Raw genomic sequence first — 217,901 nt, 5'->3', positions numbered from 1 at the left:
TTGCTCGTCCGTCATCGAGCGGTCCGGCTCGACAGGCAGTTCGTTCATGGACAGCGACTCCACGGCGGTCTCGGACATCAAGCGTCTCTTCCTTGATCATCAGATCCGCCGTTAGTTTTACAGTCCCCTGCCGTTGTATGCGTTACCGGCGTCGCGTCGCCGGATCCCGGCTGTTCTGCCAGCGGGCGAGCGCCCTCAGGGGATACGCGGGTGTAGCAGGCCAGAGAGGCGACGGAAGTATGGCCGGAGTAGGCCAGCAGGGTGGAGGTGTTGGCGCCGTCCTCTGCGGCGTGGGTCAGCGCGGAGTGCCGGAGCTGGTGCAGCGTCCATGGCCCGCCAGGCAGGTCGGCGGTGGCGGCCTCGAACAGTTCGGCGGCACGCCGGTAAGACAATCGGGCCCGACCCGAGCCGGGGGCGAGGTCTGCGGGCGGCAGCTCGACACGAGCGCGGCGGCCGGCGAGGAAGACAGGTCCGCCGCGGCGGCCGTCCAGCAGACGGGGCAGTAGCCGGGCGGTGGCGGTCTGCCAGATGACGACGTCGACGGCGCCGCCCTTGCGCCGTGCCCGGGCCCGGCGGTTGCGCAGATCGAGGCCGTCGACGTCAAGGGCCAGGACCTCCTGGGCGCGGGCGGCGCTCTCGTACAGCAGCCGAAACAGGGTGCGCTCCCGCAAGCCCAGGCGCGGGCTGGTGGGAGGAGCGACTCGACGTCGGCCCGCGCCAGCGCCCGGGTGCGGTCCAGAGTGCGGGCCCGGCGGCGGATGCGGCGCAGCGGCGCAGGACGAGATCGAGTTGCGCCCTGCGGCGTTCTACGGCGGTCAGGCGTTGCGGCTCTTCTGTCACGTCTGCTCCTGTGGTGATTACTTGATGGGGCCGGGGGGCTCGTCACCTTCGAGCGGTCCGTTCGTCGCCTCCGGCGGAGTGGTCACGATGCTGATCCTCCCGGACGGAGCGAATGATGCGCCAACGTTTCCCCATGACCGGCGACGAGCAGCCGACGCTGGCGCACCACCTGTGGCCCGCCGACCAGAGAGGTCCGTCTGCGGTCCTCCTGCTGGCACGAGACCACGATGATGGCGCTGGGCTCGGCCCCCTCCGTCGCCGAGAGCGCCGCCGTCACCGACGAGAACATGCTGTCCATGGCCCTCTGCGCGCCCAGGGCCTCCGCCTCCGTGACATCGCCGCCCGGCTGGTCATCACCGGGGGCAAGAAGAAGGGTCGACACCCGTCCCCGGCCACTGTCCTGCGGATGCTTCGCGAACACGACGAGGCGAATGCTACGGGCCATCAACGGCGACGCCCAAAGGCTGACCAGCCGTTCATCGGCAGCATCATCCACCGCCCACGGCGGTCCGCTCTCGTTCCTCACCCCGCCTCGGCATCCTGAGTGGCTGGCGAGCTGGTCGGTGTCGGCGCCCCAAATCGGTTCGATCCTTCCCAGAGGTCGATCGAAGTCCGGCCGTGAAGAACGACGCGATGCGGCTCGTGCGCGCCAACACTGCACACCGGCATCGTCTGGGCAGCACCTGCCGGAGGAACTGGGCTACGGCTCAGGCATGACCTGCTGCCAGATCCTGGCCGAGTGGAATCGGCCAGGATCTGGCAGCGTGGCTGCAGGGGGTGCTGATGGATCAGTTGTCACAGGAGCCTCACTCTCCCGTCACATCACAGACCGTTTCAATGTGATTACTTTGAGTAGGCATTGGTGGTGTGGATCAGCGGATGATCCACTAGCAGGAAAGGAACCCGCACCATGTCGCAGACGCATCTTCCGCGCTTGGCCGTCCCGGTCGAGCGCACCATCACCGGAGGGCCCTCGGCCGAGCAGGCCGGCATCGAGCAGTCCTGGCTCCGAAACCACGAGAACCCGTTCGCCGATGAGGGCGACGAGTAGCAGCCAATGAACCGGTGAGCGCCCGGCGCCCCGGCGCGCTTCCCGAGCGGGGTTCGGGCGCTCACCCTGGCCGCAACGCCGATCGGGCACGTGCCATCCCAGAGCGACAGGAGAAGATATGGGCGAGCTTCCCGAGATCGGCGGTCTGGCCGCGTTGTGGCAGTGGACGACGGGCGACGACCGGATCACGGTGGCGGTCGTCGACGGCCTAGTCGATAAGGCCCATCCGGTGTTGGCCGGCGCGAGACTGACCCAGTTGCTCGACGTCTGGCCCGGCAGAGACGTCGCGGGACGCAAGGCCATGCACGGCACGGCGGTGGCAGGGGTGCTGTTCGGCCGGCACGACGGACCCGCCCCCGGGATCGCACCGAGTTGCCGGGCGGTCAGCGTGCCGGTGTTCGCCGAGCAGAGCAGAACCTCCCAGCTGGATCTGGCGCGCGCGATCGAGCTGGCCGCCGACGCCGGCGCGCACATCGTCAACATCAGCGGCGGCCAGTTGGCCGGTCCAGGCGAGGCCGAGGACGTGCTGGCGCGGGCGGTGCGCCGCTGCCGCGAGCAGGGCGTGCTGGTCGTGGCCGCGGCCGGGAACGACGGCTGCCTGTGCGATCACGTGCCCGCCGCGCTGGACGGCGTGCTGGCCGTCGGCGCCTGCGACGAGCATGGCCAGCCCCTGCCGAGCAGCAACTTCGGGCCGGGCAGCCGCCGGCAGGGGCTGCTCGCTCCCGGCGAGAACGTCCGGGTGGCCGTCCCGGGCGGCGCCACCGGGCGGATGTCCGGCACCAGCCTGGCCGCCCCCGTCGTGGCCGGGGTGGCGGCACTGCTGCTCAGTCTGCACCTGCGGCGTGGCCGCAAACCCGACCCCTTGGCGGTCGGGGAACTGCTGCTGGCCACCGCAGACCGCTGCATCCCGCCACCCGGCAGCACAGACGCGGCGGCATGTGTGCGGTATCTGAACGGAACTCTCAACATCACGAAAGCGGTGAATGCTGTGACCACCACGTCCGCCTCTGCTTCTGCGTTTTCCCCGGTCCTCGGCTCTGTCGGAGAGGATGTGCTTGGCGGCGTCGTGGCCTCGTGTCCCGACTCCGACACGGCGGGGTGCGGCTGCGCCGCCGACCCCGCCCCGGCCCCTGAGACGGCCGTGACGGTCAGCTCGATCAGGACCGCCCCCACCTCGGCCCCTTCCCCGGTTCCTTCCGCGGTTCCTTCCGCGGCCGCAGGTGATGAGCGTGCCGGGGTGACCGTCTCGGCCGACGCGGCCGGTCCGGCACCGCGGCGGCTGGTGTACGCGCTCGGCACGCTCGGCTACGACTTCGGCACCGAAGCCCGTCGTGACACCTTCAAGCAGCTCATGCCCCCCGTGGAGGTAGAGGGGATTTCGCTGCCGGCCAACCCGTATGACCCCCGCCAGATGGTGGACTACCTGCGTGAGAGCCCCTCCGAGGCGCGGCCGTTGATCTGGACGCTGAATCTGGACCTGACCCCCATCTATGCGATCGAGCCGGTCGGCGGGTACGGTCCGGGCGTCTACGACCGCCTGGTGGAGTTCCTCGACCGTCAGCAGAAGGCCGACGACGACCCCGATTTCGTCGACCGCGTCTCGGTGCCCGGCATGCTGCCTGGCCGCACCGTGCGGTTGTTCAACGGCCAGCACGTCCCGGTGATCGAGATCAACCTGACCCGCGGCCTGTACGGCTGGTCGGTGGCCAGCTTGGCCGATGCACTGGTGGCCGACTGCGGCGTCCCTGAGCACAATCAGCGCACCAGCCGCAGCGACGGCCGCCACGACCATGACGATGACGGCCGCCTGGCCGACGCGGTGGCCGACTTCCTGCAGCGCATCTACTACGACCTGCGCAACTTCGGCGCCACCAGCCGCGACCGCGCGTTGAACTTCGCCGCCACCAACGCCGTCCAGGCCCGCGAAACCCTGAAAGAGGCGCTCGGCCGCGGCATGGCCCTGCAAGACATCGAAACCGAGAAGAGCCCTTACGGGCGTCCCGACTCCGACTGCTGGGATGTCAAGCTGCGCTTCTTCGACCCCGAGAACGGCAAGCGGGCCAAGCGCGTCTACCGCTTCACCATCGACGTCAAGGACGTGCTGCCGGTCACCCTCGGCCCCGTCCGCTCCTGGCCCGAAGCCTGACCCGGGTATCCCTGCGAAGACCTGGAAGGAAAGGCAGGCATGTCGTCGTTCCCGCCGCAGACACCGCCCGTGCGCCGTGAGCAGCTCGCCAACCCTTACACCACCATCACGCTGGAGCCACGCACCCCCGAACACCTGGCCCGGGTATGGGTGTGGCTGCTCTATAACGCCAAGACGGGCGACCCGGCCGCCTACTGCCTGCCCAGCCACCAGCAGGCCATGCTGTCCGCCAGGTAGCCCAGCGCATCTGTTGTCCGAGGAGCACCCGCCCGATGTCCCACACCACCTTGCCTCCACCGCCGCACGAGGTCGCCCAGCGCGAGGGGGTTCGGGCGGCCGCCTCAAGCCCGGCAGTGACACCTCCGGCTCGCTACCCCGCCCAAGCGGTACCCGGCACCACCGCCCTGCACCGGCACACCTTCGGCCACTCCGATGTGGTCGTCGGCGTCGTCGACGGCCCACCCGACACCTCACACCCCTGTCTGACCGGCGCGAATCTCGAGGCGCGCGAGCCGTGGTGGCTCCCCCCTGCTCCCTACGATGTCAAACTCGCCGAGCACGGCACCTTCACCGCCAGCGTCCTGGCCGGACAGCCCGGCAGCAACCTGCCCGGCCTGGCCCCTGGCTGCCGTCTCATCACACTCGGATTCCACGGTGACAAGCACGTCTCCCACGATCCGCACTCGGCCGCCCGCGCCATCGAAGACCTCCTGGAGGCTGGCGCGAACATCATCCAGTACACCCCGGCCCACCACACCGCCTCGCACGATGCCGACCCGATGCTCAAACGCGCCATCGCCCACGCCATCGAGGCGGGCGTCCTGGTCTGCGCCCCAGCCGGCAACGACTACGGCCGCAACTCCCTGGCCCCCGCGATCCTGCCCGGCGTGCTGGCCGTGGGGGCGCACCGCGCCGACGGCGCCATGTTCTTCTTCAGCAACCACGGCCCCGCCTACACAGGGCACGGCATCACCACCCTCGGCGAAGCCGTGCTCGGCGCCACCCCCGGCGACGCCGGGATCAAAGCCCGCAAAGGCACCTGCACCGCCGTCGCCCTGGTCACCGGCACTGCCGCCCTGCTAGTCAGCCTCCAACGCCACCTCGGCCACCCACCCAACCCCCTCGCGGTCCGCGACGCGCTGCTGGCCACCGCCCGGCCCTGCACCCCCGATCAAGCCCACGGCCGGCCCGAACGCTGCCTGAACGGCTACCTCGACCTGCCCGCGGCCATCGCCCATCTCTTCCCCGACACCCCGCTCCTCGCACCCGAACCAGAGCACACATGCCGACCAGGGGCGCAGGGCACATCGGCCCGGATCACCCAACCCCCACCCCCACAACCAGCCGCCCAGCCAGCCCCGCAACCAGCCTCGCAGCACGCGACACGGCCGGACCAGGAGCGGCTACCCACCGTCACCATCGTCACTCTCGCTCAACGCCCCGACCTCACCGACGCCCGCCCAGTCACCCAAGGCTCGCCGTCAGTGGCGTTCCTGCAAGGCGACCTGGCTGGCCGCTGGTCCGTCCTCGCAGGACTGCAAACACGCTTCCCCCAGTTCGTCCTCCGAGCCGTCGATCCTGACGGGACGATCGTCGGCGGCGGCCACGCCATACCGTTCGCTCTGCACACCCCCGAACGCGGCGGCCGGCTACCCGACGGCGGCTGGGACGAGATGCTCACCTGGGCCTTCGCCGACCTCCACCATGGAACCCCGCCAGACAGCCTTGGCGCCCTCGGCATCTGGGTCGCCCCCGCTCAGCGCGGCACCGGCCTGGCCGGCCGCCTGCTGGCCGCGATGAAAGACACTGCCCGCACCACCGGCCTGCACCAGGTCCTCGCCCCTGTACGCCCCACCCGTAAACACCACGAACCACACACCCCGATGGCCGATTACGCCGCCCGCACCCGCCCTGACGGCCTGCCCGCCGATCCCTGGCTACGTACCCACATCTGCGCCGGCGGCCACATCGCTGGCATCGCGCCCGTCTCCATGCTCGTGGCTGGCTCCCTGGCCCAGTGGCGGGCCTGGACCGGGCTACCGTTCGATGTCGACGGAGACGTCGTCGTGCCAGGCGCGCTCGTGCCCGTCCAGGCCAGCCTCGCCCACGACCGCGCCGTCTACGCCGAGCCCAACATCTGGGTCCACCACCCACTGAACGCTCCCCGCGACCCGCACACCCCAGCCCTTCCGGCCTGACTGCCCACCAAACCGGCCAGAGCCCCAGGGGGTCGTGCAGCTCACGCGTGGCGTTCCCTCTCGCGCGCCACCAGCCGGGTCAGTGTGCTGATCGCAGGCAGCAGCACGTCGTTCTGCCGCAGCCAGCCCACCGCGTACTGGAAGGACGCGGTCGGCCCGTCGCCGGTGTTGGGTGCGCGACAGGGCCTCGATGCCGAACTCGAGGTCGCTCTTGCCCATCAACTTGTCGATCGTGCCCCGGCCAGCTCATCAGCCACGCCAAGATGACCGCGTTGCTCGCCGCGAACGCCTCCACCGCCGCCACGTACTGATCGACCTTCGCCGCCTCGGCCGCGTTCAGGTCCTAGGCCTGCCAGCGCTCGCCGGTCTCACCCCACAGCCACATGTCATGGCTGCAGGCCACCGTGGTGATCTACGACGGCATCACCTACACCTCCGCCACCCCGCTCGCACACACAGCCACCCTCGACGCCTGGCCGCCGCCAGCCCAGACCACCAACCCCGACGGCTCCCCCAGCGGCGGCGCACTCTACAAAGCGGGTGGCCCGGCGATCTTCACCGACGGCAACCGCAGCCTGACCTTCCTCGCCCTCGATATCAATGTCGGACAACCGATCGGCTGAGCTTGATCACCACAATGGATCTGGTCGACGCCGACCCGCTCACCCGCTCCACGCCAAGCAGAAAGCGCGAGGCCGACGGATAGTGGGGCGCCACGGGGCACCTCGAGGACTCCAGAGTTCATCTCCTATGCCGCGAGCCCCTCCCGGGTAACGGCATTCTTTCCTGCTGATCAGCGTGACATTTCTCTTCATGTCAGGCGGAACACCCCCTGCCCACAATTACAACTGATTGCAATCGATTAATAACTCTCAGTAACGTTGCCGGTGTCCGGGCGGCGCGACTTCGGCGAACCCCGGCCTCTGAATGAAGGAGGGCATCGTGCCTGACAACCCCACCACCCCCCTCGTCCGCAACGCCGCACCGATCCAGACCTCCACCATCTGGGGCTCTAACCGCTTCACGGTCACCACCCCCAACGTCTGGGTGGACCTGCCCAACGCCACCATCCCCCAGCAGGTTGGCCAGGGCAGCCCGAGCTTCGGTGCGATGTTCGTCGCGATCTTCTCCGCCGAGTCACTGGTCAAGACGCAAGGCGACAACGGCGTCTGCTTCCTGGACATCACCTTCGGCGGCCAGGACCCCCACCCGATCGACAGCAACCACCGTTTCGACTCCTCCATCGACATGGGCAGCGAATGGAGGAGCGTCACTACGACACGAATCATGGAGTTCCCCCCGACCATCCCTCTGGTCAACGCGACCGCTCAGGTCCGGCTGATGTACAAGGGCGGGGGCGGCTCGCTCGTCGAGTGCGGGCTGCAGAACTGGGTACTCACGCTCTTCCGATACGCCTAGTCACGCTCCCGCTTGGCGGCGGCCGCGGCCCGTACGGCCCGCTCACGCTCGGCTTCGGCCGCCGTCTGCTCTTGCCAGCGCAGACCTGGCGCCGGCGCGAACGTCTGCGGCGGGTCCACGATCTGTCCGGGTGCCTCCACCGGCCAGCCGGTGTGCGCCCAGATCCACCGGCCGTCGTCGTGCATGCGCGCCCACTCGGGCATGGCCACCACGGTCACGGTGCCGGCGGCGGCGCGCACCGGCACTGGCACCCGGGGCCCGCGGCGGGTGGCGGTGTAGCCGGAGCGGTTCGGCCCGTACAGGCTCTCGCGCAGCACGTAGCCGTTGACGGCGGCCTTTACCGACGCCCACCGCCGCCACTGCGGGCGGACGCCCTTCTCCTGAGGGGTCCCCGTAGTAGTGGCCAAATACCTGGGGTGGCGGGCGGCGACGGCGCTGGAGGTGAAGGAGCTGGATGAGTTCCTGCTGGCCCGGGCGATGGAGCACGATTCACCGACGCTGTTGTTCCGGCTGGCGTGTGAGTACCTGATCTCGGCGAAGGTGATCCGGCCGTGCCGGTGACTTTGGTGGAGCGGGTTGCGCATGCTCGCCAGATTGCGCGGGCCGAGACGTTCGACCGGCTGGCGCACGAGCTCACCGGCGAGCGCCGTGTCGGGTTGGACGCCCTGCTGGTGACCGATCCGGCGATCGGGCTGAGTCGGTTGCGGTGGCTGGGCAAGGGGCCGGTGGAGGCCTCGCCCGCCGCGGTGAAGGCCGAGATCGCGAAGCTGGAGTTCCTGCGCCGGATGGGCGCTGACATGCTGGATCTGTCGGTACTGCCGGCGGAGCGGCGCCGGCTTCTGGCCACGGTGGGCCGTCGCCTGACGGCGCAGGCGTTGCAGCGGCGCGAGCCGGAGCGCCGGTATCCGATCTTACTGACGCTGGTGGCGCAGTCGGCGACCGAGGTGCTGGACGAGGTCGTGCAGCTGTTCGACCAGGCGGTCTCGGCGCAGGAGAGCAAGGCCGCCCACCGGATGCGGGAGGCACTGGCCGAGCGCGCCAAGGCCGGGGAGGACCGGCAGGCGCTGCTGGATGCGATCTTGGCCGTCGTTGCCGATCCCGCGGTGCCGGACGAGGAGGTCGGCGGCCTGATCCGCGGGGAGCGAATCGGGTGGCAACGGCTGCGCTCGGCGCAGGAGAGAGCGTTGCCTCCGCCACCACGCGATCATGGGCATCTGGCCGCGCTGGAGGGCTCATACGGGTATTTACGGCAGTTCACCCCCCAGGTGCTGGAGGCGGTGGCCTTCGCCGGGGGCACCGCCGCGGCCGACCTGCTGAGGGCGGTGGAGATCCTGCGGGAGTCCAACGCCGCCGGCACCCGCAAGGTCCCGGCGGAGGCGCCGGCCACCTTCGTGCCGGCCCGCTGGCAGGGTTACCTGGAGGCGGCGGCCAGGAGCGGCAACACCAGCGCTTTTCGGCACTACTGGGAATTGTGTGTGCTTTTGGCGTTGCGGGACGCCCTGCGGGCGGGGGATGTGTGGGTGCCCGGTTCACGCCGCTATGCCGACCCGGCCGCCTACCTGCTGACCCCGGCCGGGTGGGCAGATCATCGGGCGGAGTTTTGCCGGCTGGTCGGCAAACCCGCCGATGCCGCCTCGGGCCTGGCCCAGGTCGCCGACGAGTTGCATGCGGCGCTGGGCGAGCTGGAGCAGACACTGACTGAAGGCGATGGCCCGGTCCGCCTGGACGAGGCGGGCGATCTGGTGATCTCTCCGTTGTCGGCCGAGGACATCACCGCCGCAAGATCTCCCGCCAGCTCAACAAGGGCGAGTCGCTGCACGCGCTCAAGCGGGACCTGCTGTATGCCCACGAGGGCGCCATCCGCGCCCGCCACCTGGAGCAGCAGACCGAACAAGCCTGGTGCCTGACCCTGGTCACCAACGCCGTGATCACCTGGACGACCGAGTACTACGGCCTGGCGGTGGAGTCGATGCGCCGCGCCGGGCGCCGCATCGACGAGGAGGTGCTCGCCCGCATCTGCCCGGCGCACAGCGAGAACATCAACTTCTTCGGCTCCATCGACGTCGATGACGAAGGCGAACTGGCCCAGCTCGGCCCGACCGGGTACCGGCCCCTGCGCGTGCGCGACACCCTGTGTTGACGTCCGGCATGGACGGCACCCGCCAAGGTCGACGCGGGGTGATCGACGTGAGGGTGCCGGTGAGAGGGCGTTGAGGGCTGCTTCCTCTTAGGGTTCCAGCTCAAGGCACAGGCCCACTTGATGTCCACCGGCCCTGCTGTCGAACTGGACGGTGGTGGCCTCGGGGGCGGCCGGTGCGACGGCGGTGGCGCCGGAGGTCACCAGGGCGTAGGCGCGGGCGAGTTCCTCCAGGGCCGCGGACGCCTGTCCGGGGGACTTGGCCGTGACCGCTTGCGCCTCGGCCGCGATGGCCTGCAGCAGCTTCTCGCGCGCTTCGGCGGCGGCGGGCACCTCCCGGACCTTGATCACCGCGGGGATCTGCTGGGCTGCGGAATCGACCGGGGTGGGTGATACCTCGGAGGTGGTCACGTGCGCTCCTGCATGTCGGTGCGGTGAGTGTGCAAGGGGCCGCCTCAGGCGCCTTGGCGGGCCCCTGGGCTGACCGATGGTCTTACTCCATCATGACAAGCGGAAATGGTACGTAGCGCAACGGGCATATTTAGCAGGCGCATTCAGTAGCAACATGAAGATCAAAAGCTTGTTGCCGAGCGGCTAAGCCCCGGGCAATGTTGCGACCATGCCCGAGAGGGACGGCGTCGGCAAACACGACGTCCGTTTCGCGACGCTCAAGCACCGTCACTAAGAGTTACAGAGTGATCATGTACTGTCCGTGTGGGGGAGAGGATCACCATGCCTGAATCACTCGTGACCACCGAGGAACGCCTGGCACGCTTGCGGGCCCAGTTGTCGGGGGCAAGGTCCAGCAGCAAGAGGGACCTGCGCATGCGCCTGAGCCGCAGCGGCAACACGCTGATCGGCGCGAGTCTGCACGCTGCCGCCCGCAAGGCAAAAGGGCTGGAACTGACCGAACTGGAACAGCTCCTGGTAGGGGCGATGGGCACGGTACTGGCCCAGGAGGAGATCGCCGAGTTCGGCCGGATCTACCAGGAGGAGACCTCCCCCACAACGGCGCGGGAACTGTTCCCGGACACCATCACCGGCCGGCCGCTGACCAAAGGTCTGTCCATCGAGGAACTGGTCACGGACTTCCCCCGGATCGGTGCCGAGATCGCCGCACAGCCCAACGCCAGCCTGGTCCGCCTGGACGAACTCGCCCCCGATGCGCCGCTGGACACCGAAGAGTTCGTGCAAGCGCTGGCGACCCACGGCGGCGGGATCACCGTCGTCGTCGGCCCACAGGAGCAGGCGCCGCGCGGAATCGACGGAGCGGACGCGATCTACGTCAAGCTGTCCTTCCGGGACTTCTGGTGCAAACGCAGGTCCAGCGAGCTGGGCAAGGACGAGATCTACTGGACCTCCTCAGCCGGCAGCGACGCCGGGTTCACCAAGGAGTACGAGTCGCCGGAGTTCGGCTCCATCGTCACCGGCAGCCACCGGAACTTCGCCGCGCACTCGTATCTGTTCAACGGCAATGTGGACAAGTGGCTCACCTGCAACATCGCCTGCTGGGAAGCCGACCACAGCGGCAGCGGCTGGTACAGCAACCTGCGTAAGGGCCTTCGGGACATCTCCGCCTACTGCTTCAAGGCCTCCGAGGACCTGGAAGACAACACCGGCGAGTACGAGGGCAGCAGCGCCTGGTTCTCCCTGGTCGGGCTCGTCGCCAGGCTTTTCGACTGGCTGCTGGGCCTGGTCACCAACGATGACGACCTGGTCAAGGAACGCTCCATCGGCTTCACCCGCTCGGCGCTGAAAGCCCTGAGCCGGCGCCCCGGCGGCTACGACTTCTGGGACTTCAACGGCGGTGGCGGCGGACACCACCAGGTCAACATCAAGGCGGAGGTGACCGAGCCTGCCGTCAACACCGCGATACGCTCCATCGTCCTGAGCGGAAGCGGCTGGAGCGAGGACATCCAGATGCCGGGCAGCACCCCCGGTGCGCCGGCGCTGGCCTCCTACGACGGCAAGCTGTATTGCGTGGTTCGCGGCCTCACCAACCAAAGCCTGTACTGGAACAGCTTTGACGGCACCCAATGGAGCAGCTATACCCAGCTCGGCGATGGCGCTGCAAGCCCGTCCGCGCCCGCCCTGGCCGCGTACGGCGGCAAGCTCTACTGCGTCTTCCGCGACGCCAACGGGGTGCTCAACTCTTTCCAGTTCGACGGCAGCCGGTGGAGCTTTTCACCCCAGCACCCTCCCGGCAGCACCTCCGCCCCGCCCGCCCTGGCCGCCTACGACGGCCAGCTGTACTGCGTGGTCCGCGGCCACACCAACTCGGCCTTGTACCTTGCCACCTTCAACGGCTCCCAGTGGACCTCCTTCAGCAAGCTCCCGGTCGAGGCCGTCACCAGCTCCGCCCCGGCTCTCGCCGTCAACGGCAGCCGCCTGTACTGCGTCTACCGCGCCTTTGACAGCACGCTGCGCTACACGTGGGCTCCCTACGGCAGTTCCTCGCCCACCCCGTGGTGCCCCATCCAGTCCTTCCCTTCGGGATCCACCGCAGCCGCACCGGCGCTGGCCGTCATGGGCGGGAAAGTGTTCTGCGTGGTCCGCGGCGGCAACGCCAACACCAAGATGTTCTTCTCCGTTCTGACGAACGGGGAGTGGACCCCGTTCAACCAGATCGATGCAAGAAGCGCCGCCGCGCCCGCCCTCGCCTTCCACGACGGCAAGATCTACTGCGTCCACCGCGGCTGACCCCAGGCCACCTGACAACGGCCGGCGCACCCTGCGATCTTTGGGGTGCGCTGGCGGTCGGGCGCCGCGGCCACCTTCAGCGGCGGCAGCGTCAGCACAGGAGGCTCCTGTATCCCGTCAGGCGCTCAGGCTTCACCCTCCACTGGCTGTGGGCCATCGCCGGAGCCGCCGTGTTCCTCACCGCGATCCTTTACACCTGGCGGTACGAGCAGCCGAAGGTAGGCCACGAGGACGGCGCGACACGCATCCCCGAGGGCCTTCCAGTCGGCCTCGCAATGGCCCTGCACCTCGTCCTGCGCGTCGGCATGTTGCTGGGTGTGCTCGCCATAGTGGCCCCCGCTATCGGCCGGTCGATGTCGTGACGCACGTCTCGGCTCTGCGGCATCTCACCACAGCTTCGGCAGTCCCCAGGGAGGGCCTGTCATCCCGGACATAGGTCGGTATCGACACCGACGCGCGTGGATCGAAAGGGTTAGCCGAGACACGAACGTCCCTGGTCCCGGGGCGGTATCGGGCAGGCGGGTCAGCATACGTCGGCCGGTCCGAACGCGTTGACGTGCGCGGCGGCGGGGCGCAGTGGCCGGTAGCCGTCCACATCGAGCTTGGCCAGTTCTCCGTCGACGTCGACAAACACCGGGGCGTCGGGCTCGATGTCGGCAGCCATGGCGATCAGCTCAGCGACGGTGGCGATGAGGCGCGGCTGGTCTGCCGGATGGGGCTCGTTCATCGGCGGCTCGTTTCGGTTGCCTGGTTCAGGCGAGCGTAACGACTTTCGGCGGGTCGCAGCGCCGGATCGTCCCTGCTGGAGGAGACCCCAGCCGTCCGTACTGTGCCGCCATCAGGAGCGCCGGCGGTGGTGAGCCAGCAGCAGGCCGGCGTCATGGCCACCGACAACAAGGGGATCTTGCTGCTACGCCGAGCCCCCGGCACTCCCCACCCTGAGCTGTGGGAGCTTCCGCGCGGCCTCGTCCAGGACGGCGAACCTCCCGAGCAGACAGCCGAGCGCGTCCTGCGCGAACAGGCGGGCGTGGCCGGGGATCTGGCCGACTACGTGGGCTACGTCGACTACCCCGCGGCCGAGGGGACGGTCCGGCAACTGGTGTTCACCGCCCGCGTCGGCATGTCCGACATCAGCCTGTCCGGCCCCCGCTCGGGTCCGTGTCACCAGCCGCAAAGTAACAGTGAGTAACTGTGGATACTTTGTGTGTTCGTAAGGGCGGCCGACGGGCGGCCGGTTCCGTACGCGCGGCACCGACCGGCGGTGGTTGGATCAGCGGGCGCGGCGGCGCTGGGCGGGGTCGGCTTCGGCGGTGATGCGGGCGGAGGTCTCCTCGCCCAGGCGGACGTAGCGGCCGAGGCTGGCCAGGTGCTGGTGGCGGCTCTTGGCCTGTAGTTCGGGCGCGGTCCGGCCGGCCTGGGCGAGGTGCTGCAGCGCCGAATGACGGAGCTGATGCAGGGGCCACCCTTGGCGGTGCGGGTCGAGTTTGGCGGTGGCGGTCTTGAACAGGTACTCGGCGCGGGGGTAGGACAGGCGGCCGTGCCCGGTGGCCGGGCAGATGTCGGCGGCGGCGGGCGTGCGGGGTCCGGAGGTGGGGGCGTGGCGGTCGGCCAGGAACACCGGCCCGCAGGTGCGGCCGGCCAGCAGGCGGGGCAGTATCCGGGCGGTGGCGGTGGCCCAGTGCACGTACTCGATGGCGCCGCCCTTGGAGCGGACGCGGGCGCCTTGTGCCCGTGCGCGCTAGCCGCGCTCACCAGCACGCCGTCTACGTCGAACCCGACGTGTGGGTTCATCACCCCTGACCTGACCATCCCGCTCCAACCGGCAAAGGCCGATAAGGAACCCTGCCGAATGGATGCCTCACCAGGTGACGGGGAGGAGATGGGGGCCGCGGAGGACGGCGTTGGGGGGCCAGGTGTTGGGGTCGCACCCGACTGCGGTGTCAAGGACGAGGTGGGGACATGCGCGGGCGAGCGCGGCCAGAGCTTGAGCGGTGAAGTGGCGAGTAAAGGCCGCTCCTGGGCAGTAGTGCATTCCCGCTCCGAAGGCCAGAGCAGAGGCGTTGCTGGTGGGGGCCAGCGGATCGCGGGCGGCGGAGCCGAGCAGCAGCAGCAAGCGGGCGCCGGCTGGGATGCGGATGCCGGACAGGTCGACTTCTCGGGTGGTGGCGCGCTGCCAGCCGATCAGTGGTGGGTCGTGGCGGAGGGTGTCCTCGACGGCTTGCGCGCATCCGTTCTCGTTGCCGTCCAGGTCGGCCAGGGCGCCTGCGGTCAGCAGGCGGTGACAGGTGAGGGTCAGCAGCCGGGGGATGATCTCGGCACCCGTGATGAGCACTTCCATCAGGGTGGATGCGGCCTCTTCGGCGGTGAGCGGGCCGTCGGCGTCCGGGTGTCGCAGCCAGGCGGACAAGAGGTCGTCGCGTGGTTCGCGTAGGCGGTCGGCGGTCAGGGCGGCGCAGTCGTGCCACAGGTCACGCAGCTGCTCGGCGGCGGTGAGCTGCTGGTCGGACGTGAGGCGGCCGAAGACGAGTGCCGTCAGCGCTTCGGCACGGGTGCCGACCGTCTGCCGGGCCGATGATGGCAGGCCGATCAGGTCAGCCAGGGCGGCCATGGTGGCGGGCTGCGCGTAGTGGGTGACCAGGTCGCCGTGGCGGCCGGGCCGGGCTGCGAAGTTCTCGGCGCAGCTGGTGACGGCGTGCGTGATCGCGGGGTTGTGGGCGGCGAGCCGGTGGGGTGTGGTGGGCCATACGGCGTTCGTGATGCGGCGGAAACGGGTGTGGGCGGGCGGGTCGGTGGACGACAGGACCGGCACCCAGCCGATCTGGGTCAAGACTGCTTGCGCCTGCGGGCACAGCCGTTGCAGGGGCGTATACCCCTGGGCGTTGGTGAAGGCGCCGGTGGTGTCACGCAGCACGAGGTCGATGTCGGCGTAGCGGGAGACCACCCACACCTCCAGCTCGGCGTCGAGGTAGACCGGGTGCCGCTCGCGCAGGTGGGCATAGAGGCCGTCGGGGATGCCCGCGCTGTGATCGAAGAGCGCACCGGGCACGGTGGCCGGGCAGAGACCGGCCGACGCCGACGGGGGCGGCTGGTTGGTCGTCGGTCGGGCCGGTGGCATGAGCAGGACTCCGGGGAGGTCAGGCAAAGGCAGACCCGCCTGCGGGCGGGCCTGCCTGGTGCCGTCGGTGTTGGTCAGTAGGGCTTGGCGGTGGGGTCGGGCCAGATGAGTTCCAGGCGGCGGGCGCGCAGCCGCTGCTCCTCCTGGTGGAGTTCCAGCCACTGGTCGACGAGGTCGGCGGGATGGCCGAGGTGGGCGTTCATGGCGCGGATGGCTGTGAGCTCTGCGGAGTGCAGGCCACCGTCGGCGGAGCAGGCGCGCAGCGCGTGGTAGATCAGCGCGCGGGTGGAGGCGGCGACGGCCGGGCTGGAGCCGACGAGCTCGTTGACGTCCTGCGTGGCAGGGTAGTCCCGCAATTCGGCCAGCAGGTCGGGGGAGGCGCCGAGCGCGGCGAAGAAGCCGATGACCCAGGCGCGTTCGGCGGCCGCGATCTCACCGTCGCCGTTGGCGCAGGTCAGCACGGCCTTGGCGAAGGCGGCGAAGTTGGGGGCGTCAGGCACGGTGTTGTAGTCGGCTTCCTGCTTGAACAGCCATTGGCTGCCCAGGGTGCGCGGGTCGGCGTCAAGGTCGGGGACGAGGGTCATCGGGGCCTCCTGTGCGAGGGTGGACCGCCCGCCGGGCGGCGGGCGGAGATGTGGGGTCAGACCGTGGAGAGGGGCTCGGGCAGCCGGTGGAGCAGGTCCAGGACCTGCTGGGAGGTGGCGGCCAGGTGGAGCAGCGCTCCCGGTTCGGGCTCGGCGTAGCCGAGCTGGTGCAGGTGACGGGTGAGGGCCAGCAGACCGGCCCAGATCCCGTCGACGTCCAGCAGGATCATCGGCTTGTCGTGCAGGCCGAGGTAACGGGCCGAGATCACCTCGAGGATCTCGTCGAGCGTGCCGTAGCCGCCGGGGAGCGCCACGAACGCGTCGGCCAGCTCCAGCATGCGTTGCTTTCGCTCGGCGAGGTCGGCGGTGACGACGAGGTCTTGGACGGGGGCGTCCTGAGCGCGCTCGCGCTGGTGCAGGAACGCGGGGATCACTCCAGTGATGGGTGCTCCGGCCGCAGCGGCCGACCAGGCCAGTGCTCCCATCATGCCGGCGCCTCCCGCGCCGTAGATCAGCCGATGCCCGTGGTGGCCCAGCAGCCGGCCGAGTTCGGTGGCGGCCTGCAGCGCCGCGGGTGAGTGGCCGCAACGAGCTCCGGCGAAGACGCAGATCGATGCCATGGGTGCGTTTGTCCTGTCCGTGGTGGAGCCGGCTGGTGGGTGACGGGTGCGATGTGCTTCCAGCGGGGTCAGGCGGACAGACGGAACAGGTGGAAGTCCATGTTGGCCCCCGCCGGGAGCGTGGGCGCAGGAGTGATGGACGCCAGGTGCTCGGCGGCGGCGAAGCAGCGTTGCAGGGAGTCGTGGGCGATCCGGTCGTTGGTCTTGATGACGATCAGGCACGGCGCGCCCTGCCGGGAGGCGGTGATGTCGGCGAGGATCTCGGGGACCGGCGGCGCGGTGGCCGTCAGGTCCAGGCCCTGCTCGGTGAAGGCAGGGCCCCAGGGCGGCTCGACCACGTAGGTGTCGTGGGGGCCGTGGGGGGTGAGACGGCCCAGCAGGTCGCGGTAGTCCTCCAGTCTCAGGTCGATGTCGATGCCCAGCGCGGTGAGGTTGTGCCGGGTGGCGGCGTGGACGGCGGGGTCGAGCTCGCTGGCGTGCGCCCGCACGCCGAGCGCCGCGGCCAGGTGCCGGCCGAGGTTGCCCGATCCGCAGAACAGATCCGCCACCAGGGGTGGGCGCCCTGCCGCGGGAACGCGCTCGGCCAGCGCGGCGGCCACGGGGGCGGCGTAAGCGTCGACCGTGCACTCGATGGCGGTGCGGCCCAGTAGCCGCAGCCCGCATCCGGCCATCTCCGGCGCGGGCACCCCGTAGAGGGAGAACGCCGCGGGCGCGCCGTAGACCTGCAGGCCGACCTGGATGAGCTCAGGTCCGGTCAGCAGGCGGGTGCGGGAGGGGCCCAGGAGTTCGGCGCGCAGCTGGAAGTAGCCCGCCTGTGTGGCGGGGACACCGGTGCCGGTGACGGTTGAGGCGGTCAATGCGGCTCCTCGGTTGTGACAGTGCGGCGACGCCAACGACTGACTACGTATTGCAATCAGTTGACTACGTAGAGCAACTATATTGGGATGGCCTTTATGGACACAACCGCTGCCCCGCTCGACTCGCAGAACGCCGCCCGCCCCTTCGACGCGCTCGGCATGACCTATGAACACACCTACTCCCACCTGCCGGAGCAGCTGGAGGCATTGGAATGGCTGGCAGCCCGGCTGCCGGCCGGGGCGGCGGTGCTGGACATCGGGTCAGGCACCGGCCGCCCGGCCGCGGAGCGCCTGACCGCGGCCGGATGCGCCGTCACCGGCATCGACGTGTCGGCCACCATGGTGGAACTGGCACGGGCGCACGTGCCCGGGGCCACCTTCGCCCAGCTGGACGTGCGCCAGCTGCCTGACCGGCCGGGGAGCTGGGACGCGGTGTGCGCGTTCTTCCCCCTCCTGCAGATGAGCCGGGCCGACCTGGATGCCACCCTGGCCCGCATCGCATGCTGGCTGGCGCCCGGCGGCCTGTTCGCGTTCGCGACCGTGCCCTTCGACGCCGAGAACACCGAGATCGAGTGGATGGGACAGCGGGTGAGAGCCACCAGCTATCCCGCCGAGACCTACCTGGAACGGTTGCGCGATGCGGGGCTGCAGATCGTGCACCACAGCCTCAGCACCTTCCACCCGCAGTACCCGGGCATGGACGCCGAGGAGCACCTGTTCATCTACGCGCGCCGCCCTCACCAGGAGCCCGTCCCCGCCCACGCGGCCGTCCCCGCGCACCCGCTCACCGGCCCCTACCCGCACCCGCGCGCCCACGCCCGCCCGCACCCGCTGCCGCAGGACGGCTGGCTCGCCTTCGAGGAGCGACTGGACCGCGGCGACATCGACGCCGTGGTCCGGCAGTTGGACGGCAACACGCACGTGGCCGACATCGGCGGCGGCAGCGGCGCCTTGGTGCGCGCCATCGCCGCGCGCGTGGGCTCATGTCTGACCGTGGAGCCGCACGCTGACCGTGAAGACGCCATACGCGGCCTGAATCTGCCCGGGGTCCGCGTGCTGGCGGGCAGCGCCGAGAGCCTTCCCCTGCAGGACGCCTCGGTCGAGGCGGTGACGGCGGCTTGGATCCTGCACTACTGCGACGACCCCGACACCGCGGTCGCCGAAATGGCCCGGATCCTGGACCGCTCGCACCCACACGCCAAGGCCATCCTGGTCCAAGGCGCTCCGGACAACCAGGTCGTCGGCCTGTGGAACCAGGTGTGCGCGCCATTGCTCGGCCTTCAGCCCGATCACCAGGGCTTCCTGCTCACCCGCGCCGCCCGGGTGCTGGCCGGGCGCGGCCTGCAGGACATCGCTTTTCATCGAGTGCGCGTCCGGCTGCGCTTCCCCGAGCAGGAGGTTACCGGCAAGGCTCACGCCGCCGCTGACGTGCTGGCCGGTCTGTGGGAGGCCGACGCGGCCGAGCGCCGACGGCTGCACGAGGCACTGCTTCCATCTTTGGCCGAGCATTTCGCCGGCGGCACCGATGAGCTCAGCGACGACGGAGTGATGCTCATCGCTCGCCCCTGGGCCGCGTGAGCACCACGCAGGCCACCTGCCGAGCACGGCCAGGCGGTCGACGCCGACCACCGTCATCACACACCTGCCCGGGGTGCTGAGCAGGAGAGCGTTGGCGACCTTCCCTACCTGGGGCCGGCCGGAGCGCGTCAGAAGCACACCACGTCGCGCGTAGATGACCGGCGTCAGTGCTTGCGGCGGCGGGCCGCGGGGTCGTGTTCGGCGGTGATGCAGGCGGAGGTCTCCTCGCCCAAGCGGACATAGCGGCCGAGGCTGGCCAGGTGCTGGTGGCGGGACTTGGCCTGCAGCTCGGGTGCGCTACGGCCGGCAGCCGCCAGGTGCGTCTGCGCCGAGGGGCGCAGCTGATGCAACGTCCACCCGTCGCCGTGCGGGTCGAGCTCGACTTCAAAGACACCGTCGTTGCCGCGTTCGCCCGCCGCGAGACACAGCAACCCGAGTTGGTGGCGTTGCGGGAGGAGAATGCCGCGCTCAAGCGCGAGAAAAAGCAAATCGTCCAGGAGACCACACGCGCTGTACGGGAGCTGGAAAACACCATCCGCATCTACGCCAACCAGATCCAGGTCCTCACACTGCGAAATGCCGAACTGGATGACCAGCTCCGCCGACACAGCGACCAGGACGCCAGCGTGATCCCGGTCAGGCCGGGCACACTGTCACGCAGCACTGACGCATCGTGAGAGTTCGCCCTGTTTGAGTGGAGACGCGCCGTTCAGCATCTCACACCGATCAGCATGATCGTTTCAGGCTGTACGGCCATCCACGGACTGATTCAAGCCTCCAGCGAGAGGGCCTGGCTGGGGCACACGCGTGCCGCTTCCCGGGCCTTCTCGACCAGTTCGCCCTCCGGCGTCTCGTTCAGCACGATGATCGTGCCGTCGTCCTCGCTCTGGTCGAACAGCGCGGGCTCAGTGAGCACACACTGTCCGGCGCCGACGCACCTGCCGGTGTCCGCGATGATTTTCATGACCCTCTCCTCCTGAGGTGGGGATGGCAGTTCGTCCGCTACCAGGTCACCGGGAGCTGGTAGAGGCCATAGGCGTTCGCGTCGTCCTTGAACGGCAGTTCGTCGACATCCACCGCGAGCTCCAGGCTGGGGATGCGGCGGAACAGCGTGTCGAACACGATCTGGAGCTCCATCCGAGCCAAGTTCTGGCCGAGGCACTGGTGCGGCCCGAACCCGAACGCAACGTGGTGGCGCGCGCCGCGTTCGATGTCGAGCTCGTCCGGGTTCTCGAACGCTCGCGGGTCCCGGTTGGCCGAGTAAGCGAGCGCCAGCACGCCTTCGCCGGCCCTGATGAGTTGCCCGCCGACCTCGATGTCCGCGACGCACAGCCGGGCCGTCGCCACGTCGATGATCGTGAAGTACCGCAGCATCTCCTCGACCGCGTTGAGCGTTTTGCCCGGGTCGGCCTTGATCATCGCGAGCTGCTCCGGGTTGCTCAGGAACGCCACGGTCGACAGCGAGATCATGTTCGCCGTCGTCTCGTGGCCCGCCACGAGCAGCAGTAGGCCCATGGCGGACAGTGCCTCCCGCCGGTAGGTGCCGTCCGCGCGCAGCTTGACGATCTGCCGCCCGAGCAGGTCGTCCGGTGGGTTCTGCTCCTTCTCCGCGATGAGGTCGGCCATGTAGCGCTGGATGGCCCCCATGGCCGCCATCCGTTCCTCGGGCGGTGTCGACATCTTGAACGTCTTCGCCGTCTGCTCCTGGAAGAACTCATGGTCGGCGTAGGGCACACCCAGCATCTCGCAAATCACCAGTGACGGAACCGGCAGCGACAGCACGTCCACCAGGTCACCGGGCCGCGGCCCGGCCAGCAGCGCGTCGATCTGCCCGTCGACGATCTCCTGGATCCGCGGCCGCAGCGCCTCCAACCGGCGCACCGTGAACTCGCCGAGCACGGCCTTGCGCGCCGGCCCGTGCTCGGGCGGGTCCATCGCGATCAGGAAGCGCTCATCGTCCGGCCGCCGGGACGCCGCCTCGCCCTTGACCAGCGCAGGGAAGTCCGGATGCTGCCGGTCGGCGCTGAACCGCCGGTCGTTCAATACGGTTCGCACGTCTTCGTGACGGCTGACCACCCAGGCCCACCCTCCGTCGGGCAGGCGAACCCGCGTGACCGGCTCTCCTTCGCGGATCTCCTCGTACGCCGGTGGCGGCGCGAACGGGCACGTGCGGGCCATGGGGAACTCGTGCTTCTCGGCGGTAGTCATGACTTTTCCTTCCACAACGTCACGGACAGGCGATAGAGGCTGGACAGCGAAAAGCCGTGTGCGAACGGCAGTTGGTCGACCGGTGCGACCCGCTTCGGCTCTGGGATGCGGCAGACCAAGCGACCGCGACGGACCGCCGGGACCGACAACCTCGGTAAAATCAGACTCGACCCGTCTCCTCGCGGGCGAAGTGCGGTTCCGCCGCTTCCAAACGCGGTACGGAGATGCCCAGCCGTCGTGCTTCGGCCAGGACGTCCCGGCAGACCTCGCGCGGCTCCTCGGCGTCGGGGTCGTCGTGCATCGTGAGACTCACGCGCGCGGGCGGGACATGAGTAGTCAGCCAGGCGAGCGCGGGGGCCGTCAGCCAGGTGGGCGCCCGGAACGGCAGCAGACCGCCCCGGTGCCGTCGCAGGTCGAGGTCGCGCGCCTGGAGGAGCGGCAGCAGCTCGCGGCCGGCCAGCAGCGCCTCGCGCAGGTCGCCCCTTGCCCCGGCCAGCTTGGACAGGGAACCCAGCCGCAGGCCCTGCGAGAACATGCCGGCATCCGACACGAAATGGACCCACAGCCAGCCGCGGAAGTCAGGCCGCTCTTTGATCCGGAGCCCAGCCTCGCGAAACGCCTGGCGCACGGCCTGTTCCCGGTCGGTCGGGGGCTGGCCGAGGGTGCCGAAGATGACCGACGGCAGCAGTGCCCCATGGAGCACGCCATCCGCGCCGAAACCGCCACCGGCCTGGGGAAAGCCCCAGGCGATCTGGTCGGGCGGGAGTGTGCCGATCGCGGCGAGCGGCTCGGTCCAGATGTTGCCGAAGATCAGCACCGTGGCCTGGCCGACACGCGGGGACAGGAAGGCCGTCGCCTCCGGGAGGCGGTGGTGCGGCACGCTGAGCACGATCAGGTCGAAGTCGTGGTCCGGCTCCAGCGCCTCGCGGTAGCGCACCGGCCGCTTCTCGGCGACGCGCTGCCCCCACACCCGGCGCCGCATATCGATCAGGTCGAGGTTCACTGCGTCTCCGTACGTCGCCGCGCGGCCCGGCCGGACGTAGAACTCGACGTCATGCCCGGCCCGTTCCAGGGCCCAGCCGTAGATAGTGGCGATCACGCCTCGGCCGAACATCAGGATCTTCAAGCTGCACCTCGTGGGGTACGATCGATTTGGAGGTCATCTCCACTTTGTAAAATATGGAGGTAATCTCCATTTGTCAACAGGAGGCAGCGCATGACCGCCGACAAGCCCCTGCGGGCCGACGCCCAACGCAAGCGCGAGGCCCTGCTCGCAACGGCCCGGGAGGTCTTCGACGCTGGAGGCTTCTTCGACCTGCGCTTCGATGACTTCGCGCGGCTGGCTGGGGTGGGCACAGGCACGCTGTACCGCCACTTTCCCACCCGGGAGGCGCTGGCCGAGGCGGTCTACCACGGCGAGGTCGCCGCGCTGTGCGACCGCGCCCGCCAGCTACAGGCCACGCTACCCGCGGCGGAGGCTTTGGCGACCTTCCTACGCGGCATGGTCGACCACATAGCGGCCCACGAGGGCCTGGCCCGGACGCTGGCCACGCTCTGGGCCGATCGCTCGGGTGCCCTCGCCGAGGGCAGCAGGGAGCTGGAGCAGGCGGTCACCGACCTGGTGGCCGCCGCGGTGCGAGACGGCGCCGTTCGCGACGACGTGGATGCCGGTGCCGTGATGATGGCGCTGCACGGCATCAGTGCGGCCCATGACCGCCCCGGTTGGCGGGCTGAGGCCGACGATGTCATCACCCTCGTGCTGGACGGGCTGCGCCGCCCGCGATGACAAGGTGCGACACGAGGTCGCATGCCGCGAGCGAAGGATCCGGTTGATGGTACGGCGGCGGCGATGCGGTCCGGGGTGGTCACCCGGCTGATGCCGGCTACACCTGTGAAGTTTCAGGATGTGTGCGAGTGCGATGAGGGCACGACTCTGCCAGTTCTGACGCTCTTGTCGAAATCCGCCTGCGTCGCCGAAGGCGGGACTGGTCTAACCCTGTGTAGCAAGCTGCGGTGCGACAGCTTTGTGTCTGCGACACCCTGCCTGTTGACATAACCACCGCACTGCCCACCTGCTGCCCCGGCTGCCGGACGGCAGCACACGGTCCCGCGGGTCGCTGTTCCTGTCCGAACGGCGCCCGGTCCCGGCCCGGCGACTGGCCGTCGGCGACAGGCCTCCGGGGAGGATCGGACCGGATTTGGCGCTAGCAAGTCGATCTTGACGACGATTCGGTGACGACGGCTGTTTGCCCTGGTCGAGCGCCCTAGCGTGCCTGCTCATGCCTGTGGCTTCCTCTCAGATGAGCAAGTAGCCCGCTATCGACGGTTCCGGCCCGAAGTGTCGGTGGCCGAACTCGAGCAGTTGTTTCGGCTGGACTCCAAGGCGCTGGAGGCACTGGCCGGTAAGCGCCGTCCGGCGACGAAGCTGGGGTGGGCGGTGCAGTGGGGGACCGTGCGGGATGCTCGGCACCTTCCTGGCCGAAGACTCCCTAAACGTGCCAGTGGAGGTGCTGGAGTTCGTCGCCGAGCAACTCGGCATCGACCCGGCCTGCGCGCCGGAGTACCTGACCCGGCCGAAGACGGCCTACGAACACGCCTGGGAGATCCGGGACCTGCTGGAGCTGGCAGAGTTCTCCAAACGCGAGCAGGAGGTCCGCGACTACCTGGCCGCCCGGGTCTGGTCCACGATCGAGGGGCCGCGGGCGCTGTTCGACCGCGCCGTGGTGCACATGCTGCGCGAGGGCATTCTGCTGCCCACGGGGATCACCACCCTGACCCGCCTGATCAGCGAGGTGCGCCGGGGCGAGCACGCCCGGTTGTATCGCACGCTGGCCGAGCGCGCAGGTTCGGAGCTGCGGGCGAGGCTGACCGCTTTGCTGCAGGTGCCTGCCGATCGGCGAGTCTCGGAGCTGGAGCGGTTGCGCACCGCGCCGACGCGGGCCTCGGGCCGGGTGATGGTGGCGGAGCTGCATCGGGTGGCCGAGATCGGCAGGTTGGGCGCCGGGGCGGTGGTCACCGAGCCGGTACCGGCGGTGAAGCTGTCGGTGCCGGCCCGCTCTGGGGCCGGCACCGGGCAGGCGTGTCCATTCCAGGACGTCAAGGGCGAGTCCTACTTGCCGGGCGGCTGCGGTACGCCAGGCTTGTCAGCGTGGCACATGCGAGCTTCTCTGGAGCAGGCGCTGCTTCCGATAGTGTCGAAAGCGGGGCCGCCTGAACCATCCCATCGGCCTAGCGGCCCTCACCATTTCCCACAGCGCGGCAGTGGCACGCCGGTGTTCGCTCACGTTGTCGACTGCTTGATCCCCGAACTGGTGCCGACAGTGCCTGATGACGGCTGATACAGGTACGCCAGCGCCGGCTGGTTTTGTGCCGACCCGGAAGCATGCGCAGCACTGCTGTGTGAAAGTCGCTTGGACACATCCAGAAAACTCGCCGTAGGGCTGGACGTGCTGCCAGAACAGCGGGGTCAGTCGTCGCGCGAGGGTGCGAAGGTCCTGCTCGTCATCCCATGCAGGCCGTGCTCGACTGCGCCTGGTCGCTGCGCTGGTTCGCCAGCCGGTGGATCCAGTGGCCGTGGTTGCGTCCACGGGAGTGGTGTACGAGTTTGGCCTGGTCATAGGCGTGGTGCCGTGAAATGAGAACGGCCATCGAGTGATCCTTCGAGTAGCTAGATCAACGAAGGAGAACCAGACGATGGCCGCAGGCCCCAGTGTGACGCCCGCGCAATGGCTGGCGCAGCAGATCGAGACCGGCGACCCCGACATGTTGCGATCCATGGTGAAGACCATGGCCGAGACGTTGATGTCGGCCGAGGCCGACAGCCTGTGCGGAGCTACCTACGGCCGGCGCAGCGACGAGCGGACGAACTCCCGTAACGGCTACCGGCGCGCGAGTGGGACACCCGGGCCGGCACCGTGGCTGTTGCTTTTTGACCACGATCTTCCTGACCAGTTGGGTTCGTCGGCTGAGTGATCGTTGGATGGGCGAGTGGCGAGGGATTTCCGACGGGTTGATCGGGATCAGCAGTTCCTGCTTCCGGTGGATATGCGTGAGTGGCTTTCAGACGATCACGTGGTATGGGTGCTGCTCGAGGTGGTCGAGCATCTTGACGTCACGGAGTTGGAGGCTCGTTATGCACGCGGCGGGCCTGGCCGCCGCGCCTACGATCCTCGGATGCTGCTGTCGTTGCTGATCTACGCCTACTCGGCTGGGGTGCGGTCGTCGCGGCAGATCGAGCGGTTGTGCCGGACCGATGTAGCGATGCGGGTGATCTGTGGGTTGCAGGTGCCCGATCACACGGTGATCGCCCGGTTCCGGCAGCGGCACCAGGACTCAGTACGCGATCTGTTTACCCAGGTGCTGCTGATCTGCGCGAAAGCCGGGTTAGGGCGACTGGGGGCCATCGCCGTGGACGGCACGAAGATCGCTGCGGACGCGGCAAAGAAGGCCACTTGTCGTCGGCAATGGCTGCAGCAGCAGGTGGATGAGATCCTCGCGCGGGCCGCGACGCAGGATGCCGCCGAGGACATCACGTTCGGATCGGGCGAACAGGCTGAGGAGACACCGCGACGGTTGCGCGGGAGGCGTGATCGGGAGGAGCGGATCCAGCGGGCACTTGCCGAGGTGATCGCGGAAGAGGCCGACCGGGGATGGGACGCCGAGGCTGCGGCCGCCAAGGAACGCGCGTTCCTTGAGGCGACCAGAGCCGGCCGCAATGACGTGGGATCTCGTCCCGTCGGAGCCGATCCTGTGGCGATCGCCGAAGCTCGATTGGTGGCGGCCCGAGACCGGCTGGCCGAGGAGATCGCGGCCAAACGAGAACAGATTGCGGTGATGCGTGAGCGGATTCGGCGGTTCGAGGCCGGCCAGGGGCCCAAGCCGAACCTTGGACCGTTCAGCTTTGATGAGAATCGCGGTCAGCAGGTGGCCCGTGCCAAGCGGTGGGTCGCCCGAGCAGAACGGGAACTGGCCGCCGCCCGAGCACACAAGGATTCACCGCCTGCCGAGCGCGAACAGGCGGACCTGTCACCGGTGCCGGGCGGCGGCAGACACGGGCCGCGCGGCATCACGACCAAGGACGGGCGTCCAGTCGCCCGGCGCAACGTCACCGACCCCGACAGCCGGTTGATGCACGACGCCAACGGAGGCACCATCCAGGGCTACAACGCCCAACTCGCGGTAAGCGACGACGGCCTGATCCTCAGCGCCCAGGTCGTCCAGGACATCAACGACCGACGGCAACTGCAGCCACTGAGCCGAGCGGCACTCACCGCGGCGCTGCTGATTCACCAGGCACGATGCCTGCACCGGTGCCCCACGCTCGGCGGATGCTGCGTCGCAGCCTCAGCGGCAGGCCAAAGCAGCGGTCATCCTCGCGGCTGTGACGGCACGCACTGCCCCTGCCTGGCCGACTGGATCGGCACCCTGCTGTTCGACGCCGGTTACTGGACCCACGACAACCTCACAGCTCCCGGCCCTGACCGGCTCATCGCGCCCGGCAAGAACGCAGCTCTGCCTCAGCCCGGCCAACACCCCGGCCCGCCGCCCCAAGATGCCGACCCGGCCACCCTCATGATCCACCGCCTGGCCACTGACGCAGGTGTCGCTCTCTACAAACGACGAAGCGCCACCGTCGAACCCGTCAACGGTCATCTCAAGGACCGCACCGCCCTACGGCGTTTCGCCCGCCGAGGCCTGTCCGCCTGCCAAGCCGAACTCACCTTCGCCACCATGGTCCTCAACCTCGGCAAGCTCTGCCGCCTGCCCAAGCCTCGCCGCTCGGCGGCCCTCACCGCCTGAGCGGAACAGCCGACAAACACTTCAAGTGGGGCACTGCAGCGTTCCAGCTGCCGAGACGGCCGCCGCGACCTGCAGGTCCGTCCCACACCGATCCGCTCGGCCCACCCCGGCCACGGCCACAAGCCTCAGAGTCAGGCCGGCGCAATTACGCAACAGCCACACCATCGAGCTGGCCATCCCGAAGCTGCGCTCCGGCTCCTACTACCCGGACTGGCTGGAGCGGCGCCGCCGGGCCGAGCAGGCGCTGGTCAGCGTGGTCGCCACCAGCTACCTGCTCGGCGTCTCCACCCGCAGAGTCGACAAGCTGGTCGAACAGCTCGGCATCAAGCACATCTCCAAAAGCCAGGTCTCGCAGATGGCCAAGGTGCTGGACGAGCAGGTTGAAGCCTTCCGCACCCGGGCGTTGGACGCTGGTCCCTACACCTTCGTCTGGCTGGACGCGCTGACGCAGAAGGTCCGCGAGGGCGGCCGCACCATCAACGTGCACGCCCTGGTCGCCACCGGCGTCAACGCCAACGGCCAGCGTGAGGTCCTCGGCCTGGAGGTCACCTCGGCCGAAGACGGCGCCGGCTGGCTGGCCTTCCTGCGCGGCCTGACGGCGCGCGGCCTGTCCGGCGTCCAACTGGTCGTCTCCGACGCCCACCGCGGCCTGGTCGAGGCGATCGGCGCCGCTCTGCCGGGCGCGTGCTGGCAGCGCTGCCGCACCCACTACCTGCGCAACCTGCTCACCACCGTGCCCAAGAGCGCCCAGCCGTGGGTCGCCACCCTGATGCACACCATCTTCGACCAGCCCATCTCCGAGCAGGTGCGCACCCAGCACGCCTGGGTCATCAACGCCCTGGAAGCCAAATACCCGGCCGCCTGCGAACATCTGGACGCCGCCCGCGAGGACCTGCTCGCCTTCGCCGCCTTCCCCCGCGAGACCTGGCGCCAGATCTGGTCCAACAATCCGCAGGAACGGCTGAACAAGGAGATCCGCCGCCGCACCGACGTGGTCGGCATCTTCCCAGACCGGGCCGCGATCATCCGGCTCGTCGGCGCGGTCCTGGCCGAGCAGATCGACGAATGGACTGAAGCCCGCCGCTACATGGGTCTGGACATTCTGGCCAAAGCCCGCGTCCGGCTCATCGCAGGCGACACACCGGCCCCGAACCCGCTCCCACAGACACTTACCGCTTAACCTGCAGAAACAGGATCACTCGAAGCTTGATTCATACACCACGTCCGTGGACGTGACCGTGGCCGTACTGGCCGGAGGTCTTTGGGCTCGGCGCGAAGGCCGGCACCGCGCTCGGCGACCCGGGACATCAGGCCGCCCTGCTGAGGTATCTGGCGGTTCATCACACGATTCCGCAGGTCGATCCGGAGGTGGAGCTGCGTGCCGCGAACGAGGTGCTGGACTACGGCTTCCGGAGCGGCTGGAGGGCATGTACGTGGGACGTGCCCTCCTGCGGCTCGGGCAGCCCGACGAGGCCATCGTCTCCGTCTCCAGGCCGGCGGAGATGTTCAAGGCCGACAGCGAGCTCGAGGCGTACAGCCAGAGCCTCGGCCTGCTTGGCGAGTGCCTGCGCGGAGCCGGACGTCACGCCGAGGCACTGGAGCTGTACACCGAGATGTACGAGCTGACCAGCGACGAGAACTCGGGGATGACGCCGAGCGTGGCGGCGCTCACCCGGCCGCACGCTCGCGGCGCCATCGCGCTCTGCCTGAGCGAGCTGGGACGGCACGCCGAGGCGATCCCCGCCTACATCGAGGCGCTCACCCTCTTCGGGCAGTTCCCGGTGGCCCCCTCCAAGGGCCGCTGCATGGTGCGCCTCGCCGAATCGCTGGCCGCGGCGGGCCGGATCGGCGAGAGCCGACAGACCTGCCTTCGAGCGGCGGAGGTGTTCGAGGCGGTCGGCGACCCGGAGGCGGCCGCCCGCCTCCGGGGCCTGGCCTCCGGCTGAGCCGGCCGGGATCGGAGAAGCGGCAGGGGCCGCGGAGCAGGCGGCGCAATGGCTAGTGAGCCGGTCTTGAAATTCTGTCGCGGCAACGGCAGATGCGGTCGAGGATCTGGTCGGCGGGAGAAGGCCAAGCGGCAGCTGGGCTGGCGGCCGGGGTATCCGAGTTGCCGGGACGGCCTAGGCATGTGCGCCTGGCGGGCAACGGGTGCCCGCCAGTCACATCTGTCACACGTACAACCGCAGCAGGTCCTCCTCGGTCTCCCTGCGGACGATCACCCGGTCCGTCCCCTCGAACACGGCGATCACGGGCGGCCTCGGCACGTGGTTGTAGTTGCTGGCCATCGAGCGCTGGTAGGCCCCCGACACGGGCACGGCGAGCAGGTCTCCCGGGCGCAGGTCGGCGGGCAGCGGGATGTCGCGTACGAGGTAGTCGCCGCTCTCGCAGTGCTTGCCGACCACGTCCACTCGTTCGAGCGGCGCGTCCGAGGCGCGGGAGGCGAGCGCGGCGGTGTACGGGGAGCCGTACATGGCGGGCCGCGGGTTGTCGCTCATGCCGCCGTCGACGCTGACGTAGGTCCCCTTGACGGTGCCGACCCGGTAAAGGGCGACTGTGGTGGGCCCGGCGATGGAGCGGCCGGGTTCGACGGCCAGGTCGAGCCCGCCGACCTCCTTGCGCAGGACCGCGACCACGTCGGACGGGGTGGGCGGCTCCGGGTCGCCCGGCCGGTAGGCGACGCCCAGCCCGCCGCCGAGGTCGAGGCGGGTGACGCCGACGCTGCCGGCGAAGTCGGCCATGCGGCGGGCCGCCAGGGCGAAGCCCTGGGTGTCGAAGAGCTGGGACCCGATGTGGGAGTGCAGGCCGTACAGCTCGAGTCCCGGCGTGTCCCTGACGGCGCGTACGGCGCGCAGCGCGTCGCCGTTGGACAGGGAGAAGCCGAACTTGGAGTCCTCACCGCCGGTGGCGATGGCCTTGTGGGTGGCGGCGTCCACGCCGGGGGTGACGCGGATCATGACCCGCTGGCGGGCGCCGAGCGAGGTGAGCCGTTCGAGCTCGGTGAAGGAGTCGACGACGATGCAGCCGACGCCCCACTCCACGGCGCGGCGCAGCTCGTCGAGGGACTTGTTGTTCCCGTGGAAGACCACCCGCTCGGGCGGCATGCCGCCGGCCATGGCGACCGCGAGCTCGCCGCCGGTGCACACGTCCAGGGACAGCCCCAGGTCGGCGAGCCAGCGAACCACCTCGGGGCACAGGAACGCCTTGCCGCCGTAGTGGACGTCGCCGTCGGGCAGCGCGTCGAGCCAGGCGCGGCAGCGGGCCTCGAAGTCGGCCCGGTCCAGCAGGTAGGCGGGGGTTCCGTGGCGTTGTGCGAGCTCCGTGGCGGACAGGCCGCCCAGGTGCAGCTCGCCGCTGGTCCAGGTGGCGGTGCGGGGCCAGATGGTCATGGCCGCACACCCTAGGGACTGAGTCGTCCAGATCTTCATGAGCATCGAAGAATTTGAGGCTCAGGGCCAGAACCCTGCACGTTCGTTGGGCTCCCCCCGCAGCGGCCGTCACCATGTCCGCCATGCGAAAACACCTGGTCATCGCGATGATCGCAGTCTGCGCCCTGTCCGCGGGCTGCGGCAGGTCCACCTCCGGTACGGCGGCGCGCACGGATCCCTCGGCCGCGGGCAAGAGCGCCAAGGAGCTCGTGCCCGACCAGGTCCGGAAGTCGGGCGAGCTGCGGATGGCGACCTCTGAGGGCTATCCGCCGATGGAGATGTACAAGCCGGGCACGCAGGAGCTGACCGGCGTGGACATCGACCTGGCGGCGGCGATCGCCGGACGGCTCGGCCTGAAGGTGACGACGACGAACGCCGCCTTCGACGGGCTCATCCCTGGCCTGCAGGCGGGTCGCTGGGACATCGCCATGTCCTCGCTGAGCGACACCGAGCAGCGCCGCAAGGCGGTCGACTTCGTCGACTACTTCAACGCCGGCGGCTCGATCATGGTCAAGAAGGGGAACCCCGAGGGCATCAAGACGCTCGAGGACCTGTGCGGCAAGAAGGTCGTGCTGGCCAAGGGCAGTTCGAACCTGGACATCGGCCTGCGGCAGAACGACAAGTGCGCGCAGAAGATGCAGATCATGCAGAGCGAGGACGCCCCCACCGGGCTGCTGACGATCGACTCCGGCCGCAGCGTGGCCACGATCGTCGACTCACCCGTCGGCCACATGTACGCCAAGGAGACCGGCAAGTACGACGTGCTGCCCGAGCAGTACGACGCCGGCCCGTGGGGCATCGCGATCGACAAGCGCAACCCCGCGCTGCGCGACGCGGTGGCCAAGGCGCTGCAGGAACTGGTCGACAGCGGCGAGTACAAGCAGATCCTGGAGAAGTACGGCACGGCCGCCAACGCGGTGCCGAAGATCACTATCAACACCGGCGCGTCATGACCGAACTCCCCGTCAATGCCGTCGCGCCGCGGCGGCCCGGCCGGATGGTGGCCGGGGCCGCCGCGGGCCTGGTGCTGATCTGGCTCGCGTACACGATCACCGTGAACGAGAACCTGCACTGGGACGTGGTGGTCGAGTACCTGTTCGACGGCCGGGTGCTGGGCGGGCTCGGCGTGACGATCGCGCTGACGCTCCTGTCGATGGTCCTCGGCGTGGCGCTGGGCGTGCTCGCGGCGGTGATGCAGCTGTCGGACAGCCCGGTGCTGCGCGGCGCGGCGGGGCTGTACACGTGGTTCTTCCGCGGCACACCCCTGCTGGTGCAGCTGATCTTCTGGTTCAACATCGGGCTGGTGTTCCCGGTGATCGGGGTCGGGATCCCCTTCGGCGGGCCGATGTTCGTGGAATGGCAGGCCAACACGTTGGTGACGCCGTTCGTGGCGGCGGCGTTGGGTCTGACGATCAACGAGGGCGCCTACATGGCAGAGATCGTCCGGGCGGGCATCCGCTCGGTGGATCCTGGGCAGCGGGAGGCGGCCGAGGCGCTCGGTATGTCGCACAGGCAGATCCTGCGCCGGGTGGTGCTGCCGCAGGCGATGCGGGTGATCATCCCGCCGACGGGCAACCAGTTCGTCTCGATGCTGAAGACGACCTCGATGGTGTCGGTGATCGCGGGCGCGGAGCTGCTGACCGTGGCTCAGCGCATCTACCTGGGCAACTTCGAGGTGATCGCGCTGCTGATCGTGGCGTCGATGTGGTACCTGGTGCTGACCAGCGTGGCCAGCGTCGGCCAGCACTTCCTGGAGAAGCGGTTCGCGCGGGGTGAGCGGTCATGAGCATGGTGCGCATCCAGTCCGTCCGCAAGCGGTACGGCTCGCTGGAAGTACTCAAGGGCGTCAGCCTGGACGTGCCGGAGGGCGGCGTCGTCTGCGTCGTCGGCCCCTCGGGATCCGGCAAGTCCACCCTGCTGCGCTGCGTGAACCGGCTGGAGACGATCGACTCCGGCCGCATCTGGGTGGACGGCCGGCTGATCGGCTTCCGCGAGCACGGCGACCGGCTGCACCTTCTGCGGCCCGACGAGCTCTGCGAGCAGCGGCAGAAGATCGGCATGGTGTTCCAGCGCTTCCACCTCTTCCCCCACATGACGGCGCTGCAGAACGTCATGGAGGGCCCCCGCACGGTCCTGCGCGCCTCGCGCGCCGCCGCTGCCAGGCAGGCGGGCGAGCTGCTGGAGCGGGTGGGGCTGGCCGACCGCGCCCACCACTACCCCGCCCAGCTGTCCGGCGGGCAGCAGCAGCGGGTCGCGATCGCCAGGAGCCTGGCGATGAACCCGAAGGTGATGCTCTTCGACGAGCCGACCAGCGCGCTGGACCCCGAACTGGTGCAGGAGGTGCTGGCCGTGATGCGGGACCTGGCCGCCAGCGGCATGACAATGATCGTGGTGACCCACGAGATGGGGTTCGCCCGGGAGGCAGGTGATCACTTGGTGTTCATCGACGACGGCGTGATCGTGGAGGAAGGACCTCCGCGCGAGGTGCTGTCCCGCCCGCGCCACGAGCGCACCCGCGCGTTCCTGGGGCAGGTGCTTTGAACCTCGACCTGTTGATCCGCGGCGGCCAGGTCGCCGACGGCACCGGCACTCCCTTGCGCCCGGCCGACGTGGGCGTGCGCGAGGGCCGCGTCGTCCTGCTGCCCCCTACGGGGGAGGCCGCGGCGCGGGAGGTCCTCGACGCCGCCGGCCTGGTGGTCGCCCCCGGCTTCATCGACGTGCACACACACTCCGACGCCGCCACCCTGCTGGGTCCCGAGGCATGGGAACTGGCCGCCGCGCCTGTCCGGATGGGGGTGACGGTCGAGATCAGCGGCAACTGCGGGTCGGGGCTCTTCCCCGCGCTGCCCGAGCGGATCCCGGAGATGCGGGCCTCAAGCCGCGTCGGTTTCGGCGGCAACGTACCTATATTTGAGGACTTCGAGGGCTTCGCGGCGGCCCATGTGGACGCTCCCCGGTCGAACCACCTGGCCTCACTGGTGGGGCACGGCACCCTCCGGGCCGGGGTCGTGGGCTACGCGGACCGGGCGGCCACGCCGTACGAGCTTGACGTCATGTGCGACCTGCTGGACCGGGCGCTCGCCCAGGGCGCGGCCGGCCTGTCGACCGGCCTGATCTACACGCCGGGCACGTACGGCGGCACCGACGAGGTGGTGGCGCTGGCCAGGGTCGCGGCACGGTACGGCAGGCCGTACGTGACGCACCTGCGCGACGAGATGGCGCGCGTCGAGGAGGCGCTGGAGGAGGCGGTGAGGATCGCCCGCAGGAGCGGCGCGGCGCTGCACGTCTCCCACCACAAGACGGCGGGCAAGTACGCCTGGGGCCGCACCGAGCGCACGCTGGCCTACCTGTCCGAGCTGCGCGCCGGCGGGATGGACGTCACCTGCGACGTCTACCCCTACACCGAGGCGTCGACGTCGCTGTCGGCGATGCTGCCGCCGTGGGCCAACGACGGCGGAACCGGTGCCCTGCTGGAGCGACTGCGGAACCCCGCGCAGCGGGAGCGGATGCGGCGGGCGATCGCCGAGGGCGTGCCCGGCTGGGAGAACACGGTCGGCAACGGCGGCTGGGACCGCATCTCGGTGGCGTGCGCCGTGCGCAACCCGGAGGTCGAGGGGCGCACGATCGCCTCGCTCGGCGGCGATCCGGTGGACGCGGCGGCGGAGCTGCTGCTGGCCGAGGAGGGCGAGGTGACGATCATCAGCCACTCGATGCGGGAGGACGACGTGCGGCGGGTGCTCGCGTGCGACTTCTCGATGATCGGCTCGGACGGAGTGCCCAAGCCGGGACATCCGCACCCGCGGCTGGCGGGCACGTTCCCGCGGGTGCTCGGACGGTACGTCAGGGAGCAGGGGCTGCTGTCGCTGGAGACGGCCGTGGCGAAGATGACCGGCATGGCGGCGGCGCGTTTCGGGCTGCGGGACCGGGGCGCGGTCCGTGACGGAGCGCACGCCGATCTCGTGCTGTTCGACCCGGCCACGGTGGCCGACGGGGCGACCTACCAGGATCCGCTGCAGCCGCCGGACGGGTTGCGCGCCGTGGTGGTGGCCGGGCAGGTCGCGGTCCGCGACGGCGACCTGACGGCGGCCCGCCCCGGAGGGGTGGTCACGCCGTGAGCGCCCCCAAGACCCTGGAGGAGATCGCCGAGGCCTGCCCGGGGACGCTGGCGGTGGCCGTCCGCGGCTCCGGCGCGCCGGAGCCGGCCGTCAACGCCGACGTGGAGCTGCCGCTGGCCAGCGTGGGGAAGCTGCTGCTGCTGGCGGAGGTGGCGATGTCCCTCGAAGGCGGCATCCTCGACGCCGAGGAGCCGGTGGAGCTGGTCGACGACGACTACTGCGGCGGGTCCGGCCTGCTGCTCGGACTGTCGCAGCGGCGGTGGACGGTCGGCGACCTGGCGCTGCTGACCGCGGCGGTCAGCGACAACACCGCGACGAACGCGCTGCTGCGCCGCGTTGGCCTGGACCGGGTCAACGCGGCCGCCGCGGCGCTCGGGCTGACCAGGACGCGGCTGCTCGACCGCATCCGCGAGCCGCGCACGCCCGCCGACCCGCCGACGTTCGCGCTGGGGACGGCCGGGGAACTGGCTGGGCTGGCATCGCTGGTCGGGGGCGGCGCGGGGTGGCAGGTGCAGCTGCGCGAGTGGATGCTGGCCAACACCGACCACGGCCTGGTCCCCGCGCTGCTGCGGCACGACCTGGAGGCGGCGTGGCTGGCCAACAAGACCGGCACCGATGAGGGGATCCGCACGGACGTGGGGCTGATGGGCGGGGTCGCGTACGCGGTCCTCGCACACGGTCCCGCAGGCTCCGAACAGGCCCTGGTCCACGCGGTACGGCAGGCCGGCCTCTTCATCGCCCGTCTACGACCCTGACGCCCTGGCCAGGCGGCGCCCACCGGGCCCCTGAAGCTTAGGCGGGCGCCGCGGTCGGGCGGGGTGACGGGTCAGCGCAGGGTCGGTTCCAGGGAGTTGCGGAACTGGGCGGCCGCCGTGCGGAGGTAGGCGAGAAAGGAACGCGCCGCCGGGTTGGGGTTGGTCGGTCGCCGCGCCACCCCGATCCGGCGGAACAGCTGCGGCGTGGCCAGGCGGCACACCTGCACCCCCGTCACCCCCATCAACCCCAGGCTGGGCACCAGCGCCACCCCGAGCCCGGCCCGTACCAGCCCGATCGTCACCTCGTAATGATCGCTGCGGCAGCGGATCCGCGGCGTGAACCCCTCCAGCATGCTGGCACGCTCCAGGATCGACACCGGGTGCTCGGCGCCGAAAGTCGTGATCCACGGCTCCTCGGCCAGATCGGCCAGCCGTACCCGCGAACGCTGCCCCGCCTGGTGACCGGTTGGGACCACGAGCAGCTGCGGCTCGTCGAACAGGTGCAGCACCTCCACCCCTTCCGGGCGCTGCCACGGGTCGAGCGCGTGATCGAACACCACCAGCACGTCCAGCGCGCCGCGCTCAAGGTCCGGCAGCAGCTCGTACGGCTGGCCCTCCGCCAGGTCGAGCGCCACGTTCGGGTAGCGGGCGGCGAAGCGTGACAGCGCCAGCGGCAGCAGCCGGTACCCGGCCGACGCGAAGAAGCCGATCCGCAGTTCCCCCGCGTCCATCCGCTGCTGGGCGAGCAGGTCCTTCTCGGCGGCCTCCAGGATGTCGGCCACCTCCTGGGCGCGCAGCGCGAGCCGCCTGCCCGCCTCCGTCAGGCGCAGGCTCTGGGCGTTGCGTTCGACCAGGCCGACGCCCGACTCCTCCTCCAGCTTCGCCAGCTGGTGGGAGACGGCCGAGGGCGAGAGCTTCATGGTTCTGGCCGCGCCGGCGATGCTGCCGGTGCGGAAGATCTCCAGGAGGACGCGGAGCCTGTTACTGCTGAGCACCCGCCCAGCCTAGGAGTGGACTGACGGTCCCGCCCACGAGGTGAACGAGCGCCCGCCCAGGACGGCGCACAGACGCGCGGCCCAGTCCTGCGGGGGAGTCGCCCGGCCCCGGGCCAAGACGACGAGAGGGCCGCCGCGACCGCGTGCGGACTGAGCGGCGCCTGCCCGTCCGACCCCGCGGGCAGGCGCGCCGAGCCGATCGGGCGCAGGCCGGGCACCGACGTCAAGCTGACCAGGCCGGGGCCGCCGACCGTCCAGATGCTCCAGCGGCCGGCGCGCAAGTCCACGTCGCGCACCCGGATGGGCGCGTGTGCGGTGGCCGTGTCACCCGTGTTCGGCTTTTCTCACCACCTCAAGGGTCAGTGACAACTCGGGTTCCGGTACGAAGTGGCCGAAGGTGTCGTTGGCGAAGAAGGAGACGCCGGCCACCGCAGCGGCGTGCGCGGTGAGCACATCCCGCTGGTAGAGGTACGTGCGCCGGTCGTCGAGGTAGGTGCGGTACCAGTACCAGGGGTCGACGAAGTCCAGCCCGAGCAGCGGCCGCGGTCCCCCGAGCGCGGCCTTGCTGAGCAGGTTGGGCACGATCTCGGTACGTTCCACCAGCACGGCGAACGTGCTGACCAGAATCGCGTCGAGCGACTGGTAGGCGGCGTCGGTCATGCCCCAGGCAGACCGCTCAACCTCGGCCCGCCAGTAGGTGTCCATCCAGTAGACGAGGCTGTCTCCCATGGCCTCGCGCAGGCGCAGGAAGAACCGTTCGATCCCGGCGGACCGCTGCGGCGTGAGCGGCGGCGCGTTGTCCGGATGCCAGAAGCCGACGAGACCGAACTGGTTGCCGAGCATGACCCCGTCCAGGCCGAAGTCGGCGACGAAGGCGGCCGTCTGGGCGGCGACGAAGTCCCCGGCCGGCAACCCGCCCGGGATGCCGCCGGGGAAGGCCGCGTACGGCCGGGTGTCGGCCGAGAGCGCGGCCGTCACGTCGATCACGCCGGGGACCAGGTGCCCGCCGGCGTCGGCGGTGCCGGCGGCCACCTCCGGGTGCCGTGCCGTCTTCCACTCGCTGCGGCAGAACTCCGGCCCGGGCTCCAGATACTCCAGCAGATTCACCTGGAGCCCGCGGCGCGAGGCCTCCGCGCGTATGGCCGCGTAGATCCCGGCCAGCGTGCGGTAGTCCATCGGCTGCTCGGACAGGATGAACATCGGCCCGGCGGAGTACGGGTTGGCCGAACGCTCCCCGCCGTCGCGCACCCGGGCCAGCCAGTCCGAGTTGTGCGCCCGGGCACTGGCGGAAGGCCCGCCGGGGGCGATCGCGAAGCAGTTGTAGCGGGCCCAGTCGAAGCGGTCCTCCCACGACTGGAGGCCCGCGTAGTTCAGCACGTGGTCGCCGTTGCCCGCGCAGACGACCACCGTGACCGGCCGGTCGGCCAGCCAGTCGGCGTGATGGTCGAAGAACGCCGCCACGCCGGGCGCGGGGTCACGCAGGTCGTCGAAGATCTTGGGTGTGATCCACAGGCATGCCTCCCATGCGGTCATCGCCGGGCTCCCGAATCTCGCGTGTCGGTCACTTGGCCTCGCCGAACGCCTTGTCCATGCGGCCGAGCAGCGTCGGCACGTCGACCGTTCCGTTGAACAGTTCCTGGATGGAGGTCAGGTGCTCCTGCTGGACCCTCGCGCTGGGCCAGGCCTGGTCCGGGTAGAGCGTGGACTTCCCGGCCTTGACCGCGTCGAGCACCGGCTGCTGCAGCGCGTCGGCCTTGAAGGAGGGGCTGGGGAGCGCGGGACTGCTGCCGGACTCCGTCGCGTACAGCGCCTGTCCTTCCGGCGAGGCGAGGAACTCCATGAACTTCTTGGCCAGAGCTGGGTTCTTGGCCTTGGCGTTGACCCCGTACGCGATGCCCACCGAAACCGGTATGTAGGTGTCGTCGGCGTTGTCGGTGGCGGGGAACGGGCTCATCGAGAACGTGGTGCCCTGGGGCGCGGACTTCAGCGCCGACTGCACGGCGGACAGCACGTGCACGGCGCCCAGCGCCTTGCCCTGGCCGAGCAGCTGCATCTGCTCTTCGTAGCCGACACCGTTGGGGCTGTCGTTGAAGCAGCCCGAGTCCCGCATCTGCAGGTATTTCTCCATGGCCTGCTTCCACCCCGAGGCCGCGAAGGTGGCCTTGCCGTCCTTCTGCTGCTGGGTGAAGGCGGGGTCGGGGCCGTAGACGAGGGAGGCGGTCAGCGCGTACGGCACCAGCTGGGTCACCCACGCGGACTTGAGGCCGAGCGCGAACGGCACGACGTCCTTGGCCTTGGCGGCCTTGCAGAACGCCAGCACCTCCGGCCACGTGGTGGGCTTGGTGAGGCCGCTCTTGGCCAGCGCCTGGTCGTTCCAGATCGCGCCGACGGCGCCGATCGTCACGGGCACGGCCGTGACCTTGCCCGCCGGGTCGCTGGTGACGGCCTTGAGGTCGGCGCTCAGCCCGCCGGCCCAGCTCTCGCCGGAGAGGTCCATCAGCATGCCGTCGGCGCCGAGGTCCCGTACGGCCATGGTGTTGCCGCCGCCCGGCCACATGCGGAACACGTCGGGCGCCGTTCCCGAGGACAGCTGGGTACGCAGTTGCTGCTGGTAGGAGGCATCGTCCTCGGTGAACGTCGTCTTCACCGTAACCCCGGGATTGGCCTTCTCGAACGCCTTCACCGCGGCCTCGGCCGGACCTTGGCCGGCGGCGGCCAGGGTGAGCACTTGCCCGGACGGCGCGGCGGCTTCACCGCCACCCGAGGTCGAGCAGGCGGCGGCCGCCATGGCAAGGCAGCACACGGGTGCGAACGTTTTAATCGATGTCATGAGAGTCTCCGAAATTCAGGGAGCGGGGGAGCGGAGGGCGGCTAGCCTTTGAGGCCGCCCGCGAAGCCCTTGATGATGTGCTTCTGCAGCGCGAGATAGACGACCAGGATGGGAATCACACTGATCACCAGGCCGGCGAAGATCAGCGGCCACTGGGACACGTACTGGCTGACGAAGCCGTAGATCGCCACCGGGGCGGTGGTGTTGTCGCTGCCGCCCAGGTACAGCAGCGGGGTGAAGAACTCGTTCCAGATGCCGACCGCGTTGAGGATCACCACCGTGCCGGTGACCGGGCGCAGCAGCGGGAACACCACGGTCACGAAGGACCGCAGCGGCCCGCATCCGTCGAGCAGCGCGGCCTCCTCGTAGTCGAGCGGCAGTTCGCGCAGGAACATCGTGTACAGGAACACGGAGAAAGGGATCTGCTGCCCGACGTTGATCAGGATCACCGACCAGAGGGAGCCGAGCAGGTCGAGGTCGCGCATGGTGGCGTACAACGGGAGCAGCGCGAGCTGACCGGGGACGAGCAGGCCGCCGATGACGAAGGAGAACGTGTACCGCGACCAGCCGCGGGTCACGCGGGCCAGCGGGTAGGCGGCCATCGCCGCGAAGGCGATGATCAAGGCGACGCTGACGATCGTGATGAGGAAGCTGTTGGCCAGCGCCGCGCCGAGGCTGGCCTGCTCCCAGGCCGCGGCATAGTTGTCGAAGGTGGGCGGGAACGCGAAGGCCAGCGTGCCGGTCTGGCTGTCCTGCGGCTTCAGCGACACGTTGAGCAGGCCGACGAGCGGCACGAGGAACACCAGCGCGAGCAGGATCAGGCTCACTTCGCGAAGCAGCGTCCGCCAGGTGTATCGCGCGTGCATCAGGAGACCTTCCTCTGCGTCAGGCGGAACTGGAGTGCTGCCAGGACCGCGATGACCACGGTCATGACGACGGCAAGCGCGATGGAGAACGGGAAGTCGCCGAGCGAGAAGGCGCTCTTGTAGATCGCCGTCGAGATCGTCTCGGTCGCGGTGCCGGGCCCGCCGCCGGTCATGGCCATGACCTGATCGAACTGTTTGAGCCCGCCGATCAGGCAGAGCATCACGTTGATCACGACGGCGCCGTTGAGCAGCGGCAGCACCACGCGGCGGAACTTGCTCCAGGCGCCTGCCCCGTCGATCGTCGCCGCCTCCAGCACCTCGGCGGGGATCGCCTGCAGCCCCGCCAGGTAGATCACCATGGAGTAGCCGGAGAACTGCCAGACGATCTCCAGGACGATCGCGTACAGCGCGGTGTCCGGATCGCCGAGCCAGTCGTGCGCCAGCCCGCCCAGTCCCACGGCACGCAGCGCCTCGTTGATCGCGCCGTTGGGCGAGAGCAGGAAGCTCCACACGTACCCGGCCACCAGCGGTGTCAGCACCACCGGCGCGAAGAAGATCACTCGGAGCGCGTAGCGGCTCTTGACCATGCTGTTCACGCCCAGGGCCAGCAGCAGGCCGACGACGTTCTGCACCACCATGGCCAGCACGGCCAGGACCAGGGTGTTGACCAGCGCGTCCCGCGCCGTGCGGTCGGAGAAGACGGAGGCGTAGTTGTCCAGGCCGACCAAGGACCAGTCGGGGCGCAGGCCGTTCCAGTCGGTGAAGGAGAACATCGCGCCCCGGACGCTGGGCACGACGACGATGAAGAGGTAGATCGAGATCGCCGGTACGACGAACCACCACGGCGCGCGGACCCCGACCTTGCGCCGGGAACCGCCCGCGTCGCCACGAATCGGCCGGGCGGCGGGTTCACTCACGTCAGACGGTGTCGTCGTGGCATGAGGCACAGCCACGTGTGACTCCTCTCGCAGGCGCCGTGATCGCGTCCGTAAGCGCGCAAGCGTGTGCTGCCGGACGTGAGGGGGCGGGGGTGATCGCGGCCGTCATCGGGCCATTGCTTCAAGATCGTGAATCGATTCACGGAATTTCGGGCAGATTACGCGCCCCCTCGAAGGCGTGTCAATGGTGCCGCTGTTCGGAGAGTGGTTTCGTGAATCCATTCACGCCTGCGCTAGGCTGACATGCGCCGACGTATCGCAGTGAGGAGCCCGATGACCTCTGGACCCGCGCCGAAGAAGGCCGACGCCTCCGCTGCCACGGTCGGCGATGTCGCAGCGCGCGCCGGGGTCTCTCGTGCGACCGTGTCCTACACCTTCACCCAGCCGAACCGGGTCTCCCCGAGCCTGCGCCGGCGCGTCCTCGCCGCGGCCGACGAGCTCGGCTACGTCGGCAACGACGCGGCGCGGCGGCTGCGGGTCGGCCACAGCCTCGCGCTCGGATTACTGGTCTCCAACATGAGCAACCCCGTCTACGCGGAGCTCGCGGCGGGCGCGGAGGCGGAGGCCGCCGCGCACGGTCGCTTCATCCTCGTCGCCAACAGCGACGAGAGCCCCGCACGTGAGCGCGCCTATCTCAACTTCTTCGAGTCCCAGCAGGTGAGCGGCATCCTCGCCGCCCCTGTCGGCGACGTGCCCGCGGAGCTGCTCGGGCTGCGGGAGCGTGGCACGCCGTTCGTTCTCGTCGGCGTCGCGCCCGGCCCGCACAGCTATCCGGCGATCTCGGGCGACAACGAGCGGGGCGGCCATCTCGCCGCCTCGCACCTGCTCGCCCAGGGGCGGCGGCGACTGATCTTCATCGGCGGCGCGCACCCTCACGTCGACCTGCGGCTGGCCGGGGTCAAGCGGGCTGTCGAGGAGTCTCCGGAGCCGCCGGCACTGGAAATCATCCGCACTCAGGTGCAGACCGCGAAGGTCGGCGAGGCGGTCGCGCGTACGCTGCTCCGGCGCCGGGCGGCCGGCTTCCCCGACGGCATAGTCGCGGGCAACGACCTGCTCGCCCTTGGCCTCCTGCACGGGCTGATCGTGGCCGGGGTCCGGGTGCCCGAGGATCTCTCGCTGGTCGGCTATGACGACATAGAGTTCGCCGACTTCGCGATCGTGCCGCTCACGACCATCCGCCACCCGTCCGCGACCCTCGGGGCGAGCGCCGTCCGGATCTTGCTCGGTCTCGAGAGCGAGCAGGACGTGGAGGGGCGTTTCGAGCCGGAGCTCGTAGTCCGCGCGACATCTCTTCCCGTCGCGGGAGACCGCGCGTAACAGGCTGTTGACATGGCCGCAACGTCGTCACTACGCTCCGCCCATGTCGTGAATCGATTCACGATCATGGAAACCGTGGTGCTCCACACCGCGTCCTGGAGGCACGATCATGAGATCGAAACGTCCCCACACTCATGGCAGCCGCCGGATCGCCTCGGTGGCCGCCACCGTGGCCCTGGCGCTGACCCCGGCCACCCCCGCCGCCGCGATCGTCTCCGGGACGTTACCCGAAGTCGCCGCTCTCGACCCGACCACGATCGACCTCGCCGACTTCACCGGCCTGGAACAGCAGATCGCCCCCTACCTCGCCAACCTGGCGCCGCTCGCCAACAGCGTCAACGACGACAGCACCACGAACCACGGGTACATCACCTGCAACTGCTGGCGTACGGGGCAGGGGCCCAGCGACGCGCGGGTCATGGAGAACGTCCTCACGCTCGCCTACTTCTACACCGCCGACCGCCCGTGGAACCCGTACCACCGGGACACGGCCCTGCGCCAGCGCCTCGAAGCGGCCCTGCGGTTCCTGCTCAGCACCCAGAACGCCGACGGATCGTTCCCGCAAGGCGGCGGCGACGTGCATTCGCGAGCCGCGACCGGGTTCGCGCTCGAACTGTACGCGGTCATGCTGGAGCTCCTCGACGCCGACGGCACGCTGGATCCGGCGCTGGTGTCCGGCCTGACCAACGCCATGCGGAAGGCGAGCACGTGGTTCCTGGAGGACGAGGAGGTCTGGGGGCCACGCGGCGCGCAGTTCGCCAACCAGGTCGCCGGCGGGCTGGTGGGCATCTCCCGCCTCCTCCGCCGCTTCGACGACGCGGCGCTGCGTGCGAGGTTCGAGCAACGCCTCACCGACCACGAGCGGATCTCGCAGGGCGCGGCCGGTTTCTTCCGCGACGGTACGGTCGCCCACCGCTACAGCCTCGAAGTCGAGGCGGAAGACCTCGCCGGCTGGGCCGATCCCGCGACCCGGGCGACGATCGACCGGATGCAGACGCGTTACATGGACTGGGCCCAGTACAACCTGCTCTACGACAAGCGGCTCGACGGCTATTTCATCAACACGGCCATCGACTCCCGGCACCGCGGCTGGAACTACGCGAGCGAACTGCCGATCGGCTCCAACAACCTCTGGGGTGCGGTGATCCCGCAGGCACGTGCCTACTCGGCCACCCGGGAGGAGATGGAGGAGCGCCGTGCCGCGTTCGCCGCAGCGGGGTGGCAGACTTCCGTCGCGCCGCTCATCGCCCCGACGTGGGCGTACCTCGATCCGTCGATCATCCGCGACATCGTGTTGCGGGAGGAGTACTACCCGGCCGCGGCCGAGCGCCGGGCGGCCATCGGCACGCTGCGCCCCTACGCCGGTGCCCCGTACACCGAGCATCGCTCGGACGCGGCCACCGGCCAGCAGTTCGTCTTCGCGAAACGCCCCGGCTACGTCGTCGGCATGGGCTTCGGCAAGCACTTCAACACCCAGTACGGGTTCTGGGACAACCAGCGGTTCGGGCTCAACTACCTCTACGACCCGAAGCTGGGGGTCATCGTCCAGGGGCAGAACGCCCCGCAGATCGGCGCGCCGCGTACCCGCCCGGTGGACGCGGAGCTGTCGTGGGGCACCGGCTGGACCGCGGCGGACGGTGTGCATTTCGACGCCTACGACCAGCCCGTTCCCACGTTCTTCCGTGACGGATCCCCCGTCGATCCCGCGACCGTGGGCGATCTCGATCCGCTGGAGATCCGCTACGCCGCGGCGGGCGGGCCCGTGTCCAAGTCCGTGACTCTCGGGGACCGGCTCCAGGTGCGGGTCGAGGCCGGTTCCGCGCAGTTCTTCGAACGTGTCCCGCTCGTCCTGGAGGAGGGCGACACGCTGCAGTGGATCAGCAGCGGCCCGGCCGTCGCGCTGAAGGTCGGTTCCCGGGCGACGGCCGAGAACGTCACCGGGCTCGTCGTGAACCGGGACGGCCGGAGTGTGGAGATCCGCTGGACCGGCGCGGGCGCGGCGACGCTGTGGCCGTCGGCTTTCCCGGTCGCGGACGGGAACCGTAGGCTGCAGGTCCTCGACATCAAGGCCACGGGGCGGCTCGCCTACGACATCCGGATCCTGGACGACGCCTGCTCCGGGTCGGACGAGCGGGCGACGGTCTTCATCGGCAACCGGGACACCGGTGTCGCCAACCCCGACGACGGCACCGGCTGCACGGTCGCCGACCTTCTGCGGGCCGGCGAGCAATGGGAGAGCCACGCCGCGTTCGTCGTCCACGCCACGAAGACCGCCGACGCGGTCGTCCGCAAGCGTGTGCTGAGCCGGCGCGACGCCGCACGCCTGGTGGTCGCCGCGGCCCGCTCCGACGTGGGGCGCGACCTCGTCACCGCCGCACCGGGCCAGGCGAACGTCGTGGCCGGGCAAGAGCTTGCGGTAGGGATCTCAGGGCGGAGCATCGCCGAGGTGACGGTCTCGGGACCGTGCCTCACCGGCGACGGCACCACCTCCGGCCCCCGCGAGGTGAAGGTCGCCATCCGGGAGACGATGCTCCCCGGACCGTGCCGGCTCACGGCCGAGACGGTGCGTGACACGGGGACGACCGAGGTCGACACCTTCCAGGTGGAGATCGTGCCGGACGCCCAGGGCGTGGTTTTCCGCGACAGCTTCTCGTCGGCGGCGACGTACGAGGCGTGGAGCGCCGTCGACGGCGTCTGGACCGTGACGGACGGCGTGTATCGCCAGCAGGACACGACACGCACGGGCTGGAAGTCCGTCGTCGACGACCTGAAGATCGGCGACGGCTCCGTCGAGGCCGGCATTCACTTCCGGACACTCGCGACCTCGACCGCCTTCGGCGGCATCCAGGTGCGGACGGTGAAGCCCGGCGACGCCTACACGCAGTCCGGATACATGATCTATCTCCGTCCCAACGGCTCGGTGGACGTCTTCCGCGCCGGCACGGGCGTCATCGCGACGGGCACCGGGGCGGCGGTCACCGGACCGACAACGCTCCGGGTGGTGCTCCGTGGGGCCGAGATCCGCGCCTTCGTCGGCGTGGACCCGGAACCCCGCGTCACCGTCACCGACCCGGACCCGATCAACGGGCCGGGATATGTGCAGCTCGTCACGGGCCGCGCGGCCGTCGACTTCGACGACGTCCGCGTGGCCACCCCGCTGCCGAGCCGTTGACGCCTCCTTTCGCACGTCGCCGTGCAGGCTCGCTGCGACACGCCATTCCCGGTCGTCACCGTACGCGTCACTAGGAATGAGTCTCACATGAACCTTGGACCCCACCACCGTCCCTGGCCGTCTCTCGTCTCCCGCGTGCTCGCGGCCGCGTCCGTCCTCGTCGCCATGGTGGCTGTCGTCGTCACACCACAGACTGCCGTAGCCGCGGTCGCCGACACGTCCATCTACCCGGTGCAGTCGATCTACCCCTTGTCGACCGACTACCGGCTGACCGTCAACGGCCGCAACGTGCCGGTGCAGAAGCACGCCGGCTACAACGGTTACCAAGGCTACGACGTCGCACAGTTCGCCATGGGCGACGGCGACGCCACCCTGGCGGTCACGAAGATCAACAACACGAACATCGGCGCGTACAGCATCAGCCCGCAGAAGCTCGGTATCGTCGGCTCCGTCAGCGGTCCCACCCTCACCTTCACCGTGCACGACAACGCCTACTTGATCGTCAAGGTCGATGGCCGACCCGACCTCGTCATAGCGATCGACCCGGGGGAGAATGATCGACCCCCGTCCAGCGGAACGGGGATCTTCAACGTCCGCAACGCCCCGTACTCCGTGCAGCCGGGCAGCGGCTACGTCACCACCGCGTTCCAGCAGGCGCTGAACGACGCCGCCGCGTGGGGTTCGGCCAACGGCCGGCAGGGCATCGTCTACGTGCCGCCCGGCGTCTACACGGTCGGCAACCTGTACCTGCGCAGCGACCTTGCGCTCTACCTGGAGCAAGGCGCCGTGCTGCGCTACACCGGCGAGCGGGCCAACTACACCGCGCACTGGCACAAGGATTCCCAGAACCGCGACGTCACCTGGTTCATATCGACCCGCTACTCGTCAAACAACATCTCGATCTACGGGCGTGGAGTCATCGACGGCAACGGGGCGGCGTCGCTGCAGCCCGGCAATCTTGGCGTCAACCTGCTCACGCCCATCTACACCAACGGGTTCACCGTGGACGGGGTCACCTTCCGCGAGTCGAGCAGCTGGGCCATCATGCCGACTCGCTCGTCGAACATGACCTTCCGCAACCTGAAGATCTTCAACCGCTTCGGCATGGGCGAGAATGACGGTATCGACGTCATGGAGTCGTCGGACGTGATCGTCAGCAACGCGGTCGGCATCGGCCATGACGATCCTTTCAGCACCAAGACCTGGGACAACACCGTGGATCTGTTCCGCAATGTGCCCGGCGACCCCAGGCCGCTCTCCAGGGTGACCTTCGAAGACCTCCTGTCGTGGACGTTCTGCTACGGGCTCAAGGTCGGCCAGGGCGTCTTCCAGAACCAGGAGAGCGTGACGTTCCGCCGTGCGGTCGTCTACGACGCCGCCGTCGGCATGGGCGTCCACCACAAGTACGGCTCGGGCGCGGCCTCCCAGATACGTTTCGAGGACGTCGACGTGGAACGGCTGAGCTACAGCAACGACGGCAACCGCACCTGGCTCGCCCTGTGGACCGGCAACACCCACGGCGTCGGCCCAGTCAGCGGGGTCACCGTGACCAACGCGCGGATCCGGAACGCCGGCACGACACCGGGCCGGATCAACGGCCAGCCCGGTGCTCCCATCACCGGTGTCACGCTGGACCGGGTGTACATGCCCGGCAGTTCGACCTCGGCCACGTCACTCAGCCAGATGAACATCACCAACCTCTCCGACTACGGCCCCGTGACCATCACAGGCTGACGTGATCCCCGGCACCGGCGACCGCGACCACCACGCAGTAACCCTCGCGTTGCGCGGGTGTCCACGGTTGTGAGCGAGGCAGCCGGCCGGGCACGTCGCGCCTCGGCTGTCGGTTCCTGAGGAGAACGTCACGCTGATTGTGCTGCTGACGTTGGCGTAGCCGTTCCGGTAGGCGGAGTTGTTGATGAAGGTCGCGTCGGGCCGGTGGACGAGCACCTGGCCCGCCGCGCTTTTCCCGACCGAGGGCGTCACCTTGCCGACGCGCCCTTCCTGCGGCTCACCGGCCGCTGCCGTACGATCACCTCTTGCCGGAACCCGGTCGGCGTCGCGATGACGGCGGTGTGCGGATAGGTCGTCAGGCCGCCCGCCCGTGGCGCCGTACCGGGAGCGAGGCCAGTCCTCGCAGGAACAGGTTCTCCCTGTACGGCGGTACGGGGTCGGCCAGCGCAAGGTCAGGGGCCGCCGCGGACAGGGTGGTCAGCGCGATCGCGGCCTCCATGCGAGCCAGCGGGGCGCCCAGGCAGTAGTGCACGCCGAGCCCGAAGCTGAGGTGGCGGCCTGGCTCGCGGGTCAGGTCGAGACGGTCCGGATCGTCGAACACCTCGGGGTCGCGGTTCGCCGAGCCGATCAGCGCGAGGACGGGCTCGCCCGCGCGCAGGACCTGGCCGTGCAGTTCCACGTCCTCGAGGGCGACCCGCGGGATCAGCTGGATCGGCGGGTCGTAGCGCAGGATCTCCTCCACCACGGCGGGAGCGCGCTCGGGATGCCGGGCGAGATAGCCGCTTTGCCCCGCGCGGGCCAGCGCCAGCACGCCGTTGCCGATCAGACTCACGGTGGTCTCATGTCCCGCCACGAGCAGGTCGCTCGAGGTGGTGAGGAGTTCGTCGGTGGTCAGCTCGTCCAACTGGACGAGGGTGCTCAGCATGTCTCCGGCCGGCCGCTCACGGCGCTCCGCCAGCAGTTCCGTGAAGTAGCCGCGGAACGCCTCGCGGGCGCGGTCTCGCTCGGCCAGCGCCTGCTCGGAACCCGTGAGCTCCGCGTCAAGGCCGCGGGCGAGGGCTTGGCTCCAGGCGCCGAAGCGCTCGCGGGCCAGTGGCGGCACGCCGAGAATCTCGCTGATCACCCGGACCGGGAGCGGGTAGGCCAATGCGGCGACCAGGTCGTCCTCGTCCTTCAGGTCGCCGATCAGCTCGTTGGTGATCTCGGCGATCCTGTGACGCATGTGCTCGATCATGTGCGGGGGGTGAAGGCGCGGCTGGCCTACCGCGCCCGGACCACCGCGCACGCCGCGCCCGTGGCCAACGCGCTGCTACGGACGCAGGATCTGCTCGGGCCGCTGCTGGCCGTGGGGGAGCAGTGGCAGTCCGCCCAAGACGCCCTGCGCGCGCAGCTGGCCGAGCTGAGCAGCGGCGCGCTGGCCCAGGTCGAGGCCGCCGAACAGGCCGCGGAGGAGGCGCGGGCCGCCGCGGCGGCGGCCGGGCAACGCGCCACGGAGGCGATGAACACCGCCACCGACCGGATCGCCGCCGCCGAACAGGCTCGGACTCAGGCGGAGAACTCCCGCGATCGCGCCGAAGAACGTGAGCAGGACGCCTGGCGGCAGGTCGGCGAGCACCAGGCCGCCCGCACCCGGGCGGAGCAAGCCGCCGCCGAGGCCGCCGACCGGCAGCGTCAGGCCGAACAGGATCGCGACGCCGCCCGGCAGCGGGCCGCCGAGCTCACCGATCTCCACACCGCGGCGCTCGCCCGGATCGCCGAACTCGAGCGGGAGACGGCCGACCGGCGAAGCGAGCTGGACGGCCTGCGCCAGCAGGCCCGGCAGCAGGAGGAACGTACGCGCGAGGTCGAGCGTGAACGCGACCAGGCCCGCGGCACCGCCACGGCCCACGCTCAGCAGGCCGAGCGGCTCCTTCAGGAACTGGCCGCCGAACAGCGGCGGCGTGAGCAGGCGGTCACCTCGGCGGCCGTGGCCGAGCAGGGCCGCGCCGCCGCCGAGCAGGCCGCGACCGCGGCGACCGCCGAGGCCGACCGGCTGCGGGCCGAGCTCGCCGACGTCACCAGCAGGCTGAAGACGGCCCGGCAGCAGCGCGAGGAGGCGGTCACCGCCGCCGCCGTGGCGCAGGCCCTGCTGCGCGCGCGGGACACCGCACCCCCGCCCGCCCACGCCGACCCTCCAGGTCACGCCGACCCTGCGCCCGACAGCACGGACGGGACCGCAGCAGCACCGGCAGAACCGTCGTCGGATCGGGCGCCCAGTTCCAGCGCATCAGTGGCAGAGCGGTCGGTGGCAGACGAGCCGGTCGCAGACGAGCCGGTCGCGGGCGACGCGCCGCCGTCCGAGCATGCCTAGCGGGGTTTCACGACGCGGCGTCGTGGCTGGCAGCTCATCGCCCCCGAAGGCGGCAAGCCGACCCGAGCGGCCACCACAGCCACAGAGGGCTGCGGGCACCCTCGCTCAAAGCCGATGCCGGTGCCCGCCCAGCAGCCGGCCGCCGAGGAGGACCGCGCAGGACGCGGCGGTCAGCAGCCCACCGGCGAGGAAGGTGCCCCGTGCCCCGGCGAGCGGCAGGACCAGTGCCCCGAGCGCGGCGCCGCCCGCGATGCCGGCGTTGTAGGCGCCGGAGTTCGCCGCCAGGGCGATGTCCGTACGGCCGGGCGCGCAGTGCAGCATCGCGTTCTGCGTGGCCATGAACACCGGCCCGAGCGCGCCGCCCATCAGCATCAGGCACGCCACCGCCGCCGCCTGGTGAGCGCCGAGCGCGTACAGGCCGAGCATGCCCGCCGCCTGCGTGGCCACGGCGGCGGCCAGCGCGGACTGCGGAAAACGGTCCAGGAACGCCCCGGTGACGCCCACCCCGGCCAGGCACGCGACCCCGAACCCCACGAACAGGACGCTGACCGTGCCGGGGGAGAACCCGCCCACCTCGCCCAGGAACGTCACGATGTAGGTGTATCCCGTGAACGCCCCGGCCGCGGACAGGGCTCCGGTCGCCAGCACCGTCCAGAACCGCCGTATGTCGGGGCCGGTCGCGTAGGCGGCGGGCTCCTCCTCCGGGCGCGACGTCGGCAGTAGCACGGCGATCGTCACCAGCGAGACGAACCCGAGAGCCGCCAGCAGGGCGACGGGCGCCTGCCAGTGGCTCTGCTGCCCCAGCCAGGTCCCCGCGGGGACACCCAGCACGAGGGCGAGCGAGCCGGCGACGGACAGCGCCCCAACCACCCGTCCCCGGACCTCGGGCGCGAACAGCCCCACCGCGACCGGCCCCATCACGGCCCAGAACAGCGCCTGGGCGAGCGCGGTCAGCAGCCGCGCTCCGAGGAGCTGCCAGTAGGAGGTGGCCAGCGCCGCCACGAGGCTGGACACCACGAGCGCGGCCAGCAGCCCCGTGAGCACGTGACGCCGGGGCACGGCCCGCACGGCGTGGGCGATCGGCACCGACGCGACGGCCACCGTCACGCCGTAACCGGTGACCAGCAGGCCGGCCGCCGACAGGGACACCCGCAGGTCGGCGGAGATGAGCTCCAGCAGGCCGACCGGCAGGTTCTCCGCGGTGTTGAAGGTGAAGGCGGCCAGCATCAGAGCCGCGAGCACCGCCGGCCCACGCCATCGAGCCGTCCCACCGTCCATGCGGACACCCCACCAATCCCGCCGGTCCCGCCGCAACGGGTTATCGGCCACGACAGGTCAACAAGCCCCCGGGACCGTGAGCAGGTCATGGGCCGCCTCGGCGAAGGCGCGCACCCGGGCGGTGGTGCTCTCGGCCCGCCACAGCAGACCCCATCGCAGCGGCGGGGCGTCGCTGATGGGGACGTAGGCGACGTCGGGGCGGGTGTAGTAGCGCCTGGCCTGCGCGCCGACGGGGAAGGCGCCGAGGCCGGCGCCGATGAGGGTGAGCATCTCGTTGAACGTCGAGGCCGACGGGCCGGGCTCGATCGGTCTCCCCTGCGGGGTGGCGGGCGGGGTGCGGTCCTCCCGCAGGGAGCCGGGCAGCGAGTCGGGCAGCTGAAGGAGCTTCACCCTGGCCAGATCCTCCATGGAGATCCTCTGACGGCGGGCGAACGGATGCCGCGCGGGCACGGCCAGCATCCGCGCTTCTGACACCAGGACCGGCCCGGTGACGATGTCGGGTTCGTCGACCGGGAAGGTGCCCAGCGCGAGGTCGACCTCGCCGGCGCGCAGCCAGGGCATGAGGTCGACCATCTGCGCTTCACGCACCTGTACGTCGCAGTCGGGCTGGCGGCGGCGAAACAGCTCGGCGGCCCCGACGAGCAGGTGCCCGCCCGCCGCGCCGACGAAGGCGACCCGCAGCGTGCCGGTGAGGCCGCGCCCGGTGTCGATCGCCCGCTCGTACGCGGCGATGATCTGATGCCAGGCGGGCCGGATCTCCCCGTACAGCTGCCGCCCCACGGCGGTCAGCTCCACGCGGCGGCTGCTCCGGTTGAACAGCGGGACCCCGATGCGGCGCTCCAGCTTGGCGATCGTCTGGCTGATCCGGGCGGTGGACACGTGCAGGCGCTCGGCGGTGCGGCCGAAGTGCAGCTCCTCGGCGAGGGTGAGGAACGCCTCCAGCTCGTGCCGCTCCAGCATGGCCGTCCTCCTCGTCGTTAAGCCCAGCTTCACGATCCTTCCACAGGTACGGATTGATCAGCTCCTCGTCCCGCCCGAGAGTGGGACCCACTCGCAGGTCCTCCGACCTGCACGAATGAGGAAGAACGATGAGCAACGACTTGAACGACCTGCGCGCCCTCGTCCGGGGGCGGGTCCTGCTGCCCGGTGACGACGGCTTCGACCAGGCCCGGCGTCCCTGGAACCTGGCCGTCGAGCAGCGCGTGCCCGCCGTCGTCGAGGTGGCGGACGCGGCCGACGTCGCGGCCGTGGTCGGCTTCGCCCGTGCGCGCGGCCTGGCCGTCTCGGCCCAGCCCAACGGGCATGGCGCCACCGGGGAGCCGGAGGGCGCGATCCTGCTGCGGACCCGGCGGCTGGACACCCTGGAGATCGACCCGGCCGGCCGGCGGGCCCGCGTCGGCGCGGGTGTGGCGTCGGGCAGCCTCCAGGCCGCCGCGGCCCCGTACGGGCTGACCGGGCTTCCCGGCAGTTCCCCCGTCGTCAGCGTCGCGGGCGTCGCTCTCGGGGGCGGGCTGAGCTGGTTCGGCCGTAAGCACGGCTGGGTCGCCGACAGCGTCACGGCGTTCGACGTGGTCGACGCCGACGGGCGGCAGCGGCGCGTCACCGCCGGCACCGATGCCGACCTGTTCTGGGCGATGCGGGGCGGCGGCGGCTCCTTCGCCGTCGTCACCGCCCTGGAGCTGTCCCTTCACCGCGCGCCCCACCTGTACGGCGGCCGGGTGCTGTGGGCGGCGGCGCACGCCCCGGACGTGATGGACGCCTTCCGGCAGATCACCGCCACGGCCCCCGACGAGCTGTCCCTCTGGCTGGAGCTGCTGCACTTCCCCGGCTCCGACCCCATGATCGCGGTGGACGCCACCTACCTCGGCGACGCCGCGGAAGCCCGGGACCTGCTGAGCCCGCTGGAGCGCCTCCCACATCCCCTCGCCGACGGCAGACGCCCCATGACCGCCGCCGAACTCGGCACCATCACCGGCGAGCCCACCGACCCCGGCGCCGGCTCCTCACGCGCCGAGCTGCTCACCGACCTGGACGACAGCACGGCCAAGACCCTGCTGGCCGACCCCGTCGCCCCGCTGATGATGGCGCAGGTCCGCCACCTCGGCGGCGCGTTCGCCCGCCCGTCCGACAGCCCGCACGGACCGCTGCTCGAACCGTACGCGCTCTACCTGTTCGGCGTGCCGGCCGACCCGGCGACGGCCGAGGCCGTCGCCGTCAGGCAGCGCGAGCTCGCCGAGGCCCTGCCGGTGAGCGGCCGCAAGCCCTTCACCTTCCTCAGGCCCGGAGAGAGCGCGGCCGACGCCTTCACCCCCGCGACGCTGAACCGGCTGCGCGACGTCAAACGCCGCCACGACCCCCACGACACGATCCGCGGCAACTTCCCCATCCCCGGCTGAACGCGGGTCCTAGGTCCAAGGTCCCGGATCATGCCCGACCGACGTCCGATGCCGTGGGCCGTGACGGACGCCATAGTCGTACCGCACACGACGACGTAGGGGGGAGGGGCGATGACCGGACCGGACGGGCCGAGCCCGGGCGCCGCCCATCCCAGCGCGTTGAAGGGGTGTGCCAACAAATGTCCGCCGGTCCCGGTGCAGCCATGACAGGTCACCGAACCCTCACGGACGAAAGGCACACCCATGTCCATCGATCACTCCCCGGCCGGCAGCCGCCGGCCGGGGTGGAGCCTCGCGCTTCTCGCGCTCGGGCACCTGATCATCAGTCTTGACTTCACCATCATCTTCGTGGCCCTGCCGGACATCGCGGCCGAGGTCGGCTTCACGCCGCACACCCTGCAATGGGTGGTCACCATGTACGCCGTCCTGTACGGAGGCTTCCTGCTGGTCGGCGGCCGGCTCTCCGACCTGGTGGGACGCCGGCGCATGTTCGTGCTCGGCATGACCCTGTACGGCGTGGCGTCCCTGCTGGGCGGCCTGGCGACCGCGCCGGCGATGCTGCTGGCCGCGCGCGCCCTGCAGGGCCTCGCCGGCGCGATCCTGTTCCCCGCGGTGCTGGCCCTGGTCAACACCGCCTTCGCCGAGGGCAGGGAGCGCAACCGGGCGCTGACGGTCTGGGCCATGGCGGGCGCCGGCGGGCTCACCGCGGGCGCGCTGGCCGGCGGGGTGCTCACCCAGGCGCTGGGCTGGCAGGCGGTGTTCTACGTGAACGTCCCGCTGGCCGTCGTGGGCGCCGCGGCCGCTTTCGCCCTGCTGCCCGCCGACGGCCGGGCCACCAAGGGGAGCGTGGACGTGCCCGGAGCGCTGACCGGCACCGGGGGCGTCACGTTGTTGATCTTCGCGGTCGCGCACGGCTCCGAGGCGGGCTGGGCGCGGACCGAGGTGATCGCGGCGGCCGTTCTGGCGGTGGTCCTGCTGGCGGCGTTCCTGCTCCTCCAGGCCCGTGGCCGGGCGCCGCTGATGCCGCTGCGGCTGTTCCGCAACCGCGCGCTCAGCGGAGCGATCATGGTCATTCTCATCTTCGGGCTGACGACGCAGTCCGTGCCGTACTTCCTGACCCTGTACTTCCAGGACGTCCTCGGCCTGAGCGCCCTGGAGACCGGGCTGGCGTTCCTCGGCCCGACCCTGTCGATCACCGCCGGCAACTTCCTCAGCGAGCGGCTGAACCATCGTTTCGGCACCCGCAGCACGCTGGTCGCCGGCATCGTGCTCAACGCGGTCGGCGCCGCGCTGCTGGCTCCCGGCATGTACGAGGACGGCTCCGTCCTCACCGTCCTGGCCGGGGTCGTGGTCATCGGTCTGGGCATGGGCATCACCTATGAGGCCATGTGGATCGCCGCCGGCACCGGCGTCCCCGCGGACGAGCAGGGTCTGGCCTCGGGGGTGGCCTCCACCGCGCTGCAGGTGGGAACCGCCGCCGGTCTGGCCGTTCTCGTGGCCGTCGCCAACCGTGACATCGCGGGGCTGTCCGGCGAGGTGCTGCGCGCCGCCTCCGCCGAAGGCATGCGGGTCGCCGTCTACGTGCTGGGCGCGGTCATGCTGACGGCCGTCCTGGCCGCGTTCAGGCTCCCCGGCCAGCGCGCCAAGGCCGCGGCGGCGTCCGACCCGGACGCCGCCGACCTGCGCCCCGCCGGCTGACGGGTGTCCGGGTGCTCCGGGGCCGGAGCACCCGGATCTGACGTTGTGATCGGGCTCGTCCGCTGCCGGCGCCGCGTAGTACGATGACGGTCGAAGTTTGACGGTCTTCGTACTTTTATGGAGGGGTTCACATGGCCAGGACGGTGCTGTTCCACGAGCTCGGCGGGCCCGAGGTGATGAGGCTGGAGGACCGGGACCCGGGCGAGCCCGGACCGGGTGAGGCGCGCGTCCGGGTGGAGGCGATCGGCGTCAACAGGGCCGAGGCCCTGTTCAGGAGCGGTCACTACATCGAGCCGGTCAAGCAGCTGCCCGCCAGGCTCGGCTCCGAGGCCGCCGGTACGATCGAGGCGGTCGGCCCTGGCGTGACCGGCTTCGAGCCAGGACAGCCGGTCAGCGTCGTGCCGAACTTCTCCCAGAACGACTACGGCGTCTACGCCGAGCGGGCGATCGTGCCGGCCACCGCGCTGCTGCACCGCCCCGAGCAGGTGGACGCCGTCTCCGGCGCGGCCGTGTGGATGCCGTACCTGACCGCCTACGGCGCGATGGTGGAGATCGGCCGCATGAGGGCGGGGGACGTGGCCGTGGTGAACGCGGCCTCCAGCAGCGTCGGCCTGGCCGCGATCCACACCGCCGACCGCCTGGGCGCCGTGCCGGTGGCGGTCACCCGTACCCGCGCCAAGGCCCGGCAGCTGCTCGACGAGGGCGCGGCGGAGGTCATCGTCTCGGACGAGGAGGACGTGACCGGACGCGTGCTGGAGCTGACCGGCGGCCAGGGCGCCCGGTACGTCTTCGACGCCGTCGCAGGTCCGGGCGTGGTCGACCTGGCCAGGGCGGTGGCCGCCGACGGGACGTTGTTCCTGTGGGGCGCGCTCAGCGGTGAGCCGACCCCGTATCCCGGGTTCGACCTGGGCATGCCTGCCCTGAACATGCGGACGTACACGATGCTGGAGATCGCCAAGGACCCGGTGCGGCTGCGCCGGGCCGCCGCGTTCGTCGCCTCGGGGCTGCGGAGCGGGGCGTTCCGGCCGGTGGTGGACCGGGTGTTCCCGCTGGAGGAGATCGTGCAGGCGCATCGGCACATGGAGTCCGGCAACCAGTTCGGCAAGATCGTCGTCACCGTGGACCACTGACGCCGGAACGCCCGGTGCGGCCCGTTCGTCGTCATGGTGTGACCCTCCCATCCGAACTCGACGAACGGCTGCGCGAGGCGGCCGCGAGCATGCACCGTGCCGAGCACGTCCGGCGCCTGCGCGAGACCACCGCACAGCAGATCGCGGACGTCCGCGCCACCCTGGAGGACCTGGAGTCCAAGCTGGCCGAGGAGGAGCGTGACGTCGCCCGCCTTGAAGGCGGGCTGTCCGCCGTGCTGGCCCGGGTGCTGGGCAACCGCGAGGAGCGGCTGGAGCGCGAGCGCGCCGAGGCGGCCGTGGCCAGGGAGCGGGTCGACGGTCACCGGGCCCGGCTCGCGGATCTCGCAGCCGACGCGGCGGCGACCGACGCCGAGCTGGCCGTGCTCGCCTCCGCGCCCGGGGAGTACGCCCGGCTGTTGGCCGAGAAGGAGCGGCAGCTCATCGACAGCGGCGATCCGCGCGCCCGCGAGCTGGCCGACCTCGCCGCCGCGCTCGACCGGTCGAGCGCCGAGGTGCGCGAGTGCGACGAGGCCCACCAGGCGGGGCGGGGCGCGCTCGACGCGCTGAACGTCGTGCTGGGTTTCCTCGGCTCCGCCAGGAACGCCTCCACCTTCGACATGCTCGGCGGCGGCCTGCTCGCCGACGCCTACGAGCACAGCAAGCTGACCAGCGCCGACCAGGCCGCCTGGCATGCCCAGCGGGCTCTGGACGTCTTCTCCCGCGAGCTGGCCGACACCGGGGTCGTCGCGGCCCGGCCGGTGATGCCCAAGGTGGACACGCGGTGGTTCGTGGACGCCTTCTTCGACAACATCATCATCGACGCGCTCAAGCATCAGCGCATCGAGAAGACCAGGGCCGGGGTGAACAAGCTGGCGCAGTGGGTGCGCGACACCGAGGCGTACCTGGAGACGCTCCGGGCCGAGCTGCTGGCCGAGCGGGCCCGGCTGCTGGCCAGGCGCGAGGAGCTTCTGCGCCCCGCCTGATCGAGCGCGGTCAGCCGGCGGCGGGAACGAGGGCGTCGTGCCGGCGTGCGGTGTCGGTGTACTGGTGCAGCCAGGAGAGCCGGCCGTCGGCGACCCGCCACAGGTGGACGAACTCGGCCCGGTGGGGGCGGCCGGTGGCGCGGGCGACGCCCCGGTGGTGACCCGTGACCACGATGAGCGCGGAATCCCGGATGCAGCAGGGCCAGGATCACGGCGCGTCGCCCGCCTGGGCGGCGCGGTAGAAGTTCTCGGCGACGTGGAGCGCTGTGGACGTCCCGCCGACTCCCCGCATTAGAGGCTTTTCTCTAGAATGATGTCATCATCACTCACGGGAGGCGCGCGCCGAGCGGACCGGCGGCCGCGGCGGCCCGCGCCCGCGTGACGCGGCGGCGCCGGCTCGGCAGCCCGAGCGTCGGGTTGGCGACGCCCCAGGCGGCGCTCTTGCAGATCAGCTCCTTGTAGACGGCGGCGAGCCGGCCGGTCAGGACCGCCGGCACGGCGCGGTCGTCGGCGGTGACGTACTGGATCAGGCCCTCCTTGCGGCCCAGCGAGACGCACTGGTTGAAGTAGCGGATCGTGGTGGCCGGGAGCCTGCCTCCGGTCAGGCGCGCCGCGATCGCGTCGGCGGCCTGCCAGGCGGTCGGCGTCCCGGAGGCGCACGACATGCGCAGCGGCTTGTTCCCGGGGCCCATCACCAGGGCCGCGTCGCCGATCGCGTACACGTCCGGGTGCGAGACCGAGCGCATGGTCGCGTCGACCACGATCTGGCCGGTGCCGGTGACCTCCAGGGCGGTCGCCCTCGCGATCGGGTGGACCGCGAAGCCGGTGGTCCACACGGTGACCGCGGCCGGGATGTCCCGGCCGTCGGCGGTGCTGACGCGGCCGGCTGCGACGGCGGTGACGTCGGCGTGCTCGTGCACGGTGATCCCGAGCCGGCCGAACACCTTCCGCAGGTGCTCGCGGCCCTTGGGCGAGAGCCAGTCGCCGAGTCCGCCGCGGACGGCGAGGGCGACGTCGAGGTCGGGGCGGGCCTCGGCGAGCTCGGCCGCGGCCTCCACGCCGGTCAGGCCGCCGCCGACGACGAGCACGGCCTGCCCGGCGTCGAGGCGGGCCAGGCGCTCGCGCAGCCGCAGCGCTCCGGAACGGCCGGCGAGCTCGTAGGCGTGCTCGGCGGCCCCGGGAACCCCTTGGGCGTCCCAGCCGCTGCCGAGGGCGTAGACGAGCGTGTCGTAGGAGAGCTCTTCGACGCCGTCCGCGTCGGCGACGGTCACGGTCCTGCGGCCGGCGTCGACGCCGGCGACCTGCGCGAGCCGCAGCTCGACGCCGCTGCCCGCGAACATCGCCCGCAGCGGCCGGGGCTTGAGGTCCTGACCGGCCGCGAGCTGGTGCAGGCGGATACGTTCGACGAAGTCGGGCTCGGCGTTGACGAGGGTGATGGTGACGTCCTCGCGGTGGAGCCTCCTGGCGAGGCGTCCCGCGGCGGTGGCTCCGGTGTATCCGGCTCCGAGAACGATGATGCGGTGCTGCATGCCCTTGCTCCTGTCTGGCGAGGTTCGCCTCTTGAACCGGGCAGCGCGCCGCTTCCTGACAGGATCGGGGTATGAAGCGCCTCACATCCCGGGTCACAAGCCGGCGATCACGGGCTCCCCGTGGTCGCCGGCCGCCCACCGCGCGGTCGCGCGTTCGAGCTTGGCGGGGTTGAACTGGCTGCGGAACGCGGCGATGCCCCCGGCGGTGATCTCCAGGCACATGACGCCGACGACCCGGCCGTCCACGACGGCCACGAGGGCGGGCTCTCCGTTGGCGGTCCGGACGTGAACCTCGGGTGAGCCGCCGACCAGGGCCCGCTTGGCCGCGGCGGGCTTGAACAGGCCCCGCAGGAACGTCGCGACCGCGACGGCGCCCTCGAACGCCTTGACGCGGGCCGGGATCTTCCCGCCGCCGTCGCCGATCGCGACGGCGTCCTCGGTGAGCAGGCGCAGGAGAGGCTCGATCCGGCCGCTGGCGGCGGCCGCCAGGAACTCCTCGACGATCCGCCTCGTCGCGGCCTCGTCGATCTCGGTGCGGGCCCTGCCGTCGGCGACGTGCTTCTTGGCGCGGTGGAAGATCTGCTGGCTGGCGGCCTCGGTGATGTCGAGGATCCCGGCGATCTCCCGGTGCGGGTAGTCGAACGCCTCCCGCAGCACGTACACCGCCCGCTCGCTGGGGGAGAGGCGTTCCATGAGGGTGAGGACCGCGTACGAGACCGATTCGCGCTGCTCGGCGGTGTCGGCCGGGCCGAGCATCGGGTCCCCGGCGAACAGCGGCTCGGGCAGCCACCGGCCCACGTAGGTCTCGCGGCGCGCCCGCGCGGAGGCGAGCTGGTTGAGGCACAGGTTGGCGAGGACCTTCGTCAGCCAGGCCTCGGGGACCTCGACGCGGCCGACGTCGGTGGCCTGCCAGCGCAGGAACGTCTCCTGCACGGCGTCCTCGGCCTCCACGGCGGAGCCGAGCAGGCGGTAGGCGATGGCCTCCAGGCGCGGCCTGGCGGCTTCGAACCGGTCGACGTCGGCCGCGGTCAGGGACATGTCCCGATCCTAGGTCGTCACGTCTTCCCTCAGGCGATCGCGGCGCTCTCGCGGCGGAAGCCGACCTGTTCGCCGACCACGTGCTCGCGCTGCGCGTGGTCGGCCAGCACCCGGGTGGTCTCCATCGGCGGCGGTCAGCTGATCGCGCCAGGCGGCGGGTTCGCGGGCGGTGATCGCCGAGACGCGCTCATGCCCCAGCCCGGAGCCGCACGAGCTGTCGGGAGATCGTCTCAACTGACCAAAATGACCAATCTGGTCAGTTAGTCGGCTACTCTGAGCGGGAAGCCCCGAGAGGAGTCGACATGACGAACATCGGAAAGACCGGCCGGGCGCTGGTGGTCGGGCTGGGAATCGCCGGCATCGCCACCGCGCTGCGGCTGCGGCAGGTCGGGTGGGAGCCCGTCGTGGTGGAACGAGCGCCGGCACGCCGCTCCGGCGGATACTTCATCGTCCTGTTCGGCGCCGGCATCGCCTCGGCCCGGCGCCTGGGCGTGCTGGAGGCCATTGGAGACCGCAGCGGCCCCCACGTCACCAGCTACGAGGTAGACCGCGCGGGAGGCCGCCGTCCCGGTATGAACCCCTTCGCCATGGCCACCGGCCCCCGGCCACTGCTGCGCGGGGATGTGGAGCGAGGATTGTTCGAGGCACTGCCGGACGATGTGGAGATCCGCTACTCCACCGTGCCCACCCGCATCGTCCAGGACGACGCTGCGACGGAGGTGACGCTGCACGACACGGCCGCCGACGCCACCGTCACCGAGCGCTTCGACCTGGTGATCGGCGCCGACGGCATGCGCTCCACGGTGCGCAGGCTTGCCTTCGGCCCCGAGGAATACCTGCACCCGCTCAACTACATGATCGGCGCCACCGTGCTGGACGGCCCGGTCGACGGCTTCGCCCTGCACGAGGGTCTGGTCCTGGCCGAACCGGGCCGTTCGGTGTGGGCCTTCCCTTTTGCCGACCACGCCCCCAGCCTGCTGTTCTCCTACCGTACGAGCGACATCGACGCCGAATTCAGCCGCCCGCCGATCGAGTCCATCCGCGCCGCCTACGGCCCCGAACCCACCGGCCCGCTGCTGGAAGGGCTGCTCACACGTTACGAGCAGGCACCTGACGCGCTGTTCGACTCGGTGCAACAGGTCAAGATGCCGCACTGGCACCGCGGCCGGGTCGTCCTGATCGGCGACTCGGCCTGGTGCGTCACTCTGTACGCGGGCATGGGCGCCTCCAGCGGCATGGCCGGCGGCGAACTGCTGGGCACCATGCTGCAACGCCATCCCGATGACGTACCCGGCGCGCTACGGGCCTGGGAGGCACGGATGCGGCCGTTCATCCACCTGCAGCAGGAAAGCGCCCTGCCCGGACGCCGCATCTTCACCCCGCACGACCGTAAAGAGCTTCTCCTGCGGGCGGGAATGATGCGCCTGATGCGGATGCCGGGCGTCGGCAAGGCCATGGGCAGGAGAATGCTCAACAATAAGGACATGCAGGCCAAGAACATCGACGTCGCCGCTCCCTGACCAGAGCCGAACAACCTGACGGAGCACAACCCGACAGCACGACCGTGGAGGAGCACAGTGAGTCAGCTGGTCGAACATCATTCGCCCAAAGCCGCCCGCATCCTGGACAGCGCGCGCGAACTGGTGACCGACCACGGCGTGCACAAGGTCACCGTCAGCGAGATCGCCGCGGCAGCCGGGGTCGGCAAGGGCACCGTCTACCTCTACTGGCCCACCAAGGAAGACCTCATCCTCGGATTGTTCGCCCGCGAACTGCTGGCCTTCCTGGACGAGATCGTCGCCCGCATCACCGCCGACCCCGCCGCCGTCCTGCCACGCCACCTGGCCCCGCTTCTGATCCGCACCGGGCTGCGATCTCCGCTGGCACGCCGCCTCGCCACCAAGGACGCCCAGCTGCTGCGACTGCTCACCGAACAGGTCAGCGACCGCGACCTGTTCGACCGCACTCGGCCCAGCGCCCTGTGCGAGGCGGTCATGCCGATCCTGCGCCGACACCGACTGCTCCGCCAGGACCGCCCGCTGGCCGATCAGTCCTACGCCATGCACGCCATGCTCACCGGCTTCGGCATCGCCATGTCCAGCCCGGACTCCGCACCGCCCAGCACCGGTGACCCCGCCGCCGTCCTCGCCGGCACCGTGGCCCTCGTCCTCGAACCCACGGTCGCACCCACCGAGCGGGCGATCGCCGCGGCCGCCGCCGACGCCGCCGCTGTCTTCCGCCGGACCAGAGACGACATCCTGGACATCATCGCCCGCAGCCAGACCCTCCAGCAGTGATCCGCCACTACATGCGGACCCGGCCGGTCAGCGGCCGGTCAGCGCGGCGCCCAGCAGGCGGATGGTCTCGGCCTCGCCGGGGTCGAGGGCGTCGCCGGAGGGCGCGTACTCGGTGATGGCGGCCCCGACGAGGTCGTCCACCTGGGAGACGAGGTCGGCCAGCCGCCGCGGCCGTACGCCGCCCGGCTCCGGGTAGCAGGTCGCGGCGAAGGCGGCGGGCTCCAGGACGTCGAGGTCGAGGTGCACGTACACCGGGCCGCGCAGCCCGTCGAGCGCGCGCTCCAGGTCGTCCACGCCGTACCTGCGCAGCCCCGTCCTCGCGAGATAGTCGTGCTCGGACGGGTCACCGGCCCGCTCCCCGGCGATGATCACCTGCTGCGGGGTCAGGGGCTGCTCCAGCGCGAGGCCGGCCGGCCCGTCTCCGAGCAGCGCGCGCACCACCATGCCGTGGAAGGCTCCCGACGGGAGGGTCCGCGGGCTGTAGACGTCCGGGTGCGCGTCGATCCACAGCACCGTCAGCGCCTCCCCGTAGCGGACGCGGGCGGCCGCGATCGGCGCGAGGTCGACGGCGCAGTCGCCGCCGACGGTGATCACCCGGTCGTCGATGCCGGCCAGCGCCTCCCGCGTCAAGCGCTGGTTCTCCACGAGCACGTCGTAGGCGCGGACGCCGGCGGCCTTGTCACCGCCGGCCTCCATCACCGGCACGGTCACCACCGCGTCGGCGGGAACGAGCCCGGCGGCGCGGCGGGCGCCGGCCATCAGCCGCGGCGCCCTGTCCGACGCCGATCCTTGCCATTGCGGTACGCAGAGCACGGTCGTCATGGGGCGAGACTACGCAGGAGCACCGTCAGCGCTTGGGCGCCGGGGGGAGCTGGAGTGCGGACTTCTCGGGGTCGAGCTTGGTGGTCACCGTACGCGCGGCCGGGGCCTTGATCGAGATCTTGGCGCCCCATCCGGTGTAGCGCATCTCCATCGCGGTCCTGCTCAGGCCGACCTTCTTGCTCTCCAGCCGCGTGGTCAGCTTGACCGGCAGACCCGAGGCGCCGACGGCGAGCGTCCAGTTCACCTTCACGCCGGAGTCCAGCTTCCACCACAGGGTGGCGCGCGACCAGTCCGACGCCTTCAGCAGGTCCTTGACGCTCATGGACCCCTTGTACGTCGACCCGCTCCGCTTGGAGTGCGCCAGCAGCACCCGCAGCGTGCTCGGGTCGGCCGCGTTGACGAAGCCGCCGAAGAGCGCGGTCACGCCGCTCGTCCAGCCCGGCGACTGCTTGAACCACGTCTTGCCCTCCGGCAGGGCCGCGCTCATCGGGCCGCCGCTGACGTAGGACGTCCGGCCGATGCGGATCGTGCGCTCCGGCTTGCCCATGGCGGTGATCGCGGCGCTCGGCTCCTCGCCGCCGCCGAAGTCGTCGGCCGGCTTCTCGTCGCCGCCGAGGGCGAGCTTGCCGGTGATGTCGGAGGCCGTGATGCCCTTCTTGCCGAACCGCAGGCGGCCGGTCTGGGTGAGGGGCGCGGACTCGCCGTGCGTGCGGAACGAGAACGACACGCCCGTACCGGCCGCGAGCTGCGCCCGCAGCGCCGCGAGCGGGTCCTTGGGTGCGGCTGTGGCGGGCGTGGCCGTCAGGAGGAGGGTGGCGCCGGCGGCGCCGCACATGATCGCTTTCTTCACGACGGGCGATCATCCTGGACGCAGATCACGGATCGGAAACGCCCGGGTGCCGGGGCCTCCGGCAGGATTTTTGCAACGACGACGCCGGCCGGTGCGTCCCTGGAAGGTGGAGTTCGAGGAGTTCGTCCGCGCGAGGAGCCATGCGTTGCTGCGCTACGGCCTGGTGCTGACCGGCAGCCCCGACGACGCGGCCGACCTGGTCCAGGAGGCGCTGCTCAGGCTGAGCTCCTCGTGGTGGCGGGTACGCGGCAAGGACGACCCCGAGGGCTACGTACGGACGATCATGGCCCGGCAGCATGTGAGCTGGTGGCGCAGGCGGCGGCGGGAGCATCTCACGGCCGAGGTTCCCTCGCCGGTGCACGAGGACGAGCACGAGCTCGGCGAGATCTGGCAGCGCCTGCGGGCGTTGCCGGCCAGGCAGCGCGCGGTGCTGGTGCTGCGCTACTACGAGGATCTGGCCGACGAGGAGATCGCGGCGAGGCTCGGCGTCTCGCGGGCGACCGTCCGCAGCCAGGCGTCGCGTGCGCTGGCCACGCTCCGCGTCCGCGCGGACGCGCTCACGGGGAGGTGGGGATGACGACCGAGGAGAAGCTGGCCGAGGCGTTGCGCATCATCGCCGACCGGGCCGAGGACCGGGACGTGCTGCCCGGTGTGCTGGCCGGGCGGCGGCGGCGCGCTCAGCGCCGGACCCGGGGGGCGCTCGCGGCGGTCTGCGCGGCGGCCCTGGTCTGGGTGGTGACGGCCGTCTGGCCCGTGCCGCGGGTGGACACGGCGGGGCCGGGGCCGGGGCGGAACGCGGTCGAGCGGGTGTGGCCGCAGGCGGTGTTCACCCTTCCCGCGCGTTCCCGGCCGGTGGCGGCGATCAGCGCCACGGAGGTGCTGGTCCGGGGCGAGCGGGGGACGTTCGAGGTCTACGACGCCGCCTCCAGGAGTTCGCGGACCGTCGCCGCGTTCGGGCGGGCGCCGCGGCTGGTGGCCGTCGACCGTGAGCGGGTGGCCTGGCTCGCCGGCGGGCAGGCCTGGGTCGCCTCCTTGCGGGCGGGTGGAGGGGCGAGGAAGGTCGGGCCGGTGCCCGGCGGGAACGTCGATCGTCTGGCGCTCGCTGGGCGTGACCTCGTCTGGTCCGCGCCGCTGGACGGGGTCTGGCGGATGAGGATCGACGGCGGAGTCCCCGAACGGGTGCCCGGCGCCAAGGGGCTGCAGCTCGTGGAGTGGCCGTGGGCGACGGATGAGCCTCTCGACGTGCGTGCGAGTCCGGCCAGGGTCGTCGATCTGCGGACGGGAGCCGCCGTCAAGGTCCGCCCCGCGCCGGGCGTCGAGGGCCTGCGCTGCGGGCCGACCTGGTGCACCGGGACCCGCGGGAACCGCACCGTGGTGCAGCGCAGCGACGGCAGCCGGAGCGAGGTGCGTCGGGGGCTGCGCGGCTACCCGTACCGGGATCGGTTCTTCACCGGTTCGGGCGAGATCTACGACGCCCGCACCCGGACGACCGTGACGTTCGAGGGCACGCCGCTGCCGTCGGGCGGCAGGCAGTGGTCGGCGGGTGACGGCGTCGTCTTCTGGGCGCAGGACGGCGGCGTACGCGTGGTGAACCTGGCCGCCGTCCCTCAGCCGTAGGCCGCCTAGCGGCCGATCTTGTCCAGTTCGGCGAGGTCGTCGTTGGTGAGCGCGAGTGCGGCGCCGGTGACGTTCTCGCGCAGGTGGGCGACGGACGACGTGCCGGGGATGAGCAGGATGTTGGGCGAGCGGTGCAGCAGCCAGGCCAGGGCGACCGACATCGGCGTGGCGTCCAGCCGGGCGGCCACGGCCGTGAGCGCCGAGGACTGCAGGGGGCTGAAGCCGCCGAGCGGGAAGAAGGGCACGTAGGCGATGCCCTGCCCGGCGAGCTCGTCGATCAGCTCGTCGTCCTGGCGGTGGGCGAGGTTGTACATGTTCTGCACGCACACGATCGGCGCGATCGAGCGTGCCTCGGCGACCTGGTCGGCGGTCGCGTTGCTGACGCCGAGGTGCCGGATCAGGCCCTGCCGCTGGAGCTCGACGAGCGTCTCGAACGGCTCGGCGATCGAGCCGGGCTGCGGGCCCCGGGCGTCGCCGAGCCGGAGGTTGACCACGTCCAGCGTGTCGAGGCCGAGGTTGTCCAGGTTGTGGCGGACGGCCAGGCGCAGGTCCTCGGGCCTGCGGGCGGGCGGCCAGCCGCCCTGTTCGTCCCGGGTCGCGCCGACCTTGGTCACGATGTGCAGGGTGCCGGGGTAGGGGTGCAGCGCCTCGCGGATCAGCTCGTTGGTGATGCGCGGCCCGTAGGCGTCGGCGGTGTCGATGTGGGTGATGCCGAGGTCGACGGCCTCGCGCAGGACGGCGAGTGCGCCGTCGCGGTCGGCGGGCGGGCCCATCACCCCGGGGCCGGCGAGCTGCATGGCTCCGTAGCCGAACCGGGTGACGGTCAGGTCGCCCAGCGTCCAGGTGCCGCCGGGAAGCGAAGGGGAGAACGTGCTCATGTTTCTGCTTTCTCGGGTCGTGCGGGATGGTGCCTGACGGCTCCTTGCTTCATTGTGGTGAGGTAACTTCCTGTCAGGAAGTACGCACTTCGGAGTGCGTAGGGCACCCACGGGTTGGAGGAGCGGCCGATGGCGACGATGACGGCGGCCCAGCAGAGGGCGCAGGCCAAGATGCAGTACGACGCTTTCGTCGCGGCGTGTCCCAGCCGCAAGCTGCTGGACCGGATCTCCAACAAATGGGTCACCCTGATCCTGGCCGCGCTCGGCAGCGGCGCCTCGCCCGAGCCGGAGGCGGGCTGCGCGGGAGAGCCCCGGTCGATGCGTTACTCGGAGCTGTCCCGCCTGCTGGCCGGCGTCAGTCAGAAGATGCTCACCCAGACGCTGCGCTCCTTGGAACGCGACGGTCTGATCACCCGCAGCGTGAAGCCGACCGTGCCGGTCACGGTCACGTACGAGCTGACCGACCTGGGTCTCTCCCTGCACCAGATGATGCGCGGCCTCAAGTCCTGGGCCGAGACGCACATGGACGAGGTGCTCGCCCACCGCGAGACCTACGACGAACGGGACGCCGGCTGACGGTCCGGGCGCGGGCCGGCGGTCAGCGCCTCGCGTTGCGCGGGGCTCAGGCGGTCGGGTCTCGGGGCGACGACGTACGTTCCGCGCCCGGCCTGCTCCACCGCGAGCGGGTCGGCGAGGTCCGGACGGCGGCCGAGCGCGTCCAGGGCGGCCGCCGCCCGCCGCGCGGGCCAGCCCAGCGCGCCGGCCAGGTCGTCGGCGGTGAGCGGCCGGGCGGCGTGCACGAGGGCGGCCACCACGGTGAGCGCGTCGCCGGCGGCGGCGTCGGCGAGCGCGCCGCCGTACATCTGCTCGCCGATCCAGGTGAAGAAGCGCGCCATCCGCTCCAGCCGTCCGGCGGCGGGCGTGCCGGGGCCGAAGATCTCGATGCCGCGCCGCGCGGCCGCCGCGACCTCGGCGTGCGCCCCGGTGTCGGTCACGAGGGCCCGGAGCCAGACGTCGTCGTCGACGACGTACCGTTCGCGGCGGCCGGTGTCCTTGGCGCGTCTGACCAGCCCGGTCGTCTCCAGGTAGCCGACGGCTTTGGACACCGACGCCGGGCTGACCTGTAACCGGCGTACGAGCTCGGCGGAGGTCAGGCTCCCGGAGGCGGCGGTGAGCAGGCAGACGAACACGCGGGCGGGCATCCGGGGGAAACCGGTCCCGACCAGCAGCGTCGCGAACCGCTCGACGAAGCCGCGCACGGGCTCGGACGGCCACCCGCCGCTCGGCTCGGCGGCCTGGGCCGGTCCGCGGCGGCGGGAGCGCTGCCCGGCGCTGTGCTGGGCGCGGTCGGCCAGGTAGCCGCCGGGCGCGCTGTTGCGGGCCACTTCGCGGCTGATCGTGGAGGTGGGCCGGCCCAGCCGCCTGGCGATCTCGGCGTAGCCCAGCCCTTCGGCCAGCCAGCCCGCGATCTGCCGGCGGTCCTCGTGGGTCAGCCTTCCTCCGGGCATCGGCCCGCCTTCCTGTCGGTGCGTTCACCAACAGTACATTGCAACGGCGGTCGCCATGAATTGCATTCATCGACGTTTCCATTGCAACGATCCATGCCAGAACCCGTCATTTCGTTGACGCCTGCATAAACGCAACTTAGCCTTTTCCCTCCCGGAAAGAATTCGAGAGGACTGAGGCGACACTCATGACGGAAGCGTTGGACGTGGCTCGGATGCGGGCCCGCGTGTCCGAACTGCTGGCGGAGCACCGCATCCCGGGCGCCACCATCGGAATCCTGCGCGACGGGCGGATCACCGACTTCGCGGCCGGGGTCAAGGACGTCTCCACGGGCGAGCCCGCGACGACCGGCACCGTCTACCAGTGCGGCTCGGTGTCCAAGACCTGGACCGCCCTCGCCTTCATGCGACTCGTCGACGAGGGGAAGGTCGCCCTGGACGAGCCGGTGCGGACCTACCTGCCCGGGTTCCGGGTCGCCGACCCCGACGTCAGCGCCCGGGTCACCGCCCGCCACCTGCTCAACCACACCAGCGGCATCGAGGAGAGCTACGGCGATCCTGGCGAGGACGACGACGTGTACGAGCGCATGGTGGCGAACATCGCCGGCGCCCGCCAGGTCCACCCCCTGGGGCACACCCACGGCTACAGCGCGGCCCTGGGCTACGCGATCCTCGCCCGTGTCATGGAGGTGGCCGACGGCCGGCGGTGGGACGACATCATGCGGGACCGCCTGTTCGGCCCGCTGGGGCTGACCTCGACGTGCACCCGCCGCGAGCACGTGGACGAGAGGCTGGCCGCGACCGGGCACCTGGTCCGGTCCCTCGAAGAAGGGCCGATCCTGTCGCCGCTGGGTCACCTGCCGCGCGCCTTCGGCCCCGGCGGCAACGTCAACACCACCGCCCGCGACCTGCTCACGCTGGCGTACGTCTTCCTCAACGAGGGGACGGCCCCGGACGGCGCCAGGATCGTCTCGCCCGGCATCATCCGCGAGATGACGCACTCGCGGGTCCCGGTGCCCGACCCGTACATGTTCGGGCCGGAATGGGCGCTCGGTCTCGTCGTGTGCGACTGGCACGGGCAGACCGTCTACGCGCACGACGGCAGCGCGATCAGCCAGAGCGCCCGTCTGCGGATCCTGCCGGAGCCGGGCATCGCCGTGGCGATGCTGACGAACGCCGGTCCGCGCGAGGGCTTCTACCGCCAGGTGTTCAACGAGATCCTGGCCGGCCTCGGCGCCGTCACGATCCCCGACCTGCCGGAGCCCGACCCGGCCCTCGTCCTCGACCTCTCCAGGTACGAAGGCGTCTACGAACGCCCCGGCACCCGCTTCGAGGTGGCGGCCGAAAACGGCAAGCTCCACCTCAGATCCACGCTCGACCCGATGGAGGCGCGGTTCCTCGGCAGGCCGGAACAGCTCGATCACGAGCTGCTCCCGATCAGCGAGACCCATTTCCTGATGCCGCCGGCCCATCCGGCCGAGGAAACCCAGACCGTCGCCATCTACGATTTCGACGACGGCGCCGCGCGCTATCTCCACCTCAATTGCCGGGTCAATCCGCGGGTCGACGAGGAGGGCGCCACGGTGCACGTCATGGCCGTCTCCCGGATTTCCGACCCCGACGGTTTCTGGGATTCGCTGAAGCAGGCGTACGGCCGGCTCCCCGGGGGCGCCCGGTGGACGATGGCGGTGGCGAGCGCCGACGGGACCAGGGCGGTGAACGTCATCGTCCACGGCTCGCTCGACGGCGTCAGGAGCTTCTTCGAGGATCAGGTCGGCGCGTTCGCCACGACGGACTACTTCGAGGCCGACGCGGCCAACGCGGTCGGCTTCCCGGCGGCGTAGCGGCGCCGCAGCAGCCACAGCCCGGCCACGCCGCAGGCCACCGAGAACCGCGACAGCCAGGGCGCCGAGCGCGCGGTCGCGACGGCCGAGCACGACCATCGCCGCGTTCTGCGCCACGAAGCCGGCGGTCAGTGCCGCGGCTGCCACTTCCCACGTCGTGCGGGTCCAACCGTGCCCCTCCACTGATCGCCGACTACACTGCGTGACGGTGATCACATTCCCGGACACGCCCGCGACCGCCGCCGCGCTGGCCGTGGCGACGCGCTACTGCTCGCCCGCGCTGCTCAACCACTGCATCCGTTCGTACGTGTGGGGCGCGATGTACGCCGCCGCGCACGCGATCGCGTTCGACGACGAGCTGTACTGCGTCGCGGCGCTGCTGCACGACGCCGGCCTGACGGAGCCCTTCGACAGCCACCGGCTGCCGTTCGAGGAGGCCGGCGGAGAGCTGGCGTGGGTGTTCGGCGTGGCCGCAGGCTGGCCGCCGGAGCGGGCGGAGCGGGCCCGCGAGATCATCGTGCTGCACATGCGCGACGACGTGCCGGCCGCCGCCGACCCCGAGGCGCATGTGCTGCAGGTCGCGACGAGCTGGGAGGTCGTGGGCCGGCACGCCGCGGAGTTCCCCGCGCCGGCCAAGGCCGAGGTCCTCGCCCGCTATCCGCGCCTGGGCTTCGGCGCGGAGTTCCTCGGCTGTTTCGAGGACCAGGCCGGCCGCAAGCCGGGCAGCGCGGCCGCCGCGTCGGTGCGCAGGGACGTCGCCGGCCGGATCGCCGCCAATCCGCTGGAGACGCACCCGGCCTGAGAAGGCTCAGGCGGTGTCGCCGCCGTCGGCGAGCAGGGTGCTGCCGGTCATGAACGCCGCCAGGTCCGAGGCGCAGAACAGGGCGACGCGCGCGATGTCGTCCGGGGTGCCGATCCGGCCGATGGGGCTGTTCAGCATGAGGTCGGTCGGCGGGATCTCGTCGAGGTTCACGCCCGCCTCGGCGGCCATCGCCAGGTTGCCCTCCGTGGGGACGAAACTGGGCGCCACCCCCAGCACGCGGATGCCGAGCGGGGCCAGTTCGAGTGCCAGCTCGCGGGTGAGGCCGCGGACGGCGTGCTTGGACCCGACGTACGCCGCCAGGCCGGGCGCGCTGCCCCGGAAGCCCGCGGTGGAGACGATGTTGACGATGACGCCGCCGCTGCCGGGGTGCCCCGCCGACATGCGCCGCGCGGCCTCGCGGGCGCCGACGAACACGCCGCGGGCGTTCACGGCGAACACCTGGTCCCACGTCTCCTCGGTCATCTCCAGCAGGGGCACGGCGGGGAAGATGCCGGCGTTGTTCACCCAGATCTCCAGGCCGCCGAGCTCGGCCACGGCACGGTCGGCCGCGGCGGCCACGGCGGTGGCGTCGGTGACGTCCATGGCCGCGCCGATCGCGGGCACGCCGTGCCGCTCGGCCAGCTCCTTGGCGGCGGCCGTGGCCTGCTCCTCGTCGAGGTCGCCGATCAGCAGAGCGGCGCCGGCCTCGGCGAGGCGCGAGGCGATGGCCTTGCCCAGGCCGCGGGCGCCTCCGGTGACGACCGCGCGCCGTCCGCGCAGGGAGACGAGCTCGGCCAGGGACTTGCCGGACACATCGGCAGTGGACATGGGGGTTCTCCTCAGGTGGGACAGTTCGGAAAAAGGGGGTGCTCAGCTCGCGCCGGCGCCGGCGCGGTAGTGGGCGTTGACCAGCGGCCAGATGACGGCGGCCATCGTGGCAGGGGGCCGGGGGCAGCCGTGTTCCAGCCAGTCCACCGCGACCCCGATGAGCGCGCCGGCGGTGAAGGAGGCCGTCACGTCGTGCGGGACGTGTCCGGGCCGGCCGGTGGCCTCGGCGTGCGTCAGGCGGTCGTGGATGACCTCGGCGACGCGGCCGCGGATGTGGCCGGCCACGCGCGCGCTGCCCTGCGGCCCCAGCAGCGCGCGGTACAGCCCCGCGTGCGCGGCCAGGCGGTCGAAGAACGCCGTCAGCGACTCGGTCGCCTCCCTTGCCAGGTCCGCCGAGTCGAGCGCCGGGCCGGGCAGGGAGTCGATCAGGTCGTCGATCATCGCGGTGCAGGCGTCCTCGGCCAGCTCGTGCACGTCGCGGTAGTGGTCGTAGAAGGCCGAGCGGCTCACTCCCGCGCTCCCGGCCACGTCGGAGACGCTGATCCGGGCCAGGTCCCGCTGCTCGGCCAACTCGATCAGCGCCCGGGCCAGGGCCGATCGCGTACGGCGCACGCGCGGGTCACCGGGAGCGGTGGGGGTGTCTCTGGTGGCCACGGCACGCCGTCCTCACAAAAAAAGCTACAGGTGCAAGTTTTCTTACACCTGTAGCTTAACCTGTCCCGCGCCCGGTCAGATCCCGGCGGCGACCTTGAGGAGGATGACGCCGCCGATGATGGCGGCGAACGAGCCGAGCTTGGCGGGCGTGATCTTCTCCTTGTAGATGAGGGCGCCGAGGACGACGGTGCCGATGGAGCCGATGCCCGTCCAGATGGTGTAGCCGACGCCGACGTCCAGGGTCCTGAGCGCCAGGCTGAGGGTGAAGATGCCGCCGGCGGCCGACAGCAGCGTGAAGACCGACGGCCACAGGCGGGTGAAGCCCTGGGTGGCGTTGGTGCCGAGGGCGAAGCCGATCTCGAAGACGATCGCGATGGAGAGGTAGATCCAGGCCATGATGAGGTTCCTTTCGGATCAGGCGGCGGGGGAGAGGCGGTCGGACAGCTTCAGTCCCAGGACGCCGCCGATGATCAGGACGAAGGCCAGCGCCTTCCAGATCGTGATCTCCTCACCGAAGATCACGGCGCCCAGCACGACCGTGCCGACCGAGCCGATGCCGGTCCAGACGGTGTAGCCGACGCCGACGTCGAGCGTCCTGAGCGCCAGGCTCAGGAAGAAGATCCCGCCGGCCGCGGCGGCGGCCGTGAGCAGGGACGGCCAGAGCCGGGTGAATCCTTCGGTGGCGTTGGTCGCCAGGGCGAAGACGACCTCGAAGACGGCGGCGATGAGCAGGTGGATCCAGGCCATCGGACGAGCTCCCATTTGTATGTACGTGCAAGTGAAGTGCCGGGAAGGATGTTGCATGTACATGTATGCTCGTGTCAAGTCGGTCTCGCGAACTGAGAGGTCCCATGGCCACCACCACGGTTTCGGACGCCGCCGCCGCCTGGCAGCGCGTCGTCCTGCTGCACACCCGCGTGGAGAGCAGGCTCGCCGCCGCGTTGCAGCGCAGGCACGGCATCGGCCTGTCGGAGTTCCGCGCGCTCGGCCACCTCGCCGCCTCGCCCGCCGGCGAGCTGCGCATGCAGGAGCTGGCCGACAAGGTCGGGCTCAACCAGAGCTCGGTGACCCGCCTGGTGGCGCGGCTGAACGCGGCCGACTTCGCCTACCGGGACCTGTGCCCGGACGACCGGCGCGGCGTCTACACGGTCATCACCGAGACGGGCCGGGCCCGGCACGCCGAGGCCGGCCGGACGTACGAGGAGACCCTGGAGGCCGCCCTGCGGGAGGCGGGCCAGGAGGACCCGCGGCTGGCCGCCGCCCTCACGGCGCTGGGCGCGCCGGCCTGACCTTCCGGGGCGCCGTCTCGTCGTACGGGGAAAAGACATCCGACGGAATGGGGAAAACGATGACCGGGCAGGACGAGATCCGGCGGCGCATCGAGGCGCTGGTGGAGGGGATCGAGGCCAAGGACCTGCGGGCCCTGGAAGGGGCCTACGCGTCCGACGTGGTCTCCTTCGACGTCGAACCGCCGCTCCAGCACGTGGGCGTGGCCGCGAAGCTGCGCAACTGGGCGAAGGTGTTCGAGGCGTTCGAGAAGGTGACGTACGAGCTGCGCGACCTGACGCTCACCGTGGGCGACGGCGTCGCGTTCGGGCACGGCCTGGGCAGGCTCAGCGGCACGCTGGCGAACGGGGCGGCGGCCGGCGGCATGTGGGTCCGCGCGACCTTCTGCTTCAGCAGGATCGACGGCGAGTGGCTGATCGTGCACGACCAGGTCTCCGTGCCGTTCGACCTCGCCACCGGCAAGGGGGTGACGGACCTGCAGCCCTGACGTCCGCCGTGAACCGGCCGGGTCTCGCGCTCCGGCCGGTTCGGCGCCCGGCCCCGAGGGCAGGCGTCTGGAAAGGCCAGAGGGAGTGCTGCCATGAGCAAGGACGTCACCTGCCGCAGGATCTACGAGGAGTCCTCGCCCGAGGACGGCCGCCGGGTGCTGGTGGACCGCGTCTGGCCGCGCGGCGTGCGCAAGGAGGACGCGCACCTGGACGAGTGGCTGCGCGAGGTCGCCCCCTCCAGCGAGCTGCGCAAGTGGTACGGCCACGACCCCGCCCGTTTCCCCGAGTTCCGCCGCCGCTACCTCGACGAGCTGCGCGACGCCGGGCACCGGCCGGCCGCGGACCACCTGCGCGACCTGGCCGCCGAGGACCGGCTCACGCTGCTGACCGCCACCAAGGACGTGGACCACAGCCAGGCCGCCGTCCTCGCCGAGTGGCTGTCCGGCCGGCGGTGACCGGCCCGCCTCAGACCGCGCAGCCGTCCCGGTACGCGAGCGCGGGCACGTGGGCCCGCCACTCGGCGGGGGTGAGCGGGCCGCCCGACCGCCGGCACAGCGCCTCGACGACAGCGGCCGGCGCGATGGCGTGGGTGCGGACGACGCCGTCCAGCCCGAGAGTCAGGACGGTGGCGCCGTCGGCGGTGAAGGCGATCGACTGCAGCTGCCCGGTGTCGGGGTCCTGCCCTCCGGCGGTGTCGCGCAGGATGCCGAGGCTCGTGCCCGTGGCCGGGTCGACCAGCCGTACCCTGCCGTCGCCGATGCCGAGGGCGACGAGGTCGCCGCGCGGGGAGTAGGCGGCGACCGACGGTTCGCCGGACTTCTCGCGGAAGACCGGGCCGAGACGTTCCCCGGTGGTGCTCCACGGCGTCAGGCGGCCTCGGGAGTCCAGAACCACCACCCCCTTGCCGCTGTGCAGGAAGAAGATCCGGGTCGCGAGGGTGTCGCGTCCGGTGCCGGCGAACGGCGCGGTCACCGGCCGGCCGGTGGCGGCGTCGAGCAGGCGCTGGCCGGCGCCGGCGACCGCCAGCAGCGCGCCGTCGGGGGAGAAGGCCACGTCGCTGGTCTCCGGCGGCGTGGCGGTCCACAGCCTGCGCCGGAACTTCCAGTCCCACACCTGGACGGCGTGCTCGGCCACGGCGCGCCCGTCGTCGCGCCCGTCGTCGGGGCCGCGCAGGACGAGCGCCAGGCGGGCCCGGTCCGGGCTGAAGGCCGCGGTGACGAGCTCCATGCCGGACGGGCGGGGGGCGACGGCGCCGAGGACGGCCCGCGTGGCGGCGTCCACGACCCTCACCCGGTCCGGGCCGACGGCGGCCAGCAGCTTGCCGTCCTGGCTGAAGAACACCTCATCCGAGGCCGGCAGCGCTCCCCCCGGGCCGCCGGCGGTGACGGGGCGCAGCCGGGGCACCTCGCCGGTCCGGACCGCCAGCAGGCGGCCGTCCGGGCTCAGCCTGCCGAAGCTGATCGGCGTGCGCGGCGGGGTGAGGGCGAGGTCGCTGACGTCGACGGAGAAGACCCGGTCCTCCACCAGGTAGCGGAAGGTACGGCCGTCGAAGGCGCCCTGGGGTTCCTCCCCGCCCGCGTCGGGGTTGCCGAGCAGCGGCACGGTGGTGAGGAGCTGGGCGTCGGCCAGGCGCCAGAACTGGATCTGCTCGCCGGTGACCGAGGCGGCCAGCGTGCCGTCGCCGCTGACCGTCACCCGGCCGCCGTTCCAGGCGCCCTGGCTGCCGGCGCCGTCCATGAGGCCGAGGTCCACGGGGTCGTTCCCGGCGCGGGTCAGGCGGACGGCTCGGGCCCGCCGGACCGCCCGCCAGGCGCCGTCCGCGCTGGCCACCTCGGCCTCGGGCAGCCGGGTACGCCCGCCGGTCCGCACGTCCCAGCGCAGGGCGCCGCCGGGGCGGCGGATCGTCACCGTCCGGTCGTCGGCGTGCGCGAGATCCGCCCAGTCGTCGACCAGGTCGAGCGGGCGGGCGAAGGTCCACGTCCTGATCGCCTTGCCGGTGGGGAGATCGTAGACGCGTACGCGGCGGTCGGTCAGGACGGCGAGCGTGCGGCGCGAGGCCGCCAGCGCCACGGCGACGACCTGGTCCCCCGTCAGTCCCAGCCGGGTGACGCCGCCGGCCCGGCTGCCGGTGCGCACGTCCCACACCTGGGCGGCGTCGCCGGTCACGCCGGCCAGGCTGCGCCCGTCGGCGCCGAGCGCGCGTACGGTGTCGGCGGCGCGGGCCGGGTCGGTGAACGCCGCCGACTCGCGCCCGGCCAGGGCCGTCATCAGCGCCTCCCTGGTCAGCGGGGTGTGGTCCAGGCTCCACGCCGCGACGCTGAGCCGGGTGGCGAGCCGGGGGTCGGTGAGGCGTGCCTGCTGGGCGAGCCCGGCCAGCCGGGCCGCCTCCGACCGGCTGAGGGAGGCCGCGATCTCGCGCGCGCGCCCGTCGGCGACGATGCCCTGCTGCACGGCCAGCCCGCCGGCGGCCAGCGAGATCACCAGGAGTCCGCCGAGGCTGAGCGAGACCAGCCGGGCCCGCCTGGCGCCGCGCCGGGCCAGGTCGGTGCTCGCCTGCAGGAAGGTGCGCTCCATCGGGGACAGGGTGATGTCGCGCCGCCGGTTGGCCGCCCATCGCAGGGCGTCGTCGAGGCCGCTGCCGCGCAGCAGGTCGCCGTCGCGCCGGCCGGCGGCCTGCCAGCGGCGGGCCGCGGTGAGCAGGTCGCGGTGCGCGGCCAGCCCGTCGCGGTTGGCGTCGATCCAGTGCCGGTACCTGGGCCAGGCCTGCGGCAGCGCGGGCCGGGCCAGCCAGATCTCCTCGCCCTTCCTGGCCAGCAGGTACGCGAACACCGTCAGGATCCGCTCGACGGCCTCGGCCTCGTGCTCGGCCCGGCCGCCGAGCAGTTCGGGCTCGGCGGCCCGCCGTACGGTCAGCTCGCCCTGCTCGTCCACGGTGACCAGCCGCAGGAACACCTCGGCCACCAGCTCGCGCTCCGCCGGCCCGAGCATCCCGTACGCCTGCTCGGCCAGCGTGCCGAGCGCCGGGTCGTCGGCCCGCACCGCGATCCGGGTGGCGGCGCGCCCGCCCTCGGCCAGCAGCCGGGCCATGTCGAGCCGCCCGCCGCCGCTGACCAGGGCGAGCAGCAGCTCGCGGGAGGTGGGCCGGTCGAGCGGGTCCTTGGCCAGCGCGGCCGCCACCAGCGGCTGCAGCTGCGGGGGCAGCACGCCGAGGTCGGGGTTGGCCGACAGCACCCGGTGCATGACGCCGCCCAGGCTCTCGGCCTGGAAGGGGTCGGCGCCGGTGGCGGCGAACAGCACGATGCCGCCCCAGGCGAACACGTCCGCGGGCGCGCCGGCGCGGTGCCCGGTGAACACCTCGGGCGCCATGTACGTGGGCGTGCCGGTGATCAGGCCGGTCTCGGTGAGCGACATCTCCGCCGTCCGCGAGATGCCGAAGTCGATCACGCGCGGGCCGTCCGGGCCGAGCAGCACGTTGTCCGGTTTGAGGTCGCGGTGGACGACGCCCGCGTCGTGCACGGCGGTCAGGGCGGTGGCGATGGCGGTGGCCAGGCGGTGCAGGTCGCCGTCGGCGAAGCGGCGGCCGCCGGTCACGATCTGGCGCAGGCTGGGGCCTTCGACGTACTCGCTGACGATGTAGGGGCGGGGCCCGTCCAGCTGGGCGTCGAGCACGCTCGCGGTGCAGAACGAGGCGACCCGCCGCGCGGCCGCCGCCTCCCTGCCGAGCTGGGCGGCCTGGTCGCTGTGCAGGACCTTGATGGCGACGCGGCGGGCGTCCTCGGTGTAGGCCTCGTAGACGACGCCCTGCCCGCCGGCGCCCAGCCGCCCCGCCAGCCAGTACGGGCCGAGCCGCTGCGGGTCCCCGTCGAGCAGTGCCGTCGCCATCGTTCTCCCCGGTTGATCAGTGACGTCGGGTGGTTCGATGCCGGCGAGCCCGGCAAGGTTCGCATCCGCCACGATCATCCCGATCCGGCTATCCGTCGCGTGTATACCCCTGGTGTATAGTCGGCGGCCATGACAGTCCCCTTGGCCCTCCTCGGCCTCCTGGACCGCGAGCCCAGCTACGGCTACGACCTCAAGCGCGCCTACGACACCTACTTCGGCCGAGGCAAGCCGCTCCCCTTCGGGCAGGTCTACTCGACGCTCGCCCGCCTGGCCCGCGACGGCAAGGTCACCGCCGGCCAGAGCGAGCCGGGCGAGGGCCCCGACCGCAAACGCTACTCCGTCACCCCGCTCGGCAAGCAGGAGGTCGAGTCGTGGCTGAGCGAGCCGGTCGCGGCGGAGCCGTTCCTGCAGACGGTGCTGTTCACCAAGGTCGTGCTGGCGCTGATGCTGGGCCACGACGCCCAGCGCTACCTCGACCTGCAGCGCGCCACGCACATGCGGCGCATGCGCGAGCTGTCGGAGGTCAAACGCGGCGGCGTCCTGGTGGACGCCCTGCTGGCCGACCACGCCCTGTTCCACCTGGAGGCCGACCTGCGCTGGATCGACGTGACCACGGCCCGGCTGGGCGCGCTGGCGGAGACGGTGCGCCGGGCATGACCATCGACGCGCTTCCCGCGCCGGGCCCGCTGCTGCGGGCCCGCGCGATCAGCCGTTCCTACGGCCGTACGCCGGCGCTGCGCGAGGCCAGCCTGTCGGTGACGGCGGGCGAGATCCTGGCGATCATGGGCCCTTCCGGCTCCGGCAAGTCCACGCTGCTGCACTGCCTGGCCGGCATCTTCACGCCCGACGCGGGCGAGGTCTGGTTCGACGGCGACCGGCTGGACACCCTGAGCGACGCCGCCCGCTCGCGGCTGCGCCGCACCGCGTTCGGCTTCGTCTTCCAGTTCGGACAGCTCGTGCCGGAGCTCACCGCGGCCGACAACGTCGCCCTGCCGCTGCTGCTCGGCAGGACCGCGCGCAGGCACGCCTACGAGCGGGCGCGCGGCTGGCTGGAACGGCTGGAGCTGGACGGCCTGGGCGAGCGCCGCACCGGCGAGCTGTCGGGAGGGCAGGCGCAGCGGGTCGCGATCGCCCGCGCGCTGGTGACCCGGCCCAAGGTGATCTTCGCGGACGAGCCCACCGGCGCGCTCGACTCCCTCGCCGGTGAGAAGGTCATGGACCTGCTCGTCGGCCTGGCCCGCCAGGAGGGCGTCACCGTGATCGTGGTGACCCACGACTCCCGCGTGGCCGCCTGCGCCGACCGGGAGGTCATCGTCCGCGACGGCAAGGTCACCGACCCCTACGCCACCGAGTACGCCGGCGAGGCCGTGCGATGACCTTCTGGCTGGGCCTGCGCCTGGCGCTGCGCGGCGGCAGGGAGGGGGCCGTCCGGCTGGCGCTCGTCGGCGCCGCCGTCGCGCTGGGGGTGACGGTGCTGCTGTCCACGCTGGCCCTGTTCAACGCCTTCCGCGTCACCGCCGAGCGCCCCTGCTGGGAGTGCACGGCGGGCTCGGCGCCGGCGGGCTGGGCGCTGGGCGCCACCCCGGGCGCGGTGCTGTGGAACCACCGCCAGGACTCCTACGCCGGCCGCCCGATCAAACGGCTCGACGTCGCCGTCCTCGACCCGGGCACGCCCGCCCCGGCCATGCCGGGCCTGCCGGCGCTGCCCGCGGCCGGGCGCTTCTACGTCTCGCCCGCGCTCGCCGACCTGATGGCCGCCGTGCCGCGCGAGCAGCTCGCCGACCGTTTCCCCGGCGCCCGCGCCGGTCTCGTCGGGCGGGCGGCGCTGGCCGGCCCCGACGACCTGGTCGCCGTCGTCGGCCGCACCCCCGGCGAGCTGGCCGGCATGGCCGGCACCGTCGCCGTCGACACCGTCGCCGACGACCCGCCGGCGGACGACATGACGGCCCTGTACGAGCACGGCTTCGGCATCGCCGCGATCGGCCTGATCGTGCCGCTGCTCGTCCTCATCGGCACCGCCACGCGCCTGGCCGCGGCCCGCCGCGAGGCCCGCTTCGCCGCCGTCAGGCTGGCCGGAGCCACGGCGCGCCAGATCAACGCGATCGCCTCGGCGGACGCGGCGCTCGGCGCGCTGCTGGGCGCGCTCGCCGGCGTGGCGCTGTTCCAGGCGGTACGGCCCGCCCTCGCCGGTGTCGCCGTCACCGGCTCGCGGTTCTTCCCCGACGTGGTCGCGCCGACCGCGCCGCAGTACGCGGCCGTGGTCGCGGGGGTGCCGCTCGCCGCGGCGGTCGCCGCCGTGTGGTCGCTGCGCCGGGTGCGGATCACCCCGCTCGGCGCGGCCCGCAGGACGCGGGCCTCGTCCCCGCGATGGTGGCGGGTGCTGCCGCTGCTGGCGGGGCTGGGGCTGTTCGCGGGCCCTGCGTTCGCGGGCGGCGGAAGGGAGCCGGACCCGGTGCTCGCCGACACCGGCCTGGCGCTGGTCATGGTCGGTCTGGTGGTGGCCGGGCCGTGGCTGACGATGCTGGCCGCGCGGCTGGCCGCCCGCCTGACGCGGGGCGCGGCGACCCTGCTGGCCGCGCGCAGGCTGGCGGCCGAGCCGAAGGCGGCCTTCCGCTCGGTGAACGGGATCGTGCTGGCGGTCTTCATCGGCACGGCCGTCGCCGGGATCGTCCCCGCCGTCGTCTCGAGCCAGCGGGCGGCCGGCGGCGGCACGCTGAACGAGGTCATGCGGGTCCCGTTCGGCTACGCCGACGCCGCCCCAGGCCGGCCGCTCCACCCGGACGAGGCCGACGAGCTGCTCGCCGAGGTGGCCGCCCATCCGGGCGTCACCGTGCTGCCGATCTACCGCAGGACCCCGGCACAGGAGCCGCTCACCGGGCCGCTGCCGTGCGACCCGGGGCCCGGCTGCCGGCTCGACTTCATGCTCGGCCACGTGGTCGAGTGCGACGACCTGGCCCGCTTCCCTGCGCTGGGCGCGTGCCCGGCGGGCGCGCGGGCGGTGGCGGCCGACTTCAACCGGCTGCTGACCAGCGACAACCTGCTGTCGGTCGACCGCAACCTGCCGATCGTGGACCCCACCAGCCCGGCCGCGCCCGCCGACGCGGGGAAGGCGGCTTCTGGCGGGCGCTCCCTGGCGGCGGTCCTCATCCGGGCCGACGACCCGGCCGTCCGTGAGCGCATCCGCACCTCGCTCACCCCGTACGTGGCCGGCTCCGGCAGCGCCGAGACGCCGCTGACGTTCGCCGAGGTCGCCCGGTTCCGCGAGGTGCTGCTGGACCAGGTGGAGCGGGTCGCGCTGGCCATCGTCGCGCTGACCCTGCTGGTGGCGGGCTGCGGCCTGCTGGTGGCGGTCGCCGGGGGCGTGGTGGAGCGCAGGCAGCCGTTCACGCTGCTGCGCTTGAGCGGCACGCCGACGCGGACCCTGTCCACGGTGGTGGTGCTGGAGACGGCCGTCCCCGTGCTGCTGGCCGCCCTGGTGGCGGCGGTCGCCGGCTTCGGCGTGGCCGGGCCGGTGATCGACCAGCTCGCGATCAAGAGCGCTCCCGCGGCGCTGCCCGGCACGGGTTATCTCCTGACGGTCGGCGGCGGGCTGCTGGCCGCGCTGCTGATCGTGCTGGCCGGCCTGCCCCTGCTCAAGCGCGTGACCGCGCCCGACAACGCCCGTTTCGAATGAGGACCAGCCGATGATCAGAACAGCCGTCGCCGTGTTGACCACCGTGCTGGCCGCCTCCTTGCTCGTCGCCGGGCCGGCGGACGCGGGCCGCTACGCCGCCGACATCAGGCGCACCGAGTACGGCATCCCGCACATCTCCGCGAAGGACCACGGCGGTCTCGGCTACGGCTACGGTTACGCCTTCGCCCAGGACAACCTGTGCGTCATGGCCTCATGGGTGCTGACCCTGCGCGGCGAGCGCTCCCGCCACTTCGGCGCGGAGGCGGTGTCCGACGACGTCATGGAGCCGATCTCCAACCTGGCCAGCGACGCCTACTACACCTACGTCCGCTCGTCGGGCGTGCTGCGCCGGGTGCTCGCCCGCCCCGCGCCGTACGGCCCGAGCGCCGAGCTGCGCGCGCTCGTGGACGGCTACGTCGCCGGCTACAACCGCTATCTGAGCGACACCGGCGTGGCCCGGCTGCCGGACCCGACCTGCCGGGGCAAGGGATGGGTCGGCCCCATCACCGCCGACGACGTCTGGATGAACCTGCTCGACCTGGCCCGCCTGGGCGGCAGCTCCTCCTTCAAGGAGGCCATCGCCGCCTCCGGCCAGGCGGCGAGGAAAGCGCCGCGGGACGGCAAGGCGGACCGGCCGGACGGCCGGACGCCCGCCCCCGGCAGCAACGCCTGGGCGCTCGGCCGCGAGGCCACCCGGGGCGGCCACGGCATGCTGCTGGCCGACCCGCACTTCCCGTGGAACGGCAGCCGCCGCTTCTACCAGGTCCATCTGACGATCCCGGGCGTGCTCGACGTGTCGGGCGGCAGCCTGTACGGCACCCCCATGGTGCAGATCGGCCACAACGCGAGCCTGGCCTGGACGCACACCGTCTCCCACGCCGGCCACTTCACCCTGTACCGGCTCACGCTCGTGCCGGGTGCGCGCACCACGTACCTGGTGGACGGCAGGGCCGAGCCGATGGGCCGGCAGGAGGTGAAGGTCGCCGTGCGCGCGCCAAGCGGCGCGATCGGCGAGGTCACCACGGCCGTGCACACCTCCCGCTACGGCCCGGTGCTCGGCATGGACTGGACGGACAAGAGCGCGTTCGCCCTGGCCGACGCCAACGCCGCCAACCTGCGTTTCGCCGACGAGTGGCTGTCCATCGCCGCCGCCCGCGACGTGGCCGGGCTGCGCCGCGCGCAGGACGCCCACCAGGGCATGCCGTTCGTCCACACGCTGGCCGCGGACGCCGGCGGGCAGGCGTACTTCGCCGACACCTCGATCGTGCCGCACGTCACCGACGAGCAGGCCGGGCGCTGCCGCGCCGGCGACGACCCCCGCATGCTCGTCCTGGACGGCTCCCGGTCGGACTGCCTGTGGGGCAGGGACGCCGACGCGGTCGAGCCGGGGATCTTCGGCCCGGCCGCCCAGCCCCGGCTGGCCCGCGCGGACTACGTCGCCAACGCCAACGCCGGCCCCTGGCTGACCAACCCCGAGACGCCGCTGACCGGCTACCCGCGCGTCTACGGCGAGACCGGGACGCAACGCGACCTGCGCACCCGGGTCGGCCTCGACATGATCGCCCAGCGGCTGTCGGGCCGCGACGGGCTCGGCGCGGCCGGCTTCACGCTGGAGGCCCTCCAGCGCAGCGCGACCGGCAAACGCAACCTGAGCGCCGAGCTGCTGCGCGTCGACCTGCGCGCGCTGTGCCGGGCCAAGCCCGTGATGACGGCGGGCGACGGCGCGAAGGTCGACGTCCGGCAGGCCTGCGCCACGCTGGCGGCCTGGGACGGGCGGGCCCGGCTCGACAGCCGCGGCGCGATCCTGTGGCGCGAGTTCTTCCTGGGCCTGAACCGCCCCCACCGGCGGGGCGACGGCACGCCCGCCCCTCCGGACGGCTGGTGGAAGGTGCCGTTCGACGCCGCGCACCCGCTCACCACACCGCGCGGCCTCGACGTCACCGATCCGGTGGTGGAGATCGCGCTGGCCGACGCGGTGCGCGCGTTCACGGCCGCCGGTCTGCCGCTGACGCTCACGCCCGGCCAGGCCCAGCGTTACGGCGCGGTGCCGGTGCCGGGCTGCACCGAGGGGGAGGGCTGCTTCGACCGGATCCGCACCGGCGGCGAGCTCGATGGCCAGGGCCGCTATCCGGACGTCGACACCGGCTCCAGCTTCCTCATGGCGGTGGAGCTGACGCCGGCCGGGCCGCGGGCCCGTACGGTGCTGACGTACTCGCTGTCGGCGAACCCGGCCTCGCCGTACCACGCCGACCAGAGCGAGCTGTTCGCGCGCGGCCAGTGGGTGACCGGGCGGTTCACCGAGGCCGAGATCAGCGCGTACCCGAAGCTCGCGACGACGAGACTGCGATAGTTCACTATATTTAGAGAATGCTGAATCTACCGTCGGTGTTCCTCTTCCAGGGCTGCGGCCTGCGCTACGACGACAGCGGCGGCGACGGCGTCCCGCTGCTGTTCACCCACGGGGCCGGGGCCGACCACGCGATGTTCCACGCCCAGCGCGACCACCTGCGCGAGCGCGGGTACCGCGTCGTGCTGTGGGACCTGCGCGGCCACGGCCTGTCCCGCCCGCCCGGAGTCCCGTTCACCGCCGGGCAGGCGGTCGCGGACCTGCGCGCGCTCGTCGAGCACCTGGCCCTGGACCGGCCGGTGCTGGTGGGGCAGTCCCTCGGCGGCAACCTCGGCCAGGCCGTCGTACGCCGGCATCCCGGCCTCGCGCGGGCCCTGGTCGTCATCGGCTCGGCCCCGAACACCGCGCCGCTGTCCTCCTGGGACCGGCTCCTGCTGCGGTCCGCCGCGCCGATCCTGGCGGCGATCCCCGCCAGGGCGCTGCCGCCGCTGATGGCCGCGGCCTCCGCCGTTACCGCCGAGGCGCGGGCCGACGCCCGGCGGGCCTTCGCCGCTCTGCCGAAGAAGGACTTCCTGCAGGCCTGGCGGGCCACCGTCGCCCTGCTCGACCCCGACCCCGGCTACCGTACGCCGGTGCCGCTGTGCCTGATCCGCGGCGAGCGGGACCGCACCGGCGACATCGCCTCCGCCATGCCCCGCTGGGCCGCCGCCGAAGGCGTGAAGGAGGTCGTCGTCCCGGACGCCGGCCACATCGCCAACCAGGACAACCCCCGCGCGGTCAACGAGGCGATCGAGAACTTCCTGGCCACCATCGAGGCGCCCGGGCAGGCCCGGCGATGAGCGCCGACGAGCGGCGGGCGTTCTGCACCTCCGTGGGCGACCTGCTGGCCTCCTGGAACCTGCCGCACGCGACCGGCCGCGTCTACGGGCTGCTGCTGCTCGGCGAGGAGCCGATCTCGCACGACACGATCGCCGCCGAGCTCGAACTGAGCAAGGGAGCGGTGAGCACCGCCGTACGCCAGCTCGCCTCCTGGGGGCTGGCCAGGGTGATCCCGCAACCCGGCAGCAGGCGGCTCCTGGTCGAGGCCACGGCAGGGATCGAGTCGCTGCTGGAGGCCAGCCAGGCCCGCGCCAGAACCCTGATCGCCGCCCTGCGCGAGGGCCAGGACCTGGTGGCTCCCGGCCCCGCGCGGGAACGGCTCGACGACGTGATCGGGCTGTTCGCCGGCTACGTGGACGTCGGCGGCGAACTGCTGGCCAGCCACCGCCGCCGGGCGCGGCCGCCTCAGTCGTAGAGCGCGTCCCGGGGCCCGCCGTAGACCGGGTTGCTGTCCAGCCGCTGCTCGGTCACCAGCAGCCGGATCGTCCCTTCGGCGTTCTCCTCGGCCTCCCACACCACCCAGCCGTCGCCGACGGGCTCCTTCTGGACGCGGTCGATGCCGTACCCGCCGGGGTTGCCCGGCGGCACGGAGATGATCGCGAAGACGACCTTCCTGCCGCGCCTGCGCAGCTCGGGCAGGACCTCGCCGACGGTCTTCTCGTCCACGCGCAGGCCCTCCAGCGAACGCCCCTTGGTCGTCGCGACGCGGAACTCCGGCTCCCTGATCTGGAAGGTGGGCGTGGGCACGGGCTCGCAGGCCGCCACCGGGCCCTCCATCAGGTAGGTCGTGGTCACGCCGCCCTTGCCGCTGATGGTCCACACGAACGTCTGGCCGGGCCCGAACAGCCTGGTGTTGATCCGCATCTGCCAGCCCTCGGTCTCGCCGGGGATGTTCTCCGGCATGCTGTACAGGCCGCGCGGGATGTTCTGCACCAACGTGCCGCGCGGCTGCCTGCACATCATGCCCTCCGGCACGTGGTCGACGATCGCGGGCACCTTCAGCTCCTTCAGCCGCCGCTCCAGCCCGGCGGCGTCGTCGAAGTCGCGGATCTGGATCGTGACCGTGCCGTCGTCCAGGGTGACGGCGTAGGAGCTGGGCGTGCCGTCGCGCAGCGCGATCGGGACCGCCACGATGCCCGCGGCCAGCGCGGCCGCGGCCGCCAGCCCGAGCACCGGCCGCCGCAGCAGCCGCCGCCGGACCGGCCGCGCCGCCGTCTCCTGTGTCGTCTCCTGCTCCGTCTCCTGTGTCGTCTCCTGCGCGGTGATCGCGGCCAGCAGCGCCCGCCCGGCCGCGCCGGACGCCTCGCCGCCCCGGCCGCCGGGCTCGACCCGCGCCAGCGCCCCGATCGCGGCGATGTCGCCGGTGCTGTCGTGCCTGTTGTCCCTGCTGTTCATGGTGTCGTCCCTCACAGCGACCTCTCCGACGGGATCAGCGGATTGCCCGCGCCTGCCTGCCCGCCCTGCTGCCCGCCCGCCTGGGCGAGCGCGCGGGCCAGGCGCCTGCGGGCGCGGTGCAGCCTGATGCGTACGGCGTTGCGCGACAGCCCCAGCGCCGCGGCGATCTCCTCGCGGTCCAGTCCCTCCCAGGCGACCAGGGACAGCAGCTCCCGGTCCTCCCCGGGCAGGCTCCTGAACGCCCGGCCGATCGCGTCCAGCTCGACCTCGGTGTCGGGGGAGTGGCCGTACAGGTCGGCCATCTCGGCGTCGAGCTCGGCGGTGCGCGCCCGGCGGCGGTTGTCGCCCCGGAAGTGGTTGGCCAGCACCTTGCGCGCCACCCCGTACAGCCAGGGCGTGGCCGCCGCCCCGTCCGGCAGCTCCTCGACCCGCCGCCAGGCGACGGTGAACGTCTCCGCCACGACGTCGGCGGCGTCCTGCGGGGAGTCGCAGCGGCGCGCGGCGTAGGCCGTGATCAGGCCGTAGGCCTGGTTGTAGGCGGCCTCGAACTTGGCCCGCCGCTCGTCATCCACGGGCGGTTCCCATGGCAGATCTCCTCATCGGATCATTTACAGTGACACCTCTGCCTATGTACGCCCGTCGGCGATCATTTCAGGATCAACCGCGCGCCTGACCCTCCACCAAGGAGCCCTTCGTGCAGCACATCGGGATCATCGGCGTCGGCGAGATCGCCCGGGCCGTCGTGGACGGTCTGAGCGACGGCGTCGAGAACCCGCCGCGCGTCCACCTGTCGCCGCGCGGCGCCCGCGCGGCCGCCGAGCTGGCCGGACGCTACGCCAATGTCGGGGTGTGCGCCTCCAACCAGGAGGTGGCAGACCGCTCCGACCTGGTGATCGTCGCCGTGCGCCGCCCCGACGCCCACGACGCGCTCGCCGGCCTGCGGGTGGACGAGCGCACGGTCGTGGTCAGCGTGGTGGCCGGACTGTCCCTCGCCGACCTGCGCCGGGCCGTGGGCCCCGGCGCCTCGCTGGTGCGGGCCATCCCGCTGCCTCCCGTACGGGAACGCCGCTGCGTCACCGTGACGTACCCGTCGCACCCGGCCGTGGACGCGTTCTTCGGCCGGCTGGGGGAGGCGCTGCCGGTCGCCGACGAGGCGGCCTTCAACGTCATGTCCGCGCTGACCGGCACGCTGACCACGCACTACGCGTTCCTGGCGACGCTCGCGACGTGGGCCGCCGGTCACGGCCTGGCCCCCGAGGAGGCCGAGCGTTACGTGCGCGGCCTGTTCGGGGCGGCCGGGCGTTCCCTGGCCGACGAGAGCCGTTCCCTGCACCGCCTGGCCGCCGACCACGAGACCCCGAACGGGCTCAACGAACGCGTCCGCACCACCTGGTTCGACCCGGCCAACGCCGAGACGCTCGCCAAGGTCCTGGACGCGGTCCTCGCCGACCTCGGCTGACCCGCGCCGGCGGGCTCAGGGGCGCATGGCCTTGACGAAGGCGTCGACGAGGGCGTCGGCGTACTGCGGGGTGAGCGGGCCGGAGCGCAGCAGCCAGCGCTGGTAGAGGGGGGCGTACAGCAGTTCGAGCGCCAGGTCGAGGTCGGCGCCGGCGGCGAGCTGCCCGGCTTTCTGGGCGCTGCGCAGCCGCTCCTTCTTGGCCTCGTCCACCGGCCCGGCCAGCTTCTCGCGGTACTGCGCGGCCAGCGCCGGATCGTTGATGATCTCCAGGTTGAGCGCGCGGACCGGCCCTTCGAAGGCCGGGTCGGCGAACTCGGCCACCGTGGCCCGCATCACCGTCTTGAGGTCGGCCTCCAGGTCGCCGGTGTCGGGCAGCGCGAGGTCGTGCTCCGGCCCGCCCTCGCTGAGCGCCAGGAAGGCGTCCAGCACCACCGCGCCCTTGGAGGGCCACCAGCGGTAGATGGTCTGCTTGCCGACGCCGGCGCGGGCCGCGATGGCCTCGATGCTCAGCTTGGCGAATCCGACCTCGGAGACCAGCTCGCGGGCCGCGGTGAGGATGGCCTGCCGGGAGCGCTGGCTGCGGCGGGCGGGGTCGGGCTGCTTGGCCATGCCCCGGATCGTACCACGCCGTAAGACGATCCGTACCGTCTCGCCGAATCTAGGCCACCCTGTTCACCGTGTACGTCACGAGGATCTTGGCCCTGACATCCCCATGAATGGCGGTGTAGTCCACGGTGACCTCCCGGAACCCGTTGATCTCGTCGAAGAGCACCCTGTGGTTGAGGTTGCCCTGGTAACTCACGTCGTCGGGCTCGGAGTCGACCACCATGCGTTCGGTCAGTTCGCGGCGGAATATCAGCATCTGGTTGAGCGCGCCCGTGCTCTCCGCATCGAAGTGGGAGATCTGCAGCCGTCTGGTGACGTTGTAGGTCAGGCTCTGGCCGGGCGGGATGAACAGCGCCCCGCTCGGATGCAGCGGATGATCGCGATCCGGGCGCAGGAACAGGTTCTGGCTGTCAAAGATCTGTTCGTCGTCCACGGCGCGGACCGACTGGGCGTTGATGACCCCTGCCGGCGAGACCTTGAAATCGTTCGTGTTCCTGATGGACGCCAGCGAGACGTCTATCGTCTTGGTGGCCACGACATCCTCCCCCGATGGACCTGCGTCACTTATGCCCCTCGGCATGACGCCCGCATCGGGGCCGCGCCGCGCCTTGCCCACTTATTACCGTCCTCGCCGCGCCCTCGGGCCGGGTGTCGCGATGTCGGGGGTCTGCCCTAATCTCATCGGCGTGGGGAGGACAGACGCGGGTGCGCCAGGCCCCGGCACCGAATTGCACGCCGTACTCGAACGCATCACCTACGCCAACGAGGAGACCGGCTACACCATCGCCCGCGTCGCGACCGAGCGCACCGGCGCCGACCTGCTCACCGTCGTCGGCCCCCTCCTCGGCGCGCAGGTCGGCGAGTCGCTGCGGCTGAACGGCCGCTGGACCTCCCACCCCCGTTACGGCCGCCAGTTCGAGGTGTGGTCCTACTCCACCGTGCTGCCGGCCACCATCCAGGGCATCCGCCGCTACCTCGGCTCCGGCCTCATCAAGGGCATCGGCCCCAAGATGGCCGAGCGCATCGTCGACCATTTCGGCACCGGCACCCTCGACGTCATCGAGCAGCAGCCCGAACGCCTCGTCGAGGTCCCCGGCCTCGGCCCCAAGCGCACGAAGATGATCGCCGCCGCCTGGGAGGAACAGAAGATCATCAAAGAGGTGATGATCTTCCTGCAGGGCGTGGGCGTGTCCACCTCCATCGCCGTGCGCATCTTCAAGCAGTACGGCGAGTCGTCCATCTCCGTCGTGCGCACCCAGCCCTACAAGCTCGCCGACGAGGTCTGGGGCATCGGCTTCAAGACCGCCGACACCATCGCCCAGGCCGTCGGCATCCCCCACGACAGCCCCGAACGCGTCAAGGCGGGCCTGCGCTACACCCTGTCCCAGGCCGCCGACGACGGCCACTGCTACCTGCCGGCCCCCAACCTCACCGCCGACGCCGTCAAGATCCTCGACGTGCCGCCCGACCTGGTCACCGCCTGCCTGCAGGAGCTGGCCGCCACCGAGGGCGTCGTCGCCGAGGACGTCCCCGCCGGCGACAACACCGTCCCCGCCGTCTACCTGCCGCCCTTCCACCGCGCCGAGCTGTCCCTGGCCGGCACCCTGCTCACCCTGCTGCGCGGCGGCCGCAACGCCGGCCACGACCGGCTCAAGGCCTTCGCCGACGTGGACTGGGAACGCGCCGAGTCCTGGCTGCACCGCCAGACCGGCACCGAGCTCGCCCCCGAGCAGCGCCAGGCCGTCCGCCTGGCCCTCACCGAGAAGGTCGCCGTCCTGACCGGCGGCCCCGGCTGCGGCAAGAGCTTCACCGTGCGCTCCATCGTCACCCTCGCCCGCGCCAAACGCGCCAAGGTCATCCTGGCCGCCCCCACCGGCCGCGCCGCCAAACGCCTGGCCGAGCTGACCGGCCACGAGGCCACCACCGTCCACCGGCTGCTGCAGCTGCGTCCCGGCGGCGAGGCCACCTTCGACCGCGACAACCCCCTCGACGCCGACCTCGTCGTCGTCGACGAGGCCTCCATGCTCGACCTGCTGCTGGCCAACAAGCTCGTCAAGGCCGTCGCCCCGGGCGCCCACCTGCTGTTCGTCGGCGACGTCGACCAGCTGCCCTCCGTCGGCGCCGGCGAGGTGCTCAAGGACCTCCTGGCCGCGCCGGAGATCCCGCGCGTGCGCCTGACCCAGATCTTCCGCCAGGCCCAGGAGTCCGGCGTCGTCGTCAACGCCCACCGCGTCAACACCGGCCGCCACCCCGTCCTGGAGGGCATGAAGGACTTCTTCCTGTTCCCCTGCGAGGAGCCGGAGGAGATCGCCGCGCTCACCGTCGACGTCGTGGCCCGCCGCATCCCCGGCCGCTTCCGCCTCGACCCCCGCCGCGACGTCCAGGTCCTGGCCCCCATGCACCGCGGCGCCGCCGGCGCGGGCGCGCTCAACATCGCCCTGCAGGAGGCCCTCACCCCCGCCCGCGAGGGCATGCCGGAACGCCGCTACGGCGGGCGCGTCTTCCGCGTCGGCGACAAGGTCACCCAGCTGCGCAACAACTACGACAAGGGCGCGGCCGGGGTGTTCAACGGCACCGTCGGCATCGTCACCGACATCCGCCCCGACGAGCACAAGCTGACCGTGCTGACCGACGAGGACGAGCACGTCGACTACGCCTTCGACGAGCTCGACGAGCTCGCCCACGCCTACGCCGTCTCCATCCACCGCTCCCAGGGCAGCGAGTACCCGGCCGTCGTCGTGCCGCTGGCCACCAGCGCCTGGATGATGCTGCAGCGCAACCTGCTCTACACCGCCATCACCCGCGCCAAGAGGCTCGTGGTGATCGTCGGCTCGCGCCGGGCGCTGGCGCAGGCCGTGCGCACCAAGGGCGCCGGCCGCCGGCACACCGGCCTGACCTACCGCCTGACCCCGCGTTGAGCTGGCCTGATCGCCCGACAGTGATGTAAATGTGACCGAACTCTCCCATATGATTCCTCGTCTTACATGCAGGAGCATTAAGGTTTTTGGGGTGCGATGACCATCCCGGGGGAGAGGACAGTTGTGAACGTAGCGACCGCTTGGCGGACACCGGCCGTCTCGCTCGCCCTGCTGGCCGCCGCCGCGCTGACCACGTCCTGCTCGTCGACCGGCGGCAACGCCGCCGGCGGCCGGCCCGACGCGCCCGAAGCCAGCGCCAGCGCCACCCCCGAGGCCCCCGTCGTCAAGATCAGCCCCGCCGAGGGCAGCGCCACCGTCAGCCCCGACAAGAAGATCGTCGTGGCCGCCGCCGGCGGCGCCCTCGAGAACGTCACCGTCGAAGCCGGCGGCGACGAGATCGAGGGCCGCTACAACGCCGACAAGACCCGCTGGATCTCCCGGACGCCGCTGAAGCCCTCCACCGACTACACCGTCACCGCCAAGGCCGGCGCCACCACCTCCACCAGCACCTTCACCACCGCCAAGCCCCAGCGCGCCCTGCAGGTCATCGACGTCACCCCCAACGCCAAGGGCGAGACCCTCGGCGTCGGCGCGCCCATCATCGTCACCTTCAACCAGCCCGTCGCCGACAAGGCCGCCATCGAGAGCGCCCTGAAGATCGACGCGGAGAAGCCCGTCGACGGCGCCTGGCGCTGGGTCAACGACACCAAGGTCATCTACCGCACCGCGAAGTACTGGCCCGCCCACCAGAAGGTCACCTTCAACGCCGGCATCACCGGCATCAAGGCCGGCAAGGGCCTGTACGGCACCAAGGACTACACCGCCACCCTCAAGATCGGCGCCAAGCAGATCAGCAAGGTCAACACCCGCACCCACATGATGTACGTCTACAAGGACGGCAAACGCGTGCAGACCATGCGCATCAGCGCCGGCATGGCCACCACCCGCGAATACACCACCACCTCCGGCGTCCACCTCACCATGGAGCGCGGCAACCCCGTCCGCATGATCTCCCCGGGCCGCAAGAAGGGCGACGAGGGCTACTACGACGTGATGATCAACCACGCCGTCCGCATCTCCAACTCCGGCGAGTACGTCCACGCCAAGGACAACGTCTGGGCCCAGGGCCGCCAGAACGTCAGCCACGGCTGCGTCAACGCCCGCCCCGACCAGGCCCGCTGGTTCCACGACACCATGCAGCGCGGCGACGTCGTCGAGATCACCGGCACCGACCGCGAGCTCGAATGGGACAACGGCTGGGGCTACTGGCAGATGCCCTTCTCCCAGTGGAAGAAGGGCAGCGCCCTGCACGACGACAACGCCTGACCCACCCCCGCTCCCCGAGGAACACCACCCCACGTGCGCATCCGCCCCGGCACCCCCAACGACGTCCCCGCCGTCCTGGCCATGTTCGACAGCGCCGTCGCCTGGCTGGCCGCCCGCGGCCGCACCGGCCAATGGGGCGACCAGCCCTTCACCGGCAACCCGCGCCGCACCGAGCAGGTCACCCGCTGGGCCCACGGCGGCGGCATGCGCATCGCCGAACGCGACGGCTCACCCGCCGGCTGCATCGTCCTCGGCGACGCCCACGACTACGTCACCCCCGCCCCCGAACCCGAGCTCTACGTCCAGGCCCTCGTCATCGACCGCCGCCACGCCGGCCACGACGTCGGCCGCACCCTCCTCGACCACGCCGCCCACCAGGCCCGCGAACGCGGCCTGAACCTCCTGCGCGTCGACTGCTACGCCGGCGACGACGGCCGCCTGGTCGCCTACTACGAAAGCTGCGGCTTCACCCGCCAAGCCCCCTTCACCGTGGGGGAGTGGCCCGGCATGCTCCTGCACCGCCGCCCCTGACCCCGGCGCAGACGCGGCCGACCTCGCCTTCCCCGTAACGCCGTGACCCCGGTACAAACCCCCCGCTAGGACCCCTCGCCCCGCAGCAGCGGATGCGTCCGCATCGCCACCTCCAGCTCACCCGGCAACTCGTCCCGGTAACGCCCCAGCGTCGACAGATCGCTGTGCCCCAGCACCCGCCGCACCGCGTCCATGTCCACCGCATCGGCCAGCAGATGCGTCGCCGTCGTGTGCCGCAGCCCGTGCGGCGTCACCGACCGCCGCCGGTCCGGGTCCACCCGCGCCAGCACCCGGTCGATCACCGCCTGCACGTCACCCCGCGCCAGCCGCCGCCCCCGCCACGACAGCAGCAGCGCCTTCTCCTCCACCTCCGCGGGCCGCCGCCCCCGCTCCAGATACGCCTGCAGCACCCGCGCCACGTCATCCGGCAACGGCACGTCCCGCGTACGCCCGCCCTTGCCGAAGATCCGCCAGTAACGCACCCCGTCGTTGGTGAAGAAATCCTCCACGTTCGCCCGCGTCAGCTCCGACACCCGCGGACCCACCGTCGCCAGCAGCAGCACGATCAGCCCGTCGCGCAGCTCCGTACGCTGATCGCGCCGCTTGCCGGCCTCCACCGGCTCCTCCGGCAGCCGCCGCGCCGCCCCGATCAGCCCCTGCGCCTGCTCCCGCGTCAACGCCCGCCGATGCGGACGCAGCCCGCCCCGCTCCTTGGCCGTGACCGTCGCGTGCAGCATCGGATTGACCTGCACCCACCCCACCAGCGCCGCGTGCTTGAACAGCGCCGACACCGACCGGCGGAACCGCGCCTGCGACGACGGCGACTGCCCCCTGCCGCCCGACCCGGCGGGGGAGCGGCCGTCCGGCTTGCGGGCGAACGCCAGCAGCACCGCGTCCACGTCCTCGCCCGTCAGATCGTCCAGCACCCGCTCCGCCCCGGCCAGCTCCACCAGCGTCGCCACGTCCCGCGCGTACACCTCCGCCGTCGACGCCGACAAACCCCCCGTCACCGTCCGCGCCCGCACCAGCTCCACATAACGGTCAGCCGCCTCCACCACCGTCAACCGCTCGAGCTCCGCAGGCCGCACCCGCCAACCCCCTTGCACGCCGCCAGGACCACACGATCACCCACGACCGTAACCGACCCCACCGACGAAAAACCCGCGGCCACCGCCACCAGCCCGAACCGGCCCGCCTCAGATGTCGCGGAACGTCTCGATCCGCGCCCCCAGCGCGTTCAGCCGCTCCGCCAGATCCTCGTACCCCCGGTTGATCACGTACACGTTCCGCAGCACCGACGTCCCCTCCGCGGCCATCATCGCCAGCAGCACCACCACCGCCGGCCGCAGCGCCGGAGGACACATCATCTCCGCGCTGCGCCACCGCGTCGGGCCCTCGACCAGCACCCGATGCGGATCCAGCAGCTTCACCGACGCCCCCAGCCGCGTCAGCTCCGTCAGATAGATCGCCCGGTTGTCGTACACCCAGTCATGAATCAGCGTCGACCCCTGCGCCGAGGCCGCGATCGCCGCGAAGAACGGCACGTTGTCGATGTTCAGCCCCGGGAACGGCATCGGATGGATCTTGTCGATCGGGGAGACCAGCTTCGACGGCCGCACCGTCAGATCCACCAGCCGCGTACGCCCGTTCGCCGCCCGGTACTCCGGCCCCCGGTCGCAGTCGAGCCCCATCTCCTCCAGGACGGCCAGCTCGATCTCCAGGAACTCCACCGGCACCCGGCAGATCGTCAGCTCCGACGACGTCACCACCGCCGCCGCCAGCAGGCTCATCGCCTCGACCGGGTCCTCGCTGGGGGAGTAGTCCACGTCCCGATCGATCACCGGCACCCCGTGCACCGTCAGCGTCGTCGTCCCGACCCCCTCCACGCGCACGCCCAGCTCCTCCAGGAAGAAGCACAGGTCCTGCACCATGTAATTCGACGACGCGTTACGGATCACCGTGACACCATCATGACGCGCCGCCGCCAGCAGCGCGTTCTCCGTCACCGTGTCGCCCCGCTCCGTCAGCACGATCGGCCGCGACGGCGCCGCCGACCCGTCCACCCGCGCGTGATAGAACCCGCCCGTCGCCGTGATGTCCAGCCCGAAGTGCCGCAACGCCGACATGTGCGGCTGCACCGTACGGGTCCCCAGGTCACAACCCCCCGCGTACGGGATCCGGAACTGCTCCGTCCGATGCATCAGCGGACCCAGGAACATGATCACGCTCCGAGTGCGCCGCGCCGCCTCGGTGTCCATCGCCTCCAGCTCCAGCCGAGCCGGCGGCACGATCTCCAGATCACTGCCCTCGTTGATCCACCGCGCCCGCACCCCGATCGAGGCCAGCACCTCCAGGATCCGGTAGACCTCCTCGATCCGCGCCACCTTGCGCAGGATCGTCCGCCCCGAATTCAGCAACGACGCGCACAACAACGCCACGCACGCGTTCTTCGAGGTCTTGACATCGATGCTGCCCGACAACCGCCGGCCGCCCACCACCCGCAGATGCATCGGGCCCGCGTACCCCAGCGACACGATCTCGCTGTCGAGCGCCTCACCGATCCGGGCGATCATCTCAAGGCTGATGTTCTGGTTGCCGCGCTCGATCCGGTTCACCGCGCTCTGACTCGTCGCCAGCGCGTCCGCCAGCTGCAACTGCGTCCATCCGCGATGCTGCCGAGCATCCCGAATCAACCGGCCGATCCGTACCAAGTAATCATCTGTCATAAGAGACGACCATATCTCACATATGAGATGCATCCTCGACCGGAGTCCCCGACGCGCCGAACACCACCTACCACAGGAGGGACGAGATACACATCCACCCACGGCTCGCTAGCGCCGTGACCGCCCGATGAGGTGGGATGATGACCCCCGTTCTCGGCACCGCCACCACCCTCGAACCGCTGGAGGCCGGCAACATGGCCGCATTGATCAGTGAATTGCTGGACGACGACCCGATCCGCGGCTTCGCCGGCGTGGTGGACACCGCGGCCGAGGCATCCCCTGACAGCTACGCCATCGAGCCCGGAGGATGGGCCACGGCCCAGGACAACTGGATCGCCATCGACGAGCCGATCGAGCAGGGCTGCATCGTCAAGTACGAGGTGTGGGACGGCGAGCCGCCGACACACCCGCCCGCGGCCTCGACCTGGCAGGGGACCGTCTACCTGGAATCCGGGACCATCCAGCCCGAGGACAACGCCGGCACCGATCTGACCGGCAGCAGGTTCGACCTCGGCCGGCCCGACCGGCGATGGAACGTCCGCGTCCACCGCGACCGGCTCGGCCACGGAGCGTTCCCACCGGACGTCGTCCAGCGGACGTTGATCACCCTGCAGTTCTGGCCGTGAGAGGCCGGGCGCGGCGCCGAGCCCCAGGAGCCGGGGCCATTTCCGCCGCAGCGCCTGCCTGCGCATGGCCGGCACAGGCGGCCATCTGGTAGCCCTCGCCCCCGCGCGTCGGGTGCTGTCCGTCCCGACGCGACCGGCGCGGACATCACCGCGCCGACCACCGCCGCCACGCTCCGGGAGGACCTGCCGGCCCCCTACCCGGCACTCCTCGAACGAGCCTCCCGCCCGGCCGCCCAGACCCCGATCTGGCGACGGACCCCTTACGGCCCCACGAGTACTGTGACCGGCGTGAACCTTGATGTGATCATGTGGCCGGACTCCCCGTGGGCCGACATGCGCCAGGAATGGCTCCAGGCCGAGGAGTTCGGGCTGGGCCGCGGCTGGCTGTACGACCACCTGAACCTGAACGACCGGCCGATATGGCACGAGTCCTACACCACCCTCGCGGCCGCGGCGGCGGCGACCTCCCGCATCGGGATGGGCACCATGGTCACCGCGCCCAACTTCCGCCACCCCGTGACCACCGCCAAGGCCGCCCTGTCCCTCGACGCCCTCTCCGAGGGCCGCTTCGTGCTGGGCCTCGGCGCCGGAGGCCCCGGCGCGGACTCCGACGCCCTGGGCGGCGCCCCGCTCGAGCGTGCCGAACGCACGGCCCGCTTCGCCGAGTGGACCGAGCTCATCGACCTGCTGCTGACCCGCGACACCGCCGACTTCGCCGGCCGCCACTTCACCGCCCACCAGGTCGCCATCGGCGGCGGCGAAGCACGCAGGCCGCCCCTGGCGGTCGCCGCCACCGCCAGACGCGGCATGGAACTGGCCGTACGCCACGCCGACCTGTGGATAACGCAGGACATCAGCCAGAACCCGGCCACCTACGCCGGCACCCCGCACACCGAGGTACGCCGCCAGATCGCCCTCCTCGACGAGATCTGCGCCGAACAGGGCCGCCCCCCGGAGACCCTGCCCCGCCTGGCGGTGCTGGGGTACGGGGGCGAGCGCCCGCTGGCCTCGATCGAGGCGTTCCGCGACTGCCTGGGCCGGTACGCGCAACTCGGCATCTCGACTCTGGCCGTCCTGTGGCCCCGCGGCGAACAAGCCGGCGCGCAACTCGCGGTGCTGGAGCAGGCCGCCGCGGAATGCCGCCTGCCCTGACGGGGAAGGACGCGGCCGCCGCCGGGCAGAGTCCTGCCGGTAGCGCACGGGGTCCATGACCCCACCGACGCGAAGCGCGCGGGGGAGACGCGGGCGGCCGTCCGTCCGTCGATGGTGGCGAAGTAGGGGGTCCGCTGGTCGCGCAGAGCCGGCCGGCTCGGGCGCCGGGAACGGCCGAGCCCGCCACAGCTCGGCCGTCAAATCCAGGACCCGTGCGTGTCGTCCGCGCCGAGGCCGCGTCTCAGGACCGAGCCGGCCCTCGACGACCACGTTCCCCAGGCCGCCCGACGACATGAACAGCGTGGGGCCGCATAGCGCCGGATCGACCTCCTCCCGCGGTACGGCGGACGCCCCCTCGCGCCCGGGTCAGGTTCGCACGATGGCGACGTGATCGACCCAGTTCCACGCGAGGTTGGCGTTGTCCAGCAGCAGCCGGTCCACGTCGATGGAGTGCTCGCTGCCGTCAGCGGGGTCGGCGACCTTGAACGTCGAAGGATGCACGGACCCGTCGCCGTGCACCACGCCGCCGTACCCGTGGATGGTCAGATAGTGCCGCAGGAGCGGCGTGGCGGAGTTCCACCAGGGCAGCTTGCCCGGGATCACCAGGATCATCACCGGCCTGCCGCGCGACAGGGACGTGACGATCCGGTCGATTCCCGCCTCGTAGGTCTGGCCGTTGGCGACGTAGATCTCCTCCCACTTGTACTGCCAGTCGGAGTCGGGGATGTAGGAGTTGATCGCGGCGGGGATCCTGCCCGGCATGGTCGCGCCGAAGAGAGTCTCCTCGGTCTGGAGCTTGTCGGCCAGCTCCGATTGGGGCGGAGCCGAGATGCCGATCGTGGACAGCGTGGTCTGTACGACGCCCGGCCCGCACCAGTTGGCCCGTTCCTGCTGCTTGGCCGACAGCCTCATGTCCAGGGCCCGGACCGGAAGCTGCCACGTCCCGGCGATGCCGAACGTCGCCTGGGTGACGACGTAGGGACGCCTGAGGTCGGTGAAGGCGGTGTAGCACGCCCGGCTGGCGTTGGTGGTCATCGTGGGGCACGAGTCGGAGATGTCCGGTCCGCCCCCGCCGAACGTGAGCCGCAGGTTCACCTGGAAGTTGGTGTACGCGCCCGGGTTGATGAAGGCGACGCTGCGGACCTGCGTGCGGGCGGAGTTGAACTCCAGGCAGACCTGATAGGCGGTGCCGTTGTGAACGCGAGTTTCGCTGCAGGTTCTGTTCGCCGCCGGCGGGTACTCGTGCCAGATCCCGGCCTGTGCGGGTAGCGGGGGCACGGCGACGACGGCGAGCACCGTCCCCGTCAGGACCGCGAGTAACGCGGTGAAGATCCTTCGCATGGGTTCGCTTTCTTTGCAGGGGTTCGTCGCGGCCGCGGGACCGCGACCCGGTTCAGCCGCTCATTGATCGCCACCGTCAGCAGCACGGTCGCCGCCTTCGCCGGCCTGTCGATAGGGAAAGGGCGTTTCGCCATGATCGTCCCGGGCTGCACGGTGTCGAGGGTGGGCAACGAGCCGCCCCGCAGGACCGTGAGAAACGCCGCCGCGGCCGTTCCGTGCAACAGGGCGCGTCTCACCCGCTGCCTTCCGCCCGAGCGAAGAAGCGCCGGGCCCGCTGCCGCTCCGCTCCCGATAAGGGACTGTTCACGAGGATCTGCACAGCACCACCTCCGTGATGGCGTTCATTTGTGCGCGATAACGGTCCTGACCGTAACCTTGCGAGCGTCGCCCGTCAACGGATCAAGCCAAGGAGAAGACACCGTCCGGGCGGGCGCGGCACTGTGTTCCATCCCACAGGCTCTCACGTTGCTTCGAATTCGAAGCGGGTCTAGAGTAACGAACAGATGCTTCGAGTTCGAAGCAACACCTCTCCGAAAGCGAGCCCCGCCATGAAGGCAGTGCGTTTCCACCAGTACGGCAGCCCCGAAGTCCTGCGCCAGGAAGAAGTGGAACAACCCGTCCCCGGCCCCCGACAGGTACGCATCCGGGTCGCCGCGACATCGTTCAACGCGGTGGACGGCAACATCCGCGCAGGCTTCATGCAAGGCCCCATCCCGGTCACACTCCCGCACACCCCCGGCCTCGACGTCTCCGGCACGGTCGACGCCCTGGGGGAGAACGTGCAAGGCGTCGAGATCGGCGACGAGGTCGTCGCCTTCCTGCCGATGACGGGAACCGGCGCCGCCGCGGAGTACGTCCTCGCACCCGCCGACATCCTGGCACCGGCACCCAAAAGCATCCCGCTGCCCGACGCCGCCGCACTCCCAGTGGTCGGCCTCACCGCCTGGCAGGCCCTCTTCGACCACGCCCAACTCACCAGCGGCCAGCGCATACTGATCAACGGCGCAGGCGGAGCAGTCGGCGGCTACGCCGTACAACTGGCCAAGCGGACCGGCGCGCACGTCATCGCCACAGCCGGCCCGCGCAGCCACGAGCAGGTCAAAGCCTCCGGCGCCGACGAGATCATCGACCACACCACCACCGAGGTGAACACGGCGGTGAAAGAGCCGGTCGACGTCGCCCTCAACCTCGCCCCGATCGACCCGGAGCGGCTGGCAGCACTGCTCACCCTCATCCGGCCCGGGGGAGTGCTGGTCAACACCACCGTCTGGATGCCCGCGCCCTCCGACGACGAACACGGCGTACGGGGCATCGACCTGTTCGTCCGCAGCGACGCCGGCCAACTGGAGCAACTGGCAGCGTTGATCGACTCCGGCGAACTACGTGTCGACGTCGCCCGCCACGTCCCGCTGGCCGAACTGCCGGCGGTCCACGCCCAAGCCGCCGCAGGCGAACTGCACGGCAAGGTCGTCATCGTCGCACCCACCACCTGACCGCCGCCACAGAGAAGGGATGGCCACGGCGGGGGAGACGGGTCATCCGGCCCGGCTGCGGCCGGGCCGACGTTTGGCAGAACGTGGCGGGGTGGCGCGCATGTGAGCGCGGACGCGGGCCAGCACGCCACCGAGCGCGACGAGGTCCTCATCGCTCATCGCCTCGAACAACAACCCCCGCACCTGAGCGACATGCCCCGGGAGCACCCGCGCGACCAGCTCCCGGCCGGCGTCCGTGACAGCCACCATCACACTGCGCTCGTCCTCCGGCGACGGCGAGCGGGTGATCAAGCCACGTTTGTCCAGCAGACCCGCCTGATAGGTCAGACCACTACGGCTGTACACGACACCGTCCGCCAGGTCCGTCATCCGCAGCCTGCCCTCCGGCGCGTCCACCAGCCGGGCCAGGATCTGAAACTGCACCCAGCTGAGATCACCGTCGGCCCGCAAGTGCTCCTCCACCGCGTACTGCAGAAGGCTGCTGACCTCCATCAGGGCGAAGTAGGCGCCAAGTTGCTCACTGTTCAGGCCGGCCGTCGGATCGCTCACGCCCCTCACCCTACTGCTTCGAATTCGCACCGCCCGGCCCCGAAAGCACCACGCGCCGCAGCGCGCCGGCTCTCAGCCCTCCTGCTGCAGAGGTCCGGCGAAGACCACGATCTCGTCGATGTCTCCGGCAGCGGTGAAATGAACCATGTCGGTGCCCCTCAGCACCGCGGTGCCGTCGGCGGACTCGAAACGCCAGCCGAACCTGGCCCACTCATGAGGCGCGTCGACCACCGTCGTCCGCACCATGCGGCACCGGCCCGCCGGATAGCTCTGCACCACCTCGGTGATGAAGTCCTCCACGGCACCGCGTCCGACCCCCCGGCCGAGAGGGCCGTGAAACGACACATCGGGGGCGAGCGCCAGGCTGAGCAGCCGGGCCCGGCGATCCGGATCGCCGGTGTTGGCCGCGGCGATGAAGGCGTCGATCGCGCCGGCGTGCACCTGACCCGCCGGCGGGCGCGTCACCGTCCCCTCTCCGGTCAAACGCTGCTCTCCGGTCGTCATCATGCCTCCCCGCCTCGCGCGCCGATCCGCTGGAGAGCCTACTTGGGCTTGACGGACCGCGCTGGCCCGTCGCCAGCGGCGCGACCGGCCTGAGCCTCCCAGACTCTGCTGCACGACAAAGACCGCCGGCCGGCCAACGAGGGCGCGTCGCGCCTGCCAGTCCTGCTCATCCAGCTGGTGCTTTCGCCATGCGCAGAAGCCTCGGGTTCGGCCTGCGGGGGAGAGGCGCCGGATGAGGGCGTGCTCCTCGTCAGGTCCGTCGAGTCTTCAAGTCAGTCAAGGTCCGCTGCAGCGCAGGTCGTTGGCGAGCACCAGGAGCTGTCGCGAGCCGAACGTCGCGCTGGGCGTCCGATCCTTGCAGGGGAGGCACAACAACGGTCTCGCCGAGTGCGGGCCTGGGCAAAGATGCGTTCGTCACCAACCGGACAGAACCCACATTCTGTCCGGTATCGCACTATTTCCGGCATTATGCAGTCTCGCCGGGGAGAGGCCCCGGCAAACCACCTTCACAGCCGGTTGACGAACCGGGCGGCGGCCCGCTGGCTCATGCCGGTCTCGCCGCGTACCAGGAAGACGGCTTCCTGGATCTGGCCGAGGGCTTTGAGCTCGCGAGCCTGGTCGACAAGATCGATGCTCGGGTTCAGCCGGTTACGCGGCCGCTGGGTCAGGCGCACGGCGAGGATGGCGAGCCAGATGGCGGCTGCGGTGATGACGGCCGTGAGCGCGATGAGGCTCGGGGTCGTGATCTCCAGGGGGTACATGCGGTGCGTCTTCCCGGTGCGGGGTGCTTTAGTCGGCACATGTCTGTTTGCTCGATAATGAACATTATGTCAAGTAGACCGGAATCGGCCCCCGGCAGGCCCGGTCCCCCTCCGCGAGGTTCTGACGGGAAGGTTGACCTTGTGTTGAATCACTGTCCTTGCGCGGGATCGCCGATTTAGGGTGGAGCTCCTGCTATTCGCGCCGCGAGAGGAGCAGCACATGGGGATCGAGTCCGTCTTATGCCCGGTGTGTCAGGGGGTTCTGCCCGCTTCCGGTAAGGAGGCGTACACGAAGCTGCGGGGGCGGCTGATCGTGACGAACGGTTATTGCGGGGGTGGTTGCGCCGAGCGGGTGGCGCAGGAGCGGACGCGGGAAGTGGCGCGTCCGAGGCCGGGGGTGCCGGCGCAGGAGCCTGTTCCGGTGGCTGAGGCGGCGCCGGCGATGCCGCCGATGGTGGCTGCGGGGCGGCCGCGTGGGGCGTCGTTGCGGGTGGTTCGTTAACGGGTTGCGTCAGCGGGTGCGCTGACGGGTTTTTGTTGTTGCGCGGGCCGGCGCCGGGGTCACCGGTGTGCCCGTGGTCACGGGTCGAGGCGTTCGGCCGGGGTGCGGACGTGCGGGTGTCCGTTGTGGGGTGCTTCTCCCCCGCTGTCGTCTCGCTGATCAGGTGGTGTAGGGCCGGACGTGGGTGACGGCGGTCACGGGTAGCGGGCCGTACAGGTGGGGGTAGCCGTTCTCGGTGCGGATGTCGAGCCCGGTGGGGTCGATGTCGAGGACGAGCAGGGGCTCGGTGACGTGGGTGTAGTAGCGGTCGTGGACCTGGCGGAGCTGGTCGAGGTCGTGGCTGCAGTGGATGAAGCCCTCTTCGTCGAGGGTGCGGCCGAGGGTGGAGATGCGGTACTCCCCCGCGTCGGTGGCGTGGTGCCAGTCGGTGGCCAGGGCGAGGTGGTGGATGGTCATGGGGTCCATTCGGTCTCGAGGATGGCGTAGATGGTCTCGCTGGTCCATTCGCCTTTGACGTGCTCGTTGTCGACGAGGGTGGCTTCGTGGCGCATGCCGAGTTTGGCGAGGACGCGGGCGGAGGCGGTGTTGCGGGCGTCGAGGCGGCCGGTGATGCGGTGCAGGCGCAGGCCGGTGAAGCCGAGGGTGAGCATGGCGCGGGCGGCTTCTCTGGCGTAGCCGTGGCCGTGGTGGTCGGGGTGGAGGATGTAGCCGATCTCGCCTTGGCGGTGGGTGTCGCTGGTCCAGACGAGCAGGGCGGAGCCGATGAGTTCGCCGGTGCGGGTGAGGGTGACGGCGAGGTCGAGGGCGTCGCCTTCGGCGTGGACGGCGGTGCGGGTGGCTTTCTTGGCGAGGACTTCGCGGCTGGTGTCGCGGTCGCGGGGTTCCCAGTAGAGGTAGCGGGCGACGTCGGGGCGGGATTCGTAGGCGTGGACGGCGTCGAGGTCGTCGGTGGTGAAGGGGCGCAGGGTGAGGCGGGGGGTGGTGATGGGGTAGGTGGGTTGGAGCACGGGGGCAGTGTAGGGATTGGTCAGCGGGGTGGCAAAAGGGTTTCGAGTGCGTGGGTGAGCAGGGTGCGGGCTTGTTCGGCGGGGCGTTGTTCGACGACGAGTTCGAGCCAGAGGGTGGACAGGGTGGTGTAGAGGAGGCGGGCTCGGGGGTCGGTTTCCGGCAGGTGGAGTGCTTGGGCGATGAGGCGGGTGCAGCCGTCGGTCCAGCGGCGGGCGATGTGTTGCAGGACGGGGTCGCGGCCGGCGTGGACGTACAGCTCCCATAGGCCGAGTTGGCGGGTGCGGTCGGTGTCGGTGGTGAGGGCGTGGGGCAGGCCGGTGAGGCCGTGGTGGGTGATCAGGGTGGCGGTGGTGGTGAGTTCGGTCTCGACGAGCTGGGCGAAGGCTTCGGCGAGGAGTTGGTCGCGGGAGGTGAAGTAGTAGGTGGTGGCGGCGAGTGGGAGGTGGGCGCGTTGGGCGACGGCGCGGTGGGTGACGGCGGCGAAGCCGCCTTCGGCGAGGAGGTCGACGGCGGTGTTGAGCAGGGTGGCGCGGCGTCGGCGGGAGCGGGCCTGGGTGGCGGGGTTGGGGGTTTTCATGGGGTGCGTTGTCATGGGGTGCGGGCGGCGAGGTTGAGGACGATGACGCCGGCGATGATGAGGAGGATGCCGCCGATCTTGTACGGGGTGAGGGTCTCCCCCATGAAGGCGGCGCCGATGAGGGCGATGGCGGCGGTGCCGGCGCCGGACCAGACGGCGTAGGCGGTGCCCATGTCGAGTTGGAGTTTGAGTGCTTGGGCGAGGAGGGTGAAGGAGGTGATGTAGCCGGCGGCGACGGCGATGGTCCAGCCGATGTGGGTGAGGCCGTTGCTGAGTTTGAGTGCGCTGGTGGCGAGGATTTCTGAGGCGATGGCGAGGGCGAGCAGGAGCCAGGCCATGGTGTTCCTTTTGGGGGTGAACTGGTACGGGTGTCCCAGTTTATCGTGTGGCTCCGCTCCCCCGGGTGTGGCGGAACTGCTTGAAAACGCAGTCGAATACGTGTTCCACTGGAGGGTGTGGGTTGGGACGCGCTTCCGTTGGTGGACGCCGCCGATGAGCGACCGCTGATCGAGCGGCGCGCGGTGCTGCGCGACGGCTTCTACGAGACGCAGGCCCGGACGATGATCGAGCGGGTGCCGCCGGTGGCGGGCATCGCGCAGCAGTGGGCGGTCTCCCCCTATCGGGGTTGTGCGCACGCGTGCCGGGGTTGCGGGGCGCGGTCGGGTCATCGGCGGCTGGGGCTGGACGCGGGGCGTGATTTCGACACCCGGATCGTGGTGAAGCCGAACGCGGTGGCGCGGTTGCGCGCGGATCTGGCGCGCTGGGGCGGTGAGGAGCTGGCGGTGGGCGTCAGCGGTGACTGCTACCAGGAGGCGGAGGCGACCTACCGGCTGATGCCGGGGGTGATCGGGGCGCTGGCGGAGGCGGGGGTGCCGTTCACCGTCTACACGAAGGCGGCGCTGGTGTTGCGGGACGCGGCGTTGCTGGCGGAGGCGGGGGCGCGGGTGGCGGTGTCGATCGCGTTCGTCGACGAGCGGATCCGGCGGGCGGTGGAGCCGGGGGCGCCGACGGCGCAGGCGCGGCTGGAGCTGGTGTCGGCGCTGGCGGAGGCCGGGGTGGAGTGCCGGGTGCTGATGGCGCCGGTGCTGCCGTTGCTGAGTGACGCGGCCGATCAGCTGGGGGCGACGGTGCGGCGGATCGCGGGTGCGGGGGCGCGGGCGGTGGAGCCGGTGGTGTTGCGGCTGCCGGCGGGGACGCGGGCGTGGTACCTGGAGTGGCTGGGTGCGGCGCATCCGCATCTGGTGGCGCGTTACGAGGAACTGTACGACCGGGCGGGGCTGCCGTCGCCGGACTACGAGCGGCGCATCACGGGGCAGATCGCGCAGTTGTGCCAGGTGTACGGGATGGCGTTCGGGCCGGGTGAGGCGCGGGTGCGGGAGCCGCGGGTGGCGCAGCTCTCGCTCGTCTGAGCGTGCCTGTCCCCCTTGCGGGGGAAATCGGGTCGATCCGGCCGGGTGGGCGCTGCTAGCGTGCCGGCGCATGAACGAGACCAGCATGGGCGGCGGCGCCGGAGTGGACGTCGAGGCGTTCGTGGCCGACGGGTTCGTCAAGGTGGGGTCGGTCGTGCCGGGCGAGGTGGCCGACGCGGCGCGGGCGCTGTTGTGGCAGCGGATCGGGTTGTCGCCGGACGATCCGTCGGGGTGGACGCAGCCGGTGGTGTGGACGGCTGACATGACGGGTGAGGGGCCGTTCGGGCAGATCGTGCGCAGCGCGCGGCTGGCGTCGGCGCTGGACGCGGTGGCGGGCGCGGGCGGGTGGCTGCCGCGCGGCAGTGTGGGCAATATCCCGGTGCGGTTCCCGCGGGTGCCGCCGGCGGAGGATCGAGGCTGGCACATCGACGCGAACACGCCGCGCGCGGACGGCACGTACGGGGTGAGCGGCCGGCCGCACACGTTGCTGCTGCTGGTGCTGCTGTCGCGGGTGGGGCCGCAGGACGCGCCGACGCGGATCCGGGTGGGTTCGCAGCGGGACATGGCGGCGCTGCTGGACGAGCGGGTGCGGGACGTGATGGAGATCGGGGCGGCGTTCGAGGAGGTGGGCCGGGACCGGCCGGTGGCGCTGGCGACCGGTTCTCCGGGTGATGTGTTTGTGGTGCATCCGTTCACGGTGCACGCGGCGCAGGAGCATCTGGGGGCCGAGCCGCGGTTCATGGCGCAGGCGCCGGTGTTCCTGTCGCGTCCGCTGGAGCCGGGTGCGGGCTCGCCGCTGGCGCGGGCGGCCGGTTACTGACTTTCGCAGGCCGCGGCGATGGCTGCGGGGTCCCAGTAGAAGGGGCGGCATTCGAGCATGCGGCCGTCCCTGACGGTGATGAGTTGCACGATCAGGGTGTCGACGTCCCGTCCGGTGGCGCGGGCGCGGAAGCGCACCCGGTTGCGTACGACGACGGTGTGCTCGTCGCCCCAGTGCTCCTGCTCCAGGAACTCCATCGATTCCCAGGTCTCGCTGAAGCGGGCCAGGAACCGTTCCATGCCGTCGTGGCCGTGCCAGGTGCCGGTGAAGGGGAGCCCGGGCGCCTGGTGCAGGGTCACTTCCGGGTCGAGGTGGGCGGCGACCTGGTCGTAGCTCGCCTTGCCGGGTCCGCCTGCGGCGACGTACGCGGCTTCGGCGGCGTAGAACTTCTGCATCACCGTCCAGGCGTCGGCCGCCGGTGCGTCGTGGTGATCGGTGGTGGTGCTCATGGCGCCAGGATCGCCGCTCGGGGCGGTTGCGCGCTGGCGGGGATCAGACGTGCAACCCGTCAGCGGGTGGTGGTGGTGAGCAGGAAGGAGGCGGCGCCGAGCGCGGCCGCGGTGAGGATCACCGTGGCCAGGGCGGCCAGGATGAGCAGGCGCCGCGGCAGGCTGGGCCTGGGCGGCGGGCGGCGCTCCCCCGTGTCCATGTGACCGACGGTAACAAGGGGGTTGAGCTGGGCGGACGCCGGGTCAGGTGGGGGCGGGCGTGGTGCGGGTGGCGAGGTGGTCGAGCGAGATGTCGAGGACGTCGGCCAGCGCGGCGATGGTGAAGAACGCGGGTGTGGCGATCCGGCCGGTCTCGATCTTGCGGAGGGTTTCGGCGGACATGCCGGCGGCGGCGGCGACCTCGACGATGCTGCGTTCGCCGCGGGCCTGGCGGAGCATCGTGCCGAGGTGCTCGCCGCGGAGCCGTTCTTCGGGAGTCAGCGGTGGTCGCACCATGAGGCTCACTCTATACCGTTACCGGTATTGTTATCGTTCGCTCACCGGGGTAATAACCGGTGATCGAGTGACGCGGCACGCCGGTGGCCGTGCTCGCAGGGTCGCGGGCGGCGCTGTCCGGCGTGGCGGGACGGCTGCGACGGGTGTCGCGCCGGCCGGCGTGTCACCGCCGTGGTGACCGCCGTGGTGACCGTGCGGTCCGTGTCCGGGCGGGGCCGCGCGCAGGTCAGGCGGGCCGCTCGTGGTAATAAGCGCGGCGCCGGGCGCGCTCTTGTCCGCAGGTCCTGGGCCTGCGGGAGCGTACGCGGGCCGCGTGGTCCTCGCGAGTCGGCGCGGGTTCCTGCGCCGGGCCGTCCCGGAGGTCGATGCCGGTCCCGGCGAGCGCCGGGACGCGTCGTCTCCCGTGTTCGCCCCTCGGGGCGGATGCTGCTGGTCGTCACCGTTGTCATGGCGCCTCACAGTGGCGGAGCCGGCGTGCGCCTCGTGCGCCGCCGCCCGCCGTCGTCCCCAGGTTATGTCCGGCCCCTTATCCGGGGCAGTTCCTGCCAAAACCCACAGCAAGTTTTTGCCTGCCGATGGGGCGGGCCTGGCGTGACCGGGTGAGGGCGCGGCGCCGGGGCGCGCGTGAGCAGGGGAACCTCACGCGCACCCCGGCGCGGCCAGCTCGAACCAGACGACCTTGCCGCGCCGTGAGGGGGTGCTCCCCCACGCGTCGGCCAGCGCCTGCACCAGCTCCAGGCCGCGGGAGCCTTCGTCCTGCTCGCCGGCCCGGCGGGGGCGGGGCGGGCGGGGGTCGGTGTCGGCGACCTCGCAGCGCAGCCGGCCGTCGCGTGCCCACATGCTGAGCACGACGGGGCCGTGCGCGTGCCGGACCGCGTTCGTGACGAGTTCGCTGACCAGGAGTTCGGCGGCCTCTGCTGTCTCGCGGGGCGGGTCCCACTCGGCGAGCAGGCCGCGTGCCGCGCGGCGGGCGCGCGGCACCGAGGAGGGCGTGGCGGGCAGCGTCCACGACGCCGCGACCATGGGCATGGACGTGGGCAGGCAGGCGGGCATGGACGCGGGCATGAGTTGCGGCATCAGCGCCGGCAGGAGCGCGGGCATGGCGGCGGGCATGGCCGTGCAGGCGGGACTCATGCCGATCGCCTGTCGTGCCGGGTCGCCGGGGTGCGGGCGGCGCCGTTGCGTGGCAGGTCCCCTCCCCGCTCGGGCCGGCGGGTGGTGCCGGGCGGCGGGTGCGGAGGCTGGTGCTGGCACATGTCGGATCCCCCATCCTTGGTGCGTCCCGTCTCCGGGGTTCTCCTTCACCATGCCCTCACACCCCGCCCCACCAAGAGGTGAGAAATCCCTATATGAGTACCTACGTACGGGCCGGGCCCGCACCCGGCAAAGGAGTTGACCCTCACCCCTCGTGAGGGTCCATGGTGGGAGGCATGAGTCTGTCGGTCGGTCAGGTCGCCCGCCTCGCCGGCGTCACCGTACGCACCCTGCACCACTACGACGAGATCGGCCTGCTGGCCCCCACCGAGCGCACCCGCGCCGGCTACCGCCGCTACACCGACGCCGATCTCGCCCGCCTGCAGCAGATCCTCCTCTACCGGGAGCTCGGCTTCCCCCTGGAGGAGATCGCCGTCATCCTCGACGAGCCGCGGGCCGACGAGCTGACCCATCTGCGCCGCCAGCACGAGCTGCTCACCGCCCGCGCCCGCCATCTCGGCGACGTGATCGCGGCCGTCGAACGCGCCATCCACGCGCACACCAGCGGCATCACCCTGACCCCCGCCGAGCGTTTCGAGGTGTTCGGCGGCTTCCGGCCCGAGGAGCACGAGGCGGAGGCCGCCGCCCGCTGGGGCGCGGACCCCCGCTACGCCGAGAGCCGCCGCCGGGTGGCCTCCTACAGCAGGGCCGACTGGCTGGAGCTGAAGGCCGAGGCGTCGGCGATCACCGGCGCGCTCGCCGAGGCGTTCAAGGCGGGGCTGCCGGCCGGCGGCGAGCACGCGATGGACCTGGCCGAACGTCACCGCGGCCATGTGCATCGCTGGTTCTACGACTGCGGCCACGACCTGCACCGCCGCCTCGGCGACCTGTACGTCACCGATGTCCGCTTCACCGCGTTCTTCGACGCGGTCCTGCCGGGCCTGGCCGGTTACGTGCGGGAGGCCATCCACGCCAACGCGGCCCGCCACCCCTGATACATGCCCTTGCGGGCATATAACCGAGCGGGTATATTCGCTGGCATGCCCTTCGACGTCCTCGCCGAGCCCGCCCGCCGGCACATCCTCGACCTGCTCCTCGAACGCCCCCGCAACGTCACCGAGCTCACCGACAGCCTCGGCCTCACCCAGCCGGGCACCAGCAAGCACCTGCGCGCCCTGCGCCGCGCCGGCCTGGTCACCGTCCGCAAGGACGCCCAGCGCCGCTTCTACGAGCTCACCCCCGCTCCCCTGGCCGAGATCGACGCCTGGCTCACCCCCTACCGCCGGCTCTGGACCCGCAGCCTCGACCGGCTGGAGGCCCATCTGGACGCCATGCCGGACGAGCCCGAGGAGGACGTGCGATGAACGAGGACCTCACCCTCCACCCCGACGGCCGCACCTGTCTGCGTATGCGCCGCCGCCTGCCGCACCCGCCGGAGAAGGTCTGGCGCGCCCTCACCGAGCCGGACCACCTGGCCGCCTGGTTCCCCGCGGAGGTCACCATCGACGGCGAGCGGATCGGCTACGGCTTCGGCCCCGACGGCCGCGTCACCCACCGCGAGCCGCCCCGCCTGTTCGCCCACACCTGGGGCGAGGACCATCTGCGGTGGGAGCTGGAGCCGGACGAGGGCGGCGGCACCCTGCTCACGCTCACCCACACCTTCTCCGACCGGTACGGCGCCGCCAGTTTCGCCGCCGGCTGGCACACCTGCCTCATGGCCATGCTCGCCCACCTGGACGGCCGCTCCCCCGCCGCCGGCCCGCCCGAAATGGGGCGGCTGCACGAGGACTACGTCCACATCCTCGGCCTCGACGGCGCGACCTGCGACGGCGGCACCGTACGCGTGGAACGCCAGCTCGTCCGCCCGGCCGATCACGTCTGGCGGCATCTGGGCGGCGACCGCGCCGCCGTCGGCGAGCCGCCGCCCGCCCCGTTCACCGTGCCCGCCGTCCCGGCCGGCCCCGTGACCCGCGCCGAGCCCGGCAAGCTCCTGGAGTACGGGACGCCGGGCGGCGGCGTCCGCTGGGAGCTGGGCGAGGGCACCGGCCACGGCGCCCGTCTCGTCCTCACCTGCACCGGCGACCCGGCCGCGCTGCCCGCCTGGCGTTCCCGGGCCGCTGAACTCGCCGCGGAGCTCGCCGGAGAAAGCTGAGAAGACTCAGGCGGTCAGGCCCAGCGCCGCCGCCGTCAGCGCCCGCGCCCGCCCCGACTCCGTCAGCACCTGCGTGGAGTCCGACAGCTGGTCGACGCATCCGGCGGCCGGCAGCGCCCGGATCGCCGGGTCCGACACCGACGCCATCAGCGCCTCGGCGAACCGGTCGCCGCCGATGACCCGGAACGGCCGGTCGTGGAAGCCGCGCACGCCCTCGTCCAGCCGTTCGGCCAGCGCCAGCCGGTTCTGCAGGGCCGCCAGGCGGGTGTAGGCGCCCGACAGCAGTTCCTCGCGTTCCCGCCACGACCGCGCGGACACCGCCGCTCCCAGGCACTCCCCCAGTTCGGCCGATCCGGGCAGGCGGGCCAGGGCGCTGCCGAGCCATTTGGCGTAGGGCGGGTAGCGGCGGCGCAGCAGCAGCGCCAGCCGCATCACCTCCCGGGCCAGCCGCGCCCCCACGACCGCCGACCCGAGCTCGTCGCCGACCTCCCCGCACCGGCCGGGGAACGGCTCCTCCTGGGCGATGCGCCGCCACTGGCAGGCCAGCACGTACCGCCACACGTCCTCGGGATACCAGCGCAGCGCGGCCCGCGCCGCCTCCAGCGCGCCGAGGCCGTCGTGGAAGACCTCGCCGCGGGTCACCTCCGCCAGCCGCTGCCACGGCACCGACAGCCAGTCGAGCAGCGACATGCCCGCCCGCGGGTCGAACCCCAGGTGTTCGCGCAGCCACGCGCCCGGCTCGCACACCCGTACGCCGGGCCGGGCCCGGCCGTGATAGGGGAACACGGTCGGCAGTCCGCGGAAACGTTCCGGCAGTCCCGCCAGCACCCGCGCCTCCACCTCGGCCACCTGCTCGCCCGGCACGAACAGCAGCACCCTCGGCCCCCAGTCGTGGTCGGCCGAGCGGGCGGTGTCGAACGCCAGCACCTCAGAACCCGGCCCCACCAGCGCGGCGCTGTGCGCGGTCCGCGGCACCAGCGGCGCCACCACCTCATGGTAGAAAGCCCGCGACAACTCAATACCCGGCATGAAATCGGACATCACGCCGTCAACTCTGCACCAGCACCGCCCGAACCTCACCCGATTTTCGCCCCCGCCCCCTGGGGGGCTCTCAGGTGGTGACGGAGGAGGTCATCACCTGGCGGCGCCGGTAGCCGATGCGCTCGTAGACGCGGATCGCCGCCGGGTTGTCGTCGTCCACCATCAGCGCGGCCCGCCCGTAGGTGTCGATGAGCCGTCCCGACACCCACCGGCACACCCGTTCGGCCAGGCCGCGCCCGCGGTAGGGGGCGCGGGTGGCGACGCCGGCCAGCAGCCCGACGTCCGGGGCCGACCAGGCGTCGGCGGCGACCGCGGCGATCACGCCGCCGTCGCGCAGCCCCGCCCACCGGCGCACCCCGGCGCCGCCGGGCACGGCGTAGGCGTCGGGGGCGTCGGCCGCGAGCAGCGCGGTGATCTCCGCCTCGGCGCCGTCCAGCCACCCCACGCCGTCCTCGCCGTCCTCCCCGGTGTCGCCGGTGTCGCCGGTGTCGCCGGTGTCGTGGTGGAGCTCGGTGAGGCTCATCCAGGAGAAGCACGGCCCCGCCCGCAGCCCGTCCACCGCGCCGGCGACCTGCCGGATCAGCTCGGCCTCGCCGAGCGGCCGGTACGACGGCCCCAGCTCGGCCAGGGCGTGCCGCACCAGCGGCGCGGCGTCGCGCGGCGGGCCCTGCACCACCAGCCGGTCCCAGCGTGAGATGCCGGGGCAGCCGGCGACGACCGCGCCGCCCGCCGCCCATGCCCGCGCGCCGGGCCGCAGTCCCTGCGCCGCCCACATCACCAGGTCGTCGTCCCCGCACGCCGACCGTACGTCGGCGGGGGTGCGCAGCTCCCGCGTCACCATTGCGGGCAGGTCACAGGATGGCGCCCGGCCGGTAGGCGGCCGCCTCCGGATGCGCGGCCACGATCTCGGCCACCCGCTGGGCGACGGCCTCCACCTGGTCGGCCGCCGCGCCGGTGAACGACACCCGGTCGGCCAGCAGCCCGTCCAGCCGCTCCCGGTCCAGCGGGAAGCGCTCGTCGCCGGCCAGCAGGTCCAGCAGCTCGTTGGCCGCGCCGCGCGAGCGCATCGCCAGCGCCGCCGCGACGGCGTGCTCCTTGATCAGCTCGTGGGCCTGCTCGCGGCCCATCCCGGCCCGCACGGCCGCCATCAGCATCTTCGTGGTGGCCAGGAACGGCAGGTAGCGGTCCAGTTCGGCGGCGATCACGGCGGGGAAGGCGCCGAACTCGTCCAGCACCGTCAGCATCGTCTCCATCAGCCCGTCGAAGGCGAAGAACGCGTCCGGCAGCGCCACCCGCCGCACCACCGAGCACGACACGTCGCCCTCGTTCCACTGGTCGCCCGCCAGCTCGGCGGTCATGGAGGCGTAGCCGCGCAGCACGACCGCCAGGCCGTTGACCCGTTCGCAGGAGCGGGTGTTCATCTTGTGCGGCATGGCCGAGGAGCCGACCTGGCCTTCGGCGAACCCCTCGGTGACGAGCTCGTGGCCGGCCATCAGCCGGATCGTCCTGGCCAGCGACGACGGCGCCGCCGCGGCCTGCACCAGGGCGCTCAGCACCTCGAAGTCCAGCGAGCGCGGGTAGACCTGCCCGACGCTGGTGAAGGCGCCGGCGAACCCCAGGTGCTCGGCCACCCGGCCCTCCAGGGCGGCGAGCTTGGCCCGGTCGCCGCCGAGCAGGTCCAGCATGTCCTGGGCGGTGCCGACGGGGCCCTTGATGCCGCGCAGCGGGTAGCGGGTGATGAGCTCCTCCAGCCGCCGGTAGGCGACCAGCAGCTCGTCGGCCGCGGTCGCGAACCGCTTGCCGAGCGTGGTGGCCTGCGCGGCCACGTTGTGCGAGCGGCCGGCCATCACCGTGGCCTCGTGCTCCTTCGCCAGCGTCGCCAGCCGCGCCAGCAGCGCCACCATGCGGTCGCGGGCCAGCAGCAGGCTGTCGCGGATCTGCAGCTGCTCGACGTTCTCGGTCAGGTCGCGCGAGGTCATGCCCTTGTGCACCTGCTCGTGCCCGGCCAGCGCGTTGAACTCCTCGATGCGCGCCTTGACGTCGTGGCGCGTCACCCGCTCGCGCGCCGCGATGGACTCCAGGTCGACCTGCTCGACGACCTTCTCGTAGTCGGCGACCGCGCCCTCGGGGACCGCGACGCCCAGCTCCGCCTGCGCCCGCAGCACCGCCAGCCACAGCCGCCGCTCGGCGACGATCTTGTACTCGGGCGACCACAGGCGGGTCAGCTCCGGCGAGGCGTAGCGGGCGGCCAGGACGTTCGGGATGCGCGGCTTGGAAGTCACGTTCGACAAGTGTAGGCATCGTCCCCGGCCACGTCGCACGCCCGGGGGCGGGGAAAGGCCCGGCCGCCGTCGCCGGCGACCGGGCCCCGTACCTGCCGCGCGCCGTCAGGACGGCGTCGGCTCCAGCACCTTCTCCTCCTTCACCGGCGCCGCCGGGCCGCGCCGCAGCCGCTCCTTGGCCCGCTCGACCATCGTGTAGAGGGTCGGCACCAGCACCAGCGTGAGCAGCGTCGAGGAGATCAGCCCGCCGATGACCACGATCGCCAGCGGCTGCGAGATGAACCCGCCCGACCCCGTCACGCCCAGCGCCATCGGCGTCAGCGCGCAGATGGTCGCCACGGCCGTCATCAGGATCGGCCGCAGCCGGCGCCGGCCGCCCTCGATGACCGCCTCGACCACGCCCATGCCCTGCTCGCGGTACTGGTTGATGAGGTCGATGAGCACGATCGCGTTCGTCACGACGATGCCGATGAGCATCAGCATGCCGATCAGCGCGGGCACGCCCATCGGGGTGCCGGTCGCGACCAGCAGCCCGATGGCGCCGGTCGCCGCGAACGGGACCGACACCAGCAGGATCAGCGGCTGCACGAAGCTGCGGAACGTCGCCACCATGATGAGGAACACGATCGCGATGGCCGCCAGCATCGCCATGCCGAGGTCGGCGAAGGCGTCCTCCTGGTCCGCCGACGCGCCGCCCAGCGTGTAGGAGGCCGACGCCGGCAGCTGCAGCCCGTCCAGCTTCTCGCGCAGCTCCTGCGTCACCGCGCCCAGGTCGCCCGCGTCCACGGCCTTGGCCGTCACCGTCGCCGAACGCTCGCCGTCGATGCGGGTCACCTGCGTGGGGCCGGCGACCTCCTTGACCTGCGCCACCGACGACAGCCGCACCAGGCCCGAGGCCGTCATCAGCGGCAGGTCCCGTACCTCCTTGACGTCCTGCGGCGCCTCGGCGCCGCGCAGCACCAGGTCGCTGTTGCGGCCGTCGAGCGTCACCTGGCCGAGCGGCGCGCCGCGGAACGCCTGCGCCACGCTCTGCCCGATCTGCGCCTCCGACAGCCCGCGCGCCGCCGCCTTCTGCCGGTCGACGACGACCTCGATGCGCGGCGCGGACGCCTCCATGTTCGACGAGACGTCCCGCAGCCCCTTGACCTCGCCCATCGCCTTGGCGACCTGCTCGGACGCGGCCTGCAGCGTGTCGAGGTCGGGGCCGCGGACGATGACGCTGATGCCGTCGGCGTTGAAACCGCCTCCGCCGCCGGCCGCGCCGACCGTGACCTCGCCGACGCCGGTCAGCTTGCCGATCTTCTCGCGCAGCCGTTGCTCCACCGCCGGGGTGTCGGCCCCGTCGGCGAGCGTCACCGAGTACGAGGCCCGGTCCGAGCCGCCGCCCCCGCCGAACGCGGCCGCCATCGCGTTGCCGCCGCCCACGTTCGCCTGGTACGACTCGACCTGCTTGTCGTCGGCGAGCACCTGCTCGACCTTCTTGGCCGCCTTGTCGGTGGTCTCCAGGTCGGTGCCGACCGGCATCCGCTGCGACAGCGAGATCGTGTTCTGCCCGGAGGAGTCCAGGAAGTTGGTCTGCAGGGCGCCCGCGACGCCCATCGTCGCGACGAACACCGCCACGCCGATGAGCACCGTCGTCAGCTTGAACCGGGTCGCGAACCGCAGCACCGGCAGGTAGGCGCGCTGCAGCGGCGAGCGCAGCTCCTTGGCCTCGGCCTCCTCACGCAGCTTGCGCGCCTGCTCGGGCGTGAGCTGCGGCGCCTTCAGGAACCAGTACGCCAGCACCGGCACCACCGTCAGCGACACCACCAGCGACGCCAGCAGCGCCACCGTCACGGTGATCGCGAACGGGCTGAACAGCTCGCCCACCATGCCGCCGACGACCGCGATCGGCACGAACACCGCGACCGTGGTCAGCGTCGAGGCGGTCACCGCGCCCGACACCTCGCGCACGGCCGTCAGGATCGCCTGCAGCTTGGCTTCGCCGTAGCCGAGATGCCGTTTGATGTTCTCCAGGACCACGATCGAGTCGTCCACGACCCGGCCCACCGCGATCGTCAGCGCGCCGAGCGTCAGCATGTTGAGCGAGTAGCCGCCCGCCCACAGCACGATCAGCGCGATCACCACCGACAGCGGGATCGACACCGCCGTCACCAGCGTCGAGCGCACCGACAGCAGGAACACCAGGATGACCAGCACCGCGAACACCAGGCCCAGCAGGCCCTCGGTGGTCAGGCTCTCGATCGACTGCTCCACGTAGGGGGCCTGGTCGAACACGACCGACACCGCCGTGTCCGAGCCGTCGCCCAGCGCCTTGGTCAGGTCCGGCAGCAGGTCGCGGATCTCGTGGGAGATCGACACGGCGTTGCCGTCGGGGGTCATCGTCACCGACACGCCGAGGCTGGAGCGGCCGTCGGTGCGGGTGATCGTGGTCGCCGCCGCGAGGCCCTGCTTGATGGTGGCCACGTCGCCGAGCTTGACCGGCCGCGGCGACCGGGCCTGAGCCTGCGCCTGGGCTTGCGCCTGGGACGTGGGGGTGCGGGCCTGCTGCTGCTGGCCCTGCTGGGGCTGCGTCTGCTGCTGGGCCTGCGGCTGGGGCTGGGCCGGCGTCAGGTACAGGTTCTTCAGCTTCTCCAGGGAGTCGACCCGGGTGCCGACCTGGACCGTGAGCGCCCTGCCGTCCTCGATGAGGGTGCCCGCCGGGATCGGCGTGCCGTTGGCCCGCAGCGCCTCGGGGATCTGCGCGGGCGACACCCCGGCCAGCGCCATCTTCCCGGCGTCCGGCTCGATGGTCACCACCTCGTCGCGGACACCGGTGACGGTCGCCTCGCGCACGCCCTCCACGCCCTGCAACGCCGGCACCACGATCCGGTTGAGCTTGTCGGCCATCGCCTGCTGGTCGCCGCCGTCGCCGACCGCCAGCACCAGCACCGGGATGTCGTCCGTGCTGCCGGCCGCGACCTGCGGCTCGACGCCGTCCGGCAGCGTCACCCGGTTCAGCGCCTGCTGCATCTTGTTCAGCGACGCCTCGATGTCGGTGCCGTACTCGAAAGCCACCTGGATCTGCGCCACGCCCTCCCGCGAGGTGGACGTCAGCTCCTCCATGCCGTCGAGCCCCTGGAAGGAGTCCTCGATCGGCTTGGTGACCTGCTCCTCCACGATGTCGGGCGACGCGCCCGGGTACGGGGCGATCACGAACGCGCCGGGGAACGACAACGACGGCAGCAACTGCTGCTTCAGCTGCGGGATCGTGAACGCGCCGAACGCGCTGAGCACGACCGCGATCAGGATCACAAGAGTGCGGTTGACCAGGCTCAACCTGGCGAAAGCGGTCATAAGCCCCCTCCAAGAGTTCGGCTTAGACTAACACTTCGCATCACGCGAATATTTAGACACATCAAACCTTCCTGATAACCTTCTCAGGAAGCGAGAGGTGAAAGTGAACGACGAACGCGAAGACCTGATCCGCAGGATCGCCGAGACGCAACGCAACCTGGGGCGCGTCTTCGCCCAGCATCAATCCCCCCTGTTCACCTCCAACCTCACGATGCGCCAGCTCAAGGTCGTCATGCTCCTGTCCGTACGCGGCGGCTCGGCCAGCGGCCAGGAGATCGCCGCCGGCCTCGGCGTCGGCCCCGGCACCGTGACCGGCATCGTCGACCGCCTCCTCGCCCAGGGCCTGGTCAGCCGGCACGAGGACCCCCACGACCGGCGTGTACGCCGGGTCGAGCTCACCGCCGCCGGCGCCGCCTTCCTCGAGGAGGTCAACAGCGTCGGCAGCCAGCAGATGCGCCGCATCATGGACCATCTCGACACCGAGACCCTGCGCGCGCTCGACGAGGTCACCCGGGCGATCTGGGCCGCCGCGGAGAAACTCGGCGACTCCTGACCCCCGCTCCTGACCCCCGCTCCTGACCCCGGCGGCTCCTGACCCCGGCGGCCCCTACACGGGGGAGCCGCCGGCCAGGCGGGACAGGACGGCCGGCAGCTCGCCCTCGTAGGCCACCGTCAGCCGCCGCGTCGCCCGCGTCACCGCCACGTACAGGTCCCGCCCGCCCATCGGCGACTGCTCCAGGATGCCCGCCGGGTCCACCACCACGACCGCGTCGAACTCCAGCCCCTTGGCCTGCGTCACCGTCAGCACCGTGACCGGCGCGTCCAGGTCGGCCGCCGGGAACTCCCGCCCCACCCGCTCACGCAGCGCGTCGGAGGTCACCACCCCGACCCGGCCCTCCCCGATCGCCGCCCGCTCCTCGGCCACCAGCTCCTTCAGCCCCTCGACCAGTCTCCCCATCGGGACGCGCACCGCGCGCGGCGCCGACTCCCCCGACCGCACCGACTCCGGCGGCTCCTGCGCCGGGTCGAAGGCGCGCAGCACGTCCGCCGCCACGTCCATGATCTCCACCGGCGTCCGGTAGTTGACCCGCAGATGCTCCATCCGCCACCGGCCCCGCAGATAGGGGTCCAGCACCTCGCCCCACGAGCGCGCCCCGGCGGCCGAGCCGGTCTGCGCGATGTCGCCCACCACGGTCAGCGACTTGGCCGGCACCCGCCGCATCACCATCCGCCACGCCATCGGCGACAGCTCCTGCGCCTCGTCCACGATGACGTGCCCGTAGGCCCAGCCCCGGTCGGCCGCCGCCCGGTCGGCCGTGGTCAGCTCCGCGCCCGGGTCGGCGTGCCGCCCGGCCAGCACGTCCGCCCGCGCGAGAATGCCCTCCTCGGCCACGCCGGTGGTCTGCAGCACCTCACTGGCGAACAGCAGGTCCTCGTCCTGCTCGACCCGGCTGCGGCGGGAGGCCGCGCGCGCCGCCGAGTCGTCCTCGCCCAGCAGCTCGGCCGCCTCGTCCAGCAGCGGCACGTCCTCCACCGTCCACGGCGCGTCCGCCGGCCGCAGCAGGGGCGCCCAGTCCAGGCCGGGCGGCATGACCGCTTCGAGCGCCCGCGGGTCCGCCAGCAGGCCGGCGATCAGCCGCTGCGGCGTCAGCTCCGGCCACAGGCCCTCGACGGCGCGGCGCACGGCCGGCTCGCCCCACAGCCGCTCCGAGGCCAGGTCGATGTCCAGCTCGTCCAGGTCGCCCTCCAGGTCCAGCGGCTGGGCCAGCTCCTCCATCTCCGGGTCGCCGTTGGCGAGGTCCTCGATGTGCAGCGACTCCTCCAGCGCCCGCGCCTCGGCCCGGGCCAGCTCCTTCAGCAGCTCGCTCACGTACAGCTTGCGGGCCATGTTGTGCGGCAGCCGCACCGCCCGCGCCCGCTCGTGCAGCCGCACGCACGTCTCGTGCGGCACCCGCAGCGCCAGCCCGTCCAGCTCCACCACCAGGTCGCCCTCCGGCGGCCGGCGGCGCAGCTCCAGCGCCGCGGCCACCACCCCGGCCATCCGCAGGTCGCCCTTGACCACCGCGGCGGCCGGCGCGTCGGCCGCCGTCGCCCGCACGCCCGGGAACATCTCCCCGGCCGTCGTCATCACCACCTGCGTCTCCCCCAGCGATGGCAGCACCTGGCCGATGTAACGCAGGAACATCGCGTTCGGGCCGACCACCAGCACGCCGCGCCGCTCCAGGACGTCGCGGTGGGTGTAGAGCAGGTACGCCGCCCGGTGCAGCGCCGCGACCGTCTTGCCGGTGCCGGGTCCGCCCTGCACCACCAGCGCGCCCTGCAGGCCGGCCCGGATCACCCGGTCCTGCTCGGTCTGGATGGTGGCCACCACGTCGCCCATCCGGCCCGTACGGCCCCGCCGCAGCGCCGCCAGCAGCGCCGCCTCCCCCACCAGCGTGCGCCGGTCGCTCTCGCTCATCCGCTCCAGGTCGAACACCTCGTCGTCGATCGCGATGACACGGCGGTCCTTCAGATGCAGGTGGCGGCGGCGCAGCAGGCCGCCGGGATCGGTCGCCGTGGCCACGTAGAAGGGCCGCGCCGCCGGCGCCCGCCAATCGATCAGGACCGCCTCGTGCCGCTCGTCGCGCAGCCCGATCCTGCCGATGTAGGTGCTGGGGCCGGAGCGCTCGTCGATGCGGCCGAAGCACAGGCCCCGCTCGACCGCGTTGAGCTGCGCCAGCCTGCGCGCCTGCTCCGAGGCCAGGGCCTCACGCTCGACCATCGCCTGACGGCTGCCGCCGCTTCGGCCGTACACCTGGCGCAGTGTCGCCTGCGCGCGTTCCCTGGCGAGGTCGAGCAGTTCGTACAGCCACGACACAGTGCGCTGCTCGGTGTCAAGGGCTTCGGCGAGACCATCTTGACGGTTAGCCATCGAGTGGTATACTCCTATCGGGAAGGCTGTGAAAGCTGGCGCATAAATGCGAGTGTTCGAGCTTACTCCGCGCCGCCACGCCCGCGCAATCTCCCGCGCCCTCCCCTACGCCCCCCCCGCCCGGGTGCTAGCTTGTGCGACCGTGTCGCACTATCTGCAGGAGCTGTTCTCCCTCCACGGCCGCCGCGCCCTCGTCACCGGCGGCAGCTCAGGAATCGGCTACGCCATCGCCGAGGCCCTCGGCCGCGCCGGAGCCGAGGTCGTCCTCGTCGCCCGCCGGCCCGCCGAGCTCGACCAGGCCGCCGGCCGCCTGCGCAGGCACGGCGTCACCACCACCCGCGTCAGCGCCGACCTCGCCGACCGTCACGACGTCCAGCGCGTCTGCGACACCATGGACGACGCCGCCGGCGAGATCGACATCCTGGTCAACAACGCGGGCAACAACATCCGCAAACCGATGGCCGAGCTGACCGCCGACGACTACGAGCTGACCGTCGCCGTCAACCTCACCGCCCCCTACCTGCTCGGCCAGCACTTCGGCCCGCGCATGGCCGCCCGCGGCTGGGGCCGGATCATCAACATCGGCTCCCAGCAGTCCATCAGCGCCTTCGGCGACAGCGGCGCCTACGGAGCCGCCAAGGCCGGCCTCGCCGGGCTCACCCGCTCCCAGGCCGAGGCCTGGTCCGCCGCCGGCGTCTGCGTCAACACGATCATCCCCGGCTTCGTCCTCACGCCGCTGACCGCGCCCGCCCAGGCCGTCCCGGGCCGCGTCGAGGCCCTCGCCGCCCGCCACATGACCGGCCGCAACGGCGTCCCGGCCGACTTCGCCGGCGCCGCCGTCTTCCTGGCCGGGGACGCCTCGGCGTTCGTCACCGGGCAGATGCTGTTCGTCGACGGCGGCTTCTCCGTCCACTAGGGTGCCAGGAGGATCGCAGCCAGCGTCGCGTGCCGGTGACGGGCCGCGTCAGGCATGGAGGCGCCGGATCAGGAAGGCGGTCACGATGACCCTTTCCCCGTTCCCCACCCGTGGGTGAGCACGACAAGCACAGGCTCCTGGCCTGGCACCTCGAACTGCAGGCGGCGCACCGGCGCCTGCACCGGGCACTGCGCCTCGCCCGCGAATCCCTGCGGGCCGGCGACACCGCCGCGGCGCGGGCGGACCTCCTGCTTCATTGCCAGGGCTTCTGCGCCGCCCTCGACGGCCATCACGTGCGCGAGGACGCCGGGCTCTTCCCCCAGCTGTCCGCGCGCCACCCGTCGCTGCGGCCCACGCTCGCCAAGCTGCGGCAGGACCACGAGCTGATCGCGCAGCTGCTCCGGCGCTTCGACCACGCGATCACCTCGGACGCCGCGCCGGACGAGCTGGCCCTGCACCTGGACGGCCTCTCGGCGATCATGCACTCCCACTTCCGGTACGAGGAGCGCGAGCTCCTGGGCGTCCTGGCGGCCCTGGACCTCGACGCCGACCCGCACGACCTCCTCGGACCGCTCTGACAGGAACTCGCGCGACAAAGCGGTAAAAGACGTCCCTTACTACGATGTCCGGATGCTGTCCGCTCCCCCCACCGCCGCCACCGGCCCGGGCCGGCCGCACACCCGCCGCCTGGCCTGGCTGGACGCGCTGCGCGGACTCGCCTCCATGGTGGTGGTCTTCGAACACGCGCTGGCACCGCTCTGGCCGGAGGCACGCGAGCCGGTCAAGGCCGTCTTCGACCCCGGCTGGTACGGCGTCATGGTGTTCTTCCTCGTCAGCGGCTACATCGTGCCGGCGTCACTGGAACGCCGGGGCAGCCTGCGAGCCTTCTGGATCTCCCGCTTCTTCCGGCTGTGGCCGCTGTTCACCGTGTGCGTGGCCGGCATGCTGCTGCTCGCCGCGGCCGGCTGGGACGACCTGCACACCTGGTGGAACAGCCGGCCCGCCGCACTGGCCCTGGCACACGCCACCATGCTGCAGAACCTCATGTACGCCCCCAACGTCGCCAACGTGCTGTGGACCCTGTCCTACGAGATGGCCTTCTACCTCCTGCTGACCGCCATGTTCACCCTCGGGGCACACCGGCGCAGCACCACGGCCGCGCTCACGTTCGCCGCGGCTGCCGTGCTCGGCGCCGGGCTGCTGCCGGTGACCCTCCTGTCGGCAGGCGGCGCGGGCCGCATGCTCACGGTCGTGCTCGCCGTCACCGCCGTGCTGGCCGCCGGGCTGACCGCCGTGCTGCGCGGCGGCCGGCGCACCCGGCAGGCCGGAGCCGTGGCCGTCGCGGGCACGATCCTGCTGCTGCTGGCCGTCAACCAGAGCTACCCCGGACCGTGGCAGGGACTGCTCATCCTGGCGACCATGTTCGCCGGCACCGCCCTGTACCGCGTCGAGACCGGCCAGTACGGCCGCCGGCACCTCGCCTGGACGGCGCTCGTACCGCTGGCGGGGCTGTGGCTCGCACGCGCCGAACCGGGAGTGCAGACGGCGATCGCGGCGGCCTGGCTGACGTTCGCCGCCGCGATGGCGCTGCGCCGGCGCGCGATGCCGTCGTGGCTGACGTGGCTCGGCCTGGTGTCCTACTCCATCTACCTGCTGCACCCGCTGCTGCTGGAGAGCGTGGAGTTCTTCCTGCCGGACCCGCGGGCCCTGCCGCTGGCCGCACGCCTGACGCTGCTGGGGGCGGTCTACGCGGCGCTGCTCGGGCTGTCCGCGCTGACCTGGCGCTGGGTGGAGCTGCCGGCGCAGCGGCTGGGCAGACGCCTGGCCGGCAGGTAAAGAGGGCTTCCCCTCCACTAGTTCATCGAATATCGTCGATGGACGATGAACGCCAACAACGGACCCCTGCCACGCGAACAGGCCGAGGAGTACGCCGGCTGGTTCAAGGCCCTCGCCGACCCCACCCGGATCCAGATCGTGTCCCTGCTGGCCCGGCGGCGCGCGCCGATGAGCGTCGGCGACATCGTGACCGCCTCCGGAGTGGGCCAGTCCACCGTCTCCCACCACCTCAAGATCCTCGCCGAGGTGCGGTTCGTCCTGGTGGAACGGCAGGGCACCTCCAGCCTCTACCGGATCAACGACACGTGCGTCAGCTGCTTCCCCACCGCCGCCGACGTCGTCATGGGCAACCCCGCGCCGCCCCCACCCACCTGCCCGTGAAGGAGCCCCGAGCCATGGCCCACGACGAGATCATCGACCACTACTCCGCGCTCGCCCGCGCCGCCGACGCCGGCCGGACCCTCACCGGCACCGCCGGCTACGACGACCTCGAAGGGCTGCCCCAGGCAGCGGTACGAGCCGCCCTGGGCTGCGGCAACCCGGTGGCCGTCGCCGAGCCGCGCGCCGGCGAAACCGTCCTCGACCTCGGCTCCGGCGGCGGCCTCGACGTGCTCCTGTCAGCCCGCCGCGTCGGCCCCGTCGGCAAGGCGTACGGGGTGGACGCCAGCGCGGACATGCTGGCGCTCGCCCGGCGCAACGCCCAGCAGGCCGGCGCGCACAACGCCGAGTTCCTGCCCGGCACCATCGAACGGCTGCCGCTGCAGGACCGCTCGGTGGACGTCGTCATCTCCAACTGCGTCATCAACCTCTCCAGCGACAAAGCCGCCGTGCTGGCCGAAGCGTTCCGGGTGCTACGGCCGGGCGGACGGTTCGGCGTCAGCGACGTGGTGACCACGCACACGACGACGACCGAGCAGCGCACCGGCTGCGCCGCCGGAGCGCTCCCCGTGGGCGAATACCGTGAACTGCTGGCCGCCGCGGGCTTCACCGGCGTACGCATCACACCGACCACCGGCCACGACGACGGCACGCACGCGGCGATCGTCCAGGCCGCCAAACCGGCCGCCCCGCCGCACGTGGAGCTCCGGCCGATGCGCGCCGCCGACGCCGGACAGGTGCTGGCCGTCTACCAGGCCGGCCTCGACAGCGGCCACGCCAGCTTCGAGACCACCGCCCCGAGCTGGGAGGACTTCACCGCGGCCCGGCTGCCCGGCTTGCGCTACGTGGCCTGCGACACCCGCACCGGCCAGGTGCTCGGCTGGGTGGCCGCCTCACCGGTGTCGTCACGCTGCGTGTACGCCGGCGTGGTCGAGCACAGCATCTACGTCCACCCCCGCCACCAGGCCCAGGGCATCGGCCGGGCGCTGCTGACCGCGTTCGTCGCCGCCAGCGAGGACGCCGGCGTCTTGACCGTCCAGTCCGGCGTCTTCCCCGAGAACACCGCCAGCCTGGCCCTGCACCAAGCCCTCGGCTTCCGCGTCGTCGGCACCAGGGAACGCATCGGCTGCCACCACGGCCTCTGGCGCGACGTGCTGCTCATCGAACGCCGCAGCGCGCTCAGTGATCCTCACCGTGAAGCACCTTGACGACCTGAGCACGCGCCTGCCGGAGACCGACTCCCAGGGCGGCAGCCGTCGTCTCGTCGTACAGGAGGCCGAGCAGGAGGTGCTCGGTTCCGACGTACCGGTGCCCGAGCCCGGCCGCCTCACGGCGAGCCCGCTCCAGGACCTGGTCGAGGCCGACCTCCGTCCCTCGGGCGGCTGAGGCCGTGAGGCCGCGTCCGAGGCTCCTGAGCGTCATCACGGCCACCCCCTCACCCACGCCGGCCAGGCCCACCAGGAGGTGCACGGCCGTGACGCGGTCATGGCCCAGCACCCCCGCCTCCTGCCCGGCCAGGTCGAGCGCCCGCTGAGCACGAGCCGTCAGCAGCCCCGCCAAGGGCCGGTCGAGGACCGTCCGCCTCCTCCACATGGCGTCTCCATCCGTCTCACAGGGCGGAACCGTCCTCAGCGAGGCGCCTTTCCACGCGGCTGCCCCGCGGCAGCGTCACCGCCAGGATGTTGCTGGGAATGTCGAGCTCGATCCGGTGCCAGCGCCCGCGCGGGACGATCGCGGCGGTGCCCGCCGTCAGCCTGACCTCCTCCTCCTGCTGCCCCGGCCCCTCCGCACGCAGGTAAAGGCGGATCTTGCCGACCAGACACGAGACGATCTCCTCGGCCTCCGGATGAACCTCCCAATGGCCGACATGCACGTCCCCGCCCACCTTGGCATGGAACGCCGTCAGCCGCCAGCCGTCCTGGTCGGGGTCGGCGGTCCTTCTCCCGGCGCGGATCCGGCCCTCCCGGTCGAGATGGATGGACGAGGCGAACAGATCGATCGGGGCGACGGTCATGGCGAAGCGCCCTCCCTCCGGCGTCGTACGGGCCTTGAGCCCCGGTGACCGGCATTCTCCGCCGGCCGCACCACGCAGGACGTCCCGCGAGGGAAGCGAACTCCCTCTACCCCACCGGGACCAACGACCGGCCCGAATACCACGCCGGAAGTACAGGCGCTTCACCCGCCACGCTCCGGGCAGATGCCGGTCATGAACGCACAAAACACGACAAGCGACGACCTCCCCGCCGCAGTGGGCCGAGTCAACGGAGAAAGCGACATCGTCGCCGAACGCTCCGGAGGCGACGTCCGCACCTCCTCCCCACGCCCCATCCCCGCCGAACCCGTCGAACCCCCGGTCGACCCCGAACGCAAGGCCGAAGAGGAACGCCGCGACGCCGCCGACAACACCGGCGAACAACCGGCCCGCCCAGGAACCGAACCGACCGACTGAGAACATACGGCGGAGCCCTTTCTGGAGGACGTCGTCGGGTAAGCCCTCGTTCCCGAGGGCCCCGGACGGTCGAGCACCGAGAACAAGGGCGAGGCCGGCTCAGAGCTGGGCGTCCAGCCACTCCTGGAAAGCGGGACCGGCGAGCTCGGCATGCGGACCCCCCTCCGGCTCGGTGAGGTACGTGGCGTCCCGCCAGGTCGCCACGGCGGTGATGCGCTCCTCCGGCTCCCCGATCCTGCGCAGGTTGCCGGTCTCCCTGATCACGAAGTACGTGCTGCCGAGAAGCTGCGATCCGTCCAACCGGTGCACATCAACGGCAGCCCCGGACTGCTCGTCGGCGTCAACGGCGAGATCGACGGCGTCATCGCCGTACGCGCGGAGAACGGCCACGTCACCGGCGTCTACCACGTACGCAACCCCCACAAGCTGTCGCACCTGGAACAGGAGACCACCGTCACCCGCACATCCTCCACCAGCAGATCAGACGCCTCCATCGCGGCGAAGCCGCCGTACGGGTCACCCAACAGATCGTCACATCGGTGAGCAACTGATCCACATCCACCAAGTCCCGGTCGATCTCCAGCGCGCCCTGCCGCCACTTTGTTGACTGTGTTTTTGTTTGGTTCGCTGGGTGGTGAACCAAACAAACCGCCTTTACAAAGTAGATCACTAGTTCCGGGGCGGGGACGGCGGGGGAGGAAAAGGGGCGACGATCGACGACCGGAAGGAAACGGATGGCGGCCCACGTCCCACCCCCAGCCGAAGCCCCGCTCAACGTCACCGTGTGGAGCGAGAACTACCACGAGCCGCGCGAGGAGGAGGTACGCCGCCGCTACCCCACCGGCATCCACGGCGCCATCGCCGACGGGCTGCGCGAGGAGCTGGGCCCCCGGGCACGGGTCCGCACCGCCGTACTGGAGGAGCCCGAGCACGGGCTCACCGACGAGGTCCTCGCCGCCACCGACGTGCTCACCTGGTGGGGGCACATGGCGCACGAGGAGGTGGAGGACAAGGTCGTCGAGCGCGTACGACGCCGCGTGCTCGGCGGCATGGGCCTGCTGGTGCTGCACTCCGGCCACTACTCCAAGATCTTCCGCTCGCTCATGGGCACCACGTGCACGCTCAACTGGCGCGACGCCGGCGAACGCGAGCTGGTCTGGACGGTCTCCCCCGGCCACCCCATCGCCCGCGGCGTCCCCCACCCGCTGGTCATCGAGGCGCAGGAGACCTACGGCGAGCCGTTCGGCATCCCCCAGCCTGACGAGCTGGTCTTCGTCAGCGGCTTCGCCGGCGGCGAGGTGTTCCGCAGCGGCTGCTGCTACCGCCGCGGACTCGGCCGCGTCTTCTACTTCAGCCCCGGCGACCAGAAATACCCCGTCTACCACCACCCGGACGTACGGCGGGTGCTGGCCAACGCGGTCCTGTGGGCCGCCCCGGACGCCGGGACCGGCGAGCCGCTCCAGAACGCCCACACCCCGATCACCTGGCAGGGGGCACGATGACGTCAGCGACGTTCGCGACCGTGGAAGCCGACCGGCCGCTGCGCGCGGTGATCGCCGGAGCCGGGTTCATCGGCGGGCAGTGGGCGCCCGAGCTGCTCGCCCACCCCGGCGTCGAGCTGGTCGGCTGGGTGGACGTGGCCCCCGAACGGGCCCGCGCCGCCGCCCACGCCCTCGGCCTGGACGACTTACCCACCGGCGCGTCCCTGACCTCGCTGCTGGACGGCGAGGAGCCCGACTTCGTCGTCAACTGCACCGTCCCGCAGGCCCACCACGAGGTGACGGTGACGGCGCTGCGGCGCGGGGTGTCGGTGCTGAGCGAGAAGCCGATGGCGGTCACCCTGGAGGAGGCCCGCGCCATGGTGCGCGCCGCCGACGAGTCCCGCCGGCTGTTCGCCGTCAGCCAGAACCGCCGCCACCAGCGCGGCCTGGTCGCCTACCGGCGCACCGTGGCCGAGCTGGGGCCGCTCGGGCTGATGACGTCGGAGTTCTTCATCCCGTACCGGGGGGCGGCGTTCCTGTCCACGCTGGAGCACCCGCTGCTGCAGGACATGGCGATCCACCTGTTCGACGCGGCGCGGGCGGTGTCGGGAGCCGATCCGGTGTCGGTGTACTGCGAGTCGTTCCGGCCGGCGTGGACCTGGTACCCGGGCGCGTGCTCGGCCACGGCGATCTTCGAGATGACCGGCGGGCTGCGCTACACCTTCACCGGCAGCTGGTCGGCGCCCGGCCTGCCGACGTCGTGGACCGGCTCCTGGCGGGCGACCGGCCCGCGCGGCACCGCCTTATGGGACGGCGACGGCGACCCGGTCGCCGAACCGGCCAAGGGCGAGGTCGTACAGGCCCGCAAACGGGAGGACGACCCCTACCCGGAGCGGCCCCGGCGCTTCGGCGGGCTGGCCGAAGGGCTGGAGGAGTTCGTGACCGGGCTGCGCACCGGGCGGGCACCGCAGGGCGAGTGCCACGACAACATCCGCAGCCTCGCCATGGTGACGGCGGCCCTGGAGTCGGCCCGCACCGGGATGCGAACGCCTGTCACGACCTAGCGGGATGTGGTTCGCTGGACGGATGCCGATCTTCCGCGCCGCGCTCGTCGCCGGCCTCCTGGCGCCCGCGGCGGCCGCGCTGCTGACCCTGGCCGGCCGGCCGGAGCCCGCCGGGCCGCTCATCGGCGTGCTCGCGGGCCTGCTGTTACGGGGGTCGCCCGCCGCGGCGGCCCTGGCCACCCTGTGGGGAGGCGCGTGGGCGGTGCTCACGACCGCGCTGGCCGGGATCGAGACCGCCGACGCGATGGGGAGCTGGCTGGAATGGCCCGGCTGGCCGGGGTGGGCGTTGGGGGCCGTGCTCGCGTACGCGCTGGCCGCCCGGCAGGGGCCGGTGAGCGCCCGGCACGAGTCGGGGGAAGCGCGACAGGGGCCGGGGGAAGCGCCGCCTTCACGGCTCCCGGCGGTGGCGGTCGCCGCCGGGGCGGGCGCGGTGCTGGCGGCGGGGCAGCTCGCCGCCGCGCAGGCGGCCGGGCTGACGCTGTGGGAGGACTACCACCCGTACGACGGGCCCGGCTGGTACCGGGACCTCACCTCCGCCCTGTGGTACCCGGCCGCGTCGGTCGTGCTGGCGACGGTGCTGGCCGGGCGGCTGCGGGGCGGGCGCGAGCCGTCGGCCGCCGTGCCGGTCGCCGCCTGGCTGGGCGCGGCGCTGGCCGGCGGCCCGATGCAGTACGCGCAGGCCCTCGGCGTGACCGTCGAACCCCCGGGCGTGGCGCTGCTGGCCTCGCTGGCGGGCGGCGGCATCGGGGCCGCCGCCGGAGCCCTCGCGCTGCGGCACCCGGGGGTCGCGGCGGGGCTGGTGTGCTTCGTCGCGTTCCGCACCCTGCAAGCCCTCGACCGCGCACCGGGAGAGTTGCCGGAGCCCGTCGAGGTGATCGCGGACCCGCTGCTCCTGGTGACGCCGTTCGTGATCGTGGCGGTGATCGCGGCCCGCACGGCACGACGGGCCGCGAGGAGGGGGCCCGGCCTCGTCGCGGGGCTGGCCGGCCCCCTCCTCGTCTGGTCCGTCTACGCGGCGGTCGGGGCCCGGGCCTACGACCACAGCACGCAGAGCAGCCCGTACGCGCAGGCACTGCTGACCGCGTTCCTCGCCCCGGCCGTGGCGCTGGCCGCCGCGCAGATCGCCGTGTTCACAGGCCGTAGCGGCTCTTCAGATGACGCCACCAGTCACGGAACATCCACGCGTCGAAGTCCGTGATCGACGTCGCGCTGCCCGCCTTCATGAGGAAGCAGCACACGCCGGTCGGCGTCCAGTCGTAGAAGTCGTCCAGCCCGAACGAGTGGCCTATCTCGTGCAGCAGGATGTGCATGTTGGCGGCGTTCAGGTTGGACATGTAGTACTCGCTGCCGACCCGCTGCCCCCAGTCACCGCCCGCGCCTCCGGAGAAGCCGGCGGTCAGCCACAGCGACATGTCGTAGTGGTGCGACGCGCCGCCCGGGCAGTTCGGGTAGTTGCCGCTCTGGTTGAAGAAACGGCCGCACGGCTCGGAGCACTGGGGCGCGTTCTCGCGGATGTCGTTGACGTAGATGTCCACGCTCGTGTCGCTCCACTGGAGCTGGGCGCGGTCGCGTACGGCCCAGCCGACGACCTTGAGCGGCACGTCCGCGTACGGCCAGCCGTTGTGCCCGGCCATCACGTCCATCCACTTCTTGAACTGGCGGGCCAGCGCCGCGTGGATCTGGTCACGCTGGGCGGCGGTCACCGTGGCGCTGGAGTCCCAGCGGACGCAGTAGTTGACGGAGCCGCGGTTGGCCATGATCTGGTCCCAGCCGTAGTTGCGGAACCCGTACGGGTTGGAGTACGTCGACTCGACGTGCCGCCACACCTCGTCCAGCGGGGTGACGAGGGAGGAGGGCGGGTTCCAGCCGCTGGTGCCGCCGCCGGTGTCCGGCGTGAACGCCCGCACCTCCAGCAGCCCGACCGACCCCTGGCCGCTCTGCAGCACGACCCGCAGCCGCGTGGTGCTGACCTGGGAGAAGGACGCGGTGTTGTAGGTGTCGGCAGCCACCGGGTACGAGGCGGAGATGTCGGCGTAGGCGCTGCCGGTCCAGTACTGGAGCTTCCACGACGCCGGGACGCGCACGCCGCCGCCGTCGTCGAAGAAGTAGACGTCGGCCGAGCGCAGGTTCTGCGCCGACGACCAGGTGAGCTCGGCCCACTGCGTGCCGGTCTGGGGCCAGGTGCCCCAGCGGCGGTTGACGGTGTCGTTCGAGCGCGGCGGGTCGATGCCGTCGTTGATCGCCGCCACGCTCTCCCACGCCGAGGTGTAGGAGGCCGACGGGGTGGCCGAGCGCGCGACGTTGGTGTCCGCCACGGCCTCCCGCAGCGGGAAAAGTAACGTCACGAGCAGCAGAAGGGGCAGGATTGCCAGGCGTCTCATAGGATCGGGTCCCCTTTGGTAGCGCTAACATGCCCTGATACGTGACTCCGTCGTCCCGTGCGAGCTTTGATCGCACGTCACCGGCATGACGTCAACCGGCGTACGGACCCGGCGCCGGACGACCTGCCGCTTCCCCCTGAAACTTTCACCTCGTTCAGAGGCGGCCGGGCAGTCCCCCGCTCACCCGGAGGTCAAGACGGCGGCGATCCCCGCGGGCAGGCCGAGCAGGCGCAGCGCGCCCGGGACCGCGGGGCCCATCGCGGCCGCGGCCTCGGCGGCCTGGCCGTAGCGCGTCGCGGCAGTGGACCGGTCGCCACGCGCGGCGGCCACCCGGCCGAGGCCGACGAGGATGCGTACCTGGGTGCCGAGGCTCCTGACCCAGTGCGGGTCGTTGCGTTCCAGCGCGCGGGCGTAGAGCCGCTCCGCCTCGGCCAGGTCGCCGGCCAGCAGGGCGAGGTCACCGAAACCGCGCAGGGCCGCGGCCAGACCGGACGAACTGCCCGCCCGGCGAGCCAGCGCGGCGGCCGAGGCATAGCCGGCCCGCGCCGCCGAGAAGTCCCCCGCGCCATCCCCGGAGATCAGGTAGTCGGCGCGGTTCACCAGGAAGTCGGCCTGGTCCTCCAGCGCGCCGAGCTGACCGCTCAGCGTCAGGGCCCGATCGGTCAGGGCGATCGCCTCCGCCTGGTCGCCGCGCCCGCTCGCCAGCCCCGCGAGGACGTCCAGCGCCAGCGCCAGACCCCAGCGGTCGCCGGTCCCACGGAACCCCTCGGCGGCCGCGCGGAAGGCGTCCTCCCCCGCCGCGGCGCCGCCCGTCCCCAGCGCGTCGAAACCGCCGACATAGTGCGACAACGCCCGCGCCCACGGGTCCGGACAGTGCCGCTGCGCCGAGACCAGCGTGAAGGCGTCCCCCGGATCCCGCTCGCCCGCGTTACGCATCATCCACAACAGCAGTGCGGCCGGATGACGGCCCGCACGGTCACCCGGCCACGCGGCGGCCAGCGCCTCACCCGCCGCCGCCGCGTGCCGCAGCCAGAGCTCCCGCCCGGCCGGGACGGCGGCCGCGTGCAGGACGCAGATCGCGTACTCCTCACCGAGCCCGCCGTCCTGCGGCGGCTCGCCGGACAGCAGCGCGATCGCGTACGGCGCCACCGAGGCGGACACGCCCCGGATCCACAGGTACGCCGAGGCGGCCGCCAGCAGCCGCAGCCCGAGCCCCCGCTCCCCCGCCCCGGCCGCCCACCGCAACGCCGCCAGCAGGTTGCCGTGCTCGGCGCCCAGCACCGGCAGCCAGTCGAGCTGCTCGGCGCGGAGCAGATGCGCGTCGGCCGCCCGCGCCAGCTCCAGCAACTGCCGGGCATGGGCGCGCCGGGCCTCCTCGCCCTCGCCCGCCTCCTCCAGCCGTTCGGCCCCGTACGCGCGAATCGTCTCCAGCATGCGCACCCGGCCGTCGCCCGCGACCTCCAGCAGCGACTTGTCGGCCAGCGACTCCAGCACGTCACCCCCGGCCACGCACACCTCGCGGGCGGCCCGCCCGCTCGCGCCGCCCGCGAAGACGGTGAACCGGCGCGCCGCCCGCTGCTCCTCGGGCGACAGCAGCTCCCAGCTCCACGCGACGACCGACCGCAGCGTACGGTGCCGCTCGTCGGCCGTGCGGACGCCCCGCGCCGTGACACCGAGCACGTCGTCCAGCCGCGCGGCCAGCTCCCGCACGCCGAGGGTGCGCAGCCGCGCCGCCGCCAGCTCGATCGCCAGCGGCAGATCGTCGAGGGCCGCGCAGATCCGCCGGACGAGACCAGGATCGGCGGCGAGCCCACGCCCGGCGGCGGACGCCCGGTCGGCGAACAGGCGGACCGCCGCCGCACCGTCGAGCGGCCGCACCGGCCAGACGCGCTCGCCGATGACCGCAAGCGGTTCCCTGCTGGTCGCCAGCACCCGCAACCGCGGACAGGCCGCCAGCAGCCGCCCCGCCAGCGCCGCGGCCTCGTCGATCAGATGCTCGCAGTTGTCCAGGACGAGCAGCAGCTCCCGGTCCGACAATGCCGCGACCAGCCGCTCCAGCGGCGCCCGCGCCCCGCCCGCGAGCTGGAGCCCGTCGTGGCGCAGGCCGAGCGCGGCCAGCAGCGCCTGCGGCAGCCCGCCGCCGTCGCTCAACGCCGCCAGCTCGGCGAAGCACACCTCACCGTCCGCGCCCGCGGCGACCTCGACCGCCAGCCGGGTCTTGCCGACGCCGCCCGGCCCGGTCAGCGTGACCAGCCGCGCCGTCCGCAGCAGAGCGGCGACCCCGGCCACCTCGCGTTCCCTGCCCACGAACGAGGTGAGCTGCGCGGGCGGCGCGGCGGGCGACGGCGCGGGACCGGCGGCCAGCAGCTCGCGGTGCAGCCTGGCCAGCTCCGGCGACGGGTCGGCGCCCAGCTCGCCGGCCAGCCGCCGCCGGGTCTCCTCGAACACCAGCAGCGCCTCCGCCTGCCCGCCCCCGGCCGACAGGGCCCGCATGAGCAGCGCGGCCGTCCGTTCCCTGAGCGGATGGCGGCGGGCCAGCTCCCGCAGCTCCGGCACCGCCGCGCGGTGCTCGCCCAGCCGCAGCTCGCCCTCGATGCGGTCCTCCAGCGCGGCCAGCCGCAGCTCCTCCAGCCTGGCAGCGGCGGCGTGGGCGCTCTCGCCGTCGGGCAGCCCGGCCAGCGCCGGCCCGCGCCACAGCCCCAGCGCCTCGCGCAGCAGCCGCACCGCGGCCCCGGCGTCGCCGTCGCGCAGCGCCGCCCGGCCCTCGGCGGCGAGCCGTTCGAAGCGGACGGCGTCGACCGCGTCCGCCGGCACCACGATCCGGTAGCCGGCGCCGGTCCGTTCGATGGCCGCCTCCGGGCCGAGGGCCGCGCGTAACCGCGACACCTGGGACTGCAGCGCGTGCGCCGACGGCTCCGCCCCCTGGCCGAGCTCCCCCGCCAGCCGCTCGGCCGGCACCACCGCACCGGGACGCAGCAGCAGCAGCGCCAGCAGGGCGCGGCGGGCAGGCCCGCCCAGCGGCGCCTCGGTGCCGTCGTCGTGCCAGGCCCGCGTCTCGCCGAGGATTCCGAACCGCATGCCGGTGATTATCCACCGGCCCCGCGAGCCGAGCCCGGGAGCCGGGCCTGGTGAGCCGCGCCCGTGAACAGGGCCCGTGAGCTGAGCCCGTGAGCTGAGCCCGGTCAGGCGACGCCGAGCGGGCCGAGCCACGTGCCGCCCGAGACGTCGATCGTCTGGCCGGTCACCCAGCGGCTGTCCGGCCCGGCCAGGAAGGCGACGACGTCGGCGACGTCCTCGGGCTCGCCGAGCCGGCCGAGCGCGGTGATCGCCTCCAGCCCGGCGACGAGCTCGGGCGTGAGGGTGTGCCCGGCCGTCATGTCCGTACGCACGACGCCGGGCGCGACCGTGTTCACCGTGATGCCGCGCCGGCCCAGCTCGTTGGCGAGCGTCGGGGCCAGCGACTCCAGCGCGGCCTTGCTCACGGTGTAGGCGATCTGCATGGTGACGGCGAAGCGGCTGGCCGTGGAGCCCATGTTGACGATCCTGCCGCCGTCGTTCAGCAACGGCAGCGCCCGCTGAATCACGAAGAACGGCGCGACCACGTTGATCGCCAGCACCCGCTCCAGCTCGTCCGGCGAGACCTGCGCGATGGGGGCGATGGACGCGATGCCCGCGTTGTTGACCAGCACGTCCAGACCGCGGTCGGCGAGCCCGGCGGCCAGGCCGTCGAACAGCCGGTCCAGCGCGTCGTCGGCGCCGAACCTGGCCTGGACGGCGAAGGCCCGGCCGCCGCCCTCCTCGATGCGCGCCACCGTCTCCTTGGCCGCCTCGGCGTTGCCGCCGTAGTGGACGGCGACCAGCGCACCCTCGGCGGCGAGCCGCAGCGCGACCGCCCGCCCGATCCCCCGCGACGCCCCCGTCACCAGCGCCGTCTTCCCCGTCAGCATGCCCATCGTCCTGTTCCTCCGTGCACGGCCGGTCCCCTGGTGGCCCCGGTGATGGGTTTGACGATGGCGAAGCCCTCTCACCGGACGCTCACCACGACCTCACCGGCGGAGCGCCTTTACAATGTAGATTCATAAGCGGTCAGGCGAAAATCTCCTGGGACGGGGTCAGGCTCGCCGACATGTTGCGTTCCATCATGCGCAGCGCCGCCTCGCCGAGGTCCTCGTGGATGGCGGCCACGCAGTCCGGCGGCACCGTCAGGTCCACGTGCCGCACGTACGCGTCCAGCGCGCTGTAGAGCACGCACTGCTCCGTCACCTGCCCCGTCAGCACGACGGTCCCGACCTCCAGGTGGGTGAGCAGGTACTCCAGGGAGGTGCCGAAGAACGCGCTGTGGCGCACCTTGGGCAGGAAGGCGCACTCCGCCGGCGGCAGGATCGGCTCCACCAGGTCCGGCCGCTCCCCCTCCATCGCCCGCTTCTCCAGCTCGTGCCGGTCCGCGGAGAAATCGCCGTAGTTGTCGTTGACGTAGATCAGCTCCACGTCGTCGCGCTCACGGGCGCGGGCCACGAGCCCCGCCAGCGGCTCCACGATCGGCGCGACGTGCCGGGTGAGCTTGTCGGCGTCCTTGTGGTCATAGGGATTCAGCATGTCGATGACGACCAGCGCGGATTTAGTCATGACCCTCACCTTCTCCGGACGGCCGCGGCTAATCCATGAGACACCCCGCCAGGCGGGCCGGCCGCCAGTGGTCTTGGCGGCCCCGACGGCGGCGTGACCCGCGAGGCGATCGCGCCGCGCGCTCCCTCAGGGAGTCGGCGGACTCACCACGCCGCTGACGCCGGAGACCGCGATGGTGCCTTGCCCAGGGTCAGCGCGGTGAGCGCGAGAGTCGAGGGCGATGTGGCGATTGTCGCTCATCACCCAGAGCCGGCCAGGTGGGACCTGAACGCTGAACTTCACATACGACGCGGGCAGGCCGGCGACGTACGGCTCGTGCAGCGCCCTGCCGTTCACCTTGAGCCGCCCCTGGGAATCGCAGCAGACCACGGTGCTTCCCGGCACGCCGATGACCCTCGACACGTGCAGGGCGTCCGGGGTGATGCCGCGCCAGTCGTCCGGCATGAAGGCGATGACGTCACCCAGGCGGGGAACGTAGTCATCGGCGGTGCGCCGCACCGTGAGGCGCGCCCCCATCTCGATGGTCGGCTTCATCGACTCGCTCGGCATGGTCATGCGGAACTCGCCGGCAACCGTGCGCAGAAGGCCACAGCCTGCGGTGGCGATCAGGACCGGAAAGACAACCGCCACGGCGGCCGTACGTAAAGGAATCATCAGGGCATTATCCGGGACGACGTGCCTGGCGGCTCCACACCAAGGCCATGGCCTGGTCCGTCGCCACTGGCCCGCACCTCCCGGGAGCTCGGGTCCCACGGGGCGGGTGTTGTCACGTCGCGCTGGCGGTGCCACAGTGCCAGTGATGCCCAGTTGGCAACACTGGGGGCGAAATGTCCTTTTTGTGGCAGAATGCGGGACTGCGTTGCGTCTCCCGCCACCTGGAGGAACCTCATGCGCAGACCCCTAGGGGTGCTCGCCGCCGTCACCACCGTCGCCGCCCTCGCCGCCTGCGGCCCGTCCGACGACGCGGGGAACGCCGCGGCCGGCGCGGCGTCGAAGGTGACCGCGCCGGCGGACACCGCGACGCCGGCCCCGTCCGCAAAGCCGGAGAAGAAGCCACAGAAGGAGTCGGACGACTGCCAGGTCGGCGTGGCCCGCCCGGAGGTCGCCGCGCTCACCATCGTGGCCGCCGCGACCCGACGCGACTGCGTCCGTCCGGCGCTGCTGCGCATCCGCGTCAAGCGCGCCGTCCCCGGCGCCGACCCGGTCGTCAAGAGCGGCGCCACCAGGGACGGGAAGATCACCCTGCGGCTGCCGTGCAAGCCCGGCACGTACTACACGGTCGCCACCGACTACCGGGGCGGGACCGCCACGTCCAAGGCCGTCCGGCTGACCTGCGCCACGCCCACCCCGACCCCCACTCCTACCCCCACGGCCCCGCGGACGCAGGCGTCCGGCGAGCCGACGGCCAAGGCGTCCGCCACGTCCGTCGGCACGGCGGTGGAGAACGAGGTCGTCCGCCTCACCAACGCCGAACGGGCCAAGGGCGGCTGCGGCCCGCTCACCCACGACGCCAAGCTGCGGCGGGCCGCGTTCGGGCACTCGGCCGACATGGCGAAGAACGACTACTTCGAGCACGACTCGCAGGACGGCCGCGACATGGTCGACCGCATCCGCGCCACCGGCTTCACCGGCTCGGCCTGGGCCGAGAACATCGCCATGGGGCAGCGTACGGCGGCCGAGGTCGTCAAGGGCTGGATGAACAGCGACGGCCACCGGGAGAACATCATGAACTGCGCCTACACCCACATCGGCGTCGGCGCGGCCAAGAACGGGCAGGGCCCGCTCTACTGGACGCAGGACTTCGCCAGACGTTGATTCGGCCCGCCGCCGGGCAGTGTCGCTGACCACCACATGCCGGGGCGCGCGTGACCTACCGTGATGGTATGTGCACGCACGGCTCCGCAGGACGTACAGCGAAGGACCGGCCATGACCCAGACCACTCCCCCCGGCCCGGCGAGGACCGGCGACGGCCCCCACAGCCTGAAGCGCGTGATGGGCCCCGGGCTGCTGCTGCTGTTCATCATCGGCGACATCCTCGGCACGGGCGTCTACGCGCTGATGGGCCAGGTCGCCGGCGAGGTGGGCGGCGCCGCCTGGCTGCCGTTCGTCGTCGCCTTCGCGGTCGCGCTGATCACCGCCTGCTCCTACCTGGAGCTCGCCACGAAGTATCCGGAGGCCGCGGGCGCCGCGCTCTACGTGGACAAGGCGTTCGGCAGGCACGCCCTGACCTTCCTGGTGGCCTTCGCCGTCATGTGCTCGGGCATCACCTCCGCCTCGGCCGCGGCGCGGGCCTTCGCCGCCAACCTGGTCGAGGGGTTCGGCCTGGACGGGGGCAACCTCCTCGTGCTGCTCATCGCGGCCGGCTTCATGCTCCTGGTCATGGCGGTCAACCTGCGCGGCGTCGGCGAGAGCGTCAAGGCCAACGTGGTGCTCACCCTGATCGAGCTGTCCGGGCTGCTGCTGGTCATCGTGCTCAGCATGTTCTTCATCCTCGGCGGGCAGGCGGACTTCTCCCGCGTGGTCGCCTTCGAGACCGCCGCCGACAAGAACGTGTTCCTGGCGATCAGCACGGCGACGTCGCTGGCCTTCTTCGCCATGGTGGGCTTCGAGGACTCGGTCAACATGGCCGAGGAGACCAAGGACCCGGTGCGGACGTTCCCGCGGATGATGTTCGCCGGGCTCGGCATCACCGGGCTGATCTACGTCCTGGTGTCGATCTGCGCCGTCGCCGTGGTGCCGGTCGGGCAGCTCGCCGGCAGCGAGACGCCGCTGGTGACCGTGGTGCGGACGGCGACGCCGGACTTCCCGATCGCCGGCCTGATGCCGTTCATCTCCATGTTCGCGGTCGCGAACTCCGCGCTGATCAACATGATGATGGCCAGCCGGCTCCTCTACGGCATGGGCAGGCGGGGCGTGCTGCCGCCGGTCCTGGCCTCGGTGCACCCGGTCAGGCGTACGCCGCAGGCGGCGATCCTGTTCACCACCGTGCTGGCCGTCGGGCTCATCGTCTTCGTCTCCCTGGATCCGCAGAGCCCGGTCGTGGCACTGCTGGGCGGGACGACGTCGCTGCTGCTGCTCGCCGTGTTCGCCGCCGTCAACGTGGCCGTGCTGGTGCTGCGGCGGGACCGGGTCGAGGTCGCGCACTTCACCGCGGGCCGGGTCCTGCCCGTGCTGGGCACGGTCACCTGCCTCTACCTGGTGCTGCCGTGGTCGTCCGGGCGGCCGGCCGGCCAGTACGAGATCGCGGGCGTGCTGCTGGTGCTCGGGGTGGCCCTCTGGCTGGTGACCCGGCTGTTCACCAGCCCCAGGACCTGACGCGCGACCCGCGTGTCAGGGGCCGAGGATCAGCCGGCGCACCGCCTCCTCCCCCTCCCCCAGCACGGCCGCGGCCCGGTCGAGCGAGTCGTCCACGGCGGCGGCGAACGCCCCCGGACCGCCGAGCGCCGCGACCGTCGCGGCGGGCAGGAACTTGACCAGCAGCGCCGCCGTGCCTGGCGGCAGGCTTCAGGGGCGTGGTTGACGCCGGATCTCGTTCCAGGTGCACAGGCGGTTGGCCGTGGCAAGTGATCCTGGCGCTGGAGGCCGGGCCAGGGCATGGCAGGCCCGGCCGGTCAGATCGCGGTCTGCTGGTCACCCCTTCAAAGGGATCGACATGCAGGGATGGCTACCGCTCAGCCACTCGCGGTCGATCTCTTTGCCGGTGATCCTACCGACGAGTGCCAGCGCTGAGGTGATGCTGGTCGCCAGGGCGGGATGGTAACCGTTGAGCGACCACTCGTAGAGGGTGGCGAATTCCGGCGGGAGCGGTTCCTGGCCTTCCAGGTCTCCCTCCACCCCCCCGCCTTCCTGGAGGGCGATGAACCATTCCTCGAAGGCGGTCCAGGCCGGCGGCAACTCCGGGTCCGTACGCCAGCCTGAGTCGTCCAGGTCGAAGAGCAGGCCCTGGGCGGCAGTGTCCAGCGCGTCAGGGACTCGGCCGGACCGCCGATCGGGGATGGTGACGCTGAACCTGGTGATCTCCTCGCCGTCCACCGCATACCGGAGGTCCCGTACGCCGCCCGGACCCCAGGCCACCCCTACGGCGCGCCCGCCATCGCCGGACAGCTCCGCCATGGCCGTGCTGCAAGCGGCGCCCTGAGGCTCGATGATCTGGAGCCAGTCGTCGTTCAGGCGATCGGCCCAGATGATGGTCGCGCCATCACCATAAGAGTCGAGCAGGATCTGCGAGAGAGCCGCGCGGTCGCACAGCCGCGCATCACCGGCCTTCACCCCCAGACGACGCCCTAGACCGGATAGGTCCAGCCCGGTCACCCACACGCCGCTGAAGTGCTCCGTCCACCCGTACTCGTAGAGCAGGTGCCATAACCGTTCCGATCGTCGCACGATCCACATTCCTTGGGATTAGGGGCCGCCGGGCCGGGCGAACCGGCCTGGCCCGGCGGCCGGTTGTCAGGGTTTGATCACGAGCCAGTACGAGTGGCCCACCCGGACGCGGTACCGCGAGAAGAAGATGAGCAGGTCAGTGCCCGCCTCCTGATTCTGCTTGGCGTTGAGCGCTTCCACCGAGAAGTTGCCCCAGCCGTGCTGCGGGTGCACATAGCCGCCCCCCTTGTCGGTTGACGCGAAGGGAAACTCATCACAGTCCTGGTGTTTGGTCTCATCCTCCTCGGTGCTCGGCCGCGGACGATCGGAGAAGTACTGCGTACAGACCGCGTCTTTGGCGTCCAGATTGGCCTTGTACTTCTCCGTGGGCTTGCCCTGGTTGTTGAACTTCTGGATCCGCTGCAGCGACTCGCCCAGGGGTGTTTCGCGTAGCGTGCCCTGCGGTGTCAGCCCCCAGTTTCCGGGAATGATCTTGCCGTCCTTCGGCGGCTTCGTGTCGTCCGGGGTGGTGAATGCCCGGTTGATGTGCTGGGAGACCGCACCGAAAGTCGGATCGTTCAGAGCCATTTCGTAGATGCGGCTCGATCCGTTGATGATGCAGCCGCCCTTGCTCTCCCAGGTGGTGATGTCGTCGCAGGTGGCGGCGGGGGAGTTGGCCCGCTTGGCCATCGATGCGGAGGTGGCGTCACTCACCGATCCCGGCGGGCCCCACAGTGCGACGGACTGCGATCCCGAGACGAACGGGGTGGGATCGTTGAAGGTGATCCACGGGCGGACCGTGCAACTGCTGACCGGGTTCGCGTGCGAGCGCAGGAGGAACTCGTCTCTGCCGTCCTCCACCCAGTCGTCGACGCTGTCGACCCGCTTGAGCGTGCCCTGGTAGCCGGATCCGGGGACCAGGGTGCACGCGTTGCTGCCGCCCTGGACGTCCACGGTCAAGGTGAGCACCCGTTCCAGGTCGTCCTCATCGAACTTGCCTTCACAGCCGCCGAAGAGGCACTCGAACCAGCCGGCGACGCCTTCGCCGGCTCCGCCGTCCATGTTGCTGATCTTGGTGAAGACCTTGATGTTCTGTGCCGTCACCGATCCGCCGCCGACGATACCGCCGTACCTCTGGCCGAGGTAGGTGTGCATCACCATCGTGGCGTCGAAGTGCAACTGGCCATCGACCTCAGGCGTCGCCACCTTGGTCTGCTTGACGGTTCCGTTCTGCTTGGTGCTCTTCACCTTGGTCTCGAACATCATGAAGTACTCGTGGCGACTCCAGCACGCGCTGTAAGGCGTGGCGTGGTCCCAGGCGCGCACCTTCGTGCCCTTGCCGGTGCGGGCATCGCGGTCCGCCTCGCAGTCTTCCAGCGATTTGTGGTGATAGTTAAACGTCGCCGCCTGGGTGGCGCTCTTCGGGGAGGCCGTCGGCTCGCTGGACGGCCGGGCCACCGGAGTGCTCCCTGACATTGCCCCGATCTGCTCGGCCGACAGCGGGCGTGGGTAGACGCGTACGTCGTCGAGGTCTCCCTGCATCGTGCTGCCCAGGGTCATCGGGGCGTTCGCGTTCCACGCAGTCAGGGTGACGGGAGCCGTGGTGACGAGACTGCCGTTGAGGTACAGCGAGGCGGTCTTGGCCGTGGCGTCGTACACGCCGGCCAGGTGGAACCACTCACCGACCGGTGGCTCGACACCGGACAGCACGCCCTCGACCGTCGCGCCGACGGCATCGGCGCTGGTGAAGGTGAACACCAGCCCGTGCTGCGGAGTGTTGCCGAGCCTGAAGGGAGCCTGGTGGGCGCCCTTCTGTTCGAGGATGGTGTAGTCGCCGTCCTTGTCGCTCCAGCGCAGCCAGGCGGCGGTGGTGAAGCTCTGGTCGGTGCGGATCACTGGTCCGGCGGTCTGGGCCAGGGGTTCCTCGCCGGGCTGGGTGACGTCCACGGTGACCTGCTGCCAGTCGGACCAGACCGAGGACGCGTCGTCGGTGACGGCGCGCAAGCGCCAGCGCAGCTTCCACCCGTCGGTGAGCGTGCCTGCGGGGACGGTGATGCTCGCCTGGGTGCCGGAGGCGATGTTGTCCACGGCGCCGGCCCAGATCCGGCCGGTGCCCTGTCCGGTCGCGGCCGGGTCGTGCTCGATCTCGGCTTCGGCGCGCAGTGCCTGGCCTGTCGGATGGGTGAGGGTGGCCTGGAGGGTGGGGGTGAGCCTGGTGGTCACCGTCACCCCGTCCACCACCTTGGACGGGGTGACGGCCAGGCCGGTGGCGGTGGGCCTGGGCAGCGTGACGGTGAAGGACTGCCAGTCCGACCAGGTCGAAGCGGCGGTGGCCGAGACGGAGCGGGCCCGCCAGCGGACCTTCCAGCCGTCAGTGAGCGTGTCCGCCGGGACCGTGATGTTCGCCTGGGTGCCGGCCGGCACGTTGTCGGCGCTGCCGGTCCAGATCTGGCCGCTGCCTTGATCGGGTACGGCCGGGTCGTGCTCGATCTCGACCTCCGCGCGCAGCGGCTTGCCGGCCGGGTCGCTCACCTGGATCAGCAGTGCCGGGGTGCGGGTGGGGGTGACGGTGACACCGTCCACCTGCTCGGACGGGCTGACCTGCAGCGCGCCGACGGCCGGTTCGGAGACCGCGTCCGGCACGTCGATGGTCAGGTTCTGCCAGTCAGACCACGGCGAGCCGACCGTGGTGGCCGTGTTGATCGCCCGGACGCGCCAGCGCACCTTCCACCCGTCGGTCAGTTTCCCGTCGGGGACGGTGGCCGTGGCTTGGGTGCCGGAGGTGACGTTGTCGGTGGCGCCAGTCCAGATCTGGCCGGTGCCCTGACCGGAGGCGGCCGGGTCGTGCTCGACCTCGAACTCGGCGCGCAGCGGTTGCGCGGCCGGGTCGGTGACCGTGGCGCGCAGGGCGGGGGTCAGGCTGGTGGCCGTGGTGACGCCGTTCACCACCTGGGACGGGGTGACTTGGAAGGCGCCGGTCGTGGGGTTGGGCACGTCGACGGTGGCCGTCTGCCAGTCCGACCACGCCGAGGCAGACGAGGTGGCGGCGTTGGCCGCGCGGGCGCGCCAGCGGATCTTCCAGCCGTCGGCCAGTTTCCCGGCCGGGACGCTGACGGTGGCCTGTCCGCCGGAGCTGACCGCCGGGGAGGTGCCGGCCCAGATCTGGCCGCTGCCCTGCGCGGTGGCTGCCGGGTCGTGCTCGATCTCGAACTGGCCGGTGAGGTTGCCGCCGGCGGTGTCGGCGACGGTGGCAGCCAGTTGCGGGGTGAGCGAGGTGGCGGTCACCGTCCCGCCCGCGCTGGTGGCCGGGCTGATCTGCAGCCCGGCGACGGTGGGCGTGGAGCCGAGTGTGTAGGTGACGGTCAACGTGGGCTTGTTGGTGGCGTTGAACGAGTCGAAGGCCCGGTCGTACGGCGGCCGGCCGCCGTCCAGGGTCTCGTCCACGCCGCGCAGCATGAGCCCGTGGTTGGCGCTGCCGGACGCCCACGCCTGGGCCATCGCGGCGAGGTTCCAGCTCATCGTGCCCGGCGCGCCGCAGGTGGCGCTGTCATTGGCGACCGCTTCCCCGGCGGTGGCGGTGCCAGGCTGGTTCTCCCAGGTCAGCTCGACGTCGGTCCAGGCGGCGGTGACCCGCTGGGCCTTGATGCCGGATCGGGCGTCGCCACAGCCGATGGCATCGGTGCGGCGCATGCTCAGCGTCGCCGCCGACACGTTGGTGTTGGCCAGCGCGGCGGTGTCGAACTTCAGGAAGGCGCGCTCCACCCACGGCGCCGGTTCGCCTTCGTCGTAGGTGCCCACCCACAGCGTCGTGTTGCGGTAGGTGCTGTAGCCGGGAGTTCCGTAGTTGGAGATCCACACATCGGTCATTCCCGGCAGGGTGACCGCCGCGGCCACGCTCACCGGGTAGGCGGTGCCGGCGTCGGCCAGGAACGCCTGATCCGGCTCGATCACCAGCTCCGTACGGCCGTCCTTGGTGACCAGGTCGCTGGCGGCTGCGCCGCGTCTGGCCGGCCGGCCCTTGGCGCTGTCCCATGCGGCTGCCGGCGCCGCCGCGGCGACCAGCTTCTGGTTCTTGCCCTTCAGCAGCAACCGGCCGTTCTTGCCCTCCGACAGGGTCAGGCCCTCGTCCTCGACGCCGATCCGCAGCTTCAGCGGTTTCGACGGCCGCTGGCGCAGCACCACCTCGTGCCGGAACCCGTCCGGCAACGCCGTCACCACCAGATCGGCACCCGCGCCGGCGGCGTCGGTGTAAGTGGCCACACTGCCCTTGACCGTGGGCTTGGGCAGCGGCGTCGGCCAGCGCAGCGCGTACGACTTGCCGTCTGCCGTCATCTTCACGAACGCGTCCGTGCCGCCCGCGGAGATCTCCACGACCGCGCCCTCGGCGAGGGTCTTGGTCCGCAGCTTGCCACCCTGCTCGACCAGGGTGGTGTCGATCGGCACCCAGCCGCCGCCCTGCCGGGCGCGTACCGGGCCGGCCGTGACCTCGGTTTTGTACGTCTTACCATCCGGCTGGGCGTAGGTGAGGCTGGTCGCCGTCGTTTCAGCGTGAACCTCGACCGCCTTCCCCAGCCTGACAGCCTCCTTGCTCGCGACGATCCGGGTCGGCGTCAACGCGGTGTTCGACACGCCGTGGCCCGTCTTCCCGTCGATCCACCTCCCGGTGCCGCTCAACGTCGCGTCATGCCCATGCCCTGACGCATCGGCGGAGGTGGTCCCGGAGCCCTCGTCGAAGGGCCAGTGCGCGGCCACCCCACCGGCGGTGGTGAAAACCCAGGGCTGGGGCTCGACCTTGTTGTAGGCGTCGTCGGTCGCCTCGCTGACCTCCGCCTTGTACGTCACGCCCGGCGCGAGAGGGCTGCTGGGCGTGAATGTAATGGTTTCGCTAGCCCCGTCCATGGCGGTCGTGCCCGCCACGTCCGTACCTGCGGGGTCCTTGAGCGTGATCCGCGCCCCGGTCACGGGCTCGTCGAATGTCGCCGACACGGTGGTGCCGGTATCAACCTCGACGCTCTTGTTCGGCGGGCTGACCGCAGTCACCTTCGGCGCGAACTCGTCCATCTCCTGTTCGGCCTCATCCGGATCCCAGCTCTCACCCGGGAGGGGCTGGCGGTTGCTGCGGTCGACAGGGAACGGGTCACCGCCCTGTGCGTCCTGCTGGAGAAGCTGCTCCTCGGTGAGGCCAGAGAGCGGGGTGACGTCCTCATCGCTCTCCTGCGCCAGGCTCACGGCCTCCGCGTACGAGATCGGCTCTGTCCGCCTCGGCCCGCTCTCCGCGAAATGGATGGCCACGCGGTCGTTCGGGGTGTAGTCGATGAAAAGAATGGGAGCGTGGTTGGGCTCGCGGTCCCAGCTGCCCCCTTCCTTGGAGCGGTAGCGGCGCCAGTTGGTGGCGTCCGACTCGCTGGTGGCCCGCAGCTGGAAGCCGTACTCGGGGTCCAGCTTCGCGGCCCACGCGCGGACCGTGTCCTCGACCGAATACAGCAACTCGCCCTCGCCCCAGCTGCAGTCGCTGCTGTAGGCGGCGTTGTTGATGACCTGGAACTCCGACGTCGTCGACGGCTGGTTGGACCAGGTCAAGGTGTAGATGTCCCACGGGCTGGTGATCCGCCGTGCGACGATTCCCGAGCCGACGGCCGAGCCGCAGGTGTTGGACAAGTAATTCCACAACATCAGGTCGGCGTTGTGGATCGCCACGTCCTCCAGCTCCGACACGGCCACCTTGAACTTGAGATAGGTGCGCCAGGTCTTGGTGCCGCTGTTGGACTTGCCGACAAGGGTCCTGTCCAGATCACTGTTGTACCAGCCGTCCTGGAGGTCGACGCTGTTGATGAACGTGTCGTCCGTCAGCGAAGCCCCCACCCACCCCGGCGAGGCGGCGGTCAGAGTGATCGGGTATCGAACGGCAGGATCGGAGAGAAAGGCACTATCAGGAGTGAGGATCAGGGCCGAGCCGTCCTCATCCAGGGTGACGCTCGCCTTGCCTGTTCGGGCCTCGTCGAGGGAACCGGCCGGGTCGGCCGCCTCGGCATCCAGCATCGGCACCGGACGCAGGTCGGCGATCTTCTTTCCGTCCTTGCCGAACAGCGCCGGCTGCCCCGATTCCGTCGTCGCGTACGACATGCCGGTGGGCAGATCCACCGGGATGCGGAAGGCCACCGGCTCCTTGGGCCGCTCATGAATGACGATTTCCTGGCGGAAGCCGGTCCCGGTGGCCGTGACACGCAGGTCCACGCCCTTGCCGTAGGCCGACTCGTATGTGGCGGTGTCGTCGGTCAGCTTCGGCTTCGGCAGCTGGCGGGGAGTTCCGATTTCCGCGGTGCCGGCCTCGCTCCGGATGCGCAGCAGCTTTTTGTCACCCCCGGCAGAAAGCACGAGGTGACCCGGAGCCGCCTCGGGGGCTATGGCGCCGCTTTTCTGCCGCAGAGTGGTGTCGATCGGAGTAAATCCGGTGCCGTCCTCCTTCTTCATGCGGAAGGGCTGGGAACGCAGCTCCATACGGAGCGTTTCGCCATCCGGATTGGCGTACACGGTCGCGTTCTCCGACCGCTTTGACGGGATCTCGACGCGCTTTCCGGTCTCGCGAGCCTTCCGCTTGGCGGTTTCGACCGCCATGTCCGGGGTGGGCTCACCAGCTCCAAGTCTGGTCGTGGGCTTGGATTCGGCGGCAGCGGCGGCCGGCTCTTGCCGCGCCCAGGCAGGCACGCTCGTCATGGCGGCGAACATGGTGGTGGCGAGTCCTACCGCGACAACTTTGCCGAAACAACGCGCAAGGCGCTTCGGGGCAAAGGGGCGTGACGACGCAGCCGCCTGCTCATCTAACGCAGGTAACAACAACTAATACTCCTCATTCATGGCAGCACGAAGGGCCCGCGCATTTGGCGGGTCTCGAAGTGGCTGATGATCATCACATAGATATCAGCGGGAACGCCGGATGGGAAGAGATCGGCGCGGGTAATTGATCAAGGGCAGGCCGGGCGAATCGACGGCCGTCTTTCCGCCCAGCCGGCCAGGCAGGATCCGATGGTGGGGTTCTCGCCCTTGATGGCGCCATCGTGCAGGTGATGTCCGGCACGCCCGATCACTTACCGCCTGCGATCACTGATACTCAGCCTCTTGAAATCGATGATCTTGGTCCGTAAGCTGGATGACCCTCGGAGCGTTCTGGACGACGATTCCCTCACGAGCGAACAGTTCGGTGACTCTCCTGCAGAACGGAATGTGTGCGCCTCTCAAACTCCGGCCATGCTCCTCTTTCCCGCCGCCCCTGACCAGGTTGACTACTTGCACGGCGGGGGGTGGTGGGCTGATCAGCTGAATGGGCGGCTCGCCGGACAGCCACAGGAGTTCCGGGCCATCAAGAGATCGCACCTGGCCAAACAGCGCCGGAGACACCGGCCATTCGCAGCCTGAACTTACGGATTCGGCCGACCAGCAGAACCGTGGCCGGCTCGACCCCGGCCGCGGCCCGTGCGGGGCAGTTCGATCCAGGCCGTGCCCGGTTTGCGGAGGGCCGGGGTGTGGACGTTGAGCGCCTTGGCGAGCGCGGGCACGAGCCGGAAGCGGGCGGTGTGGCACTGGACTGCCACCTTGCTCTTCCCCGTCCGGCAGGGCGAACCGGCCGGGGCGGCGCAGGAGGTCATCGAGCAGTCGTGGGCCTCAACCGCGGAGGTAGTCGTCGTCGCTCCCTGCCAGAGCGATTCAACCGGCTACTCGTTTGATCGACCTATGAAACAGCGCTTGCCCTGGACGCGCTCGGCCGGAGCCGCCGTTTCAAGCGGAGGGCCGACCGGGGACGCTACTCGTTTTTTGCGAGTGAACTATAAAGAACGTAGTAGTGTGCTGGGCATGGAACTCGGTATCGCCTTACCCACCTCCGGGCCCCTGGCCGGCCCCGCCGCCATCGCCCGCGTCGCCCGTGAGGCCGAGCAACTCGGCTACGACTCGGTGTGGACCTACGAACGACTGCTGCGGCCGACCGCGCCGGTCGCCATCGGCGGCGGCGACCCGCAGCCGGTGCCCGAGATCTACCGGCTGGCCTACGAGCCGCTGGAGACGCTGAGCTACGTAGCCGCGATCACCGACCGCGTCAAGCTCGGCACCAGCATCATCGACGCCCTGCTGCACCCGGCCGTCGTCCTCGCCAAGCGCCTGGCCACCCTCGACCAGCTCAGCGGCGGGCGGGCGGTGGCCGGGCTCGGCCAGGGCTGGATGCCGCAGGAGTTCGCGGCCGCCGGGGTGCCGATGAGCCGGATCGGGCGCGGCATGGACGAGGTCGTCGCCGCCATGCGGGCCTGCTGGGGGCCGGACCCGGTCGCGTACGAGGGCGACTTCACCCACATCGCCGAATCCGAGATCAACCCGAAGCCGGTGCAGCCGCGGCTGCCGGTCCTGCTCGGCGCCATGACGCCGGGCGGCATCCGGCGGGCGGCGCGCATCGCCGACGGCCTCAACCCGGTGGTGATCACCCGCGACACGCTGGTCGACATGGCCAAGGCGTTCCGGGCGGCCGTCGAGGAGCAGGGCCGCGACCCGGGCTCGGTGACCGTGGTGGCGCGGGCCAACGTGCCGCTCACGGCCGAGCCGCTGGGCGACGATCGGCCGTTCCTGGGCGGCTCGCCGCGCCAGGTCGCCGACGACCTCGCGGGGCTGGAGGGCACCGGCGTGGACCACGTGCTGTTCGCCACCGCGGGCAGCGGGACGGAGGCCGGGCTCGACGAGACCCTCTCCCTCTACTCCGACCTCATCCGCCTGGCCCGCCCGTAGACGGAGGACCGCCGGCGGCGAACGGGGGCCGCCGCCGGCGGGTCGCCCACCTGATCGCCGCCCGGGGCCGCGAAAGCAGGTTCACGTCGTGAGCACGACCTTGTTGCACTCGTCCATCTTGTGCTTGAACAGCTCGAAGCCGCGCGGTGCCTCGCTGAGCGGCATGCGGTGCGAGATGACGAAGCTCGGGTCGATCTCGCCGGAGCGGATCCGGTCCAGCAGCGGCCGCATGTAGCGCTGCACGTGGCACTGACCGGTGCGGATGGTCAGCGAACGGTTCATGACGGTGCCCATCGGGAACTTGTCGACGAACCCGCCGTAGACGCCGATCACCGACACGACGCCGCCGTTGCGGCAGGCCATGATGGCCTCGCGCAGCACGTACGGCCGCTCGGTCTCCAGCCGGGCGGCCTGCTTGGTGCGGTCGTAGGCGTACATCGCCGGGGTCGGATGGTGGGCCTCCATGCCGACGGCGTCGATGCAGGCGTCGGGGCCGCGCCCGCCGGTCATGTCCCGCAGCGCCTCCAGCACGTTCACCTCCTCATAGTTGAGGACCTCGGCGCCGGTCCGCTGGGCCCGCTTGAGCCGGTACGGGAAGCGGTCGATGACGATGACCCGGTCGGCGCCGAGCAGGAACGCGCTGGCCGCGGCGAGCTGCCCGACGGGTCCCGCGCCCCAGATCGCGATGGTCTGGCCCGGCTTGATGTCGCACATCTCGGCGCCCATGAAGCCGGTGGGGAAGATGTCGGACAGGAACAGCACCTTCTCGTCCGGCAGGTCGTCCTCGATCTTGATCGGGCCGACGTCGGCGAACGGGACCCGGGCGTACTCGGCCTGCCCGCCGGGGAAACCGCCCAGCATGTGCGAGTAGCCGAAGATCCCGGCGGGCGCGTGACCCATCAGCTTCTCGGCCATCCCCGCGTTGGGATTGGAGTTCTCGCACACCGAGTACAGCTCGGCCTCGCAGGCGAAGCAGGAGCCGCACGCGATCGGGAACGGCACCACGACGCGGTCGCCGGGCCGCAGGTTGCGCACGCCGGGACCGACCTCGACGACCTCGCCCATGAACTCGTGGCCGAGGATGTCGCCCTTCTTCACGGTCGGGATGTAGCCGTCCACCAGGTGCAGGTCGGAGCCGCAGATCGCGGTCGAGGTGACGCGGACGATCGCGTCGCGCGCGTTGAGGATCTGCGGGTCAGGGACGTTCTCGACCTCGACGCTGTTGCGGCCGGTCCACACGTTGGCCTTCATGCGCGTGCTCCGATCGGCTGGGCGGGACGCTGGTGGAGCTGACGCCGGGCGCGGTGGCCCTCGGGGCTGCCCTCGGAACGGACCACCTCGCCGGTCTCCATGACCTGCTTGAAGCGACGCAGGTCGTCACGGACCTGCTGCTCGGGATGCTCGCCCAACATGCGGGCGACCGCGGCGGCCAGCTTGCGGCCGCGCATGCCGTACTCCAGCGAGACGTCCACGACGGTGCCGCGCCCGCCGGGGCCGTCGGTGAAGCTGACCAGGCCCGCGTTGCGGACGCCCTTGCCGGGCACCGCGAGGCTGGTCCACCCGAGCGCACGGGCGAATCTGTCGGTCATCATGCGTCCTAACGCAGGTTGTGGTGGTGTGTGGGTTCGCTGCGGGCGGTCACGCCGGGTGTTCGGCGGCGGCGGCCTTCGGGCCTTTGGCGAACTCCTGGACGATGCGCTCGCAGAAGGCCGGCAGGTCGTCGGGCGACCGGCTCGTGGTGATGTTGCCGTCGGTGACGACCGGCTCGTCGACCACTTCGGCCCCGGCGTTGCGCAGGTCGGTGCGCACGCTCGGCCACGAGGTCGGCCGGCGGCCCCGCGCGACGTCGGCCTCGACGAAGTTCCACGGGCCGTGGCAGATCGACGCGACCGGCTTGCCCGACTGGACGAAGTCCCGGACGAACCGCACCGCAGCGGGTTCCATCCGCAACTTGTCCGGGTTCACCGTCCCGCCCGGCAGGAGCAGCGCCTCGTAGTCGTCGACCGACACCTCGCCGACCAGCCGGTCCACCGTGAAGGTGCCGGCGTCTTCGAGATCATGGTCGCGTGCCTGGATCTCGCCGCTGGTGATGGAGACCACGACGGTGCGGGCGCCGGCGTCGTCCAGCGCCTGCCGCGGCCGCTCCAGCTCGACTCGCTCCACCCCGTCGGCCGCGAGGATGGCGACCCGGCGTCCGTTCAGCTCTCCGGCCATGTCAGGCACCCGCCATCGCCGGGTGCAGGACGACCTTCGTCCAGCCCTCGTCTCGCTTGTCGAAGTGCTCGTACGCCTCCGGCGCGCGGTCGAGGGGCAGCTCGTGGCTGACGATGAAGGACGGTTTGGCCTTGCCCGCGGCGATCAGGTCGCGCAGCTGCCGGTTGTACTTCTTGACCGGGGCCTGGCCGCTGCCGATGTGCTGGCCCTTGAACCAGAACATGCCGTAGTCGAAGGCGAGTTTGCCCTGTTTGGCCAGCTCGTCGCTGGCCCCGGGGTCCTGCGGGGTGAAGACGCCGACATTGCCGATCTTCCCGGTGAAGCGTACCGAGGCGACCAGCCGGTTCATCGTCAGGTTGGGCTGCTCCCGGCCGTCGGGGTCGTGCGCCTGATAGCCGACGCACTCGCAGCCGTTGTCCGCGCCCAGCCCCATCGTCTCGTCCAGAACGGCCTGCACCGGGTCGACCTTGGAGTCGTCGATGGCGATCGCGCCGATCGATTCGGCCAGCCGCAGCCGGTCGGGGTGGCGGTCGACGACCATCACCTTGCTCGCCCCTCTGATGGTCGCCGAGAGGGCGGCCATCAGCCCGACAGGCCCCGCGCCGTAGATGACCGTCTGGTCGCCGGGCTGCACGCCGGCCATCTCGGTGGCGTGGTAGCCCGTCGGGAAGATGTCGGCGAGCATCACGTAGTCGCTCTGGCGCTGCTCGGCGTCCTCGCCCAGCCGCAGGCAGTTGAAGTCGCCCCAGGGCACGCGCAGCAGCTCGGCCTGCCCGCCGCCGTACGGGCCCATGTCGGCGAAGCCGTAGGCGGCGCCGGCCATGTTCGGCTCAGGCTGAGCGGTCAGGCAGTAGTTCGTCAGCTGACGCTCGCAGTTCTTGCAGTGCCCGCACGAGATGTTGAACGGCAGGACGACCCAGTCGCCCACCTGGACCTTGTCGACCCCGTCGCCGACCTCGACCACCTGACCCATGTTCTCGTGCCCGAACCAGCGGCCGGGCTCGAAGTCGGTCCGGCCCTCGTACATGTGCAGGTCGGAGCCGCAGATGTTCGCGGACGTGATCCGTACCAGGACGTCGGTCGGCCGCTCGATCCGCGCGTCCGGCACGTCCTTCACACTGACCTGCCGCGGCCCCTCGTACACCACTGCCTTCATGACGATCCCCCCGTCGCCGGTGCCTCCCACCCCACGGGCAGTCCCCAGACCGATACCCCGCGAAAACCCCCTGAACCCACAGCCGGACGCGTTAAGTGATCTTATGGGCACCAACCGTCACGCAAATAGAGGGTTCGGCCCCCGCCGTCGGCCGGCTGCTGTTCTGCAAGCCGGCCGCCTCGCCCTGTTCGCCCGCATGGACCCGATACAGCCCGCATGTGTCGCGCCACGAAGGGTATTCACTGCCGGGATTCCGCCCGGCTACCGGCGAGGAGCGCCCATGGCCATCAGTCAGCAGCGTCGGCCGGAGATCGTCGTCGGACTAGTGGCGACCCCGCCGGACTATCCGGCGCAGGTGGTCGCGCGGCTCGCCGTCGAGCTGGCCGCCCGGCTCGCCGAGCGGGTGGACCCGGACGTGCGGTGGATCGTCCGGGCAGGCTGGGGCGACGTGGCTCCGCGCCGCGACGGCGGCGTCGAGGCGCTGCTCGACGATCTCGCCCGCCGGCGTGCCGACGCCCGGTGGGACGTCGCGATCTGCCTGACCGACCTGCCGCTGCACACCGATCGGGTGCCGCTGGTCGCGCAGACGTCTGCCCGGCGCCGTGTCGCGCTGGTGTCCTTGCCCGCGCTGGGGCTGCGCCAGCTGCGAGCGCTCCGCGCGGCTGTCCCGGATCTCGTGGGCCGGCTGCTCGCTGACACGTCCGAGGAGCGGGTGCCGCCGGTCGGCCGGGCACCGGCCGAGCTGACCGGCCAGGTCGCCGCCATTCACCGAGTGGTAGGCGAAGCCGGCGCCGGGGAACTGGGCTATGTCGCCTCGCGGCTGGCCGGCCGGGTGCGGCTCCTGATCGGAATGGTCCGGGCCAACCGCCCGGGGCGCGCCCTGCTGGGCCTGTCCAAACTCCTGGCCGGCGCCTTCGCCACGGCCGCGTTCGCGCTCACCACCAACACCATCTGGGAGATGGGAGTCGCGCTCGGCGGACTCCGCCTCACCGTGATCATGCTTCTCGGACTGACCGCGCTGGTGACCTGGCTGATCATCGCGCACGACCTGTGGGAGAAACCGAGCCGGGAGACACCGGCCGAGCTGGCCCGGATGTTCAACCTTGGCACGATCCTCACCCTCACCCTGGCCGCCGTGGCGTCCTATCTGGTGCTGTTCGCCGGAACGACACTCGCCGCGGCGCTGCTGATCGACACCTCCGTGCTGGAGCAGGACCTGCAGCGGCCGGTCGGCCTCACCGACTACCTGACCCTGGCCTGGATCAGCAGCTCGCTGGCCACCGTCGGCGGCACGATCGGCTCCGGGCTGGAGGACGAGGACACGGTGCGGGCCGCCGCCTACGGTTACCATCCCGAACCCGGCGGCTGGCGGGACGAGAAGGACACGTAGCTTCCGCCCCGGGCCAGGGCCCGGGCCTCGTGAAACTCCTGCCCATCGTCACCGTTCAACCGTACGGTGGACAAGACGAACCGCGTTCTGCGGGAGAGCGAGGATCTGATCAAGAAGGTTTTGGACTCGCCTGCCCTGATCGCCGATTGGCGACACGCCCACCGGGCCCCCGTCAGCGGCAGAGCTCGCCGAGGTTGTTGCGGGCGGCCCATTCGCGCAGCTCGTGGAAGGCCTGCCGGAGGTCCTCGCCGACCGGGGTGAGCCGGTAGAGGACGGCCGTGCTCGGCCCGTCGGCGAGCTGCCGCTCCACCAGGCTCGCCGCCATCAGCTCGCGGAGCCGGTCGGAGAGGATGCCGTCGGTGATGCCGGGGATCATCTTGGCGAGCTCGCCGAACCGCGCGGGCCGCTGCATCAGGGCCACGATGATCATGCCGTTCCAGCGTTTGCCGAGCACCTTGAACACGTCCACGAACTGCACGTCGCACCCGCTGACCTGCGCGTGCTGATCCGCGGCCACGACGGGGGAAGGACGCTCGGTCATGGCCGCCAGCCTACCCGCCCCCGCCGCTCCGGCCCGCCGCTCCGGCCTTTACCGGCCTTGGCCGGTCGTTCACCGGCGCTGGGGGCGGCGGCTGGCAGCCTGGGAGAAGGAGTGGAGGTGGTGGTCATGCCGGGACTCGCCGTCACGGGGTGCGCGCTGCTGCTGGCCGGGACCGCGCAGGTCCCCGCCGCCGCGCCGACGTCTCCGTGCCCCACGCCCGCCGCCGGGCGGCCCACCGTCGTGCTGGTGCACGGCGCCTGGGCCGACACCTCCAGCTGGAACGGCGAGATCAAGGCCCTCCAGCGGGCCGGGTACGACGTGCGGGCCGTGGGCAACCCGCTGCGCGGCCTGACCGAGGACGCGCAGACCGTACGCGACTTCCTCAACGGGCTGAGCGGCCCGGTCGTCCTCGTGGGCCACTCCTACGGCGGCTCGGTGATCACGAACGCCGCCGCGGGCGACCAGGACGTCAAGGCCCTGGTGTACGTGGACGCGGCGGTCCCGGACGTGGGCGAGACCACCGCCCAGCTCAGCGGCGCCGGGTCCGCGCTCGGCGGCGACCCGGCCACGCTCTACGACCGGGTCCCGCGATCCGGCGGGGCGGCCGACCTGTACCTGAAGCGGCAGGTCTTCGTGCGCTCCTTCGCCTCGGACCTGCCCAGGGGCGAGGCCCGGCGGCTCTGGGCGGCGCAGCGGGCCGCCTCCACCGCCGCCTTCCAGACGCCGTCGAAGGCGGCGGCCTGGAAGACGATCCCGTCATGGTCCTTCATCGCCACCGGTGACAAGATCATCGTCCCGGCGTCGCAGCGGGCCATGGCCGAGCGGGCCGGCTCCCGGGTGACACAGTTCGCGGGCGGCTCGCATCTCGCCCTCGTCTCGCAGCCGGCCGCCGTGACCCGGGTGATCCAGGAAGCGATCTGTTCCGTACGCTGACCGCGGGTCAGGCGCCGGCGGCGTGGCGGGCGGCGCGGTAGCCGAAGACGACGGCCGGGCCGATGGTGGAGCCGGGGCCCGGGTAGGTGCGGCCCATGACGGAGGCGGTGGTGTTGCCCGCCGCGTACAGGCCGGGGATGGCGGCGCCGTCCTCGCGCAGCACGCGGGCGTGCTCGTCGGTGAGCAGGCCGCCCTTGGTCCCGAGGTCGCCCGGATAGACGCGGAACGCGCGGAACGGCCCCTTCTCCAGCGGCCCGAGGTTCGGGTTGGGCTTGACCCGCGGGTCGCCGTAGTAGTTGTCGTAGACGGTGCGGCCGCGGCCGAAGTCCGGGTCCACGCCGGTGCGGGCGAAGCCGTTGAAGCGCTCGACGGTCGCGGCGAGGCGTACGGGGTCGACGCCGATCTCGGCGGCCAGCGCCTCCACGGTCGGGGCCTCGGCCAGCAGGCCCGCCCGCTTCCACTTGCCCGCCTGCCCGGCGACGGCGGTGTTGAGGTAGCGGCGGGTGTGCCGGACGTCGGTGATCAGCCACATCGGGCCGGCCTCGCCGTGCTTGAGCATGTCGTGCCCGACGTCGATGTAGGACGCCGACTCGTTGGTGAAACGCTCGGCGGCGGCGTTCACCATGATCGAGAACGGCAGGGAGCGCTCGGCGACGAGGAAGCGCGGCTCGCCGTCGGGGCCGAGCAGGGACGCGCCCCACCAGGCGTCGTCCATGAGCGCCAGCGCGCCGCCCGCCTTCGCGCCCATCGCGATGACCGTGCCCTGGTCGCCCTCGGGGGCCGAGGAGTAGCCGGGGATGCCGTGGTGCTCGCGCCGCCAAGCGCCGTTGCTGGCGAACCCGCCGGCGGCCAGGACGACGCCGCGCCGGGCGCGGATCCGGCGGGCGCGGCCGCCCCGTTCCACGACCGCGCCGACGACCGCGCCGTCCTCGATGACGAGGTCGACGATCGGGGCGGACAGCCAGACGGGGGTCTGCTGGGTGCGAACGATGTGCATGAGCGAGGCGGCGAGCGAGCCGCCGATGCCGGTCGGCCGCCTGCCGCCGGCGTACTGGCCGAGCGTACGGAAGACGAACCGGGCGCCGCGTACGAAACCGCTCGGGGTGGACCAGGCGCGCGACAGCAGCCACACGTCGTCGGTCATGAGCGGCAGCGGGATGCCGCTCTCCTTGGAGCGGGCGCTGTCGTACCAGGCGCCGAGCAGCTTGGTGTCGAACGGCGCGACCTCGAGCGCCCGGCCCACCTTGCCGCCCGGCCGGTCGGGGTAGTAGTCGGGGTAGTCGGGGGACCTGCGCCAGCGCACGCCTAGCCGGCCGAGGAAGGCGACCACCTCGGGGGCGGTCCGCACGTACGCCTTCCTGCGCTCCGGCGAGGAGGCGGGGCCGGTCTCCTCGATGACCTCGTCCATGTACCGCAGCGCCTCCTCGGCGGAGTCGCGGACGCCGGCGCGCAGCATGAGCGGGTTGGCGGGCATCCAGAGGCCGCCGCCGGAGACGGACGTGGTGCCGCCCCAGCGCGGGGTGCTCTCCACGACCAGGGCGTCCAGTCCGCGGTCGGCGGCGGCGATGGCGGCGGTCAGGCCCGCCGCGCCGGAGCCCGCGACGAGCACGTCGACGATGCTGTCCCAGTGGTCGGTCAACTCGGCCCCTCTCGGCTCGCGGAAGTCGCCCTCCTCGAACCGGACGCAATTGTCCGGTTGGGACCGTAGTCTGGGCGATGACCGCCCACCGGGTCAATACGCCTCAGACCGTCTTGACGGCACCGCCGTCGATCACGTAGTCGGCCCCGGTGACGCTGGCGGCGTGGGGCGAGGCCAGCCACGTCACCAGCGCGGCGACCTCGCCGGGTTCGACGAGCCTGCCGGTGGTCATCCCGGTGCCGGCCGGCAGCTGCGCCAGGAGCTGCTCGTGCTCGACGCCGAGCGCGCCGGCCAGCGCCGCGCCGTACCCGTCGGGGGACTCCCACAGCGCGGTGCGGGTGGCGCCGGGCGAGACGGTGTTGACCCGCACGCCCTGCGGCCCGAACTCCTCGGCGAGGGCCTTGCCGAACGCCGTCAGCGCCGCCTTGGCGGTCGTGTACGTGACCGGCCCGGCGTGCGGCAGACGCGCGCCGTTGGACGAGATGTTGATGACCGTGCCGCGGCTGCGCACCAGGCCGGGCATGGCGGCCCTGGTGGCGCGTACGGCGCTGAGGAAGTTCAGCTCGTGGTCGCGCAGCCAGTGGTCGTCGGTGGCGTCGAGGAAGCCGCCGACGGGGCGGTCGCTCACGTCGCCCCCTCCCACGTTGTTGACCAGCAGGTCGAGCTCGCCCAGCTCGGCCAGGGCGCGCTCGATCAGCGCGGCGGGGCCGTCAGGGGTGGACAGGTCGGCGGCCAGCGCGACGGCCCCGGTCTCCTTGAGCTCGGGCGTGATCGTGCGGGCCGCGGCGACGACCCGCACGCCCTCGTCGCGGAGCGCCCGCACGATGGCGAGCCCGATGCCCCTGCTGGCGCCGGTCACGACGGCGGTCTTGCCCGTGAGTCGCAGATCCATGACGTTCTCCTTCGCAAAGTCGCGTCACTCCAGATGCGATCACCTTAGGACTTGCAACACCCATGATGCAAGTTAGGGTTGAGTGGCGACCATGGCGTAACCTGTACGGATGAGCGGAACGACACGGGCGCTGAGGTCCGACGCCGAGCGGACGGTCAGGACGATCCTCGCCGCGGCCGAGCGCGTGCTCAGCAGGAACCCGGCGGCGAGCATGGAGCAGATCGCGGAGGCCGCCGGGGTGGCGCGCACCACCGTGCACCGCCGTTTCGCCTCCCGCGACGCGCTGGTGGCCGCGCTGGCCTCCTGGGCCACCCGGCAGTTCGCCGAGGCCGTGGACGCCGCCCATCCCGAGACCACGCCGCCGCTCGTCGCGCTCTACCAGGTCACCGCCAACGTGCTGCGCGTCAAGATCGACTGGGGTTTCGCCATGAACCTGGCGTTCACCACCGACGCGGCCGCCCAGGTGCACGCCGACGTGGCCGAGCGCTGCGAGCGGCTGTTCGCCAGGGCCCGCGACACCGGGACGTTCCGCGCCGACGTCGATCTGAGCTGGGCGCGGCGGGTCTACTACGCGCTGCTCCACGAGTCGGCGCAGGACCGCGACGGCGACCCCGAGGCGCTGGCGGCGCGGCTGGTGGACACCCTGCTGCGCGGCATGGGCACCGGGCAGGGGCTCTGACCCCGGGCGGAAAAGCATTGGCGCCGCGGATCGGCGGCTGGCTAGCGTGACGTGCGCGGGGCGGAGACGTGTGCCCGCCCGCGGCCGCCGTTCCGCCAGATGGGAGATCTGATGAGTTCGCAGCTCGCCGCGCTCTGCTTCGGCGCGCACGACCCCGTAGGACTCGGCCGGTTCTGGGCCGGGCTGCTGGGCAGGAAGCTCACCGACGGCCGCCACGACGGCGTCGTGCTCCCGCCGGACGACGAGACCGGCTTCGAGATCCGCTGCCTGCCGACGCTGGAGAAGAAGGTCGGCCAGAACCAGGCGCACTTCGACCTGACCAGCGACTCCCCCGAGCACCAGCAGCGGACGGTGGCGCGGGCCCTGGAGCTCGGCGCGCGGCACATCGACGTCGGGCAGCGCCCGGAGGAGGGCCACGTGGTGCTCGCCGACCCCGAGGGCAACGAGTTCTGCGTGATCGAGGCGGGCAACAAGTTCCTCGCCGGATGCGGGTTCATCGGCGCGCTCGCCAGCGACGGCACCCAGGCGGTCGGCTACTTCTGGAGCCAGGCGCTCGGCTGGCCGCTGGTCTGGGACCAGGACGAGGAGACCGCCATCCAGTCGCCGCGCGGCGGCACGAAGATCACGTGGGGCGGCCCGCCGGTCGCCGCGAAGCACGGCAGGAACCGGCTGCACTTCGACCTCGCTCCCCCGGAGGGCGGCGACCAGCAGGCCGAGATCGAGCGGCTGCTCTCCCTCGGCGCGAGCCTCGCCGGCGGCGACCGGCCCGGCAACCGGCACGGAGGCGGCCTGGTGGAGATGCTCGACCCCGACGGCAACGAGTTCTGCCTGCTCGCCCCCCGATGATCAGCCCAGTGATCAGCCCAGTGACAAGCCGGGTGATCAGCCGAGTGCGTGGTCCAGGTTGAAGGCCGCGCTGATGAGCGCCAGATGGGTGAAGGCCTGCGGGAAGTTGCCGAGCTGCTCGCCGGTCTGCCCGATCTGCTCGGCGTACAGGCCCAGGTGGTTGGCGTAGGTGAGCATCTTCTCGAAGGCCAGGCGGGCCTCGTCGAGGCGGCCGGCCCGCGACAGCGCCTCGACGTACCAGAACGAGCAGATCGAGAACGTGCCCTCGGGGCCCTCCAGCCCGTCCGGGCTCTGCTCGGGGTCGTAGCGGTAGACCAGGGAGTCGGAGACCAGCGCGTCGCCGAGCACGTCCAGCGTGGACAGCCACTTGGGGTCGGTCGGCGAGACGAACTTCGCCAGCGGCATCATCAGCACGGCGGCGTCGAGCACCTCCTCGCCGGCGTGCTGGACGAACCCCTGCAGCCGTTCCGACCAGCCGTGCTCCATGATGTCGCGGTAGATCGCGTCGCGGCTCTCGCGCCAGCGCGGTATGTCGGCGGGCAGGCCCCGCTGGATCGCCATGCGCATGGCGCGCTCGATCGCGACCCAGCACATCAGGCGGGAGTAGGTGAAGTTCTTGCGCCCGCCGCGCGTCTCCCAGACGCCCTCGTCCGGCTGGTCCCAGTGGGCGCAGACCCAGTCGACCAGCGTGCACAGCTCGTCCCAGCGCCGGCTGGAGATGGGCGTGCCCCACTTGTTGTACAGGTAGACCGAGTCGATGAGGGCGCCGTAGATGTCGAGCTGGAGCTGGCCGACCGCGTCGTTGCCGACCCGGACGGGACGCGAGCCGCGGTAGCCCTCCAGGTGCGGCAGCTCCTCCTCGGGCAGCTCGCGGCGGCCGTCGATGCCGTACATGATCTGCAGCGGCCCGGCGGGGCAGCTGCCGTCCAGCCGGACGTGTTTGTCCAGGAAGCCCATGAACGCCTCGGCCTCCTCGGTGAAGCCGAGGCGGAGCAGGGCGTAGACGCAGAACGCGGCGTCGCGCACCCACACGTACCGGTAGTCCCAGTTGCGCCGGCCGCCGATCTGCTCGGGCAGGCTCGTGGTGGGCGCGGCGACGATGCCGCCGGTCGGCGCGTACGTGAGCAGCTTGAGCGTGAGCGCCGAACGGTGCACGATCTCCCGCCAGCGGCCCCGGTAGCGGGAGGCCGACAGCCACTTGCGCCAGAACGCGACCGTGGCGGTGAACAGCTCCTCGGCCTGCTCCAGCGGGCAGCCGCGGGGCTCGACGCCGGGAGCGGCCCGGTCGAGCGCGAACACGGCCCGCTCCCCCTCGCGCAGCACGAACCGGGCGGCGGCGTCGCGGCCGTCGTGCTCGACGGGCACGCTGGAGAACAGCGTCAGGCCGAGCGTCGGTGACGTGAACACGGTCAGGCCGCCGTCCTGGGTGACGGTGTGCGGCAGGCGGCCGTAGTCGAAGCGGGGCGCGACCAGGGCGCGGAAGGGCAGCCGGCCGCGTACGACGGTGACCCGCCGGATCAGCCGGTGCCGGTCGACCTCGGCGTTGTCACGTTCCACGGGCATGAAGTCCTGGATCTCCCCCACGCCGTCGTCGGCGAAGAACCGGGTGATCAGGACGTTGGTGTCGGGGAAGTAGAACTGCTTGGTCGTGTACGGCACGTCGGCGGCCAGCTCGAACGAGCCGCCCCGGTCGGCGTCCAGGATCGAGCCGAACACCGACGGGGCGTCGAAACGGGGGCAGCAGTACCAGTCGATGGTGCCGTTGGTGCCCACGAGCGCGACCGTACGCAGATCGCCGATCAGCCCGTGTTCGCCGATCGGCAGGTAGCGGGGGTCGCCCCGGCGCCCATCTGCCTGCATGTTTCCAACATAAACCGCGAAAAGCCCCAGGTCTCGCCGGACGCGCCCGGTGACGACCCGCCGTCAGGCGCCGGCGAGACGCCAGAGCGAGGTGACCTCCGCGGCCCGGGCGGCATGGAGGGGATCGGCGGTGTCCCGCACCCGTGGATGCCGCGGCCGGATGTCGGTCCTGCCTACCACGCGCAGGCCCGCCGCCTCGACGGCGGCGAGCAGTTCGCCGCGCGTCCTGAGCCCGAGGCGTTCGGCCAGGTCCGACAGGATGAGCCATCCTTCACCGCCCGGTTCGAGATGCGCGCCGAGCCCGGCCAGGAAGTCGCGGAGCATGCCGCCGCCCGGGTCGTAGACGCCTCGTTCCAGGGCGGAGGTGGGCCGGGCCGGGATCCAGGGCGGGTTGCAGACCACGAGGCCCGCCCGCCCGTCAGGGAAGAGGCCGGGCCCGACGACGTCGATCTGCCCGGTGAGACGCAGCCGGCGGATGTTGTCGCGTGCGCAGTCCAGGGCACGCGGGCTGATGTCGGTCGCCACGACGCGGCCGGCCCCCCGGCGGGCCAGGACGGCGGCGAGCACTCCCGTCCCGGTCCCGAGGTCGAACGCGGTACGGCGGCCCGCCGGCGCGGGGAGCGGCGCGCGGGCGACGAGGTCGACGTATTCGCCCCGCACCGGGGAGAACACGCCGTAGTGCGGGTGGATGCGGGCGCCGAGGGCCGGCACCTCCACGCCCTTGGTGCGCCACTGGTGCGCGCCGATCACGCCCAGGAGCTCGGTGAGCGAGACGGCCGTCGGCCCGGACGGCGGACCGTACGCCTCGGTGCACGCCTGCCGCACGTCGGGGGCTCGGCGCAGGTTCAGGCGGTAGTCGTCCTCCAGCAGGACGAGGAGCCTGCCGAGCACGCGGGCCCGGTGGCGGCGGGCCCTGCGGTGCAGGTGGAAGGACTCGGCCGGGCTGCCGCCCCGCCGGGGAGGTCTCCTGTCGACGCGGCGGCCCATCGCCGCCAGCAGGTGACGGGCGCCGGGGAAGTCGCCCCGCCACAGCAGGGCCGTTCCTTCGCACGCCAGCCGGTAAGCGGTGTCGGCCTTCATGCGGTCGTCGGCGCGGACGACCCGGCGGGGAGGCGGGGTCGCGCTCTCGGAACGCCAGCGGGCGGAACGGGGGGTGTTGGTCTCGGTCCAGTGGATCGTGGACACGTCGTACTCCTCGTGGTCGAACGTGCGGGGACACGAAGAGCACTTCGACGAGGAGCAGCACGAACGGCCCGTGCTACGGCACGGGCGCGTGGGTCAGGGCAGGTGAGGCTACCGCTCCCGCGTCGAAGCGCGGGAGACGGCGTCGCCGAGAACCATGCCGAGCGTCACGACCAGCCCTTTCGGAGAGGTGAGATGAGGTGATCAAAGGCTCGCACACCCCGCTCTCCGCGGGCAAACCGGCCTCACGGAGGCAGGCGTTCGAGCTTCGACCAGCCGGTCCAGCCGCGTTCCCTGAGCAGTTCCATCAGCCGGCGGGCCGTGGGGAGCGTGTCGAGCGCCCGCGCGTCCATCAGCGTGATCAGCGGCGGGTCCAGATCGACGTCGCCGAGGTAGTCCTCGCCCTTCTCCTCCGCGAGCCGAGTGAGCCACGCGGCCAGCTCGTCGGCCCGCTCGGCCGTCCCCGGGTCGTCAGGGGCGTGGTCCAGGGCCCGGCCCAGGGTGAGGTAGAAGCCGGCGAGCCGCGGGTCGGCAAGCTGCTCCCGCTTGCGGGCGATCCACTCCGCGACCCGCTCGGGCGCGTGCGCGGCCAGCAGGACCCAGCCGTCGCGCTCGGCCCGTACGAGCCGTTCGCCGACGCCCAGCGCCCGCAGCCGGGCCAGGTATCCCGCCACCTCGGGCGGCAGAGCCAGGCCGTCACCGGCGGTGAGCCCGGCCAGGTGCTCGCGGCGTCGCTGCCGCTGCCGGATCTCGGCCTCCAGCCGCCGGTCGATGTCGGCGACCGCCGCGGCGAACTCCTCCTCGCCGGCCCGCAGCAGCTCCCGCGTCCGCGCCAGCGGCACCCCGGCGCGGGTGAGGGTGCGGATCCTGATCAGCTCGACCACGGCGCCCGCGTCGTACCTGCGGTAGCCGAGGTGGTCCCGCTCCGGCTCCGGCAGCAGCCCCTTGGCGTGGTAGTGCCGGACCGTGCGCACGGACACCCCCGCGTACGACGCCAGCTCCCCGATGGTCAGCACCGTTCCAGCCTCCCACGGATGATCCTGGCGATCTCCGGCGCGTGGGTGTGGACCAGCCCGTGATCGGCGTCGAGCCAGGACACGGCGACCTGCGGCCGCTCGCGGGTCAGCCGCTCGACGCCCGAGCGCCAGTTCCGGTTGAGCCGCGGCATCGGCTCCTCGTCGCCGTCACCGGCCATCGCGGTGGACATGATCATGCTGATCGGGCAGCCGATCCTGCGGTAGCGGTCGAGGACGGTGGAGCGGACCTCGTCGATCTCGGCGTTCAGCGCCTCGATCTCGGAGGCGGTGAGCAGCACCTGGCGCGCGGTGCCCCGCAGTGCCTCCTGCTGTGCCGCCTGGTCCTCCCACATCACGCGCAGCCGCGGCAGGAGGTCATCGGTGACGAACGGCTCCGGCACCGGGTTCGCCCCGTCGATGAGCACCAGCCCGGCGACGGGGTGGTCGGCGGCGTGATCGGCCGCGTGGTGGACGGCGAGGTCGGCGCCCATCGAGTAGCCCACGAGCACGGGCGCCACGCCCGGCTCACTGCGCGCCAGGTCCGCCAGCACGGCGGCGAGGTCGGCGCCGAACGCCGCGAAGGAGTACCGGTCGGCGGGCGAGGCGAGGCCGTGGCCCCGCAGATCGAAGGTGACCACGTCGTGGTCGAGCCGCAGCAGCCCGGCCAGCTCGCCCAGGTCCGCCTGGGTGGAGCTCAGCCCGGGGCACAGGACCAGCAGCCGTCCCGTGCCGCCGCGCGACACCGGGATGGTGACGCCGTCGTGGTGGATCGTGTGCTGCCGGAGCGTGGGGTTCGTTGTCGTCATGCGCCCATGGTGGGAGGTTGACCCCGCGTCAGGGCCAAATCCGGCGCGCCCCCGCCACGCAGGAAGGCACGGTCACCGCTCAGCGCGGTGGCCGTGCCCTCTCCGTCCGTCCAGGCGGGCGGGTGCCTCACTTGGGCATGAGGACCTTGTCGATGACGTAGAGCGTGGCGTTGCTGGTCGGGATGCCACCGCAGACGATCTTGGCGTCGTTGATGGTCATGTCCTCGCCGGAGCCCTTCACGGACAGCTCGCCGCCCTGGAGCGTCTTGAGCATGTCGCCGTCCTTCAGGTCGGTCGGGTTCACCTTCCCCTCGACCACGTGGTACGAGAGGATCTTGGTGGCGGCGGCCTTGTCGGACATCGCGTCCTGCACGTCCGTCGGGGCCGCGTTGAAGGCCGCGTCGTTGGGCGCGAAGATCGTGATGTCCTTCGCGGAGTTCAGCTTCTCCTCCAGTCCGGCCTGCTTGACCGCCTGCGAGAGCTTCGACAGGTCCGGGATCTTCGTCAGGGCGGTGCCGGCCGGCTGGTCGGCGACGCCCGAGAGGCTGTCCTTCATCGCCGCGCACCCCGGCCCCATCGGGCTGGTGGTCGCGCCGGGCGTCATCTCCCCCGTCGCGGTCGCCTCCGGACCGCCGGGAGCGCCGGGCTCACCGGTCTCGCCGGGTGTGGTCTCCTCCGGCATGCCGCCGTCCGGCGAGGTCTCCTCCGGCATGCTGGTCATCTCCGGTGCCGGTGAGCCCTCGGGCTCAGGAGTGCGGGCGGAGGCCGCGCTGGTCCCGGCGGTGGCCGCGGTCAGCGCGAGCGCCGCCGCGAGAAGCACTCGTTTCACAGTGTCCCCCGAATCTCTCGTGCCGGCGGGGTTGGCCCGCGGCGCGATCGAAGCAGATCTCACGTACGTTCCGAGCGCTTCCAGTCTCTCTGGCAGAAGGAGAAGAAGAAGTACTATCCCCACCAAAGCGGGACAAAAGGTGGATTTCACGCGTCAGTCGGCCGAACGCCTTTACAATGTAGATCATAGAGCAGTGGGAATACCTTTGCGCACGGTCGGAGTAGAGTGTCATACAGCACCCCCGACCCCCGCGTACGCAAAGGATCCAGGATTGGCCAGCCCTCCAGAGCAGGTGGCGCGCCCGGCGACCATCAGGGACGTCGCCGCCGCGGCCGCCGTGTCGATCGGCACCGCCTCCAAGGCGCTGAACGGCCGGGGCAGGATGCGGGACGAGACCCGCGACCGCGTGCTCGCCGCCGCCGAGCGGCTCGGCTTCCGGCCCAACCCGCTCGCGCAGGGGTTGCTGGCCGGCCGCACGTACACCGTCGGCCTGGTCACCGGCGACAGCTACGGCCGCTTCAGCATCCCCGTGATGCTCGGCGCGGAGGACGCACTGGGCGCCGGGCAGATCTCCGTCTTCCTCTGCGACACCCGCGACGACCCGATCAGGGAGCGGCACTACCTGGAGCGGCTGCTGGCCCGGCGGGTCGAGGGGATCATCGTGACCGGCCGCCGCACCGAGCCGCGCCCCGGCATCGGCCACGACCTGCCGGTCCCGGTGGTGTACGCGATGACGCAGTCCACCGACGAGTCCGACTACTCGATCATCCCCGACGACCGGGGCGGCGGCGTCCTCGCCACCCGCCACCTGCTGGCGACCGGCCGCACGCGCGTCGGGCACGTCACCGGCCCCGAGGGGTTCCAGGCGGCCCGCGAGCGCGCCGCGGGCCTCACGGCGACGCTGGCGGAGGCGGGCCTGGAGCCGGCCGGGGAGATCCTGTTCGGTGAGTGGAGCGAGGAATGGGGGCGGCAGGCCGCCGACATCCTGCTGCACGCCGCCCCCGACGTGGACGCGGTCTTCTGCGGCAGCGACCAGATCGCCCGCGGGGTGGCCGAGACGCTGCGCGAGCGGGGGCGGCGGGTGCCGGACGACGTTGCGCTGGCCGGCTTCGACAACTGGGAGCCGATGGCGCTCGGCTGCCGGCCGCCGCTCACCACGGTCGACATGAACCTCGGGGAGATCGGCCGGCTGGCCGCCCGCTACCTGCTCGACGCGATCGCCGGGAAGCCGGTCCCGTCCGGCGTCCACACCGTCCCGGCCGCGCTCGTGCCGCGCGCCTCGACCCGGCGCAGCATCTGACACGAAGGCCCTCTTGGGAAACGGGTTTCCCAAGAGGGCCTTCGTCAGTTCTTGATGCCGGTGAGGGTGACGCCCTCGATGAAGTAGCGCTGCAGGAAGAAGAACAGCGCGATGATCGGGGCGATGACGGCGGCCGAGGCGGCCATCAGGTAGCCCCACTGCGTGATGTAGATGCTCTGGAACGAGGCCAGCCCCAGCGAGAGCGTGTACTTCTGCTCGTCGTTGAGGTAGAGCAGCGGGCCGAGGAAGTCGTTCCAGGTGCCGATGAAGGTGAAGATGGTGACGACGACGATCGCGGGCTTCGACAGCGGCATGACGACCGTCCAGAACACCCGCCAGGGCGAGGCGCCGTCCATGTAGGCGGCCTCGTCCAGCTCGAACGGGATCGTCAGGAAGAACTGCCGCAGCAGGAACACGTTGAACACCCCGCCGCCCGCCCCGGCGAACCAGCTCGGCACGGTGAGCGGGACGAAGCTGTCGAGCGCCCCGAGCTCCTGCCACATCACGAACGTCGGGATGAGCGTGACCGCGTACGGCAGCATGACGGCGCTCAGCAGCAGCGCGAAGACCACGTTCCGGCCGCGCCAGCGCAGCCGGGAGAAGCTGAACGCGGCCACCGAGCAGGTGATCACCGTCCCCAGCACGCTGATCACCGCGACGATCACCGTGTTGACGAAGTACAGCCCGAACGGCTGCGCGGTCAGCGCCTCCCCGAAGTTCGACCACTGGAACGGCCGCGGGATCCACTCCGGCGGCGCGGTGAACATCTGCGCGTCCTCCATGAGCGCGCTGCGCACCAGCCAGACGAACGGCAGCAGCGTCGGCACCGCCCCGGCGACCAGCGCGAGGTAGAGCAGCGCCTTGCCGTACGGGCGCCGCCGGCGCAGCCCGCCGGTGGGCGCCACCCGCCCGGTGCGGCGCTCGCGGGGCGGCGCGGCCACGGCGGTCACCTCGCGCCCGCCATCTCGTAGTGGACCCACCGGCGGGCGTTCCTGAACAGCAGGAACGTGATCACCACGATGATCATGAAGAGCACCCACGCGAGCGCGCTGGCATAGCCCATCTCGCTCTCTCTGAACGCCTTGCGGAACAGGTAGTAGACGTAGAAGAGGGTGGCGTTGTTCGGGCCGCCCTCGGTCATCACGTACGCCTGGTTGAACACCTGGAAGGTGCCGACCACGCCGACGACCAGGTTGTAGAAGATGGTCGGCGTCATCATCGGCAGCGTCACGTGCCAGAAGCGCCGCCAGGCGCCGCCGCCGTCGATGGAGACCGCCTCGTACAGGTGGCGCGGCACCCCCTGGAGCCCGGCCAGGAAGATCACCATCGTGTTGCCGAAGCCCCAGGTGCTCATGACGATCAGCGACGGGATCGCCGTCGACTCGTCGTAGATCCACTGCCCGGCCGGCAGCCCGGCCTGGCGCAGCAGCGAGTTGAGCAGCCCGAAGTCGGGGTTGAAGATCCAGATCCAGAGCACCACGTTGGCGATCGAGGGCACCAGCGTCGGCAGGTAGAAGATCGTGCGCCACAGCGCGAGGCCGCGTACGCGCTGGTTGAGCAGCATCGCCACCGCGAAGGACACGATGAGCACCAGCGGCACCGCGCCGAGCGTGTAGTACGTGGTCGCGCCCAGCGACGTCCAGAACAGCTCGTCGCCCGTCATCTTCGTGTAGTTGTCCAGCCCGACGAACGACGGGGTGCCGCCCACCTGCCAGTCGGTGAGGCTGAAGACCAGCGAGGCCACCATCGGCCCCGCCGTGAAGATCAGGAACCCGAGGATGGCGGGCAGCGCCAGGAGCCAGCCCCAGCGCCGCTCCAGGCGGCGCTGACCCGACAGGCCGGCCATGTCAGACCTCCTGAACGTGCTGCCAGCCCTGCAGCATGCCGGTGATCTTCGGGGTGACGGCCTTCAGGATCTCGGCGGCGGGCCGCTTGCCCGACTCGATCTCCTGCAGCGCCGGGGTGAGGACGTCGCTGGAGATCGCCGACAGGTTCTTGACGCGGTTGCGCAGGTCGGGCACGCCGTGGTCGCGGGCGTAGTCGACCACGGCGGTGCGGAACTCCGGCGGGTGGCCGTCGTTCTTCGTCCAGGAGTCGATGGCGGCCTGGTCCTCGTAGTACTTGCGCTCCTGCGGCATCCACAGCCCCTGCCGGTACAGGTCCACGTAGCGCGGGTCGATGTGGAAGGCGAACAGCTCGACCGCCTCCTCGACGTGCTTGCCGCCGGCGAACACCGACGAGGCGCCCGCCACCTGGGAGGTGGTGAACGGCTCCTTGTACGTGGGCAGCACGCCAATGCCGTAGTCGACCTTGCTCTCGTTCATGTCGAGCAGCGCCCAGTGGCCGTCCACGACCATCGCCACCCGCTTGGTCTTCAGCAGGATGTTGGTGCCGGGCACGTCGTCGCCGGTCGCGGCGAGCTGGCCGGGGCCAGGCGCGACGCGGTGCTTGTGGATGAGGTCCTGCAAATTCTGGAACACCTGGACGGCCTCGGGGGTGTCCAGCAGGCAGCGCTTGCCGGCCTCGTCGGCGAAGTCGGCGCCGTTGCTGCGCAGGAAGCCGTACCAGGCGGCGGCGTAGGTGATGCTGACGGAGACGCCGAACTGGCGGACCTGCTTGGGGTCGAAGCCGGACTCGTCGGGGTGCTTGCCGTTCTGGTCGACGGTGAGCTTGTAGGCGTTCTCGACGAACTGGTCCCAGGTCCAGGCGGAGGAGGCGACGGCGGGCGGCGCGGTGATGCCGGCCTCGGCGACCGCGGCCTTGCTGTACCACAGCAGCTCGATCTCGTTGGCGGTGGCGACGCCGTGCAGCTTGTCGGGGCCGTACCAGAGGTAGGCGTCCGGCAGGTAGCCGGCGAGCTGGGGGTACTTCTTCAGGTACGGGAACAGGTTGACGAGCTTGCCCTGCTCGGCCAGGCGGAACGACATCGACATCGGCACGTACCCGAGGTCGGGCACGTTGCCGCCGGCGATGAGGCTGTTGAGCTTGACGTCGTACTCGTCGGGCGTGAACAGCGGCTTGACCTCGACGCCGGGGTTCTTCTCGGCGAAGGAGCGGAGCATCTTCTCCACGGCCGTCTTCTCGAACGTCGAGCCCCAGTACATGAACTGCAGCCGCTTGTCCCCCGCGCCGGCCGTCCCGCCCCCCGATCCGCAGGCCGCGGCGGCGGCGCCGAGGGCGGCCAGGCCGCCCATCCTGAACAGGTCTCTTCTCTTCATGGGGTGCTTCCTTACAGGTGGGGGGTCCAGACCCGCATGACGCCGCCGTCCCGGTTGTCCCACTGGTAGTAGGGAACGGCGGTCGCGGTGACAGGGGCGGGCGCCGGCCGGTCGGCGGAGGAGGAGGTCGAGGGGAAGTAGGGCAATCCTTCGGCCGGGGCGGGCGGGAGCCGGACGGCGTCCGCCTCGATCACCACGGTCGGGCCGAGGCCGGGCACGTCGCGCTCGACGGCGCGGAGGCGCGGCTCGGCGGCGAGCGCCAGGTCCTCGAGGTCGGCCTCCTGGTCGATCTGCTCGAAGCAGTAGACCAGCGGGCCGCGCTCGACGGCGGCGCAGCCGCGCAGCGCGTCGATCCTGCGGTGCGGCAGGACCAGCCGGGGCGTCAGGTCCAGGTCGAGGTCGAACACGTCGCCGGGCTTCCAGTCGCGCCGGACGCGGGCGTAGCCGTCGGCGTCGGGGACGAGCCCGCCCTCGCTCCAGGAGGGGATGCGGAGTTTGAGGGTCCACGGGCCGCCGGGGGTCTCCCTGACGGTGAACCGGACCCGGCCGTCCCACGGGTAGCGGGTCTCGACCTCCAGCGTGACCGCGCCGGCGCGGATCTGGCCGGGCACGTACTGGTGGACCGACAGGCCCTCGTCGTCGGTGGTGGCGACGTAGTGGCCGAGCGAGGCGACCAGGCGCATGATGTTCGGCGGGCAGCAGGCGCAGGCGAACCACTCCCTGCGCCGCCCCAGGTAGCGGTCCTCGAACAGGTCGGCGCGGCGCTGCAGCGGGTTGACGTAGAAGAAGCGGACGCCGTCGGCCGAGGTGGAGGCGGCGAAGGCGTTGTAGAGGGTGCGCTCGATGAGGTCGGCGTAGCGGCCCTGGCCGGTGGCCAGCAGCAGCCGCCAGTTCCAGTGGACGCTCGCGATGGCGGCGCAGCTCTCGCTGTAGGCGCGGTCGGAGGGCAGCTCCCAGCGCTCGCCGAACGCCTCGCCGTCGTGGCGGGAGCCGAGGCCGCCGGTGAGGTAGGTCTTGGTGGCGACCATGTCCTCCCAGCGCCGCACCGAGCACTCCAGCAGCGACTCGTCGCCCGTCTCCAGGTAGAGGTCGACGACGGCGGCCTCCAGGTAGAGCTGGCGCACCGCGTGGCCGACGGCGGTGTCGGCCTCACGGACCGGCAGGTGGTCCTGCGAGTAGAGCGGGCCCATGCCGCTGTCGGCGATCAGGCCCTTGCCCCGGTTGTCGACGAGCTTGCGCGCCAGCTCCAGGTAGGCGCTCTCGCCCGTGTGCCGGTAGAGCTCGACCAGGGCCGTCTCGACCTCGGCGTGCCCGTCGATGCCGTCGTCGCCGCCGGTCAGGAACCGCTCCACCAGCAGGTCGGCGAAGCGGCGGGCGACCGCGAGCAGGTCGTCGCCGCACCCGGCGCGGGAGGCGGCGACCGCCGCCTGGAACAGGTGGCCGGCGCAGTACATCTCGTGGCTGTACTCCAGCTCGGCGAAGATCTTGCCGGGCTTGACCACCTGGTAGTGCGAGTTGAGATAGCCGTCGGGGCGCTGCGCGCGGGCCAGCAGCGCGGCCGAGCCGGCGACGAACTCCGGGTAGGCGGCGTCGGGAGCGCGCAGGTGCTCCCAGGCGATCGCTTCGAGCTGTTTGTACAGGTCGGAGTCCTGAAAACGGTAACCGCGGAAGTCGCCCTCGCCCTCCCCCGCCGCCAGGCGCAGGTTGGGCAGCGCGCCGGACGCCTCCATCTGCTCCAGGCCGAGCGGGATGCTGGCCGATCGGTTGATCTCCTGCCAGCGGGCGAACGGGCCGCCGGTGATCGTGACGTCGTGCACGCCCAACGGCCGCAGGACTCCGGTGCTGGGGGCGAGCGGCCCGCGGACAGGGTCGGGGAAGCCGGACATCGAGCTCCTCGTCGAACTGAGAATAGGTTTTCTCGCAGGCAATGTAAGGTGTGATACAGCACTCGTCAATAGAGGCACCGGTGCAGACCGCCCACTTCCGGGGCGGTGAGGCACGAAGAGAAAACGGTTGCGCTGCACCGTGAGGCAGGGGTAGGCCCGGGCGGGGGCGAGGTGGACCGAAAACCTTTGTGCTGGAGTTGCAGTCGGCTCTTGACAGCATGGTTGACGGTGCGGTTTGCTGCCGAAAACCTTTCAGTCATTTTCGAGTACACCGGCGTCCGCACGCGCACCCGGACGCCACCCGCAGGACCTGTTCCCCCCGCTCGTCCCGCCGCGCTTTTTGTTAGCGCTAACACAGAGAGGTGCCGCCGATGAGACGACCGGCCGTGCTGGCCACCCTTCTCACCGTCCTTCTCGCGTCCTTCCTCACCGCCGCGCCGCCCGCCGCGCACGCCGCGCCCACCGCGCAGGTCGTGGACATGTTCGGCCGGGTCGTCAACGACTACGGCGTCAAGCTCGTCGACTGGCAGGGCTACCTGGCCAACCCGTACGTCGAGCTGACCGTCCGCCCGCCCGCCGACGTGCGCTACCCGATCACCGTCGACCTCAAGGCCGAGGGCACCTCCCGGCTGATGATGGACCTGCCGAGCCAGCTCACCGCCACCGGCGCGACCAAGACCCTGACCTTCGCCTCCGCCTCGGAGGAGAAGCTGTTCCGGCTGGCCATCCACTCCAAGCGCGGGCCCGGCGCCGACGAGCTGCACACGCTGCGCCTGACGATCAGGGACGCGGGCGGGGCGACGTACCAGCAGTCGATGCCCATCCGGGTCCAGCAGGACGAGAAGACCGCGCTGGAGCCCTCGCTGCCGCTCACGTTCGACTACCGCTACGACACCATCACCGGCTACTTCAACGCCCCGGCCTTCCGGACGGCGGCCGAGGAGGCGGTCAAGGACTGGTTCCGCTTCTTCGACATGGCGCCCTTCGACACCGTGGCGGCCGGCGCGGAGACGAACCACCTGCCCGGCAACGACTGGCAGAACTCCGTCACGGTCACCAACAACGCCGCCTACAACGGCATGTACGTGTTCTTCCGCGGGATCCAGACCCCGTACTCGACCGGCTACCCCGCCGCCAACGGCCGCTACAGCACCCGGGGCGGCCAGCAGCTCGCCGGCCCGCTGCACCGCTCGACCGCGATGATCTTCGAGTACGACGAGGCGGGCAAGCAGCTGTTCACCTCCCTGGCCGACGAGGACTGGTACAAGACCGACATCGCCGGCTCCGTGCTCGACGTGCACGGCCTGGTCATGCACGAGTACGGCCACGCGGTCGCCTTCCACAGCGACTGGGCCGGCATGCGCGCCTACGTCGCCTCCGGCGGCACCGACCCCGACGTGGTCGCCTACCAGGGGCGCGCGGTCCCGCTGGACTCCAGTTACCACATCCCCGGCGACCAGCCCAACTGGGACCGCCTCAGCGGCCAGAGCGGCGGCTGGACGCACCTGTTCCCGACCCGGCGGTGGATGCTGACCAAGCTGGCGCTGCTCGTCGCCGAGAACGCCGGCTGGAAGCTCAACCGCAACCTCACCCCGTTCCTGCCGCCGTCGATCACCACCACCTCGCTCCCCCAGGCCGCGGCCGGGACCGCCTACCAGCAGACCCTCCAGGCCAAGGGCGGCGTGCCGTTCTACGACTGGCAGGTCACCAGCGGGTCGCTGCCGGCCGGGCTGAGCCTCGACCGCTTCACCGGCGCGATCACCGGCACCCCGACGGCGGCCGGGACGTCCACCTTCACCGTCAGGCTGCGCGACTACGACAAGCTCAGCACGCCGGTGACCAGGACGTACACGCTGACGGTCACCGGCACCGCCCCGTCGAACCTGGCCCGCTCGGCCACCCCGTCGGCCTCCTACACCTCGGCGTGGGAGAGCGTGGCGGCGATCAACGACGGCATCGACCCGCCGCGCTCGAACGACACCGTCAACCGCCGCTGGGGCACCTGGCCCCAGACCGGCACGCAGTGGGCCGAACTGACCTGGCCGGCCACGCAGACGATCAGCTCCGCCGACGTGTACTTCTTCGACGACGGCGGCGGCGTGCGCGTCCCGGCGTCGTGGAAGCTCCAGTACTGGACCGGCAGCGGCTACGCCGACGTGCCGGGGACGTACCCGGTGGCGGCCGACGCCTACAACCGGGTGAGCTTCCCCTCCGTCAGCACCACGCGGCTGCGGGTGGTGCTGCAGAGCGGTCAGGGGTCGGTCGGGCTGCTGGAGGTGAAGGCGTACGCCTGACCCCGCGCCCCGCGCGCCGGTGAAGGCGTACGCCTGATCCCGTGCCCTGCGCGCCCCGGACGCCGTCGTGCGTCCGGGGCGCGCGGCCTTTTGTGCGGGGTGACACCTTTTGTGAGGTGAGGCACACTACTGGCATGCGGACCCCTGCCGTGGCGGTGTTGTCGGCTCTGGCTCTCGCCGCGGCGGTGGCGTGCGCGCCCGCCCCGGCCTCGCCGCCCCCCAAGCCCTCCCCCACGACCCCGCAGGGCATCCTCCGGCAGACGGCCGACGAGATCGCCCGGACGTCGGCGAGCATGCGCCTCCTCGACGACCTGCCGCTGTACGAGATGACCTATCACGGCACTTACGACGCCGAGGCGCCGCTCACGGACGCCGAGCTGGCGCGCAAGGGCGACGGCTGGGCCTGCTCGCTGTTCCACCGCCCCGGCGAGTTCGGCAGGAACTTCGACTGGCAGCCCAACCCGGCGATGGTCGTCCACAACCGCCCGCCGGGCGGCTACGCCTCGATCTCGCTGGTGGACGTCTCCTACCTGTTCTACCCGCGGATCAAGCCGAAGCTGACCAAGGCCGAGGACCGGCGGCGGCTCGCGCACGCGGTGCTGATCCCGTTCGACGGCATGAACGAGAAGGGGCTCGTCGTCGGCCTGGCCCAGGCCCCGGACGCCGAGCTGCCCGCGCCCGGCGCGGGCCGCGTCACGGTGAGCGGGGTGCGGATCATCCGGCTGATGCTGGACAGGGCCGCGACCGTGCCGGAGGCGATCGAGCTGATGCGCCGCTACGACCTCGACTTCACCGGCGGCCCGCAGCTCCACTACCTGATCGCGGACCGCGCCGGCAGGTCGGCGGTCGTCGAGTACGCCGAGGGCCGCATGAACGTCATCGACGACCGCTACCTCACCAACATCACCATGACCGGCACGGACCGGGCCGCCAGAATGGCCGACCGCCGCTACCGGCTCCTCGCCGAGGGCGGCGGCACGGAGGCGATGAAACTGCTCCGGAAGGTCGCCCAGCCGCACACCCAATGGTCGATCGTTTACGACCTCGACGATTTGACCGCGAGAATCGTCACGGGGCAGCGGTGGAACCGCGTGCGCGATTTACGCCTTTCCGCGGCCGGTTGAGTGGCGCGACTTTTGTCTTGACTTCTCCGGCGGACAGATTCGCCTTTCGTCGGTTGATCGTGAATCGAACTCATTTCCCGATGAATAATCAACCGCGCACGTCGAGCCGGGAGTTTCGGCGCGTCACGAGCGCGGATTAGGGTGATCAGGCAAACGGCCGGGCCGATACTTGAAAGTTTCATGGCATCTTGACAAAGTCCGCGACAAGAGAGTCCGGAGGTGAGTGGACGCGCCACCGGGCTCTCGCGGCGCAGGGCGGGGGCGGCTTTTGGCGAATGGCCGCCGGAGAACGGCGGCGGGCGGCGCCGGGCACCGGCCGGCGCGCATCTTTTCCCTCCGTCGCCGGCAGGTGCGACGGGCGGTTTCGGACGTCCGAAACTTGGTTACGGTCCTCAGGTGAGCCCTCCTACCTATCACCGCTCGACCCGCTGTGCAAGAGGCTCTTCGGGCGAATGACGGCTGACGTGGGCCGGCGAATCGCTCATTGACGCCACCCGGCCGCGTCGATATAAGGTTCATGTCGTGCAACGGCGTGAGATCACACGCATTGTCCGACATTTCGCACCCCCTCACATTTCGGTGTTGTTTCGCGGCATTTGTCGAGGAGCGCCGTAACATGGCGGTTGACGACCTCCGTATTCAGCGACGAAACCCCCAGCCCACCCCCCTGTCCAGACCGCGTGCGCCGCGGACGGCGACTCCCGGCAAGGGAGGTGCTGGGCGATCAGTGGCCAGCTAGCCGCGGCGACGCGGGACCCCCACCCCACCGGTCCGTGCGCCGCCCGTACGATGATCTGCCTGCCCTACGCCGGAGGAGGCGCGAGCGCCTACGCCGGGCTCCTCCGCCGGCTCACCGGCCTCACCGTGGTCCCCCTCCAGCTTCCCGGCAGGGAGAACCGCATCGGCGAGCCGCCCGCCTTCACGATCAGCGACATCGCCGACGAGGTCGCGCCCGCCACCGGCGAGCCGTACGTCCTGTACGGCCACAGCATGGGCGCCCGGCTGGCCTTCGAGGTGGCCCGCGAGCTGCGCAGGCGCGGCCTGCGCGAGCCGTCGAGACTGTACGTCGGCGGCGCGCACCCCCCGGACCGCCGGGTGCCGCTGGCGGCCGCCGCCGACCTGCCCGACGACGCCTTCATCGACCAGCTCATCCGCAGGTCGGGGGCGTTGCCCGAGCTCAGGGACCTGCCGGAGCTGCGGGAGCTGATGCTGCCCGTGCTGCGCTCGGACTTCGCCTGGATCAAGAACTACGCCTTCGCCCCCGAGCCGCCGCTCGCCACCCCGATCGTGGCCTTCGCCGGGCTCGACGACGGGGAGGCCGGGGTGGCGGAGATGCTCGGCTGGGCCCGGCACACCAGCGCGGGCTTCCGGCTGCGGACGGTCCGTGGCGGCCATCTGTTCGTCAAGGACCGGCCGGACGAGCTGGCCGGGCTCATCACCGCCGACCTCACGGCCGGGCAGGCTCCCGCCGAGGCGGACGAGGTGCACCTCTGGGCAGGTCCGGCGGCCGGTCGCGACGCGGTGCTGCGCCGGCACGCGGGGCGGGAGGCGGTGGCCACGAGTGACGCCGGCGACCTGGCCGCCGTGGCCGCCGGGAGCGGGCCGGGGATCGGGGTGTGCGTGCTGCGCGCGCGGGACCTCGGCGAGCCGGTCGAGATGAGCGCGGACGAGCGGGAGCAGGTCGAGGAGGCCGCCGAGGAGGACCGGGGGTGGCTCGCGCTGCGCGCCGTCACCGCGAAGCGGGCGCTGATGGCCGCCGACGGCGGGACCGCCGACCCCGCGGCGATCGGGTTTCCCGACCTCGCCGATCCCGGCCCCTGGCGCGTCCAGCCCGGCCAGGAGCCGGACCGGCTGTCGCGGTGGCGGATCACGCACCTGGCGCTGCACACCTCCCGGGGTGAGGCGCTGGCCGCGGTCGCCGTACCCCGCGACGGGGTGCGGCTGAGCGTCGACCTGCCGCCGGAACGAGCAAGGTGACGGGGAGCGGGCGAGGAGACAGCGGGGAGACACGAGTGACCAACGGGGCGCTTCTTCATGACCTCGTCGTGGCGCAGGCCGGGCGCACTCCGGACGCGACGGCCGTACGGCAGGGCGAGCGGAGCCTGACCTACCGCGAGCTGGTCTCGGCGGCGGCGGCGCTGGCGCACCGGCTGCGCGAGCTCGGCGCGGGCCCCGAGACGCGGATCGGCATCTGCCACCGCCGCACGCCCGGCCTGCTGGTCCGCGTGCTCGGGGTGCTGATGTCCGGGGCCGCGTACGTGCCGCTGGACCCCGCACACCCGCGCCGGCGGCTCGCCGGCGTCATCGAGGACGCCGGCATCACCACGGTCGTCGCGGACGAGACCGGCGCGGAACTGCTGGCCGGTCTGCCCGTGCACCTGGAGACGGGGCCACTGGAGACCGGGCAGTCGGAGGCTGGGCCGCTGGAGACCCAGCCGTCGGAGATCGGGCCGCTGGGGGCCGGAGGGGCCGGGGTGGTCGCGCGGGTCGTGCCGGCGGGTGCGGCGGCCTATGTGCTCTACACCTCCGGCTCGACGGGGCGGCCCAAGGGGGTGGTGGTGAGTCATGCCTCGGCGGTGTCGTTCGTGACGATGGCGGGTGAGGTGTTCGGGCTCGACGCCGGGTGCCGGTCCATCGGGTTCGCCGCGCTCGGGTTCGACGTGTCGGTGCTGGACGTCTTCGCGCCGCTGGCGCGCGGCGGGTCGGTGATGCTGATCCCCGAGGAGGACCGGGTGGACGCCGCCCGGCTCCAGCGCTTCCTCGAACGGCACCAGGTGACCTGGGGCACGATCCCGCCCGCGCTGCTCCCGCTGCTGGAGCCGGAGCGGCTGCCGTGGCTGCGCGACCTGCTCACCGCGGGCGAGCCGGCCGGGCCCGAGCAGGTGGCCCGCTGGACGGCGGGCGGGCGGCGCTTCCACAACTGGTACGGCCCCACCGAGACCACGGTGTGCGTCGTCGGCACCGAGCTGTCCGGCGTCTGGGACCGGCCGCTGCCGATCGGGCACGCGCTGCCGGGCTGCCGGGCGTACATCCTCGACGACCTGCTGCGGCCCTGCCCGCCCGGCACGCCCGGCGAGCTGTGCATCGGCGGCCCGCAACTGGCCCGCGGCTACCTCGGCCGGCCTGGGCTGTCGGCCGAGCGGTTCGTGCCGGACCCGTACGGCGGGCCGGGGGCGCGCATGTACCGCACCGGCGACCAGGTCGTGCTGGAGGACGACGGCCGGATCGGCTTCATCGGGCGGCTGGACCGGCAGGTGAAGGTCCAGGGCCAGCGCGTCGAGATCGGCGAGGTCGAGGCGGTGCTGCGGGCGCATCCCGGCGTGCGCCAGGCGGTCGCGGACGTGACCGGCGGGGCCACGGGGCTGAAGGAGCTGACCGCGTACCTGACGCCCGAGGACGCGCCCGGCATCGAGGAGGTGCGGGCGCACTGCCTGGAGAGCATGCCGGCGTACATGGCGCCGACCCGGGTGGTGCGGCTGGCGGCGCTGCCGCTGACCGTGGCGGGCAAGATCGACATGGCGGCCCTGCGCGCCCGGCGGGACGAGTCCCCAGCGGGCGGCGCGGCCCCGGAGGCCGGCGGGAGCGGGGTGGAGCGGAGGGTCGCGGCGGCGTGGGCGGAGGCGTTCGGGGCCGGGGCCGAGCCGGGGCCGGACGACGACTTCTTCGCGTGCGGCGGTCACTCGCTGGTGGCCATGCGCCTGGCCGCGCTGCTGCGGGCCAGGCTCGGCAAGGAGATCGAGGTCAGGGACGTGCTCGCGGGCCGTACCGTCGCCGGCATCGCCCGCCTGGCCGAGCTGGCCCCGCCCGCGCGGGACGAACCGCTCGCCGCGGCGCCGGCCGCGCTGTCGGCGGTGCAGCGCCGGATGTGGTTCGTGGAGCGGCTGGCGCCCGGCACGCCCGCGCACAACATCGCGATGGCGCAGCGCCTGTCCGGGCCGCTGGAGGTCGCCGCCCTGCGGGCCGCCCTGACGGCGGTGGCCGAGCGGCACGAGGTGCTGCGGTGGCGCGTCCCGGAGTCCGGCGGCGTGCCGGCCGTCGCCGTGTCACCGCCCGGCCCGGTGCCGCTGCCCGTGGAGGACGTGACGGAGGCGGACGTCGGCGAGCGGCTGGCGGAGGAGGCCCGGCTCGCCTTCGACCTGGCGGCGGGGCCGCTGTGGCGGGCCCGGCTGCTGCGCGTCGCCGCCGAGGAGCACGTGCTGGCGATCACGGCGCACCACCTGGTGTTCGACGGCTGGTCGCAGCGGGTGCTCTACGACGACCTCGGGCGCGCCTACCGGGAGGCGGCGTTCGCGCCGCTGCGCACCTCGTTCGGCGGGTACACCGCCTACCTCGGCGGGCGGGACGGCGAGGCGAGCCTGGAGTGGTGGCGGCGGCACCTGGAGGGCGCGCCCGCCGTGCTCGACCTGCCGCGCGACCATCCGCGCCCGGCGGTGCAGACGTTCGAGGGGGCCGGCGCGGCGGCCGAGGCCGGGGCGGCCGTCAGCGACGGCGTGCGGGCGCTGGCCGCGCGCCTCGGCAGCACGCCGTACGCGGTGCTGCTGGCGGCGTTCGGGCAGGTGCTGCGGCGGCTCACCGGGCAGCATGACCTGATCGTCGGCGCCCCCGTCGCCGACCGGCGCGACCCGGCCTTCCACCCGCTGGTCGGGTGCCTGGTGCAGGTGCTGCCGGTACGGCTGCGCGTCGAGGACGGCGCGAGCTTCGCGGCGCACGTGACGCGCTGCCAGGAGACGCTGTCCGGCGCGCTCGCCCATCTCGACGTGCACCTGGAGCGGCTGGTCGACCGGCTCGGGCCCGGCCGTGACCTGTCGAGGAACCCGCTGGTCCAGGTGCTGTTCAACATGTACGACTTCGCCGAGCCTCGGCTGGAGCTGCCCGGCGTCACGGCCGTCCCGCTGCCGCCGGGGCTGCCGGGCGCGCTGTTCGACCTCACCCTGTACGTCGGGGAACGCGACGGGCGGTACGTGCTGCAGGCCGCGTACAACCCGCGGCTGTTCCGCCAGGAGCGGATCGAGGAACTGCTGGCCGGCTACCTGCGGCTGCTCGGCGACCTGGTCGCCGCTCCTGAGCTGCCGGTGCGACGCGCGTCCCTCCGCCCTCCGCCCGGATCGGAGCGCGTCCGCCTCCCGGACGGCACCCGTCCCCTGCCCGGCTGGAGCGGGCCCGGCGTGGTGGAACGGGTCCTCGGCCACGCCGGGAGCGGCCGGGTGGCGGTCGCCGGTGAGGATCGTGCGCTCAGTTACGCCGGGCTGGTCCGGCTCGCGGGCGCGGTCGCGGAGTCCGTGGCCACCGCAGAGGGGTCGGGGGCGGTGGTGGCGATCCTGGCCGCCCGGACGTGCGAGCTGCCCGCGCTGATGCTGGGCGTCCTGGGGGCCGGGGGGCGCTGGGCCGTGCTGGACCCCGCCCTGCCGGCCGCGCGCCTCGCGGCCCAGGCGCGGGCCGCCGGGGCCCGCGCGCTGATCACCTGCCCCGGCGTCACCGTCCCGGCCGAGCTGGCCTGGCTGCCCGAGCCGGCATGGCCGCCCCAGCCGGCCGGGTCCCCCGAACTGGCCGTCTCGCCCGAACCAACCCGGTCCCCCGACCTGGCCAGCTCGTCCGGGCCGGACCGGTCCCCCGAACCGACCCCGCCTCCCGAACTGGCCCAGTCGCCCGAGCCGGACCGATACCCCCGGCCCACCACCGAGTCCTCCGGCACTGACGGTTCGGCCGGTGAGGGGGTCGGGAGGGCGGCGCTCGGGGAGCGGGGGTATCTGGCGTTCACGTCCGGGACCACCGGTGAGCCGAAGCCGGTGGTGGCGGCTGAGGAGCCGTTGGCCCGGTTCCTGGACTGGTACGCGGCCGAGTTCGCGTTGACCGCCGACGACCGGTTCGCGCTGCTGGCCGGGCTGGCGCACGACCCGCTGCTGCGGGACGTCTGGACGCCGCTCACCCTCGGAGCGACGCTGCACGTGCCGGCGCAGGACCGGGTGCGGGACCCGGCGCGGCTCGCTGCGTGGCTGCGGGAGCGGGCGATCACGGTGGCGCACGTGACGCCGCAGCTCGCCACGCTGATCGCGGCGGCCGGGGTGGAGCTGCCCGACCTGCGGCTGGTGGTGTTCGGCGGGGACCGGCTGACGTTCGCGGACGTGGCCAGGTTCGCGGCGGTCGCGCCGAAGGCCCGCCTGGTGAACGCCTACGGCACCACCGAGACGCCCCAGGCGCAGGCCGTCCACGAGATCACCGGCCAGGTGGGCGCGAGCGGCGACCCGGTGCCGGTCGGTCACGGGGTGGACGGGGCGGAGCTGCTGGTGCTCGACGCCGGCGGCGCGCCCGCGGCCGTGGGGGAGCTCGGCGAGGTGGTGGTGCGCAGCCGTCGCCTGGCGCAGGCGTACGCGGGCGACGACGAGCTGACCAGGAGCCGCTTCAGCAGGGAGCCCGGCGGCGGGCCCGCCCGCTACCGCACCGGCGACCTCGGCCGCTACGACCCCGACGGCCGGGTGGTGCCGGCCGGGCGGGCCGACGGGCAGGTGAAGATCCGCGGCCACCGGGTCGAGCTGGGCGAGGTGGAGGCGGCCCTGGCCGCGCACCCCGGCGTCCTGGCGGCGGCGGCGCGGGCGGCCGAGCAGCCCGGCGGGCCGGTGCTGCACGCCTACGCGGTGCCCGCCGGCGCGGCCGTGCAGGCCGGGGAGCTGCGCCGGCATCTCGCGGCCCGCCTGCCCGACTACGCCGTGCCGGCCGAGCTGGTGCTGCTGCCGGCGCTGCCGCTGACGCCGAACGGGAAGGTGGACCGGGCCGCCCTGCCCGCCCCTCCCCCGCGCGCCGCGGCCGGGCCGGGGCAGGAGCCGGCCACCGCGACCGAGCGGCTGGTCGCCGGCGTCTGGCGGGAGGTCCTGGGCCTGCCGCGGGTGGCGGCCGACGCGAACTTCTTCGAGATCGGCGGGCATTCGCTCGCCACCGCTCAGGTCCAGGCCCGCCTCGCCGCCGCACTCGGCCGCGAGGTGCCGATCGTGGACCTGTTCCGCTTCCCGACCGTACGGACGCTCGCCGCGCACCTCGACGGCGAGCGGCGTACGCCGGGTGCGGAGCGCGCCGCGCGGCGGGTCGCGGCGCGCAGGGCACGCCCCTCAACTCGGCCCCACCGGGCCAGACGGGAGAGTGACTGATGACCGCTGAGCTGAACCACGACGACGAGGGGCCAGGGGTCGAGCCGATCGCGGTCGTCGGCCTGGCCTGCCGTCTCCCGGGCGGCGAGGACGTGCCCGCGTACTGGCGCAACCTGGTCGGCGGCGTCGAGTCGGTGCGTTTCTACACCCGCGAGGAGCAGGCGGCGCTCGGCGTGCCCGACTACCTGCTGGACGATCCGACGTTCGTCAGGGCGTGCTCGATCGCCGACGGCTACGGCGCGCTCGACGCGGCCTTCTTCGGCATGTCGCCGCGCGAGGCGGAGTTGCGCGACCCGCAGCAGCGCATGTTCCTGGAGCTGGCCAGCAGCGCGCTGGACGACGCGGGCTACGATCCGGCCCGCTATCCGGGCGAGATCGGCGTGTACGGGGCCATCGGCTCCGACGAGTACCAGTGGATGTACATCCGGCCGAACAAGAAGGTGTTCGCCTCCGTCGGCAACCTCGCCGTCTACACCGGCAACCACCCCGACTACCTGGCCACGATGGTGTCGTACAAGCTGGACCTGCGCGGCCCCAGCGTGACCCTGCACACGGCGTGCTCCTCGTCGCTGGTCGCGCTGCACGTGGCGTGCGAGGCGCTGCGCACCGGCGAGTGCGACATGGCGCTGACCGGCGGCGCCTCGCTGGAGCTGCCCGCCGAGTGGGGGTACCAGTTCCACCAGGACGGCATCTACGCGCCCGACGGGCACTGCCGGGCGTTCGACGCCGCCGCGGCCGGCACGATCTGGGGCGGGGGCGGCGGCATGGCGGTGCTGAAGCGCCTGTCGGACGCCCTCGCCGACGGCGACCACATCCGGGCCGTGGTGATCGGCAACGCGATCAACAACGACGGCGCCACCAAGATGGGCTTCTCCGCGCCGAGCGCCGAGGGCCAGGCGGCCGCGGTCGCGCAGGCGCTCGGCGTCGCGCGGATCGACCCGCGGACCATCACCTACGTGGAGGCGCACGGCACCGGCACCTCGCTGGGCGACCCGATCGAGGTGTCGGCCCTGTCCAGCGTGCTCGGCGCCGGCACCGACGAGGCGGGCTGGTGCGGCCTCGGCTCGGTCAAGACCAACATCGGCCATCTGGGCCCGGCGGCGGGCATCGCGGGCTTCATCAAGACGGTGCTCGCGCTGGAACACGGCCTGATCCCGCCGAGCCTCAACTTCGAGACGCCGAACCCGCGCATCGACTTCGGCTCCAACCCGTTCCGGGTGGTCTCGTCGCTGACGAAGTGGGAGACGAACGGCTTCCCGCGCCGGGCGGGCGTCAGCTCGTTCGGGATCGGCGGCACCAACGCGCACGTGCTGGTCGAGCAGGCGCCGCCCGCGCCGCTGCCCACGGCGCAGCCGCGCCCGGCCCACCTGCTGCTGCTGTCGGCGCGGACCCCGTCGGCGCTGGAGGCCACGGCGGCCCGGCTGGCCGGCCACCTGGAGGGGCGGGAGCTCGACCTGGCCGACGTGGCGCACACGCTGCGGTCCCGCCGCCGGTACGCGCACCGCGCCGCCGTGGTGGCCACCGACACGGCCGACGCGGTGGCGGCGCTGACCACGCCGCGCCGGGTGGTGAAGGGCCGGGCGGGCACGCCGAAGGTGGCCTGGCTGTTCTCCGGCCAGGGCGCGCAGTACGCGGGAATGGGGGCGGGCCTCTACCGCACCGAGCCGGCCTTCGCCGCCGCCGTGGACGAGTGCGCCGCGATCCTGCGCGAGGAGCTGGGCCTGGACCTGCGCACCCTGCTGTTCCCGGGCGACGACGAGCGGGAGGCCGCCGACGAGCGGCTGCGGCAGACGGAGCTCACCCAGCCGGCGCTGTTCACGCTGGAGTGGGCGCTGGCGTCCCTGTGGCGCTCGTGGGGTGTGGAGCCGGCCGCGATGATCGGGCACAGCATCGGCGAGTACGTCGCCGCGACCGTCGCGGGCGTCTTCTCCCTGCCGGACGCGCTGCGCCTGGTCGCCGTCCGCGGCCGGCTCATGCAGAGCGTGCCTTCGGGCGCGATGCTCGCGGTGCGCCTCGACGAGGCGGAGGTGCGCGGGGACCTGCCGGACGGCCTGTCGATCGCCACCGTCAACGGCCCCGGCACGTGCGTCGTCGCCGGTCCCGGCGAGCTGGTCGCCGCCTACGCCGCCCGGCTCGACGAGGCCGGCGTCCAGCACACCGCGCTGCGCACCTCGCACGCCTTCCACTCGGCGATGATGGACCCGATTCTCGGCGACTTCCACGAGGCGGTCGCCGCCGCGGCCAGGCACGCGCCCGCGCTGCCGTTCCTGTCGAACGTCACCGGCACCTGGATCACCGCCGAGCAGGCCACGGACCCCGCCTACTGGACGCGGCACGTGCGCGAGGCCGTCCGGTTCGGCGACTGCGTGGCGACGCTCGCCGCCGAGGGCGAGTGGCGGCTGGTGGAGTGCGGCCCGGGACGGCAGCTCGCCGGGCTGGCGCGCAACCAGCTCCCCAAGACGGCGCCGCGCCCGCTGGCCAGCCTGCCCGGCCCCGCCGACGGCAAGTCCGACCTGGAGGTGCTGTACGCGACGGCCGGGGCGCTGTGGACGGCGGGCGTGCCGCTGGACACCGACGCGCTGGCCGAGCCCGCCCGCCGGGTGCCGCTGCCTGCGTACCCGTACGAGCGGGCCGAGCACTGGGTGCGCACCGACTTCGATCCCGAGCTGGTCTTCCCCCGGCCGCCGCGCGCGGGGGCGCTGCCGCTGGAGGAGTGGTTCTCGGTGCCGGCCTGGCGGCAGGAGCCCGTCGCCCCGGCCGGGACGGCGGCGCTCGCCGGGCTGCGCTGCCTGGTGTTCGCGGGACCGGCCGCCGGGCCGCTGCTGGACGGGCTGCGGGCGGCCGGCGCGGACGCGGTCCGGGTGGTGCCGGGCGAGGCGTACGGCGTCGGCCCCGACGGGACGGTCACCGTCCGGCCGGCCGAGCGTGACGACTACGAGGCGCTGCTGGCCGCGACCGGCGTGCCGGCCCGCGTCGTGCACGCCTGGGCGCTGGACGGCGCTCCGGCCGCGACCGCCGAGCAGGTCACCGCGGCCCAGGAGCTCGGCTTCCACAGCCTGCTGGCGCTGGTGCAGGCGATGGCGGGGGCCGAGCGGGAGACGCCGGTCCACCTGGACATCGTGACCGCCGGCACGCAGGGCGTCATCGGCGGGGACGTGTCGCGGCCCGAGCACGCCACGGTCGCCGGGATCACGGGCGTGGTCCCGCTGGAGGCCCGCTGGCTGACGGCCCGGCACGTCGATCTGGAGCCGGGGCCGTACGACGCCGCGAAGGTGCTGGCGGAGCTGGCCGCCGAGCCCGGCGAGCCGGAGGAGGGCGTGCCGCCGTCCCCGGTCGCACTGCGCGCCGGCCGCCGCTGGGTGCGCGCGTTCGCGCCGGTGCCGCTGCCGCCGCAGGACGACCCGCTGCGCCGGCACGGCGTGTACGTGATCACCGGCGGCCTCGGCGGCATCGGCCTGACGCTGGCCGAGGACCTGGCCCGGCGCGCCGGGGCCAGGCTGGTGCTGCTCGGCAGGACCGGGCTGCCGCCCCGCGAGGAGTGGGACGCGCTCGACGGCGCGCCGGAGCGGACCAGGCGCGCGGTGGCCGCCGTCCGCCGGATGGAGCGGGCGGGCGCCGAGGTGGTCGTGCTGTCCGCCGACGTGACCGACCCCGCGTCGCTGCGCCGGGTCCGGGACGACGCCCTCGCCAGGTTCGGCCGGATCGACGGGATCGTGCACGCGGCCGGGGTGCCCGGCGGCGGCATGGCCGAGGTCAAGGAGCGGGGGGCCGCCGACGCCGTCATGGGGCCCAAGCTCGCGGGGACGGCGGCGCTGCGCGAGGTGTTCGGCGACCTGCCGCTCGACTTCGTGCTGCTCTGCTCCTCGGTGACCGCCGTGGCGGGCGGGTTCGGCCAGGTGGACTACTGCGGGGCCAACGCGTTCATGGACGCGTACGCGCACGTCTGGCCGGGCCGGGTCGTGTCGGTGAACTGGGGGGCCTGGCTGGAGGTCGGCATGGCCGCCGAGGTGGCCGCGCCGGTGGCGTTCCGCGCCCTGCAGCGCGGCGACCGGGTCACCCGGCTGGAGCACCCGATTCTCGGGCACCGGCACGAGAGCGCCGGCCGCCGCCCCTGGTACGCCGCCACCCTGTCGCCGGAGACGCACTGGGTGCTCGGCGAGCACCGGGTGGCCGGGGTGCCGGTGATGCCGGGCACCGGCTACCTGGAGACGGCGCGGGCGGCGTTCGAGGCGGCCGTGCCGAGCCCCGGGCCCGGTCACGCGATCGAGCTGCGCGACGTCGCCTTCGTCGCGCCGCTGCCGGTCGCCGAGGGCACCAGCGCGGAGCTGCGGGTGCTGCTCACCCCGGCGGGCGACGGCATGGACTTCGAGGTGGTCAGCTCCGCCGGCGGCGAGCCGGTGACGCACGCGCGCGGCTCGGCGGCGTGGGTGGCGGCCGGCGAGCCCGCCGCGGACCTGGCCGAGGTGCGGGCCCGCTGCACGTACGGCTCCGGCGCGGCCGACCCGTTCGCCTCGGCGTCCGGGCTGGTCACCTTCGGGCCGCGCTGGCGCAGCCTGCGCGAGGTGCGGCTCGGCGGCGACGAGCAGCTCGCCCACCTGGTGGCCGTCCCCGACGTGGCCGCCGAGCTGGCCGCGCTGCCGCTGCACCCGGCGCTGCTGGACGAGGCGACCGCGTTCGTGGCCGTCTCCGGCGAGCACAGCTACCTGCCGCTCGGCTACGGCCGCATCACCGTGCGCGGCCCGCTGCCCGCCACGCTGTGGAGCCACGCGCGGCTGCGCGACACCGGCGGCGGCGAGGTGCTGGCCGCCGACCTCACCCTGTACGACGACGCCGGCGAGCCCGTGGTGGACATCTCCGACTTCGTGCTGCGGCGCGTGGACCGGCAGTCGATGACCAGGACCGTCGGCGAGGGCGCCAGGAACGCCGCCGAGGCCGTGCCGGTCAAGGAGGAGTCCGCGACCGCGGGCGTCGCCCTCGACCTCGACGGGGCCAGGCGCGGCATCCCGCCCGCCGACGGCGCCGAGGCGTTCCGCCGGCTGCTCGCCGCCGGGCTCGGCAGCCAGGTCGTGGTGAACGCCACCGCGCTGCCCGAGTTCGTGGCCGGGGTGCGTGAGCTGACCCAGGACACCGTGGCCGACGAGCTGGACGCCGCCGCCGCGACCGGCGACGGCGGCGCCGCCGACGACGACCACGTGGCCCCGCGCAACGACCTGGAGAGCACGCTCGCCGGGCTGTGGGGCGAGGTGCTCGGCGCCCGCCGGGTCAGCGTCGAGCAGGACTTCTTCGAGCTGGGCGGCAACTCGCTGGTGGCGGTCCAGCTCATCGCGCTCATCAGGAAGAAGATCGGCGTCCGGCTGCCGATGCGCAGCCTCTTCCAGGTGCCCACCGTGGCCGGGATGGCCGCGCTGGTGGAGGAGCTGCGCGGCGAGGACGCCCCCGCACGGCCCGCGACGATCACCAGGCTGCCCCGAGAGGAAAGGCGCTGACATGACGGACGGCACGTACAAGGTCGTGGTCAACGACGAGGAGCAGTACTCCATCTGGTTCGCCGACCGCCCGCTGCCCGCGGGCTGGCGGGAGGAAGGCTTCTCGGGGGCGAAGCAGGACTGCCTCGACCACGTCGAACGGGTCTGGACCGACATGCGCCCGCGCAGCCTGCGCGAGGCCCTGGGGCAGTAGAGGAGCGGCCCAGGTGACCGGCACGTACGCCTTTCCCGCCTCGTTCGCCCAGGAACGGCTGTGGTTCCTGGCGCGGCTCGATCCCGGCGCGCCCGCGTACCACATCAACGCCGTGATCGAGCTGCCCGAACGGGACGATCCGGACCGCTGCGAGCGGATGCTGCGCGAGCTGGTCCGGCGGCACGAGACGCTGCGCACCGCCCTCGCGGTCGAGGACGGGGAGCTCGTCCAGGTCGTCCAGGTCGAGCTGCCGGTCGCACTCCCCCGGACCGACCTGCGCGGCCTGCCGCCCGAGCGGGCCGAGCGCGAGTTCGGCGCGCTGGCGCGGGAGCTGGCGCGGCGGCCGTTCGCGCTGGAGCGGGCGCCGCTGTGGCGGGCGCACCTGGTGCGGATGCCGGGCGGGGCCGCGCAGCGGCTGGTGTTCGTGGTGCACCACGCCGTGTTCGATGCCCGCTCGGCCACGAACTTCGCGGCGGAGCTGGAGGAGCTGGACGCGGCCTGGGCCGAGGGCAGGCCGCCCCGGCTGCCCGAGCTGCCCGTCCAGTACGCCGACTACGCCGCCTGGCAGCGCGAGCACCTGGCGGGCGGGGTGCTCGCCGCCCAGCTCGGCCACTGGCGGGACCGGCTCGCCGGCCTGCCGGCCGACCTCGGGCTGCCCACGGACCGGCCCCGCCCGGCGGTGCGCGGGCACGCCGGGGCCGAGCACCACCTGGCGCTGCCCGCCGGCCTGACCGGCGCGCTCGAAGCGCTGGCCAGGCGGCGCGGGGCGACGCTGTTCATGGTGCTGCTCGCGGGGCTGAAGGCGGTGCTGTCCCGGTACGCCGGCCAGCACGACGTCGTGGTCGGCACGCCGGTGGCCGGGCGCGAGCTGCCGGAGTTCGAGCCGCTGCTCGGCATGTTCGTCAACACGCTGGTGCTGCGTACCGACCTCGGCGGCGACCCGGAGTTCGGCGAGCTGCTGGATCGGGTGCGCGAGACCGTGCTGGACGCGCTCGACCACGCCGAGGCGCCGTTCGACCGGCTGGTGGAAGCGCTCCAGCCGGTACGCGACACCAGCCGCACGCCGCTCTACCAGGTGGGGTTCAACCTGCTGCCGATGAGCACGCGCGGCCAGTTCCCGAACGGCACCGCCCAGCTCGACCTGAACGTGGACGTCGTCAGGACCGCCGACGGCGCCGGCGTCTACTTCGAGTACAGCACCGAGCTGTTCGACGCCGCCACGATCGCCCGCCTGGCGGAGGCGTACCAGCTCGTGCTGGAGGCCGCCGCCGCCGATCCCGGCACGCGGCTGTCGGAGCTGCCGCTGATGACGGCGGCGCAGCGGCACGAGCTGCTGACCCGCTGGAACGGCACGGCGGCGGCGTACCCGGAGCGGACCCTGCACGAGCTGGTCGCCGAGCAGGCGGCGCGCACGCCCGGCGCGGTGGCGGTGCGCGGGCCGGACGGCGAGGAGCTGACCTACGCCGAGCTGGACGCCCGCGCCGGAGCGCTGGCCGGGCGGCTCGCGGCGGCGGGCGTGCGGGCCGAGACGTGCGTGGCGCTGTGCCTGCCGCGCGGGGTGCCCCAGGTCGTCGCGCTGCTCGCGGTGCTGCGGGCGGGCGGGTGCTACCTGCCGCTGGACGCGGCGTACCCGGCGGAGCGGCTGGCGTACCTGCTGGCCGACTCCGGCGCGGCGCTGCTGGTCACGGAGTCGGCGCAGCTCGACCGGCTGCCGGTGGAGCGTCCGCCGGCGCTGCTGCTGGACGGGCCCGAGCCGGCGCGGCCCACGGCTCCGGTGTCGTCGGTGGGGCCCGATCACCTCGCTTACCTGATCTACACCTCCGGCTCCACCGGGCGGCCCAAAGGGGTGCAGGTGCCGCATCGGGGCGTGGTCAACCTGGTCACGGACGTGATCCGGCGGCTGGGCGGCGGCAGCGCGCTGTATCTGACGTCGCTGTCGTTCGACATCGCGGCGCTGGAGATCTTCACGCCGCTGCTGTCCGGCGGCACGCTCGTGATCGCGCCCGAGGACGCCGCCCGCACCCCCAAGGAGCTCCGCCGGGCCGCCGAGGACGCGGACCTGGTGCAGCTCACCCCGTCGGTGGCGAGCCTGGCGGTGGAGCACCTGCCGCCGGGGGTGCCGCGCGTCGTCCTGGGCGGCGAGCCGCTGCCCGTCGCACTGGCGGCGCGGCTGCTGGAGGTCGCCGGGGAGCTGTGGAACTTCTACGGGCCCACGGAGACGACCATCTGGTCCACGGCGTACCGGGTGCCGCGCTCCCCTGACGTGATGCTGATCGGGGAGGCGCTGGCGAACACGACGGCGTACGTGGTGGATCGGGAGCTGCGGCCGGTGCCGGTCGGGGTGCCCGGCGAGCTGCTGCTCGGCGGGGCGGGGGTCACCCGCGGCTACCACCGGCGGGCCGCGCTCACCGCCGAACGCTTCGTCCCCGACCCGTTCGGGCCGCCGGGCGGACGGCTCTACCGCACAGGCGATCTCGTCCGCCGTCATGCGGACGGTCAGCTGGAGTACGTCGGGCGGCTCGATCACCAGGTCAAGATCCGCGGCGTCCGCATCGAACCCGACGAGATCGCCGCCGTCCTCACCGAACACCCCGCCGTCCACCGCGCCGTCGTCACCGTACGCGACGACGCCCCCGGCGGACGCGGACTCGTCGCCTACACCACCGGCACCGGCGACGAGAACGATTTACGCGCCCACCTGCGCGCCCGCCTCCCCGACAGCATGATCCCCGCCGCCTTCGTCACCCTCACCGACCTCCCCGTCCTGCCCAGCGGCAAGCTCGACCGCAACGCGCTCCCCCCGCCGCAGGCCACGACGGAGAGCGGGGGGTTCGTGGCGCCGCGCACGCCGATGGAGGAGACGCTGGCCGGCATCTGGGCCGAGCTGCTGGGGCGGGAGCGGGTCGGGGTGACGGACGACTTCTTCGCCCTCGGCGGGCACTCGCTGCTCGTGGTGCGGCTCATCGGGCGGATCGACGCGGCGTTCGGGGTGGAGCTGCCGCTGCGGCGCTGCTTCGACGCGACGACCGTCGAGGAGCAGGCGCTGGCGGTGCTCGAAGAAGGGCTGAGCGAGGCCGGCCTGCTGGAACTGCTGGAGGAGGAGCGGTGAGCGACGCGAACGGGGTACGGGCGCGGCTGGCCGGGCTCAGCCCGGAACAGCGCGCCGCACTGGAGGCCCGCCTCGCGCGCGCCCGCGCGGGGAAGCGACCCGGCCCGGACGCCGAGTCCCCTGCCGAGGCGCCGGCGGGCGGAGCACTGGCATCGCCGGGCGGGACGCTCCCCGACGGGGCTCCAGCAGACGGGGCGCTGTCTGATGCGCAGCGGCGGCTCTGGGTGGTCGATCAGCTTGATCCGGGCAATCCGGCCTACACCCTGTCATGGGCTTACCGGATCGTGGGCGATCTGGACGCGGCCGCGCTGGCGGCGGCGTTCGACGCGCTCGTGGAGCGGCACCCGATCCTGGCCCATGTCGTCGGGACCCGTGACGGCGAGCCCCGGCAGGGCCCCGGCCCGGTGCGGCCCGTGCTGCGGGTCGAGGAGATGTCGGCCGCCGAGGCCGACGCCGCCGCCCGCGAGGAGGCCCGGTTCGCCTTCGACCTGAGCGCCGGCCCGCTGACCCGGGCCCGCCTGCTGCGCGTCGCACCCGGCGAGCACCGGCTGATCCTGACCCTGCACCACATCCTGGCCGACCGCTGGTCGGTGGCGATCCTGTTCCGCGACCTGTTCCGGCTCTACAGCGGCGAGCCGATGCCTCCGCCGCCCGCGCCGTACGCCGGTTACGTGGCCTGGCAGCGCGACCGCCCGTCGCGGGAGCGCGACCTGGCCTACTGGCGGGCGGCGCTCGGCGGCCTGCCCGACGCGCTCGATCTGCCCGCCGACCGGCCGCGACCGCCGATGCAGTCGAACCGGGGCCGCCGCCTGCTGTTCGAGCTGGACGCCGAGCTCACCGCCGGCCTGCGCGCCCTTGCCGCCGGGCAGCGCGCCACGCCGTTCATGGTGCTGCTCGCCGGGTTGCAGGCGCTGCTCGCCCGCTACACCGGGCAGCCCGACATCCCGATCGGCACGCCGGTCTCCACGCGGCCGGACGCCTCCCTGGACCAGACCGTCGGCTTGTTCCTCAACACGGTGGTGCTGCGCGGCGACCTGTCCGGCGACCCGGCCTTCACCGAGCTGGTACGCCGCGCCAGGGAGCGGACGCTGGACGCGTTCGACCATGCGGGGCTGCCGTTCGAGACGCTGGTGGAGGAGCTGTCGAGCGGCCGGGACCTGTCCCGCAACCCGCTCTTCCAGGTCATGCTCGCCTACCAGAACACGCCCGCGCCGCCGGCCGAGCTGCCCGGCCTGCGCCTGGAACGCCTGGACGTGCGGCCCGGCACCGCCATGTTCGACCTGGACCTGATCGTGGAGGAGCGCCAGGACGGCTCGCTGCTGTGCGTGCTGGACTACGCGACGGACCTGTTCGACGACGACCGGGCCGGCCGCCTGGCCGCGCACCTGCGCACGCTGCTGGGGGCCGCCGTCGCCGCGCCGGACCTGCGGCTGTCGGAGCTGCCGCTCATGGACGCGACCGAGCTCCACGACACCCTGCACGCCTGGAACGGCGCCGCCGTCCCCTACCCGGAGCGCGGCATCCACCACCTGGTCGCCGAGCAGGCCGCCCGCTCGCCCGGCGCGTGCGCCGTCGAGGGCGAGGACGGGGCCGTGCTCACGTACGCGGAGCTGGAGTCCCGCGCGAACGGCCTGGCCGCCGAGCTGCGGGCGCTCGGCGTCGGCGGGGAGACGCGGGTCGGCGTGTGCCTGCCGCGCGACCCTGGCCTGGTGGTGGCGCTGCTGGCCGTGCTGAAGGCGGGCGGCTGCTACGTGCCGCTGGACCCCGGGTACCCGCCTGGCCGCCTGGAGGAGCTCGTCACCGACTCGGGCGCCGCCCTGGTGCTCACCGTCGCGGCTCTGCGGGACCGCCTGCCGGGCACCGCGCGGGTCCTCCTCCTGGACCAGGCGACCTGGGAGGCCGGTCCGGGGCCCGAGCCGGCGTTCCATCCGGATCAGGCCGCGTACCTGATCTACACCTCCGGCTCCACCGGCCGGGCCAAAGGCGTCGTGGTGCCGCACCGGGGGCTGGTGAGCCTGCTCGGCGACGTGCGCGAGCAGCCCGGACTGGAGCCGGGCGCGCGGTTCCTGTTCCTGACGTCGGTGTCGTTCGACATCGCGATGATCGAGCTCTTCGGCCCGCTGGTCACCGGCGGGACGGTCGTGCTCGCCTCGGCGACCGAGGTCGAGCGGGTGCACGAGCTGATCCGGCGCGGCGGGCTGCACACCGTGCAGGCCACGCCGTCGGTCCTGGAGGGGCTGCTGCCCGCGCTCGCCCACGGGGTGCCGCGCGTGATCAGCACCGGCGAGGCGCTGCCCGGCCCGCTCGCCGACCGCCTGCTCGGCGTCGCCGGCGAGGTGTGGGACCTGTACGGCCCCACCGAGACCACCGTGTGGTCCACCAGGCGGCGGGTCACCGACGGGCGGGGCGGCTCGATCGGCCGGCCGGTCGCCAACACCACGGCGTACGTGGTGGATCGGGAGCTGCGGCCGGTGCCGGTCGGGGTGCCCGGCGAGCTGCTGCTCGGCGGGGCCGGGGTCACCCGCGGCTACCACCGGCGGGCCGCGCTCACCGCCGAGCGGTTCGTCCCCGACCCGTTCGGGCCGCCCGGCGGACGGCTCTACCGCACCGGTGACCTCGTCCGCCGCCACCCCGACGGCCACCTCGAATACCTCGGGCGGCTCGACCACCAGGTCAAGATCCGCGGCGTCCGCATCGAACCCGACGAGATCGCCGCCGTCCTCACCGAACACCCCGCCGTCCACCGCGCCGTCGTCACCGTACGCGACGACGCCCCCGGCGGACGCGGACTCGTCGCCTACACCACCGGCGCCACCGACGAGAACGATTTACGCGCCCACCTGCGCGCCCGCCTCCCCGACAGCATGATCCCCGCCGCCTTCGTCACCCTCACCGACCTCCCCGTCCTGCCCAGCGGCAAGCTCGACCGCAACGCGCTCCCCCCGCCACGGGCCACGACGGAGAGCGCAGGATTCGTGGCGCCGCGCACGCCCGGCGAGCGCGTCCTGCACGGCGTCTGGGCCGAGCTGCTCGGCCGCGACGACTTCGGGGTGGAGGACGACTTCTTCGCCCTCGGCGGGCACTCGCTGCTGGCCATGCGGCTGGTGGTGCGGCTGCGGGAGGCGTACGGGGCCGAGGTGACGCTGCGGCGCTGCTTCGCGACCCCGACCGTCGCGGCCCTCGCCCCGCTCCTCGGCGGCGCGGGCGGCAAGCCGGAGCCGATCCCGCCCGCGCCCGCCGGGCCGGTACGGCCCTCGCACGCGCAGGCCCGCCTGTGGTTCCTCGACCAGCTCGACCCCGGCAACCCGGCCTACAACGTCGCCTGGGCGGAGCGGCTGACCGGCCCGCTGGACGTGGCCGCGCTGACGGCCGCGTTCGACAACCTGGTGGACCGGCACGACGCCCTGCGTCTGGTCGTCGCGGACGAGGACGGCGAGCCCGTCCTGCGCGAGGGCGACCGCAGGCCCCGGGTGGCCGTCCTTTCCGGCGAGGACGTGGGCCGGGAGGAGGCGCGGCACCGTTTCGACCTGGCCGCCGGGCCCCTGGCGCGGGCCGCGCTGGTCCGGCGCGGCGCGCACGAGCACGACCTGTACCTCACCCTGCACCACGTCGTCGCCGACCGGTGGAGCCTGTCGATTTTGCTGCGCGACCTGATGGAGCTCTACCGCGCCCGGGTCGCCGGCTCCCCCGCCGAGCTGCCGGCGTTGCCCGCCCGCTACCTGGACTTCGCCGCCTGGCACCGGGAGCGGGTCGCGGAGCGGTCGGCGGACCTGGCGTACTGGAAGGACGCGCTCGACGGGCTGCCCGGCGGCCTGGACCTGCCCGCCGACTGGCAGCGGCAGGGGCGGGCGAGCGGGGACGGGCGGCGGCTGACGTTCCCGATCGACGCGGAGACGACGGCGGCGGCGCACGCGCTGGCGCTGGAGCGGCAGGTGACGCCGTTCATGGTGGTGCTGGCCGCGTTCCAGGCGGTGCTGGCCCGCTACACCGGCCGGACCGACATCCCCGTCGGCACGCCGGTCTCGGGCCGGTCCCATCCGGACGTCGAGGAGCTGGCCGGGCTCTTCCTCAACACGCTGGTGCTGCGCGGCGACCTGTCCGGCGATCCGAGCTTCGCCGAGCTGCTGGCGCGCGTGCGCGAGCGCGTGCTGGACGGGCACGAGCACGCCGAGCTGCCGTTCGAGGTGCTGGTGCAGGAGCTGGCCGAGGAGCGTGACCTGGCCCGCAACCCGCTGTTCCAGGTGATGCTCGCCTACCAGAACGTGCCGCCCGCGCCGCCGGACGTCGCCGGGATCGCCCTGCGCACCCTCGACGTCGATCCGGGGGTGACGCAGGCGGACCTGCACCTGGTGATCGAGGAGGCCGGCGACCGGCTCACGGGCGTGCTGCACTACGCGACGGACCTGTTCGACCACGACCGGATGGAGCGCTTCGCCGACCACTTCCGCGCCCTGCTCGCCGCCGCGCTCGCCGAGCCGGACCGGCCGGTCGCCGACCTGCCGCTGCTCACGCCGGCCGAGCTGGAGCTCATCCGGCGGGCCAACGACACCGGCGCGGCCGTCCCTGACGCGACCCTGCCGGAGCTGCTGGCCGCGCAGGCCGCCCGCACCCCGGACGCGCCCGCCGTCGGCTGCGACGGCGGCTGGACCAGCTACGCCGAGTTCGCCGGCCGGGTGAACCGGCTGGCCAGGCGGCTGCGGGCGCTCGGCGCGGGCCCCGGGGAGGTCGTCGGGGTGTGCCTGGAGCGCGGGGCGGACCTCGTGGTCGCCGTGCACGCGGTGGTCGCGGCCGGGGCGGCGTACCTGCCGCTGGAGCCGGACCATCCGGCCGGGCGGCTGGCGGGCATGCTGGCCGACGCGGGCGCGCGGCTGACCGTCACGACCGGGGCCCTCGCCCACCGGCTGCCGGACCCGGCGGTGCTGCTCGACCGGGACGCCGGGGCGATCGCCGCCGAGGACGGCGGGCCGCTCGGCGTCCGGCCGCATCCGGACGACCTGGCGTACGTGATCTTCACCTCGGGGTCCACGGGCCGGCCCAAGGGCGTCGGCGTCTCGCACCGGGCGATCGTCAACCGGCTGCGCTGGATGCAGGACGCCTTCCGGCTCACCGGGGACGACCGGGTGGCGCTGAAGACGCCGTACTCGTTCGACGTGTCGGTGTGGGAGCTGTTCTGGCCGCTGATGACCGGGGCGGGGCTCGTGGTCGCCAGGCCCGGCGGGCACGCCGACCCCGCCTACCTGGCGGACCTGCTGGAGCGCGAGTCGGTCAGCACGGTGCACTTCGTGCCGTCGATGCTGGACGCCTTCCTCGCCGAGCCCGGCCTGGGCGCGCGGCTCGGCGCGCTGCGCACCGTGGTCTGCTCGGGCGAGGCGCTGGGCGCCGGCCTCGCCGCCCGCTTCGCCGCCGCGCTGCCCGGCGCCTCGCTGCACAACCTGTACGGGCCGACGGAGGCGGCCGTGGACGTCACCTGGCATCCGTACGAGCCGGGCGAGCGGGCGGTCCCGATCGGGCGGCCGGTGCCGAACACCCGGCTGGAGATCCTCGACGAGCGCATGAACCGGGTTCCCGTCGGGGTGCCGGGCACCCTGTGGATCGGCGGCGTGCAGCTCGCCCGCGGCTACGTGGGCCGACCGGCGCTGACGGCCGAGCGGTTCGTCCCCGACCCGTACGGCCCGCCGGGCGGCCGGCTGTACGACACCGGCGACCTGGCCCGGTGGCGGCCCGACGGCGAGATCGAATACCTCGGCCGCGCCGACCACCAGGTGAAGATCCGCGGCATGCGGGTCGAGCTCGGCGAGATCGAGGCGGCGCTGGCGGCGTTGCCGGGCGTGCGCGCCGCCGCCGTCCGCGCCGTCGCCGACCCCGCCGGATTGCGCCTGGCCGGGTACGTGGTGCCCGCCGACCCGGCCGATCCCGGCGGCGGATGGGAGGCGCCGCTGCGGGACACGCTGCCCGACCACCTGATCCCGAGGACGTGGACGGTGCTCGCCGAGCTGCCGCTCAACCGCAGCGGCAAGCTCGACAGGAACGCGCTCCCCGACCCGCGCGCCGCCGAGTCCGCCGGGCACGCCGAACCGGAGGGGGAAGCCGAGCGGGCGGTCGCCGCCGCCTGGCGCGGCGTGCTCGGGCTGGAGCGGGTCTCGGCCCACGACAACTTCTTCGCCGTCGGCGGCGACTCCATCCGCAGCCTCAAGGTGGTCGCCCGCCTGCGCGAGGCCGGGTACGCGGTCCGGCTGGAGCAGCTCTTCCGCCACCAGACCGTCAGGGAGCTGGCCGGGCGGCTGGGCACCGCACCGGCGAGTGAGCCCGCGCAAGCCCCACCGGAGCGGCCGTTCGGCCTGCTCAACCCCGAGGACCTGGCACGACTGCTGGAAGGCGAGGCGCGATGACCGTGACGACGGGAGCCGCGCGCGGCCTGGAGGACGCCTACCCTCTGGCCGCGCTGCAGGCGGGGATGCTCTACCACAGCGCGTACGAGCCGGACGCCGCCACCTACCACGACCTGACCACGATCACGCTGCGCGGCCGGTTCGACGCCGGGGCGTTCCGCGCGGCGCTCGCCGAGGTGACCGCCCGCCATCCCGTGCTGCGCACCTCGTTCGACCTGACCGGGTTCAGCGAGCCGTTGCAGCTCGTGCACCGCGCGGCCACGCTGCCGCTGGAGGTGACGGACCTGTCCGGCGACCCGGAGGCCGGGCGGCGGCTGGCGGCGTGGTCGGAGGCGGAGAAGCGGCGGCCGTTCGACTGGGCGTCGCCGCCGCTGGCCCGCGCGCACGTGCACGTGCTGGCCGCGGAGCTGTTCGCGTTCAGCCTGAGCTTCCACCACGCCATCCTGGACGGGTGGAGCGTCGCGGCCCTGGTCACCGAGCTGCTGCGGCGCTACCACGGGCACCTGACCGGCGAGCCGCTGCCGGTCGCCCCGCCCGGCGCGGCCTTCCGCGAGCTGGTGGCCGACGAGCGCGCCGCCGTGGCCGCGCCGGAGACGCGCGCGTTCTGGCGGGAGCGGGTGGCGGACGCGCCGGACACGCGGCTGCCGCGCCTGCCGGGCCTGCCGGGCTCGCACCGCTCGCACGGCCCGCACGGCGAGCCGGGGGCCGAGGTGCTGCGGCTGCCGCTGCCCGCGGAGCTGCTGGAGCGGCTCGGCGCGGCGGCCAGGGAGCTGGCGGTGCCGCTGCGCACCCTGCTGCTGGCCGCCCACCTGCGGGTGCTCGCGCTGGTGACGGGCGCGAGCGAGGTGATGACCGGCCTGGTCACGCACAGCCGGCCGGAGCGCGAGGCCGGCGAGGAGGTGCTCGGGCTGTTCCTCAACACCGTGCCGCTGCGCCTGGACGTGACCGCGCCGACGTGGGCGGCGCTGGCGCGGCAGGTGTTCGAGGCGGAGGTGGCGCTGCTGCCGCACCGGCGCTACCCGCTGTTCGAGATCCAGCGGGACGCGGGCCGGTCCCCGCTGCTGGACGTGCTGTTCGACTTCCGCGACTTCCACGTCTACCAGGGCCTGCCGGGGGCCGGTCCCGGCGTCGAAATCGTGGGACAGGACTTCTTCGAGCAGACCGACGTGCCGTTCGCCGCCGCGTTCAGCCGCTCGCGCGAGCACGGCGGCTTCGACCTGACCCTCACCTACGACCGGGGGCAGTTCGGGGCCGGGCAGATCGCGCGGATCGGCGAGCACTACCTGACCGCGCTCGGCCAGGCCGCCGATCCGGCCGCGGATCCGCGGCCCGCCGAGCCGTACCTGGGGCGGGACGCCGCCGCGATCGACGGCTGGAACGCCACCGCCCGCGACTGGCCGGAGGCGACGCTGCACGAGCTGATCGCCGAGCAGGCGGCGCGCACCCCCGACGCGCCCGCCGTCTGCTACGACGGCACGTGGATCAGCTACCGGGAGCTGGCCGGGCGGGCCGGGGCCGTCAGCGCGCGGCTGGCGGCGGCCGGGGTCCGGCCCGGCGACGTCGTCGGCGTCCATCTCGAACGCGGCCCCCTCCTGCTGCCCGCCCTGCTCGGCGTGCTCGGGGCCGGGGCCGCCTACCTGCCGCTGGAGCCGGGGCTGCCGGCGGAGCGGGTGGCGTACATGATCGAGGACGCGGGGGCGCGCACAGTGCTGACCGGTGGCGCGGCGGGCCTTCCCGAGGGGGTCGCCCTGTCCCTCGACGGCCTCGGGGAGGAGGACCGGCCGCCGGTGCGGGTGCCTCCCGACGCGCTCGCGTACGTGATCTTCACCTCGGGGTCCACGGGCCGGCCCAAGGGCGTCGGCGTGTCCCACCGGGCGATCGTCAACCGGCTGCGCTGGATGCAGGAGGCGTTCGGGCTGGGCACGGACGAGCGCGTGCTGCACAAGACGCCGCTGTCGTTCGACGTGTCGGTGTGGGAGCTGTTCTGGCCGCTGATGACCGGCGCGGGGCTGGTGGTCGCCGAGCCGGACGCGCACCGCGACGGCGCCAGGCTGGCCGGGCTCGCCGCCGCCCACGGCGTCACCACCATGCACTTCGTGCCGTCCATGCTGGAGCTGTTCCTGGACGAGCCCGAGCTGCCGCCGCTGCGCCGGCTCATCTGCTCCGGCGAGGCCCTGGGCGCGGAGCTGGCCGCGCGCTGCCACGACCGGCTGCCGGGCACCGGGCTGCACAACCTGTACGGGCCCACCGAGGCGGCCGTGGACGTCACCTGGCATCCGTACGAGCCGGGCGAGCCGCTGGTGCCCATCGGCCGGCCCGTCGCCAACACCCGCCTGGAGGTGCTCGGCCCGGACGGCCGCCGCGTGCCCGTCGGCACCCCGGGCGAGCTCTGCCTGGGCGGCGTGCAGCTCGCCCGCGGCTACGTGAGCCGGCCCGCGCTCACCGCCGAACGGTTCGTCCCCGACCCGTACGGGCCGCCCGGCGCCCGCCTCTACCGGACCGGCGACGTGGCCCGCTGGCTGCCTTCGGGCGAGGTCCAGTACCTCGGCAGGACCGACTTCCAGGTCAAGATCCGCGGCCAGCGGGTCGAGCTCGGCGAGATCGAGGCGCTGCTGGCCGCCGACCCCGCCGTCCGCGCGGCCGTCGTCGTGCTGCGCGGCGACCGGCTCGTCGGCTACGTCGTCCCCGAGGGCGACGGGCCGGTCGATCCCGCCCCGGCGCTGCGCAGGCGGCTGCCCGAGCACATGGTCCCCTCCACCTGGGTACGGCTGGACGCGCTGCCCGTCACCGCCAACGGCAAGCTCGACCGGGCCGCGCTGCCCGATCCCGGCGAGAGCGGGCGGGCACCGTACCTGCCGCCGCGCGACCCGTTCGAGGCCCGGCTCGCCACCCTGTGGGAGGAGACGCTCGGCGTCGACGCGATCGGCGTGCACGACGACTTCTTCGCCCTCGGCGGCCACTCCCTGCTGGCCCTGCGCCTCACCATGCGGCTGCGCAAGGAGCTGGGCCGTGAGGTGCCGCTGTCGGCGGTGCTCACCGCGCCGACCGTCGCCCTGCTGGCCGCCGAGCTGCGCCGCCCGCAGGACAACGACGGCACGCCGCGGCGGATCGTGCCACTGCGGCCGACCGGCGAGCGCGACCCGGTGTTCCTGTTCCACGCGCTCGGCGGGCAGGTCTTCCGCTATCTGCCGCTGACCCGGCACCTCGGCCCCGACCAGCCCGTGTACGCGGTGCAGGCGGCCGGGCTCGCCCCCGGCGAGCGGCCGCACGCCACGCTGGCGGAGATGGTGGACGACTACACCGCCCACCTGCTGGAGGTCCGGCCGCACGGGCCGTACGTGCTGGGCGGCTACTGCATCGGCGGCAACATCGCCCTGGAGACCGCCCGCCGGCTGCGTGAGCTGGGCGAGGAGGTGCCGCTCGTCGTGCTGTTCTACTCCGACGCCGACGAGCCGGTGCTGCGCGCCTCGCTGGAGGACGACGCCGTCCTGCTCACCCACGCCCTGGCCGGCGGCAACGTCCAGGTCGACCTGGACGAGCTGCACCGGATGGACCCCGACGAGCGGCTGCTGGCCGTGATCGACGCCGCCTCCCGCGCCGGCACCCTGCAGCCCGACACCGCCGACCTGCGCCAGGCCCGCCGGTTCGTCGAGGTCTTCCGCGCCAACGCGCACGCCGTCGGCCACTACCGGCACGCCCCCTACGACGGGGACGTGCTGCTGTTCTCCCCCGCCGCCGAGGGCGTGCCGCCCGACGACATGGGCTGGCGGGACGTCGTCACCGGCCGCCTGCGCATCTCGCCCATCCACGGCGAGCGCTTCACCGTCATGTACGAGCCCCGGGTCGCCCTCGCGGCCGCCGAACTGAGGAGCAGCATCGACCATGGCCTCACCCCCCACGACTGAGCCAGCCACGCTGTGGCGCGACCGCGACTTCCTCAAGCTGTGGAGCGGCGAGAGCCTGTCGCTGGTCGGCTCCCAGGTGACCGTGCTCGCCATGCCGGTCGTCGCCTACCTGTGGCTGCACGCCTCCGTCGCCGAGATGGGCGTGCTCGGCGCGCTGGCCAGGCTGCCGATGGTGCTGTTCTTCGTCGTCGGCGTCTGGGTGGACCGGATGCGGCGGCGGCCGGTGCTGATCTGGAGCGACGTCATCCGCGCGTTCATGCTGGCCACGGTGCCGGTGCTGTTCGTCATGGACCTGCTGACGCTGTGGTGGCTGTACGTCGTCGTGCTCGTGATGGGCGTCTTCGGGGTGCTGTTCGAGATCGCCTACCGGTCGTACCTGCCGGCGCTGGTGGCTCCCGAGCACCTCGGTGACGGCAACAGCAAGCTGCAGCTCAGCGACTCGGTGTCCAAGGCGGTCGGGCCGAGCCTCGCCGGGTTCCTCATCGCCACCCGGTCGGCGCCGCTGGTCATCATCGTGGACGCGGTCAGCTACGTCCTGTCTGCGCTGTTCCTCGTCTCCATCCGCAAGCGCGAGGACCCGCCGCCGCCCGACGACGGCGGCTCCATGATCGCGGCCATCCGGGCCGGGTTCGGCTGGGTGATGGCCCATCCCGTGGTCCGGCCGCTCGCCATCGCCAGCGCCGTGTACTCCTTCTTCGACATCGGCATCCTGCAGACGCTGCTCATCCCGTACCTGATCGAGGGTCCCGGCGTGCCGGCCGGCTGGGTCGGCGGGGTGCTCGCGGTCGGCGGGGTCGGGGCCATCGCCGGGGCGTGGCTGTCGGTGCGGCTGATGAAGCGGGCCGGGCCCGGGCCCACCATGTTCTGGTCCACGGTGATCGGCAACAGCGCGCTCATCCTGGTGCCGCTGGCGGGCGGGCCACTCTGGCTGGCGATCGGCGTGCTGGCTCTCTCCCAGTTGCTCGTCGGGCTGTGCACGCAGGTGTTCGTGGTGAACAACATCACCGTGCTGCAGTCGGCGACGCCGCGCGAGCTGGTAGGCCGGGTCATCGCCACCATCTGGGCGATGGGGCTGGTGCCCGCGCCGGTCGGCGCGCTGGTCGCCGGGCTGCTCGGCGAGGCCGTGGGGATGCGGCCGGTGGTGCTGGCCGCCGCGCTGATCGGCGCGATCGTGCCGATGATCGTGCTGGCGATGTCGCCGATCCCCCGGATGAAGGAGATGCCGCAGGCCCCCGCCCCGGCATGAGGCAGGGCGTGACCCTGGTCGGCCGGGCTCAGGCGTTGAGCTCGGCCAGCCACCCGAGCTGGTCGGCGCGGTCGTCCACGGTGGGCGCGTTCAGTCCGACGATGAGCCGGGTCGCGCCCGCCTTGCGGTAGTCCTCCAGGCGCTCGCGCACCCGCGCGGGCGTCCCGCACAGCGTCAGGGCGTCGACCAGGTCGTCCGGGACCTCCTCCATCGCCTCGCCGAGGTCGCCGTCGAGGTAGGCGTCGCGTACGCGGGCCGCCGCCGGGCCGAACCCGAGCCGGTGCGCGAGCCGGTTGTAGAAGTTGACCTGCCGGGTGCCCATGCCGCCGAGGTAGAGCGCGAGCATCGGGCGGATCAGGTCGCGGGCGTAGTCGGCGTCGTCGTCGACCATGGCCATGACCATCGGCGAGACCTCCACCTCGGAGGCGTTGCGGCCGGCGCGGGCCGCTCCGGCGCGCAGGTGCTCCATCGTCTCGGCGAGGTGCTCGGGCGGGAAGTGGATGGGCAGCCAGCCGTCGGCGATCTCCCCGGCCAGCGCGACCGCCTTCGGCCCCATGGCGGCCAGGTGGACGGGCAGCGGCTGCCGGACGGGCGAGACCGTCATGCTCAGCGCCTTGCCCCGGCTGTCCGGCAGCGGCAGCACGATCTCCGGGCCGGCGTGCTCGACCGGGCGGCCCGCGAGCGCGGTGCGGACGACGGCCACATAGTCGCGCAGGTGGGCCAGGGGCCGCTCGTAGCGCTGGCCGTGCCAGCCCTCGGCCACCTGCGGTCCCGACGCGCCGAGCCCGAGCAGGAACCGGCCGCCCGAGACCCGGTCGACCGTGGTCGCGGCCATCGCCGCCGCGATCGCGGTGCGGCCGGTCACCTGGAGCACGCCGGTGCCGAGGCCGATGCGCTCGGTGCCGGCCGCCAGCCAGGCCATCGTGGTCACCGGGTCGACGCCGTACCCTTCCGACGCCCACACCGAGTCGTAGCCGAGCCGTTCGGCCTCGCGTACCAGCGTGAGCTGGGCGTCGTGGCCGGCCGCCACGGGGCCGAGGGTGCCGATGCTGAATCCGAGCCGCACTGCCGCCTCCTCCTGCGCCGATCTTGCTCTACTCTCCCCCAGAAGCCCCGCGGGAGCCAGGGCCGCATCGCCCCTGATCCCCCGAAGGCCCCGGCTATTTCATGCGTGCGTCACGGCTGGTCGCCGGCCGCTGTTCGCGGATCAGCGCGAGAAACCCGGCCGTCAGAGCGTGCATGTGCTCACGGTTCCACACCGCTGAGATCTGCCACGCGGCGGCCGGATGCCCGATCGGCGTGATCGTGACCGGTGCCGGCGCGATGCGGGCGGCGCTGGCCGGCACGAACGCGGCGCCCGCCTCCGCCGCCACCAGCGCCAGGACGGTCTGCAGGTCATGCGCCTCCTGGATGACGGTGGGACGGATCCCGGTGGCGTCGCAGAAGCGGTCGATCTGCTCTGCCAACCCCGGCCCTTTCACCTGCGCCAACTGCAGGAAGTCATGGCGGGCGACCCATCCGGGAAGGTCCGCGGGCCGTGGCGGAGGCTCGCCGGCATGGGCGAGGGCGAGGCGGTCGGTGCCCACGGGCAGGTGCTCCCAGCCGGCTTCGCGGGGCGGACGGACGAAGCCGACGTCGAGCCGGCCCGCCCTGATGTCGTCGAGCTGCTGCTGGGAGGACATGTCGTCGAGGGTGACGTGCGCGCCGGGACAGCGTTGCCGGAAGGCGGCGACCAGGCGGGGAACCAGGTCGATGCTCGACAGCCCGAACCCGACCGTCAGGGTGCCGGCCTCGCCGCGTGCCATCCTCGTCATCCGCTGGGTGAGCGCGTCGGCGTGCCGGACGAGGGACTGCGCCTCGGGCAGCAGCAGGGCGCCCAGCCGCGTGGGCGTGGCGCCGTGCCGTCCACGGTCGAACAGCCGGCCGCCCACCTGCGCCTCCAGGGTCTGGATCTGCTTGGTGAGTGTCGGCTGGGTGATGTTGAGCCGGTCGGCAGCGCGGCCGTAGTGACGGTGCTCGGTGACGGCGAGGAAGGCGCGGAGCAGGCCGAGGTCCATTCGCCCAATCTATCGAATGCCACAAATGATTCATTGGACGCATGGGAGGGCGATGCGGTCTGCTGGTGCACCGAACGCGAGAATGGGAGAGTCTTCATGAGACGGAGCGACGACATGGGCGGCGGTTCCGCGGCGGCCCTGCGCTGCGCGAGCGTGCAGTTCGAGCCTCGGCCCGACGACAAGGCGTACAACCTGGCCCAGATCGAGCAGCACCTGCGGGCCGCGGCGGAGCAGGGGGCCCAGGTCGTGGCCTTTCCCGAGATGTGCCTGCTGGGGTACTGGCATCTGCGCAGGCATCCGGCCGAGCGGCTGCGGGCGCTGGCCGAGCCGGTGGACGGTCCGTCCGTCGCCGCGGTCCGCGAACTGGCACTCGCGCGGGGGGTCGCCGCGGGGGTGGGCTTCCTGGAGGCCGGCGAGGAGGGCCGGCTGTTCAACAGCTACGCCGTCTGCCTGCCGGACGGGCGGGTGCACCGGCACCGCAAGCTGCACGCCTTCGAGCACCCGGCCATCGGCAGCGGCGACGCCTACACCGTCTTCGACACGCCGTGGGGCGTACGCATGGGCGTCCTCATCTGCTGGGACAACAACCTGGTCGAGAACGTCAGGGCCACGGCGCTGATGGGCGCCTCGGTGCTGCTGGCGCCCCACCAGACCGGTGGCACCGACTCCCGCAGCCCGCACGGGATGCGGCCGATCCCCGTACCGCTCTGGCGCGGCCGGCACCAGGACCCGCAGGCGATCGAGGCCGAGCTGCGCGGCCCCAGCGGGCGCGAGTGGCTGATGCGTTGGCTGCCCTCCCGGGCGCACGACAACGGGCTGTTCGTCGTGTTCAGCAACGGCGTCGGGGAGGACGACGGCGAGATCCGCACCGGGAACGCCATGATCATCGACCCTTACGGCCGCATCCTCGCCGAGACCTGGAAGGCGGGCGACGACCTGGTCGTCGCCGACCTCGATCTCACCCTGCTGCCGCTCTCGACGGGCCGGCGCTGGATGCAGGGACGGCGCCCGGAGCTGTACGACATCCTCACCCGCCGCTTCGGGGACGAACGCGCGCCCCGCGCCGCGCGCTTCGCCACCGACCCGGTGCCCCTTCGCCGCCGCGCCCTCGATGAGTGACGTGCCCGAACCATCAGACCTCTGCGGTGAGCCGCGTCACTGATCGGCAACGGCAGGACCGCGCTGGTCGCGACTGCGGGCAAACATGCAGAATCGTGCACGGTCTGTGGCCGCACTGTCAGGCATGGATAGGTGGGGCGCCGAGTGAGCTTACGGCGGCGTTCTCGCCGCCGGTATCGGCGACGATTCCAGCGACGTCCGCCAACAGCAGAACGGCGAAACGGGAGGCCGTGCCGGTCTTCTCCGTGCCGGCCACGGTGGGGCCGTGGGTGACGACGGTGGCGCGCAGGTCGAGCGGGAGCGCGCGGACGGCCGCGATAACGGTGGTGCCAGGTGCGATCCCCGCCAAGGAGATTCTGCACGATTTCCCTTGATTTTTCCGAGTATTTCCTGTTATAGTTCCACAACGTGATGATTCTTATCGCTGGAGCCTGCCATTCAGGCATGAACGATGAACCCGAGCTGATGGCGAGCGATCCGGCCCGACTGGAGGAGGCTCGGCCTGGCCAATGTGCGGGCGGCACCGGACCGGCCGACCCGGTGGCCGAGCAGATCATGCACCCCACCGCAGAGCGCCTGCTGCGGCACTGCGACGCGGTCCTGCGGCTGGCGGGCGAGTCCACCGGCGCCGACGAGGACGTACGGATCGCCACCGAGCGCGGCCTGCCCGTCTACCACCGGGTGGAGGATGTTCAGCTCGACGACCTCGACGCCCGGGTCGCCACCGCGGTCGAGGTGCCCGCCCTGCGGGCCGCACGGCCATGGTGATCGTCGGCTTGTCTGCGCGGGCGCCATAACGGTTTTACAATCTCGTATCTAATCGTTTAGATAGAGTCTGCACAGCGATCTAAACGATTAGATGAGGTTGATCGTGCCGCCTCTTCCCCTGGTCGTCGACACCGACACCGTCTCTGACGACGCCGTGGCCCTGCTGCTGGCCGCCGGCGAGCTGTGCGCCGTGACCACGGTCGCAGGCACGGTGACGCGGCAACCAACACAGGTGGAGAAGGGCACAGGCCACCAATGCGCGCGGCGGCGGAGAGTCACGGCGGCCGGCATCCCGCCGCCGACACCCAGGTCGACATGGCCGAGGGCGAGCCGACGCTGAGCTCCCCTGGCCTCATCGGATCTGCTGACCCGCCGGCCGCGCGCGTCTGTTCGCTGTGTGTAATCAGAAGGAAGAAAGAACATGTCACGAGATCAGCTATGTCTGGACGTCCCGTCCTCCTACTCACGTTTGCTGGAGGATCACCTGGCGGAATGGTCGGAGCGGACCGGGATCACGGTGGAGCTGTGGGCGCTGCCGAAAACGCACCTCGCCGGGCACCCTCGCACCATCGTCCATCGTGTGATCCGCGAGGTGCTGCGGGAGATCGAAGGTCACGCGCAGGCCCGTACCGTCGGCTTTGCTCTCACCACGGCCCGCACCGGGCTGCGCTTGACGATCAGTGATGACGGCGGCGGCATGACGGTGAGAGCTCGCGAAGCGCTGGAGGCGCGCCTGCTGACGAGCCGAGCCGATCTCGGTGCGCTGGGCGGCGGCCTCAGCGTCAACAGCGTGCCCGGCGAGGGCACCACCGTCAGCGCCGCCCTGCCTCCGCAGGCGCTCGAACACGCCTCTGAGGAGAACGACCTCGTACCGGCCGGTCTGACGGAATTGTAGACAATGGGTTGCCGTGCCGGACGTCACTGGCCGGTTAGCAGGCTCCGGCGCCAGTGGCATCTGCGGGGGTGTCGTGGGGCGCGCCGGCGCGCGGAGACGATGATGGGGGAAGATCGGCGATGGGGGCAGCGCGCGTGAGGTTCCGGGTGCTCGGAGCGCTGGAGGTTTGCGACGATGACCGGGGCCGGGTGGAGCTGCGCGGCCGGCGCCAGCGTGCGGTGCTGGCCCGGCTTCTGCTGGCACGGGGCGCCGTGGTCTCCACGGATGCGCTCATCGCGGACGTGTACGACGGATCGCCGCCGGCCACCGCCCTGCCGACGCTGCATTCGTACATCAGTAATCTGCGCCGCGTCCTGGAGCCCGAGCGGCCTCGCGGCGCGCCGCCACAGCTCCTCGTCGCGCGGCAGCCCGGCTACCTGCTCGCCACCGGGGACGTGGACGCGATCGAGTTCGCCGGGCTGGTGGAGCGGGCCGAGGTGCAGTCGGCCGAGGACAGGCTCGACCACCTGGACAGGGCGCTGCGGTTGTGGCGCGGCGTCCCCTATGACGAGTTCGCCGACCGGCCGTGGGCGCTCGCCGAGGTCACCCGGCTGTGCGAGCTGCGGATGACCGCCGTCGAACGCCGGGCCGAGACGCTGATCGACCTGGGCCGTCCCCATCTCGTGATCGGCGGGTTGGAGGCGGAGACGTTCGAGCACCCGCTGCGCGAGCGGCTGTGGAGTCTGCTGGCCCTGGCGCTGTACCGCACCGGGCGGCAGGCCGATGCGCTGGCCGTGCTGCGCCGGGCGAAGGAGCGGCTCGCCGAAGAGCTCGGGCTCGACCCCGGACCGGAGCTGCGGGCACTGGAGGAGGACATCCTCCGGCAGGTGGACTCCCTGGACCCCGTACGCGCCGCCGCGGTGCTGTCCGCGGCGGCCCCGTCCGAGCGGCGCCGGCCCGTACCCGGCCGGGAGCGGCAGCTCGCGGCCCTTCGGGAGCTGCTCGACGAGGGCGGTGTGGCCGTGGCCGCGGTGACCGGCGAGCCGGGCATCGGCAAGACCTTCCTGCTGGAGGCGTTCGGCGAGCACTGCGCCGGCCTCGGCCACCTCGTGCTGTGGGGCGACTGCCTCGATCTGCGGGGGGCGCCTCCGCTGTGGCCGTGGCTGCGGGTGCTGAACACGCTCGTCCGCCATCACCCGCCCGCCGACCGGGCAGCGCTGGCCGGTCTCCTTGACGACGAGCAGCCCGCGGGCCCGACCTCCGCCGCGCTGCTGCGCCGCAACCAGGCCGTCGCGGACTGGCTGCTGGCGGCGGCGCGAATCCAGCCGGTGATCGTCGTTCTGGACGACCTGCACTGGGCCGACCCGGCCTCGCTCGAACTGCTCAAAGACCTGATCATGCTGACGAGCAGGCCGGCGGCGAAGACGCCCCTCAAGATCGTGGCGGCCTTCCGCGACCGGGACGAGTCACGGACCGCCGGCGCCGGGCTGCCCGTGGACGAGCTGCTGACCCGCCTCGTCCGCTACGACCTGCGGCGCGTCCACCTGGACGGTCTCGACACGGACGCCGTGCGGGCCATCGCGGCGGGCATGAAGGCGACGGTGGACGAGGTCACCGCCAGGCGGCTGGCCGACCGTACCGGAGGGAACCCGTTCTTCGTCAGGGAAAGCGTCCGGTTGCTCGCCCAGGGCCGCCCGCTCGACACGGTGCCCGACGCGGTCGCCACCGTGGTCCGCCAGCGGATCGGCGCGCTCGGGCGGCGGGCGGGCGAGGTGCTCGGCGTCGCGGCGGTACTCGGCCGTGACTTCGACCCCGCGGCGGTCGCCGAGATCTGCCGCGCACAAGCCGCTCCCCCTCTCGGGAGATCCGAGGCCGCTGACGATCAGGAAATCTGCGACCTGCTGGACCAGGCGGTCCGGGCCGGGCTGGTCGTCCCGCGCGACGGCCGGATGGCCTTCGCGCACGACCTGGTCCGGGACACCCTGGTGCACGACCTCCCGCCCCTGCGCAAGGCGGCGATCCACCGCGGCGTGATGGTCTCCCTGTCCTCACGGCCGAACGCCGACGTGGCCGTCATCGCGCACCACGCGGTCGAGGCCGGTCCCGCGGCCTACGGCGAGGCGGTGCGATGGGCGCGCGCGGCGGCTGAGCAGGCCGGCCTGCGCCTGGCCTACGAGGAGGCCGCGATGTGGTGGAAGCGGGCGATCACCGCGCACGGCGCCCGCGCCGGCGACCCGCTCGACCATCTGGAGCTGCTGCTCGGTCAGGTACGGGCGCTGCTGGACTCCGGGGACGCGGTCGGCGCGCGGCAGGCCAGGGCCCGGGCCATCCACGCCGCCGACAGGGCGGCGGCGGGGCCGGAGCCGACCGCCCGGGCTCTCACCGCTCTCGACGCGCCCGCGATCTGGACGCTGCGCGACCCGTACGAGGCGGTGGACCTGCGGCTCGTGCACCGGCTGGAGTCCGCGCTGCGCGACCTGCCCGCGACCGACAGCCCCACGCGGGCCCGTCTGCTCGGCGTCCTGGCCGAGGAGCTGTACGACGCGACCGACGACCCGCGCCGCGACGCCCTGGCCATCGAAGCGGTCGAGATGGCCCGCCGGCTGGGCGATCCGCGCCTGCTGGTGCGGATGCTCAACGCCCGCTACCTGTCGCTGCCCGCGCTGCCCGCTCACGCCCCCGAACCGGTGGAGATCGCCGCCGACCTGCTCGACGCGGCCGTACGGGCCGGGGAACCGGACTTCGAGCTGCTCGCGCACATGATCTTCAGCCACCACCGGCTGGAGGCGTTCGACGTGGCGGGCGCGGACGACGCCGCGGCCCGCTGCGACACGCTGCTGGAGCGGCTGCCGCTACCCTGGCCGCGCTTCCAGCACACGCTGTGGCGGGCCAACCGGCTCGTCCTGGCCGGCCGGTTCGACGACGCCGAGGCCCAGTACCGCGAGGCAGGCCGGCTGGCCGGCCGGCTGGGCGTGTGGCACGGCGAAGCGGTGGTGACCGCCGGGCGGCTCATCCTGCACTACCACCGGGGCACCCTGGCCGAGGCCGGGCCGCTCGTCGAGGCGATCGCGGGCATTCATCCCTCTGCCGACCACGACCTGCGGGTCCTGCTGCTGATCCGGCAGGGGCGGGCCGCCGAGGCGCGCCGGCTGGCGGCGGGCGGCTGGCCCGAGCGGGTGCGGGACTGGTCGTGGCTCACCATGACCTGCCTCCAGGGCGCGGCGCAGGCTGCGGTCGGAGACGTCCGCGCCTGCCGGGCGACCTACGCCGAACTGCTGCCCTACAGCGGCACCATCGCGGTCAGCTCCGCCGTGGTCACGCTGGGGCCCGTCGACTTCTTCCTGGCCCGGCTGGCCGAGGCCGTGGGTGACCGCGACGCGGCCGCCCGGCATCTGGCCACGCTGACCGGCCTTGCCGCCCGCAACGGGCTCACCTGGTGGAGCACGCGGGCGAGAGAGACGGCACTCCTGCTCGGCGAGCCGGTCGCGGTGCCGTCGGCGGCATCCCGGTAGCGGTCCTCACCTGGCCGAGGATCGGACCTGCTGCCCCGCCGTTCTGTGCTGGTAGCGCACCAGGCCGGCGTAGTAGCCGCCGTACGCCATGAGCCGGTCGTGGGTGCCGGCCTCGACCAGACGGCCCCGGTCCAGCACGACGATGAGATCGGCGTCCTGGATGGTGGACAGGCGGTGGGCGATGACGATCTGCGTCTGGCCCAGGTGCAGGAGATTGCGGCGGATGCGTTCCTCCGTGACGCCGTCCAGGCTGGCGGTCGGCTCGTCGAGCAGCAGGATCCTGGGCCGGCCGGCGAGCGCGCGGGCCAGCGCGATCCGCTGACGCTGCCCGCCGGACAGACGCGCACCGCCCTCTCCGATGTCGGTGTCGTAGCCCTGCGGCAGCCGGACGATCTCGTCGTGGATCTCGGCCAGGCGGGCGGCCTCCTCGACGGCCTGCCGGCTCATCTCGGCGAAACCGGCGATATTGGCCCGGATCGTGCCGGCGAACAGGTGCGGCTGCTGGGTGACGACTCCCACCTGCCTCCGCAGCCAGCGCAGGTCGATCTCCTCCAGCGGGATCCCGTCGAACCGGATCTGCCCGGCGGCGGGCTCCACCAGCCCGACCAGCGCCCGGCCGAGCGTCGTCTTGCCGGATCCCGAGGCGCCGACGATCGCGACCCGCGCGCCCGGCGGGACGTGCAGCGAGATGTCCCGCAGCACCGGGGCGCGGGAGTCGTAGCCGGAGGACAGACCGGAGACGGCCACGCCGCCGCGCAGCCCGCCCGCCGGCCGGGTCCCGCCCACGCGTTCCGGCGTCGCGCTCATCAGGTCGGCGATCCGCCCGACGTGGGCGCCGGCGAGCTGGAGCTGGTAGGTGATGCCGAGCAACGAGCTCAGCGGCGTGATCGCGGCGGCCGCCAGCGTCACCAGGGCGAGCTGGTCGCCCAGCGACGCCCCCTGCCCGGCGGTGGCGAACACGGCCACCAGCAATCCCAGGTCGAGCGCCATCCCCAGCGCGTTGCTCGCGGCCTGCACCCCGGCCACGTGCCGGTTGCGGGCCGCACTCGTGGTCAGCTCCTCGTCGTGCTGCTCACGCCAGCGGCTGACGGCGGCGGCCTCCCCACCCGTGGCCTTGATCGCCTCGATGCCCGCGAGGCTGTCCACCAGGGCGGCCTGGGTGGCGGCACTGCTGTGCACGGCGGCCAGGGCCAGATGCCGCCCGCGACGGGCCGTGACCAGCACGACGGCGGCCTGGGCGAGAGCCGTCACCAGCGTCAGCAGCCCGAGCCAGGGCGCGGCCACGAACAGCAGCGTCAGGTACGACACCGCGGTCAGCAGGTCGAACAGGAAGGCCAGTGACTGATCGGTGAGCAGGTCGCGCAGCACCGTCACGCCGCCCAGCCGGCTCAGCAGGTCGCCTTTGGACCTGCTCTGGAAGAAGCGGTACGGCAGGGCCAGCGTGTGACCGACGAGCTCGCGCATGACCTGCGCGGCCACCGACGTCTGCAACGCGATCAGTATCCGGGCGCGTACCCATGCGATCAGCGCATGCGTGACGACGACGCAGCAGGCCGCCGCCGCGAGCGCCGTGACGTCGACAGTCAGCGGCCGGTCCACCACCAGCTTGGTGAACACCGGCACCGCCAGGCCGAGGGCCTGCGCCGCCAGCGAGGACAGCAGCACGGCGGCGACCAGTTTGCGGTTCGTCAGCACCGGGGTCAGCAGCGGGCGCAGCACGGTCCAGGGACGCGAGGGCGCGGCGGCGGGCGCGAGCCCGGCAGGGGCGTCGGCGAGCAGCACGGTGCCGGAGTAACCGGCCTCGAACCGCTGGTGCGGCAGCCGGCGCCGGCCGCGGGCCGGGTCGAGCACGGTGACGCCGCGCGCCGTCACGCGCTCGACCACGACGAAATGGTTGTCGTTCCACAGTGCGATGAACGGCGCGGGCAGCCGCGCGACGGCGTCCAGCGGGGCGCGGCAGGCGCGCAGCCGCAGCCCGAACCGGGCGCCGGCCTGGATCATCTCCCGCAGGCTGACCCCGTCCACACTCTCGGCGAGGTGTTCGCGCATCTCGGTGAGACCGGTGCGACGGCCCAGCGCGCTGAGCACCATGGCCAGGCAGGCCGCGCCGCACTCGCTGCGGGTCAGTTGCATCCGCAGCGGCACCCGCCGGCTCACAGCCAGAACCACCTGATGTCCGCGGAGCGCCGCCGCTCGTCCAGCCACGCCTGGTAGGCCGCGTCCCGCGCCGCGTCGAGCACCTCGGGGTCGCCGGGCGAGGGCGGGACGACCTCGTACACGACGCCGGCCAGGTAGCCGCCCTCGACCGGAACCGGCCCCACCGCCTGCCCGGCCGGCAGCTCGCGTATCGGCTGGGGCAGCCGCGGGGTGAGGGCCGTGCACGCCTCCAGGCGCACCCGTGCGGAGCGCACCGCCGCGGCGGCCCGATCCAGGAACCCGTCCACCGGGCCGTCGGCGAGCTCGCCGACCACCTCCGGCCGCACCCCGGTCACCCACGCGGCACGCCGCAGCGTGAACTCCTCGGGGTGCTCGGCCAGGTGACGCCGGGCGGGCTCGCCCGCGAAGCGATCGCGGACGCGTGCGACGTAGGCCTGCGCCCTGACGTGATGCCAGAACGCCTCCTCGGACAGGCCGGCCTCGGCCAGCCAGGTCAGTGTCCGCTCCCGGGTGTCGAGCCCGCGACGCCGGCGGAACTCATCGGCCGCCCGCTGCGTCTCGGCGTCCGTGAGCGGCCCCTCGCCGCTCCTCATCTCCCCGAGCAGGATGCAATGGTCCACCAGCCGCTCGTGGATCTGCCGGTCGCGGGCGCCGAAGGCGCGGATGGTGGACAGCGCGGCGGCGATCGACAGGTCGTGCCCGTCGACGCGGAGGACCTGCCCCGCCGCCCAGTGCGTGGAGTGGTCGACCAGCCAGGGGATGCCGTCGTCCACCTCGGTCGACAGGGCGACCGTACCGCCGGCGGGGTGCTCCAGGAGCAGGTCGTAGCCGGCTCTGGTGGACCCCGGCGGCTGATCGACCACGAGCTCGGCGCTCAGCCACGGCCGCTCCTCCGACCAGGTGCGTACGCGTCGCCGCGCCTCGTCGGGCAGGTTCTTCGGCAGCTGACGCAACAGCGCCACCGCTTCGGCGAGTTCCGTCGCGAAGGCGGCGCGGGTCTCGGAGGAGGGCGTGATCTGCTCAGTGGACATCGGTGGGTTCCTCGTAGCCGGTCGGGGTGGTGAGCCAGCCGGCGATGGCGTCAGCGATGGGCAGGCCGGTCAACGTCTCGATGAAGGCCCACTGCCCGTCGACGTTGAGCTCCAGGAAGACGTACCGGCCGTCCGGGGTCACGATGAGGTCCAGCGCGCCGAAGCTCAGGCCGAGCTCCGCGACCAGGCGGACGCACCGCTCCGCGACCTCCGCCGGGAGATCGTAGGCCGAGTAGCCCACCTTGGGATCGCCGTAGTGCCGCCAGTCGACGGTCGTCAGCCGCGAGGCCTGGGAGTCGATGCGCGCGGCGAAGACCCGCTCGCCGACGACGGTCACCCGCAGCTCGTACGCCTTGGGCACATTGGGCTGCAGCATCGACGCCGCGTAACGCAACCGGTGCCGCCCGGACAGCCGCCGGCGCGGCACCGGGGTGGTGTAGAGGTGACCGTACTCTCCGTCGAGCGTGAACGTCCGGAAGCTCAGCGCCTTGGTGATGAGCCGGCCACCGGCCCTGGTCCAGGCCGGGACGAGCTCGGCCGGGTCGTTCGTCACCACCGTGTCCACCACGGTGAAGCCGAGCTGAACGGCCCGGTACAGGTGCAGCAGCTTGTTGTCGATCGCCTGGAGGTGCGCCGGTCGGGCGGGCATCCACCGCGCCCGCGTCATCAGGTCGTACGCGCCGGCGAGGGCATGCCCGGCCACGTGCTCGGCGAACTCGCGCTGCGACGGGTCCCGCACGGCCGGGGCCGACGGCCGGCCGGGGCGGCGATGCCAGACCGCTGTCACCCGCGACAGGTCGTGTTCCTCGCCCCGGTACGTCAGCGTCTGCCGCCAGCGGCCGTCGCGGTAGCTGGTGGTGAGGGTCGAGGCTTCCGGGTAGTCCGCCTCGTCCCACCACAGCGTCGGCACGCCGCGCTCACGCAACTTGGGCAGGACGGCGTGGACCGAGTCGTCGCCGTGGTCGCTAATGATCAGTAACACAGTCTGAAGTGCTCCTTCGTCGTCACGCGGGGAAGCCGGCGTCCGTGGACGCCGGCTTCCCCGCGACTTTCACGACGGTCAGCTCTGCTTGCAGTCCAAGCTCTTGCCGTTGTTGTACGACGTGCAGGTGAAGCCCGTCCCCGTCTCCATGCCGGCCGTGATCACCGAGCCGTCGTCGAGCACGATGTCGATCCCCGCGACGGTGTCAAGGTCCGAGCCGGAGAGCTCGGAAACACCCGCGGGAAGGTCGTCGATCTTCAGAATGCCACGCACGGCATTTCCCCCTTCTGGTTGCACAGGCCATGCCTTATGGCCTGCCGACAGTCTCACGGGCGCCGCTTGTGCTTCTCTTCAGCCCTTTGTCACCCCTTGAGCCCGCTTGAACGACCTGCTCCACCTGATGGTGTGAGCAGTCAGCGGCGGCCCTTGTACGTGCGCCGCAGATCCTCGACACCAGGCTCTGCTACGCGAGCGCGCCGCCGACGACTGGTCCCTGCGCGAGGCTCGGCGCCGCGCTGCACGGGGCCGGCCCAGGGCGAAGGCGTCGAGTTCCATGCGGACGACTGTTCAGCATCGGCCTTGCGGCTCACATGTGGCCACAGCGTCTTCTCGGCGATGAGGACATCAAGGCCGGTGGCGGTCCGCTTGTGAGTTCTTGCTTCGCGCACGCCGGTGGGGTCCCCGGTCACAAGCCGGCCACAAGCGGGCCCCCCTACCTTCGCCCCTGGCGGTCCGCGCGGCGCGGCACCGGGCGCCACCCCGCGTTGCCCGAGATCGACCACGCCTGGTGAGCCGGAAGCACAGGGAGGCACGTATGGAGAGCGCGCTCGGCCGCTGCCTGAGCGAGGGCGTCGACAAGTTACGCCGTGACGACCCCCTGCTGTTCGATCTGCTCGAAAGCGAGCACCGCCGCCAGACGGAGTCGCTGTCCCTGGTCGCCTCCAGCGGGGGCACCGACGCCAGTGTGCTGGCGGTGACGGGGTCCAGCATCGTCAACGTCACCGCCGGGGGATACCCGGGCAGGCGCCACCACGCGGGATGTCGTCACGTCGACCAGGTCGAAGAGCTGGCGATCGAGCGGGCCAAACAGGTCTTCGGCGCTCGGTACGTCAACGTCCAGCCCCATTGCGCCAGCTTCGCCAACCACAGCGTGATGCAGTCGGTGCTCCGGCCGGGCGAGACCATCCTCGGCATGTCCCTGGACCAGGGCGGCCACCTCACCCACGGGGCGGAGGTCAACCTGAGCGGCAGACTCTTCAAGGCGCACACGTACGGGGTCGACGACGAGGGCGTGATCGACTACCGGCAGCTCGGCGATCTCGCCCGCGCGCACCGGCCCCGGCTGATCGTCTGCGGCACCACCTCCTGCACCCGCTTGATCGACTTCGACCGTGTCCGCGCCATCGCCGATGACGTGGGCGCCTACGTTCTGGCCGATGTCACCCACATCGCCGGACTGGTGGCCGCCGGTCTGCACCCGAGCCCCATCGACGCCGCGCACTTCACGACGACGTGCACGTTCAAGCAGTTGTACGGTCCGCGAGGCGGGCTGATCATGATGGGCCGCGACGCGGACGTGCTCAGCGACGACGGCGTACGCACCCTGGCCCAGCGCGTCCAGAGCGCGGTGTTCCCGCTGATGCAGGGCTCTCCCGAGGTGCACACCATCGCCGCGAAGGCCCGCGCGCTCGGCCGGCTGCTGGACCCGGCCTTCCGCGACCTGGCCCGGCGGATCCGCGCCAACGCCGACGCGCTCGCCCGGTCGCTGGCCGGCCGCGGGTACGAGGTGGTGGGCGGCGGGACCGACAACCACATCGTGCTGTTCCGCGTGCCGGGCGGCCTCACCGGCGCCGATGCCGAACGGGCCCTGGAGCTCTGCGACATTCTGGTCAACAAGGACAAGATTCCGGGCGACACCCGTGGGGCCACGACGACGAGCGGGGTCCGTCTGGGCAGCAACAGCGTCTCGCTCCGCGGGATGGGCCCGTCGGAGATGGAGCGCTTTGCCGAACTGATCGACACGGTGCTCGCCCACGTCGTCCTGCTGCCCGGCGGTGGGCTCACCCTGCCGGACCCGGTGCGCGAGCGGGTGACCGCCTCCGTCCGGGAGCTGTGCCGCGCCTTCCCGCTGCCTTACGAGGCCGAGCCGGCGGCGTCCACGGGAACGAGGGCGGGTTGATCGACGAGTGGCCCTTTCTTCCGCCTCTCACCACCTCCAAGCGCTACCGGAAGGACCGCAGCAATGGATGACAGCAGGGAATTGACGGCACAGTGGCTGACCTGGGGCGAAGCCGCGGATGGGATACTCGCCCTGCGCAGGCGTGTGTTCATGGAGGAGATGAGCTGGCCGGAGAAGAGAATCCATCGCGACCGCGATCCGGACGGCCTCCACCTCTGCGCCGTGTCCGGCGGAGAGATCGTCGCGGCCATTTCCGCGTACGTCTACGAGCCGGGCGCCCCTGAACTGGACGCGCTGGCACTGTCCAGGGTGGAGGGGCCGAGCGTCGGAATAGGCATGCGGGTGGAACTCCCGGAATACCGGGGCCGGTTGCTCACCGCGGAAATCGGGACCTCCATGCTGCGGCAGATCAGCGAGTCACTGCTGCCGGCCCGGTTCTTCGTCTACGTGCACGCCGACTCGCTCCTGCACCTCGTCGACCGCTACGCGAGAAGGAACTTCAGCTATCACGCCCAGGTCGGCTCGGGCGCGGACACGCTGGTGGTGATGAAGGTCGAAGGCGAAGAGGAACTGGAGAGGTTCTACCTGCAACATCGGGATCTCACCAGGAAGTACTCGGCCGCCGGCGGCATTCCCGTGCCCTCGCTGGTCCGCTTTCTCGCCGAGAACAAGCGCGCGGACCTCTTGGCGGTGACCGGTCTGGGGGCGGAGAACCATTATCTGCGAGAACTACGCCTTGAGACCGAGGCGCCCCGCCTGGCCTCCCAGGGCCAGGTGATGCTCGCCGAGCAGCGACGGCGCCTGTCCATGACGCCCTTCCCGCCCGCACCCGCGTCACTGCTGGACATCGGGAGCGGGCCGGGAGACTACCTGGCCGCGGTCGCCGGGGAGGCGCCCTTCTCCGGCTATCAGGTGCGCGGCGTCGAACCCGCCGCCGAGCTGCTCTCGAGGGCCCGGGAGGCATACCCGGAACTCGACTTCCGCGAAGGCAGCGCGTACGCCACCGACGAGCCGGACTCGTCACGGGACGTGATCACCGCGAGCTTCGTGTTCATCCATCTCCGCAGCCCCGACCTCGCACTTCTGGAGATGCGACGGATTCTCCGGCCCGGCGGCCTGCTGTACGTCGTGGACGCCAACGACGCCACCTTCGCCGGCCCGGAGGTCGTGCGGCGGATGATGCAGGCCTACAACCGGGCATACGCCGGCGACCGGCTGATCCTGAACGACCTGCCGAGGCGGGCCCAGGAATTCGGCTTCGAGCTCGTCCGGCAGTTCTCGACGACGGTTCGCGACGGCGGAGGCGCCCGACCGGTTTTCGGCGAGGACGAGATCCGGCTCGGAAAAGCGGACGCGTGGAGTCTGCTCTCTTTCGTGCGCACACAGCCCGGCTGCGCGGAGATCTTCGAAGAGGCGCAGCAGCACTATTTCGCCACGGAGTGCCAGATCAGCCTGAACATCGAGACCCACGTCTATCGGCTGCGAACCGACACGCCTTGATCGCGGCTTTTTCTCGCAAGCCCGCCTCTGCCGACGACGGGTGCGGCGGAATCCTCATATGCGAACGACGACCCCGCCGGTCCGAGCCGGCGGGGTCGTCGTTTCCCCTCCGTGGCGGGAGCGGAGATCAGATGGCTGAGTCGCGGGGGGGGGGGGGGGGGGGGGGGGCGCCC

At 72.1% G+C, this 217,901-nt stretch carries 187 protein-coding genes and 2 pseudogenes; 97 read left to right on the top strand and 92 right to left on the bottom strand.

Features of this window, described 5'->3' with window-relative positions:
* Positions 1–77 precede the first annotated feature (77 nt).
* Both ACBR40_RS27360 and ACBR40_RS27355 read right to left on the bottom strand, forming a co-directional pair.
* Positions 78–671 (bottom strand): tyrosine-type recombinase/integrase, encoded by a 594-nt coding sequence (locus ACBR40_RS27360; protein ID WP_371250620.1) that lies wholly within the window; start codon positions 669–671, stop codon positions 78–80.
* A 251-nt stretch (positions 672–922) separates the two neighbouring features.
* Positions 923–1,366: a hypothetical protein gene (locus tag ACBR40_RS27355; RefSeq protein WP_371250619.1), complete on the bottom strand. Its 444-nt coding sequence runs from the start codon at positions 1,364–1,366 to the stop codon at positions 923–925.
* Between the two features lie 384 nt (positions 1,367–1,750).
* On the opposite strand from ACBR40_RS27355, the gene ACBR40_RS27350 reads away from it, so the two are divergent.
* The 6 genes from ACBR40_RS27350 to ACBR40_RS27325 all read left to right on the top strand — a co-directional run bounded on the left by ACBR40_RS27350 (position 1,751) and on the right by ACBR40_RS27325 (position 7,654).
* A complete protein-coding gene (locus ACBR40_RS27350) occupies positions 1,751–1,891 on the top strand; it encodes a hypothetical protein (RefSeq protein WP_371250618.1) in 141 nt (46 codons plus the stop codon).
* A gap of 118 nt (positions 1,892–2,009) precedes the next feature.
* A complete protein-coding gene (locus tag ACBR40_RS27345; protein WP_371250617.1) occupies positions 2,010–4,037 on the top strand; it encodes a PatA/PatG family cyanobactin maturation protease in 2,028 nt (675 codons plus the stop codon).
* A gap of 39 nt (positions 4,038–4,076) precedes the next feature.
* Positions 4,077–4,274 carry a hypothetical protein gene (locus ACBR40_RS27340; RefSeq protein WP_371250616.1) on the top strand — a complete coding sequence of 66 codons (198 nt, stop codon included), beginning with the start codon at positions 4,077–4,079 and terminating at the stop codon, positions 4,272–4,274.
* A 35-nt stretch (positions 4,275–4,309) separates the two neighbouring features.
* Positions 4,310–6,235, top strand: coding sequence for a S8 family serine peptidase (locus ACBR40_RS27335; RefSeq protein WP_371250615.1), 1,926 nt, complete (start codon positions 4,310–4,312; stop codon positions 6,233–6,235).
* 383 nt (positions 6,236–6,618) lie between these two features.
* Entirely contained in the window at positions 6,619–6,858 is a 240-nt protein-coding gene (locus ACBR40_RS27330) for a hypothetical protein (protein WP_371250614.1), read from the top strand.
* A gap of 319 nt (positions 6,859–7,177) precedes the next feature.
* Complete coding sequence (locus ACBR40_RS27325) at positions 7,178–7,654, top strand: hypothetical protein (RefSeq protein ID WP_371250613.1); 477 nt, start codon at positions 7,178–7,180, stop codon at positions 7,652–7,654.
* Here the strand turns inward: ACBR40_RS27325 and ACBR40_RS27320 are convergent.
* On the bottom strand, positions 7,651–8,061 hold the full coding sequence (locus ACBR40_RS27320) for a hypothetical protein (protein ID WP_371250612.1): 411 nt from the start codon (positions 8,059–8,061) through the stop codon (positions 7,651–7,653). The genes ACBR40_RS27325 and ACBR40_RS27320 overlap by 4 nt on opposite strands.
* Here ACBR40_RS27320 and ACBR40_RS27315 point away from each other — a divergent pair.
* Genes ACBR40_RS27315 through ACBR40_RS27305 form a run of 3 tightly spaced genes read left to right on the top strand, consistent with a single transcriptional unit; the run spans position 8,054 to position 9,794 of the window.
* Entirely contained in the window at positions 8,054–8,215 is a 162-nt protein-coding gene (locus ACBR40_RS27315) for a DUF4158 domain-containing protein (protein WP_371250611.1), read from the top strand. The genes ACBR40_RS27320 and ACBR40_RS27315 overlap by 8 nt on opposite strands.
* Positions 8,206–9,561: a hypothetical protein gene (locus ACBR40_RS27310; protein ID WP_371250610.1), complete on the top strand. Its 1,356-nt coding sequence runs from the start codon at positions 8,206–8,208 to the stop codon at positions 9,559–9,561. The genes ACBR40_RS27315 and ACBR40_RS27310 overlap by 10 nt, the downstream gene beginning before the upstream one ends.
* The gene (locus ACBR40_RS27305) at positions 9,468–9,794 is read left to right on the top strand and encodes a Tn3 family transposase (protein WP_371250626.1); all 327 of its coding nucleotides are present in this window, start codon (positions 9,468–9,470) and stop codon (positions 9,792–9,794) included. Before ACBR40_RS27310 ends, ACBR40_RS27305 begins: the two co-directional genes overlap by 94 nt.
* A gap of 87 nt (positions 9,795–9,881) precedes the next feature.
* On the opposite strand, the gene ACBR40_RS27300 is transcribed toward ACBR40_RS27305, so the two are convergent.
* Positions 9,882–10,202 carry a hypothetical protein gene (locus ACBR40_RS27300; protein ID WP_371250609.1) on the bottom strand — a complete coding sequence of 107 codons (321 nt, stop codon included), beginning with the start codon at positions 10,200–10,202 and terminating at the stop codon, positions 9,882–9,884.
* Between the two features lie 414 nt (positions 10,203–10,616).
* On the opposite strand from ACBR40_RS27300, the gene ACBR40_RS27295 reads away from it, so the two are divergent.
* Both ACBR40_RS27295 and ACBR40_RS27290 read left to right on the top strand, forming a co-directional pair.
* A complete protein-coding gene (locus ACBR40_RS27295; protein ID WP_371250608.1) occupies positions 10,617–12,491 on the top strand; it encodes a hypothetical protein in 1,875 nt (624 codons plus the stop codon).
* 170 nt (positions 12,492–12,661) lie between these two features.
* Entirely contained in the window at positions 12,662–12,853 is a 192-nt protein-coding gene (locus ACBR40_RS27290; protein WP_371250607.1) for a hypothetical protein, read from the top strand.
* A 161-nt stretch (positions 12,854–13,014) separates the two neighbouring features.
* Here the strand turns inward: ACBR40_RS27290 and ACBR40_RS27285 are convergent, their stop codons facing one another.
* Positions 13,015–13,218, bottom strand: coding sequence for a hypothetical protein (locus ACBR40_RS27285; protein ID WP_371250606.1), 204 nt, complete (start codon positions 13,216–13,218; stop codon positions 13,015–13,017).
* Between the two features lie 129 nt (positions 13,219–13,347).
* On the opposite strand from ACBR40_RS27285, the gene ACBR40_RS27280 reads away from it, so the two are divergent.
* Entirely contained in the window at positions 13,348–13,680 is a 333-nt protein-coding gene (locus tag ACBR40_RS27280) for an NUDIX hydrolase (RefSeq protein WP_371250605.1), read from the top strand.
* A gap of 81 nt (positions 13,681–13,761) precedes the next feature.
* Here ACBR40_RS27280 and ACBR40_RS27275 read toward each other — a convergent pair whose 3' ends face one another.
* The 5 genes from ACBR40_RS27275 to ACBR40_RS27255 form a co-directional block, all read right to left on the bottom strand.
* Positions 13,762–14,175 carry a hypothetical protein gene (locus ACBR40_RS27275; protein ID WP_371250604.1) on the bottom strand — a complete coding sequence of 138 codons (414 nt, stop codon included), beginning with the start codon at positions 14,173–14,175 and terminating at the stop codon, positions 13,762–13,764.
* 174 nt (positions 14,176–14,349) lie between these two features.
* Positions 14,350–15,606, bottom strand: a complete 1,257-nt coding sequence (locus tag ACBR40_RS27270; RefSeq protein WP_371250603.1) for a hypothetical protein — start codon at positions 15,604–15,606, stop codon at positions 14,350–14,352.
* Between the two features lie 74 nt (positions 15,607–15,680).
* Positions 15,681–16,190, bottom strand: a complete 510-nt coding sequence (locus tag ACBR40_RS27265) for a hypothetical protein (RefSeq protein ID WP_371250602.1) — start codon at positions 16,188–16,190, stop codon at positions 15,681–15,683.
* A gap of 56 nt (positions 16,191–16,246) precedes the next feature.
* Positions 16,247–16,810, bottom strand: coding sequence for a TIGR00730 family Rossman fold protein (locus ACBR40_RS27260; RefSeq protein WP_371250601.1), 564 nt, complete (start codon positions 16,808–16,810; stop codon positions 16,247–16,249).
* Between the two features lie 68 nt (positions 16,811–16,878).
* Positions 16,879–17,667, bottom strand: coding sequence for a class I SAM-dependent methyltransferase (locus ACBR40_RS27255; RefSeq protein WP_371250600.1), 789 nt, complete (start codon positions 17,665–17,667; stop codon positions 16,879–16,881).
* Between the two features lie 96 nt (positions 17,668–17,763).
* Here ACBR40_RS27255 and ACBR40_RS27250 point away from each other — a divergent pair, with 96 nt between their 5' ends.
* Positions 17,764–19,245 (top strand): methyltransferase domain-containing protein, encoded by a 1,482-nt coding sequence (locus ACBR40_RS27250; protein WP_371250599.1) that lies wholly within the window; start codon positions 17,764–17,766, stop codon positions 19,243–19,245.
* Positions 19,246–19,409: 164 nt separating this feature from the next.
* On the opposite strand, the gene ACBR40_RS27245 is transcribed toward ACBR40_RS27250, so the two are convergent.
* A complete protein-coding gene (locus tag ACBR40_RS27245) occupies positions 19,410–19,595 on the bottom strand; it encodes a hypothetical protein (RefSeq protein ID WP_371250598.1) in 186 nt (61 codons plus the stop codon).
* A 15-nt stretch (positions 19,596–19,610) separates the two neighbouring features.
* Here ACBR40_RS27245 and ACBR40_RS27240 point away from each other — a divergent pair, with 15 nt between their 5' ends.
* Entirely contained in the window at positions 19,611–19,922 is a 312-nt protein-coding gene (locus tag ACBR40_RS27240) for a hypothetical protein (protein WP_371250597.1), read from the top strand.
* Between the two features lie 92 nt (positions 19,923–20,014).
* Here ACBR40_RS27240 and ACBR40_RS27235 read toward each other — a convergent pair whose 3' ends face one another.
* The 3 genes from ACBR40_RS27235 to ACBR40_RS27225 all read right to left on the bottom strand — a co-directional run bounded on the left by ACBR40_RS27235 (position 20,015) and on the right by ACBR40_RS27225 (position 22,579).
* Entirely contained in the window at positions 20,015–20,209 is a 195-nt protein-coding gene (locus ACBR40_RS27235) for a ferredoxin (protein WP_371250596.1), read from the bottom strand.
* A gap of 38 nt (positions 20,210–20,247) precedes the next feature.
* A complete protein-coding gene (locus tag ACBR40_RS27230; protein WP_371250595.1) occupies positions 20,248–21,453 on the bottom strand; it encodes a cytochrome P450 in 1,206 nt (401 codons plus the stop codon).
* A 160-nt stretch (positions 21,454–21,613) separates the two neighbouring features.
* On the bottom strand, positions 21,614–22,579 hold the full coding sequence (locus ACBR40_RS27225; protein ID WP_371250594.1) for a ketopantoate reductase family protein: 966 nt from the start codon (positions 22,577–22,579) through the stop codon (positions 21,614–21,616).
* A gap of 90 nt (positions 22,580–22,669) precedes the next feature.
* Between ACBR40_RS27225 and ACBR40_RS27220 the strand changes: the two genes are divergently transcribed.
* The 3 genes and pseudogenes from ACBR40_RS27220 (at position 22,670) to ACBR40_RS27210 (ending at position 24,791) form a co-directional block, all read left to right on the top strand.
* Positions 22,670–23,239 carry a TetR/AcrR family transcriptional regulator gene (locus tag ACBR40_RS27220; protein ID WP_371250593.1) on the top strand — a complete coding sequence of 190 codons (570 nt, stop codon included), beginning with the start codon at positions 22,670–22,672 and terminating at the stop codon, positions 23,237–23,239.
* A gap of 483 nt (positions 23,240–23,722) precedes the next feature.
* Positions 23,723–23,860: pseudogene (locus ACBR40_RS27215) on the top strand (hypothetical protein); the annotation flags it as partial.
* A 52-nt stretch (positions 23,861–23,912) separates the two neighbouring features.
* The gene (locus ACBR40_RS27210) at positions 23,913–24,791 is read left to right on the top strand and encodes a DUF4158 domain-containing protein (RefSeq protein ID WP_371250592.1); all 879 of its coding nucleotides are present in this window, start codon (positions 23,913–23,915) and stop codon (positions 24,789–24,791) included.
* Positions 24,792–24,954: 163 nt separating this feature from the next.
* On the opposite strand, the gene ACBR40_RS27205 is transcribed toward ACBR40_RS27210, so the two are convergent.
* Complete coding sequence (locus ACBR40_RS27205) at positions 24,955–25,101, bottom strand: hypothetical protein (protein ID WP_371250591.1); 147 nt, start codon at positions 25,099–25,101, stop codon at positions 24,955–24,957.
* Positions 25,102–25,146: 45 nt separating this feature from the next.
* Between ACBR40_RS27205 and ACBR40_RS27200 the strand changes: the two genes are divergently transcribed.
* From ACBR40_RS27200 to ACBR40_RS27185, 4 genes and pseudogenes are all read left to right on the top strand, one after another.
* On the top strand, positions 25,147–25,425 hold the full coding sequence (locus ACBR40_RS27200) for a transposase (protein WP_371250590.1): 279 nt from the start codon (positions 25,147–25,149) through the stop codon (positions 25,423–25,425).
* Between the two features lie 15 nt (positions 25,426–25,440).
* Positions 25,441–27,252 carry a transposase gene (locus ACBR40_RS27195; protein ID WP_371250589.1) on the top strand — a complete coding sequence of 604 codons (1,812 nt, stop codon included), beginning with the start codon at positions 25,441–25,443 and terminating at the stop codon, positions 27,250–27,252.
* A 160-nt stretch (positions 27,253–27,412) separates the two neighbouring features.
* Positions 27,413–28,432, top strand: a pseudogene (locus ACBR40_RS27190) (IS256 family transposase); the annotation flags it as partial.
* A gap of 253 nt (positions 28,433–28,685) precedes the next feature.
* A complete protein-coding gene (locus ACBR40_RS27185) occupies positions 28,686–29,198 on the top strand; it encodes a tetratricopeptide repeat protein (protein WP_371250588.1) in 513 nt (170 codons plus the stop codon).
* Between the two features lie 222 nt (positions 29,199–29,420).
* On the opposite strand, the gene lysA is transcribed toward ACBR40_RS27185, so the two are convergent.
* Positions 29,421–30,638, bottom strand: coding sequence for a diaminopimelate decarboxylase (lysA, locus tag ACBR40_RS27180; RefSeq protein ID WP_371250587.1), 1,218 nt, complete (start codon positions 30,636–30,638; stop codon positions 29,421–29,423).
* A 122-nt stretch (positions 30,639–30,760) separates the two neighbouring features.
* Here lysA and ACBR40_RS27175 point away from each other — a divergent pair, with 122 nt between their 5' ends.
* From ACBR40_RS27175 to ACBR40_RS27155, 5 genes are read left to right on the top strand one after another with little or no spacing between them, the layout of a single operon-like run.
* Entirely contained in the window at positions 30,761–31,630 is an 870-nt protein-coding gene (locus tag ACBR40_RS27175; protein WP_344217398.1) for an ABC transporter substrate-binding protein, read from the top strand.
* Positions 31,627–32,463, top strand: a complete 837-nt coding sequence (locus ACBR40_RS27170; protein WP_091077804.1) for an amino acid ABC transporter permease — start codon at positions 31,627–31,629, stop codon at positions 32,461–32,463. The genes ACBR40_RS27175 and ACBR40_RS27170 overlap by 4 nt, the downstream gene beginning before the upstream one ends.
* Positions 32,460–33,218: an amino acid ABC transporter ATP-binding protein gene (locus tag ACBR40_RS27165; protein WP_344217396.1), complete on the top strand. Its 759-nt coding sequence runs from the start codon at positions 32,460–32,462 to the stop codon at positions 33,216–33,218. Before ACBR40_RS27170 ends, ACBR40_RS27165 begins: the two co-directional genes overlap by 4 nt.
* Complete coding sequence (locus ACBR40_RS27160; protein WP_371250586.1) at positions 33,215–34,792, top strand: amidohydrolase family protein; 1,578 nt, start codon at positions 33,215–33,217, stop codon at positions 34,790–34,792. Before ACBR40_RS27165 ends, ACBR40_RS27160 begins: the two co-directional genes overlap by 4 nt.
* On the top strand, positions 34,789–35,547 hold the full coding sequence (locus ACBR40_RS27155; protein ID WP_329594665.1) for a serine hydrolase: 759 nt from the start codon (positions 34,789–34,791) through the stop codon (positions 35,545–35,547). Before ACBR40_RS27160 ends, ACBR40_RS27155 begins: the two co-directional genes overlap by 4 nt.
* Before the next feature lie 71 nt (positions 35,548–35,618).
* On the opposite strand, the gene ACBR40_RS27150 is transcribed toward ACBR40_RS27155, so the two are convergent.
* From ACBR40_RS27150 to ACBR40_RS27130, 5 genes are all read right to left on the bottom strand, one after another.
* Positions 35,619–36,542 (bottom strand): LysR family transcriptional regulator, encoded by a 924-nt coding sequence (locus ACBR40_RS27150; RefSeq protein ID WP_371250585.1) that lies wholly within the window; start codon positions 36,540–36,542, stop codon positions 35,619–35,621.
* Positions 36,543–36,866: 324 nt separating this feature from the next.
* Complete coding sequence (locus ACBR40_RS27145; protein WP_371250584.1) at positions 36,867–38,075, bottom strand: hypothetical protein; 1,209 nt, start codon at positions 38,073–38,075, stop codon at positions 36,867–36,869.
* 28 nt (positions 38,076–38,103) lie between these two features.
* Positions 38,104–39,372, bottom strand: a complete 1,269-nt coding sequence (locus tag ACBR40_RS27140; RefSeq protein WP_371250583.1) for an extracellular solute-binding protein — start codon at positions 39,370–39,372, stop codon at positions 38,104–38,106.
* 41 nt (positions 39,373–39,413) lie between these two features.
* Entirely contained in the window at positions 39,414–40,238 is an 825-nt protein-coding gene (locus ACBR40_RS27135; protein ID WP_329594671.1) for a carbohydrate ABC transporter permease, read from the bottom strand.
* Positions 40,238–41,155, bottom strand: coding sequence for a sugar ABC transporter permease (locus tag ACBR40_RS27130; protein WP_344217381.1), 918 nt, complete (start codon positions 41,153–41,155; stop codon positions 40,238–40,240). The genes ACBR40_RS27135 and ACBR40_RS27130 overlap by 1 nt, the downstream gene beginning before the upstream one ends.
* A gap of 294 nt (positions 41,156–41,449) precedes the next feature.
* On the opposite strand from ACBR40_RS27130, the gene ACBR40_RS27125 reads away from it, so the two are divergent.
* From ACBR40_RS27125 to ACBR40_RS27115, 3 genes are all read left to right on the top strand, one after another.
* Positions 41,450–42,493 carry a LacI family DNA-binding transcriptional regulator gene (locus tag ACBR40_RS27125; RefSeq protein WP_371250582.1) on the top strand — a complete coding sequence of 348 codons (1,044 nt, stop codon included), beginning with the start codon at positions 41,450–41,452 and terminating at the stop codon, positions 42,491–42,493.
* A gap of 109 nt (positions 42,494–42,602) precedes the next feature.
* Positions 42,603–45,665, top strand: coding sequence for a hypothetical protein (locus tag ACBR40_RS27120; protein WP_371250581.1), 3,063 nt, complete (start codon positions 42,603–42,605; stop codon positions 45,663–45,665).
* 135 nt (positions 45,666–45,800) lie between these two features.
* A complete protein-coding gene (locus ACBR40_RS27115; protein WP_371250580.1) occupies positions 45,801–47,399 on the top strand; it encodes a glycosyl hydrolase family 28 protein in 1,599 nt (532 codons plus the stop codon).
* Positions 47,400–47,754: 355 nt separating this feature from the next.
* Here ACBR40_RS27115 and ACBR40_RS27110 read toward each other — a convergent pair whose 3' ends face one another.
* Positions 47,755–48,621, bottom strand: a complete 867-nt coding sequence (locus tag ACBR40_RS27110) for a cytochrome P450 (RefSeq protein ID WP_371250579.1) — start codon at positions 48,619–48,621, stop codon at positions 47,755–47,757.
* Between ACBR40_RS27110 and ACBR40_RS27105 the strand changes: the two genes are divergently transcribed.
* Complete coding sequence (locus tag ACBR40_RS27105; protein ID WP_371250578.1) at positions 48,622–49,749, top strand: hypothetical protein; 1,128 nt, start codon at positions 48,622–48,624, stop codon at positions 49,747–49,749.
* A 105-nt stretch (positions 49,750–49,854) separates the two neighbouring features.
* Here the strand turns inward: ACBR40_RS27105 and ACBR40_RS27100 are convergent, their stop codons facing one another.
* Positions 49,855–51,027: an MFS transporter gene (locus tag ACBR40_RS27100; protein WP_371250577.1), complete on the bottom strand. Its 1,173-nt coding sequence runs from the start codon at positions 51,025–51,027 to the stop codon at positions 49,855–49,857.
* A gap of 57 nt (positions 51,028–51,084) precedes the next feature.
* On the bottom strand, positions 51,085–51,987 hold the full coding sequence (locus ACBR40_RS27095) for a LysR family transcriptional regulator (protein WP_371250576.1): 903 nt from the start codon (positions 51,985–51,987) through the stop codon (positions 51,085–51,087).
* Between the two features lie 128 nt (positions 51,988–52,115).
* Here ACBR40_RS27095 and ACBR40_RS27090 point away from each other — a divergent pair, with 128 nt between their 5' ends.
* The 4 genes from ACBR40_RS27090 to ACBR40_RS27075 all read left to right on the top strand — a co-directional run bounded on the left by ACBR40_RS27090 (position 52,116) and on the right by ACBR40_RS27075 (position 57,234).
* A complete protein-coding gene (locus ACBR40_RS27090) occupies positions 52,116–53,423 on the top strand; it encodes an FAD-binding oxidoreductase (RefSeq protein ID WP_371250575.1) in 1,308 nt (435 codons plus the stop codon).
* 243 nt (positions 53,424–53,666) lie between these two features.
* Entirely contained in the window at positions 53,667–55,121 is a 1,455-nt protein-coding gene (locus tag ACBR40_RS27085) for an MFS transporter (RefSeq protein ID WP_371250574.1), read from the top strand.
* A 131-nt stretch (positions 55,122–55,252) separates the two neighbouring features.
* A complete protein-coding gene (locus tag ACBR40_RS27080; protein WP_344217361.1) occupies positions 55,253–56,251 on the top strand; it encodes a zinc-dependent alcohol dehydrogenase family protein in 999 nt (332 codons plus the stop codon).
* A gap of 38 nt (positions 56,252–56,289) precedes the next feature.
* Positions 56,290–57,234: a hypothetical protein gene (locus ACBR40_RS27075; RefSeq protein WP_371250573.1), complete on the top strand. Its 945-nt coding sequence runs from the start codon at positions 56,290–56,292 to the stop codon at positions 57,232–57,234.
* Positions 57,235–57,244: 10 nt separating this feature from the next.
* Here the strand turns inward: ACBR40_RS27075 and ACBR40_RS27070 are convergent, their stop codons facing one another.
* The 3 genes from ACBR40_RS27070 to sigJ form a co-directional block, all read right to left on the bottom strand.
* Entirely contained in the window at positions 57,245–57,406 is a 162-nt protein-coding gene (locus tag ACBR40_RS27070; protein ID WP_371250572.1) for a hypothetical protein, read from the bottom strand.
* Between the two features lie 154 nt (positions 57,407–57,560).
* A complete protein-coding gene (locus ACBR40_RS27065) occupies positions 57,561–58,763 on the bottom strand; it encodes an NAD(P)/FAD-dependent oxidoreductase (protein WP_371250571.1) in 1,203 nt (400 codons plus the stop codon).
* A gap of 93 nt (positions 58,764–58,856) precedes the next feature.
* Positions 58,857–59,801, bottom strand: a complete 945-nt coding sequence (gene sigJ / locus ACBR40_RS27060; protein ID WP_371250570.1) for an RNA polymerase sigma factor SigJ — start codon at positions 59,799–59,801, stop codon at positions 58,857–58,859.
* Between the two features lie 302 nt (positions 59,802–60,103).
* Here sigJ and ACBR40_RS27055 point away from each other — a divergent pair, with 302 nt between their 5' ends.
* A complete protein-coding gene (locus ACBR40_RS27055) occupies positions 60,104–61,321 on the top strand; it encodes an FAD-dependent monooxygenase (protein WP_371250569.1) in 1,218 nt (405 codons plus the stop codon).
* Positions 61,322–61,378: 57 nt separating this feature from the next.
* Positions 61,379–62,098: a TetR/AcrR family transcriptional regulator gene (locus tag ACBR40_RS27050; RefSeq protein ID WP_371250568.1), complete on the top strand. Its 720-nt coding sequence runs from the start codon at positions 61,379–61,381 to the stop codon at positions 62,096–62,098.
* A gap of 27 nt (positions 62,099–62,125) precedes the next feature.
* On the opposite strand, the gene ACBR40_RS27045 is transcribed toward ACBR40_RS27050, so the two are convergent.
* The gene (locus ACBR40_RS27045) at positions 62,126–62,920 is read right to left on the bottom strand and encodes an arginase family protein (RefSeq protein WP_371250567.1); all 795 of its coding nucleotides are present in this window, start codon (positions 62,918–62,920) and stop codon (positions 62,126–62,128) included.
* 25 nt (positions 62,921–62,945) lie between these two features.
* Complete coding sequence (locus ACBR40_RS27040; protein ID WP_371250566.1) at positions 62,946–63,770, bottom strand: hypothetical protein; 825 nt, start codon at positions 63,768–63,770, stop codon at positions 62,946–62,948.
* A gap of 91 nt (positions 63,771–63,861) precedes the next feature.
* Here ACBR40_RS27040 and ACBR40_RS27035 point away from each other — a divergent pair, with 91 nt between their 5' ends.
* Positions 63,862–64,347, top strand: coding sequence for a SigE family RNA polymerase sigma factor (locus ACBR40_RS27035; RefSeq protein WP_344217223.1), 486 nt, complete (start codon positions 63,862–63,864; stop codon positions 64,345–64,347).
* Positions 64,344–65,387 carry a hypothetical protein gene (locus tag ACBR40_RS27030; protein WP_371250565.1) on the top strand — a complete coding sequence of 348 codons (1,044 nt, stop codon included), beginning with the start codon at positions 64,344–64,346 and terminating at the stop codon, positions 65,385–65,387. The genes ACBR40_RS27035 and ACBR40_RS27030 overlap by 4 nt, the downstream gene beginning before the upstream one ends.
* Before the next feature lie 5 nt (positions 65,388–65,392).
* On the opposite strand, the gene ACBR40_RS27025 is transcribed toward ACBR40_RS27030, so the two are convergent.
* A complete protein-coding gene (locus ACBR40_RS27025) occupies positions 65,393–66,265 on the bottom strand; it encodes an aldo/keto reductase family oxidoreductase (protein WP_371250564.1) in 873 nt (290 codons plus the stop codon).
* A 129-nt stretch (positions 66,266–66,394) separates the two neighbouring features.
* On the opposite strand from ACBR40_RS27025, the gene ACBR40_RS27020 reads away from it, so the two are divergent.
* On the top strand, positions 66,395–66,841 hold the full coding sequence (locus ACBR40_RS27020) for a winged helix-turn-helix transcriptional regulator (RefSeq protein ID WP_371250563.1): 447 nt from the start codon (positions 66,395–66,397) through the stop codon (positions 66,839–66,841).
* On the opposite strand, the gene ACBR40_RS27015 is transcribed toward ACBR40_RS27020, so the two are convergent.
* Positions 66,817–67,773 (bottom strand): helix-turn-helix domain-containing protein, encoded by a 957-nt coding sequence (locus ACBR40_RS27015; RefSeq protein WP_371250562.1) that lies wholly within the window; start codon positions 67,771–67,773, stop codon positions 66,817–66,819. The two genes, ACBR40_RS27020 and ACBR40_RS27015, sit on opposite strands and share 25 nt — an antisense overlap.
* Positions 67,774–67,958: 185 nt before the next feature.
* Between ACBR40_RS27015 and ACBR40_RS27010 the strand changes: the two genes are divergently transcribed.
* Together ACBR40_RS27010 and ACBR40_RS27005 are read left to right on the top strand one after the other, a co-directional pair.
* A complete protein-coding gene (locus ACBR40_RS27010) occupies positions 67,959–69,614 on the top strand; it encodes a serine hydrolase domain-containing protein (RefSeq protein WP_371250561.1) in 1,656 nt (551 codons plus the stop codon).
* Between the two features lie 208 nt (positions 69,615–69,822).
* A complete protein-coding gene (locus tag ACBR40_RS27005) occupies positions 69,823–70,416 on the top strand; it encodes a cyanamide hydratase (RefSeq protein WP_371250560.1) in 594 nt (197 codons plus the stop codon).
* 6 nt (positions 70,417–70,422) lie between these two features.
* Here the strand turns inward: ACBR40_RS27005 and ACBR40_RS27000 are convergent, their stop codons facing one another.
* The 4 genes from ACBR40_RS27000 to ACBR40_RS26985 form a co-directional block, all read right to left on the bottom strand.
* Positions 70,423–71,244 carry an SDR family NAD(P)-dependent oxidoreductase gene (locus ACBR40_RS27000; protein ID WP_371250559.1) on the bottom strand — a complete coding sequence of 274 codons (822 nt, stop codon included), beginning with the start codon at positions 71,242–71,244 and terminating at the stop codon, positions 70,423–70,425.
* Positions 71,245–71,286: 42 nt separating this feature from the next.
* A complete protein-coding gene (locus ACBR40_RS26995; RefSeq protein ID WP_371250558.1) occupies positions 71,287–71,898 on the bottom strand; it encodes a TetR/AcrR family transcriptional regulator in 612 nt (203 codons plus the stop codon).
* 75 nt (positions 71,899–71,973) lie between these two features.
* Positions 71,974–72,294, bottom strand: coding sequence for a multidrug efflux SMR transporter (locus ACBR40_RS26990; protein ID WP_344217206.1), 321 nt, complete (start codon positions 72,292–72,294; stop codon positions 71,974–71,976).
* 18 nt (positions 72,295–72,312) lie between these two features.
* Positions 72,313–72,645, bottom strand: coding sequence for a multidrug efflux SMR transporter (locus ACBR40_RS26985; RefSeq protein ID WP_344217204.1), 333 nt, complete (start codon positions 72,643–72,645; stop codon positions 72,313–72,315).
* A gap of 104 nt (positions 72,646–72,749) precedes the next feature.
* Here ACBR40_RS26985 and ACBR40_RS26980 point away from each other — a divergent pair, with 104 nt between their 5' ends.
* From ACBR40_RS26980 to ACBR40_RS26970, 3 genes are all read left to right on the top strand, one after another.
* Positions 72,750–73,187 (top strand): MarR family transcriptional regulator, encoded by a 438-nt coding sequence (locus tag ACBR40_RS26980; RefSeq protein ID WP_344217202.1) that lies wholly within the window; start codon positions 72,750–72,752, stop codon positions 73,185–73,187.
* Positions 73,188–73,246: 59 nt separating this feature from the next.
* Positions 73,247–73,672, top strand: a complete 426-nt coding sequence (locus ACBR40_RS26975; protein ID WP_371250557.1) for a nuclear transport factor 2 family protein — start codon at positions 73,247–73,249, stop codon at positions 73,670–73,672.
* 93 nt (positions 73,673–73,765) lie between these two features.
* Entirely contained in the window at positions 73,766–74,128 is a 363-nt protein-coding gene (locus ACBR40_RS26970) for a DUF488 domain-containing protein (RefSeq protein WP_371250556.1), read from the top strand.
* A gap of 10 nt (positions 74,129–74,138) precedes the next feature.
* On the opposite strand, the gene ACBR40_RS26965 is transcribed toward ACBR40_RS26970, so the two are convergent.
* Positions 74,139–77,555 carry a WD40 repeat domain-containing serine/threonine protein kinase gene (locus ACBR40_RS26965; RefSeq protein ID WP_371250555.1) on the bottom strand — a complete coding sequence of 1,139 codons (3,417 nt, stop codon included), beginning with the start codon at positions 77,553–77,555 and terminating at the stop codon, positions 74,139–74,141.
* A 129-nt stretch (positions 77,556–77,684) separates the two neighbouring features.
* On the opposite strand from ACBR40_RS26965, the gene ACBR40_RS26960 reads away from it, so the two are divergent.
* Genes ACBR40_RS26960 through ACBR40_RS26935 form a run of 6 tightly spaced genes read left to right on the top strand, consistent with a single transcriptional unit; the run spans position 77,685 to position 84,869 of the window.
* Positions 77,685–78,212 (top strand): PadR family transcriptional regulator, encoded by a 528-nt coding sequence (locus tag ACBR40_RS26960; RefSeq protein WP_364457508.1) that lies wholly within the window; start codon positions 77,685–77,687, stop codon positions 78,210–78,212.
* Complete coding sequence (locus ACBR40_RS26955) at positions 78,209–78,931, top strand: ABC transporter ATP-binding protein (RefSeq protein ID WP_371250554.1); 723 nt, start codon at positions 78,209–78,211, stop codon at positions 78,929–78,931. The genes ACBR40_RS26960 and ACBR40_RS26955 overlap by 4 nt, the downstream gene beginning before the upstream one ends.
* Complete coding sequence (locus ACBR40_RS26950) at positions 78,928–81,228, top strand: FtsX-like permease family protein (protein WP_371250553.1); 2,301 nt, start codon at positions 78,928–78,930, stop codon at positions 81,226–81,228. Before ACBR40_RS26955 ends, ACBR40_RS26950 begins: the two co-directional genes overlap by 4 nt.
* 10 nt (positions 81,229–81,238) lie before the next feature.
* Positions 81,239–83,578: a penicillin acylase family protein gene (locus ACBR40_RS26945; protein ID WP_371250552.1), complete on the top strand. Its 2,340-nt coding sequence runs from the start codon at positions 81,239–81,241 to the stop codon at positions 83,576–83,578.
* Positions 83,579–83,595: 17 nt separating this feature from the next.
* Positions 83,596–84,414: an alpha/beta fold hydrolase gene (locus ACBR40_RS26940; RefSeq protein ID WP_371250551.1), complete on the top strand. Its 819-nt coding sequence runs from the start codon at positions 83,596–83,598 to the stop codon at positions 84,412–84,414.
* The gene (locus ACBR40_RS26935; protein ID WP_344217184.1) at positions 84,411–84,869 is read left to right on the top strand and encodes a transcriptional regulator; all 459 of its coding nucleotides are present in this window, start codon (positions 84,411–84,413) and stop codon (positions 84,867–84,869) included. The genes ACBR40_RS26940 and ACBR40_RS26935 overlap by 4 nt, the downstream gene beginning before the upstream one ends.
* Here the strand turns inward: ACBR40_RS26935 and ACBR40_RS26930 are convergent.
* Both ACBR40_RS26930 and ACBR40_RS26925 read right to left on the bottom strand, forming a co-directional pair.
* Positions 84,860–85,849 carry a hypothetical protein gene (locus ACBR40_RS26930; RefSeq protein WP_344217182.1) on the bottom strand — a complete coding sequence of 330 codons (990 nt, stop codon included), beginning with the start codon at positions 85,847–85,849 and terminating at the stop codon, positions 84,860–84,862. The genes ACBR40_RS26935 and ACBR40_RS26930 overlap by 10 nt on opposite strands.
* Positions 85,850–85,860: 11 nt before the next feature.
* A complete protein-coding gene (locus ACBR40_RS26925; protein ID WP_371250550.1) occupies positions 85,861–86,421 on the bottom strand; it encodes an RNA polymerase sigma factor in 561 nt (186 codons plus the stop codon).
* A 122-nt stretch (positions 86,422–86,543) separates the two neighbouring features.
* On the opposite strand from ACBR40_RS26925, the gene ACBR40_RS26920 reads away from it, so the two are divergent.
* Positions 86,544–87,308 (top strand): NAD(P)-binding domain-containing protein, encoded by a 765-nt coding sequence (locus ACBR40_RS26920; RefSeq protein ID WP_371250549.1) that lies wholly within the window; start codon positions 86,544–86,546, stop codon positions 87,306–87,308.
* Positions 87,309–87,323: 15 nt separating this feature from the next.
* Here ACBR40_RS26920 and ACBR40_RS26915 read toward each other — a convergent pair whose 3' ends face one another.
* Both ACBR40_RS26915 and ACBR40_RS26910 read right to left on the bottom strand, forming a co-directional pair.
* Positions 87,324–87,917 (bottom strand): TetR/AcrR family transcriptional regulator, encoded by a 594-nt coding sequence (locus ACBR40_RS26915; RefSeq protein ID WP_371250548.1) that lies wholly within the window; start codon positions 87,915–87,917, stop codon positions 87,324–87,326.
* Between the two features lie 49 nt (positions 87,918–87,966).
* Positions 87,967–88,449 carry a hypothetical protein gene (locus ACBR40_RS26910; RefSeq protein ID WP_344217174.1) on the bottom strand — a complete coding sequence of 161 codons (483 nt, stop codon included), beginning with the start codon at positions 88,447–88,449 and terminating at the stop codon, positions 87,967–87,969.
* 151 nt (positions 88,450–88,600) lie between these two features.
* Between ACBR40_RS26910 and ACBR40_RS26905 the strand changes: the two genes are divergently transcribed.
* From ACBR40_RS26905 to ACBR40_RS26895, 3 genes are all read left to right on the top strand, one after another.
* Positions 88,601–90,832 (top strand): ATP-dependent RecD-like DNA helicase, encoded by a 2,232-nt coding sequence (locus tag ACBR40_RS26905; RefSeq protein WP_371250547.1) that lies wholly within the window; start codon positions 88,601–88,603, stop codon positions 90,830–90,832.
* A gap of 123 nt (positions 90,833–90,955) precedes the next feature.
* Positions 90,956–92,158: an Ig-like domain-containing protein gene (locus ACBR40_RS26900; protein WP_344217170.1), complete on the top strand. Its 1,203-nt coding sequence runs from the start codon at positions 90,956–90,958 to the stop codon at positions 92,156–92,158.
* A gap of 33 nt (positions 92,159–92,191) precedes the next feature.
* Entirely contained in the window at positions 92,192–92,689 is a 498-nt protein-coding gene (locus tag ACBR40_RS26895) for an N-acetyltransferase family protein (RefSeq protein ID WP_371250546.1), read from the top strand.
* Positions 92,690–92,754: 65 nt separating this feature from the next.
* On the opposite strand, the gene ACBR40_RS26890 is transcribed toward ACBR40_RS26895, so the two are convergent.
* Positions 92,755–93,777 carry a tyrosine-type recombinase/integrase gene (locus ACBR40_RS26890; protein WP_371250545.1) on the bottom strand — a complete coding sequence of 341 codons (1,023 nt, stop codon included), beginning with the start codon at positions 93,775–93,777 and terminating at the stop codon, positions 92,755–92,757.
* A 108-nt stretch (positions 93,778–93,885) separates the two neighbouring features.
* On the bottom strand, positions 93,886–95,415 hold the full coding sequence (locus ACBR40_RS26885; RefSeq protein WP_344217164.1) for a UDP-N-acetylglucosamine 1-carboxyvinyltransferase: 1,530 nt from the start codon (positions 95,413–95,415) through the stop codon (positions 93,886–93,888).
* Positions 95,416–95,552: 137 nt separating this feature from the next.
* Here ACBR40_RS26885 and ACBR40_RS26880 point away from each other — a divergent pair, with 137 nt between their 5' ends.
* Positions 95,553–96,041 (top strand): hypothetical protein, encoded by a 489-nt coding sequence (locus ACBR40_RS26880; RefSeq protein ID WP_371250544.1) that lies wholly within the window; start codon positions 95,553–95,555, stop codon positions 96,039–96,041.
* Between the two features lie 288 nt (positions 96,042–96,329).
* Positions 96,330–97,193, top strand: coding sequence for an LLM class flavin-dependent oxidoreductase (locus ACBR40_RS26875; RefSeq protein ID WP_371250543.1), 864 nt, complete (start codon positions 96,330–96,332; stop codon positions 97,191–97,193).
* Positions 97,194–97,559: 366 nt separating this feature from the next.
* On the opposite strand, the gene ACBR40_RS26870 is transcribed toward ACBR40_RS26875, so the two are convergent.
* Positions 97,560–98,534, bottom strand: a complete 975-nt coding sequence (locus ACBR40_RS26870; protein WP_371250542.1) for a C39 family peptidase — start codon at positions 98,532–98,534, stop codon at positions 97,560–97,562.
* Positions 98,535–99,082: 548 nt separating this feature from the next.
* Between ACBR40_RS26870 and ACBR40_RS26865 the strand changes: the two genes are divergently transcribed.
* Entirely contained in the window at positions 99,083–100,027 is a 945-nt protein-coding gene (locus ACBR40_RS26865; RefSeq protein ID WP_371250541.1) for an NADP-dependent oxidoreductase, read from the top strand.
* Between the two features lie 42 nt (positions 100,028–100,069).
* Here the strand turns inward: ACBR40_RS26865 and ACBR40_RS26860 are convergent, their stop codons facing one another.
* From ACBR40_RS26860 to ACBR40_RS26830, 7 genes are all read right to left on the bottom strand, one after another.
* Positions 100,070–100,576, bottom strand: a complete 507-nt coding sequence (locus tag ACBR40_RS26860; RefSeq protein ID WP_344217152.1) for a MarR family transcriptional regulator — start codon at positions 100,574–100,576, stop codon at positions 100,070–100,072.
* A gap of 72 nt (positions 100,577–100,648) precedes the next feature.
* On the bottom strand, positions 100,649–101,083 hold the full coding sequence (locus tag ACBR40_RS26855) for a nuclear transport factor 2 family protein (RefSeq protein ID WP_371250540.1): 435 nt from the start codon (positions 101,081–101,083) through the stop codon (positions 100,649–100,651).
* Positions 101,084–101,586: 503 nt separating this feature from the next.
* Positions 101,587–101,841: a hypothetical protein gene (locus ACBR40_RS26850; RefSeq protein WP_329577730.1), complete on the bottom strand. Its 255-nt coding sequence runs from the start codon at positions 101,839–101,841 to the stop codon at positions 101,587–101,589.
* A 661-nt stretch (positions 101,842–102,502) separates the two neighbouring features.
* Positions 102,503–102,799 (bottom strand): DUF952 domain-containing protein, encoded by a 297-nt coding sequence (locus ACBR40_RS26845; RefSeq protein ID WP_371250539.1) that lies wholly within the window; start codon positions 102,797–102,799, stop codon positions 102,503–102,505.
* Positions 102,796–103,350, bottom strand: a complete 555-nt coding sequence (locus ACBR40_RS26840) for a GNAT family N-acetyltransferase (RefSeq protein ID WP_371250538.1) — start codon at positions 103,348–103,350, stop codon at positions 102,796–102,798. Before ACBR40_RS26840 ends, ACBR40_RS26845 begins: the two co-directional genes overlap by 4 nt.
* Before the next feature lie 20 nt (positions 103,351–103,370).
* Entirely contained in the window at positions 103,371–103,928 is a 558-nt protein-coding gene (locus ACBR40_RS26835; RefSeq protein ID WP_371250537.1) for a TetR/AcrR family transcriptional regulator, read from the bottom strand.
* An 11-nt stretch (positions 103,929–103,939) separates the two neighbouring features.
* Positions 103,940–104,266, bottom strand: coding sequence for an SMR family transporter (locus ACBR40_RS26830; protein ID WP_344217140.1), 327 nt, complete (start codon positions 104,264–104,266; stop codon positions 103,940–103,942).
* A 141-nt stretch (positions 104,267–104,407) separates the two neighbouring features.
* On the opposite strand from ACBR40_RS26830, the gene ACBR40_RS26825 reads away from it, so the two are divergent.
* Positions 104,408–105,337 (top strand): radical SAM protein, encoded by a 930-nt coding sequence (locus ACBR40_RS26825; protein WP_364457461.1) that lies wholly within the window; start codon positions 104,408–104,410, stop codon positions 105,335–105,337.
* 70 nt (positions 105,338–105,407) lie between these two features.
* Entirely contained in the window at positions 105,408–106,157 is a 750-nt protein-coding gene (locus ACBR40_RS26820) for a phytanoyl-CoA dioxygenase (RefSeq protein WP_371250536.1), read from the top strand.
* Here the strand turns inward: ACBR40_RS26820 and ACBR40_RS26815 are convergent.
* From ACBR40_RS26815 to ACBR40_RS26800, 4 genes are all read right to left on the bottom strand, one after another.
* Positions 106,151–106,606, bottom strand: coding sequence for a nuclear transport factor 2 family protein (locus tag ACBR40_RS26815; RefSeq protein ID WP_344217134.1), 456 nt, complete (start codon positions 106,604–106,606; stop codon positions 106,151–106,153). The two genes, ACBR40_RS26820 and ACBR40_RS26815, sit on opposite strands and share 7 nt — an antisense overlap.
* A 59-nt stretch (positions 106,607–106,665) precedes the next feature.
* Positions 106,666–106,806, bottom strand: a complete 141-nt coding sequence (locus tag ACBR40_RS26810; protein ID WP_344217132.1) for a hypothetical protein — start codon at positions 106,804–106,806, stop codon at positions 106,666–106,668.
* 43 nt (positions 106,807–106,849) lie between these two features.
* A complete protein-coding gene (locus ACBR40_RS26805; protein ID WP_371250535.1) occupies positions 106,850–107,101 on the bottom strand; it encodes a helix-turn-helix domain-containing protein in 252 nt (83 codons plus the stop codon).
* Positions 107,102–107,740: 639 nt separating this feature from the next.
* Positions 107,741–108,235 (bottom strand): ATP-binding protein, encoded by a 495-nt coding sequence (locus tag ACBR40_RS26800; RefSeq protein WP_371250534.1) that lies wholly within the window; start codon positions 108,233–108,235, stop codon positions 107,741–107,743.
* Positions 108,236–108,531: 296 nt separating this feature from the next.
* Here ACBR40_RS26800 and ACBR40_RS26795 point away from each other — a divergent pair, with 296 nt between their 5' ends.
* Genes ACBR40_RS26795 through ACBR40_RS26785 form a run of 3 tightly spaced genes read left to right on the top strand, consistent with a single transcriptional unit; the run spans position 108,532 to position 110,447 of the window.
* Entirely contained in the window at positions 108,532–109,290 is a 759-nt protein-coding gene (locus tag ACBR40_RS26795; protein WP_371250533.1) for a MerR family transcriptional regulator, read from the top strand.
* Positions 109,291–109,335: 45 nt separating this feature from the next.
* The gene (locus tag ACBR40_RS26790) at positions 109,336–109,659 is read left to right on the top strand and encodes a metalloregulator ArsR/SmtB family transcription factor (RefSeq protein WP_344217125.1); all 324 of its coding nucleotides are present in this window, start codon (positions 109,336–109,338) and stop codon (positions 109,657–109,659) included.
* Complete coding sequence (locus ACBR40_RS26785) at positions 109,656–110,447, top strand: SRPBCC family protein (protein ID WP_371250532.1); 792 nt, start codon at positions 109,656–109,658, stop codon at positions 110,445–110,447. The genes ACBR40_RS26790 and ACBR40_RS26785 overlap by 4 nt, the downstream gene beginning before the upstream one ends.
* 6 nt (positions 110,448–110,453) lie before the next feature.
* Here ACBR40_RS26785 and ACBR40_RS26780 read toward each other — a convergent pair whose 3' ends face one another.
* From ACBR40_RS26780 to ACBR40_RS26765, 4 genes are all read right to left on the bottom strand, one after another.
* Positions 110,454–111,434: a DUF4037 domain-containing protein gene (locus ACBR40_RS26780; protein ID WP_371250531.1), complete on the bottom strand. Its 981-nt coding sequence runs from the start codon at positions 111,432–111,434 to the stop codon at positions 110,454–110,456.
* A 124-nt stretch (positions 111,435–111,558) separates the two neighbouring features.
* Positions 111,559–112,329, bottom strand: coding sequence for a GNAT family N-acetyltransferase (locus ACBR40_RS26775; RefSeq protein WP_371250530.1), 771 nt, complete (start codon positions 112,327–112,329; stop codon positions 111,559–111,561).
* Positions 112,330–112,339: 10 nt separating this feature from the next.
* Entirely contained in the window at positions 112,340–113,770 is a 1,431-nt protein-coding gene (gene purB / locus ACBR40_RS26770; protein ID WP_371250529.1) for an adenylosuccinate lyase, read from the bottom strand.
* 105 nt (positions 113,771–113,875) lie between these two features.
* A complete protein-coding gene (locus ACBR40_RS26765; protein WP_371250528.1) occupies positions 113,876–117,106 on the bottom strand; it encodes an efflux RND transporter permease subunit in 3,231 nt (1,076 codons plus the stop codon).
* A 97-nt stretch (positions 117,107–117,203) separates the two neighbouring features.
* Here ACBR40_RS26765 and ACBR40_RS26760 point away from each other — a divergent pair, with 97 nt between their 5' ends.
* The gene (locus tag ACBR40_RS26760; protein ID WP_344217112.1) at positions 117,204–117,659 is read left to right on the top strand and encodes a MarR family transcriptional regulator; all 456 of its coding nucleotides are present in this window, start codon (positions 117,204–117,206) and stop codon (positions 117,657–117,659) included.
* 54 nt (positions 117,660–117,713) lie between these two features.
* On the opposite strand, the gene ACBR40_RS26755 is transcribed toward ACBR40_RS26760, so the two are convergent.
* Positions 117,714–120,017 carry an ATP-binding domain-containing protein gene (locus ACBR40_RS26755; RefSeq protein ID WP_371250527.1) on the bottom strand — a complete coding sequence of 768 codons (2,304 nt, stop codon included), beginning with the start codon at positions 120,015–120,017 and terminating at the stop codon, positions 117,714–117,716.
* 142 nt (positions 120,018–120,159) lie between these two features.
* On the opposite strand from ACBR40_RS26755, the gene ACBR40_RS26750 reads away from it, so the two are divergent.
* The 5 genes from ACBR40_RS26750 (at position 120,160) to ACBR40_RS26730 (ending at position 124,355) form a co-directional block, all read left to right on the top strand.
* Positions 120,160–120,933, top strand: coding sequence for an SDR family NAD(P)-dependent oxidoreductase (locus tag ACBR40_RS26750; RefSeq protein WP_371250526.1), 774 nt, complete (start codon positions 120,160–120,162; stop codon positions 120,931–120,933).
* A gap of 110 nt (positions 120,934–121,043) precedes the next feature.
* Positions 121,044–121,511, top strand: coding sequence for a hemerythrin domain-containing protein (locus tag ACBR40_RS26745; protein ID WP_371250525.1), 468 nt, complete (start codon positions 121,044–121,046; stop codon positions 121,509–121,511).
* 52 nt (positions 121,512–121,563) lie between these two features.
* Entirely contained in the window at positions 121,564–122,769 is a 1,206-nt protein-coding gene (locus ACBR40_RS26740; protein ID WP_371250524.1) for an acyltransferase family protein, read from the top strand.
* A gap of 45 nt (positions 122,770–122,814) precedes the next feature.
* Positions 122,815–123,150: an ArsR/SmtB family transcription factor gene (locus tag ACBR40_RS26735; protein WP_371250523.1), complete on the top strand. Its 336-nt coding sequence runs from the start codon at positions 122,815–122,817 to the stop codon at positions 123,148–123,150.
* A gap of 14 nt (positions 123,151–123,164) precedes the next feature.
* Positions 123,165–124,355: a GNAT family N-acetyltransferase gene (locus ACBR40_RS26730; protein ID WP_371250522.1), complete on the top strand. Its 1,191-nt coding sequence runs from the start codon at positions 123,165–123,167 to the stop codon at positions 124,353–124,355.
* On the opposite strand, the gene ACBR40_RS26725 is transcribed toward ACBR40_RS26730, so the two are convergent.
* Positions 124,327–124,740, bottom strand: coding sequence for a Clp protease N-terminal domain-containing protein (locus tag ACBR40_RS26725; RefSeq protein WP_371250521.1), 414 nt, complete (start codon positions 124,738–124,740; stop codon positions 124,327–124,329). The two genes, ACBR40_RS26730 and ACBR40_RS26725, sit on opposite strands and share 29 nt — an antisense overlap.
* Positions 124,741–124,756: 16 nt before the next feature.
* Complete coding sequence (locus ACBR40_RS26720) at positions 124,757–125,161, bottom strand: cupin (RefSeq protein ID WP_344217096.1); 405 nt, start codon at positions 125,159–125,161, stop codon at positions 124,757–124,759.
* A 183-nt stretch (positions 125,162–125,344) separates the two neighbouring features.
* On the opposite strand from ACBR40_RS26720, the gene ACBR40_RS26715 reads away from it, so the two are divergent.
* The gene (locus ACBR40_RS26715; protein ID WP_344217094.1) at positions 125,345–125,596 is read left to right on the top strand and encodes a hypothetical protein; all 252 of its coding nucleotides are present in this window, start codon (positions 125,345–125,347) and stop codon (positions 125,594–125,596) included.
* A 99-nt stretch (positions 125,597–125,695) separates the two neighbouring features.
* On the opposite strand, the gene ACBR40_RS26710 is transcribed toward ACBR40_RS26715, so the two are convergent.
* Positions 125,696–125,896 carry a hypothetical protein gene (locus ACBR40_RS26710; RefSeq protein WP_371250520.1) on the bottom strand — a complete coding sequence of 67 codons (201 nt, stop codon included), beginning with the start codon at positions 125,894–125,896 and terminating at the stop codon, positions 125,696–125,698.
* 3 nt (positions 125,897–125,899) lie between these two features.
* Between ACBR40_RS26710 and ACBR40_RS26705 the strand changes: the two genes are divergently transcribed.
* The 4 genes from ACBR40_RS26705 (at position 125,900) to ACBR40_RS26690 (ending at position 129,339) form a co-directional block, all read left to right on the top strand.
* Positions 125,900–126,139 (top strand): hypothetical protein, encoded by a 240-nt coding sequence (locus ACBR40_RS26705; RefSeq protein WP_371250519.1) that lies wholly within the window; start codon positions 125,900–125,902, stop codon positions 126,137–126,139.
* A 191-nt stretch (positions 126,140–126,330) separates the two neighbouring features.
* Positions 126,331–127,098, top strand: coding sequence for a ThuA domain-containing protein (locus ACBR40_RS26700; RefSeq protein ID WP_371250518.1), 768 nt, complete (start codon positions 126,331–126,333; stop codon positions 127,096–127,098).
* Positions 127,095–128,141: a Gfo/Idh/MocA family protein gene (locus ACBR40_RS26695; RefSeq protein WP_371250517.1), complete on the top strand. Its 1,047-nt coding sequence runs from the start codon at positions 127,095–127,097 to the stop codon at positions 128,139–128,141. Before ACBR40_RS26700 ends, ACBR40_RS26695 begins: the two co-directional genes overlap by 4 nt.
* Positions 128,142–128,163: 22 nt before the next feature.
* Positions 128,164–129,339: a hypothetical protein gene (locus ACBR40_RS26690; protein ID WP_371250516.1), complete on the top strand. Its 1,176-nt coding sequence runs from the start codon at positions 128,164–128,166 to the stop codon at positions 129,337–129,339.
* Here the strand turns inward: ACBR40_RS26690 and ACBR40_RS26685 are convergent.
* The 5 genes from ACBR40_RS26685 to lepB all read right to left on the bottom strand — a co-directional run bounded on the left by ACBR40_RS26685 (position 129,272) and on the right by lepB (position 135,802).
* Positions 129,272–130,522 (bottom strand): hypothetical protein, encoded by a 1,251-nt coding sequence (locus ACBR40_RS26685; protein WP_371250515.1) that lies wholly within the window; start codon positions 130,520–130,522, stop codon positions 129,272–129,274. The two genes, ACBR40_RS26690 and ACBR40_RS26685, sit on opposite strands and share 68 nt — an antisense overlap.
* 180 nt (positions 130,523–130,702) lie before the next feature.
* Complete coding sequence (locus ACBR40_RS26680; RefSeq protein ID WP_371250514.1) at positions 130,703–133,600, bottom strand: BTAD domain-containing putative transcriptional regulator; 2,898 nt, start codon at positions 133,598–133,600, stop codon at positions 130,703–130,705.
* Between the two features lie 104 nt (positions 133,601–133,704).
* Entirely contained in the window at positions 133,705–134,475 is a 771-nt protein-coding gene (locus ACBR40_RS26675; protein WP_371250513.1) for an SDR family NAD(P)-dependent oxidoreductase, read from the bottom strand.
* A 133-nt stretch (positions 134,476–134,608) separates the two neighbouring features.
* Positions 134,609–135,148, bottom strand: coding sequence for an isochorismatase family cysteine hydrolase (locus tag ACBR40_RS26670; RefSeq protein WP_344217076.1), 540 nt, complete (start codon positions 135,146–135,148; stop codon positions 134,609–134,611).
* 126 nt (positions 135,149–135,274) lie between these two features.
* The gene (gene lepB, locus ACBR40_RS26665) at positions 135,275–135,802 is read right to left on the bottom strand and encodes a signal peptidase I (protein WP_371250512.1); all 528 of its coding nucleotides are present in this window, start codon (positions 135,800–135,802) and stop codon (positions 135,275–135,277) included.
* A gap of 234 nt (positions 135,803–136,036) precedes the next feature.
* On the opposite strand from lepB, the gene ACBR40_RS26660 reads away from it, so the two are divergent.
* Together ACBR40_RS26660 and ACBR40_RS26655 are read left to right on the top strand one after the other, a co-directional pair.
* Entirely contained in the window at positions 136,037–136,963 is a 927-nt protein-coding gene (locus tag ACBR40_RS26660) for a CAP domain-containing protein (protein ID WP_371250511.1), read from the top strand.
* Positions 136,964–137,075: 112 nt separating this feature from the next.
* Positions 137,076–138,464: an APC family permease gene (locus ACBR40_RS26655; protein ID WP_371250510.1), complete on the top strand. Its 1,389-nt coding sequence runs from the start codon at positions 137,076–137,078 to the stop codon at positions 138,462–138,464.
* A gap of 315 nt (positions 138,465–138,779) precedes the next feature.
* Here ACBR40_RS26655 and ACBR40_RS26650 read toward each other — a convergent pair whose 3' ends face one another.
* Together ACBR40_RS26650 and ACBR40_RS26645 are read right to left on the bottom strand one after the other, a co-directional pair.
* Positions 138,780–139,532, bottom strand: a complete 753-nt coding sequence (locus tag ACBR40_RS26650; protein WP_344217067.1) for a DUF6461 domain-containing protein — start codon at positions 139,530–139,532, stop codon at positions 138,780–138,782.
* A gap of 66 nt (positions 139,533–139,598) precedes the next feature.
* Complete coding sequence (locus ACBR40_RS26645; RefSeq protein WP_371250509.1) at positions 139,599–146,237, bottom strand: DNRLRE domain-containing protein; 6,639 nt, start codon at positions 146,235–146,237, stop codon at positions 139,599–139,601.
* 1,122 nt (positions 146,238–147,359) lie between these two features.
* On the opposite strand from ACBR40_RS26645, the gene ACBR40_RS26640 reads away from it, so the two are divergent.
* A complete protein-coding gene (locus ACBR40_RS26640; protein ID WP_371250508.1) occupies positions 147,360–148,277 on the top strand; it encodes a TIGR03619 family F420-dependent LLM class oxidoreductase in 918 nt (305 codons plus the stop codon).
* Between the two features lie 81 nt (positions 148,278–148,358).
* Here the strand turns inward: ACBR40_RS26640 and ACBR40_RS26635 are convergent, their stop codons facing one another.
* From ACBR40_RS26635 to ACBR40_RS26620, 4 genes are read right to left on the bottom strand one after another with little or no spacing between them, the layout of a single operon-like run.
* A complete protein-coding gene (locus tag ACBR40_RS26635; RefSeq protein WP_371250507.1) occupies positions 148,359–149,528 on the bottom strand; it encodes a zinc-dependent alcohol dehydrogenase in 1,170 nt (389 codons plus the stop codon).
* Positions 149,525–149,869: a hypothetical protein gene (locus ACBR40_RS26630; protein ID WP_371250506.1), complete on the bottom strand. Its 345-nt coding sequence runs from the start codon at positions 149,867–149,869 to the stop codon at positions 149,525–149,527. Before ACBR40_RS26630 ends, ACBR40_RS26635 begins: the two co-directional genes overlap by 4 nt.
* Positions 149,870–149,915: 46 nt before the next feature.
* Complete coding sequence (locus ACBR40_RS26625) at positions 149,916–150,491, bottom strand: type 1 glutamine amidotransferase domain-containing protein (RefSeq protein ID WP_371250505.1); 576 nt, start codon at positions 150,489–150,491, stop codon at positions 149,916–149,918.
* 1 nt (position 150,492) lies between these two features.
* Complete coding sequence (locus tag ACBR40_RS26620; protein ID WP_371250504.1) at positions 150,493–151,647, bottom strand: glutathione-independent formaldehyde dehydrogenase; 1,155 nt, start codon at positions 151,645–151,647, stop codon at positions 150,493–150,495.
* Between the two features lie 280 nt (positions 151,648–151,927).
* Here ACBR40_RS26620 and ACBR40_RS26615 point away from each other — a divergent pair, with 280 nt between their 5' ends.
* Positions 151,928–153,037, top strand: a complete 1,110-nt coding sequence (locus ACBR40_RS26615; protein WP_344219397.1) for a hypothetical protein — start codon at positions 151,928–151,930, stop codon at positions 153,035–153,037.
* A gap of 172 nt (positions 153,038–153,209) precedes the next feature.
* Here the strand turns inward: ACBR40_RS26615 and ACBR40_RS26610 are convergent, their stop codons facing one another.
* Complete coding sequence (locus ACBR40_RS26610) at positions 153,210–153,578, bottom strand: helix-turn-helix domain-containing protein (RefSeq protein ID WP_344219399.1); 369 nt, start codon at positions 153,576–153,578, stop codon at positions 153,210–153,212.
* A gap of 126 nt (positions 153,579–153,704) precedes the next feature.
* Here ACBR40_RS26610 and ACBR40_RS26605 point away from each other — a divergent pair, with 126 nt between their 5' ends.
* Positions 153,705–154,511, top strand: coding sequence for an alpha/beta hydrolase (locus tag ACBR40_RS26605; protein WP_344219401.1), 807 nt, complete (start codon positions 153,705–153,707; stop codon positions 154,509–154,511).
* 7 nt (positions 154,512–154,518) lie between these two features.
* On the opposite strand, the gene ACBR40_RS26600 is transcribed toward ACBR40_RS26605, so the two are convergent.
* Together ACBR40_RS26600 and ACBR40_RS26595 are read right to left on the bottom strand one after the other, a co-directional pair.
* On the bottom strand, positions 154,519–156,150 hold the full coding sequence (locus tag ACBR40_RS26600; protein WP_344219403.1) for an FAD-dependent oxidoreductase: 1,632 nt from the start codon (positions 156,148–156,150) through the stop codon (positions 154,519–154,521).
* Between the two features lie 103 nt (positions 156,151–156,253).
* On the bottom strand, positions 156,254–157,042 hold the full coding sequence (locus ACBR40_RS26595; RefSeq protein ID WP_371250503.1) for an oxidoreductase: 789 nt from the start codon (positions 157,040–157,042) through the stop codon (positions 156,254–156,256).
* Positions 157,043–157,151: 109 nt separating this feature from the next.
* Between ACBR40_RS26595 and ACBR40_RS26590 the strand changes: the two genes are divergently transcribed.
* Together ACBR40_RS26590 and ACBR40_RS26585 are read left to right on the top strand one after the other, a co-directional pair.
* Positions 157,152–157,721, top strand: a complete 570-nt coding sequence (locus ACBR40_RS26590; protein WP_344219407.1) for a helix-turn-helix domain-containing protein — start codon at positions 157,152–157,154, stop codon at positions 157,719–157,721.
* A 111-nt stretch (positions 157,722–157,832) separates the two neighbouring features.
* A complete protein-coding gene (locus ACBR40_RS26585; RefSeq protein ID WP_371250502.1) occupies positions 157,833–158,567 on the top strand; it encodes a VOC family protein in 735 nt (244 codons plus the stop codon).
* Positions 158,568–158,603: 36 nt separating this feature from the next.
* On the opposite strand, the gene ACBR40_RS26580 is transcribed toward ACBR40_RS26585, so the two are convergent.
* From ACBR40_RS26580 to ACBR40_RS26560, 5 genes are all read right to left on the bottom strand, one after another.
* Positions 158,604–160,427, bottom strand: coding sequence for a glycoside hydrolase family 15 protein (locus tag ACBR40_RS26580; protein WP_344219411.1), 1,824 nt, complete (start codon positions 160,425–160,427; stop codon positions 158,604–158,606).
* A 63-nt stretch (positions 160,428–160,490) separates the two neighbouring features.
* Positions 160,491–161,612 carry a methyltransferase gene (locus tag ACBR40_RS26575; protein WP_371250501.1) on the bottom strand — a complete coding sequence of 374 codons (1,122 nt, stop codon included), beginning with the start codon at positions 161,610–161,612 and terminating at the stop codon, positions 160,491–160,493.
* Positions 161,613–161,854: 242 nt separating this feature from the next.
* Positions 161,855–162,625 carry a MerR family transcriptional regulator gene (locus ACBR40_RS26570; protein ID WP_344219415.1) on the bottom strand — a complete coding sequence of 257 codons (771 nt, stop codon included), beginning with the start codon at positions 162,623–162,625 and terminating at the stop codon, positions 161,855–161,857.
* The gene (locus ACBR40_RS26565) at positions 162,619–163,431 is read right to left on the bottom strand and encodes an alpha/beta fold hydrolase (RefSeq protein ID WP_371250500.1); all 813 of its coding nucleotides are present in this window, start codon (positions 163,429–163,431) and stop codon (positions 162,619–162,621) included. Before ACBR40_RS26565 ends, ACBR40_RS26570 begins: the two co-directional genes overlap by 7 nt.
* 127 nt (positions 163,432–163,558) lie before the next feature.
* The gene (locus ACBR40_RS26560; protein WP_344219419.1) at positions 163,559–164,260 is read right to left on the bottom strand and encodes a fasciclin domain-containing protein; all 702 of its coding nucleotides are present in this window, start codon (positions 164,258–164,260) and stop codon (positions 163,559–163,561) included.
* A 271-nt stretch (positions 164,261–164,531) separates the two neighbouring features.
* Between ACBR40_RS26560 and ACBR40_RS26555 the strand changes: the two genes are divergently transcribed.
* Positions 164,532–165,560 (top strand): LacI family DNA-binding transcriptional regulator, encoded by a 1,029-nt coding sequence (locus ACBR40_RS26555; RefSeq protein ID WP_371250499.1) that lies wholly within the window; start codon positions 164,532–164,534, stop codon positions 165,558–165,560.
* Between the two features lie 44 nt (positions 165,561–165,604).
* Here ACBR40_RS26555 and ACBR40_RS26550 read toward each other — a convergent pair whose 3' ends face one another.
* The 4 genes from ACBR40_RS26550 to ACBR40_RS26535 are packed head-to-tail and all read right to left on the bottom strand — an operon-like array spanning position 165,605 to position 170,664.
* Positions 165,605–166,501: a carbohydrate ABC transporter permease gene (locus ACBR40_RS26550; RefSeq protein ID WP_364457365.1), complete on the bottom strand. Its 897-nt coding sequence runs from the start codon at positions 166,499–166,501 to the stop codon at positions 165,605–165,607.
* A 5-nt stretch (positions 166,502–166,506) separates the two neighbouring features.
* Positions 166,507–167,406, bottom strand: coding sequence for a carbohydrate ABC transporter permease (locus ACBR40_RS26545; RefSeq protein ID WP_371250498.1), 900 nt, complete (start codon positions 167,404–167,406; stop codon positions 166,507–166,509).
* A 1-nt stretch (position 167,407) separates the two neighbouring features.
* A complete protein-coding gene (locus ACBR40_RS26540) occupies positions 167,408–168,778 on the bottom strand; it encodes a sugar ABC transporter substrate-binding protein (RefSeq protein WP_371250497.1) in 1,371 nt (456 codons plus the stop codon).
* Positions 168,779–168,789: 11 nt separating this feature from the next.
* A complete protein-coding gene (locus ACBR40_RS26535; protein WP_371250496.1) occupies positions 168,790–170,664 on the bottom strand; it encodes a glycoside hydrolase family 127 protein in 1,875 nt (624 codons plus the stop codon).
* Positions 170,665–171,035: 371 nt separating this feature from the next.
* On the opposite strand from ACBR40_RS26535, the gene ACBR40_RS26530 reads away from it, so the two are divergent.
* The 10 genes from ACBR40_RS26530 to ACBR40_RS26485 all read left to right on the top strand — a co-directional run bounded on the left by ACBR40_RS26530 (position 171,036) and on the right by ACBR40_RS26485 (position 201,549).
* The gene (locus ACBR40_RS26530; RefSeq protein WP_344219432.1) at positions 171,036–172,958 is read left to right on the top strand and encodes an Ig domain-containing protein; all 1,923 of its coding nucleotides are present in this window, start codon (positions 171,036–171,038) and stop codon (positions 172,956–172,958) included.
* A 134-nt stretch (positions 172,959–173,092) separates the two neighbouring features.
* On the top strand, positions 173,093–174,082 hold the full coding sequence (locus ACBR40_RS26525; RefSeq protein ID WP_344219434.1) for a linear amide C-N hydrolase: 990 nt from the start codon (positions 173,093–173,095) through the stop codon (positions 174,080–174,082).
* Between the two features lie 789 nt (positions 174,083–174,871).
* The gene (locus ACBR40_RS26520) at positions 174,872–176,059 is read left to right on the top strand and encodes a thioesterase domain-containing protein (protein WP_371250495.1); all 1,188 of its coding nucleotides are present in this window, start codon (positions 174,872–174,874) and stop codon (positions 176,057–176,059) included.
* A 35-nt stretch (positions 176,060–176,094) separates the two neighbouring features.
* The gene (locus ACBR40_RS26515) at positions 176,095–181,221 is read left to right on the top strand and encodes an amino acid adenylation domain-containing protein (protein WP_371250494.1); all 5,127 of its coding nucleotides are present in this window, start codon (positions 176,095–176,097) and stop codon (positions 181,219–181,221) included.
* Complete coding sequence (locus ACBR40_RS26510; protein ID WP_371250493.1) at positions 181,221–186,707, top strand: SDR family NAD(P)-dependent oxidoreductase; 5,487 nt, start codon at positions 181,221–181,223, stop codon at positions 186,705–186,707. The genes ACBR40_RS26515 and ACBR40_RS26510 overlap by 1 nt, the downstream gene beginning before the upstream one ends.
* 1 nt (position 186,708) lies before the next feature.
* The gene (locus ACBR40_RS26505; RefSeq protein ID WP_344219442.1) at positions 186,709–186,900 is read left to right on the top strand and encodes an MbtH family NRPS accessory protein; all 192 of its coding nucleotides are present in this window, start codon (positions 186,709–186,711) and stop codon (positions 186,898–186,900) included.
* A gap of 13 nt (positions 186,901–186,913) precedes the next feature.
* A complete protein-coding gene (locus ACBR40_RS26500) occupies positions 186,914–190,009 on the top strand; it encodes an amino acid adenylation domain-containing protein (RefSeq protein WP_371250492.1) in 3,096 nt (1,031 codons plus the stop codon).
* On the top strand, positions 190,006–196,398 hold the full coding sequence (locus tag ACBR40_RS26495) for an amino acid adenylation domain-containing protein (RefSeq protein ID WP_371250491.1): 6,393 nt from the start codon (positions 190,006–190,008) through the stop codon (positions 196,396–196,398). The genes ACBR40_RS26500 and ACBR40_RS26495 overlap by 4 nt, the downstream gene beginning before the upstream one ends.
* Positions 196,395–200,303: an amino acid adenylation domain-containing protein gene (locus tag ACBR40_RS26490; protein WP_371250490.1), complete on the top strand. Its 3,909-nt coding sequence runs from the start codon at positions 196,395–196,397 to the stop codon at positions 200,301–200,303. The genes ACBR40_RS26495 and ACBR40_RS26490 overlap by 4 nt, the downstream gene beginning before the upstream one ends.
* The gene (locus tag ACBR40_RS26485) at positions 200,281–201,549 is read left to right on the top strand and encodes an MFS transporter (RefSeq protein ID WP_344219450.1); all 1,269 of its coding nucleotides are present in this window, start codon (positions 200,281–200,283) and stop codon (positions 201,547–201,549) included. Before ACBR40_RS26490 ends, ACBR40_RS26485 begins: the two co-directional genes overlap by 23 nt.
* 28 nt (positions 201,550–201,577) lie before the next feature.
* Here ACBR40_RS26485 and ACBR40_RS26480 read toward each other — a convergent pair whose 3' ends face one another.
* Together ACBR40_RS26480 and ACBR40_RS26475 are read right to left on the bottom strand one after the other, a co-directional pair.
* Positions 201,578–202,615 carry an LLM class F420-dependent oxidoreductase gene (locus ACBR40_RS26480; protein ID WP_371250489.1) on the bottom strand — a complete coding sequence of 346 codons (1,038 nt, stop codon included), beginning with the start codon at positions 202,613–202,615 and terminating at the stop codon, positions 201,578–201,580.
* Between the two features lie 94 nt (positions 202,616–202,709).
* Positions 202,710–203,606 carry a LysR substrate-binding domain-containing protein gene (locus ACBR40_RS26475; protein ID WP_371250488.1) on the bottom strand — a complete coding sequence of 299 codons (897 nt, stop codon included), beginning with the start codon at positions 203,604–203,606 and terminating at the stop codon, positions 202,710–202,712.
* 96 nt (positions 203,607–203,702) lie between these two features.
* On the opposite strand from ACBR40_RS26475, the gene ACBR40_RS26470 reads away from it, so the two are divergent.
* Positions 203,703–204,725 (top strand): nitrilase family protein, encoded by a 1,023-nt coding sequence (locus tag ACBR40_RS26470; RefSeq protein ID WP_371250487.1) that lies wholly within the window; start codon positions 203,703–203,705, stop codon positions 204,723–204,725.
* Positions 204,726–204,843: 118 nt separating this feature from the next.
* Here the strand turns inward: ACBR40_RS26470 and ACBR40_RS26465 are convergent, their stop codons facing one another.
* Entirely contained in the window at positions 204,844–205,074 is a 231-nt protein-coding gene (locus tag ACBR40_RS26465) for a hypothetical protein (RefSeq protein WP_371250486.1), read from the bottom strand.
* 95 nt (positions 205,075–205,169) lie between these two features.
* Here ACBR40_RS26465 and ACBR40_RS26460 point away from each other — a divergent pair, with 95 nt between their 5' ends.
* The 3 genes from ACBR40_RS26460 (at position 205,170) to ACBR40_RS26450 (ending at position 209,879) form a co-directional block, all read left to right on the top strand.
* On the top strand, positions 205,170–205,493 hold the full coding sequence (locus tag ACBR40_RS26460) for a hypothetical protein (protein ID WP_371250485.1): 324 nt from the start codon (positions 205,170–205,172) through the stop codon (positions 205,491–205,493).
* 421 nt (positions 205,494–205,914) lie between these two features.
* Positions 205,915–206,388 (top strand): hypothetical protein, encoded by a 474-nt coding sequence (locus ACBR40_RS26455; RefSeq protein ID WP_371250484.1) that lies wholly within the window; start codon positions 205,915–205,917, stop codon positions 206,386–206,388.
* Positions 206,389–206,507: 119 nt separating this feature from the next.
* On the top strand, positions 206,508–209,879 hold the full coding sequence (locus tag ACBR40_RS26450) for a BTAD domain-containing putative transcriptional regulator (protein ID WP_371250483.1): 3,372 nt from the start codon (positions 206,508–206,510) through the stop codon (positions 209,877–209,879).
* Positions 209,880–209,885: 6 nt separating this feature from the next.
* On the opposite strand, the gene ACBR40_RS26445 is transcribed toward ACBR40_RS26450, so the two are convergent.
* The 4 genes from ACBR40_RS26445 to ACBR40_RS26430 form a co-directional block, all read right to left on the bottom strand.
* Positions 209,886–212,048, bottom strand: coding sequence for a peptidase domain-containing ABC transporter (locus tag ACBR40_RS26445; RefSeq protein ID WP_371250482.1), 2,163 nt, complete (start codon positions 212,046–212,048; stop codon positions 209,886–209,888).
* A complete protein-coding gene (locus tag ACBR40_RS26440) occupies positions 212,033–213,067 on the bottom strand; it encodes a TIGR04500 family putative peptide maturation system protein (RefSeq protein WP_344219470.1) in 1,035 nt (344 codons plus the stop codon). The genes ACBR40_RS26445 and ACBR40_RS26440 overlap by 16 nt, the downstream gene beginning before the upstream one ends.
* Entirely contained in the window at positions 213,057–214,049 is a 993-nt protein-coding gene (locus ACBR40_RS26435; RefSeq protein WP_371250481.1) for an MvdC/MvdD family ATP grasp protein, read from the bottom strand. The genes ACBR40_RS26440 and ACBR40_RS26435 overlap by 11 nt, the downstream gene beginning before the upstream one ends.
* A 78-nt stretch (positions 214,050–214,127) precedes the next feature.
* Positions 214,128–214,322, bottom strand: a complete 195-nt coding sequence (locus ACBR40_RS26430) for a hypothetical protein (protein WP_371250480.1) — start codon at positions 214,320–214,322, stop codon at positions 214,128–214,130.
* Between the two features lie 541 nt (positions 214,323–214,863).
* Here ACBR40_RS26430 and glyA point away from each other — a divergent pair.
* Together glyA and ACBR40_RS26420 are read left to right on the top strand one after the other, a co-directional pair.
* Complete coding sequence (gene glyA / locus ACBR40_RS26425; protein WP_371250479.1) at positions 214,864–216,228, top strand: serine hydroxymethyltransferase; 1,365 nt, start codon at positions 214,864–214,866, stop codon at positions 216,226–216,228.
* Between the two features lie 63 nt (positions 216,229–216,291).
* The gene (locus ACBR40_RS26420; RefSeq protein WP_371250478.1) at positions 216,292–217,728 is read left to right on the top strand and encodes a methyltransferase domain-containing protein; all 1,437 of its coding nucleotides are present in this window, start codon (positions 216,292–216,294) and stop codon (positions 217,726–217,728) included.
* Positions 217,729–217,901 lie beyond the last annotated feature (173 nt).

This window comes from Nonomuraea sp. AD125B (assembly GCF_041402765.1).
Classification (GTDB): domain Bacteria; phylum Actinomycetota; class Actinomycetes; order Streptosporangiales; family Streptosporangiaceae; genus Nonomuraea; species Nonomuraea bangladeshensis.
This window is presented reverse-complemented; position numbering and strand designations above follow the sequence as displayed.

Bases quoted from the DNA above. Each gene is read 5' to 3' on its own strand.
- ACBR40_RS27100 (WP_371250577.1), bottom strand. From the start codon at position 51,027: ATGGACGGTGGGACGGCTCGATGGCGTGGGCCGGCGGTGCTCGCGGCT.
- lysA (WP_371250587.1), bottom strand. From the start codon at position 30,638: ATGACCATCTGGCCCCGCACCGCCACCTGGACCAGCGGCGAGCTGCAC.
- ACBR40_RS26950 (WP_371250553.1), top strand. From the start codon at position 78,928: ATGACCTTCTGGCTGGGCCTGCGCCTGGCGCTGCGCGGCGGCAGGGAG.
- ACBR40_RS26620 (WP_371250504.1), bottom strand. From the start codon at position 151,647: ATGAAGGCAGTGGTGTACGAGGGGCCGCGGCAGGTCAGTGTGAAGGAC.
- ACBR40_RS27135 (WP_329594671.1), bottom strand. From the start codon at position 40,238: ATGCACGCGCGATACACCTGGCGGACGCTGCTTCGCGAAGTGAGCCTG.
- ACBR40_RS27345 (WP_371250617.1), top strand. From the start codon at position 2,010: ATGGGCGAGCTTCCCGAGATCGGCGGTCTGGCCGCGTTGTGGCAGTGG.
- ACBR40_RS26850 (WP_329577730.1), bottom strand. From the start codon at position 101,841: ATGTACCCCCTGGAGATCACGACCCCGAGCCTCATCGCGCTCACGGCC.
- ACBR40_RS26845 (WP_371250539.1), bottom strand. From the start codon at position 102,799: ATGACCATCCACCACCTCGCCCTGGCCACCGACTGGCACCACGCCACC.
- ACBR40_RS27165 (WP_344217396.1), top strand. From the start codon at position 32,460: ATGAGCATGGTGCGCATCCAGTCCGTCCGCAAGCGGTACGGCTCGCTG.
- ACBR40_RS26510 (WP_371250493.1), top strand. From the start codon at position 181,221: ATGACCGCTGAGCTGAACCACGACGACGAGGGGCCAGGGGTCGAGCCG.
- ACBR40_RS26420 (WP_371250478.1), top strand. From the start codon at position 216,292: ATGGATGACAGCAGGGAATTGACGGCACAGTGGCTGACCTGGGGCGAA.
- ACBR40_RS27110 (WP_371250579.1), bottom strand. From the start codon at position 48,621: ATGCGTCACAGGATCGCCGAGATCACCAACGAGCTGATCGGCGACCTG.
- ACBR40_RS26485 (WP_344219450.1), top strand. From the start codon at position 200,281: ATGGCCTCACCCCCCACGACTGAGCCAGCCACGCTGTGGCGCGACCGC.
- ACBR40_RS27080 (WP_344217361.1), top strand. From the start codon at position 55,253: ATGGCCAGGACGGTGCTGTTCCACGAGCTCGGCGGGCCCGAGGTGATG.
- ACBR40_RS27235 (WP_371250596.1), bottom strand. From the start codon at position 20,209: ATGAAAATCATCGCGGACACCGGCAGGTGCGTCGGCGCCGGACAGTGT.
- ACBR40_RS26645 (WP_371250509.1), bottom strand. From the start codon at position 146,237: ATGTTCGCCGCCATGACGAGCGTGCCTGCCTGGGCGCGGCAAGAGCCG.
- ACBR40_RS27065 (WP_371250571.1), bottom strand. From the start codon at position 58,763: ATGCAGCACCGCATCATCGTTCTCGGAGCCGGATACACCGGAGCCACC.
- ACBR40_RS26590 (WP_344219407.1), top strand. From the start codon at position 157,152: ATGAGCGGAACGACACGGGCGCTGAGGTCCGACGCCGAGCGGACGGTC.
- ACBR40_RS26640 (WP_371250508.1), top strand. From the start codon at position 147,360: ATGGAACTCGGTATCGCCTTACCCACCTCCGGGCCCCTGGCCGGCCCC.
- ACBR40_RS27340 (WP_371250616.1), top strand. From the start codon at position 4,077: ATGTCGTCGTTCCCGCCGCAGACACCGCCCGTGCGCCGTGAGCAGCTC.
- ACBR40_RS26935 (WP_344217184.1), top strand. From the start codon at position 84,411: ATGAGCGCCGACGAGCGGCGGGCGTTCTGCACCTCCGTGGGCGACCTG.
- ACBR40_RS27000 (WP_371250559.1), bottom strand. From the start codon at position 71,244: ATGTCCACTGCCGATGTGTCCGGCAAGTCCCTGGCCGAGCTCGTCTCC.
- ACBR40_RS26625 (WP_371250505.1), bottom strand. From the start codon at position 150,491: ATGGCCGGAGAGCTGAACGGACGCCGGGTCGCCATCCTCGCGGCCGAC.
- ACBR40_RS26540 (WP_371250497.1), bottom strand. From the start codon at position 168,778: ATGAAGAGAAGAGACCTGTTCAGGATGGGCGGCCTGGCCGCCCTCGGC.
- ACBR40_RS27250 (WP_371250599.1), top strand. From the start codon at position 17,764: ATGGACACAACCGCTGCCCCGCTCGACTCGCAGAACGCCGCCCGCCCC.
- ACBR40_RS26765 (WP_371250528.1), bottom strand. From the start codon at position 117,106: ATGACCGCTTTCGCCAGGTTGAGCCTGGTCAACCGCACTCTTGTGATC.
- ACBR40_RS27090 (WP_371250575.1), top strand. From the start codon at position 52,116: ATGAGCAACGACTTGAACGACCTGCGCGCCCTCGTCCGGGGGCGGGTC.
- ACBR40_RS26715 (WP_344217094.1), top strand. From the start codon at position 125,345: ATGCCGGTCATGAACGCACAAAACACGACAAGCGACGACCTCCCCGCC.
- ACBR40_RS26630 (WP_371250506.1), bottom strand. From the start codon at position 149,869: ATGATGACCGACAGATTCGCCCGTGCGCTCGGGTGGACCAGCCTCGCG.
- ACBR40_RS26755 (WP_371250527.1), bottom strand. From the start codon at position 120,017: ATGGCTAACCGTCAAGATGGTCTCGCCGAAGCCCTTGACACCGAGCAG.
- ACBR40_RS26605 (WP_344219401.1), top strand. From the start codon at position 153,705: ATGCCGGGACTCGCCGTCACGGGGTGCGCGCTGCTGCTGGCCGGGACC.
- ACBR40_RS26505 (WP_344219442.1), top strand. From the start codon at position 186,709: ATGACGGACGGCACGTACAAGGTCGTGGTCAACGACGAGGAGCAGTAC.
- ACBR40_RS26720 (WP_344217096.1), bottom strand. From the start codon at position 125,161: ATGACCGTCGCCCCGATCGATCTGTTCGCCTCGTCCATCCATCTCGAC.
- ACBR40_RS26945 (WP_371250552.1), top strand. From the start codon at position 81,239: ATGATCAGAACAGCCGTCGCCGTGTTGACCACCGTGCTGGCCGCCTCC.
- ACBR40_RS26535 (WP_371250496.1), bottom strand. From the start codon at position 170,664: ATGTCCGGCTTCCCCGACCCTGTCCGCGGGCCGCTCGCCCCCAGCACC.
- ACBR40_RS27025 (WP_371250564.1), bottom strand. From the start codon at position 66,265: ATGAGCACGTTCTCCCCTTCGCTTCCCGGCGGCACCTGGACGCTGGGC.
- ACBR40_RS26810 (WP_344217132.1), bottom strand. From the start codon at position 106,806: ATGGACACGGGGGAGCGCCGCCCGCCGCCCAGGCCCAGCCTGCCGCGG.
- ACBR40_RS26930 (WP_344217182.1), bottom strand. From the start codon at position 85,849: ATGAACAGCAGGGACAACAGGCACGACAGCACCGGCGACATCGCCGCG.
- ACBR40_RS26975 (WP_371250557.1), top strand. From the start codon at position 73,247: ATGACCGGGCAGGACGAGATCCGGCGGCGCATCGAGGCGCTGGTGGAG.
- ACBR40_RS27220 (WP_371250593.1), top strand. From the start codon at position 22,670: ATGACCGCCGACAAGCCCCTGCGGGCCGACGCCCAACGCAAGCGCGAG.
- ACBR40_RS26635 (WP_371250507.1), bottom strand. From the start codon at position 149,528: ATGAAGGCCAACGTGTGGACCGGCCGCAACAGCGTCGAGGTCGAGAAC.
- ACBR40_RS26585 (WP_371250502.1), top strand. From the start codon at position 157,833: ATGAGTTCGCAGCTCGCCGCGCTCTGCTTCGGCGCGCACGACCCCGTA.
- ACBR40_RS26980 (WP_344217202.1), top strand. From the start codon at position 72,750: ATGGCCACCACCACGGTTTCGGACGCCGCCGCCGCCTGGCAGCGCGTC.
- sigJ (WP_371250570.1), bottom strand. From the start codon at position 59,801: ATGTCCCTGACCGCGGCCGACGTCGACCGGTTCGAAGCCGCCAGGCCG.
- ACBR40_RS26785 (WP_371250532.1), top strand. From the start codon at position 109,656: ATGAACGAGGACCTCACCCTCCACCCCGACGGCCGCACCTGTCTGCGT.
- ACBR40_RS26965 (WP_371250555.1), bottom strand. From the start codon at position 77,555: ATGGCGACGGCACTGCTCGACGGGGACCCGCAGCGGCTCGGCCCGTAC.
- ACBR40_RS26830 (WP_344217140.1), bottom strand. From the start codon at position 104,266: ATGGCCTGGCTCCTGCTCGCCCTCGCCATCGCCTCAGAAATCCTCGCC.
- ACBR40_RS26725 (WP_371250521.1), bottom strand. From the start codon at position 124,740: ATGTGGAGGAGGCGGACGGTCCTCGACCGGCCCTTGGCGGGGCTGCTG.
- ACBR40_RS27350 (WP_371250618.1), top strand. From the start codon at position 1,751: ATGTCGCAGACGCATCTTCCGCGCTTGGCCGTCCCGGTCGAGCGCACC.
- ACBR40_RS27015 (WP_371250562.1), bottom strand. From the start codon at position 67,773: ATGCCCGGAGGAAGGCTGACCCACGAGGACCGCCGGCAGATCGCGGGC.
- ACBR40_RS26885 (WP_344217164.1), bottom strand. From the start codon at position 95,415: ATGACAGATGATTACTTGGTACGGATCGGCCGGTTGATTCGGGATGCT.
- ACBR40_RS26680 (WP_371250514.1), bottom strand. From the start codon at position 133,600: ATGCGGTTCGGAATCCTCGGCGAGACGCGGGCCTGGCACGACGACGGC.
- ACBR40_RS27030 (WP_371250565.1), top strand. From the start codon at position 64,344: ATGACGACCGAGGAGAAGCTGGCCGAGGCGTTGCGCATCATCGCCGAC.
- ACBR40_RS27260 (WP_371250601.1), bottom strand. From the start codon at position 16,810: ATGGCATCGATCTGCGTCTTCGCCGGAGCTCGTTGCGGCCACTCACCC.
- ACBR40_RS26690 (WP_371250516.1), top strand. From the start codon at position 128,164: ATGCCGATCTTCCGCGCCGCGCTCGTCGCCGGCCTCCTGGCGCCCGCG.
- ACBR40_RS27200 (WP_371250590.1), top strand. From the start codon at position 25,147: ATGGCCGCAGGCCCCAGTGTGACGCCCGCGCAATGGCTGGCGCAGCAG.
- ACBR40_RS27175 (WP_344217398.1), top strand. From the start codon at position 30,761: ATGCGAAAACACCTGGTCATCGCGATGATCGCAGTCTGCGCCCTGTCC.
- glyA (WP_371250479.1), top strand. From the start codon at position 214,864: ATGGAGAGCGCGCTCGGCCGCTGCCTGAGCGAGGGCGTCGACAAGTTA.
- ACBR40_RS26795 (WP_371250533.1), top strand. From the start codon at position 108,532: ATGAGTCTGTCGGTCGGTCAGGTCGCCCGCCTCGCCGGCGTCACCGTA.
- ACBR40_RS26985 (WP_344217204.1), bottom strand. From the start codon at position 72,645: ATGGCCTGGATCCACCTGCTCATCGCCGCCGTCTTCGAGGTCGTCTTC.
- ACBR40_RS26820 (WP_371250536.1), top strand. From the start codon at position 105,408: ATGAACGAGACCAGCATGGGCGGCGGCGCCGGAGTGGACGTCGAGGCG.
- lepB (WP_371250512.1), bottom strand. From the start codon at position 135,802: ATGATTCCTTTACGTACGGCCGCCGTGGCGGTTGTCTTTCCGGTCCTG.
- ACBR40_RS26470 (WP_371250487.1), top strand. From the start codon at position 203,703: ATGAGACGGAGCGACGACATGGGCGGCGGTTCCGCGGCGGCCCTGCGC.
- ACBR40_RS27010 (WP_371250561.1), top strand. From the start codon at position 67,959: ATGACGGAAGCGTTGGACGTGGCTCGGATGCGGGCCCGCGTGTCCGAA.
- ACBR40_RS26520 (WP_371250495.1), top strand. From the start codon at position 174,872: ATGATCTGCCTGCCCTACGCCGGAGGAGGCGCGAGCGCCTACGCCGGG.
- ACBR40_RS26670 (WP_344217076.1), bottom strand. From the start codon at position 135,148: ATGACTAAATCCGCGCTGGTCGTCATCGACATGCTGAATCCCTATGAC.
- ACBR40_RS26880 (WP_371250544.1), top strand. From the start codon at position 95,553: ATGATGACCCCCGTTCTCGGCACCGCCACCACCCTCGAACCGCTGGAG.
- ACBR40_RS27085 (WP_371250574.1), top strand. From the start codon at position 53,667: ATGTCCATCGATCACTCCCCGGCCGGCAGCCGCCGGCCGGGGTGGAGC.
- ACBR40_RS26940 (WP_371250551.1), top strand. From the start codon at position 83,596: ATGCTGAATCTACCGTCGGTGTTCCTCTTCCAGGGCTGCGGCCTGCGC.
- ACBR40_RS27205 (WP_371250591.1), bottom strand. From the start codon at position 25,101: ATGGCCGTTCTCATTTCACGGCACCACGCCTATGACCAGGCCAAACTC.
- ACBR40_RS26655 (WP_371250510.1), top strand. From the start codon at position 137,076: ATGACCCAGACCACTCCCCCCGGCCCGGCGAGGACCGGCGACGGCCCC.
- ACBR40_RS26740 (WP_371250524.1), top strand. From the start codon at position 121,564: ATGCTGTCCGCTCCCCCCACCGCCGCCACCGGCCCGGGCCGGCCGCAC.
- ACBR40_RS26990 (WP_344217206.1), bottom strand. From the start codon at position 72,294: ATGGCCTGGATCTACCTCTCCATCGCGATCGTCTTCGAGATCGGCTTC.
- ACBR40_RS26545 (WP_371250498.1), bottom strand. From the start codon at position 167,406: ATGGCCGGCCTGTCGGGTCAGCGCCGCCTGGAGCGGCGCTGGGGCTGG.
- ACBR40_RS26660 (WP_371250511.1), top strand. From the start codon at position 136,037: ATGCGCAGACCCCTAGGGGTGCTCGCCGCCGTCACCACCGTCGCCGCC.
- ACBR40_RS26490 (WP_371250490.1), top strand. From the start codon at position 196,395: ATGACCGTGACGACGGGAGCCGCGCGCGGCCTGGAGGACGCCTACCCT.
- ACBR40_RS27045 (WP_371250567.1), bottom strand. From the start codon at position 62,920: ATGACGACCGTGCTCTGCGTACCGCAATGGCAAGGATCGGCGTCGGAC.
- ACBR40_RS26440 (WP_344219470.1), bottom strand. From the start codon at position 213,067: ATGTCCACTGAGCAGATCACGCCCTCCTCCGAGACCCGCGCCGCCTTC.
- ACBR40_RS26580 (WP_344219411.1), bottom strand. From the start codon at position 160,427: ATGCAGGCAGATGGGCGCCGGGGCGACCCCCGCTACCTGCCGATCGGC.
- ACBR40_RS27095 (WP_371250576.1), bottom strand. From the start codon at position 51,987: ATGCTGGAGCGGCACGAGCTGGAGGCGTTCCTCACCCTCGCCGAGGAG.
- ACBR40_RS26805 (WP_371250535.1), bottom strand. From the start codon at position 107,101: ATGGTGCGACCACCGCTGACTCCCGAAGAACGGCTCCGCGGCGAGCAC.
- ACBR40_RS26730 (WP_371250522.1), top strand. From the start codon at position 123,165: ATGGCCCACGACGAGATCATCGACCACTACTCCGCGCTCGCCCGCGCC.
- ACBR40_RS26735 (WP_371250523.1), top strand. From the start codon at position 122,815: ATGAACGCCAACAACGGACCCCTGCCACGCGAACAGGCCGAGGAGTAC.
- ACBR40_RS26800 (WP_371250534.1), bottom strand. From the start codon at position 108,235: ATGAGTCCCGCCTGCACGGCCATGCCCGCCGCCATGCCCGCGCTCCTG.
- ACBR40_RS26815 (WP_344217134.1), bottom strand. From the start codon at position 106,606: ATGAGCACCACCACCGATCACCACGACGCACCGGCGGCCGACGCCTGG.
- ACBR40_RS26530 (WP_344219432.1), top strand. From the start codon at position 171,036: ATGAGACGACCGGCCGTGCTGGCCACCCTTCTCACCGTCCTTCTCGCG.
- ACBR40_RS26615 (WP_344219397.1), top strand. From the start codon at position 151,928: ATGGCCATCAGTCAGCAGCGTCGGCCGGAGATCGTCGTCGGACTAGTG.
- ACBR40_RS27285 (WP_371250606.1), bottom strand. From the start codon at position 13,218: ATGAACGAGCCCCATCCGGCAGACCAGCCGCGCCTCATCGCCACCGTC.
- ACBR40_RS26460 (WP_371250485.1), top strand. From the start codon at position 205,170: ATGAACGATGAACCCGAGCTGATGGCGAGCGATCCGGCCCGACTGGAG.
- ACBR40_RS26525 (WP_344219434.1), top strand. From the start codon at position 173,093: ATGCGGACCCCTGCCGTGGCGGTGTTGTCGGCTCTGGCTCTCGCCGCG.
- ACBR40_RS26700 (WP_371250518.1), top strand. From the start codon at position 126,331: ATGGCGGCCCACGTCCCACCCCCAGCCGAAGCCCCGCTCAACGTCACC.
- ACBR40_RS27140 (WP_371250583.1), bottom strand. From the start codon at position 39,372: ATGACATCGATTAAAACGTTCGCACCCGTGTGCTGCCTTGCCATGGCG.
- ACBR40_RS26955 (WP_371250554.1), top strand. From the start codon at position 78,209: ATGACCATCGACGCGCTTCCCGCGCCGGGCCCGCTGCTGCGGGCCCGC.
- ACBR40_RS26695 (WP_371250517.1), top strand. From the start codon at position 127,095: ATGACGTCAGCGACGTTCGCGACCGTGGAAGCCGACCGGCCGCTGCGC.
- ACBR40_RS26870 (WP_371250542.1), bottom strand. From the start codon at position 98,534: ATGCGAAGGATCTTCACCGCGTTACTCGCGGTCCTGACGGGGACGGTG.
- ACBR40_RS26915 (WP_371250548.1), bottom strand. From the start codon at position 87,917: ATGGCCAAGCAGCCCGACCCCGCCCGCCGCAGCCAGCGCTCCCGGCAG.
- ACBR40_RS26565 (WP_371250500.1), bottom strand. From the start codon at position 163,431: ATGACGACAACGAACCCCACGCTCCGGCAGCACACGATCCACCACGAC.
- ACBR40_RS27125 (WP_371250582.1), top strand. From the start codon at position 41,450: ATGACCTCTGGACCCGCGCCGAAGAAGGCCGACGCCTCCGCTGCCACG.
- ACBR40_RS26475 (WP_371250488.1), bottom strand. From the start codon at position 203,606: ATGGACCTCGGCCTGCTCCGCGCCTTCCTCGCCGTCACCGAGCACCGT.
- ACBR40_RS26775 (WP_371250530.1), bottom strand. From the start codon at position 112,329: ATGGTGACGCGGGAGCTGCGCACCCCCGCCGACGTACGGTCGGCGTGC.
- ACBR40_RS27210 (WP_371250592.1), top strand. From the start codon at position 23,913: ATGCTCGGCACCTTCCTGGCCGAAGACTCCCTAAACGTGCCAGTGGAG.
- ACBR40_RS26970 (WP_371250556.1), top strand. From the start codon at position 73,766: ATGAGCAAGGACGTCACCTGCCGCAGGATCTACGAGGAGTCCTCGCCC.
- ACBR40_RS27020 (WP_371250563.1), top strand. From the start codon at position 66,395: ATGGCGACGATGACGGCGGCCCAGCAGAGGGCGCAGGCCAAGATGCAG.
- ACBR40_RS26790 (WP_344217125.1), top strand. From the start codon at position 109,336: ATGCCCTTCGACGTCCTCGCCGAGCCCGCCCGCCGGCACATCCTCGAC.
- ACBR40_RS26595 (WP_371250503.1), bottom strand. From the start codon at position 157,042: ATGGATCTGCGACTCACGGGCAAGACCGCCGTCGTGACCGGCGCCAGC.
- ACBR40_RS27265 (WP_371250602.1), bottom strand. From the start codon at position 16,190: ATGACCCTCGTCCCCGACCTTGACGCCGACCCGCGCACCCTGGGCAGC.
- ACBR40_RS26455 (WP_371250484.1), top strand. From the start codon at position 205,915: ATGTCACGAGATCAGCTATGTCTGGACGTCCCGTCCTCCTACTCACGT.
- ACBR40_RS27120 (WP_371250581.1), top strand. From the start codon at position 42,603: ATGAGATCGAAACGTCCCCACACTCATGGCAGCCGCCGGATCGCCTCG.
- ACBR40_RS26835 (WP_371250537.1), bottom strand. From the start codon at position 103,928: ATGAAAACCCCCAACCCCGCCACCCAGGCCCGCTCCCGCCGACGCCGC.
- ACBR40_RS27330 (WP_371250614.1), top strand. From the start codon at position 6,619: ATGTCATGGCTGCAGGCCACCGTGGTGATCTACGACGGCATCACCTAC.
- ACBR40_RS27335 (WP_371250615.1), top strand. From the start codon at position 4,310: ATGTCCCACACCACCTTGCCTCCACCGCCGCACGAGGTCGCCCAGCGC.
- ACBR40_RS27145 (WP_371250584.1), bottom strand. From the start codon at position 38,075: ATGACCGCATGGGAGGCATGCCTGTGGATCACACCCAAGATCTTCGAC.
- ACBR40_RS26960 (WP_364457508.1), top strand. From the start codon at position 77,685: ATGACAGTCCCCTTGGCCCTCCTCGGCCTCCTGGACCGCGAGCCCAGC.
- ACBR40_RS26685 (WP_371250515.1), bottom strand. From the start codon at position 130,522: ATGAGACGCCTGGCAATCCTGCCCCTTCTGCTGCTCGTGACGTTACTT.
- ACBR40_RS27270 (WP_371250603.1), bottom strand. From the start codon at position 15,606: ATGCCACCGGCCCGACCGACGACCAACCAGCCGCCCCCGTCGGCGTCG.
- ACBR40_RS26675 (WP_371250513.1), bottom strand. From the start codon at position 134,475: ATGGGCATGCTGACGGGGAAGACGGCGCTGGTGACGGGGGCGTCGCGG.
- ACBR40_RS27295 (WP_371250608.1), top strand. From the start codon at position 10,617: ATGCGCCTGAGCCGCAGCGGCAACACGCTGATCGGCGCGAGTCTGCAC.
- ACBR40_RS27055 (WP_371250569.1), top strand. From the start codon at position 60,104: ATGACGAACATCGGAAAGACCGGCCGGGCGCTGGTGGTCGGGCTGGGA.
- ACBR40_RS26610 (WP_344219399.1), bottom strand. From the start codon at position 153,578: ATGACCGAGCGTCCTTCCCCCGTCGTGGCCGCGGATCAGCACGCGCAG.
- ACBR40_RS27170 (WP_091077804.1), top strand. From the start codon at position 31,627: ATGACCGAACTCCCCGTCAATGCCGTCGCGCCGCGGCGGCCCGGCCGG.
- ACBR40_RS27230 (WP_371250595.1), bottom strand. From the start codon at position 21,453: ATGACTACCGCCGAGAAGCACGAGTTCCCCATGGCCCGCACGTGCCCG.
- ACBR40_RS26865 (WP_371250541.1), top strand. From the start codon at position 99,083: ATGAAGGCAGTGCGTTTCCACCAGTACGGCAGCCCCGAAGTCCTGCGC.
- ACBR40_RS26855 (WP_371250540.1), bottom strand. From the start codon at position 101,083: ATGATGACGACCGGAGAGCAGCGTTTGACCGGAGAGGGGACGGTGACG.
- ACBR40_RS26450 (WP_371250483.1), top strand. From the start codon at position 206,508: ATGGGGGCAGCGCGCGTGAGGTTCCGGGTGCTCGGAGCGCTGGAGGTT.